193 protein-coding genes, 11 tRNA genes, 1 other RNA gene and 1 pseudogene (1 of these 206 cut by a window edge) are annotated in these 230,686 nt (G+C 44.7%); 61 read left to right on the top strand and 145 right to left on the bottom strand.

Annotated elements, in window-relative coordinates; genetic code table 11:
- From holA to T494_RS11850, 5 genes are all read right to left on the bottom strand, one after another.
- Window positions 1-203: the start of a DNA polymerase III subunit delta gene (holA, locus tag T494_RS0101065; RefSeq protein ID WP_028504700.1), read on the bottom strand. 856 nt of this gene lie to the left of the window's left edge; 203 of the gene's 1,059 nt are visible here — the first part of the coding sequence; its start codon is at window positions 201-203; its stop codon lies beyond the left edge, outside the window.
- Window positions 172-2,142 (bottom strand): ComEC/Rec2 family competence protein, encoded by a 1,971-nt coding sequence (locus T494_RS0101060; RefSeq protein ID WP_197021102.1) that lies wholly within the window; start codon window positions 2,140-2,142, stop codon window positions 172-174. The genes holA and T494_RS0101060 overlap by 32 nt, the downstream gene beginning before the upstream one ends.
- Before the next feature lie 104 nt (window positions 2,143-2,246).
- Window positions 2,247-2,588, bottom strand: coding sequence for a histidine triad nucleotide-binding protein (locus T494_RS0101055; protein WP_028504698.1), 342 nt, complete (start codon window positions 2,586-2,588; stop codon window positions 2,247-2,249).
- 21 nt (window positions 2,589-2,609) lie between these two features.
- Window positions 2,610-5,267 (bottom strand): alanine--tRNA ligase, encoded by a 2,658-nt coding sequence (gene alaS, locus T494_RS0101050; RefSeq protein WP_028504697.1) that lies wholly within the window; start codon window positions 5,265-5,267, stop codon window positions 2,610-2,612.
- A 1-nt stretch (window position 5,268) separates the two neighbouring features.
- Entirely contained in the window at window positions 5,269-5,544 is a 276-nt protein-coding gene (locus T494_RS11850) for a CPCC family cysteine-rich protein (RefSeq protein ID WP_051539819.1), read from the bottom strand.
- Window positions 5,545-5,959: 415 nt separating this feature from the next.
- Between T494_RS11850 and T494_RS0101040 the strand changes: the two genes are divergently transcribed.
- Entirely contained in the window at window positions 5,960-6,787 is an 828-nt protein-coding gene (locus T494_RS0101040) for a putative RNA methyltransferase (protein WP_028504696.1), read from the top strand.
- An 8-nt stretch (window positions 6,788-6,795) separates the two neighbouring features.
- Here T494_RS0101040 and T494_RS11845 read toward each other — a convergent pair whose 3' ends face one another.
- From T494_RS11845 to T494_RS0101025, 3 genes are all read right to left on the bottom strand, one after another.
- Window positions 6,796-7,242, bottom strand: a complete 447-nt coding sequence (locus T494_RS11845; RefSeq protein WP_051539818.1) for a hypothetical protein — start codon at window positions 7,240-7,242, stop codon at window positions 6,796-6,798.
- A gap of 102 nt (window positions 7,243-7,344) precedes the next feature.
- On the bottom strand, window positions 7,345-7,998 hold the full coding sequence (locus T494_RS0101030; protein WP_037343514.1) for a PH domain-containing protein: 654 nt from the start codon (window positions 7,996-7,998) through the stop codon (window positions 7,345-7,347).
- Between the two features lie 23 nt (window positions 7,999-8,021).
- Complete coding sequence (locus T494_RS0101025; RefSeq protein ID WP_028504694.1) at window positions 8,022-8,579, bottom strand: hypothetical protein; 558 nt, start codon at window positions 8,577-8,579, stop codon at window positions 8,022-8,024.
- Window positions 8,580-8,828: 249 nt separating this feature from the next.
- On the opposite strand from T494_RS0101025, the gene T494_RS0101020 reads away from it, so the two are divergent.
- Entirely contained in the window at window positions 8,829-10,760 is a 1,932-nt protein-coding gene (locus tag T494_RS0101020; RefSeq protein ID WP_028504693.1) for a GGDEF domain-containing protein, read from the top strand.
- Window positions 10,761-10,791: 31 nt separating this feature from the next.
- Here T494_RS0101020 and T494_RS0101015 read toward each other — a convergent pair whose 3' ends face one another.
- From T494_RS0101015 to T494_RS0100925, 19 genes are all read right to left on the bottom strand, one after another.
- Window positions 10,792-11,634 (bottom strand): aminoglycoside 6-adenylyltransferase, encoded by an 843-nt coding sequence (locus T494_RS0101015; RefSeq protein WP_028504692.1) that lies wholly within the window; start codon window positions 11,632-11,634, stop codon window positions 10,792-10,794.
- A 61-nt stretch (window positions 11,635-11,695) separates the two neighbouring features.
- Window positions 11,696-12,439 (bottom strand): ABC-2 transporter permease, encoded by a 744-nt coding sequence (locus T494_RS0101010; RefSeq protein ID WP_028504691.1) that lies wholly within the window; start codon window positions 12,437-12,439, stop codon window positions 11,696-11,698.
- A complete protein-coding gene (locus T494_RS0101005) occupies window positions 12,439-13,338 on the bottom strand; it encodes an ABC-2 transporter permease (RefSeq protein WP_028504690.1) in 900 nt (299 codons plus the stop codon). Before T494_RS0101005 ends, T494_RS0101010 begins: the two co-directional genes overlap by 1 nt.
- Window position 13,339: 1 nt before the next feature.
- The gene (locus T494_RS0101000; RefSeq protein WP_028504689.1) at window positions 13,340-14,218 is read right to left on the bottom strand and encodes an ABC transporter ATP-binding protein; all 879 of its coding nucleotides are present in this window, start codon (window positions 14,216-14,218) and stop codon (window positions 13,340-13,342) included.
- Window position 14,219: 1 nt separating this feature from the next.
- Entirely contained in the window at window positions 14,220-14,594 is a 375-nt protein-coding gene (locus T494_RS0100995) for a GntR family transcriptional regulator (RefSeq protein ID WP_028504688.1), read from the bottom strand.
- Window positions 14,595-14,851: 257 nt separating this feature from the next.
- A tRNA-Cys gene (locus T494_RS0100990) sits at window positions 14,852-14,922 on the bottom strand.
- Between the two features lie 7 nt (window positions 14,923-14,929).
- Window positions 14,930-15,002 (bottom strand) — tRNA-Gly (locus T494_RS0100985).
- Window positions 15,003-15,010: 8 nt separating this feature from the next.
- Window positions 15,011-15,083: transfer RNA gene (locus T494_RS0100980), tRNA-Phe, on the bottom strand.
- A 51-nt stretch (window positions 15,084-15,134) separates the two neighbouring features.
- Window positions 15,135-15,208: transfer RNA gene (locus tag T494_RS0100975), tRNA-Asp, on the bottom strand.
- A 4-nt stretch (window positions 15,209-15,212) separates the two neighbouring features.
- Window positions 15,213-15,288, bottom strand: a tRNA-Val gene (locus T494_RS0100970).
- A gap of 175 nt (window positions 15,289-15,463) precedes the next feature.
- Complete coding sequence (hslO, locus tag T494_RS0100965; protein WP_028504687.1) at window positions 15,464-16,342, bottom strand: Hsp33 family molecular chaperone HslO; 879 nt, start codon at window positions 16,340-16,342, stop codon at window positions 15,464-15,466.
- A gap of 14 nt (window positions 16,343-16,356) precedes the next feature.
- The gene (locus tag T494_RS0100960; RefSeq protein WP_028504686.1) at window positions 16,357-17,112 is read right to left on the bottom strand and encodes a class I SAM-dependent methyltransferase; all 756 of its coding nucleotides are present in this window, start codon (window positions 17,110-17,112) and stop codon (window positions 16,357-16,359) included.
- Window positions 17,109-17,417 (bottom strand): YerC/YecD family TrpR-related protein, encoded by a 309-nt coding sequence (locus T494_RS0100955; RefSeq protein WP_028504685.1) that lies wholly within the window; start codon window positions 17,415-17,417, stop codon window positions 17,109-17,111. The genes T494_RS0100960 and T494_RS0100955 overlap by 4 nt, the downstream gene beginning before the upstream one ends.
- Before the next feature lie 146 nt (window positions 17,418-17,563).
- A complete protein-coding gene (gene yihA, locus T494_RS0100950; protein WP_028504684.1) occupies window positions 17,564-18,151 on the bottom strand; it encodes a ribosome biogenesis GTP-binding protein YihA/YsxC in 588 nt (195 codons plus the stop codon).
- 22 nt (window positions 18,152-18,173) lie between these two features.
- The gene (gene lon, locus T494_RS0100945) at window positions 18,174-20,588 is read right to left on the bottom strand and encodes an endopeptidase La (protein WP_028504683.1); all 2,415 of its coding nucleotides are present in this window, start codon (window positions 20,586-20,588) and stop codon (window positions 18,174-18,176) included.
- A 159-nt stretch (window positions 20,589-20,747) separates the two neighbouring features.
- Entirely contained in the window at window positions 20,748-20,993 is a 246-nt protein-coding gene (gene rpsR / locus T494_RS0100940) for a 30S ribosomal protein S18 (RefSeq protein ID WP_028504682.1), read from the bottom strand.
- Window positions 20,994-21,038: 45 nt separating this feature from the next.
- Window positions 21,039-21,530, bottom strand: a complete 492-nt coding sequence (gene ssb, locus T494_RS0100935; protein ID WP_028504681.1) for a single-stranded DNA-binding protein — start codon at window positions 21,528-21,530, stop codon at window positions 21,039-21,041.
- Between the two features lie 48 nt (window positions 21,531-21,578).
- Window positions 21,579-21,875: a 30S ribosomal protein S6 gene (gene rpsF / locus T494_RS0100930; RefSeq protein WP_028504680.1), complete on the bottom strand. Its 297-nt coding sequence runs from the start codon at window positions 21,873-21,875 to the stop codon at window positions 21,579-21,581.
- Window positions 21,876-22,002: 127 nt separating this feature from the next.
- Window positions 22,003-22,938, bottom strand: a complete 936-nt coding sequence (locus tag T494_RS0100925; protein ID WP_028504679.1) for an RING finger protein — start codon at window positions 22,936-22,938, stop codon at window positions 22,003-22,005.
- A 147-nt stretch (window positions 22,939-23,085) separates the two neighbouring features.
- Between T494_RS0100925 and prfB the strand changes: the two genes are divergently transcribed.
- Window positions 23,086-24,207, top strand: coding sequence for a peptide chain release factor 2 (prfB, locus tag T494_RS0100920; RefSeq protein ID WP_028504678.1), 1,122 nt, complete (start codon window positions 23,086-23,088; stop codon window positions 24,205-24,207).
- Between the two features lie 46 nt (window positions 24,208-24,253).
- Here prfB and T494_RS0100915 read toward each other — a convergent pair whose 3' ends face one another.
- The 6 genes from T494_RS0100915 to T494_RS11840 all read right to left on the bottom strand — a co-directional run bounded on the left by T494_RS0100915 (window position 24,254) and on the right by T494_RS11840 (window position 30,144).
- Window positions 24,254-25,063, bottom strand: a complete 810-nt coding sequence (locus T494_RS0100915; RefSeq protein ID WP_028504677.1) for a YesL family protein — start codon at window positions 25,061-25,063, stop codon at window positions 24,254-24,256.
- A 20-nt stretch (window positions 25,064-25,083) separates the two neighbouring features.
- Complete coding sequence (locus T494_RS0100910) at window positions 25,084-25,686, bottom strand: hypothetical protein (protein ID WP_028504676.1); 603 nt, start codon at window positions 25,684-25,686, stop codon at window positions 25,084-25,086.
- A 49-nt stretch (window positions 25,687-25,735) separates the two neighbouring features.
- Window positions 25,736-26,536: a pyrroline-5-carboxylate reductase gene (gene proC / locus T494_RS0100905; RefSeq protein ID WP_028504675.1), complete on the bottom strand. Its 801-nt coding sequence runs from the start codon at window positions 26,534-26,536 to the stop codon at window positions 25,736-25,738.
- Between the two features lie 140 nt (window positions 26,537-26,676).
- Window positions 26,677-27,186 carry a GNAT family protein gene (locus T494_RS0100900; RefSeq protein WP_028504674.1) on the bottom strand — a complete coding sequence of 170 codons (510 nt, stop codon included), beginning with the start codon at window positions 27,184-27,186 and terminating at the stop codon, window positions 26,677-26,679.
- 4 nt (window positions 27,187-27,190) lie between these two features.
- A complete protein-coding gene (gene pfkA / locus T494_RS0100895; RefSeq protein ID WP_037343511.1) occupies window positions 27,191-28,147 on the bottom strand; it encodes a 6-phosphofructokinase in 957 nt (318 codons plus the stop codon).
- 140 nt (window positions 28,148-28,287) lie between these two features.
- Complete coding sequence (locus tag T494_RS11840) at window positions 28,288-30,144, bottom strand: protein kinase (protein ID WP_051539815.1); 1,857 nt, start codon at window positions 30,142-30,144, stop codon at window positions 28,288-28,290.
- Window positions 30,145-30,447: 303 nt separating this feature from the next.
- Here T494_RS11840 and T494_RS0100885 point away from each other — a divergent pair, with 303 nt between their 5' ends.
- Window positions 30,448-31,875, top strand: a complete 1,428-nt coding sequence (locus T494_RS0100885; protein ID WP_028504672.1) for an LCP family protein — start codon at window positions 30,448-30,450, stop codon at window positions 31,873-31,875.
- Window positions 31,876-31,929: 54 nt separating this feature from the next.
- On the opposite strand, the gene T494_RS0100880 is transcribed toward T494_RS0100885, so the two are convergent.
- From T494_RS0100880 to T494_RS0100870, 3 genes are all read right to left on the bottom strand, one after another.
- Window positions 31,930-32,736 carry a zinc ribbon domain-containing protein gene (locus T494_RS0100880; protein WP_028504671.1) on the bottom strand — a complete coding sequence of 269 codons (807 nt, stop codon included), beginning with the start codon at window positions 32,734-32,736 and terminating at the stop codon, window positions 31,930-31,932.
- A 118-nt stretch (window positions 32,737-32,854) separates the two neighbouring features.
- On the bottom strand, window positions 32,855-35,092 hold the full coding sequence (locus T494_RS0100875; RefSeq protein WP_028504670.1) for a DNA topoisomerase (ATP-hydrolyzing) subunit A: 2,238 nt from the start codon (window positions 35,090-35,092) through the stop codon (window positions 32,855-32,857).
- Window positions 35,093-35,129: 37 nt separating this feature from the next.
- Complete coding sequence (locus T494_RS0100870; protein WP_028504669.1) at window positions 35,130-37,115, bottom strand: toprim domain-containing protein; 1,986 nt, start codon at window positions 37,113-37,115, stop codon at window positions 35,130-35,132.
- Window positions 37,116-37,369: 254 nt separating this feature from the next.
- On the opposite strand from T494_RS0100870, the gene T494_RS0100865 reads away from it, so the two are divergent.
- The gene (locus T494_RS0100865) at window positions 37,370-37,684 is read left to right on the top strand and encodes a metalloregulator ArsR/SmtB family transcription factor (RefSeq protein WP_037343510.1); all 315 of its coding nucleotides are present in this window, start codon (window positions 37,370-37,372) and stop codon (window positions 37,682-37,684) included.
- Between the two features lie 47 nt (window positions 37,685-37,731).
- On the top strand, window positions 37,732-39,882 hold the full coding sequence (locus T494_RS0100860; protein WP_037343509.1) for a heavy metal translocating P-type ATPase: 2,151 nt from the start codon (window positions 37,732-37,734) through the stop codon (window positions 39,880-39,882).
- 93 nt (window positions 39,883-39,975) lie between these two features.
- Here T494_RS0100860 and T494_RS0100855 read toward each other — a convergent pair whose 3' ends face one another.
- The 5 genes from T494_RS0100855 to hrcA all read right to left on the bottom strand — a co-directional run bounded on the left by T494_RS0100855 (window position 39,976) and on the right by hrcA (window position 45,532).
- On the bottom strand, window positions 39,976-40,599 hold the full coding sequence (locus T494_RS0100855; protein WP_028504666.1) for a sugar O-acetyltransferase: 624 nt from the start codon (window positions 40,597-40,599) through the stop codon (window positions 39,976-39,978).
- A 92-nt stretch (window positions 40,600-40,691) separates the two neighbouring features.
- Window positions 40,692-41,840 carry a molecular chaperone DnaJ gene (gene dnaJ, locus T494_RS0100850; protein ID WP_028504665.1) on the bottom strand — a complete coding sequence of 383 codons (1,149 nt, stop codon included), beginning with the start codon at window positions 41,838-41,840 and terminating at the stop codon, window positions 40,692-40,694.
- A 111-nt stretch (window positions 41,841-41,951) separates the two neighbouring features.
- Entirely contained in the window at window positions 41,952-43,814 is a 1,863-nt protein-coding gene (gene dnaK, locus T494_RS0100845) for a molecular chaperone DnaK (RefSeq protein ID WP_028504664.1), read from the bottom strand.
- A 44-nt stretch (window positions 43,815-43,858) separates the two neighbouring features.
- Entirely contained in the window at window positions 43,859-44,461 is a 603-nt protein-coding gene (gene grpE, locus T494_RS0100840) for a nucleotide exchange factor GrpE (protein WP_242836351.1), read from the bottom strand.
- A gap of 18 nt (window positions 44,462-44,479) precedes the next feature.
- Window positions 44,480-45,532 carry a heat-inducible transcriptional repressor HrcA gene (gene hrcA / locus T494_RS0100835; RefSeq protein WP_028504662.1) on the bottom strand — a complete coding sequence of 351 codons (1,053 nt, stop codon included), beginning with the start codon at window positions 45,530-45,532 and terminating at the stop codon, window positions 44,480-44,482.
- 306 nt (window positions 45,533-45,838) lie between these two features.
- Here hrcA and T494_RS0100830 point away from each other — a divergent pair, with 306 nt between their 5' ends.
- The 3 genes from T494_RS0100830 (at window position 45,839) to fabG (ending at window position 49,561) form a co-directional block, all read left to right on the top strand.
- Window positions 45,839-48,463: a valine--tRNA ligase gene (locus T494_RS0100830; protein WP_028504661.1), complete on the top strand. Its 2,625-nt coding sequence runs from the start codon at window positions 45,839-45,841 to the stop codon at window positions 48,461-48,463.
- 122 nt (window positions 48,464-48,585) lie between these two features.
- Window positions 48,586-48,771, top strand: a complete 186-nt coding sequence (locus T494_RS0100825; RefSeq protein WP_028504660.1) for a hypothetical protein — start codon at window positions 48,586-48,588, stop codon at window positions 48,769-48,771.
- Between the two features lie 58 nt (window positions 48,772-48,829).
- A complete protein-coding gene (fabG, locus tag T494_RS0100820; RefSeq protein WP_028504659.1) occupies window positions 48,830-49,561 on the top strand; it encodes a 3-oxoacyl-ACP reductase FabG in 732 nt (243 codons plus the stop codon).
- Between the two features lie 30 nt (window positions 49,562-49,591).
- On the opposite strand, the gene sfsA is transcribed toward fabG, so the two are convergent.
- Window positions 49,592-50,275, bottom strand: a complete 684-nt coding sequence (sfsA, locus tag T494_RS0100815) for a DNA/RNA nuclease SfsA (protein ID WP_028504658.1) — start codon at window positions 50,273-50,275, stop codon at window positions 49,592-49,594.
- A gap of 242 nt (window positions 50,276-50,517) precedes the next feature.
- On the opposite strand from sfsA, the gene T494_RS0100810 reads away from it, so the two are divergent.
- Both T494_RS0100810 and T494_RS0100805 read left to right on the top strand, forming a co-directional pair.
- Complete coding sequence (locus T494_RS0100810) at window positions 50,518-51,348, top strand: hypothetical protein (protein ID WP_028504657.1); 831 nt, start codon at window positions 50,518-50,520, stop codon at window positions 51,346-51,348.
- Between the two features lie 15 nt (window positions 51,349-51,363).
- Window positions 51,364-52,140 (top strand): hypothetical protein, encoded by a 777-nt coding sequence (locus tag T494_RS0100805; protein WP_028504656.1) that lies wholly within the window; start codon window positions 51,364-51,366, stop codon window positions 52,138-52,140.
- A gap of 386 nt (window positions 52,141-52,526) precedes the next feature.
- On the opposite strand, the gene T494_RS11835 is transcribed toward T494_RS0100805, so the two are convergent.
- A complete protein-coding gene (locus T494_RS11835; RefSeq protein ID WP_028504655.1) occupies window positions 52,527-54,800 on the bottom strand; it encodes a cache domain-containing protein in 2,274 nt (757 codons plus the stop codon).
- A gap of 252 nt (window positions 54,801-55,052) precedes the next feature.
- Between T494_RS11835 and T494_RS0100795 the strand changes: the two genes are divergently transcribed.
- A complete protein-coding gene (locus tag T494_RS0100795) occupies window positions 55,053-56,075 on the top strand; it encodes an SDR family oxidoreductase (protein WP_028504654.1) in 1,023 nt (340 codons plus the stop codon).
- 99 nt (window positions 56,076-56,174) lie between these two features.
- On the opposite strand, the gene T494_RS0100790 is transcribed toward T494_RS0100795, so the two are convergent.
- Together T494_RS0100790 and T494_RS0100785 are read right to left on the bottom strand one after the other, a co-directional pair.
- Window positions 56,175-57,248 (bottom strand): ATP-dependent 6-phosphofructokinase, encoded by a 1,074-nt coding sequence (locus T494_RS0100790; protein ID WP_028504653.1) that lies wholly within the window; start codon window positions 57,246-57,248, stop codon window positions 56,175-56,177.
- Between the two features lie 25 nt (window positions 57,249-57,273).
- Window positions 57,274-59,535, bottom strand: coding sequence for a methyl-accepting chemotaxis protein (locus T494_RS0100785; protein ID WP_051539813.1), 2,262 nt, complete (start codon window positions 59,533-59,535; stop codon window positions 57,274-57,276).
- A 160-nt stretch (window positions 59,536-59,695) separates the two neighbouring features.
- On the opposite strand from T494_RS0100785, the gene T494_RS0100780 reads away from it, so the two are divergent.
- Entirely contained in the window at window positions 59,696-60,520 is an 825-nt protein-coding gene (locus T494_RS0100780; RefSeq protein ID WP_028504651.1) for a polysaccharide deacetylase family protein, read from the top strand.
- Window positions 60,521-60,853: 333 nt separating this feature from the next.
- A complete protein-coding gene (locus T494_RS0100775) occupies window positions 60,854-61,906 on the top strand; it encodes a cohesin domain-containing protein (protein WP_155983993.1) in 1,053 nt (350 codons plus the stop codon).
- A 32-nt stretch (window positions 61,907-61,938) separates the two neighbouring features.
- On the opposite strand, the gene T494_RS0100770 is transcribed toward T494_RS0100775, so the two are convergent.
- Window positions 61,939-63,036 (bottom strand): stage II sporulation protein P, encoded by a 1,098-nt coding sequence (locus T494_RS0100770; protein WP_155983992.1) that lies wholly within the window; start codon window positions 63,034-63,036, stop codon window positions 61,939-61,941.
- 164 nt (window positions 63,037-63,200) lie between these two features.
- Between T494_RS0100770 and T494_RS11830 the strand changes: the two genes are divergently transcribed.
- Window positions 63,201-63,794, top strand: coding sequence for a M15 family metallopeptidase (locus T494_RS11830; RefSeq protein WP_051539811.1), 594 nt, complete (start codon window positions 63,201-63,203; stop codon window positions 63,792-63,794).
- 100 nt (window positions 63,795-63,894) lie between these two features.
- Window positions 63,895-64,044, top strand: a complete 150-nt coding sequence (locus T494_RS13985) for a hypothetical protein (protein ID WP_197021101.1) — start codon at window positions 63,895-63,897, stop codon at window positions 64,042-64,044.
- Window positions 64,045-64,134: 90 nt separating this feature from the next.
- Here the strand turns inward: T494_RS13985 and T494_RS0100750 are convergent, their stop codons facing one another.
- The 11 genes from T494_RS0100750 to recJ all read right to left on the bottom strand — a co-directional run bounded on the left by T494_RS0100750 (window position 64,135) and on the right by recJ (window position 78,647).
- Window positions 64,135-65,115 (bottom strand): SPFH domain-containing protein, encoded by a 981-nt coding sequence (locus tag T494_RS0100750; protein ID WP_028504648.1) that lies wholly within the window; start codon window positions 65,113-65,115, stop codon window positions 64,135-64,137.
- Between the two features lie 24 nt (window positions 65,116-65,139).
- Window positions 65,140-65,574, bottom strand: a complete 435-nt coding sequence (locus T494_RS0100745) for an NfeD family protein (protein ID WP_028504647.1) — start codon at window positions 65,572-65,574, stop codon at window positions 65,140-65,142.
- A 134-nt stretch (window positions 65,575-65,708) separates the two neighbouring features.
- Complete coding sequence (locus T494_RS0100740; protein ID WP_028504646.1) at window positions 65,709-66,578, bottom strand: hypothetical protein; 870 nt, start codon at window positions 66,576-66,578, stop codon at window positions 65,709-65,711.
- Between the two features lie 14 nt (window positions 66,579-66,592).
- On the bottom strand, window positions 66,593-69,142 hold the full coding sequence (locus T494_RS0100735; RefSeq protein ID WP_028504645.1) for an SMC family ATPase: 2,550 nt from the start codon (window positions 69,140-69,142) through the stop codon (window positions 66,593-66,595).
- Complete coding sequence (locus T494_RS0100730; RefSeq protein WP_028504644.1) at window positions 69,139-70,206, bottom strand: metallophosphoesterase; 1,068 nt, start codon at window positions 70,204-70,206, stop codon at window positions 69,139-69,141. Before T494_RS0100730 ends, T494_RS0100735 begins: the two co-directional genes overlap by 4 nt.
- Window positions 70,203-70,907, bottom strand: coding sequence for a DNA alkylation repair protein (locus tag T494_RS0100725; RefSeq protein ID WP_028504643.1), 705 nt, complete (start codon window positions 70,905-70,907; stop codon window positions 70,203-70,205). The genes T494_RS0100730 and T494_RS0100725 overlap by 4 nt, the downstream gene beginning before the upstream one ends.
- 37 nt (window positions 70,908-70,944) lie before the next feature.
- Window positions 70,945-72,303 carry a 23S rRNA (uracil(1939)-C(5))-methyltransferase RlmD gene (gene rlmD / locus T494_RS0100720; protein WP_028504642.1) on the bottom strand — a complete coding sequence of 453 codons (1,359 nt, stop codon included), beginning with the start codon at window positions 72,301-72,303 and terminating at the stop codon, window positions 70,945-70,947.
- Window positions 72,287-73,744: a coproporphyrinogen dehydrogenase HemZ gene (gene hemZ / locus T494_RS0100715; RefSeq protein ID WP_028504641.1), complete on the bottom strand. Its 1,458-nt coding sequence runs from the start codon at window positions 73,742-73,744 to the stop codon at window positions 72,287-72,289. The genes rlmD and hemZ overlap by 17 nt, the downstream gene beginning before the upstream one ends.
- Window positions 73,745-73,768: 24 nt before the next feature.
- A complete protein-coding gene (locus T494_RS0100710) occupies window positions 73,769-74,398 on the bottom strand; it encodes an MBL fold metallo-hydrolase (protein ID WP_028504640.1) in 630 nt (209 codons plus the stop codon).
- 12 nt (window positions 74,399-74,410) lie between these two features.
- Complete coding sequence (locus T494_RS0100705; protein WP_028504639.1) at window positions 74,411-76,606, bottom strand: bifunctional (p)ppGpp synthetase/guanosine-3',5'-bis(diphosphate) 3'-pyrophosphohydrolase; 2,196 nt, start codon at window positions 76,604-76,606, stop codon at window positions 74,411-74,413.
- Between the two features lie 16 nt (window positions 76,607-76,622).
- On the bottom strand, window positions 76,623-78,647 hold the full coding sequence (gene recJ / locus T494_RS0100700) for a single-stranded-DNA-specific exonuclease RecJ (RefSeq protein WP_028504638.1): 2,025 nt from the start codon (window positions 78,645-78,647) through the stop codon (window positions 76,623-76,625).
- Between the two features lie 205 nt (window positions 78,648-78,852).
- On the opposite strand from recJ, the gene T494_RS0100695 reads away from it, so the two are divergent.
- Together T494_RS0100695 and T494_RS0100690 are read left to right on the top strand one after the other, a co-directional pair.
- Window positions 78,853-79,413 carry an RNA polymerase sigma factor gene (locus T494_RS0100695; protein WP_028504637.1) on the top strand — a complete coding sequence of 187 codons (561 nt, stop codon included), beginning with the start codon at window positions 78,853-78,855 and terminating at the stop codon, window positions 79,411-79,413.
- Window positions 79,400-80,491: a hypothetical protein gene (locus T494_RS0100690; RefSeq protein WP_028504636.1), complete on the top strand. Its 1,092-nt coding sequence runs from the start codon at window positions 79,400-79,402 to the stop codon at window positions 80,489-80,491. Before T494_RS0100695 ends, T494_RS0100690 begins: the two co-directional genes overlap by 14 nt.
- 34 nt (window positions 80,492-80,525) lie before the next feature.
- Here the strand turns inward: T494_RS0100690 and T494_RS0100685 are convergent, their stop codons facing one another.
- Complete coding sequence (locus T494_RS0100685) at window positions 80,526-81,095, bottom strand: HD domain-containing protein (protein WP_037343506.1); 570 nt, start codon at window positions 81,093-81,095, stop codon at window positions 80,526-80,528.
- Between the two features lie 74 nt (window positions 81,096-81,169).
- Window positions 81,170-81,243: transfer RNA gene (locus T494_RS0100680), tRNA-Arg, on the bottom strand.
- Between the two features lie 253 nt (window positions 81,244-81,496).
- On the opposite strand from T494_RS0100680, the gene pckA reads away from it, so the two are divergent.
- Entirely contained in the window at window positions 81,497-83,101 is a 1,605-nt protein-coding gene (gene pckA, locus T494_RS0100675) for a phosphoenolpyruvate carboxykinase (ATP) (protein ID WP_028504634.1), read from the top strand.
- Window positions 83,102-83,155: 54 nt separating this feature from the next.
- Here the strand turns inward: pckA and T494_RS0100670 are convergent, their stop codons facing one another.
- Entirely contained in the window at window positions 83,156-83,713 is a 558-nt protein-coding gene (locus tag T494_RS0100670) for a GNAT family protein (protein ID WP_028504633.1), read from the bottom strand.
- A 12-nt stretch (window positions 83,714-83,725) separates the two neighbouring features.
- Window positions 83,726-84,376 carry a CatA-like O-acetyltransferase, family 3 gene (locus tag T494_RS0100665; protein ID WP_028504632.1) on the bottom strand — a complete coding sequence of 217 codons (651 nt, stop codon included), beginning with the start codon at window positions 84,374-84,376 and terminating at the stop codon, window positions 83,726-83,728.
- A 174-nt stretch (window positions 84,377-84,550) separates the two neighbouring features.
- Between T494_RS0100665 and ptsP the strand changes: the two genes are divergently transcribed.
- Window positions 84,551-86,230 carry a phosphoenolpyruvate--protein phosphotransferase gene (gene ptsP / locus T494_RS0100660; protein WP_028504631.1) on the top strand — a complete coding sequence of 560 codons (1,680 nt, stop codon included), beginning with the start codon at window positions 84,551-84,553 and terminating at the stop codon, window positions 86,228-86,230.
- A 47-nt stretch (window positions 86,231-86,277) separates the two neighbouring features.
- On the opposite strand, the gene T494_RS0100655 is transcribed toward ptsP, so the two are convergent.
- Complete coding sequence (locus T494_RS0100655; RefSeq protein WP_028504630.1) at window positions 86,278-86,688, bottom strand: thioesterase family protein; 411 nt, start codon at window positions 86,686-86,688, stop codon at window positions 86,278-86,280.
- A gap of 140 nt (window positions 86,689-86,828) precedes the next feature.
- Between T494_RS0100655 and T494_RS0100650 the strand changes: the two genes are divergently transcribed.
- The 7 genes from T494_RS0100650 to T494_RS0100610 all read left to right on the top strand — a co-directional run bounded on the left by T494_RS0100650 (window position 86,829) and on the right by T494_RS0100610 (window position 97,716).
- A tRNA-Ser gene (locus T494_RS0100650) sits at window positions 86,829-86,917 on the top strand.
- Between the two features lie 77 nt (window positions 86,918-86,994).
- Window positions 86,995-87,540 (top strand): hypothetical protein, encoded by a 546-nt coding sequence (locus tag T494_RS0100645; RefSeq protein WP_028504629.1) that lies wholly within the window; start codon window positions 86,995-86,997, stop codon window positions 87,538-87,540.
- 301 nt (window positions 87,541-87,841) lie between these two features.
- The gene (locus tag T494_RS13715) at window positions 87,842-88,060 is read left to right on the top strand and encodes a hypothetical protein (RefSeq protein WP_155983991.1); all 219 of its coding nucleotides are present in this window, start codon (window positions 87,842-87,844) and stop codon (window positions 88,058-88,060) included.
- A 98-nt stretch (window positions 88,061-88,158) separates the two neighbouring features.
- Entirely contained in the window at window positions 88,159-89,292 is a 1,134-nt protein-coding gene (locus T494_RS0100630; RefSeq protein WP_347490828.1) for a hypothetical protein, read from the top strand.
- Window positions 89,293-89,899: 607 nt separating this feature from the next.
- A complete protein-coding gene (locus T494_RS0100625; protein ID WP_028504627.1) occupies window positions 89,900-95,296 on the top strand; it encodes a hypothetical protein in 5,397 nt (1,798 codons plus the stop codon).
- A gap of 187 nt (window positions 95,297-95,483) precedes the next feature.
- On the top strand, window positions 95,484-96,296 hold the full coding sequence (locus tag T494_RS0100615; protein ID WP_028504626.1) for a leucine-rich repeat protein: 813 nt from the start codon (window positions 95,484-95,486) through the stop codon (window positions 96,294-96,296).
- 97 nt (window positions 96,297-96,393) lie between these two features.
- Entirely contained in the window at window positions 96,394-97,716 is a 1,323-nt protein-coding gene (locus T494_RS0100610) for a radical SAM protein (protein WP_028504625.1), read from the top strand.
- A 50-nt stretch (window positions 97,717-97,766) separates the two neighbouring features.
- Here the strand turns inward: T494_RS0100610 and T494_RS13215 are convergent, their stop codons facing one another.
- The 7 genes from T494_RS13215 to T494_RS13210 all read right to left on the bottom strand — a co-directional run bounded on the left by T494_RS13215 (window position 97,767) and on the right by T494_RS13210 (window position 110,542).
- Window positions 97,767-99,038, bottom strand: a complete 1,272-nt coding sequence (locus T494_RS13215; protein ID WP_242836350.1) for a M48 family metalloprotease — start codon at window positions 99,036-99,038, stop codon at window positions 97,767-97,769.
- A 126-nt stretch (window positions 99,039-99,164) separates the two neighbouring features.
- Window positions 99,165-100,694, bottom strand: a complete 1,530-nt coding sequence (gene cls, locus T494_RS0100600; RefSeq protein ID WP_028504624.1) for a cardiolipin synthase — start codon at window positions 100,692-100,694, stop codon at window positions 99,165-99,167.
- Between the two features lie 80 nt (window positions 100,695-100,774).
- Window positions 100,775-101,392 carry a hypothetical protein gene (locus T494_RS0100595; protein WP_155983990.1) on the bottom strand — a complete coding sequence of 206 codons (618 nt, stop codon included), beginning with the start codon at window positions 101,390-101,392 and terminating at the stop codon, window positions 100,775-100,777.
- 46 nt (window positions 101,393-101,438) lie between these two features.
- The gene (locus T494_RS0100590) at window positions 101,439-104,849 is read right to left on the bottom strand and encodes a hypothetical protein (protein ID WP_028504622.1); all 3,411 of its coding nucleotides are present in this window, start codon (window positions 104,847-104,849) and stop codon (window positions 101,439-101,441) included.
- Window positions 104,850-105,171: 322 nt separating this feature from the next.
- Window positions 105,172-107,703 (bottom strand): Ig-like domain-containing protein, encoded by a 2,532-nt coding sequence (locus tag T494_RS13575; protein ID WP_081777171.1) that lies wholly within the window; start codon window positions 107,701-107,703, stop codon window positions 105,172-105,174.
- 123 nt (window positions 107,704-107,826) lie between these two features.
- Window positions 107,827-108,636, bottom strand: a complete 810-nt coding sequence (locus T494_RS11815; protein WP_051539808.1) for a response regulator — start codon at window positions 108,634-108,636, stop codon at window positions 107,827-107,829.
- Between the two features lie 4 nt (window positions 108,637-108,640).
- The gene (locus tag T494_RS13210; protein ID WP_155983989.1) at window positions 108,641-110,542 is read right to left on the bottom strand and encodes a histidine kinase; all 1,902 of its coding nucleotides are present in this window, start codon (window positions 110,540-110,542) and stop codon (window positions 108,641-108,643) included.
- Window positions 110,543-111,115: 573 nt separating this feature from the next.
- On the opposite strand from T494_RS13210, the gene T494_RS0100565 reads away from it, so the two are divergent.
- Together T494_RS0100565 and T494_RS13205 are read left to right on the top strand one after the other, a co-directional pair.
- Window positions 111,116-111,652, top strand: coding sequence for a hypothetical protein (locus T494_RS0100565; protein ID WP_028504621.1), 537 nt, complete (start codon window positions 111,116-111,118; stop codon window positions 111,650-111,652).
- A 550-nt stretch (window positions 111,653-112,202) separates the two neighbouring features.
- A complete protein-coding gene (locus tag T494_RS13205) occupies window positions 112,203-113,975 on the top strand; it encodes an LTA synthase family protein (RefSeq protein ID WP_242836349.1) in 1,773 nt (590 codons plus the stop codon).
- A 203-nt stretch (window positions 113,976-114,178) separates the two neighbouring features.
- Here the strand turns inward: T494_RS13205 and T494_RS11800 are convergent.
- The 10 genes and pseudogenes from T494_RS11800 to smpB all read right to left on the bottom strand — a co-directional run.
- Window positions 114,179-114,322: pseudogene (locus T494_RS11800) on the bottom strand (transposase); the annotation flags it as partial.
- 189 nt (window positions 114,323-114,511) lie between these two features.
- Window positions 114,512-116,221 (bottom strand): ABC transporter ATP-binding protein, encoded by a 1,710-nt coding sequence (locus T494_RS0100550; protein WP_028504620.1) that lies wholly within the window; start codon window positions 116,219-116,221, stop codon window positions 114,512-114,514.
- 188 nt (window positions 116,222-116,409) lie between these two features.
- Complete coding sequence (locus T494_RS0100545) at window positions 116,410-116,670, bottom strand: PqqD family protein (protein ID WP_028504619.1); 261 nt, start codon at window positions 116,668-116,670, stop codon at window positions 116,410-116,412.
- A gap of 15 nt (window positions 116,671-116,685) precedes the next feature.
- Window positions 116,686-117,414, bottom strand: a complete 729-nt coding sequence (locus tag T494_RS0100540) for a hypothetical protein (protein WP_028504618.1) — start codon at window positions 117,412-117,414, stop codon at window positions 116,686-116,688.
- A gap of 192 nt (window positions 117,415-117,606) precedes the next feature.
- Window positions 117,607-118,440 carry a VanW family protein gene (locus T494_RS0100535; RefSeq protein WP_197021099.1) on the bottom strand — a complete coding sequence of 278 codons (834 nt, stop codon included), beginning with the start codon at window positions 118,438-118,440 and terminating at the stop codon, window positions 117,607-117,609.
- Window positions 118,441-118,442: 2 nt separating this feature from the next.
- The gene (locus tag T494_RS0100530; RefSeq protein WP_028504616.1) at window positions 118,443-118,976 is read right to left on the bottom strand and encodes an HAD-IIIA family hydrolase; all 534 of its coding nucleotides are present in this window, start codon (window positions 118,974-118,976) and stop codon (window positions 118,443-118,445) included.
- Window position 118,977: 1 nt separating this feature from the next.
- Window positions 118,978-119,646 carry a hypothetical protein gene (locus tag T494_RS0100525; protein ID WP_028504615.1) on the bottom strand — a complete coding sequence of 223 codons (669 nt, stop codon included), beginning with the start codon at window positions 119,644-119,646 and terminating at the stop codon, window positions 118,978-118,980.
- 122 nt (window positions 119,647-119,768) lie between these two features.
- Entirely contained in the window at window positions 119,769-121,235 is a 1,467-nt protein-coding gene (locus T494_RS11795) for an HD domain-containing phosphohydrolase (protein WP_037343504.1), read from the bottom strand.
- A gap of 190 nt (window positions 121,236-121,425) precedes the next feature.
- Window positions 121,426-121,786, bottom strand: a transfer-messenger RNA (tmRNA) gene (gene ssrA, locus T494_RS13570).
- Window positions 121,787-121,875: 89 nt separating this feature from the next.
- Window positions 121,876-122,346: an SsrA-binding protein SmpB gene (gene smpB, locus T494_RS0100515; protein ID WP_028504614.1), complete on the bottom strand. Its 471-nt coding sequence runs from the start codon at window positions 122,344-122,346 to the stop codon at window positions 121,876-121,878.
- Between the two features lie 240 nt (window positions 122,347-122,586).
- On the opposite strand from smpB, the gene T494_RS0100510 reads away from it, so the two are divergent.
- A complete protein-coding gene (locus T494_RS0100510; protein ID WP_028504613.1) occupies window positions 122,587-123,852 on the top strand; it encodes a peptidylprolyl isomerase in 1,266 nt (421 codons plus the stop codon).
- A gap of 98 nt (window positions 123,853-123,950) precedes the next feature.
- On the opposite strand, the gene T494_RS0100505 is transcribed toward T494_RS0100510, so the two are convergent.
- The 5 genes from T494_RS0100505 to T494_RS0100485 all read right to left on the bottom strand — a co-directional run bounded on the left by T494_RS0100505 (window position 123,951) and on the right by T494_RS0100485 (window position 128,150).
- On the bottom strand, window positions 123,951-124,904 hold the full coding sequence (locus tag T494_RS0100505) for an L-lactate dehydrogenase (protein WP_028504612.1): 954 nt from the start codon (window positions 124,902-124,904) through the stop codon (window positions 123,951-123,953).
- An 18-nt stretch (window positions 124,905-124,922) separates the two neighbouring features.
- Window positions 124,923-125,675 (bottom strand): hypothetical protein, encoded by a 753-nt coding sequence (locus T494_RS0100500; RefSeq protein WP_028504611.1) that lies wholly within the window; start codon window positions 125,673-125,675, stop codon window positions 124,923-124,925.
- Window positions 125,676-125,786: 111 nt separating this feature from the next.
- Window positions 125,787-127,148 carry an NCS2 family permease gene (locus tag T494_RS0100495; RefSeq protein ID WP_028504610.1) on the bottom strand — a complete coding sequence of 454 codons (1,362 nt, stop codon included), beginning with the start codon at window positions 127,146-127,148 and terminating at the stop codon, window positions 125,787-125,789.
- Window positions 127,149-127,294: 146 nt separating this feature from the next.
- Window positions 127,295-127,975, bottom strand: a complete 681-nt coding sequence (locus T494_RS0100490; RefSeq protein ID WP_242836348.1) for a hypothetical protein — start codon at window positions 127,973-127,975, stop codon at window positions 127,295-127,297.
- Window positions 127,976-128,073: 98 nt separating this feature from the next.
- Window positions 128,074-128,150, bottom strand: a tRNA-Pro gene (locus tag T494_RS0100485).
- 217 nt (window positions 128,151-128,367) lie between these two features.
- On the opposite strand from T494_RS0100485, the gene T494_RS0100480 reads away from it, so the two are divergent.
- From T494_RS0100480 to T494_RS13200, 3 genes are all read left to right on the top strand, one after another.
- The gene (locus tag T494_RS0100480; RefSeq protein ID WP_028504608.1) at window positions 128,368-128,742 is read left to right on the top strand and encodes a YegP family protein; all 375 of its coding nucleotides are present in this window, start codon (window positions 128,368-128,370) and stop codon (window positions 128,740-128,742) included.
- A gap of 58 nt (window positions 128,743-128,800) precedes the next feature.
- Window positions 128,801-129,598: a hypothetical protein gene (locus T494_RS0100475; RefSeq protein ID WP_028504607.1), complete on the top strand. Its 798-nt coding sequence runs from the start codon at window positions 128,801-128,803 to the stop codon at window positions 129,596-129,598.
- 114 nt (window positions 129,599-129,712) lie between these two features.
- Window positions 129,713-131,410 carry an HD domain-containing phosphohydrolase gene (locus T494_RS13200; protein WP_051539803.1) on the top strand — a complete coding sequence of 566 codons (1,698 nt, stop codon included), beginning with the start codon at window positions 129,713-129,715 and terminating at the stop codon, window positions 131,408-131,410.
- A 117-nt stretch (window positions 131,411-131,527) separates the two neighbouring features.
- On the opposite strand, the gene spoIVA is transcribed toward T494_RS13200, so the two are convergent.
- The 7 genes from spoIVA to T494_RS11780 form a co-directional block, all read right to left on the bottom strand.
- Window positions 131,528-133,003 carry a stage IV sporulation protein A gene (gene spoIVA, locus T494_RS0100465; protein ID WP_028504606.1) on the bottom strand — a complete coding sequence of 492 codons (1,476 nt, stop codon included), beginning with the start codon at window positions 133,001-133,003 and terminating at the stop codon, window positions 131,528-131,530.
- A gap of 13 nt (window positions 133,004-133,016) precedes the next feature.
- The gene (locus T494_RS0100460; RefSeq protein WP_028504605.1) at window positions 133,017-134,582 is read right to left on the bottom strand and encodes an SPOCS domain-containing protein; all 1,566 of its coding nucleotides are present in this window, start codon (window positions 134,580-134,582) and stop codon (window positions 133,017-133,019) included.
- A gap of 119 nt (window positions 134,583-134,701) precedes the next feature.
- Window positions 134,702-135,394: a SprT family zinc-dependent metalloprotease gene (locus T494_RS0100455; RefSeq protein WP_028504604.1), complete on the bottom strand. Its 693-nt coding sequence runs from the start codon at window positions 135,392-135,394 to the stop codon at window positions 134,702-134,704.
- Window positions 135,394-135,888 (bottom strand): SH3 domain-containing protein, encoded by a 495-nt coding sequence (locus T494_RS0100450; protein ID WP_028504603.1) that lies wholly within the window; start codon window positions 135,886-135,888, stop codon window positions 135,394-135,396. Before T494_RS0100450 ends, T494_RS0100455 begins: the two co-directional genes overlap by 1 nt.
- A gap of 138 nt (window positions 135,889-136,026) precedes the next feature.
- Window positions 136,027-136,929 (bottom strand): zinc-ribbon domain-containing protein, encoded by a 903-nt coding sequence (locus tag T494_RS0100445; protein ID WP_028504602.1) that lies wholly within the window; start codon window positions 136,927-136,929, stop codon window positions 136,027-136,029.
- A 148-nt stretch (window positions 136,930-137,077) separates the two neighbouring features.
- The gene (locus T494_RS11785; protein ID WP_051539801.1) at window positions 137,078-140,065 is read right to left on the bottom strand and encodes a YfhO family protein; all 2,988 of its coding nucleotides are present in this window, start codon (window positions 140,063-140,065) and stop codon (window positions 137,078-137,080) included.
- Window positions 140,050-141,006 carry a glycosyltransferase gene (locus T494_RS11780; RefSeq protein ID WP_037343502.1) on the bottom strand — a complete coding sequence of 319 codons (957 nt, stop codon included), beginning with the start codon at window positions 141,004-141,006 and terminating at the stop codon, window positions 140,050-140,052. Before T494_RS11780 ends, T494_RS11785 begins: the two co-directional genes overlap by 16 nt.
- Window positions 141,007-141,476: 470 nt before the next feature.
- On the opposite strand from T494_RS11780, the gene ileS reads away from it, so the two are divergent.
- The 3 genes from ileS (at window position 141,477) to T494_RS11775 (ending at window position 146,087) form a co-directional block, all read left to right on the top strand.
- On the top strand, window positions 141,477-144,626 hold the full coding sequence (gene ileS, locus T494_RS0100430; protein ID WP_028504601.1) for an isoleucine--tRNA ligase: 3,150 nt from the start codon (window positions 141,477-141,479) through the stop codon (window positions 144,624-144,626).
- Between the two features lie 367 nt (window positions 144,627-144,993).
- Window positions 144,994-145,719: an RsmE family RNA methyltransferase gene (locus T494_RS0100420; protein WP_028504600.1), complete on the top strand. Its 726-nt coding sequence runs from the start codon at window positions 144,994-144,996 to the stop codon at window positions 145,717-145,719.
- 146 nt (window positions 145,720-145,865) lie between these two features.
- A complete protein-coding gene (locus tag T494_RS11775; RefSeq protein WP_051539799.1) occupies window positions 145,866-146,087 on the top strand; it encodes a hypothetical protein in 222 nt (73 codons plus the stop codon).
- 126 nt (window positions 146,088-146,213) lie between these two features.
- Here the strand turns inward: T494_RS11775 and T494_RS0100410 are convergent, their stop codons facing one another.
- From T494_RS0100410 to rimM, 3 genes are all read right to left on the bottom strand, one after another.
- Window positions 146,214-146,486 carry an HPr family phosphocarrier protein gene (locus T494_RS0100410; protein WP_028504599.1) on the bottom strand — a complete coding sequence of 91 codons (273 nt, stop codon included), beginning with the start codon at window positions 146,484-146,486 and terminating at the stop codon, window positions 146,214-146,216.
- A 291-nt stretch (window positions 146,487-146,777) separates the two neighbouring features.
- Window positions 146,778-147,503 (bottom strand): tRNA (guanosine(37)-N1)-methyltransferase TrmD, encoded by a 726-nt coding sequence (trmD, locus tag T494_RS0100405; protein WP_028504598.1) that lies wholly within the window; start codon window positions 147,501-147,503, stop codon window positions 146,778-146,780.
- A gap of 1 nt (window position 147,504) precedes the next feature.
- Window positions 147,505-148,026, bottom strand: a complete 522-nt coding sequence (rimM, locus tag T494_RS0100400; RefSeq protein WP_028504597.1) for a ribosome maturation factor RimM — start codon at window positions 148,024-148,026, stop codon at window positions 147,505-147,507.
- Between the two features lie 407 nt (window positions 148,027-148,433).
- Here rimM and T494_RS0100395 point away from each other — a divergent pair, with 407 nt between their 5' ends.
- The 6 genes from T494_RS0100395 to T494_RS0100365 all read left to right on the top strand — a co-directional run bounded on the left by T494_RS0100395 (window position 148,434) and on the right by T494_RS0100365 (window position 155,335).
- Window positions 148,434-149,519: a helix-turn-helix domain-containing protein gene (locus tag T494_RS0100395; RefSeq protein ID WP_028504596.1), complete on the top strand. Its 1,086-nt coding sequence runs from the start codon at window positions 148,434-148,436 to the stop codon at window positions 149,517-149,519.
- Between the two features lie 44 nt (window positions 149,520-149,563).
- On the top strand, window positions 149,564-150,250 hold the full coding sequence (gene ftsE / locus T494_RS0100390; RefSeq protein WP_028504595.1) for a cell division ATP-binding protein FtsE: 687 nt from the start codon (window positions 149,564-149,566) through the stop codon (window positions 150,248-150,250).
- Window positions 150,237-151,142, top strand: a complete 906-nt coding sequence (gene ftsX / locus T494_RS0100385; protein ID WP_028504594.1) for a permease-like cell division protein FtsX — start codon at window positions 150,237-150,239, stop codon at window positions 151,140-151,142. The genes ftsE and ftsX overlap by 14 nt, the downstream gene beginning before the upstream one ends.
- 101 nt (window positions 151,143-151,243) lie before the next feature.
- Entirely contained in the window at window positions 151,244-152,728 is a 1,485-nt protein-coding gene (locus tag T494_RS14255; RefSeq protein WP_037343498.1) for a M23 family metallopeptidase, read from the top strand.
- 115 nt (window positions 152,729-152,843) lie between these two features.
- Window positions 152,844-154,646, top strand: a complete 1,803-nt coding sequence (gene pepF / locus T494_RS0100370; RefSeq protein ID WP_028504593.1) for an oligoendopeptidase F — start codon at window positions 152,844-152,846, stop codon at window positions 154,644-154,646.
- 242 nt (window positions 154,647-154,888) lie between these two features.
- Window positions 154,889-155,335: a hypothetical protein gene (locus T494_RS0100365; protein WP_028504592.1), complete on the top strand. Its 447-nt coding sequence runs from the start codon at window positions 154,889-154,891 to the stop codon at window positions 155,333-155,335.
- A 143-nt stretch (window positions 155,336-155,478) separates the two neighbouring features.
- Here the strand turns inward: T494_RS0100365 and clpX are convergent, their stop codons facing one another.
- From clpX to T494_RS0100345, 4 genes are all read right to left on the bottom strand, one after another.
- Window positions 155,479-156,744: an ATP-dependent Clp protease ATP-binding subunit ClpX gene (clpX, locus tag T494_RS0100360; protein ID WP_028504591.1), complete on the bottom strand. Its 1,266-nt coding sequence runs from the start codon at window positions 156,742-156,744 to the stop codon at window positions 155,479-155,481.
- A 33-nt stretch (window positions 156,745-156,777) separates the two neighbouring features.
- Complete coding sequence (clpP, locus tag T494_RS0100355; protein WP_028504590.1) at window positions 156,778-157,371, bottom strand: ATP-dependent Clp endopeptidase proteolytic subunit ClpP; 594 nt, start codon at window positions 157,369-157,371, stop codon at window positions 156,778-156,780.
- Window positions 157,372-157,457: 86 nt separating this feature from the next.
- Window positions 157,458-158,738 carry a trigger factor gene (gene tig, locus T494_RS0100350; RefSeq protein WP_028504589.1) on the bottom strand — a complete coding sequence of 427 codons (1,281 nt, stop codon included), beginning with the start codon at window positions 158,736-158,738 and terminating at the stop codon, window positions 157,458-157,460.
- Between the two features lie 70 nt (window positions 158,739-158,808).
- On the bottom strand, window positions 158,809-159,522 hold the full coding sequence (locus tag T494_RS0100345) for a metallophosphoesterase (RefSeq protein WP_028504588.1): 714 nt from the start codon (window positions 159,520-159,522) through the stop codon (window positions 158,809-158,811).
- 86 nt (window positions 159,523-159,608) lie between these two features.
- On the opposite strand from T494_RS0100345, the gene T494_RS13565 reads away from it, so the two are divergent.
- On the top strand, window positions 159,609-159,776 hold the full coding sequence (locus T494_RS13565) for a DUF1540 domain-containing protein (protein ID WP_081777168.1): 168 nt from the start codon (window positions 159,609-159,611) through the stop codon (window positions 159,774-159,776).
- A gap of 56 nt (window positions 159,777-159,832) precedes the next feature.
- Here T494_RS13565 and thrC read toward each other — a convergent pair whose 3' ends face one another.
- From thrC to glyA, 8 genes are all read right to left on the bottom strand, one after another.
- Window positions 159,833-161,323, bottom strand: coding sequence for a threonine synthase (thrC, locus tag T494_RS0100335; RefSeq protein ID WP_028504587.1), 1,491 nt, complete (start codon window positions 161,321-161,323; stop codon window positions 159,833-159,835).
- Window positions 161,324-161,343: 20 nt separating this feature from the next.
- A complete protein-coding gene (locus T494_RS0100330; protein WP_028504586.1) occupies window positions 161,344-161,724 on the bottom strand; it encodes a YraN family protein in 381 nt (126 codons plus the stop codon).
- Complete coding sequence (gene rnhB / locus T494_RS0100325; RefSeq protein ID WP_037343495.1) at window positions 161,687-162,313, bottom strand: ribonuclease HII; 627 nt, start codon at window positions 162,311-162,313, stop codon at window positions 161,687-161,689. The genes T494_RS0100330 and rnhB overlap by 38 nt, the downstream gene beginning before the upstream one ends.
- A gap of 4 nt (window positions 162,314-162,317) precedes the next feature.
- Window positions 162,318-163,217, bottom strand: coding sequence for a ribosome biogenesis GTPase YlqF (ylqF, locus tag T494_RS0100320; protein ID WP_028504584.1), 900 nt, complete (start codon window positions 163,215-163,217; stop codon window positions 162,318-162,320).
- Between the two features lie 26 nt (window positions 163,218-163,243).
- On the bottom strand, window positions 163,244-163,879 hold the full coding sequence (gene lepB / locus T494_RS0100315; RefSeq protein WP_028504583.1) for a signal peptidase I: 636 nt from the start codon (window positions 163,877-163,879) through the stop codon (window positions 163,244-163,246).
- 187 nt (window positions 163,880-164,066) lie between these two features.
- Window positions 164,067-164,150, bottom strand: a tRNA-Leu gene (locus tag T494_RS0100310).
- A 35-nt stretch (window positions 164,151-164,185) separates the two neighbouring features.
- Complete coding sequence (locus tag T494_RS0100305; RefSeq protein ID WP_028504582.1) at window positions 164,186-165,025, bottom strand: helix-turn-helix domain-containing protein; 840 nt, start codon at window positions 165,023-165,025, stop codon at window positions 164,186-164,188.
- A gap of 173 nt (window positions 165,026-165,198) precedes the next feature.
- Window positions 165,199-166,446, bottom strand: a complete 1,248-nt coding sequence (gene glyA, locus T494_RS0100300) for a serine hydroxymethyltransferase (RefSeq protein WP_028504581.1) — start codon at window positions 166,444-166,446, stop codon at window positions 165,199-165,201.
- A 221-nt stretch (window positions 166,447-166,667) separates the two neighbouring features.
- On the opposite strand from glyA, the gene metA reads away from it, so the two are divergent.
- Complete coding sequence (gene metA / locus T494_RS0100295) at window positions 166,668-167,591, top strand: homoserine O-succinyltransferase (RefSeq protein WP_028504580.1); 924 nt, start codon at window positions 166,668-166,670, stop codon at window positions 167,589-167,591.
- 65 nt (window positions 167,592-167,656) lie between these two features.
- On the opposite strand, the gene T494_RS0100290 is transcribed toward metA, so the two are convergent.
- The 22 genes from T494_RS0100290 to murD form a co-directional block, all read right to left on the bottom strand.
- Complete coding sequence (locus tag T494_RS0100290; protein ID WP_028504579.1) at window positions 167,657-169,288, bottom strand: DAK2 domain-containing protein; 1,632 nt, start codon at window positions 169,286-169,288, stop codon at window positions 167,657-167,659.
- Window positions 169,289-169,306: 18 nt separating this feature from the next.
- Window positions 169,307-169,654 (bottom strand): Asp23/Gls24 family envelope stress response protein, encoded by a 348-nt coding sequence (locus T494_RS0100285; protein WP_028504578.1) that lies wholly within the window; start codon window positions 169,652-169,654, stop codon window positions 169,307-169,309.
- 134 nt (window positions 169,655-169,788) lie between these two features.
- Window positions 169,789-170,490 (bottom strand): double zinc ribbon domain-containing protein, encoded by a 702-nt coding sequence (locus T494_RS0100280; RefSeq protein WP_051539796.1) that lies wholly within the window; start codon window positions 170,488-170,490, stop codon window positions 169,789-169,791.
- The gene (locus T494_RS11765) at window positions 170,477-172,729 is read right to left on the bottom strand and encodes an ATP-dependent RecD-like DNA helicase (RefSeq protein ID WP_037343493.1); all 2,253 of its coding nucleotides are present in this window, start codon (window positions 172,727-172,729) and stop codon (window positions 170,477-170,479) included. Before T494_RS11765 ends, T494_RS0100280 begins: the two co-directional genes overlap by 14 nt.
- A 20-nt stretch (window positions 172,730-172,749) precedes the next feature.
- On the bottom strand, window positions 172,750-173,076 hold the full coding sequence (locus T494_RS0100270) for a hypothetical protein (protein WP_028504576.1): 327 nt from the start codon (window positions 173,074-173,076) through the stop codon (window positions 172,750-172,752).
- A 123-nt stretch (window positions 173,077-173,199) separates the two neighbouring features.
- Entirely contained in the window at window positions 173,200-175,314 is a 2,115-nt protein-coding gene (locus T494_RS0100260) for a polyribonucleotide nucleotidyltransferase (RefSeq protein ID WP_028504575.1), read from the bottom strand.
- A gap of 183 nt (window positions 175,315-175,497) precedes the next feature.
- Entirely contained in the window at window positions 175,498-175,764 is a 267-nt protein-coding gene (gene rpsO / locus T494_RS0100255) for a 30S ribosomal protein S15 (protein WP_028504574.1), read from the bottom strand.
- A 186-nt stretch (window positions 175,765-175,950) separates the two neighbouring features.
- Window positions 175,951-176,805, bottom strand: coding sequence for a bifunctional methylenetetrahydrofolate dehydrogenase/methenyltetrahydrofolate cyclohydrolase FolD (gene folD, locus T494_RS0100250; RefSeq protein WP_028504573.1), 855 nt, complete (start codon window positions 176,803-176,805; stop codon window positions 175,951-175,953).
- A gap of 27 nt (window positions 176,806-176,832) precedes the next feature.
- Window positions 176,833-178,821 (bottom strand): prolipoprotein diacylglyceryl transferase, encoded by a 1,989-nt coding sequence (lgt, locus tag T494_RS13560; protein WP_081777167.1) that lies wholly within the window; start codon window positions 178,819-178,821, stop codon window positions 176,833-176,835.
- Window positions 178,822-178,852: 31 nt separating this feature from the next.
- Window positions 178,853-180,142: a pitrilysin family protein gene (locus T494_RS0100240; protein WP_028504572.1), complete on the bottom strand. Its 1,290-nt coding sequence runs from the start codon at window positions 180,140-180,142 to the stop codon at window positions 178,853-178,855.
- The gene (locus T494_RS0100235) at window positions 180,135-181,412 is read right to left on the bottom strand and encodes an insulinase family protein (RefSeq protein WP_028504571.1); all 1,278 of its coding nucleotides are present in this window, start codon (window positions 181,410-181,412) and stop codon (window positions 180,135-180,137) included. The genes T494_RS0100240 and T494_RS0100235 overlap by 8 nt, the downstream gene beginning before the upstream one ends.
- A 101-nt stretch (window positions 181,413-181,513) precedes the next feature.
- Entirely contained in the window at window positions 181,514-184,975 is a 3,462-nt protein-coding gene (locus T494_RS0100230) for a DNA polymerase III subunit alpha (RefSeq protein WP_028504570.1), read from the bottom strand.
- Window positions 184,972-185,901, bottom strand: a complete 930-nt coding sequence (whiA, locus tag T494_RS0100225; RefSeq protein WP_028504569.1) for a DNA-binding protein WhiA — start codon at window positions 185,899-185,901, stop codon at window positions 184,972-184,974. Before whiA ends, T494_RS0100230 begins: the two co-directional genes overlap by 4 nt.
- 12 nt (window positions 185,902-185,913) lie before the next feature.
- Window positions 185,914-186,771: an RNase adapter RapZ gene (gene rapZ, locus T494_RS0100220; RefSeq protein WP_028504568.1), complete on the bottom strand. Its 858-nt coding sequence runs from the start codon at window positions 186,769-186,771 to the stop codon at window positions 185,914-185,916.
- A 3-nt stretch (window positions 186,772-186,774) separates the two neighbouring features.
- Complete coding sequence (gene murB, locus T494_RS0100215) at window positions 186,775-187,794, bottom strand: UDP-N-acetylmuramate dehydrogenase (protein ID WP_242836347.1); 1,020 nt, start codon at window positions 187,792-187,794, stop codon at window positions 186,775-186,777.
- The gene (locus T494_RS0100210; protein ID WP_028504566.1) at window positions 187,730-188,455 is read right to left on the bottom strand and encodes a phosphatase; all 726 of its coding nucleotides are present in this window, start codon (window positions 188,453-188,455) and stop codon (window positions 187,730-187,732) included. The genes murB and T494_RS0100210 overlap by 65 nt, the downstream gene beginning before the upstream one ends.
- Window positions 188,456-188,519: 64 nt before the next feature.
- Window positions 188,520-189,479, bottom strand: coding sequence for an HPr(Ser) kinase/phosphatase (gene hprK, locus T494_RS0100205; protein ID WP_028504565.1), 960 nt, complete (start codon window positions 189,477-189,479; stop codon window positions 188,520-188,522).
- Window positions 189,480-189,501: 22 nt separating this feature from the next.
- Window positions 189,502-190,773: a methionine gamma-lyase family protein gene (locus T494_RS0100200; RefSeq protein WP_028504564.1), complete on the bottom strand. Its 1,272-nt coding sequence runs from the start codon at window positions 190,771-190,773 to the stop codon at window positions 189,502-189,504.
- Between the two features lie 55 nt (window positions 190,774-190,828).
- The gene (locus T494_RS0100195) at window positions 190,829-191,608 is read right to left on the bottom strand and encodes an N-acetyltransferase (RefSeq protein WP_028504563.1); all 780 of its coding nucleotides are present in this window, start codon (window positions 191,606-191,608) and stop codon (window positions 190,829-190,831) included.
- A complete protein-coding gene (locus T494_RS0100190) occupies window positions 191,605-192,624 on the bottom strand; it encodes a M42 family peptidase (RefSeq protein ID WP_028504562.1) in 1,020 nt (339 codons plus the stop codon). The genes T494_RS0100195 and T494_RS0100190 overlap by 4 nt, the downstream gene beginning before the upstream one ends.
- A gap of 5 nt (window positions 192,625-192,629) precedes the next feature.
- A complete protein-coding gene (locus T494_RS0100185) occupies window positions 192,630-193,643 on the bottom strand; it encodes a M20/M25/M40 family metallo-hydrolase (RefSeq protein WP_028504561.1) in 1,014 nt (337 codons plus the stop codon).
- A gap of 64 nt (window positions 193,644-193,707) precedes the next feature.
- A complete protein-coding gene (gene murD, locus T494_RS0100180) occupies window positions 193,708-195,099 on the bottom strand; it encodes a UDP-N-acetylmuramoyl-L-alanine--D-glutamate ligase (RefSeq protein ID WP_028504560.1) in 1,392 nt (463 codons plus the stop codon).
- 389 nt (window positions 195,100-195,488) lie between these two features.
- Between murD and T494_RS0100175 the strand changes: the two genes are divergently transcribed.
- Together T494_RS0100175 and T494_RS0100170 are read left to right on the top strand one after the other, a co-directional pair.
- Complete coding sequence (locus tag T494_RS0100175) at window positions 195,489-196,637, top strand: ribose-phosphate pyrophosphokinase (protein ID WP_028504559.1); 1,149 nt, start codon at window positions 195,489-195,491, stop codon at window positions 196,635-196,637.
- Between the two features lie 55 nt (window positions 196,638-196,692).
- Window positions 196,693-197,397 (top strand): IspD/TarI family cytidylyltransferase, encoded by a 705-nt coding sequence (locus T494_RS0100170; protein WP_028504558.1) that lies wholly within the window; start codon window positions 196,693-196,695, stop codon window positions 197,395-197,397.
- A 125-nt stretch (window positions 197,398-197,522) separates the two neighbouring features.
- On the opposite strand, the gene T494_RS0100165 is transcribed toward T494_RS0100170, so the two are convergent.
- The 3 genes from T494_RS0100165 to T494_RS0100155 form a co-directional block, all read right to left on the bottom strand.
- Window positions 197,523-197,726 (bottom strand): helix-turn-helix transcriptional regulator, encoded by a 204-nt coding sequence (locus tag T494_RS0100165; RefSeq protein ID WP_028504557.1) that lies wholly within the window; start codon window positions 197,724-197,726, stop codon window positions 197,523-197,525.
- Window positions 197,726-198,319 (bottom strand): hypothetical protein, encoded by a 594-nt coding sequence (locus tag T494_RS0100160; protein WP_028504556.1) that lies wholly within the window; start codon window positions 198,317-198,319, stop codon window positions 197,726-197,728. The genes T494_RS0100165 and T494_RS0100160 overlap by 1 nt, the downstream gene beginning before the upstream one ends.
- 351 nt (window positions 198,320-198,670) lie before the next feature.
- Window positions 198,671-198,743 (bottom strand) — tRNA-Lys (locus tag T494_RS0100155).
- A gap of 174 nt (window positions 198,744-198,917) precedes the next feature.
- On the opposite strand from T494_RS0100155, the gene T494_RS0100150 reads away from it, so the two are divergent.
- The 3 genes from T494_RS0100150 to T494_RS0100140 are packed head-to-tail and all read left to right on the top strand — an operon-like array spanning window position 198,918 to window position 201,947.
- The gene (locus T494_RS0100150) at window positions 198,918-199,667 is read left to right on the top strand and encodes a hypothetical protein (RefSeq protein WP_028504555.1); all 750 of its coding nucleotides are present in this window, start codon (window positions 198,918-198,920) and stop codon (window positions 199,665-199,667) included.
- Window positions 199,664-200,623: an ABC transporter ATP-binding protein gene (locus T494_RS0100145; RefSeq protein ID WP_028504554.1), complete on the top strand. Its 960-nt coding sequence runs from the start codon at window positions 199,664-199,666 to the stop codon at window positions 200,621-200,623. Before T494_RS0100150 ends, T494_RS0100145 begins: the two co-directional genes overlap by 4 nt.
- 4 nt (window positions 200,624-200,627) lie before the next feature.
- On the top strand, window positions 200,628-201,947 hold the full coding sequence (locus T494_RS0100140) for an ABC transporter permease subunit (protein ID WP_242836346.1): 1,320 nt from the start codon (window positions 200,628-200,630) through the stop codon (window positions 201,945-201,947).
- Between the two features lie 46 nt (window positions 201,948-201,993).
- On the opposite strand, the gene T494_RS0100135 is transcribed toward T494_RS0100140, so the two are convergent.
- On the bottom strand, window positions 201,994-203,100 hold the full coding sequence (locus T494_RS0100135; protein WP_028504552.1) for an SGNH/GDSL hydrolase family protein: 1,107 nt from the start codon (window positions 203,098-203,100) through the stop codon (window positions 201,994-201,996).
- Window positions 203,101-203,223: 123 nt separating this feature from the next.
- Here T494_RS0100135 and T494_RS0100130 point away from each other — a divergent pair, with 123 nt between their 5' ends.
- Window positions 203,224-204,468 (top strand): ATP-binding protein, encoded by a 1,245-nt coding sequence (locus T494_RS0100130; RefSeq protein WP_242836345.1) that lies wholly within the window; start codon window positions 203,224-203,226, stop codon window positions 204,466-204,468.
- Entirely contained in the window at window positions 204,461-204,958 is a 498-nt protein-coding gene (locus tag T494_RS0100125) for a GNAT family N-acetyltransferase (protein WP_037343487.1), read from the top strand. The genes T494_RS0100130 and T494_RS0100125 overlap by 8 nt, the downstream gene beginning before the upstream one ends.
- Before the next feature lie 97 nt (window positions 204,959-205,055).
- On the opposite strand, the gene T494_RS0100120 is transcribed toward T494_RS0100125, so the two are convergent.
- The 8 genes from T494_RS0100120 to T494_RS0100085 form a co-directional block, all read right to left on the bottom strand.
- Window positions 205,056-205,283, bottom strand: a complete 228-nt coding sequence (locus T494_RS0100120; protein WP_028504549.1) for a hypothetical protein — start codon at window positions 205,281-205,283, stop codon at window positions 205,056-205,058.
- Between the two features lie 13 nt (window positions 205,284-205,296).
- Window positions 205,297-205,731: a hypothetical protein gene (locus T494_RS0100115; protein WP_242836344.1), complete on the bottom strand. Its 435-nt coding sequence runs from the start codon at window positions 205,729-205,731 to the stop codon at window positions 205,297-205,299.
- On the bottom strand, window positions 205,721-206,446 hold the full coding sequence (locus tag T494_RS0100110; RefSeq protein WP_197021098.1) for a signal peptidase I: 726 nt from the start codon (window positions 206,444-206,446) through the stop codon (window positions 205,721-205,723). Before T494_RS0100110 ends, T494_RS0100115 begins: the two co-directional genes overlap by 11 nt.
- Window positions 206,433-208,580 (bottom strand): DUF2357 domain-containing protein, encoded by a 2,148-nt coding sequence (locus tag T494_RS13195; protein WP_028504546.1) that lies wholly within the window; start codon window positions 208,578-208,580, stop codon window positions 206,433-206,435. Before T494_RS13195 ends, T494_RS0100110 begins: the two co-directional genes overlap by 14 nt.
- Before the next feature lie 89 nt (window positions 208,581-208,669).
- Complete coding sequence (locus tag T494_RS0100100; RefSeq protein ID WP_028504545.1) at window positions 208,670-210,244, bottom strand: hypothetical protein; 1,575 nt, start codon at window positions 210,242-210,244, stop codon at window positions 208,670-208,672.
- A 41-nt stretch (window positions 210,245-210,285) separates the two neighbouring features.
- Window positions 210,286-211,044: a signal peptidase I gene (locus T494_RS11750; RefSeq protein WP_081777165.1), complete on the bottom strand. Its 759-nt coding sequence runs from the start codon at window positions 211,042-211,044 to the stop codon at window positions 210,286-210,288.
- A gap of 22 nt (window positions 211,045-211,066) precedes the next feature.
- Window positions 211,067-211,891, bottom strand: coding sequence for a hypothetical protein (locus T494_RS0100090; RefSeq protein ID WP_242836343.1), 825 nt, complete (start codon window positions 211,889-211,891; stop codon window positions 211,067-211,069).
- A gap of 66 nt (window positions 211,892-211,957) precedes the next feature.
- Complete coding sequence (locus T494_RS0100085; protein ID WP_028504543.1) at window positions 211,958-212,737, bottom strand: EAL domain-containing protein; 780 nt, start codon at window positions 212,735-212,737, stop codon at window positions 211,958-211,960.
- 428 nt (window positions 212,738-213,165) lie between these two features.
- Here T494_RS0100085 and T494_RS0100080 point away from each other — a divergent pair, with 428 nt between their 5' ends.
- From T494_RS0100080 to T494_RS0100045, 7 genes are all read left to right on the top strand, one after another.
- A complete protein-coding gene (locus tag T494_RS0100080) occupies window positions 213,166-213,960 on the top strand; it encodes a hypothetical protein (protein WP_028504542.1) in 795 nt (264 codons plus the stop codon).
- 188 nt (window positions 213,961-214,148) lie between these two features.
- The gene (locus tag T494_RS11745) at window positions 214,149-215,465 is read left to right on the top strand and encodes a folylpolyglutamate synthase/dihydrofolate synthase family protein (protein ID WP_051539793.1); all 1,317 of its coding nucleotides are present in this window, start codon (window positions 214,149-214,151) and stop codon (window positions 215,463-215,465) included.
- Window positions 215,431-215,919, top strand: a complete 489-nt coding sequence (locus tag T494_RS0100070; RefSeq protein WP_028504541.1) for an HD domain-containing protein — start codon at window positions 215,431-215,433, stop codon at window positions 215,917-215,919. Before T494_RS11745 ends, T494_RS0100070 begins: the two co-directional genes overlap by 35 nt.
- A gap of 12 nt (window positions 215,920-215,931) precedes the next feature.
- Window positions 215,932-216,738: a dihydropteroate synthase gene (gene folP, locus T494_RS0100065; protein ID WP_028504540.1), complete on the top strand. Its 807-nt coding sequence runs from the start codon at window positions 215,932-215,934 to the stop codon at window positions 216,736-216,738.
- Window position 216,739: 1 nt separating this feature from the next.
- Window positions 216,740-217,558, top strand: coding sequence for a 2-amino-4-hydroxy-6-hydroxymethyldihydropteridine diphosphokinase (gene folK, locus T494_RS0100060; RefSeq protein ID WP_028504539.1), 819 nt, complete (start codon window positions 216,740-216,742; stop codon window positions 217,556-217,558).
- Window positions 217,555-218,079, top strand: a complete 525-nt coding sequence (locus T494_RS0100055; protein WP_028504538.1) for a dihydrofolate reductase — start codon at window positions 217,555-217,557, stop codon at window positions 218,077-218,079. Before folK ends, T494_RS0100055 begins: the two co-directional genes overlap by 4 nt.
- Before the next feature lie 199 nt (window positions 218,080-218,278).
- Window positions 218,279-218,908 (top strand): N-acetyltransferase, encoded by a 630-nt coding sequence (locus T494_RS0100045; protein ID WP_028504537.1) that lies wholly within the window; start codon window positions 218,279-218,281, stop codon window positions 218,906-218,908.
- A gap of 110 nt (window positions 218,909-219,018) precedes the next feature.
- Here T494_RS0100045 and T494_RS0100040 read toward each other — a convergent pair whose 3' ends face one another.
- The 3 genes from T494_RS0100040 to T494_RS0100030 are packed head-to-tail and all read right to left on the bottom strand — an operon-like array spanning window position 219,019 to window position 223,063.
- Window positions 219,019-220,566 carry a BCCT family transporter gene (locus tag T494_RS0100040; RefSeq protein ID WP_037343485.1) on the bottom strand — a complete coding sequence of 516 codons (1,548 nt, stop codon included), beginning with the start codon at window positions 220,564-220,566 and terminating at the stop codon, window positions 219,019-219,021.
- Between the two features lie 18 nt (window positions 220,567-220,584).
- Window positions 220,585-221,295, bottom strand: a complete 711-nt coding sequence (locus T494_RS0100035; RefSeq protein ID WP_028504535.1) for a phosphocholine cytidylyltransferase family protein — start codon at window positions 221,293-221,295, stop codon at window positions 220,585-220,587.
- Window positions 221,288-223,063, bottom strand: a complete 1,776-nt coding sequence (locus T494_RS0100030) for an NTP transferase domain-containing protein (RefSeq protein ID WP_028504534.1) — start codon at window positions 223,061-223,063, stop codon at window positions 221,288-221,290. The genes T494_RS0100035 and T494_RS0100030 overlap by 8 nt, the downstream gene beginning before the upstream one ends.
- Before the next feature lie 312 nt (window positions 223,064-223,375).
- On the opposite strand from T494_RS0100030, the gene T494_RS0100025 reads away from it, so the two are divergent.
- Window positions 223,376-224,740: a lectin like domain-containing protein gene (locus T494_RS0100025; protein ID WP_028504533.1), complete on the top strand. Its 1,365-nt coding sequence runs from the start codon at window positions 223,376-223,378 to the stop codon at window positions 224,738-224,740.
- A gap of 229 nt (window positions 224,741-224,969) precedes the next feature.
- Here T494_RS0100025 and T494_RS0100020 read toward each other — a convergent pair.
- Window positions 224,970-225,041 (bottom strand) — tRNA-Gly (locus tag T494_RS0100020).
- Window positions 225,042-225,133: 92 nt separating this feature from the next.
- Window positions 225,134-228,580, bottom strand: a complete 3,447-nt coding sequence (locus tag T494_RS13190) for an EAL domain-containing protein (protein WP_051539791.1) — start codon at window positions 228,578-228,580, stop codon at window positions 225,134-225,136.
- A 264-nt stretch (window positions 228,581-228,844) separates the two neighbouring features.
- Between T494_RS13190 and T494_RS13185 the strand changes: the two genes are divergently transcribed.
- Window positions 228,845-230,323, top strand: coding sequence for an LCP family protein (locus tag T494_RS13185; protein ID WP_051539790.1), 1,479 nt, complete (start codon window positions 228,845-228,847; stop codon window positions 230,321-230,323).
- A 106-nt stretch (window positions 230,324-230,429) separates the two neighbouring features.
- Window positions 230,430-230,686, top strand: a 257-nt coding sequence (locus T494_RS0100005; RefSeq protein WP_028504532.1) for a transposase, incomplete at its 3' end; no start/stop codon positions are given.

Raw genomic sequence — 230,686 nt, 5'->3', positions numbered from 1 at the left:
TCGGCAAGTGCCGGAATGTCAAGCTTTTTACCGTCAAACTTATGCAGGTTCATAGCCTGGGCGTCCACAGGACAAAGCCGTTTTACAAGCTTATTGGTATATGCCTCCAATGTGGCTACATCATGTCCGTAAAAGTAGTAAATGCAATATATATTATTTTCTCTTATTTCTTTACCAAGAGTAGTTGGTGAGAGCAAGCTCATAATCAAGACTCCTTACCTTATTATCCTTGCCTGAATAATGCAGTGATCTGCCATTTGTAACGTAATTATCCTGTCCGATGCAAAATCGCTCGGGATAAATCTTGAATACATTATCACTTAAAATGATTTCAAATCCACTATCTGTTTTCGATACCACGGCTCCGTCAAGCTCCACTTTCTGTATATCAGAAAGCAGGGTTGTGTTTGGAACATCAACGTAAAGCTCTGATGCCGAATAATACTTGTCCGCTTTAGGGTAAAGCTTAGCGCTGTATTTACCAACGGTATAATAGGGTTCAGATTTAACAAATACAGCATTTACGCTTCGGATACCATTGTTACTAAGTACCCTTTCGCAGGCATCAGCATATTTCCCTGAGCAGTCAAGGTCAAATATCAAAGCCTTATCTGCATAAGTCAAAGCAACAACCGAGCTTTTCTTATTTGCAAAGACAAACAATTCAACATTGTCTGAGGACAAAAGGAGAAAAATATTTGAACAAAGTACGCAGCCAAGCGTTCCAATCCCAAATATCGCTGCGGAATATGATATTTTTCTGCTGCTGCAGACAAATAGAATCACCGCTGCGCAGATTACTGTAATTATAAGTATAGAGGAAACATTTGTCCCTGTGACATAAAGCAGCTTCAGTTTTGAACAATGCTCAACGACTTTCAGCACAACGCTTATAAGTCTTGAAGCCAGCCACACAAGCGGACTTGCAATAAAAGGCACACACCCTGTTATCGCAACTAAAAAGCAAAGTGCCAATGCAAGTGTACACAAGGGAATAAGCAAAATATTAAGCAGCGGCGCAAGCACAGAAAAGCCACCGAAAAAGATAAGGCAAACTGGAGCTATAAAAACACAGACTGCGCAAGAGGTTATAAGCGGAGCAAAAGCCCTGCGTTTCCAGCCGCTGAGCTCAAGTTTTTTAATAATAAACGGAGAAACCGCACCTGCAGCAAAAGCCGCTGCAAAACTCATAAGCAGCGCCGGCGAGTGGACACAATAAGGCTCGGAAAGGCAAAGAATAATTCCTGCAATTCCAAGAGAATTGGCACAGTCACTTTTTCTCAGGAAAAGATCCCCTGAATATACCAAAGTCATCATCACGGCACTTCTGATAACCGAAATACTCATACCGGCAAATATGACAAATGACCAGGTTATAAACAGCATCAGAATTGCTTTTATTCGTTTTGCTTTGATGAAGATCCCCAGCAGACCACCCACAAAGGTGGTAAGAATAACAAGATGTGTTCCCGATACAGCAAAGATGTGCCCGATACCGCTGCGGTAAAGCATATTCTTCGTGGCAGGTTCTATTTCGCTTTTATCTCCGCATATCATTGCTCCCAAAAAGCCCGAATCATCAGATGTCCCATATTGCTTTAAAGTTGAAAAAACATAGTCACTGTAATTCCTGATATGCTTGAACAAGACATTTGCATTTTCGTTTTGAGATTCGACTTGAGCAGTCCCGACACCTTTAAGAAACACTCCCCCGGAAAAACTGTTCTTTTCAGAAAGAAAATTATAGTTATCTTTGAGTTTGACCACTTTGCCGGTAACACGGACTTTATCATAATACTCGTAATCATCGTCACTTACAAGAAACGATATCTTTGTGTAATGGCTGCCAACCTTTGTTTTAAGGGTAAGAAAACCCTGACCGTGTCCGATATAATTATAGTCATATATGTATCCGCTGAAAGTAACGGTCTTATTATCATACGAACATATTTTGTCATAGACAAAATGCGTATACGCAGCACAATACGCTGTTGCAAGAACGAAGCATGAACCACAGACAATAAAATATCGCCTGATATTTTTAAAAGTAAGCGCAAAGATCGTACAAACTGTCCCGACACTTAAACCAAACAGCCACCAGAGCTTTATATCAAACAGGTTTGCAAGAAACAAACCTGACATGAAAGATATTGCACACCAAAAGCCCTTGCGAACCATTTGATCACCTCAAAGGGAATTATATCATCTTATAAACATAAGGGCGGATTTCTCTCCGCCCATAACTATCAGCCTGCAGGCCACTCAAACGGTCTTCCTGCAAGAAGATGAAAATGTATATGGAATACGCTTTGTCCTGCCTGCTCACCACAGTTGGAAACGACTCTGAATCCGTCTTTAAGATCAAGATCTTTTGCAAGCTTGGCAATGACCTCATAAATGTGGGCAATAACTGCACTGTTTTCAGCTGTCACCTCATCGAGCTTTGAGATATGCTGCTTAGGAATACAAAGATAATGAATTGGCGCTGTTGGAGCAATATCTTCAAAAACGTAAGCAGTATCGTCCTCATATATCTTCTTTGATGGTATTTCTCCGGCAATTATTTTACAGAACAGACAATCATTCATATTTATACCTTCTTTCAGTGGTTATTTAACAAACTCGGATACTATATCATTGACCTGTGCAAGTGCTTCATCGATCTTGAATCTGTCGCCCACGCCTGCCATTGCACAATCAGGCTTTCCGCCGCCCTTTCCGCCTGTAACGGCTGCAACTCTACCAACGATCTTACCGCAATGAGCGCCCTTGGAAACAGCCTCTTTACCGGCTGCTGCGACAAGGTTAGCTTTATCGCCGCTGACACCTGCGATAACGACCACAACTTCATCAAAACGTGATCTTATATCCTCTGCCATTTTCTTGAGAGAGTCTGGCTTTATATTTGAAAGCATAGCTGTTGCAACCTTGACGCCGTTTACATCAACTGTGCTTTCAAGGATAGTCTTTGATCGCATGGAATTGATGCTTGATTGCAGCTCGTCACGCTCTTTTTCAAGGTCCTTGACCTCCTGCATAACAGCAGCACATCTCTTCACAAGTTCAAAAGGATTGGCGGTTTTAAGGATAGCGGCAGCTTTCTTGATTTTCTCCGAATGCTCGGCAACGATCTTTAGCACACCTCTGCCTGTTACGCCCTCGATTCTTCTGACACCGCTTGCAACCGAAGCCTCAGAGATGATCTTGAACAGACCGATCCTTGAAGTATTGTCAACGTGGGTACCACCGCAGAATTCTCTTGAAGCGATCTGCTCACCATCGCCCATTGTAACAACTCTGACGGTTTCGCCGTACTTTTCGCCGAACAGAGCCATTGCGCCGAGTTTTTCCGCTTCTTTTATCGGCATTTCCTTAACTTCCACATCAAGACCTTTAAGGATATTCGCATTAACGAGAGATTCAACTCTTAACTTTTCTTCATCTGTCATAGCTGAGAAATGCGAGAAGTCAAATCTTACTCTTTCTGCATCAACAAGCTGACCTGCCTGATGAACATGATCTCCAAGCACCTCACGCAATGCAGCCTGAAGCAGATGCGCAGCGCTGTGGTTTCTCATTATATCGTCTCTGTTCTTCTTATCAACTTGCAGCCGGACCTTCTGTCCGACGCTCAAAGCGCCTTCAGTAATCTTAACTTTATGAGCAAACTTTCCGGCAACAACCTTCTGAACGTCGAGGACTTCCCCTTTACCGCTTGCAGTCGAGATAACTCCCTTATCACCGACCTGTCCGCCGCTTTCAGCGTAAAATGGTGTTTCGCCGCAGACCATATACACCTCACTGCCTACGCCTGCATTTTCAATAAGCTCGTCATCGGTTGCAAGATACTTTATTTCGCTCTCACCGTCAAGTGTTTCATAGCCCGTAAAAGTGGTTGAGAAGGTCTTATCCATGTGATGGAAAACGGTCTCGTCGGCACCCATGTATTTGGAGCCGCCTCTTGCAGTTCTTGCTGTCTCTCTCTGCTTGTCCATGCAGACATTATATCCGTCCTCATCAACAGACAATCCCTTTTCTTCAAGTATCTCTCTTGTAAGGTCAATGGGGAAACCGTATGTATCCGACAGCTTGAAGCAGCTTTCACCGTCCAGAACAGTCTTTCCGCTTGCATTCATTTCCTGGATATAATCATCAAGTATCTTCATTCCACGGTCGATAGTTGCATTGAAATTCTTTTCCTCTGTTGTGAGGACTTTTACGATGTAGTCGTACTTTTCTTCAAGCTCATTATACTCGCACTTGTTACAGTCAACAACAGTCTTGACGATGTCTTTGAGGAACATTCCGTTGATGCCGAGCAGCTTACCGTGACGAACGGCACGTCTGAGAAGTCTTCTCATAACATATCCTCTGCCCTCGTTTGAAGGGAGAACTCCGTCTGATGCAAGGAATGTTACCGAGCGGATATGATCTGTGATGACTCTGATAGAAACGTCCTTTTTATACTCCTTGCCATACTCACAGCCTGCGATCTCGCAGACCTTATCTCTGATAGCCTTAACAGTATCTACGTCAAAGATAGAGTCAACGCCCTGCATAAGAGCAGCGAGTCTTTCAAGACCCATACCAGTGTCAATATTCTTCTGCTTGAGCGGAGTATATGTGCCGTCCTCGTGTCTTTCAAACTGTGTGAAAACGAGGTTCCAGAACTCCATATATCTGTCGCAGTCGCAGCCTACTGTACAATCCGGCTTGCCGCAGCCGTACTCCTCGCCACGGTCAAAATATATCTCCGAGCATGGACCGCACGGACCGTCCGTTCCAGCCTCCCAGAAGTTATCCTCTTTGCCCATACGGAAGATATGATCCATCGGAACACCGACTTTTTCGTGCCAGATCTTCTCTGCCTCGTCATCGTCCTCATAAACGGAGATGTAAAGTCTGTCCTTTGGCAGCTTAAGCACCTCAGTTACATACTCCCACGCCCAGGCAATAGCTTCGTCCTTAAAGTAATCTCCAAAGGAGAAGTTGCCAAGCATTTCAAAATATGTACCGTGTCTTGCGGTCTTGCCCACGTTTTCTATATCGCCTGTTCTGATACACTTCTGACAGGTAGTCATTCTGGTTCTGGGCGGTACTTCCTGTCCGGTGAAATAAGGTTTCAAAGGAGCCATTCCAGCTACTATAAGCAGCAGGCTGTTATCGTTCTGCGGAACAAGAGGATAGCTCTTATGACGCAGACAATTTTTGCTTTCAAAGAATTTGAGATACGATTCTCTCAAATCATTAAGACTTGTCCATTCCATTTTATTTTCCTCCATTTTTATAAAAAAGCTTTATATTATCATCAGTGACTTCCGTTCTCAAAGGCTTTCTGACCTTTTTGATATACTGCTTATCATAAGCTCCGTATTTTGCATAGTTTCTGCGTGCCTGCACGATAGTCAGACCGCTGTTCCAATCGTTGGCAACAGACTCATCATATTCGCCGTCATCTTCCCAATAGCATACCGGGCATACATCAAGGTCACCCCGTCCATTCAGAGTGCGGCAGCAGCAAACAGGACATATGAATTTTTTCATAAGCAAACCCCATTTTATACTTTAATCTATCAAACCACCATATTTAAACAATAAAAAATGCTCCGCCCCGAATCATGGGACGAAGCAGATACTCCGTGTTACCACCCAAATTGCCTTCTCACAAAGAAAAGACCACTCGAAACCTTTAACGCAGGCATACGGCACTGTTTTCACAGCACAGCTCAGGTAAGCCACCGCACCAAACGCAAGGACTTCCACCACACGTCCTCTCTCTGTGCCGTTCGGTAATCGGATAATTCCGTCAACGCTTTACAATATACTCTGTTGCTAATTATAATACACATACTCAGATTTGTCAAGGTTTACGGAAAATTTATAAGCAATTATACATTGAAATTTAAAACAAAAGATGTTATAATGCTTAGAGTATAATACGAAAGGAATTTGCAGGATAATGTATATATGTCCGATATGCAGAAAAAAACTGAAAAAGCTGGATAAAGTCTGGCACTGTCAGAACGGGCACAGTTTTGATATTGCCCGAAAAGGTTATGTAAATCTTCTTACAACCAAAAAACGAAATCCGGGCAAAAGCGGTGATAATCCCGAAATGGTAAAGGCACGCACGATGTTCCTGGACAAGGGGTATTATCTCAGCCTTGCACAGGAGGTGAGAAATACAGCCCGGAAGATAACAAGCGAAATTGATGATCCTGTAATAATTGACAGTGGCTGCGGCGAGGGTTATTACACCTGTGTGACTTCAAAAATCGAAAAGGCAAGCATTTACGGCATCGACATTTCAAAGTACGCTATTGATCACTGCATGAGCAGAGTTCACCTGAACGGGATCAAAAACTGCGAGTTTGCTGTTGCATCATCATTTGAACTTCCCTTTCGTGACAGATTTGCAGACCTTATCATAAGTATCTTTGCTCCGGTTTCAAACGACGAGTATGCAAGGGTTTTGAAAAAAGGCGGAAAACTGATCGTTGTTTCTCCATCTCCCAAGCATCTTATAGAGCTTAAAAGCATTTTATATGTTGAACCATATGAGAACAAACCAAATATATATGGTCTGAACAAGTTTGATCTGTTGCGGGAGTCGTTTCTGGAGTACAGGTGTCAATTAAGCTCAAACGAGGATATACTTCATCTGTTTTCTATGACTCCGTATTATTACAAAACTCCTGCTGACGGAGTCAAAAAGCTGGAAGAACTTAACAGTCTTCAGGTGACCTTTGGTTTTTCCATAAGGATATATGAAAAGAAATTTGACTAAAAGCCTCGTTATGAGGCTTTTTTGCTGTTCTTTTTAAGCACCGATGCAAATATAGGATAGCTCTTCTCCCCGAATATTTTAAGGCGCATCCATTCATCAAACACAATTCCCACAAATGATAGGGTATACCACGCCAATGAATAAAGAAGACATATCTGCCCGTCAATGTTAAAAGCGGAAGAAGAATAATTCCAGATATGCATATCAAGTGTTCTGTTAAGTATTTCTCCGGTCAGGAATTCACCGGACAGAATAAAAAATAAAGATATTATAAGTGCGGTATTAAGTTTCATTCCGTTTCGTCTTTCATCATTAAGCAAATGAATTATTACCAGACAGACTCCTCCTGCTAAGCCCATTGAGATGTAAGTATACCCCCGTGAAAATACCTCAATGGCTCCGTATGAAAATCCTCCGAAAACAAAGACAGTTAAAAGCTTGCAAAACACCTTCATATAACCACATCCATAAACGTATATTATTATAATGTACATTATAATAGGATTTAAACAGCAAAAATAATAAAAGCTGCCGCATTTGCGACAGCTTTTTTCAGCCTACATTCTTCCCTTGTATCTGGTTTGATACCCGTGATTTTCCGCCGGTCGAAGGTCATTAGGATACATTGTATCGGAATAAATATCAGTCTGAAGCTGCTTTATCATTGAAAAGACTTCCTGATACTCCGCTATATCGCTGATAGTCAGTGCACGCACAGCAGAATTGTTGGTAGTGCTGCTGTACTGTATAAAATTAGTTCCGCTGAGCACTACGTCGCCAACACCGAACATCTGGTCAAAAATTCCCCGGTGGATATTAACATTTGAAAGTTCTGCAAATGGTTTCATCTGACAGTTATATGTAAAAACTCCACCGGAAATATATATACCTCTGTCAGTTATTATATACTCAGTATTTTTATACTTTCTGAAAGACAATAGCACCCCTGCGAGATACATCCACACAGGCATCAGATGAAAGGCAAAAAAGACAAGTATAAATCCGCCAATGCCATTTCCCTGGGCATTGTTCACGGGCGTTTTGTTCATCATAACTATAAATCCAATATCAAAAGCAGCCCATATTAGAGCAAAGAAAAGCATTGGGTTGAATATGCATTCAAAAATAAAGCATTTCTTCTGAGGTTTGCCTCGCCACAGCACCTGTTCTCCCTGGCTTACCATTGATTCAAGATCACTTCTTGTAGCCATACGATCACTCCTTAACATTAGTATTACTGCAATGCTATATAGACTTCGGTAACCGTCCAAACACCATTTTGCTTTTGAAGATATACCCTGCTTCGGTCAATAGTCTTATATGTATCGTAACAATATGTCTTTGCATCTTTTAAACTTGTGGGCACCATAGTATAATCATAAACGATTATTGCTTTGCTTCCCATTTGTACAACACTGAAAGCACAGAGATCTTTCCATTTTTTCACAGCAGCCGAAGTGTTCTGATCCGGATCTGTCATAGCGAAGAAATCATCTGAAATAGCTATCTTTGTTTCGCATTCTTTAAGAGATTTCCCATTGATATGAGCATAAAAAATTTCTGCTGCGCTTTCCTCCAGCTCGTCATCTTCAGCTTTATACTCCCGAGGGTCAAAATGCTTGACATCAAAGAACTTTACATCTTTAGAATAAGCTGTATTATTCTCGATCCAATACTTATTGTAAAAATCTATCCCAAAGCCGATACCTTTGACTATCAAAAGGACGACAGCACCAATAACAAGAACAATAAATCCGATCAGAACAGGAGATATTCGACTCTTATCATCCATGCTACCGTCCCTTTCATTGAACAATTAACTCCATGACATATAATAATTATATAACCATAAAGGGTAAAAGTCAATAGTTTGGCTTGTGGTGTAAACCTCATCCGCTGAACACTTGCACAAGACCGCTCGAACATTACTGTTAAAAGTAATCAAAACATCCGAATATTTGTTGATAATTATTGACAATTTAATTTTAAATGTGATATAATTAGTTGGGTAATAGCAACTTTACGGAACGAGGTGAAATTTTTGAGTAATAGAAAAAATATTTGCCTGATCACAGCAAGACTTGAAAAATCCCATGGAAGAAGAATTCTTGACGGTATATTTACCCAATGTGAAAAGTATGGTTACAACGTTACAGTCGTATCCTCCCTTACTCATTTGCAGGAATTTTCAAGGTCATTTAACACAGGCGAATTAAACATTTTTAATCTTGTTGATTATGAATGTTTTGATGCAGTCATTCTGGACTCAATAACTCTGACCGAGGAGTATTCGGGTATTACTATCGGAAGGATAGCCGACAGGATCGAAAAAGAATGTCACATCCCTGTGGTATGTCTTATTGTTCCGTACAGAGATTTTCCGTATATCAAAAGCCATAATGAAGAAATACATCGTGAAATGTGTCGTCATGTCATAGAGCAGCACGGAAAAGAAAAGATCTGCATACTCACCGGTCCTAAGGGTCACGTTGAGGCTGAAAACAGGTTAAGTATCTTTCTGGATGAAATTCAGAAGCACGGTCTTTCCGTTCCTAATGAATATATAGTTTACGGTGATTTCTGGTATACAAGTGGTCTTGAGCTTGCCGACAGACTTCTTGCAGGTAAAATTCCAATGCCGGAAGCTGTGATATGTGCAAGTGACCACATGGCACTGGGACTTATTGAGGAGCTTGATAAAAACGGTGTGAAGATTCCCGACGATCTTATAGTTATAGGATACGAAGGCACTACGGAAGCTTGTCTTAACAGGATCACTCTTACCAGCTTTGAATCAAACGAAAAACAATCAGCGGCAGAAGCTGTTGATTACATCAGGAACATAATTGATCCGGGCGAAGAGATCATTCCTTACGTTAGTTCAATGGAAAACATCTTCCACAAGGGTATGAGCTGCGGGTGCAGTCCTGACAGGGATATGACATCGGCTGTTTTCAAGGATTCGCTTTATCAGACGGTAAGAAACTACAACTCTACCGACTTTACCGATAATGTTGATATCGGGCGACTTATAGAAAGCTACATTTTTGAAAAGCTGACCAGCTCCGGAACTCCTCAGAAATGCTTAGATAATATATACGAAAACCTGTCACTTATTATGCCGTATACAAACTTTTACCTATGTTTGCTGGAGAACTGGCTGGATATTGATTCGGAGCTGATTAAAGGCTATCCGAAAAAAATGAAAATGGTAATGGCAAGTTCAAACGTTGGCGAACTTGATTTTCACAGCGCGGAGCAAAGCTTTTCATTTGACACAAAGCAGATGATTCCGAGAATGCACGAAGACTGTGACAAACCATATGTATTTTATTTCTCGGCTGTTCACTTCAATGAAAAGACACTGGGATACGCTGTGATACAGCGGGAGCTTACCTGTAAAAAAACATTAAACCTTGTTTACCGCAACTGGCTGAGATTTGTAAACACTGCACTTGAAATGGTAAGAGCAAAAAATAAATACATGGTCATGTCGGTCAAAGACCAGATGACAGGGCTCTACAACAGGCGAGGTATGTATGAAGAGCTTAACAAGATGCTCTCCAACTCAAGCAATTCGGATAAACTATTTGTTGCAGTTGTTGACATGGACAGACTCAAATATACAAATGACACATATGGTCACTCGGAAGGCGATTTCAGTATTAAAACTGTTGGCAAAGCTGCAGCTCAGATAACTTTAAGCACAGAGAAATGCATCAGAGCAGGCGGCGATGAGTTCTATATCATCGGTGTGGGAGATTACGATGAATCGGAAATCCCAAAACGCATCAAAGCATTCTCGGAAACCATGAAAAAGCTTTCCGATGAGTCTGACAAGCCGTATATTATTTCGGCAAGTATAGGCTGCTGCATCGGCACTAAGAACAGTTTTGACGAAACTCTTTCGATGGCAGATAAAGCCATGTACGAATACAAAGCCAAGAAAAAATCAAGGAACTACTTAAAATAAAAACCAGAGGCACCAAGAAGGTGCCTCTTTTTTATACTAGTTTTTGGAGGAATTCATATGCACAAAGTCTTGCGTTGTCAGGGTATTCATATCCAAGTTTTTCTGCTACATCAGCTGACAACTTTGCAAAAAGTATATGTGTATTGACAAGAGCATTTTTGCAATCCTGTTCTTCATAATGAGCAAATGCAGTTTTCAGCCCATCAAGCACAGTTTTATCTGCCCATCGTTCAATAAATCTTCCGTCATGCCAGACATCTGCGCCTGAACTAAGAATTTCATATTGCTCTATCATTTTCAGCAAACGCTGTTTAAGGTAAGAATCAATACACATTTTTGCCGACCAAAGCTCACCACGAAGTAATTTCTTACAAGCCCATATATTATGAAAGTAAAAATCATTTACAAGATTATTGAATTCATCCTGTGATACCAGCGTATGTGAAACAGCTATCTCAATGTACTTTTCAGCCAGGTCTTTATAGCCATCTGAATCATATAAAAACATATAGCCACGGTTCATAACCCACTGGGCAACGCCGTCTTCAAGTGCTTTTATAAACTGGCGGGGAGTGAAGATTATAAAATCAACATCTTTTTCTTTATCGTATATGCATCTTCTCTCCCTTCCTCCTCCAAGGGTCGGCTCGATAAAAGAAATACCTACTTTGCCCAGCATATCCGGGTATTCCCCACTGAACCATTTTTCAGCATCATCCGTTACTATTATAAGATCAAGGTCAGAATACTCGTCCGAAGGGACATCATCTCTGGTAGTTGAACCGATAACTATTACTGCACGAAGACAATTATCGGACTTTGCAAATTCACAAAGCTTATCGCAGATATCGGTATAGCGTTCAGTAATCGGCATTTATTTCACCCTTTCATATTTAAAGCTCAATTATCATAAGTTAATGGGAATTCACCTGAGCTTATTTTTCAAGTCTGTCTACGCCCTTGAGGTAAACCTTGGTGCTGATGAAATATGACAGTGCATACAGCGGCACAGCCCCTAAAAGCAGCTTTCCGATAAATCCCCCTGTGACAAGGTTTTTAATTTCCAGCCCTGACAGCCAGTTCAAAAAGTTCTCCATAAAATCGTCCCTGCTTCCGAGCCAGGAAAGATCGCCAAACATAAAGTATATCAGAGCTATCAGGATAAGGACCACAAAAAGCAATCCCTTTACAAGCGAGCCTATCTTTGAGCCGAAGGCATAGAAAAACGGCAGCTCTATCGCACGCATCAGCAGGCAGATAAGCGCAAACACCACCATCATCCCGCCTGCGCTGGGAATGTTGACGCTTGAAAAAGTCCTGATAATATAGTTTGCACCGCAGGTCATGGCAAGCGCAATGGTTATAGAGCAGGCAACGATAATATAGCAGCTGCCGACCTGCTGTCTTATCCCGTTTGGCACTGCAGCGTTGTAGTAGCACCACTTTTTACGCTCGTCGGTCTGGACAAAGACAGAAGCCATCATTCCTACAGTAAGAAAAACTGTTCCGTTTATCAGAAAGTAAAGACCGTAGTATACTACTCCTTCGGTGACAGCCCCAACTTCTTCATCACCGTTTGCCGCCACTATTGGAAAGACGCTGAAAAATACAATGAGACCAAGCATAATGCAAAGTATGTTCCTGTTTATTCTGATATCCTTGTACAAATAACCCAGCATCAGTCATCATCTCCTTCCGCAGCGGCTTTTTGATTGCCAAACGAGCCGAACAGGCTCTGCTTTGGTTTCTCTTTTTCCTTTGAAGGCTTTACCGCATCAGCAGGCCTTGCAAGTGCCTTTACGCTTGCAAAGAACAACAGCGCAATTACCGCTGCAATTATCAGAGCGATGAGCCACCAATAGTTCTGAAAGAAATTTGCCAACGAATGAATATCCTCTTTCACATAATTGATCATAAATGTATCGGGCGAGTATGTATCGGCAGGCAGACCTTGCAGCTCCGCAAGCCGTTCAGCATCTTGCTTACCTTTTGTTTGATAATAGGTTCCTCTGCTTATAAAAGCAAGTTCAATACTAAGATACAAAATCACGAATACAGCACTGTAAAAAAGCGCTGCTTTCTTACTATCTCTGAAACGGTAAAACGCAAACATTATCAAAGAATTGGCTAAAAAGAAGAACAGAGAAACAATAAGAAAGATCCATATAAAATATGCGTGGAACTGCATTTTAAAAACCATGCACATTATAGCCGTCATAAGTGTATGGAACACAAACAGTACCAGCAGCATCGCCGCATTTGAGATGTACGCAGCACCAACTACCTGCTTTTCGGTAAAGGGAAGTGTCCGCTGATAGATGCTCCAATGACTTTTCAGGTCAGAAGAAACATTGTTCACCAGGAAGCCTGTGAAAGTGAAAAGCAGACCGAAAACGAAGAAATAGAACGTTATATTCAATGCTCCGTCCACTGATTCTTTATCAAGCAATCTGATATTTCCGAATGACGCAGACATCTTTACCAGAACACACAACAGCGTCAGAAAGAAATATGTCGCAATGCTGATATATATTCTCTTTCGTGATATGTAAAGCTCCTTGAAAATGATACCTTTCATATCAGCACCACTCCTTTTTCTCACGGTTGACGTAGAAAAGCATTATCTCTTCAAGAGTAGTCGGGTCGATGACAAGTCCGGAATACTTACGGGAAATGCTTTGCCTGTCGCTGACCATCGCCTCAACGCCAAAGTCTCCGATCCTTGCGGAAACTATGTCTCCTTTCTCTATGCTTTCGTAATCGGCTCTTGAGCACTTTACTACGCCGTGACTTTCAAGAATTTCATCCTTGTAGCCTGTGATAAGCAGTTTTCCCTTATCAATAAAGGTAACGCTGTCGGCTATCTTTTCAAGGTCTGACGTAATATGTGAGGACATAAGGATAGAGTGCTCCTCGTCTTGCAGAAATTCAAGAAAAATATCAAGTATCTCGTTTCTTACAACAGGGTCAAGACCTGTGGTCGCCTCGTCCATAATAAGCAGTTTTGCGTTATGCGAAAGCGCCGCAGCGATCTGCAGCTTCATTTTCATACCCTTTGAAAACTGTCCGAAATTCTTTTTTACAGGCAGCTGGAAACGTTCAAGAAACTCAAAAAAAGTTTTGCTGCTCCAGTTCTTGAAAACATGACGAAGCACTTTGTCCAGAGCTTTTGCGTTAAGCTGCTCATGAAATGGCAGCTCGTCAAACACCGCAGAAATATCCTGTTTTATCTGCACGCCGACTGTACGGGTATCCTCTCCGAAAACTCTTATCTCGCCGCTGTCTGCTTTTATAATATTAAGAATAGCATTTATTGTTGTGGACTTTCCGGCTCCGTTTTGCCCGATAAAACCCATAATGCTGCCTTTGGGGACATTAAAACTAATGTTGTCAAGTGTAAAACCATCATAATGCTTGCTAAGGTTTTTGATTTCTATTGCGTTTTCATAATCAGACATATCACTCGCCTCCATAAATAATGTCGATCATATCATGAAGCTCGTCTGCGCTTGCTCCAGCCTTGCGTGCTCTGTCGCAGGCTTGCTGCAAAAACTCCTCCGCCTGCTTGAGATACTCCTCACGCAAAAGCTCTGTATTCTGCCCTTTAACAAAGCTTCCTTTTCCTGTAAAAGACTCGATAAAGCCGTCCCTTTCAAGTTCTTCATAAGCACGCTTTGTTGTTATAACACTTATGCGGACAGACTGAGCCAAGGCTCGCATCGAAGGCAAGGCGTCCCCTGCTTTCAATTCACCGTTCATGATCTGTTCTTTGATTTGGGAGACTATCTGTTCGTAGATAGGGACTCCCGATGAATTTGAAATAATAACGTTCATGTGATCACCAACATTGTGTATACTTGATATATACATTATACACATTATATATACATTTGTCAATAGAAAATCTATTTTTTTTTATATTTTTTTCTCAGTTGCTTACAAAAAAAAGACACCTGAGAAAACCAGCTGTCTTTTTAAAACAATATGGATCAAATCACTATCTTCATTTTCCGCCTTTTCTCTATATCTTAGTAACAGAGTACAGATCGGATACAATAAAAAAAGCTGCACATATAAAATGCACAGCTCTAAGGCGCCACCCGGATTTGAACCGGGGATCAAGGTGTTGCAGACCTACGCCTTACCACTTGGCTATAGCGCCATAATAAAGCGGCTTACGAGGCTCGAACTCGCTACCTCCACCTTGGCAAGGTGGCGCTCTACCAGATGAGCTAAAGCCGCAAAACAAGTGCCTCCGGACGGAATCGAACCATCGACACGGGGATTTTCAGTCCCCTGCTCTACCTACTGAGCTACAGAGGCGTAACTCTGTAAACTTAGATCAGTATTTCGAAAAGATACAGAGAACTAAAACGACCGGAATGGGGCTCGAACCCACGACCTCTAGCGTGACAGGCTAGCGTTCTAACCAGCTGAACTACCCGGCCTTGATGGTGGGGACAACAGGGATCGAACCTGTGACCCTCTGCTTGTAAGGCAGATGCTCTCCCAGCTGAGCTATACCCCCAACATCGTCACCTCTTCAAGTGACGAAATTAATTATACAACATCTGAGCTGATTTGTCAAGAGCTTTTTGGATTTTTTAGTAAGAAATTCATCAATCAATTTCCGTCTTGATCTGTAATAATATGCATATGCGGATATCTCATCGATAATTACCCATCAAGAACCATAAAAGGCACTATTTCTTCGCACTTTCAACCAGCTTCAAGATCTCCTCAGAGGTAAATTTATATCTCTTATCACAAAAATGACACTCCACCTGTGTTTCAGGCTCTTGCGCCATTTCTTTAAGGTCTTTTTCACCAAGGGAGATAAGTGCCTTTTCCACACGTTCTCTTGAGCAATCGCATCTGTACTCCACCTTAAAGTCATCAAGCACGTTCGGTTCAAGACCCTCAAGGGCTTTAAGGGCGATCTCCTCTGTGGTCATTCCCCCGGAGATCATCTGCGTTACAGACTGCATGGAGTTGATATTTTTCTCGATCTGATCTATTGCACTTTCGGGAGCGAACGGAAGAAGCTGAACAAGGAAACCGCCTGCACAATTTACCGTAAGATCGGGATTTACGAGCACTCCCAGCGCACACACGCTCGGCACCTGCTCACTCAGGGCAAGGTAACTGGTTATATCCTCTGCTACTTCGCCGGAAACAATCGGCACCTGACCGACATAAGGCTCTTTCAGACCGAGGTCTTTAACAACGCTGAGTGTGCCTTCCCTGCCGACTGCACCGCCGACATCGAGCTTGCCTTTATCGTTCAGCGGCAATTCAACGACGGGATTCTGGATATAAGCCCTTACATTGCCAAAGCTGTCCGAAACACAGATAAGTGCGCCTGCAGGACCACCGCCTTCCATTCTGACTGTAACGCTGTCCTTTTCGCCTTTAAGACCAAAGCCGAGCAGAGATGTTGCCATAGCAAGCCTGCCAAGTCCCGCTGTACACACAGCAGAGGTCTTGTGTATCTGCTCTATCCTTGAAACTATATCATTGCCGTCAATGGCGCTGCACACCACCGAAGCATCTTTGCTTATCGCACGAACTATTCTTCCCATAAGGGTATTCTCCTTTATTTTTTTGCCGTCTTTTTACAAACCCACAGCACACGCTGGCTGGTTTCTTTCACAGGTTCAAGCGAGAAATCGTCGTACTTCCCTATCAACTCAAAGCCGTTTTGTTTAAGTTCATTCTCAATAAAGCTGTTCTCAAAAAGAATTTCCGTAAAGTCATCGCTGTATCTTGTATATCTGCCGTCATTGTCTTTTTGAAAAAAATCAAGATAGATATGCACACTTGCATCATCGGCAAGCTCATTCTGCCAAGCACAGAAACAGTCTTCATTATCAAAGTTGAAGGCATTGTCAGCAAGCACCTGTTTGTGCTTATACTCAGTATTCAGATCAAATACAAACAAGCCTCCGTCACAAGTGAACATGGACACACGCTCGAAGGCTTTTTGAAGCTGTTGTTTATCACTCAGGTGATTGAAACTGTCAAGAATACATACCGTGCAGTCAACCGCACCGTAAAGCTCAAGCTCTGTCATATCCTGCTGCAAAAGAGTGACGGGCAGATCCTTGCCCTCAAATTTTTGCAGTGCAATTTCAAGCATTTCAGGCGAATTGTCTACACCAACAACATCGTATCCCTTTTGCGCAAGCTTTTCACTAAGGCTCCCCGTACCGCAGGCAAGATCCAGAATGACCTCTTTATAATCGGCATATTTCTGAACAAGCTCATGTACAAGCATAGCTATTGAGTCATAGTCAACATTGCCGGTCAGACGATCATAGAACTGAGCAAACTGTTCGTATCCGAAGCTCATTCCTCAGATTCCTTCTTCTTGTTCATTCTGTCAAAAACAATATTATATCCGCCGCTTCCGTCATACGTAAGCGATCTGTTCACACGGCTGATAGTTGCTGTGGAAGCACCTGTCTTGCGGACGATCTCGCTGTAAACATTGTCGTCCATAAGCATCTTTGCCACCTGAAAACGCTGTGAGAGTGCTTTTAATTCGGGAATGGTACAAAGGTCCTTGAAAAAGGATCTGCACTCCTCAACTGTTTCAAGATGAAGAATAGCCTCATAAAGGTCATCAAGATTTTTGATTTCCATACGTTCTTTCATAAAAAAGTCTCCTTTAGCATTTCATAATGTAAAGTGTTAAACCATAATAACAGTTTAACATAAAAGTGTTGAAATGTAAAGGAGAATTATGAATATTTTATTTATAATTTCTGAATTTTATTTGTGTAAAAAGCGCTCCACTAAAATCAATCCTGTGCAACCTCTTCTATTATGCTTCGGATATTTTCCACGCCCTCACCTGTTACGGCAGAGAACTCCACACAGGTAATATCCTCAAAGCAAGGTATCTCAGTCTTGAACGCTTCCAATCTCAGCTTTCGCTGAGTCGGTTTTAATTTATCAGCTTTCGTAAGCACCACCACAAACGGTATCTCGCTGTCAATAAGGAAATCTATCATTTGAAGATCGTCTTTTGAGGGTGGATGACGCATATCAATGAGCTGAAATACCAGTGCAAGATCACGCTCACCGTCACTCAGGTAGCTTCCGATCAGATCGCCCCATTTTTTCTTTTCGCTCTTTGAAACATTTGCATAGCCGTATCCCGGCAGGTCTACAATATAAATGTTTTCAAGTGAATAGAAGTTAATGGTCACTGTCTTTCCCGGCATAGAGCTGACTCTTGCAAGTTTTTTTCGATTAAAGATCTTATTTATTAGCGAACTCTTGCCCACGTTGGAGCGTCCGGAAAAAGCTATCTCTATTCTGTCCGATGCAGGCATTTGCTTATAGTCTGCATACGAAGTTACAAATTCAGCCAGATTTATATTCATTGGATGCTCCTTAAACAATTATTTATACGGTCACTTTCTTTCTGCCTCTTGTCTTTTTAGCAGGCATAAGTTCAAGTGACAATCTTTTTTTGTTTTTTTCCTCAACAAGTGCAACATCAAGAACATCGTCAATGGTTTTAGCAAAAATGAACTCAACATTCATCTTTACGATATCCTCTACCTCATCAAGATCGCCTTTATTCGCAAAAGGTATTACACAGGTCTTTACACCGGCTTTGTATGCAGCCATTGTTTTCTCACGCAGTCCGCCGATAGCAAGGACTTTACCGGTCAATGTGATCTCACCTGTCATCGCAACATCTGAACGCACTTTAAGCCCGCTGAGTGCTGAAACGATAGCGGTTATCATGGTAACGCCAGCTGACGGTCCGTCCTTTGGCACTGCACCCTCAGGTGCATGGATATGCAGGTCCTTCTTTTCGTAGAAATCACTGCTTATACCATATTTATCTGCTATGCTGCGGCAGTAGCTTACAGCTATCCTTGCGGATTCCTTCATAACATCTCCAAGAGATCCGGTAAGCTCTATTTTTCCCTTTCCATCAAGCACCAGCACCTCAAGAGGCATTATAACGCCGCCCACAGATGTCCAGGCAAGCCCATTGACACAGCCTACGCAATCTTCCGCCGATACAAGATCCGGAAGATATTTTTCGTGTCCAAGGTACTTGCTCAGGTTGGAAGCGTTGAACGAAACAGATTTTACATCATTTTCAACTATCTCTCGTGCGGCTTTTCTGCAAAGCTTTCCGATAGCTCTTTCAAGGTTTCTTACGCCTGCTTCTTTAGTATAGCTGTCTATCAGCTTATAAAGTGCATCATTTGATATCTTGAACATTGATGCTGTAAGTCCGTGATTAGCAAGCTGCTTTTTGACAAGATGCTTCTTTGCAATGTTATACTTTTCCTCACGGGTATAGCTTGAAAGCTCAATTACTTCCATTCGGTCAAGCAGCGGAGCCTGAACAGTATCAAGGGTATTGGCGGTGGTAATAAACAGTACCTCGCTCAGATCAAAGGGTATTTCTATGTAATGATCCCTGAAGGCATTATTCTGTTCGCTGTCAAGCACCTCAAGCATTGCCGACGACGGATCTCCTCTGAAGTCATTGGACATTTTATCTATCTCGTCAAGAAGCATTACAGGATTCATGCTTCCGCAAAGCTTCATGGCATTTATTATACGTCCTGGCATTGAGCCTACATAGGTTTTTCTATGACCTCTTATATCGCTCTCGTCCTTAACTCCGCCAAGAGATACTCTTACAAAATTCCTGCCAAGTGCTCTTGCTATACTCTTGGCAACCGATGTCTTACCTACTCCCGGAGGTCCGACAAGGCAGAGTATCTGTCCCTTGACATCCGGTGCAAGTGCTCTCACCGACAGATTTTCAAGTATCCTCTCCTTGACTTTTTTAAGACCGTAATGATCGGCATCAAGGATCTTTGCGGCTTTTTTAACATCGGTCCTGTCCTTGGTAAAGGAATTCCAGGGCAAAGAAAGCACCGTATCAAGATAGTTGGTTATTACTACTGCCTCCTGGGAACCGATAGGCATATGCGCAAGTCTTTTTGCCTCACTAACCAGCTTTTCTTCGCTTTTCTCATCAAGACCAAGCTTCTTTATTCTTTCAATATACTTATCCGGATCTCCATCGTCGCTTTCTGCTGCTTCACCGTCAAGCTCATGCTGCAGAGCCTTTATCTGCTCACGGATATAATACTCACGCTGGTTATCCTCTATCTGTGTTCTAACCTGGTCATGTATCTGTTGTTCCAATGTAAGGACGTTTATTTCTCTTGAAAGTATTTTAAGCAGCATAGCCAGCTTTTCACCCACTGTAGATGCCTCAAGCAATGCCTGTCTGTCCTGGAACGAAAGAGAGATATTAAACGCTATGCTCTCAAAAAGCTCGATAGGAGTCTTGGAACCAAGGATCTGTGAATAAAGCTCCTGCGGCATTCTGGGAAGCAGCTTTGCATAGTCTTCAAATGCAGACATGGCTTCCCTGAAAAGGGCGATGACCTCCATCTTTTCAAACTTCTCCCTTGGATAGTTATGCATCATTTTTATCTCTGCTTCATATCCGTACTTATGTTCGAAAAGATTGACAAGCTTAGCTCTGTTGACACCCTCGACCAGAACACGGTAAACATTGCCTGTTCTTACTATCTGCTTAACCCTTACAACGGTACCTATTGAATAGCAGTCTTTCTTCTCCGGCTTTTCAACATTCACGTCCTTCTGGGCAGCAAGAAAAACAGGTATATCCTTTTCCATGGCATTTTTGATGCTTCTTACAGAAAAATTCCTTCCCACATCAAAGTAAACTGTCATGTTCGGGAAAACAACCAGATCTCTTGTCGGGACAAAGTCCATTATTATATTCTTTTTGATATTTGTTTTTTCGCTCATAGTCAAGTCCTATTCTTTCTAAAGGCTTACGGATGGGAAAACACTTCTTTTCCGTAACAAATATTATAACACAGACGCCGCTTTTTTTCAAGTGCAGAATAATGCCATAATATACAAAAAGAGGTATCCTATAAAGGATACCTCATTATAAAGCTTATATTAGTCGGAAACATAAGGAATAAGAGCTACGTGACGCGCTCTCTTGATAGCCTTGGTAAGCTCTCTCTGATGATAAGCACATGTTCCGGTAACACGTCTTGGGAGGATCTTGGATCTCTCTGTCATGCACTTTCTAAGCTTTGCGATATCTTTATAGTCGATAGTCTCTGCTCTGTCTACGCAGAACATACAAACCTTCTTACGACCTCTCTTCATTGGTCTTGAAGCTGTTTTTTCCATTGCCATTGTCATTTTCACTCCTAACTATTCAATGTTATGATCTTAAGATTGTCAGAATGGTATTCCGTCATCGCTGAGCACTTCTTCATAATCGGAAAGGTCTCCGATAGACAGTGCTTCATTGTTACCTGACTGTGGCTGGCTGACCGGCTGCGCAGGTGCGCTGTTATAGTTGTTGGAATAACCGTTACCGGAATAAGCCGAGGTATTGCCGCCGTCGGACTTCTTCTCACCGGTAAAGCTTACGTTATCAACATACACTTCAGTTACGTAGTGCTTTGTGCCGTTCTTATCGTCATAGGTCCTTGTTCTCAAATTGCCTTCGATTGCGATCATTCTGCCTTTGCTGAAATATCTTGAGATGAAATCAGCCTGCTGGCGCCAGGCAACACAGGTTATAAAATCAGTCTGTCTTTCCTCACCCTGCTTCACAAAATTTCTCTCAACAGCAACGCTGAATGTAAGCACAGATGTGCCCGAAGGTGTCTGTCTGAGGTCCAGATCCTGTGTGATCCTGCCCATCAAAATAACTCTGTTAAGCATAACTTTCTACCTCTCTTTCGCCGGCTTGCAATAATATCTATTACGTTATTACTGCTTTACTGTAACCAAGAAGCGGATAACGCCGTCTGTGATCTTGAGAACTCTCTCAAGCTCAGATGGGAACTCAGGCTTGGATGTAAATGTCCAAAGTACATATGTTCCTTCCGTCTCGTAGTTAATAGCATAAGCCAACTTGCGCTTACCCCAGTTGTTCATTTCAACTGAGTCAGCCTCTGCATGGTTCTTGATCATACCATCAAACTTTTCGATAAGAGCTGCGCCCTCATCCTCCAGCTTTGTGCTGAAAACAACCATAGCTTCATAGCTTTCATTGATTTTTGCCATTACTATTGCACCTCCTTCTGGATTTCGCCTGCACCATATCGTACAAGCAAGGATACCATATTATGATAACATAAAACCTGCCCGATGTCAACAGGCAGGTTCGCAAAATTGTAAATTTTTTATTAAATTAAAGCAACCTGTTGAACAGGAACACAACACCCAGAACAAGGCTGCAGAAAAATCCGTATCCGACAATGGCAGCAGGCCAGGATACGCCGCCCTTTGCAGCTATCCTCTCCTTAACTTCCTGCTCTGCGTCAGAGCTTTCCCTTATCCTGCTGATATCGCCTTTTGCTTTTTTGTAATACAGATAATTAGCGAGCAGACCGGAGAATATCCTCCACACCATAAGACCGTACCAACACATATCAGCGATCACGGTGAACGTCTTACCTGTAACATCAAAGGAAAAGCCTATCTTTATCCCTGCGTATCCCACAGCAAACTGAGCGATCATAAGCGGAACGGTGAGAGCTGCACACACGATCAGGGAGATAATACCAACAAGGCGCATTTTCCTGAAAAGGAAATAAACCTCCGGGAACAGAAAAGCACCGATATTCAGCGATAGCTTTCCGCCATATTTACCGAATCTTATAAAGCTCATAAGAAATGTAAAGGGATTTGACTTGACATACCCCGCATAATCCTCAAGCTTTATCCCGTCAATAACAGAATCTTTATCGTAGACAGTTCTTTCTCCAAACGGTGAGAACTCAACACGACCGTTGTTAGTGTTGCCCTCTCCCGGTTTAGGCTCGTTAAACGAACTGGTCTTGTTAGAACCGGTCGTATTCAGGGGTGTGCCGCAGCTTTCGCAGAAAAGCTTATCTTTATCGTTATTAAAGCCGCACCGGCTGCATCTTATTCCTTCGCCGCCTTCTTGAGCCGTTTTCTTCCATGCCTCGCCGCTTGCATGAAGCTCATCATTAACACATTTACCCGCCTGCTTATAACATTCACGGTGATACGGTGTGCCGCAATCAGGGCACACAACAACGTCATCGCCGTCCTTGAAGGTCTGTTCACAGACAATGCATTTTGCGCCTGTAAAATTAGCCATTTGCCAACCTCACTTTCCATTGCACATCAATTTCAATATATTATAGCATACTTTTTTTTAAAATACCATAGTTTTTTTATTTTTTTCTTTACTTTTACAAAAAAAAGTTCTATAATAAGTGGTAAGAGTATTTAAGGAGAATGATATATGGTATTTTTAGAAAATCTGAAATCACAGCTTGAAGCTTTAAGCCCCACTATCAAGGAGCTCCACGATGTATACGACATCGAAAGAAGCAAAGAGCGTATTGAGGAGCTTCACGAGAAGGCTGCGGAGCCGGGATTCTGGGATGACATCGACAACTCGCAGAAGGTTTTACAGGAAACCAGGAGCCTTGAAAGCAAGCTGGAAAAATACAAGGATTTTACCACATCATATGAAGATATTGAAGTTATGCTGGAAATGGCAGCCGAGGAAGAGGACGAAAGCATGATCGAGGAGATCAGGCAGGAGGTGGAAACTCTGAGTCAGAAGCTTGACGAGGCTTCCCTTGCCACTCTTCTCACAGGTGAATATGACAAGCTCAATGCCATTATCACCCTTCATGCGGGAGCAGGCGGAACCGAGGCTCAGGACTGGACGGAGATGCTTTTCAGAATGTACACACGCTGGGCTGAAAAGCACAATTTCAAGGTATCCACCCTTGATTTTCTGGAGGGCAGCGAGGCAGGTCTGAAAACTGTAACAATGATGATCGAGGGCGAAAATGCTTACGGTTACCTCAAAAGCGAAGCAGGCGTTCACAGGCTTGTGCGTATCTCCCCGTTCAACGCTGCCGGTGCAAGACAGACTTCCTTTTCGGCGGCTGATGTGATGCCTGAGATCGACGACACTATTGAGGTGGATATCAGACCGGAAGACATTGAGATGCAGGTATTCCGTTCATCCGGTGCCGGCGGTCAGCACATCAACAAGACATCATCGGCTGTACGTCTTATCCATAAGCCCACTGGCATTGTGACCTCATGTCAGACACAGAGAAGCCAGTTTCAGAACAGAGAATACGCTATGAAGCTGCTGCGCTCGGAACTTGTGAAGATAAAGGAACGTGAGCATCTTGAAAAGATCAGCGATATTAAGGGTGTTCAGAAAGAGATCGGCTGGGGTTCACAGATAAGATCCTACGTATTTATGCCATACACTCTTGTTAAAGATGTGCGCACGGGATATGAGACTTCCAACGTCAGCGCAGTTATGGACGGTGACCTTGACGGATTTATAAACGCTTATCTGAAAGCGTTATCACTTGGATCTATTGAAAAAGAATAACAAAAGTAAAACTGCTGTACCTTTTATTGGCACAGCAGTTATTTTTTTACTTGATCGTCTTCTTCTTTCTCTTTTTATTAGCCTGGTCCTTGGTCTCATACTGCGGGGAATCCACGAATACTCGCTCATCATGCGTATCAAGGTACGCTTCTTCGGGATTTTCCTCTCCACGCTGGTCATAGTACGGCTGAATAACGTACTTTCTTACCATCGGATAGCACAGGCAGCAATCCACAAAAGAGATAAACGTGAACGGCCAGAACACAATGAATATAAGAGATACGGGGAAGAAAAGGATAGCCGCCGACATAACGGCAACATAGATAATAAAGAACGCAATGGATCTTTTAACGCAAAGATATACAAGGATAAGGGAGTTTTTAAAAATCTGCTTTACTTTAAGATTGGTGGAGCTGACCATGATATATGCATATGAGCTGACCATGACCAGAACGACCATAAAGCCCAGGGTGATAAAAAACGGCACATACATAGCTGAGACATCCCGTGCCCACTTCATATAAATAGGTATGCTCACAGAAAAGACCACGGCACAAAGGATATTTATTATGCCAAAAAACATACCCTGTTTGAAGTTATCTTTAAAAGCCTTCCAGAAATCCGTCCATATGTATACGTGTCTTTCCTGGTAATAATTCCTGCAAAGCTTTGTCATCGCCGCAGTTGCGGGACCTATGGTTATTATGGGTATGCAGGCGATTATATACAACAGATTGAGCCTTAAAAGCTCCCAGAAATGTCTGAGATACACACCTGTATACTTTATAAATCCGGGTTTTTCATGGGGCGTACGCAGTGCACCACTATGATTATTGTTGTTTTGGAACAATGCCATTATTTTTCTTTCCTTTATTTTTATTTTGGCACAAAGCTCTTGAAGATCCATGCTATAAGGCAATCGCAGCCCGCAGAAAGTGCAAGCACGGCTTCAAGTATCAAAAGCTTGGCGCAGTATAGTTTTACACAAGGTCTTATCCCGTCCAGCTGTCTGTCAGACAAGGTAAACAAGGCGTATGTATTTGACAGACCAAAAGCTTCTCTTGCCGCAAGGGCAAGCACTGACGCAGAAACTACTGCGTTGGGGACGACGGTGAAAAGCGAATACAAGATCCCCTTTGCAGAATACTGTGAATACATCTGTGAAAGTATAAGCCCCAGGCCCATCCCTTTGTAGCAAAGTGCGCCCAATGCGGCAGCGTGTCCTATTGCACCAAATCCCGAAAGGAACACCACCAGCATGAACAGCGATGACGAGGTGAGGGTACGAAGCAGGATATGTGAAAAGGAAGCCTGTCCCCTTGCGGTTATAAAGTCCGCTTGAGAGCTGCATATCCTGCCAAGGGTCTGAGCATCCAAACGGCTGTACAACAGGCAGCCGACAAGGGTGCCCACAAGCACCACACACAGCATCGCAGTATAGACTTTCCATGATAATATACCTGATTTTTTGACCAACATGACACATCACATCCTTTTTGTAATGTATATGCGGTCAAGCTGTTTTTATTCACTTGGAAAGCTCGTAAGCTCTCTTTGTGCAGGCTTTACAGCAGTTGTCAACAGCGTCGGACAGTCCGCCTTCACGAAGCTTTTCAAGCCCAGCGATAGTGGTACCGCCCTTTGAGGAAACCATTTCTATAAGCTCATCAAGACTTTTACCGCTGTCGGTTATCATTTTTGCAGAGCCGATAAGAGACTTTGCAAAAAGAGCCTTAGCAGTTTCTTCATCGATACCTACGCTTTTTGCGTAGTCAACAAAGTATTTTGTATAAAGATAGATAAATGCGGGAGAAGAGCCGTTTATGGCAATTATCTCCTTCATTTTATCCTTATCGATTATTTTGCTTATGCCGCCCGAAGAAAAGATACTGCACACAAGGTCAAACTCCTCGTCGGTAACTGTTTCGGAACGTGACAGAGCTGTTGCTCCTTCACCAAGCAGAAAAGGCGTATTCGGCATTACCAGCACAACTTTTGCACCGGCAACCGTTCTCTTGGCATAGTATTCATCCGTTACACCGGCAAGTATAGACACAATGACTGTATCAGCGGTTACTTGCGATGCGACCTTATCAAGCACCTCATCAAGCTGCTGGGGCTTGATGGCAAAGAAGACATATTTACAGCAGGCAACCACATCAGCTGCATCGCTGACGCCCACAGCACCCTCAGTCACAGCCTTGTCAAGGGCAGTCTGGGATTTATCAAAGGCATAAAGCTTTACATCGCTGCTCATCTTGCTTTTAAGGATACCTTTCATTATGGCAGTTCCCATATTTCCGCAGCCGATAAAACCAACATTTACCATTGATATCAACTCCTTTTTTCAAATACAAAAATAATTATACACCAAAAGTCAGAATTTTTCAAGTACCAAATAAAAACATTACAAAAAAGCTGCCACGCAACGTTAGCATGACAGCTTTGACAACTATTTTACTTATGGGATCATTTTACACGCTCGTGGGTCAGGATCATATTACATCTTCCCCAGGACTCACCCTTAAACGTAAAGGCATCGGGAGCGGTGTTCCTATGAACGAAGCCAACGCTTTCATAACACCTGCGAGCTGCGGAATTGACCGTAAACACGTTAAGGTGCACAAGCAAAGCACCTGCAATTTCAAAAGCATACTTTGCGGCAAGCCTTACCATATCTTTTCCATAACCTTTTCCACGCTGGACAGGGTCAACGACCACAAATTTCAGCATTGCCTCATCTGACTCACAGTTCACTGAACAGCAGATAAAGCCCACTACCCTGCCATCGTCCTGTGCTGCAACAAAGGGACAATCGCCGCTGCGTTCAAACTGCTGCTCAAGAAATCTGCCGAAGCTCTCTTTTTCAAGGGGAAAGCTTATACGGTCGGCAGACCACAGCGCATTGGTTCTTTCGTCACTGATCCAGGCACTGATAACATCAAAGTCATGACTGTGGACATACGGTCTGAGTCTCATACGATCAGAACGCTGTCTTATAAAGGATGTCGTAAAGCTCGTCCTCAAAAGGTTTCTTCATGCTGAGAGCCTCCATGATGTCTACATCATATACCTCGCCCTGCTTAAAGCCGCATACTCTGTTGCCAACGCCCTTTTCAAGCAGCTCAACAGCGTAATAGCCAAGCTTTGTAGCAGCAACTCTGTCACGGAGCGTAGGAGCACCGCCTCTTTGAACGTGCCCAAGAACTGTAGCTCTGGACTCAACGCCGGTAAGATCCTGAATCGTCTTTGTGATATACTCGGTTTTACCCACGCCCTCGGAAACAACGATAATAAAGTGGGTTTTGCCGTGAGCCTTAGACTCGATCATCTTCTTTGCGATCTCGTCAAGGTCATATTCCTTCTCAAGGGTGATACAAGCAACAGCACCAACTGCAACAGCAACGTTGATAGCGATATAGCCTGCTTTTCTGCCCATTACCTCAACAACAGAGCATCTGTCGTGGGAAGCGGCTGTGTCGCAGATCTTATCTATCATCTGAACGCAGGTATTCATTGCAGTATCATAACCGATGGTATAATCGGTGCAGGAAATATCGTTATCAATCGTTCCCGGGATACCGATACATGGAATGCCTTGTGCGGAAAGGTCGGCAGCACCTCTGAAAGATCCGTCGCCGCCTACGACAACTATTCCGTCAAGTCCCATTTTTACGCAGTTTTCCTTTGCCTTTTTTACGCCTTCGATATTTCTGAACTCGTTACATCTTGCTGTATAAAGACAAGTACCGCCTCTTTGTATGATACCGGATACTGTCATGGCGTCCATATTGATAACATCGCCGTTGAGCAGTCCGTTATAACCTCTCATTATTCCTACAACTTCCATGCCCTTGTTAAGTGCCGAGCGGCAGACAGCTCTGACAACAGAGTTCATGCCAGGTGCGTCTCCACCACTTGTAAGTATTCCGATTTTCATATATTTATCCTCCTTTATTATAAGAAAAAGCCCATTATTACCCAGATAATAATAACACAAAGCCCCTGGATTGTCAAGGGCTTTGCACTAATTTGAACTATTTTATCAGCAGGATGTGCGAGGTTTAAAACCCGGGGAAACTACTGCTGCTGATTATTCTGGGGCTGAGCCTGAGTCTGAGCCTGGGTCGGCTGGGCAGGCTTAGTCTGCGCCTGGGTGGCTTTAGTCTGCTTTGTAACCACCTCGGTATCAGATTCCTTGGTAGTGGTAGCAACTGTAGTATTCTTTCCGTCAGAGACGTAAACCACAAGCACATCGCCCTTCTTGACATTGATCTTATTACCGGGAACTACGCTTGTTCCCAGAATAGATCCTGCCTTCTGGCTTCCGTAGACCTCAGACACCTTATACTTTATATTCAGCTCGTTAAGCTGGTCGAGATAAGACTTCTGGTCAACTCCGTAATAATTGGGGACTTTAACATTTTCAGGTCCGGAGCACACCTTAAGCACAAGCACATTCTTCTTTGCCGGGTCATAGCTTGTACCCTCGGGGATACTCTGTTCATAAACTATATTGCGCTCATCTTCATCGGAGAAGAAATAGTCTATTTTCAGATCAAAGTTATTAGCGATCTGCTGTTTTACAACGTCTATCCTTACGCCCACCATATTAGGCATTATTGCGCCCTCGCCAAGACCTTCCTCGCTGCTGTCAGACTGTGAAGATGAATCATCCGGCTTTGAAGATTCGCTCTGGCTGCTTTCGGGAGTATAGTCCACAATAACAACAGACGAAGATGAATCATCATTCTTTGAAGGTCCGGAGAAAAGCAGATACAACAGGAAGATACAAAGTCCCAGCACCAGTGCGATAACGACCCAGCCAACGATAAGGGCTGTGTTATTCTTTTTCTTGACCGGTCTTTCCTGCCTTTGAGGTACAGGTCTTTCACGCTGCGGCTCACGGCGATTGCGTGGCGGATGATAAATGGGTATAGTCTGTGTAGAGCCCTTCTCCATTTCAATGCGCTGTCTTGAGCGTGGTTCAAAGAGCGCAGAGACAAACTCGGTAACAGTCTGTATTCTTTCCGCACCTCTTACAGCCATAGCCTTGGCTATAACTCTTGAGATGTGGGGAGAAATACGAGGATTTATCCTTGCAGCCTCAACGAGGGTATCATTTTTCGTTCTTGTCTGTGCATCAAGAGGCATACAGCCGGTAAGTATCCTATAAATTACCGCCGCAATAGCATAAACGTCTGTCCAGGTGCCCTGCCATTCAAGGGACGAATACTGCTCCGGAGCGGTATATCCGGAATAGAACTCGGGGATAAGACCTGTGTTGGACGTTCTTATGGAGCTTATACAAAAGCCTGTAAGCTTCAGTTCGCCGTCGGTTGTGACAATAATATTCTCGGGCGATATTCCCCTATGAATTATACCTGCATTATGTATGATGCTAAGGGTGGTAAACAAAGGTACAAACAGCTTTTTGACCTGTTCCCAGGACAAAAACCCTGTATTGGACTGAAGAAACTTCTTCAGCGAGACACCCTCAACATACTCCAGAATAACATATGTCGTATTGTTTGCATTGAACATATCCCTTGCTGTAGCGATGTGATGAAGATTTCTCATTTTTGAAAGCGACCTGTTCACATCAGCAAATTCGGACATAAAGGTCTTATATTTTGCAAGACAGTCTTTGTTAACAATAAGATCCTGGGTCTCGCTGTCCCTTTCACAAAGGGTATCGGGCATATATTCACGACAGACACATTTGCATTTGCTCACCATATCGTAACAGATATAGGAAGCGCCCTCACCGTTATAGGAAAGCATTTTACCTATGATATATCTATTGTCAAGCACTGTTTTGGGTGCAAGATATGCCTGCAGGTGCGGAATATTTTCAGTATAACTGCAATACTGACACTGTCCGTTTGAATCCAACTCGTTCATACAACCCATACAAAGCTCATTACGTGGATCCATACCGAACCTCCTTATCTACATAAATTATCATCTTATCATAACAAATATTTGTCAGCAAGTCAAGTTATAACCACAAAATGTTGATATTATGAAACAATTTGTTTTAATTCTGTAATATCTGACAGCACACATTCAACACAGATATGGACAATCTTCACAAATGTTAGATATAATCCTCTTCATTTTTTTATATTGCTGCAAGCCTATGTGAAAAAATGGTGAAATCATTTGACAAATGTTCTGCTGTAGTATATAATTATCCGGTAGATACAAAACGAAAAAGACATAAAAAGGAGATAAAACATGGACAACAGGCAAACGCCTTTCCATGGCGGAGGCAGTTCTTCACCGGATGAACAATATTACCGACAGCTGAAAGAATACAGCAAAATGGACGGTACAGATTATTTTGACAGCTATGTTGACTTTGAATTTCAGCAGTATGACCGCTATCACACAGGCGGGCAGCCTTCTTACCCACAGTTTCCTCAGCAGCGCAGAAACTCCCCTGCAACAAACCGCAAGGGCAGCAATTCTGCCAGAGCGCAAAGCAACAGTCCTGCAAGGCAACGCAGGCACGGAGCCGACGGAAAGTCCCGTATGACCCACGGCAGGACCGTCAAAAGCAGAGATAACAGAGATTTGAAAATGCGGGAAGAACCTGCTAAACAGGTAAACAGGCAGCCTGCAAAAGCTGAGCAGTTACAAGGAGGAAGCAAAAACTTGGAGGGCAAAAAAAAGAAAAGCATACTTAAAAGAATACTTATAACAGTGTTTGCGCTTGTATTCCTGGGATTTGCCGTATACAATCTGCTGGCTTTATACCTTGTGGGAAAGGTAAATGTTGTGGAAACAAAAAAAAGAGATGACTCCATATCAGCAACGATGAAAAGCGACGATGTGAAAAACATTCTTATTATCGGCTCCGACACAAGGAACATGGAGGATCTGGGACGGACAGACTCCATGATAGTGCTTTCCATAAACACAAAGAAAAAGCAGATGACCATAGTATCTCTTATGAGGGATATGTATCTGCCCCTTGTGGGATATGCCAACGACGGAACAAAGATGTATGACGACGAGGAGCCGGACGGTCTGTACCGCAACAAGCTTAACTCTGCATTTGTTTTCGGCGGTGCTGAGCTGCTTATGGACACAATAAAGTACAATTTTGGAATTGATATAGACGATTATGTTTATTTCGACTTTGAGTCTTTTATCCAGATCATTGATGCCATAGGAGGCATTGAACTTGACATCAGCGATGAGGAAGCAAAGGTAATGAACGACAATATCAAAGAGCAGAACAAAGTATTAAAAAAGGATACCAACAAGGATTTGCTAAGCGGAGGAGGCAAGCAGACTGTCAACGGGAATCAGGCTCTTGCATATTCAAGGTTAAGATACGTTGGAAATGCAGATTTTGAAAGGACGCAGCGCCAGCGGACCGTAATGATGAACGTAATAAAGAAAACAAAGGATTCAGGCATCTTCACAAAGTTCGGTTTTGCAAAGGCTGCCACCAACGACCTTATCACGAACATGAATAAATCCCAGCTTTTCTCATACGCATACAAGCTTCCTTTCTACATGGGTTATGATCTTAAAGAGCTTCGTATCCCGGCAGACGGGAGCTACGAATTCGGTTCCCACAAGGGCGGTCAGTCAACTGTGGATGTTGACATTGAAAAGTGTCGCCAGCTTATCAAAAAAGAGCTGTACGACTGATACATGGCATAAAGAAAGAGCTGTTGCACAAATATGCAGCAGCTCTTATATTTTTTACAGATTTTCGGGATAAACCATATTTGAGGAATAATACAGGAAGTGGTTGTCACTGTCGTAGGAAACATCAAGCACCACCTGCTGCTGGTCACCGGAATCGTTCTCAAACCAGTACCTGTAACGGTATGTCACAAACTTTTCGGAATAGCTTATGGAATAAGGATCTATGTCGATCTCGGCATTGACCTTGCTGTAATCTGCGCCCTCGTCAAATCTTTCAAGGTTAATAAACTTATCGCACTTTACTCCCCTGACGTCTTTTTTAAGCAGTTTGAAATCGCAATACTTAACACTCTGTATCTGTTGCTGCTTATTCACCTTTACCAGCACTGCCCATTCGGGATATGTCATTCCGTCAACCTTTACAGAGTCCTCGCTCTCCCGGACATAGTCAAACTCCAGGGCTTTATTGAGACCTGAAAAAGCAGATTTATCCTTAAAGTGTTCGTCAAGCTTTGATTCTGCGACCGCTACTGTTTTTCCAAGATACTCGGCGGTATTTCTCGCAAGCTTTCTTCCCTTGCCGCTTGAGATAGAGACCACGAGAGTTACAATAAGAGCAATCAGAATCAGCACAGCTGCTACGACAAGGATTATCTTCAGATGCTTCATACCAAACTTGCTGCGCAGCTTTTCGGTCTTGCCCAGTTTCGATGTGGCAAGCGGATTCTTTTTTACATTTTTCTTTCCGAAAAGCTTAGTGGAAAGCTTTGTATTATCGACATTCTCTTTTATAACAACGCCGCAGTTTGAGCAGACATTATCATTATCGCCGATTTTTTTACCGCATTTTGGGCAATCCAAAATATCCCCTCCCCTGAAAGTCTTTTAACTTAACGACAGTATATCACATAATCCCTTCAAAGTCAACAACGGCAAATATAAAAATGCAGGCAGGCAAACCAGCCTGTCTGCACAAAAATCATATAAGTGTCATCTGGTCGGGGTCCTCGATATCCTTTGCAAAGGAGCCTGCCACAGGGATATTCTTGCTGCGGTACTTTGAAAGCTCGGCAGCTTTTTCATCGGTTATTACAAACGCTTTTTCCACGGTGGATTTTGCCTTGCAAATCATAGCCTGCACGCCGATAGTCTCTCTTGAGGCTTTTGGCATCAGCAAAGATGTATCAAATATCATAGCTCTGCCGTTGGTAGTGCGCAGCATGATATTGGCGTTATCTTTTATCCAGAACATCTTTACAAGCTTTGCCTTGCCGGAATAGGCGTTGGCAAGCTTTTTCCTGTTTGTTTTGGTCTCGTAGGAATCAAGGGGAACTTTGGCGACCTTGCCGTTTTCAAAGACAAATATCATATACCCAGAATAGTCGGTCGTATTAACTGCAAAGACAACATTTTCATCCTTTTCAAATGCAAGCTTGGCGGGTATATAATCACCCATTGCAGATGCCTTTGTATCGGCGAACTGTGAGAGCTTTGCCTTATACACGCTGCACTTGTCGGAGAAAAACAGAAGCTCGCTCTTGTTTGCGGTCTCGGCGTGCTGGGAGATAAAGTCGCCCTCTTTGAGCTTTTGTTCGCTCGCCATACGCAAAGACTGTGGGGTACACTTTTTAAAGTAGCCTTCTGCGGAAAGGAATATCTCGCAGGGATAGTCGGGTATCTCTTCTTCAACGTCAATCTCTACCACATCCGAGGCGTAATAACATCCGGTCTTTCTGGGCTGTGAATATTTCTTTTTTACCTCTTCAAGCTCTTTGATGATGACCTGCTTGATCTTTCTATCGCTGCCAAGCAGCTCCTCAAGGCGGCTTATCTCTTCTTCAAGTGCCTTTGTTTCCTCGGTACGTTTTAAGATGTACTCTCTGTTCAGGTGGCGAAGTTTTATCTCTGCCACGTACTCAGCCTGTATTTCGTCAATTCCGAAGCCAACCATAAGGTTAGGTACAACATCGGATTCTTCCTTTGTTTCACGAACTATCTTAATCGCCTTATCGATGTCAAGAAGTATTTTCCCCAAACCTTTGAGCAGGTGCAGCTTATCCTGCTTTTTCTTCATATCAAAGGCAGTCCTGCGTTTTACACAGCCCATTCGGAAGCTGACCCATTCTTTGATGATGTCATAGACTCCCATTACTTTCGGATAGCCCTTGACAAGGATATTGAAGTTACAGCTGAAAGTGTCCTCCAGCGGAGTCTGCTTATAAAGCTTCTGCATAAGCTTATCCACCTCAACGCCTTTTTTGACGTCAATAGCTATTTTCAGTCCGTTTATGTCCGTTTCATCTCTGATGCCGGATATCTCACGTATTTTGTTGGCTTTTATAAGCTGTCTTATCTTATCGATTATTGCCTCAACATTTGTGGTATAGGGTATCTCGGTTATTTCGATACACTTTTCTGATTTGTCATAATTGTATTTTGCACGCAGTCTCACCGAGCCTCTGCCTGTGCGGTAAATCTTGTCAAGCTCCTCCTCGTCAAAGAGCATATTTGCTCCGCCGGGGAAATCTGGTCCTTTAAGTGTTTCAAGAGCATTGAAATCAGGGTTCTTCATAAGCGCAATAGTTGTTTCGCATACCTCACCCAGATTAAATGGGCAGACCTGGCTTGCCATTGAAACGGCGATACCTGCGTTTGCATTTACAAGTATGGTTGGAAAAGTCGCCGGGAAAAGAGACGGCTCGGTGGTCGTATTGTCGTAATTGGGGACAAAATCCACCGTATCCTTATCTATATCCTTGAAAAGCTCATCACATATCGGCTCGAGTTTTGCTTCGGTATAACGTGATGCTGCATATGCCATGTTTTTGGAATACTGTTTTCCGAAATTACCCTTGCTGAGCACATATGGGTGCAGCAGGGCTTCATTGCCCCTTGAAAGGCGCACCATAGTTTCGTATATAGTTGCATCACCGTGTGGATTGAGACGCATGGTCGCACCAACGATATTGGCGGATTTTGTAAGACCTCCGTTTAAAAGGTTCATCTTATACATGGTATACAGAAGCTTTCTGTGGGAGGGCTTGAAGCCGTCTATTTCAGGGAACGCTCTTGAAACGATAACGCTCATGGCATACGGCATATAGTTGGTTTCAAGGGTCTGGGTTATCTTCTGTTCAACAACAAGACCTGCACCGTCGATATAAGCATCGCTTTTTTTCTTTGGTAAAGCGGTCTCCTTGCTTTTTTTTCTTGCCATTATTATACTGTCCTTTCGCTGTGCTGTTATTTATAGATCATGAAATATCAGCCATTTCAAGATAATCGATTCCGTTGTTGGTTATAAACTCTTTTCTGCCTGCAAGGTCGTCCCCCAGGAGCATATCAAACATCCACTGTGTCATTTCTATATCATCGGGACAGACCTTGATAAGCCGTCTTGTGGACGGGTCCATGGTTGTAAGGCTCATCATCTCAGGCTCGTTCTCACCAAGTCCCTTGGAACGCTGGATGGTGCATTTCTTATTGCCTATCATCTGCATTATCTTAGCTTTCTCCGGTTCATCATACGCAAAGTATGTTCTGTCGGAGGTGGTTATCTCAAACAGCGGAGACTCTGCGATGTAGACATATCCCTTTTCGATAAGCGTCGGGGTTAGCCGGTAAAGCATGGTCAGGATAAGGGTTCTTATCTGGAATCCGTCCACGTCGGCATCTGTACAGATAACTATCTTGTTCCAGCGCAGATTGTCAAGATTAAACATTGAGAACTCTTTATTCTTACCGGTTTTGACCTCAACTCCGCAGCCCAGGACTTTTATAAGGTCAACAATTATCTCGTTTTTGAATATCTTATCATAGTCGGCTTTAAGACAGTTGAGGATCTTTCCTCTTACAGGGATGACCGCCTGGAAATCGGCATTCCTCGCCATTTTTACAGAGCCAAGCGCAGAGTCACCCTCCACGATGTAAAGCTCTCTCTGCGAGAGGTCCTTTGAACGGCAGTCAACAAACTTTTCCACCTGATTTGCAAGGTCGATCTTTCCGGTAAGGTTTTTGACCACGTTGAGCCTTGTCTTTTCGGCAGACTCACGGCTTCGCTTGTTTATCATGACCTGCTCGGCTATCTTCAGCGCTTCATCGGGATTTTCTATAAAGTATATCTCCAGCTGGTGCTTGAGAAAATCGGTCATGGAATCCTTGATAAACTTGTTGGTTATAGCCTTTTTGGTCTGGTTTGCATAGGAGGTCTGTGTGGAAAACGAGCTTGACACCAGCACCAGGCAATCCTCAATATCAGGGAAAGTTATCGGTTTTTCGTTTTTAAGATACTTGTTGTTATTTTTGAGATATGCATTTATCTGCGAGGTGAAAGCGCTCTTGACAGCGTCCTCGGGAGAACCGCCGTGTTCAAGGAAGCTTGAGTTGTGGAAATACTCCAGCCTCTTTACCTTGTTGGAAAAAGTGAACGCAACACACAGCTTTACCTTATAATCTTCCTTGTCCTCACGGTCACGTCCGACTCTGTCGGCAGTACAGTACTGTACCGAGGACATCTGTGTGTCGTTTGCTATCTCTGCAACATAGTCGGCAATGCCGTTTTCGTAAATAAAGGTCTGTTCTTCAAAAGAACCGTTTTCACGCTGATAACGAAGGACAAATTCCACCTTCGGATTGACCACCGCCTGTTTTTTCAGAACGTCCTCAAAATACTCTTTCGGGATAGCAATATCCGTAAAAACGTCAAGGTCTGGTCTCCAGCGTGTTTTAGTACCTGTTTTATACTTCTTCGTGCAAGGCTCCTTTTTCAGCCCGCCCACATTGTTGCCTTTTTCAAAATGAAGAGAATACTTCTGTCCGTCACGGCACACCTCAACGTCCATATACTCGGAGGCATACTGTGTAGCGCAGGCACCAAGTCCATTCAGACCCAGTGAAAACTCGTAATTCTCTCCACCGTTGGTGTTATACTTTCCGCCTGCGTAAAGCTCACAGTAAACAAGCTCCCAGTTGTAACGCTTTTCACGCTGGTTATAATCAACGGGACAGCCTCTTCCGAAGTCCTCAACCTCAATAGAGTTATCGTTGAACTTGGTGAGAACGATCTTGTTTCCGTATCCGTTTCTCGCCTCATCGATAGAGTTGGAAAGGATCTCGAACACAGAATGTTCGCAGCCGTCAAGTCCGTCCGATCCAAAAATAACCGCAGGACGCTTTCTTACACGGTCGGCACCTTTGAGTGAAACTATATCTTCATTTGAGTAATCCCTTTTTTTCGCCATTTGTAAATCAACTCTCCTGTTTTCAAGTATAAAATACCATATCTAGGATTTATTATATCACAAACACACCATATTTGTAAAGTCTTTTTTCTGAATAAGTCGAGGATAACCGTAAAAATGTTTTTTGAGGGCAATGTACAAAGTTTCTAATGTTAACAGATTGTTCATTGACTTTTGTATCACATGTGTTATAATACATATGAACAAACATTCATATATTCATTTGATAACATCGGATCAAAGGAGGAAAAACAATGAGTGAGATAGAAAAGCTTATGGACAATATGCCTGTTGACGAACAGGTTTATGAGCTTGCCGAGCTGTTTAAGATGCTCAGCGATCCCACAAGGGTCAAGATACTCTATTCTATTCTGAATACAGAGCTGAGTGTTGGCGATATTACAGAGGTTGTAGGCTCCACACAGTCGGCTGTTTCACATCAGTTAAGAGTGCTCAAGCAGGCAAGGCTTGTAAAGTACCATAAGGTGGGTAAGTCGGTAATATATTCGGTATCTGACGAGCACGTTGCTACCATACTCAGCATGGGTATGGAGCATATAAGCGAATAGCGGATCAAAATTTGAATTTCTCCCAATAGAAAGGTCTGGTGGTCGATATGACCAAAACGATATACTGGCTCAAAGGACTTGACTGTCCCAACTGTGCTCAGAAGATCGCTTTAAAGATAAACGATCTTGATATGGTGGAATCCGCAGATGTGGATTTTATCCGTAAGAAACTTGTGGTAAGGCATGAAGAACCTGACACAGGTGCGATCGACTACAGCGTCAGAGCTATTGTGAACAAGCTGGAGCCTGATGTCCAGGTACTTGATTACAGCCAGAAGGACGAGCATGAGCACCACCATGAGCACGAGCACTGTCACTGTGACGGACATGTGCATTCACACGGACATGAGCACGGACATGGAGAAGGCGAAAGCCACACTTTTGATATTGCAAGATTTATCTTTGCAGGTATACTTTTTGCTTTATCAAAGATACTGCCGTTTGAACTCCCCTGCAAAATACTTGCTCTGTGTGCATATGCTGTTGCAGGATATGATGTTGTAATTTCAGCATTGAGAAATCTTCTTCATGGCGAGGCGTTTGACGAAACGCTGCTGATGTTCATTGCTACCATAGGCGCAGTTGCTCTGGGATACTATGACGAGGCAGCTGCAGTTATGCTGTTTTTCCAGGTGGGCGAGCTTTTCCAGGACATTGCGGTGGAAAGATCCAGAAAATCCATTTCCAAGCTTATGGAGCTCAAACCTGAATTTGCAAGGATAATCAAAGACGGCAAGGAAACAAAGATCTCTCCCGAAGATGTGAGCATAGGAGATATTATCATCGTAAAAGCTGGCGAAAGACTGCCGCTTGACGGAGTTGTGGTAAGCGGAAGATCTCAGCTTGACACTTCGGCGATCACAGGAGAATTTCTCCCCGTCAGCATCTGCGAGGGCAGCACCGTTTCAAGTGGCTGCACAAATCTTGAAGGGGTTATAAATGTAAGGGTAAGCTGCGAATTTAAAGACAGCGCAGTTGCAAGGATAATGGACATGGTGGAGAACGCATCGGAAAAGAAGGCAGACACCGAAAAGTTCATCACTCGTTTTGCAAGGGTATACACTCCCGCTGTGGTTGCCTGCGCATTTCTTCTGGCTGTTGTCCCCTGCTTTTTCCTGGGATTTTCACAGTTCACAAAGTGGCTTTACAGAGGACTTCTGTTCCTTGTTATATCATGCCCATGCGCCCTTGTTATATCTATCCCTATGGGATTTTTTGCAGGCATCGGCGGGGCATCAAAAAAAGGTGTTCTTGTCAAGGGTGCAAAGTCAATGGAGGCTCTTGCAAAATGTTCAGCTGTTGCCATGGACAAAACAGGTACCCTAACAAAGGGCAGCTTCTGCATAGAAAGCATTGTTCCGAGCGGAATTTCAAAGGAGCAGCTGCTGGAATATGCGGCATTTGCAGAATCTGGTTCAAACCACCCTATTGCACTTTCAATTATCAAGGAATACGCTAAAGAGATAGTTTCGGATACAGTTGAAGATATTAAAGAGATATCCGGTCACGGTATAAGCTGTATTTACAGAGGCAAAGCTATTCTTTGCGGCAAGGCAGAGCTTTTGGAAGAAAAGGGAATAAATGTTCCGCAGTGTGAAAGCGAAAACACAATGGTCCATGTGGCATATGACGGGAAATACTGCGGATATATCACTCTTGGCGACGAGATAAAACAGACCAGCAAAGAGGCTGCTGCACAGCTTTCAAAGCTGGGTGTTGAGACTGTAATGCTTACGGGTGACCGAGAAAAAACAGCAGCTGCCGTGGCGGCAGAGCTTGGAATAAAGAAATACTACGCTTGTCTGCTTCCTGAAAACAAGGTAGAAAAAATAGAGGAGCTTATGAGATCACAAGACGGCAGACCTGTAGCTTTTGCGGGAGACGGAATAAACGACGCACCGGTTATTGCAAGGGCTGATATCGGCATTGCAATGGGTGGACTTGGTTCTGATATAGCTATCGAGGCAGCAGACATTGTGCTTATGAATGACGATGTGCTGAGCATACCCAGGGCGATAGGTATTTCCCGCAAGACTATGAGGATCGTTAAGGAAAACATTGTTTTTGCACTTGGTGTAAAATTTGCGGTTATGCTCCTGGGTGCACTGGGATTTGCAGGTATGTGGATGGCTGTATTTGCAGATGTTGGTGTGGCTTTGATCGCCATACTGAATTCTATGAGATGTTCTAAGTATTAAAGCAAACAGATACCTAATTACAAGAAAAACAATTTTGCCATAATATTTGTATAAGAAAAAGAGGATCACCCATAAAAGGTATCCTCTTTTTGTTTATATACTGTATTTATCTTTAAACTCCCGGGAAACTTTCCTGTCTTTGAAATAATACTCTTTGTCGTGTTCACTTATCTGTCGGTGTACACGGCAGGGATTACCAAAGGCAAGCACCGACGACGGTATATCTTTCGTAACAACGCTTCCTGCGCCTATAACGGTATCATCACCTATGGTCACGCCGGGAACTATAACAACACCTGCTCCTATCCAGCAATTTCTGCCGATACGCACGGGCATATTGTACTGTCCTGCATCTACACGGAGCTGCGGACATATGGGATGACCTGCTGTTGCCACGACGACATTGGGACCAAACAAGGTATTATCCCCCACATAGATATGTGTATCATCGATAAGTGTCAGATTGAAGTTTGCATAAACATTATTCCCGAAGTGACAATGGGCACCGGCAAAGCTTGCATGAAAGGGCGGCTCGATGTAACAGTCCTCCCCTATTTCGGCAAACATATCTTTAAGCATCTGCTCACGCTTTTTCATCTCGCTGGGACGTGTGGCGTTAAAATCATAGAGCTTTTCAAGACAGCTCTGCTGATACCGGGCAATTTGTTTGTCCCCCGGAAGATACAGCTCCCCTGTGTGCATCTTATCTATCTCCATACGCTCTGCTCCTTTCGGTTGATATAACCATGATACCACATCTTCAGGAATTTGTAAAGAAAAAGAGCTGCCTTAAAAAGCAGCTCAATTTATCAAGAGAACTTATCTTTAAGCTTGTCAAAGAAGCTTTTGCGCTTTGCATAGTTCTTATCGCTCATTGTCTTTTCAAAGTCCTTAAGCATGTTTTTCTGATCCTTTGAAAGATTCCTTGGCACCTCGATATTTACCCTTACATAGTGGTCACCGTGAGATGAACTGTGGACTTTCTGTATGCCCTTTCCTCTCAGACGGAAGACTGTTCCTGTCTGGGTACCTTCAGGGACAGTATATGTTACCTTGCCGTCAACGGTAGGTATAGTGATCTCATCGCCAAGAGCAGCCTGAGTATAAGTAATAGGTATCTCTGTCCAGACATCGTATCCGTCACGCTCAAATATGGGATCGGGACGGACATTTATGCTCACCATAAGATCGCCGCTGGGACCGCCGTTTCTTCCCGCATTACCACCGCCGGCAAGTCTTACGATCTGACCGTCTGCGATTCCTGCCGGAATGCTGACCTCGACCTCCTGTGCGTTTTTGACAGCACCCTGTCCGCCGCACTTTTTACAAGGAGTATCCACGATCTTGCCCTTACCTCGGCATCTTTCACAGGTAACTACCTGTCTTACGCTGCCGAAGAGTGACTGCTGGGTAACGACCCTCTGACCTTTTCCGTTACAGTCCGGACAGGTTTTCTGTGAAGAACCTGCTGCCGCTCCGCTGCCGTGGCAATCGGGACATACAACCGTTTTATTCACTTTTATCTTTACAGTCTTACCCTTGCAGGCTTCCATAAAATCGATATTTGCATTTACTCTGATGTCAGAACCACGCTGTGGAGCGTTAGGGTTTGCAGAAGCTCTTGATCCTCCGCCGAAACCAAAGCCGCCGAAGATCGTATCAAAGATATCACCCATATCTCCGAAGCCACCAAAGCCGCCGGCTCCGGCTGCACCCGTTCCAAAGTTAGGATCTACGCCTGCAAATCCGAACTGGTCATACTTCGCCTTTTTATCCGGATTGGAAAGTATCTCATAGGCTTCGTTCACTTCTTTGAACTTTTCCTCAGCCTCTTTATCTCCCGGATGAAGATCGGGGTGATATTGCTTTGCCATTTTTCGGAAAGCCTTTTTTATTTCATCATCCGAGGCACTTTTTGAAACACCCAGCACCTCATAATAGTCTCTTTTATCTGCCATATATCATCACTCCCTGAAACGGAGCACGACTCCTTACCTGTAAAATTTCGTGTTTATAATACAGCATTACCTCTGCCCGAAAAAGCAGGCAGAGGTGTTGCGTATTTGTTATTATTCTGCGTCCTTGAAATCAGCGTCTATCACATCGTCTCCGCCGTTATTGGAGCTTTCCTGTGCAGCGCCGCCCATGTTGCCCATATTGCTCGGATCAAATCCCTGTGCGCCCTGAGCCTGTGCACCAGCCTGCTGATAAACCTTTGTAGCGATCTTCTGGAAGCACTCCTCAAGCTCCTTATTTTTAGCCTTGATAGTCTCAACGTCAGTTCCCTTGAGAGCTTCCTTTACAGCGTCGATCTTAGCCTGGCACTCGCTCTTGTCGTTTGCATCAACCTTATCGCCGAAGTCGCCAAGTGCCTTCTCGCACTGGAAGCACATCTGGTCAGCCTGGTTTCTTGCGTCGACATCTTCCTTCTTCTTTGCGTCCTCGGCTGCAAAAGCTTCTGCTTCCTTGACAGCCTTGTCGATATCCTCCTTGGACATATTGGTGGAAGAAGTAATAGTGATATCCTGCTCCTTGCCTGTGCCAAGGTCCTTAGCGGAAACATGAACGATACCGTTAGCGTCGATATCAAATGTTACCTCAATCTGAGGTACGCCGCGGGGTGCGGGAGCGATACCGTCGAGTTTGAACATACCAAGCTGTTTGTTATCCTTTGCGAACTCACGCTCACCCTGGAGGACGTTGATCTCAACAGCAGTCTGATTGTCGGCAGCGGTGGAGAATATCTGAGATTTCTTAGTCGGGATAGTTGTATTTCTCTCTATGAGCTTTGTGCAAACTCCGCCCATTGTTTCAAGACCAAGTGAAAGCGGAGTTACGTCCAGAAGCAGCAGTCCTTCCTTAACGTCGCCGCCGAGAACACCACCCTGATATGCAGCACCAAGGGCAACGCACTCGTCAGGGTTGATGCCCTTGAAAGGCTCTTTGCCAAGGAACTTCTTTACAGCGTCCTGGACTGCCGGGATCCTTGAAGAACCGCCCACCATAAGAACCTTCTGAAGCTCATCAGCAGACAGACCGGAGTCGGAAAGTGCCTGACGAACAGGACCCATTGTAGCCTCTACAAGGTCAGCTGTCATTTCGTTGAACTTAGCCTGTGTAAGTGTAAGCTCCAGGTGCTTAGGACCTGTTGCATCTGCTGTTATGAACGGCAGAGAGATAGTTGAGTTAGGTGTGGAAGAAAGCTCGATCTTAGCCTTTTCAGCAGCCTCTTTAAGTCTCTGCATAGCCATCTTATCGTTTGAAAGGTCAACGCCCTCTGAAGCCTTGAACTCCTTTATCATCCAGTCGATTATTCTCTGGTCAAAGTCGTCGCCGCCAAGTCTGTTATTACCTGCGGTTGCAAGTACCTCTGTAACGCCGTCACCCATTTCGATGATAGATACGTCGAATGTACCGCCGCCCAGGTCATAAACCATGACCTTCTGGTCCTCTTCCTTATCAATGCCGTAGGAAAGAGCTGCGGCGGTAGGCTCATTGATTATTCTCTTTACTGTAAGACCTGCGATCTGACCGGCATCCTTTGTAGCCTGTCTCTGGGAGTCTGTAAAGTAAGCAGGAACTGTGATAACAGCCTCTGTTACCTTCTCACCCAGGTAAGCCTCTGCATCAGCCTTGAGCTTTTGCAGGATCATAGCGGAGATCTCCTGAGGAGTATATTCCTTACCGCCCATTTTTGCCTTGAAATCGCTGCCCATATGTCTCTTGATAGAGATCACGGTGTTGTCAAAGTTGGTAACTGCCTGTCTTTTTGCTACCTGTCCTACAAGTCTGTCACCGTTTTTTGAAACGCCCACAACGGATGGTGTTGTTCTTGCGCCTTCGCTGTTAGGGATAACGACTGCTTCGCCGCCCTCCATAACTGCTACGCATGAGTTTGTTGTACCAAGATCAATACCGATTATCTTTGCCATAAGTCATTCATCCTTTCCTTATATAAAACTAAATTTTAAACTGTTTATGGGTTCGCTACAACTACCATAGCATATCTTATCACTTTATCGCCTATCTTATACCCCTTCTGGAACACCTGTGCGACTTCGTTTTCGCCATACTTTTCGTCCTCGATCTGATTGACCGCATTGGCGATATTGGGGTCAAACGTCTGACCAAGGGGATCGATCATCTCAACACCAAGCTTGGTGAGCATATCACCGAACTGTTTGAAGATCATTTCAACTCCGGCTTTATAGTTCGTATCCTCTGTTTCAGCGGCAAGTGCTCTTTCAAAGTTATCAAACACCGGAAGTATCTCGCTGATGGTGTTACCTTTAACTGTTGCGGAAAGCTCTAATCTTTCCTTTGCGGAACGTTTCCTGAAATTGTCGTACTCAGCCATAAGCCGCAGGTATTTATCCTTACTTTCCTCAAGCTCTTTTCTCAGCTTTTCCTCTTCAGTAGGCTCCTGCTCCTGCTGCTGTTCAGTTTCCTCAGACTCCTGTGGCTGAGCGGTTTCCTCTGCCTGTTCAGCTTCGCTTTCCTGATCCTGCTGCACAGTCTCCTCAGCTTCGGCAGCGTTGGTCTCTTCCTGATCCAGCTCCTGCTTTATCTCGTCACTCAATTTGTTTGCCTTCCTTTCCTAACTTTTATCTTCCGAATCTTCATCTACGACTGCTGTATCGCCGCTCTCATCATGCTCGGTGAGCATCTGGGAGATCCTGTCGGTAAAGTATTCAAGATAAGGTATAAATTTTTTATAATCAAGCCGCATAGGACCGATAAGTCCCAGAGATCCTGCATTTTTTCCGTTCTTTTTGTAAGGTGCTGTGATGACCGAAGAATTATGGATAACAAAGCCGTCCTTTTCATCTGAGAACATGACCTGCAGATCGGAAAAAGTATCGTCGATAAACTTTGAGATCTGCTGCGTGTCATCATCAAGGAACGAAATTATCTCATTCTGATTGAAGTCCTTACAGGTCAGAAGATTTTTATGTCCCTTGACCTTTACGTCCTGTGCCCTGATCTCCTTTGTCATCTTTATAACCTCGGAGAATATAGGCGAAAGTGTAATCATGTATGCGCCCATTGCAGCCACAAGCTTATCAACATATTCGTCTGAAAGTGCGCTGACAGGCAGACCGTCCAGATTTTCCTTGACAAAGTTATTGAAAAACTCAAGCTGTTCATTATCAAGGTCAAATTCAAGTCTGAACGCTTTGTTTTTTATCATTCCCCCTGACGTTACCATCAGGATAACATACATTCTTTTACCTGTAGGAATGACCTCAACCTTTGAGATCATCGAGAACTTTGGTGTGGAATCGGCGATTACCGTGGCGCATTTCGTGAGCTGTGCCAACGCAAGGGACGCGCTTTCAACAAGGTCGTCCTCGGAGATATAGTCCGTATCCAGCATCTGATCCAGAACTTTTTTTTCGTCTGCGCTCAGCGGATCCGACTCGGTGAGCATATCTACATAAAGCCTGTAACCGTTATATGTGGGCACACGACCCGCAGAGGTATGGGGCTGTTCAAGATAGCCCTGTTTTTCAAGCTCTGCCATCTCATTTCTTATGGTTGCAGATGAAGCCTTAACGTGCTTCATTATCGCCTTTGAACCTACAGGTTCTCCGGTTACGATATATTCATCGACCACCGCTGTAAGTATTTTCAGCTTTCTGTCATCCATGATCTCACCTGCATAGTCATAATTAGCAATCCTGTATTTGAAGTGTTAGCACTCTTGCCCTTTGAGTGCTAAGTATAGTTTATACCTTTTCCAAAGATTTGTCAAGGGCTTTGGAACTATTTTTTTTACAAATTTGAAAATCCATACTTTTACAATATAGCTATTTTGCACAATAAAGGTTCTGCAGCTTCATTATTTCACCGATTTTATGGCGGGTTTTAGTCTTTTACCACTTGACATCACAGGGCAAAAGTGCGATAATATAAGATGTTTAATTGTTCGATAACATTGAAAGGACAGGATTTTATGAAAAAAGAGCTTAACAAGGTTTATGATCCTTCACAAGTCGAAGACAGGATATATAAGTTCTGGCTTGACGGCAATATGTTCAGGGCTGATCCGGACCCGGAGAAGGAGCCTTACTGTATCGTAATGCCGCCTCCGAATATTACCGGACAGCTTCACATGGGGCACGCCCTTGACAATACACTTCAGGATATTCTTATACGCTGGAAGAGAATGAGCGGTTACAGCGCACTGTGGGTACCGGGAACCGACCATGCTTCCATTGCAACAGAAGCCAAGATCGTTGAACAGATGCGCAAAGAGGGCATTACCAAGGATCAGCTTGGCAGAGACGGATTCCTTGAGCGTGCATGGGACTGGAAAAAGCAATACGGCGGTCGTATCGTTTCCCAGCTCAAAAGGATAGGTTCCTCATGTGACTGGTCAAGGGAACGCTTTACAATGGACGAGGGCTGCACTAAGGCAGTCAAGGATGTTTTTGTTAAGTACTATGAAAAAGGATACATTTACAGAGGCGAAAGGATCATCAACTGGTGTCCTCACTGCAAGACCTCTATCTCAAACGCAGAGGTTGAATACGAGGACCAGGCAGGACATTTCTGGCATCTGAGGTATCCCCTTACAGACGGCAGCGGTTATGTAGAGCTTGCCACCACAAGACCGGAGACACTGCTTGGTGATACCGCTATCGCAGTTAACCCCAAGGACGAAAGATACAAGGACATAATCGGAAAGACAGTCCTGCTTCCGCTTGTAAACAGGGAAATACCTGTTGTTGCGGACAACTATGTAGATATGGAATTCGGTACGGGCGTTGTAAAGATCACTCCTGCACATGACCCCAACGACTTTGAGGTCGGCGCAAGACATAACCTGCCGATCATCAATGTGCTCACTGAGGATGCAAAGATCGTTGACGACTACCCTGCTTATGCCGGAATGGACAGATACGACGCAAGAAAGAAAATAGTTGAAGATCTTGAAAAGGGTGGTTTCCTTGTAAAGACCGAGGAACACGAGCACAATGTGGGCACCTGCTACCGCTGCGGAACTACGGTAGAACCGAGAGTTTCTCTCCAATGGTTCGTTAAGATGAAAGAGCTTGCAAAGCCTGCAATAGAGGCTGTCAGAACGGGAGAAACAAAGTTTATTCCTGCAAGATTTGATAAAAACTATTATCACTGGATGGAAGATATACGTGACTGGTGCGTATCCCGTCAGCTGTGGTGGGGACACCGTATACCTGCATTCTACTGTGATGACTGCGGAGAAACGGTTGTAACACGTGAAAGCAGTGCGGTTTGTCCAAAATGCGGCAAACTAATGAGACAGGATCCGGATACACTTGACACATGGTTCTCATCGGCACTTTGGCCGTTCTCCACTCTTGGCTGGCCCGAGCAGACAAAGGACCTTGATTATTACTACCCTACAAACACGCTTGTAACAGGTTATGATATAATCACATTCTGGGTTTCAAGAATGATGGTTGCAGGCATGGAGCATATGCACCAAAAGCCATTCAGCACCGTGCTTATCCACGGACTTGTAAGAGATGCCCAGGGCAGAAAGATGTCCAAATCCCTTGGCAACGGTATTGACCCTCTGGAGATAATCGACAACTACGGCGCAGATGCTCTCAGGTTCATGCTTGCAACAGGCAACTCCCCCGGAAACGATATGCGTTTCATGGAGGAAAAAGTCAAGGCATCAAGAAACTTTGCAAACAAGATATGGAACGCTGCAAGATTTATCATGATGAATCTGCCGGACGGTTTCAAGGCAGAAAAACTCCCCGAAAATCTCAATGTTGAGGACAAGTGGGTCATTTCAAAATTCAACACGCTGGCAAAAGAGGTTGGAGAAAACCTTGAAAAATTTGAGCTTGGCGTTGCAGTCCAGAAGCTTTACGACTTTATCTGGGACGTTTACTGTGACTGGTATATCGAACTTACAAAGCCTCGTATCGCAGCAGGCGGTGAGACTGAAGCTACCGCTCAGCAGGTGCTTGTATGGGTAATGAAGGGTATGCTGAAACTGCTTCATCCGTTCATGCCGTTTATCACAGAGGAAATATGGCAGGCACTTGTAAACGACGGCACCGCAATAATGCTCCAGGAGTTCCCTGTTTATGACGAAGATCTGAAATATGCCGAAGATGAGGCGACATTTGAAAAGATCATCGCCGGAATAAAGGGCATCAGAAACTGCAGAGGCGAGATGAACGTTCCGCCTTCAAAGAAGGCTAAGCTGTTTATTGAAACCACTCAGAAAGATGTTTTTGCACAGGGCGAAATGTTCTTTGAACGTCTTGCATACGCAAGCGAGGTCAACATAAGTGAAAAGGTTGAGGAAAAGGACTGCGTTACGGTAGTTACCGACTGCGCAAGGTTCTTTATACCTCTTTCGGACATCATTGATGTTGAGAAGGAGACTGCTCGTCTTAACAAGGACAAGGAGAAGATACAAAAGGACATAGACTTCCTAAGCAAGAAGCTGAACAATCAGGGCTTTATCGCAAAGGCACCTGCTGCGCTTATCGAAGCAGAAAAGGCAAAGCTTGCCAAGGCAGAGGAAAAAATGGAAAAAATAAAGGAATCCCTTGCTTCTCTTTTGAACAGATAATACACGCAAAGGGCTTTTCCCGAGGATCGGGGAAAGCTCTTTTTTTGGAGTTTTTTTCTTTAATAAAATAATGTGTCCCAGGGAAAAATAATAATACAATTTAGAAGAAAGGAGCGTAAAAAATGAAAAAGAAAAATAATAAGCACTTATCGGATGGCACAAAAATATATACTCCAAAGAATGTTGTTCCCCGAAACCAGGAGCTTATAATAACGGATAATTTTACCGAAGTCAGTGGAAGAGTCTATAACCGCAGTGATGAGAATGCCGAAAAAGCCCGTGAGTGGGTGAATGATATAAAGTTATAGTTGAAAAAGCAGCAAAAGTATGTTATTATGATAATAACAACTTTTCGGAGGTGTGACTATGGGTAAGGTCGCATTTATCACAGGGGCAAGCGGTGATATCGGCAGAGCTGTTTCAATGCAGCTGGCAAAAGACGGATTCAGCGTTGCACTTGGTTTCAACAGTAACAAAAACTCCGCCTGTGAGCTTTCACAGAGGCTTAATTCAGACTGTACAAAGGCTATTGCTGTGGAATGTGACATCACAAACAGCGTGAGCATTTCAAATGCTCTTGAGCAGATAAAAAAAGAGCTTGGCAGCGTTGAGCTTCTTGTGAATAACGCAGGCACAGCAGACATCAGGCTGTTTACCGACAACAGCTACCGGGATCTTTCAAAAATGATAAACACCGACCTTCTTGGAGCAATGGAAGTTTCAAGGCAGGTGCTTGCAGATATGATCCACGCAAAAAAAGGCTGCATAATCAATATTTCATCTGTATGGGGTGAAAAGGGTGCATCCTGCGAGGTCGCTTACAGTGCGGCAAAAGCCGGACTGATCGGATTTACAAAGGCACTTGCCCGTGAGGAAGGACCAAGCGGAATAAGGGTCAACTGTATATCATGCGGGTTTATAGACACAAAAATGAACTCCTCACTTTCACAGCAGGACAAAGCGGCAATAATCGAGGATATTCCCTGCGGCAGGCTGGGAACTGTGCAGGATATTGCAAATGCGGTATCATTTATCGCAAGTGAAAAGGCTGACTATATCAACGGTCAGGTGATCCGTGTAGACGGATGCTGGATATGAAAAAAGCTCTCCGTTTTTACGGAGAGTTTTTTAAAGCACTATCTCAACTTCCCTGTCCACAACCATTGAATCGGGGGCAACAAGACAATCGTAGCATAATAGCTTAACACCTTTTTCCGATGCAAGCTTCATTGCATCGCCGAACTCTTTGTGTGTTGCATAGTTGGGGGTAAAATACTTAACGTCCTTCATCTGCACAAGAATAAGCAGCACAGCTTCATAACCGTCTTTGATACACTCGATAAGCTCGCCTATATGCCTTAACCCACGCTGAGTCGGAGCGTCGGGAAACATTACGACCCCGTTTTCCTCAAGTGTGCATCCCTTCACCTCAAGATACATTTTCCTGCCGCTTTCATGCTCCAGCATAAAGTCAAAGCGGGATTTTTTGTAGCTCTTCTCAGCCAACACCCTCCAGCCCTCACCAAAGGGCTTTTTGTTTACGAGCCACTCAAAGGCTGCTTTGTTAGGTGCCTGGCTGTCCATATTTATTAGCCTTTCGCCCTTTTGTACGGCAACAAGGTCATAAAGTGTCTTTCTCTCAGGATTGCCGCTTTTCTCAAGATATACCTTACAGCCCTTTATCAGTAGCTCTTTACACCTTCCGGTATTTTTTACGTGGCATACATAAGGCTTTGAATCTATCATAACATTTGCAATAAACCTGTTGGGGCGGTCAATAAACTCTCCGCAAACGATGTTTTCATACTTCATTTTATCACCCGTATAAAGCATAACACATTCCTTTGCATTTTTCAAGCACATCGTTTTTTACCGCTCAACACACAGTTATCATACAGCTTTCATATAGCTTTCAACTTGTGGTTAAAACAGACAAAACAGCGTATATTTAGTGTTTTGATTTGTTAAAAACTTATCTTGACGATTTTTTGTTATTATGGTAAACTTAATTTGTTGATTTTAGCTGATAAAACAGCAAGAAGGGAGAAATACTTATGAAAAAGATGTTAACCGCAATTTTAGCGCTTTCAATGATCTGTGCCGCAGTAACAGGCTGTTCTGACAGCTCATCTTCCAAGGACACATCCACAGCAGGTGCTTCTTCATCATCTGCTGTATCAAGCGATTCTTCAGAGGTTGAAAAATCTGCTGTTACACAGAACAATCCGGCTCTTCCCGATTCATCCGACCCAGCAGAAAACTCTCAGTCCCAGTCAGGTCTGAAGTTTGAGGATTCCTTCACGTATAAGCTTATGCAGACCACAAAAACAAAGACATATTCAATGTCTATGGTTATGGATTATATGTCTGTGAAGATCCCTCTTTCAATGGAGCTTAACGGTGAGAACTTCCACCTTACCATGGATATGTCTTCTATGGGCGGCGATAAGGACACAGAGACATATTACCTTGACGGCAAGACCTATGCACTTATCAGAGCACAGAAAGTATATTCCGTTACCGAAGGAAACGGATCTAACGCTGCGAAAATGTCACCTGACTTAACACTGGAGGGAAATGTTGAGCTTGTGAGCGTTAAGGAAGAAAACGGAATGACCGTGGAAAAGGTAAAAGTCAAGAACCAGAACGAGCAGGGTGCTGAGGTAGCTACCGAGGCAACATATTACTATGATAAGTCCACAGGTGTACCTAAGAAGATCGAAGCTTCCGCATCAGGTGTCAAGAGCACAGTGGAGATCACTTCATTCAGCGACTCTGCACCCGAGATAAAACTGCCTGACTTTACCGGCTGGACAAAAGTAGATGCAAACTATCAGGATCCTAACGCCAAGGGTGCAGACCCTACACAACAGCCACAGGCTTAACAGGAGTGAAAATAATTGTTTATTAAGAAAATTGTAAGCATAGCTGCTGCATTGGCACTTGCCTGCTCAATGTTTTGCGGCTGCGAAAACAAAGACAGCTCGGACAGCTCGGGCGATTCGTCCGGTTCATCGGTACAATCCCAGAGCCAGGCTGAAAGCAAGTCTGACGCAAGCTCCCAGGGGTCATCACAAGCCGGTGCAGATTCAAGCAGTCAGGAGCAGAATAAAACCAATGCTATAGGCTATGACGTTAAGGGCAGCAAAAGACTTTATGACAGTCTGAAAGAAACATACAACAACAAGGACGGCTACAAAGTAACAATGGTCCACGCTAATACAGGCGGATCAACCATCGTCCTTAACAAGAAAGACAATAAGATATTCAGTTCAACTGCCAACAACAACTCAAAGACTGCAATACTTTATACCGGTGATAAAAAAGCCACCATGTTTGATTTCACCAACATGAAATATCAGGAGCAGGCTGTAACCGACGAAAAGAGCTTTGTTGCGCAGAAGGATCTGCTTTTCGGAATGACAGGTGATTTTGTACAGGCACAGATAGACCAGAAATCTGACGTTATTGTTGAAACCTACAAAGTCAACAAGAACGTTGCGGGACAGGACGGTCAGATAGGTTTTTGTTTCAAAGGTTCAGACGGCAGCTTCTGCGAAGTATATCTGCTCTACGAGGGTGCTCAGATGGCTGAGTATTTCGGCGTAAGGGAGATAGGCAAGGCAAGCGACGAACTTTTCAAAATGCCTGAAATAAAGGACTATAAAAAGGTTTGATAATAATACCCGAGATGTGAAATGCTCCCTTTTGTCAGACAATGCGGTATAATAGAAATATACCAATTTGAGATCTGACGAAAAGGGGCATTTTTATGCCTAAAGATAAGCCAAACAAAAGGTACACACAGGAATTTAAAATCAAAGTAGTAAAACTCTGTCGGGCACTTCATATCCGGGCTTCATGCTTACATAGACTGGTTCGACACAAAGCGCATTAAGCTTGAGCTTGACGGTTTGTCTGCCATTGAGTATAGACTTAATGCCGCATAACAAAAGCGACCAAGATTCCTCTTAGTCGCTTTTTATAATTATTCTTTAAAGAGTTTGTTTAAAAGCTTGGGGGCAGTTCAAACGCAGCGGATGTTTTTTGACGCATAGTAAATCTATTTTTTATCGAATATAAAAACATTGCTCTTGCTATCGTCGGGGAGTGAGCTGATATAATCAAGATAGAGATGTGTTACGTGATCGGCTTTGTTCTCATCAACAAGCTTTTTAAGATACTCAATAGACTGCTTTCTCTTTCCAAGATGGAAAAGCCTTATCGCTTCACGGAAATCATCACTTGTTCCCTGTCTAAGCTGTTTTTGTTCATCTTCAAGGCAGTCAAGCACCTCATAAACAGACTTAACTTCGTTAACACCTTCCATCCTGATCATGCCAACATATCTTGTTGAAAGCGTATCCGGTGATGTCATACGGTCAAGAGTGTCTTTGGTAATAAGCATAGCAGTCTGGTAAGTTTTGGTCAGAGATTCAAGACGTGAACTAATATTAACAGTGTTTGATATGACTGTTCCGGCAAGTCTTTCCTCCTCGCCGACAATTCCTATCCGTGCCATGCCCATATGGATGCCTATGCCAACATTTATCTCGGAAACCTTGAGCTTATGAGCTGTGGCAGGATCAAGCACTATACTCTTGTACAGCTCAATACCTGCATTTACAGCGGAATCAGCCGTTTCAAACAATGCCATAACAGCATCGCCTATGTACTTATCAACAAATCCGCCGTACTTTCTTATTATAGGTCCTGCGATACCGTAAATAACATTGACGAATTCAAAGTTTTCCTTTGCAGTCATCATTTCTGAATTGAGGGAGAAAGAGCGTATATCACAGAACAATACGGCAAACTCCCGGCTTTGAGCATCGCCAAGGGCAAGGTCCGTAAATTTTTCTTTTCCAAGCAATTCACGGAATTTTTCAGGAACGAATTTATAATAGAACTTTTCGTTCTTGTCCTTTTCTTTATTTATCTCGGTAATGTCATGGATATACTTATTTGCTTTCTGGGAAAGATCGTTAATAGTCTCAGCAAAGACCTGTATCTCATCCTTGGTATTATATATTTCTTTCATCTCAAAGGCTTTTCCTGTTTTACCGCCTTCGATAAGATCCTCCGTCATAGCAGCCATAGGTTTTACTATTCTGCCTGCAAGCCACAAAGCTGCAAAGGAACCAAGGATAAGTATAATGAATATCATCACAATGGATGTCTGCTTTGACTTGGAAGCACTGTTTTCAAACTCAGTTGTTGCTTCATTATTTATCCTGTCATATTCGTCAAGCATAGCCTGTGTTGGCTGCTGGGTAATATCCTTTTCAATAAAGGAAAGAACTGTCCATCCAATAGTTTTCATAGGTGAACCCAGCACAAAGTATTCCTTATTATCAACAGTGATAAGCTTAGGGGGCGTCTGCTCTTTATAGGAAGCTGTTATCAGCTCACCAAGGTCTTTGTTCTCACCTTTTCTCAGATCAGCAGCCTTATCATCTATATCAACCTTGAGCGTGCCGCTTTTTTCAGGAGAAAAAACAATTTTTCCATCATTATTGACAACGCAGACAAATCCGCCGTCAGCTTCAGACTTATTTACATAGTCAGCCATTGAATCCAGGAAAAGGTCTGCGCCTACAACACCGATAAGCTTTCCGCCTGAATAGACCGGTGCGGCACAGGTCACACAGGCTTTGCCTGTATAAGCATCTGTAATAACTCCCGTAAAGCAGATATCACCCTTTTCAACCGCTGTTTTATACCATGGTCTTTCACGTACAGGAAAATTGACAACTTTTCCGGAACTATCAAATTTATTTGCCGAATGCTCATCTACACAAAGGTGGGTGCCGTCTGACAAGCCGAAGTAACAGCTGTTAATGCTTTCTGCACTCTTAAGCAGAGCTATCATGGCATCACCCATATTTGATGCCACACCAAGGTATTCCGACTTTTTATAGTCAACTCCGTTTTCCCAAAGCACCTGCAAGGCGATCTTCCCTTCATTGGAGGCGTCGGGAACAGGACCTTCACGCCGCTGGAAGGAGTCCTTTTTGTCAAAGGTTTCCTTTGCAAGGGACTGCAGGGTCACAACGCTGTTTTTAAGCCCCACAAACAATTCATCGGCAATATATGCCTGAAGTGCGGTGGTCTTTGACAATGTTTTATTGACAACGCCGTTCATTGTTTCCTCAGAGACCTGCCTGATAGCTTCCTGCTGTTTATCCTTTGCATCGCTTACAGTTTTGGAAAGAGTCCTGCTCTGGTAGAAGGAAACCGCACCAAACACGGCTACCATAAGCAAAAGGAATATCAGCACAAGGTTAAGTATCTTCTGCTGAAGCCCCCCTAAAGTAATTCCAAAAACCTTTTTCATCCAAACCACCTCTGTACGGTCAAAAAGCTAAGTTCAAAAATCAGTTCAATAGACCTGACTAATAATTCTAAATTCTCATTTTTATTTAATTATAACACACAAATCCGAAAATGTCACTACCAATCGTGCAGAAAACCGATGAAAAATCGCTCTTTTATTAGAATGGCGTTTTTTGGTTGACATTACGGCTTATTTATAGTATAAATATGATAAGCAAATAATGAAAATCAGTAAATACAAGAGGGTACAAACATGAAGATACTTTTTATCGGCGGAACAGGAACAATAAGCATGGCAATTACAAGGCTGCTTGCGCAAAGGGGCGAGGAGCTGTATCTGCTGAACAGAGGCAGCAGAACTGCTGCTTTACCTGAAAATGTCGAGGTCATAAACGGAGACATCAACGACGAAGCTGACATTGCCGCAAAGCTTAAGGGGCTGAGTTTTGACTGCGTGGGAGAGTTTATCGGATTTGTTCCCCAACAGCTTCAGCGGGATTTCAGACTCTTTAAGGACAAGACAAAACAGTTTATCTATATCAGCTCTGCTTCTGCATATCAGAAACCTCCTGCAAGCCACATCATAACGGAAGAAACACCTCTTGAGAACCCATACTGGGAGTACTCAAGGAACAAGAAAGCCTGCGAAGAATACCTAATGGCTATGTATCGTCAGCATGGATTCCCTGTTACTATCGTTCGTCCAAGCCATACTTATGACGAGCGAAGCGTACCTCTTGGCGTTCACGGAAACGGCGGGAGCTGGCAGGTGGTCAAGAGGATCATGGAGGGCAAACCGGTTATCATTCACGGTGACGGCACTTCGCTTTGGACCATAACCCACAACAGCGACTTTGCCAAGGCTTATACCGGGCTTATAGGCAGAAAAGAAGCCATTGGGCAGGCTTTTCACATAACATCCGACGAAAGCGTAACATGGAACCAGATCTATCAATACATTGCAGATGCGCTGGGTGTTGAGCTAAAGCCTTACTATGTTTCCTCTCAGATGCTGGCTGACATGAGCGATTACGATCTTACGGGAAGCCTTATCGGCGACAAAGCGAACTCCGTGATCTTCGATAATTCAAAGGTAAAAGCTCTGGTGCCCGATTTCAAGGCAACTGTAAGCGCAAAGGAAGGCATTGAAAGAACGGTCAGGAACATTCTTGCACACCCGGAACTACAAAAGGACGATCCCGAATTTGACAGATGGTGCGACGAGATAATTTCACTTTGCGAACAGGCAAAGAAAAACTGCTCATTTAATAAATAGTAAGCAAAACAAAAGGACTGTTACCTTCGGGCAGCAGTCCTATTTTTATTGCACACAAAAAACCGGCACTCACATAGAAATGAGCACCGGTATGTAATATCAATCACCAAAGGAAATTCCTATATCTCTTGCAGTTTTTACAAGCTGGTCATCCTGTGGGACAAACTTAGTCTTTCCGGCAACCTCAGAAAGCGGATTCTCGCTGACATTATCCTTTATCATTGCAACTGCATAGCCATATTTCTCTTTAGAAATAAGCTTTGCTGCATGGACACCGAACTTAGTTGCAAGGACTCTGTCATAAGCCGATGGGCTGCCGCCTCTGAGCATATGACCGGGAACGCAGACTCTCGCCTCGTTGCCTATCATCTCTTCGATCTGCTTGGCGATCCTGCTTGTTGCGGTAGTGATCCCGTTTTCAGCTCTGTAAGCTGCCCTTTCCTTCTTCTTCATCTTTGCTTCCTTGATATCGTATGCACCCTCAGCCACAGCAAGAATAGCAAATCTCTTATCCTTACGCTTCTCACAGGCTTCGGCAAGCTTCTCGATATCATAGGGTATCTCCGGGATAACGATCATATCCGCACCGCCTGCGATACCGGCATAAAGGGTAAGCCAGCCTGCCTTATTACCCATTATCTCGCAGACAAGTATTCTTCCGTGGGAGTTCGCTGTGGAGTGGAGTCTGTCGATAACATCTGTTGCGGTATTTACGGCGGTATGGAAACCAAATGTAACGCTTGTACCCCAGATATCGTTATCAATGGTCTTCGGCAGACCTATAACGTTCAGACCTTCCTCTGAAAGCAGATTGGCGGTCTTATGGGTGCCGTTTCCGCCAAGGGTAAGCAGACAATCAAGCTTTTGTTTTTTATATGTATTCTTCATTGCCTTAACTTTGTCAACGTTATCGTCCTCAACCACCTGCATTTTCTTAAAAGGCGTTCTTTTCGTTCCGAAGATCGTTCCGCCTGTGGTAAGTATTCCTGAAAAATCAGACTGGTTCATTTCACGGCACATATTGTTTATAAGTCCGAAATATCCGTCTTCGATACCTACTATTTCAACATCGTTTCCAAATCGCTCATAGCAAGCCTTGGCAACGCCTCTGATAGTGGCGTTAAGTCCCGGACAGTCACCGCCGCTGGTAAGGATACCTATTCTTCGTTTCATATATAAAACCTCCGTCTATTGGATTTTAGTACTTGTCGTCTTCATCGCTGGTAAATCCCAGTATTTCCATATCTTCCTGAGTCAGCTCTGTATGCTTTTCCACAGAAGGTTCGGAAGCGGAGCCTTCCTGTGCATCGAGCAGATCAAACGGATCTATATTTTTCTTTACAGGTGCCGGTGCCGGCTCTGCGTCGTCCTCAGAAAGTCTGAAACGAGCGATCATATTCTTCAGTATTAGCGACTGGCTGGAAAGTTCCTCACTTGCAGAGGCAAATCCCACTGCGGTAGATGTATTCTTGGAAACAACTGCAGAGATCTGATCTACGCCCGTATCTATCTGCACGATAGCATCAGCCTGTGCCTCGGAAGCCTCGGTGATATTTCTCATAAGGGTGGTTATCTCCTCGGATCTGTGAACTATCTGTTCCAAGGATTTAGCTGTATCCTCTGCGATCTTAGAACCCTTATTAACGGCAATAGTTGAGTTTTCAATAAGCTGAGCAGTCTGCTTGGCAGCTTCGGCTGAACGTGATGCAAGACGTCTTACTTCGTCAGCAACCACTCCAAATCCCTTTGAACCTTCTCTTGCAGCCTCAACAGCGGCGTTCAGAGCAAGGATATTGGTCTGGAAGGAGATCTCGTCGATGACCTTGATTATCTTTGCGATCTCGGCAGATGCATCGCTGATCTCATTCATAGCCTTGAGCATATGGGTCATATCGTCATTGCAGTTATTGATAGCTTCGGTATTATCCATAACGATATTATAGGCGTTCTTAGCGTCCATCGAGTTTTGCTGAGTCTGCTTGGAAACGTCAGTAAGGGTTGCAGAAAGCTCTTCAATAGCAGATGCCTGTTGTGTTGAGCCTTGTGAAAGCGCCTGTGCGGAATCGGATACCTGAGTTGCACCGGAGTTGACCTGCTCGGCAGACATATTTATAGCTGCAAAGGTATCGGACAATGCGCTGAGTATCTCGTTGAACGTGCTCTTTATCTTATAGAAATCGCCCTTGAAGGTGCCTTCCATTTTATGACAAAGATCGCCTTCAGAGATCTTTGTAAGTGCAACTGTAATTATGTTGATATACTGTCTCAGACTAAGTACCGTTTCATCAAGGGAGTTAGAAAGCACGCCAAGCTCGTCGTTTGAATACCAGACATCCACAGGATCGGTCAGGTTGCCCTGTGCAAGTCCTCTGATCCTGTCTGTGGCGGAAACGATCGGCTTTGAAATTCGGCGGGCAAAAAGAGATGCACAGATCATAACAACACACAAAAGCACGATCCCCACAAAGAATATGCTTTCCAGAGCCACCATAGCGGTCTTTGTGTACTCGGATGAATCGGTGAGCATAAGGATCTTGGCGTTAAAGGTAGATACTTTAAAATAGCCTCCAACATATTCCTTGCCGTCATATTTGAAAGTCACATAGCCGTCATCGGACTCATTGACATTTTCAAATGCTGAGGCAACATCCTTGTAATCCTTATTATCCTTTGCTTTTTCAATAGGATTTTCATACTTGAACATAGAGGAAGACGAAGTAGGATGAATTATGATCTTACCGTCGGAGTCAACGATATACAACTCGCCCATTTTGCTCAATGAGTTCTTTTCCAGAATAGACGAAAGAGCATAGCCGTTGAGCGCAACACCCATTACCACTTTTTTTGAAGGATCCTTGGGATCGTTGAATGCAGACAGCAAAGCAAACGATGACAGATTTTCGGAATTGACGCATTTTGTTATGACCGGTCTTCCCACAGTTATTGCCTCGGAAACATCACTTGAGGTAACGATGCTGTTTATATCAAGTGAAACGTCTCCGGAATGGCTGAGTATTTTTCCGGTGGAGTCAAAGACGTAATAGCTGCAATAATCGGATACAGCAACGTTGAATCGCTCTTTGACTATGGTCGGGAAGTTGGTTTTAAGCGAAGAAACGACCTCTTCAACAGTTTTGCCGTCAGAGCTTTTATGTATGGATTCAGAAAGACTTTCGCCAAGCCTGTTTACAGTCTGGTCGAAATTACCTGCCGTACTTTCAGCTATCGGCTTTATGGTATTGGCAAGAGTCTCAATAGACGATTTCTTAACAAAGCTTACCGAAATAAGGCTCAGTCCTGTTATCAATACAACAGCCACCACGACCACCGCAACGGTGAGCTTTGATTTCAGAGATTTAAGGAATTTGCTGCCTCTGAATGAGAAATAAAAAGCCAAGGCTGCAAACAGCAGAACCGCTATGATAATAACGATTTTTAAAGTGTTAGAAAGTCCAAACACTGACCATCACCCCTATATTTTTGAAATTAACAAATTATTCAGCCATTATTTTATTTATTGTATCACATTTGCACAAAAAATGCAAGAGAATGGAGAATATTTTTTGTAATTAAATTTGTTTGTTCATCATAAGTTTTAACAAATGAAACGGAGAATTGATATGAACATTCACAAACACTTAAAAATCAGCAATTTACTAAAGATATTTGCCGTAATAGCTGTATATATCTGCACTATGGTGTTGCTGCGGTCAGACGTGAGCGCACAAGGCACAACAAGTGCTCAAAGCGTGGTAATACTGCGCTACAACAGTATTGACCAGGGAGATGGCACAGTATCTGTGGAAAGCTTTGAGCAGGATGTGCGATATCTCACAAACATGGGTTACACCCCTGTTTTTGTATCTGATATAGCAAAAGCTTTGAAGGACGGCGGAGAGCTGCCCAAAAAATCAGTTGCTCTGCTTATCGACGGGTACAGTGCCGGGTGCAGCGGTAAGGTAGGAGAAATAATCGAGCAATACTGCTTCAAGGCAACGGTATGCGTATATGGCAAACAAACAGAATACTCGTCAAACAGTGCGGATACAGGTGAAAAATATCTGCGCTGGAGCGAAATTACCGATCTTAACCAAAAGGATTGCTTTGAATTTGCAAACGGCGGGTTTTCCCTTTTGCAGGACAAATCAGCCATTCAAAGGGAGGGAGAGGACTTTGACAGCTATCGCAGCAGAATGATAAGGGACATATACGATATGCAGCAGCTTTTCATCGAAAACTGTGGATTTGAGCCTGTTATATTCACCTTTGCACAGGGTTGCGAAAATGATTCTCTCATCAGGATCTTAGGTCATTCCGACTTTCTCGGTGCTGTGGGTACACAGGAAGGATCAATAGAACTTTACGGTAAAAACAGATCTCAGCGCAGATATATGAAATGCATAAAAAGGAACAAAGATGATGAAATTGAGGACATAATAAAATAAGCTGCCGCAAATAGCTACAAAAATCAAAACCGACACTTGCCGTGAGCAGGTGCCGGTTATTTTTATGCTTATATAGGCGTTTATAAGCAAAAGCTGCCCCTTTCGGAGCAAAAAAATCAATACTTGAGCAAAAAAAAGCAGCCCCTACTGGAGCCACCCTTCTACAAATATCAGTATAAAACATTATTCGGAGAAAAGATAGTAAAAACTGTTTGTAAAATGTAAATATTTTATTATTTATGACTCACAAGGTGATATTTTGACTGTTTATTTGACCTTTTGGCGAAAATAGTATATAATATAGTAATAAATCACAAAAAGGAGCTGGGAAAGTTGAAAAAAGCTGTTTGCATACCGCTTTGCATTATATTATCAATACTTTTCCCGGCGCATCTATGGGCTGAGGGCGGTTTCGAGCTGTCGCTCTTTGCACCTGAAAAAGACGTAAAAACCGGCGATGAACTTACCGTAAAAGTCAGGATCTCCTCTCAGGAAGCATTGGGAAAGGTCTCAGCTGTTATTTCATACGACGCTTCCCTGCTTGATTTCCAAAGCGGTGACAGTGCAAGCGGAAGCAACGGAATAATCAACATCAACCACACGGCAGGTGAAAACACTGCGGCAGAGCTTTCACTGGATTTCACTGCTTCGTCCTCCGGCACAGCAGTAATAAACGTAGTAAACTGTTACGCTACAAATACTCAGGGCGTTGAAAGCGACCTGGGAAGCACATATGCAAGCTTTGAGATATCACAACAAAACCAAGTCACCCAAAATCAGCATGATACGACAACTCAAAGCAACGTCCCCTCTCAGGGAGTGCTGGTTGATCTGAAAATAGACAAGGGAACGCTTATCCCTCCTTTTATGTACAGTATCCACGAATACAGTGTAACTGTTCCATATGAAGTAGACAAGGTAGAGGTCGAGGGTAAAACAGCAAGTCAGACCGACAGGATATGGTACACGGGCAATCCGGAATGTGTTGTTGGCAATAATGTCAGGACGATCACAGTTACGGACATTAACAACGTAGAAACTGTGTACAGGATAAACATACTAAGGCTTGAAAAGAATACAGAGCAAACTCAGGCTGTGGCACAGACGGGGGCTGTTTCTCAGGACAATAAAACAGATACCGGTTCAAAGAACGAGGCAGTTCCAAAGGCGGAACAAAAGGACTCATTAAAGGAAAAGCTTATGCCTGCACTTTACATAGCTCTGATAGTTCTGGTGGTAGCATTGATAATTGTGGTCATCTGGATCCACAGCAGGATATCCCGTAAAAAGGATAAAAAAGAGGACAAAGAAGAAAAAAGCCGCAAAAAACGCAGTCGGATAAAGGTCACAAACACAAACGAAAAGAACAGATCCAAAAAGAAATAAAGGTGCAGACAATATGATGCTGCACCTTTTTTCTATCCTTTAAGAAGCTTTACGAGAGATTTGCCAACAAGTTCTCCTGAATACTGAGCCTGCTCAATGGAGTTGCCATGGCTGCCCATTTCGATAAGCAGGGAGCCTGTGGTGAGATCCTGATTATAATGACGGTAATCAAAAAGCACAGGGCGGGTCAGAGTCTTATAGTCGCTTTCTATCTGAGATTGGAGTTTTGAGGCAAAGATAAAGTTTTCAAGACAATTCGGCATTCCCATTGTACCGTCGTCGCAGCCTGAGATAATCATTATCTGTGCTGCCTGTTTTCCGTTTATTTCGGTGACAGGTGCTATTCTTGTGCCGTCGGCACGCTGTATCCCGTCACGGTGTATATCAAGACAGACCTTTATCGAGGGATATTTTTTCAATATCTCCTTGACTGTTTTACGGCTTGAATCGTAGGCACCGTTATAATCCGGATGGTCATGAACAAGCGTATCATGCACATAGGTTATCCCTGCTTCGTCAAGCTGCTGGCATATCCTGTCTCCCACGCTTACAACATTTTTGTCCATTTCGGTGGTTTTACTTGAGAAGGTATTATCATAAAAATCCCGTGCATAAGGCTCATAACTCTCGGTCGTGTGGGTATGATAGATAAGCACCTGGGGTTGGTCGGAGGAGGCATCTATCTTAAAGGGCAGATCTTTGGAAAGCTGCTGTTTAAGCACGTCGTTTGAGCGCTCGGTACAGTTTCTTACTTGCCCTCCCCCGGGCAGATCTATATACTGTGTTCCCTTATAAGCGGGGTATGTATAGTTTTGTATCACACCGTCATGACGTTCCAGACTTTCGGGATATTTCACCATTGCCAGACTTTCGGCTGAGGGCTGCTCGGTAAGAACACGGTGGGATTTTGGTTGTTCGGGTGATTTGTTCTGCTCCATTATTCTTAGGATATTTGTGCTGTCAATGGCAAGCTGCTCGGTTTCGGGCGGAAGTATTTTGTCTTCGCCGCTGTCTTTATCTTCTTTATCACCGGTTATTGTTGGGCTTTTGCTGTATTCTCCAGTTGCCAGAACAGCGGAAAGTGCCGCAAGCTTATTTATCCCCTGTCTGTGGGAATTATAAAAATCCATACCCAATGGTGTTATAAAGCATAAAGCCACCACGCAGGCTGCAGAAAAGCATGTCCGTTTAATTCTCATCACGATTCATCTCCTATAACAATATATATGCGCTGAAATATAATTTTATGTGTCATGGGCTAAGTTTTCAGCATATATTTTTATAGGGTGAGTATATGGATTATCTTATGATCGTCAACAGGTTTGAGCCGCTGGAAGAAGGATTTGAAAAGAGGATAAAGCTTGCAAAGGTAAGAGGAGTATACCTGGAAAAACAAACTGCACTGTCCCTGGAAAAAATGCTTCAAGACGCACAAGCAGGCGGTATAGATATACAGGTCATATCGGGATTTCGCTCGGCAGACTATCAGCAGCTGCTCTGGGAGCGGGAAATATCAAAGGAAATGGCAAACGGACTTGATTACCGCCAGGCTGTAAAAAAGACAGGTGAGACCCTTGCACTTCCCCACTGCAGCGAGCATGAGACGGGGCTTGCGGTAGACTTTGCTCAAAAAGGCGAGAAGGATGTAGGCTATGGATTCGCTTGCAGCAGTCAGTCTGTATGGCTTGAACGCAACGCTCACCGATACGGGTTTATCCTGCGATATCCACGTTTAAAGGAACATATTACAGGTATAGCATTTGAGCCATGGCATTACAGGTATGTAGGCAGCGAAAGTGCAAGCATTATCAAGAAAAGTGGTATATGCCTTGAGGAATTTCTGGATTTTTACCAGGATAAATATTTATTCGTCACAAATCGGGAGTAAAAAAACTGTGCAGGCATTACAAAAATAGAACATTACGATTGACATTGCACCTGATTGGTAGTATAATATGCACATAGTCAAACAGAAAGGATGAGCAAAGATGCAGAAGTATTCACAGAGAAAGTCATTCTGGGCACTTATGGGTGCTCTTATACTGGTTATCGCTTCCACGGCGCTTCTTGTTTACAGATATTGTGAGGAGAAGGCTCACTATGAGAAGTGGAAAGATTACGAGGAATGCGGTATCTGAAACATAATAACAAAACCGGTGCTTCAACAAGGGGCATCGGTTATTTTTATGCAAAAAAAGCACCGCACAAGGCGGTGCTGATATTTTTAATTACTGCTTGATCTGGGGAGCGTTATTGCTGCCCACAACTTCCTTGATGCCTGTTGCCAGACCGGCAAGGCCCTGGATCTCGCTTGGGATAATGATCTTGGTTGCTCTGCCGTCGGCTGCTTTGCCGAATGCTTCAAGGCTCTTGAGCTGGATAACCTGCTCGTTTGGATTAGCTTCATTGAGCTTTATGATACTGTCGGCAACTGCCTGCTGTACCATATTGATAGCTTGCGCTTCACCCTCTGCCTCACGGATCTTCTGCTCTCTGATAGCGTCAGCCTGCAAGATAAGTGACTGCTTATCAGCCTCTGCGGAAAGGATCTTTGCTTCTTTATCAGCCTGTGCACGCAGGATCTTGGACTCCTTTTCACCCTCTGCAACAAGGATCTGGGACTTTTTCTCAGCCTCAGCCTGGATGACCTTTTCACGTCTTTCACGGTCAGCCTTCATCTGACGCTCCATGGCATCCTGGATTTCTCTTGGAGGGAGAATGTTCTTAAGCTCAACTCTCTGTACTTTGATACCCCATCTGTCGGTTGCTTCGTCAAGGATAGCAGTTATTCTGGTATTGATAATGTCTCTTGATGTAAGCGTTGCTTCAAGGTCAAGGTCTCCGACGATATTACGCAGTGTTGTAGCGGTAAGGTTCTCGATAGCGGATATAGGTCTTTCAACGCCGTATGTAAACTGCATTGCATTTGTTATCTGGAAAAATACCACCGTGTCTATCTGCATTGTTACGTTATCTTTTGTGATAACCGACTGTGGCTGGAAATCAACCACCTGTTCCTTGATGGAAACACGCTTTGCAACCTTTTCGATAAGCGGGAATTTCCAGTGAAGACCTGTTCCCCAGGCAGCGTGGAATGCGCCGAAACGCTCAACTACATAAACATAAGCCTGCGGTACTACTCTTATATTGCAAACGATAAGCAGAAGTATAACTGCAAGCACCCCTAAAAGAATATAAATTCCTTCCATTAGAATATCCTCCCAAAATAAATTTTATTCTCTGACGATCAGCTTTGAACCGTCAACTTTGACAACTATGACCGCATGACCTGCGGGGATTGGCTGACCATTCTCGCTCCTTGCAGCCCAATCGGTGCCGCTGAGACGGACTCTGCCTTTGTTTGCGGAATTATCGATATCCTCGATGACCGCCGCTGTCATACCTTCATCAAGCTCATAGTTTGTTGCGACCTTTTTACCCTGAAGCTTTTTCACAAGTGGTCTGGTCAAAGCAACAAGTATCGCCGATGACGCAACAAAAACAATGCACTGGACAAGAAAGCTTACCTTTGCTATAGCAAAGAACATTGCGATCAGTGCGCCGAGCGCAAACCAGACTGAAACCAATGCCGAGCAGGTAGCCACTTCACAGATCAGAAAAAACACGAACGCTACAGCCCAGAACAAAATCATAGCAGTTGCTGTCATTCTTTTTACCCCCCTATTCATTTAAACAAGCTTTCCGCCTGTGCATATAATTGTATCACATTATTGCATAAATTTCAATAGATGGGATAATATTTTATCATTTTATCACATTGGTTACGAATTGTAATTTTCTGCTATTGCTGTTTGAGCAGGTCACAAGTGGAGTATGATTGTTTCATAAAGTAAGCTGTCAACGTAAAGCTATTCTTCTTAGCAAAACACGAACATCCCTCAAACTCCTCATAATCATAGTCTGACTCGGCTTTAGTTTTGCCTTGTTTAAGCTTATTGGTCCTAACTTTGCCTTCAAATATAGTATATTCGGTATTATCGGTCATTTTTCCGTCCACAAAGATCTTTACGGTGCAGCCTGTGAAAACGGCAATTATCTCGCTGCCGAAATGCTTGCCTTTCCACTTGCCCTGCAAATACTGCACATTGGCATCATCATATAGCTGCACATTTGAACCGGATGTATTGAAATCAAAACCGTTTTTCAAAGCATCTTCGTGGAATGCTTCGTATATCGCATCGGAAGCATCAAAGCTTACAGTCGGAGTCTGATTTGAATACATATGCAATTTTTCTCCGCTTTTATATTCCGCCAAAATGCTGTCTCCGCAGCCCTCGGGCAAGCCGTCAACGTGGCAGCTGTATCCGTTATTTCTTGCAAGGTCATACTGTTTAATTATTCTGTTAAGCTTTTCAAGTAAAAAATTGGTGCAGGAGCAATATTTCAGCTGAAATCTTGTTCCATCTCTTCTATCGCTGTTTCCGCCCGATGCAAAAACGTGGAGCCCGTCATCTTCAAGTTTGCACGATGCGGTTATTACACGATTTAAAAAGGAAAAAGACAAAAGCTCATCAGACTCTATCGTCTTAGGAGCCTGGCTGTAATGAAATTCATGTTTCTGTCCGCAGGCTTGCGAATCTTTCAAACTGCCGTTGAGCATTGCGGCTAAGTCCATTGCTCCGAATTCTCTGCCCGAATCATCATTGATCATCAACCGTCCCTCCTTTATTTAATATTCCTGCTTTCATGACAGCAGAAATATATGATCTGTTTATTTGCAGAAAGAGTTTTTAAGAGCTTTGCCGTTGCAGCAAAATTCTTTTCGTCAAGGTGGACAAATGGATCGTCCATTATAATAAACGGCAGTTCATTATCAAACATATTGTCCATGATAGCAAGTCGGAAACAAAGAGCGCACACAGTCAAATTGCCGTCTGAAAGATGCTCATAGCTGCGCAGCGCTCCCTGCCTGTCATAATAGATACGGAAGTCCTTATCCATTGTGATATTATCGCCTACGGCGGTACTGATAAGCTTTGCATAGTCGCTGAACTTATCCTTTACAGGGGCGATATAGCGATCTTTCAGCTTTTGGTCGGCATTAACTATCTCAGCTTTTACGCTATTGAGCAATTTGATTTTTGCTTTCACCTCAGAAAGCCTTTCGACTGACTCTTCAAGGCTGTTTTTCTTATCATCAAGGACAGAAACACTGCTTTCAAGCTTATCAACTTCCTCGTCTATCTTCTGGTACTCTCTGACTCTGCGGTTCTCTTCGGCTTTAAGTACCTCAAGATCGTACTCAATCATTTCGGGACGCTGGGAAAGCTTATTATCGGCTTTGAATTTATTGATCTCTTCGGTCTTTTTCTTATACTCTGCGCTAAGCCGCTGCACTTCACGGATATCCTTAATAACATCCTCGATCCCAAGCTGGTCGGGTATACTATTCTCGTCGTAGAATTTAACTATCTGCTCGTCCTTTTCCCGGACCGACTCGGCAAGCTTACTGCTTTCGTTCTTGCTCTGAGTTATACGCTTTTCAAGCATATTGAAGCTTGTAATATCATTTTTCAGCTTATCAAGCTCCCCGGCATGATCGTCGGTACTTATGCTGTATTTTGCAAACGCAGCGTCAAGCTTTTCAACAGTTTCTTTTGCCTCCTGCTTTATGCGCTCAAGCTGCGATCTATCTCTGTTTTTCTTTTCAAGAATCGCTTTATACCGATTTGCATCGGCTTTCAGATCATAAAGCAGCTCCACAGGGTCCTTATCCTTATAGCGGTAAAAAGCAAGCTCATTAAGCATTTCGCTTCGCAGCTCCTTCGCCAGGGCACTTTTTTCAATGAACTCGGGATTATCCCTTTCCTCGGGCTCGTCCTCACGTGCATAATAATGCTTATTTTTGCTGTTGAGATATATGAACATATCTCCTATCATAAGAAGGATGCCGATAACAACAAGAATTATACCCACAGGCAGGCTTACGAAAAGCACTCCCACTCCGGAAAGTATCAGAACCAGTGCCAATACAAGGAGCGCCGCAGGGAGCTTATTATTGACCTGGGGTCTGACAGGTTCTGAACTCCTTATGATAACCGTCTTGTTTATACCTTTGAGTTGTTGGTCGAGGGCATCAAGCTGCTGTTTTTGCGCTTCAAGGGAATGTATATACTCATCGTCCACAGGGTGTGAATTAAAATGCTCCTCAAGTCTTGCCTCATCAGGATCGGGGGCAGCATTTTCAAGCTGCGCATATTTTTGCTTTGTGCCTTGCAGCCGGTCTATCATGCTGCGGATACTGTCAAGTTCCTCCCGGGAGGGAAATCCGTTTTTGTATTTTGCTTTCAAAGCATGGTATTGCGAGAGTTCATCAGGGGAAACATCGCTGTTTTTCAGCAGATTTTCCTTGCTCTTTTTTTCTTCCCAGGCATTCTTTATTTTCAATGCGGATTCCAATTCCGGAACGCCTTTTTTATACGAGCTTTGGATATCTTTTATACTCTTTTCAAGCTCTTCACACTGGGCTGATCTGCTGTCAAGGTCCTGCCACTTTGCCACTAAGGCTGCAGCAGAGGAGGCTTTGAGATAATCAGCACTTGCTTTATCAAGCTCTGTTTTAGCATTATTCAAAACAACATATTTATCATCAAGGGCTGCTTTTTCGTGTTCAAGATTGCTTATATCGCTATTCAGTTTCTTAATGGTTGATTCAAGTGTTTTGATCTCACCTTTTTGGTCTTTGGTGGTTTTTTTGATCTCTTCAAGGACATTGTCGATGTCAAAATCCTCATTGACATCCTGTATGTAATTATTAAGTTTTTTATTCATGTCACTGCTTGAAGATATGGAGATCTTATCGGCGTTTATGCATAAAAGCCTTTCAAAGCTTTCACAGTTTATCCCGAACACTCTGACACCGGGGACCTCGCCGAGATCATCAGTTGGGTTTGATCCGCAGTAAACAGTAAGTTTATCGTTTGTGGTGCTTTTTTCGCCAAAAGTACGCTCGATCCTATAATTCTTACCGTCAAATTCAAACTCTATGTTACCGCCGAAGGTACCGCCGCCGAATGGGTAAAAGTGCTTTCTTTCAACAAAGCCGGAAGTGGATTTATACCCTGCAAGCCCATAAAACATCGCTTTGATAAAAGACACCAGAGTGGACTTACCGTAACCGTTATCCTCACAGAAGGTATTCATTCCGTCTTTAAAGCTGATTGACACATTTGACAGCTTACCGTAATTGACAATATGTGCAGACAATAGTTTCATCTGTCCACCCCCTTGCCGCTGAGAAGTCTTAGACCCACGGTAATAATGTCTTTCTTTTCACTGTCATTATAATCCCCATTAGCCAAAACCGACCTTATGAACTCTCCGATAAGAGAACGGTCATTGACATAGTCGGAGGCATTTATCTTTACGCTTGTTTTATTTTTCACGTGGGCAAAATAAAAGTCCGAAAGAGAATTTTCAATATCCTTTTCATCAATTATGGCATCAATGGGAACATCGCCTTTAAGGATTATGTTGAGAATATCGTCCCTGCTGATAGTATCAACTTCGTTACGGACAAGCTGCTGTGTCTCGTAAAGGTCTGCGGCGGAGGAAATATCAACGTTTATTTCCTGAATTGTGCGTTTTGCAAAGGGTACAAAGCTGAAGGACAATTTATCCGCAGCATCTACAAGCACAAATCCTTTTTTACCGCATTCATCAAAGCCTCTGCCCTCAAGGCAGCCGGAAAATGCCCACACGCCCCTATCATCTATCTTACCTGTTTTATAGGAATGGATATGACCAAGGGCAAGGTAATCTATCCCCTTGTCACGCAGTTCACTTATTTTCACCTTATCCATGCCCACAGAGTCGGAAACGTCGCCGTGAAGCATAAGGATATTGGTCTTTGTACCATCAAGCATAAGCTTTGAATAATAAGCCCGGGCGTTATCTTCATTCATTTCTATTCCCGTGATTACAATATCACCATAGGCATAGGAGGTAAAATCATCCTTGCCGAAAGTTTTAAGGTTTGGTATATTATTGTCGGTATAAGAACCTTCTTTGTCGTGATTACCGTTGAGGTACAAAAAGTCAATATCGGGATTATTCTTTATTGCACTGTAAAAAAAGGTCTTATCCTTTTTTGCAGGCTTGTCCTTATCAAAGACATCTCCGCTGAGCATAATGACTTTTACGTCGTTCTTTTTGGCGTAGTCGACCATTCTGGAAAATGTATCAAGAACTTCTCTTTTGCGCTCAGCACTTATATTCTTCGGAAACTTAGAAGCTAATTTTGAACCTAAGTGGATATCGGCACAGTGTATTATCTTCAACGATCTTTCACCTTACCTTTTATTTTTAATGTTCTGAGGTACTGCTTTTGCTCATCGTTTATGCGGTAGCTCTCAACAGATTTCTGTATCGCTTTGTTATGTGTCCAATCATCAAGCTTTTTATCCCTGATAAACCCGATCACCGATCCATACTGCTTTGCGAGGGCGGTTGCAAAATACCACGCCTGCATCATTTTTATGTAATACTCGTCTGAGCGTATCTCAGCAACTGCCTTTGGATATTTCAGGTCAAAATCCACATCAAGGAAATGCTCCATAAGCATTTTTATACCAAAGCGAACGGTATATGTTTTATCACTGTCAAGCCAAAGCTTTATATGCTTCAAAAGCTCTTTTTTATGCTTTGCAAACACCTTGGGACTCATCTGGTCACAGGTCGCCCAGTTGTCAACATAAGGAAGAAAGGCCTCTACCTTTGCAATACAGCTGTCAAAATCCTTATAGAGTGAAATTATAAATGCGTGGAGCTGGTTTTCATCAAAAGACTTATGCGGAAGATCGGCGAGAAATTCTCCGATATCATCACGCTTTACAAGTTCTTTTGCATAAGCTCTGAGCGCAGGTGTACGCACGCCGATAAAATCCCTTGAACTGACTGTAGGTGTAAGGGATGACTGAAAGTCACGGTATTTATTGTCGGCAAGCTCAAAAAGATGCTGTCTTATCTCGGAAGCTATCATATTATTACCTCAATTATTTACATGTATCCTGTAATTTTTACCCAACCCAAGTTATCAATGCGACTACCTCCACATGGGAGGTTCTTGGGAAAAGGTCTACGCCCCTTACTTTCTCTGTCTTGTACCCAAGCTCACCCAGGATCGCACAGTCTCTTGCAGCGGTAGCATGATTGCAGGATATCATAACTATCCTGTCAGGCTGCATTTTAGCCATATATTCAAGGCTTTGTCTGTCACAGCCCTTTCTCGCCGGGTCTGCTATTATAACGTTTGGTCTTTCCCCTCGATCAAACAGTATTTTTGCTATCTTACCTGCATCACCGCAGATAAACTCGGCATTATCCGCACCGTTCAGGCGGGCGTTCAGCTTTGCATTTTCAATAGCCTGTGGTATTATTTCCACCCCGATAAGCTTTTTTACCTCTTTGAACATGGAAAGCCCTATAGTTCCCGCTCCGCAATAAAGGTCAAGAAGGACGGTATCCTTATCAGGTGCAGCATACTCCTTTGCGATGTCATAAAGTTTTTCAGCCTGCAAAGTATTGACCTGGTAAAATGACTGAGGTGAAATAACTACTGTATTTGAGCACATGATGTCCTTTATTGTATCAGAGCCAGAAACAGTAACTGTCTTTTTACCCATTATTACATTAGTATTTGCCGGGTTTTCATTAAAAACAACGCTTTTGATATCATTAAACCGCTTTGTTATACCCAAGATCATATCATCAAAGCAGTCTGAATTTCTGAGGCTTGTAAGCACAAGGCAAAGCATTATCTCACCGGAATGCTCTCCACGTCTCAGGTAGATATGCCGCAGCAGACCTTTTCCTGTGCTTTCGTCATATGGCGGTATGCTGTTTCGCTCAACATAGTCCATAACATATCCAACGATTTTTTCAAATATCTCAGGCTGCAATTCACAGTCGTACCAAGGACATATCCTATGGGAGCGTTTGGCATAAAAACCGCAAACCGCCTTGCCGTCACGCAGGCCGACCGGGTACTGTGCTTTATTACGGTAATGTGATGTTCTTTCGCATCCAACAAAGCTATCATACCGGGGAGCCAGCTTGCCGATACGCTCAAAAGAATCACGGATAAACTGTTCCTTGACACGACACTCCTGCCGGTATGAAAAGTGCCTGAAGCAACAGCCTCCGCAGGTTTTTGACACGGAGCAGCTATCCTGTATTCTATAGGGCGACGGAGTGATGATATCATTGATGATCCCGTAGCAATAGCTTTTATTGACCTTGACAATACGGCAGCGGATCACATCGCCCACAGCACTTGCGGCAACAAAAACAGCTATGCCCTCGTAATGACCTACCCCGTTACCCTCATTGGTCATACCCGTTATTTCAAGTGTCACTTCATCATTCTTTTTCAGCATAAAAGTCCTCTATTTCTTTTTTCTTATCAAGCATCAGCTGAAAATGCTTGTTGTACTCCAGGGGGAATTTATAGTTGAACACACGCTCAAGACGTTTGCCATAAGCATCAACAAGCTTTGTCGAGCCCCCAGCCCCAACGGCAATTATAGTCTGCACTTCCTCCATTATATAAATATTGTACAGACTTTCCTTTCCGGGTTTTGTCCAGCCGATATTCTCCAGATTTTCAAGCATATTCTTCTGTCGGTAAAGATAATAAGGCTCATATCCGCTTTCCAGAAGCCGCTTTGTGGCATAGTTCACCATAAGGTCCGCAGGATTTTCAAGCAGTCCCTCTTCACGCTGGTGGTTAAGCCTTGCGGCACGCTTTATTGAAAGGGTATGGACGGTAATATTGTCCGCCCCCATTTCGATCAGCTTATCAACTGTAAAGGCAAAGCTGTCAGGTGTATCCGAGGGCAGCCCTGCGATAATATCCGTATTTATGCAGTCAAAGCCTGCCTGCCGTGCAAGGTCAAAGGCTTTGTAGAACTGCTTGGTCGTATGCTTTCTGCCTATTTTTTCAAGGACCTGATCCGACAGGGTCTGGGGGTTTATGGACACTCTTGTGCAGCCGCATCTCTTTATTGCCATAAGTTTTTCAAGGGTAATAGTATCCGGTCTTCCACCCTCAATGGTGTACTCACGCAGATGTGAAAGATCAAAACTATCTGCGATGACCTTCATAAGCCTTTCAAGCACAGGTGCTTCAAGGGTCGTAGGAGTGCCACCGCCGAAATAGATCGTGTCCAGCACAAGTCCCTGTCTTCGCACTATTTCAGCTGTATATTCTATCTCCTTGCAAAGGTTTTCGATATATGCAGGGATAAGTCCCATGCACTGCTCCACAGATTGAGATACAAAAGAGCAATAAGAACACCTTGTGGGACAAAAAGGAATGGAAACATAGAGGCTGAAGCTCCTGTTTCCCAGTCTGTCCAGTACAGGCTTTTGCACCAGAGCAGTTTTAAGGGCAATATGGCATTTTTCCTCAGAACAGAGATAATCTGTCTGCATTGCCTTGTATATGCTGTCTTTATCCATTCCTGCGCTGAGGTACTTATTGACCTGCTTTACAGGTCTGATTCCGGTAATTATTCCCCACTTGGGAACGATGCCCATAAGGGATGACATTGCTTTGAAAAGAAGTCTGGAAAGGCAAAGCTCATGGTCATCATCAAGAGATGCTTTCATTGCCTTATGTGCCATTTTGCCGTTATATCTGCATATAACATACAAAAGGGCATAATTACCAAAGCGCTTTACCCTTGCATACGCAAAATCGTCATCGGTGGACAATCTGTCCTCATAGACAATGTTAAACAGCGTTGCCGGGATAAAAAGCTTCATTACGCCCTCAAGCTCGTATTTATAATCGTTTCCGCTAAAGCATAGAGTCATTGTTGTTTCCGTCCGTATGTAGCATCATAAGTTCTGAAGATAATAATTGTATTTGCGCTCGGCATCAAGAGTTGTGAGCTGCATATGCCCGGGGTAGACTTTCAGATTTCCGCCAAGGTCATATATCTTTTTCATAGAACGCTTCATTGCATCAGCATCTCCGTCCGGAAGGTCTGTTCGACCGCATGAACGGGCAAACAGTGTGTCACCGGAAAACATAGAGTCCTCGCAGATAAAGCACACCGAACCCCTGGTATGTCCCGGAGTTTCAAGCACATCAAACTCCAGCTCATCAAGAGTAAGGATATCGTTTTCCGTAAATGTGATAACGTCCCCTGTATATTTTTTGTATCCCCTGACCATAAAATGATGCACAAGCATACCCTCTTCGTCGTAAAGCTTGTCCTTATCAAGTGCGCTGATATACACCTCACAGCCTGTGGCATCAACAAGGTCAGCAACTGCGCCCACATGGTCAAAATGCCCGTGGGTAAGAAAGATCTTTTTCAGGGTAAGCCCATAAAACTCCACCTGCTCAAGAATATACCCTGCATCTGCAGGCGCATCTATCAGCACGGCATTTCCCTTTTCGCTTGCAACAAGGTAGCTGTTTGTATCGCATATGCTCAAAGGTTTAAGACAATATATCCTCATATTTCCTCCCTGTTACCGTCCACTTCTTTCAACCGAGATCACGTTCTTTATCTTTTTAAGCTTGGTTATTACGTTATTGAGCTGTTCCATGCCTGCTATACTTACGGTTATGGAAAGTATGGCGTTGCCGTTTTTCAGTTCTCTTGCAGTGGACTCATAAATATAAATGTTTATCATTGCAAGGGCAGATGAAACATCGGCAAGCAGACCGATCCTGTCCACAGCAATAATATCAAGAGTGGTCTTGAAGTATCCTGACTTTTTATTGCTTCCCTCGTACTTAGCGCTTACCCATCTGTCTTTCAGTTCCGGATCATCCTTCTGGCTGAGGTAGTTTACACAGTCCTTCCTGTGAATGGATACACCATGACCTTTGGTAATAAAGCCTACAATATCATCGCCGGGAAGCGGGTTACAGCACTGAGCAAACCTTACGGCACAGTCCTGTACGCCGTCGACAATAATACCGGAGGTATTACCGGAAGATTTTTTTGCTTCTTTTTCAGCTGTGCTGTCAACGTGTTTTTCACCGTATTTTTTATTATACTCCGTTTTCAGACGTGAAATAGCTTTTGAAAGCTGCACTCCGCCATAGCCTATTGCGGCAAAGAAGTCATCAAGCGTATCGCAGTTATGCCTTCTCATATCTGCCTTCAGGAACTCCTCAAGGTCGTCCTCGGGAACACGGATCATATTGCGGCGGAATTCTCTTTCAAGAGCGTTTCTGCCTTCAAAGATATTCTCTTCACGGCGTTCACGCTTGAACCACAGGCGTATCTTCGATTTAGCTTCGTTAGTCTTGCATATGTTCAGCCATGACCTGCTGGGACCGTGACCGGGAACGTTTGAGGTAAGTATCTCTATTATCTCACCGGTTTTGATCTCATAGTCATAGGAGACCATTTTCTTATCCACCTTGGCACCGCACATTTTATGTCCCACTTCGGTATGGATAGCGTATGCAAAGTCGATAACGGTCGCACCCACAGGCAGTGTTATCATATCGCCCTTTGGAGTGAACGCAAATACGTCCTCGGGAGCAAGATCATTTTTGATGGCACGAACGATCTCCTCCACGTCATCAGACTCCTGCTGGGATTCGATTATCTGTCTTATCCATGCAAGGCGGCGGTCGTCTTTTGTATTGCCTCCGTTCACGCCCTCTTTATACTTCCAGTGTGCTGCGATTCCGTACTCGGCGGTCTTATGCATATCCCATGTCCTTATCTGGACCTCAAAGGGGACGCCTTCCCTGCCGATGACCGTTGTATGAAGCGACTGATACATATTCGCCTTGGGGGTGGATATATAGTCCTTGAATCTGTTTGGTATTGGTCTGAACATATCGTGGATAATACCGAGCACGTTGTAGCACTCTGTAACGGTGTTGACGATTATACGAAGGGCATATCGATCGTATATCTGGTCTATCTCCTTGCCGTCACGGTAGACTTTCTTATATATGCCGTAATTGGATTTTACACGTCCCTCGATAACGGGCACAGGTGTAATATCCTTTGCAAGACGCTCTTTGATCCTTGCCATCAATTCCTCGACCAGCTGATCCCTGCTGCCTTTACGCATATTCATCTGCTTTTCGATCTCATTATAAGCATACGGATCAAGATACATAAACGACAGATCTTCAAGCTCGTCCTTTATCGAGCGGATACCGAGCCTGTGTGCGATGGGCGCATAGATATTCATTGTTTCATGAGCAATATTCCTGCGCTTTTCATCACGGCAATAATTAAGTGTACGCATATTATGGAGCCTGTCGGCGAGCTTTATGATTATTACCCTTATATCTTCACTCATAGCAAGCAGTATCTTACGGATATTCTCTGCCTTCTGCTCATCCTTTGTAAAGGTCTCAACTTTTTTCAGCTTTGTTACGCCGTTTACAAGCATGGCAACGTCGTTTCCAAATCTCTTTTGCAGTATCTCAAGAGTACAGTCGGTATCCTCCACAACATCATGCAGCAGCGCAGCGCATATGGTATCCGTATCCATACCCAGCTCAAGAAGTATATATGCAACAGCGATAGGGTGAGTGATATATGGCTGTCCCGATTCACGCTTTTGTCCCTGGTGGTATTTGTTTGCCACCTCGTAAGCGGCAACTATCTTTGACAGATCGTACTGCTTTTCACCCTCAAGTATTTTCTGTATCAGCTGATCGATGGTAATTATTTTATCTTCAGTCATTTATCCTCACCTCTTTTCATAACATAGATCTTAGTTTTTTAAGTGTAGGCGAATCCTCAAGGTCAACCTTTGAATTCACTTCAAGCATTGAAATACTCATTGTTGCGGGCTTATATTCCACAAGCTGCTTATCTGCAAAAATGTCCACGCAGATACGCATTTTGCAATAGTTCATACTGTCATCTCCAAGAGACATGAACATATGGTCAAGTGTTGTTCTGCTTGCGGAATTTATGTACTTATACACTCTTACCAGTTCATTTCTGTCGGGAATCATCTTTTGTACGTAAGCCGAGGGCAGGTCCTCTCCACGCATCAGTCTTTCATAGCACTGCTTGGCGGCAAAGTATCTTTCCTGCTTAACGCCGCTCAGGCGGTGATCCATCACTTTTATGGACACCGATTCCGTACCTCTGAACGAATTTATATCCAGCTTGACGAGCATATCAATTCTGTCACCGCTTTTGAAGCAGGCTCTTTCAGGAGAAAGAGAAAAGAACAGTGCCTGACCTTTATAGCTTCCGTATTCAAAATCGATCTTGGTATGTTTTCCTTGTGAAAGGGGTATTACAGAAAGCACCCTGGCTCCCACAATGGCAAATACCGGCGACGGATTTTCTGCACCGAACGGTTCAAGTGCTCTGAGTCCTTTGACATTTTCAACGGTTATATCACCCGGCATAAGCAGTTTATCCGCACAGATCTCCTGGACAGGTGCTTTAGGCAGTCTGTCGGCATATTCATATACTTTGCTGCAAAGTGCCCCTATATTCTCCTGCTTGAGTGAAAAACCTCCTGCGCACTCATGTCCTCCGAATTTTTCAAACAGCTCAGAGCAATAGCGCAGACAGTCAAACACATCAAAACCATGAATACTTCTTGCAGAGCCTCTCGCATTGCCCTCGTCGTCAATAGAGATTATCAGATTCGGCTTTCCGTAAAGGTCTAGTATCTTTGAGGACACTATCCCTATAACCCCCGGATGCCAGTTCCTGCCCCACAGCACAAGTGCTGCGTGGTCAAGGACCTGGGGGTATTTATTTATATGATCAACTATCTCGGAGATTATTTCCGATTCGGTCTGTTTACGCATAGAGTTAAGCTCGATAAGCCGGCTGACATAGTTGTGAGCGTCATAATCATCCTCACTAAGCAGGGCTTTTACAGCCGTGATCGGTGAGCCAAAGCGTCCGGACGCATTGATAACAGGTGCCATTCTGAAGGAAACATCTGTGGAACTTACGGACTCTTTGTCCAGCGAATTAAGTTCAAACAGCTTGCAAAGCCCCTGGTTTTCAGTATTTTTAAGATATTCCAGTCCCTGCTTGACAATAGTTCTGTTCTCTCCGGTAAGAGGTACAACATCGGCGATGGTTCCGATAGCACATATATCCGCATACTGCTCCATGACTATCTCGTAATTGCCCCCGTCAAGGGCTGCACAAAGCTTGAACGCCACTCCGACGCCTGCCAGATCCTTATATGGCGAGGGACAATCCTCCCTGTGCGGATCCACTACTGCTGCCGCCATGGGAAGCACATCAGACGGCTGGTGGTGGTCGGTAACAACAAGCTCCATACCCAGTTCATGTATAAGCTTTGCTTCCTCAACAGCGGAGATGCCGTTATCCACAGTGACGATAAGCTCTGCACCTTCAGCAGCAATTCTTTTTATAGCATCTGCATTCAGTCCGTACCCCTCGCTGCGCTCGGGGATATAGAACATCACATTTGCGCTCATGCTTTCAAGATAGTTATAAAGAATAGCCGTAGAGGTTATCCCGTCACAGTCATAATCGCCGTAAACGCAAATAAGGCGGTACTCATCTATCATTTTTTCGATAGTTTCCACGGCTTTATCCATATCCTTTATAAGGAACGGGTCGGAAAGCTCGGCGGTAGTAAAATATTCCACCACGCTGTCAAAATCGGTATATCCCCTTGATGTAAGAACTTCAAGGGCAAGCTTATTTATATCGCACCTTGCGGCGAACTGACCGGCAAGGTCTTCATCTGATCTGTTTATCTTCCATTTTTTCATAAAAAACTCTTTTCATCATCAAACTATATATAGAAAAGTATACCACATCCGGGTTTACTTTTCAAGTGCTTTGACACATTTTTTCGACGCAGCACAGAGGTTGAAATGTACGTTAAAAATGTTATAATAAAGTGTGAGGAAATGCACGTTTGTTTCGTGTAATATACAAGAAGGGCAAAAAGTCTTTCGGGAAAGGAGAACGCCCATGGACAACGGTGCAAGCAGCTACCGCCGTTTCCGTGAGAACGGTGATGAAAGCGGATTGGTCGAGATAATCAGAGACTACAAGGACGGACTGATATTCTATCTGACGGGGATCGTGGGTGATATCCACGAGGCAGAGGATCTTGTACAGGACACATTTGTTCTGCTGGGCACGAAAAAGCCTAAGGACAAGGGAAAAGGCTCATTCAAGACCTGGCTTTACACCATTGGCAGAAACATTGCGATAGATCATCTGCGGAAAAGAAAAAGGCTAAAAGAAACGCCGATGAAGCTGTCCCCTGAGCAAGCTGACGAGCTTGCGGACATGGGCTCGGCGTATATCCGTGAGGAACAGAAGATAACTATACACAAGGCTTTGAGGAGACTAAAACCCGAATATCAGCAGATACTATGGCTGCAATATTTCGAGGAGCTGAGCATGAAGGACTGTGCAAGGATAATGAAAAAGAGCGTGCACGGCACGGAGATGCTGGCTTCAAGGGCGAGAAAGGCTCTCAGGGCGCAGCTTGAACAGGAGGGTTTTGACAATGAAGGATTATAGAGAAATGGCAGATTCGGTGCTTGATCGTGTACACGAATACCAGCAGCAGGAGCAAGGCAAGAAAGCAAAGATAAGCACTTTTGGCAGGACTGCAGCGATAGCGGTCCCTGTGATCGCAGTGGCAGCTGTGGGGACATTTGCACTTATACACAGATTCAAAGGCAATGACATAAGTGTCTCCGATGACACATCATTAAACGATACAGCCGCAAGCGGAGCAGAAGAACATATCACCGAAGGCAGTTCCGGTTCACCGGTATTCGCCGGTGATTACTGGGTGGCTGAAAGCATTGAAAGCAACGCACAAGAGGCTTCGAGCAGTTCATCATCGCCAGCCCAGTCCACAAAAGCCGAAAGCAGCAAGCCTACCCCTTCAAGCTCAGAGAGCACAGCAGAAAGCGTCCCGGACGGGAAATCCGGCAATAATTACGGCGGCTCGGACCTTGACAGCAGTTTAAACCCCAATGAACGTTCCGGCGGACAGGTAATGATCGCAGCAATACCAAAAAACAACAGGGTTCAGGTGATCGGTGAAAAGATAACCGAAAAGGAGGCAAGGGACTACTTCTCCAAAAACGCAGCAAGCCTTGAAAGCTCCCTTGCGGCAAGTGGGATGAATATAGCGGAGATCGCTTATGACCAAAACTACGACAGCAACAAGGTATTATATGCAAAAGGTCCTTTGCTTTTCAAAAAAGGCTACTGCCATATAAGCTATGACGGAAATACAGATGAGAATCTTCCGGGGCTGACTGTAAAACAAAACTTTATGGACTTTCACATTTACAACGCAGGCAGGCTGATTGCCATTGTAACACTTGTCAAAGAAAACGGTGTGATCTACGCAACACCTGCTTTTGGTGCACCCTGGTTTGATTCTTTCAACAAGGCACTGGAAAAGTATTCGGGACAGAAAATTCTTTTCCTTTACGCAGGGGCAATGGCGTACGCCATAACGCCAGACAACATGGTGATACACCCACAGGGCTATGAAAGCTCGGTGAGAGACTCGGGACTGGATACTTTTCCAAATGCATATAGCTGGTTTTACAATGAACAATGCGTTTACGTGCCATAAAAAAACGGGAAGCCATAAGACTTCCCGTAATTTTTTATCCCTGTGTTCCCTGTAAGCCTATCTCTGCGGCGTGTGGTCTCATGCCGTCAATACAGATCCGTGCTGCCTCGGACACTTCCATTCCCAGCAGCTCACAGCCTTTTTTAATAACTTCCCTGTTACACTTGGCGGCAAACTTTTTGTCCTTAAACTTCTTCATAAAGCTCTTCAATTCCAAATCCGCTATACCGTTGGGGCGCATCCTTGCACACGCCTGTATTATTCCCGTCAATTCATCAACGGTATAAAGGCTCTTTTCCATATCAGTTTCAGGCTTGACATCGGTACAGATCTCCCAGCCGTGGGAAAGGATCGCCCTGACATCCTCAGGATCGACTCCCGCTTCAAGCAGAGGCTGCTCGGTATGCTTCAGATGCTCATCAGGGTACTTTTCATAATCATAATCATGCAGGTAGCCCACAGCCATCCAATGCTCCTCATCTGCACCAAAGTGCTTTGCCATAGCACCCATAGCATAGCAGACGTTAAGAGAATGTATTATAAGATGTTCCTGTGTAACGTTATCTCTGTTCAGCTCCTTTGCCCTTTCAAGCGTAAGTTTCACGGCAGACTCCTCCTTAACAATAAACACAAGACCTCTTTTACATCAAACGGCAAAAGAGGTCGTTTATACTTTAGCGTCCTCGGCGGGATTCGAACCCACGACCTTTCGCTTAGGAGGCGAACGCTCTATCCTGCTGAGCTACGAAGACATTTAACTTATTTATTATAGCACATACACTTTTGAAATGCAAGTTATTTTTATAAAAATTTATAAAACACAAATAACGCCCATATTTGCGCACTTTTCAAGTTAGCTATAATTAACCGGTTTTGTAACTTTTCTATTGACATGAAGCGATTTTTATATTATAATAATATGTGTGCGTGAAATGTGCCCTGTGGTTATACAGGTCAGCATTCTTCACATTAACTAAACATATTTTAATGCAGGAGGAAAATAAAATGGCAAATCTTGATCTTTCAAAGTATGGTATTACCGGTTCAACCGAGATCGTGCGCAACCCTTCTTATGAAGACCTCTACAAGGAAGAGACCAAAGCCGGTCTTGAAGGCTTTGAGGTAGGCAAGGAGACTGAGCTTGGTGCTGTAAACGTTATGACAGGTATTTACACCGGTCGTTCTCCTAAGGATAAGTTCATCGTTATGGACGAAAATTCCAAGGATACAGTATGGTGGACTACCGATGAGTACAAAAACGACAACCACGTTGCTTCTAAGGAGACATGGGACGCTGTTAAGAAGATAGCTGTTGAAGAGCTTTGCAACAAGAGACTTTTCGTTGTAGACGCTTTCTGCGGCGCAAACAAGGACACAAGAATGGCTGTTCGTTTCATCGTTGAGGTTGCTTGGCAGGCACACTTTATCCTTAACATGTTCATCAAGCCAACTGCTGAGGAGCTTGAGAACTTCGAGCCTGATTTCGTAGTTTACAACGCTTCCAAGGCTAAGGTCGAGAACTACAAGGAGCTTGGTCTTAACTCTGAGACAGCTGTTGTATTCAACATCACAAGCCGTGAGCAGGTCATCATCAACACCTGGTACGGCGGAGAGATGAAGAAGGGTATGTTCTCAATGATGAACTACTACCTGCCTCTGAAGGGCATTGCTGCTATGCACTGCTCTGCTAACACAGATATGAACGGCGAGCATACCGCTATCTTCTTTGGTCTTTCCGGAACAGGTAAGACAACACTTTCCACAGATCCTAAGAGACTGCTTATCGGTGACGACGAGCACGGCTGGGACGACAGCGGCGTATTCAACTTCGAGGGCGGCTGCTACGCTAAGGTCATCAACCTTGACAAGGATTCCGAGCCTGACATCTACAATGCTATCAAGAGAAACGCTCTGCTTGAGAACGTAACAGTTGACGAAAACGGAAAGATCGATTTCAATGACAAGTCCGTTACAGAGAACACACGTGTTTCCTATCCTATCGACCACATCGAGAAGATAGTTAAGCCGATCTCTCACGGTCCTGCTGCTGACAACGTTATTTTCCTTTCAGCTGACGCGTTCGGCGTACTGCCTCCTGTATCTATCCTTACACCTGAGCAGACAAAATACTACTTCCTCTCAGGATTTACTGCTAAGCTTGCTGGTACAGAGCGTGGAATCACAGAGCCTACACCAACATTCTCCGCTTGCTTCGGTCAGGCATTCCTCGAGCTGCATCCTACAAAGTATGCAGAGGAGCTCGTTAAGAGAATGGAAAAGAGCGGCGCTAAGGCTTACCTCGTAAACACCGGCTGGAACGGCACAGGCAAGAGAATCTCCATTAAGGATACACGTGGAATCATCGACGCTATCCTCAGCGGCGATGTTCTCAAGGCTCCTACAAAGAAGATCCCGTTCTTTGATTTTGAAGTTCCTACCGAGCTTCCCGGCGTTGACTCCGGTATCCTTGATCCGAGAGATACATACGCAAGCGCTTCCGAGTGGGAGGAGAAGGCAAAAGACCTCGCTTCAAGATTCATCAAGAATTTTGCTAAGTATGAGGGCAACGAGGCCGGTAAGGCACTTGTTCCTGCAGGTCCGCAGCTTTAATAAATATCCTATAACGATAAAACCGATGTCTATATCAGGCATCGGTTTTTTATGTTATTCTCTGTCGGTGCGCAAAAGACCGTAAATGATAATGTCTATCAGCTCTCCCCTGCATCGCTCATATCTGCGCAGAGTTCCCTCTTTTACAAAGCCAAGCTTTTTAAGGACCTTTTGCGAGGCGATATTTGGCGGCTCTGCAAATGCCTCAACCCTGTTGATGTCAGTTTCACGGAAGATAAATTCAAGTACGGCATCAAGTGCTTCGCTCATCAATCCTTTTCCATGATAACTGCTGTTCAGCTCATAGCCAAGCTCGGCTTTCAATGCGTCCTCATTAAAGTTAAAAAAGCCGCAGGTGCCGATAAGCTTTCCGCTGTCTTTAAGCTCTATCCCCCAGCGCAGCATAGTCTTTTGCTCAAAGCCCTTAATAAAAAACTCCACCTGCTCTTTTGCACGTTCAAAACTTTCAAACGGCAGCAGGTCATAGTATTTCATTACCTGCTTATCGGAAAAGATCTCAAATATGTCCCAGGTATCCGACATGGTAAGGGGACGCAATTTCAGACGATCTGTTTCAATGTGTATATCCTTATCAAAAATATCTCTGACCATAGCTGCACCGCCTTACTGCCCACAGAGATCGGCGATCTCTTTTTCAAGTGTACGATAGAAATTAGCTGCAAGAAATCCGTCAGCCGAAGCATGGTTCAGCCTTATGGCAACGGGCATCATCAGTCTGCCGTTCTCCTCTCGGAATTTGCCCCAGTTGACTATCGGATTAAAATAAAGATACCCGTCGTGCAGCTCCACGGTCATTGAATCAAAAGACAGCCATGGCAGACTGGAGGCATCAAACCAGTTGGGATGATTAGCCTCGTCAAGCCCATAATCACGGGTTGCCTTTGCTTTTTCAAGGTCTGCTTTTGCAGCACTATAGAAAGTCTTATAATCGGCAAAATACTCGCTGTACACAACCGTTATAGTCTGGGTGTCATCGTGAAAAACGTACTGGGTAGGATTTATCTTGTCATACAGCCTCATCTGATGTGTGGGATAGTCCCAGTAAAAGCGGTAATCCTCCCTTGAATTGAGAGTCCTGCTCAGTACATACAGAAAGTTCAGATAAAAGCTTGTGTCGGTGCGCTTGGAAAAGGCTTTAAGATCTGTAACATCTACCCTTGCAGTAACTGCAAATGAGCATTTGCAGTCTTGGGAAAAATGGCGGAAAATATCCTTTCGGTAGTAGTTATCCATATCAATTATCTTATAATCCATACTGCTTCCCTCCTCTGAAATAAGATAACACAACATAGTAAAAAAAGCAAGTCATAAAGAGAAAATTATGAACAACTGTTAAATTTCAGTAAATAAAATTAGAAAAACTTTATATTTTTTTGAAAAGTGCTATAATAAAGGTAACAATAGATAAACCTTGGGAGGTGAGGAACTGTGCAGAAACTGATGGGTACAACAGTTTACGGAGGTATCGGACGAGGGGTCATTAAATACTTCCACCGTGATGAGATCGCCATAAGCAAGGCTCGTGTGGTTGACACCATGCGTGAGCTGAGAAAGTTTGCCTATGCCCGCAACGAGGTTGAGGAGGAGCTTAAAAAGCTCTATGAACAATCGGTGCCCGTTGTCGGCGAGGACGAGGCACAGATATTCCTCATCCACCAGATGATACTTGACGATTCACAGTATGTTGATTCTATGGAATCGCTGATACTCAATGAGCATTGCAACGCAGAATATGCGGTGGTGCGCACGGTTAAGATGTTCAGCAAGATGATGGAAGAAACAAGCAGCGAATCGGAATACATCAGCGAACGTATTGCGGATATCCGTGATGTTTCGGCAAGGCTTTTAAGGCATATCCAAAACCGTGATGAAAAGGATTTCAAGCTTGATGAAATGTCTATCGTTTGTGCCGACGATTTTCTGCCAAGTGAGACGATACGCCTTGACAAATCCAAGGTTGCTGCAATATGCACCTCATACGGCTCGGCAAACTCTCACACTGCCATTCTTGCACGTACAAGAGGTATTCCCTGCATAATAGGCATGGGTGGCGAGCTTAAAGAGTCATTGGAAAACAAATACTGCGTTGTTGACAGCTACAGCGGTATAATGTACATTGAGCCGGACAACGAGACATCAAAGCTTCTTGACCACAAGGAGGCTGTGGAGGGACGCAAACGTGAACTTCTTACAAGGCTCAGGGGGCGCAAAAATGTTACCCGTGACGGCAGAGAGATCGAGGTCCTTGCAAACATCTGTGATCTTACCGACATTGAAAATGCTAAGAGAAACGACTGCGGCGGTATCGGTCTTCTGAGGAGCGAGTATCTGTACACAGGTAAAAACGACTTTCCCGATGAAGAAATGCAGTTTTACAACTACCGCAGGGTGCTCACAGAGATGCAGGGCAAACCTGTGACCATAAGGACAATGGACATCGGTGCTGATGCGGGACTTGATTATTTCGGACTTGACCAGGAAAAGAACCCCGCTCTTGGTTTCCGATCCATAAGAGTTTGTCTTTCCAGACCTCAGATCTTCAAGACTCAGCTCCGGGCTCTTTACAGAGCATCTATTTACGGCGATCTGCGGATACTCTTCCCTATGATCGTACAGCCGGGTGAGATAATCCGCATAAAGGAAATAATAGACGAGGTAAAGGCGGAGCTTATCCAGGAGGACAAGCCGTTCAAGGATGATATTTCTCTGGGAGCGCTTATCGAGACACCTGCGGCGGTCATGCTCAGCGATCTGCTGGCAGAACAGGTGGACTTTTTCTCCATCGGGACAAACGACCTTGAACAGTTCTCAAATGCTATATACCGCCATAACCCCCATTTTGAAGATATTGTTCCCGATGACCATATCTGTGTTCTGCGAATGATAAAAACAGTATGCGATAACGGTCATGCCCACGGACTGAAGGTATATATCTGCGGTGAATTCGGTGCAGATACCAGTTATACCGAGGTGTTCCTCGATCTACATATCGACGGACTCTCGGTCACACCTACAAATATCCTTCCTGTGAGAAAGACTATCAGAAGCCTTAATCTCAGCGACAGACGGCAGGTACGCCAGAACATTCAGAAATATCTTAAATGCTGAAAAAGACTGTTGCCATTGCGGCAGCAGCCTTTTTTGTTGATTAGTTATCACATATATTTCAGATACAGCTCGTAAAGCTCGGGGCAGATCTTTTTCAATCTCACCGGTCGAAGCTGTGTGTTTGTAAAGCAATGCGAGGTCTTTGCTTTCAGTGACAGCTTATCCTGAGTAATATTGCTGACTTCATATTCAAGCGAGAACTTACAGCCGTTAAAATCGGTGAGTCTGCTCGTGACTTCAAACTTATCACCAAATCTCACAGGATAAAAATACTCGGTCTGCACCGAAAGAACCGGGACCAGCACGCCCAGACTCTCAAGCTTTGCAAAGGGAAAACCCATTTTATCCATCATTTCCACTCTTGCCTCTTCAAGCCAGCGGACATAATTTGAATGATGCACGATGTCCATTCTGTCCGTTTCGTAGTAGTATGCATTGCGCATATATTTAAAATCCATTGCTGATACCGCCTTTTTAAATCTATAGTTAAACGATAGCACATAAGCCGTCAGATGTCAAGCAGTTTGAGTTTTTTATTTGAAAAGTATTGATTTTTTCTGTTTGATATGGTATAATGTAAAAGTTATATAAACAATACGCAGATGTACCCAAGTGGCTGAAGGGTCCGCACTCGAAATGCGGTAGGACGGCAATCCCGTCGCGAGAGTTCAAATCTCTCCATCTGCGCTTGCACACGCCCTTTGCCTTGAGCAAAGGGCGATTGTGTTTTTTTGCGAAATGAAGAATTGTAGGAGGTAATCAACATGAAAAAGTCGATCATGGCTAAAGCTGCAAGCATTATCCTTGCATCATCTCTTATGCTGGGTATGACCGCCTGCGGCGACAGCAGCAAGTCCGAGGACAACAGCACTGCATCAAGCGCAGCTGCATCATCTGCGGCTGAGGACAAGGAGATCACCGGAAAGACTGAGACATGGGGTGTATTCTCAGTTCTCGTGCCGGACGGCTGGACGCTCAGAAAGGGCGATGCTCTTGATGAGAACGATCCTAACTACTGCTCTGTTAAGAAGTCTGATTTCTCATACTTTGACCTTAAGAGCGAGAAAGACGATGTTATGAAGCAGCAGTATGACTACAACAAGAAGACATATACTCAGGATCAGAAGGATCTTCCTGCTACCAAGGTCGGCGACATCGAGTGGAACGGCTTTGAGTACGGCGGAGACCTCAATAAAGGATTTGAGCTTTATGCAACCGTTAACGGCAAGAACATCAGAGTTTCTTCCTGCGGTTTCAAGTTTGACAGCCCTGAGGCTAAAGCAGTCCTCGCTTCTATCAAGCTCAGCTAATATACAGCACATTCAGCAGTCCTCTTATGAGGGCTGCTTTTTTGTGCCAAGAGCCTTTGCTATCGCATCTGCACTCAGTTTCTTGCTCTCGCTGTCAACATGAGTGTCGATGCTGTATATAGTCATTCCTCGTAAAAGCTATGTATTTATGTAGTATAAATAACCGATTTGATGGATATTTGATGGATTTGTTGTTGTAAAATGTGAAAGGGTATGAATTGATTGTTCATCAAGCATATGAAGAATATCGTATGAAAGGAAAAAGGTTAAGCGTCTGACGGCAGCTGTTGTTGCTCTGGCAATGATTGGCCTGAGCCTTCCTGCTGACATCGGTGGCTTCGGGCTGTTCGGCGGTTCGACAATGACGGCAAGCGCAGCAGATGTTGAATATGCAAATACTGGTGAAACGGTGAACTTCTCTTTCGAGCCTGAGCCTGATCACAGTGTAAGCAAGGTAACATACACCTACATCATCGGCTTTGACAACGGCGGATTACATACGCTGATCCTGTTGAAATAGCGGCTATTGACTGCAAGTATCAGCTGACGATACCCGTTCTTAATGATTATCCAGCAAACGGTATCATCGTTTCGGCAGAGTTCGTTTAGAATCCTGACCTGTCGGTATATATCAGCGACAGGTCAGGAGGTACAGCTGCATCTGATAAGGCAACCGCAAAAGCAGGCGAAACAGTCGCCCTGACAGTTGCACCAGACAACGGCTATACTCTTGATAGTATTCGTGTTATCACTGCGAAAAACAAGGACGCAGTCGAGCTGGCAAAGGTCAGCGACACAAAGTATACTTTTACGATGCCAACTGAGAGTGTCATAGCTTCAGCCGAGTTTGAAGAAACCGAGGAAGCACAAAGCTGCGTCAGCGGAGCAAGCCTCTCCCTTAACGGCGAGATAGGTGTTAACCTCTACATCAAGCTCGGCAATCTCATCGGCGATGGCGCTTATGTTATGGTCAAAGGACCAAACGATACCGAGGCAAAGAGAGTAGATCTCAATAGTGAATTGTATGACATCAATCAGAACGCCTACAAGGTAAGCTGTCCTGTATATGCTCCGCAGATGGGAGAAAAAGTGGAGTTTACGCTTTTCGATGAAAACGGTGTTCAGCACGATATATGGAACTCTGCAAAAACAAGCAGCTACGAAGTTTACAGGTATGCTGTGAACGACTACATCGAAACAGCAAAGATCAAAGGCGGATACAATTTGAAGCAGCTCGCAGGCAAAATGCAGAACTACGGAGCGTGGGCAAGAGATTACCTTATCGCAAGCAAACAGACAAGCAGCGATACAGCTGCGATATGCGATACGACAGAAGTAACAGGCGTTAATGCAAGTACCTTTGAATCAAAGCAGATTGAGAAGAGCAGCGGATTTGCTGTGGAAGGATTGAGCGTTTCGCTCAGCCTTGACTCCAAGACAGCACTCAGAATTTACTACAAAGGCGATTCGAAAGAAGACAAAGATGTCACAGCTAAACACGGTACCGAAAATGTAACTTTAATAAGAGGCACAGCAAGGGATAAGAATTATGTTGAGATAGATAATATCCCTGCACATCATCTTCGCGACAACTATGAATTTACCTTTGGAGATAAGGGAAACGCAACAGTCAGCGCATATTCATACTGTTATCTTGTACTTGCAAACAGCACAAACGAAAAGCTGAAAAGCACAGTCAAGGCAATGTATGAGTACAGCGAGGCGGCAAAGAATTACTTTCCGAAAAACTGACACTATAAAAAGGGATTGTCCACAGTGAACAGTCCCTTTTAGCTTGTATTCAGATGTGTGGTTTATGATAGCGTTTGCTTTTTCAGCCGATCCCGAAAGACATGTTAAATGAGGTGTATTCCCGGCTGATACTAATAGATGCGTATTGTGTCATTGCTTTGCTGTCAGGTTTTACAGGGAAACGCAAACAGGACAGCAAGCGAAATTGCGATCATTCGTTTTTTCATTCGCTCACTTTCTTGCATTTTAGTGTTATATCACAATGTTATCGTTTTGTAAACTATTTTATATGGGACAAGCCGTTTAGCTACAGATCTTGTTGTATTTGTAGCTTATACTACATTTTGAGGTAAAACTGTCTATTGCAATTTTTGGATAAATATGCTATCATTACATTAGTTAAAAGATTTGTTTTTTTATTTACCATTGTCAATAGAGATTTATATGTGTTACAAAGAATCTATTTCTTATCTAAAAAATAATTATTTGGGCATTTAACAAGATTTTTGATGGATATTTGATGGATTTGGTGTGATATAATAAACCCACTAATACATGGCTATCGACAAGAACTGAATTTTTAGTTGCAGTGAAAGGAAGGATGACTATGAAAGCAAAAAAGAGAATGCTTGCTTTTGTACTTGCATTGTCTCTGACTGTTACGTCATTTGCAGGCTGGACCTCGCAAAGTGACAATACAGCTGACGTTAAGGCAAGTGCTTCAGTGAGCGATGTTTCTTCTGTAAGCAGCGTTTCTCCGTCTGCCCCCCTGACATTGAGCACAGATCTGGAATATGTAGGTTCCACATCTGCACTTAATACTATCAGGCTCAGACTCGATGGAAGTACCTTCAAAGAGGGTATCAGCAAGAGTGATATCCGTCTTGACAATGCGTTCAAGGAAATGAGCGTAGGAAGCGTGTCCGCTGACGGCGACACTGTTACGCTTACACTCAAAGGAACTCCCGTCAAGAACGAGCAGGTGAACATCTACGAACCTGGAAAGGTAGTCGTTCTTGCATCGGGTATCAACGGTGCAAAGGACTATGTGCAGGTGGATATACCTGTTATGTCGCCTTACTTGGGCTTTGATCCCGAGAGCATCAAAGCTGAGGGCGAAAAGATCACTGCTGATATTATCGCTTATGACATGGGCGATATAAACACTATCACAAAGGACAGTATTACAGTTGAGGGCGTAAAGGTCATCGCAGCTGAGAAGAAGGACTACAAGACCATAGCCGTTACCTTTGAAGCTGACGGTGTTAAGACAGTCAATGGCTTTGCTGCGCTTGTAAACGGCAAGAAGATCACAGTAGGCGGCAAAGAGTCCGAGGTTTATCTGCCGGGCGTTTCACTTGCAGGCTATCTTGACTACTGCGAGCAAAACGGCGAAAACCTTGACATTACACTTGACCTTTATGCAAACTGCGGTAAGTTTGCAGACAAGATCACCACAGATATGGTGTCCTTCGGCGAGCAGTTCAAGGACGCAAAGGCTCAGTCTGTCGAGATGAACGACGGCACAGCAAAGCTCAAGCTTTCAGTGCCCGCAAATGGAAAGACACCTGAGAATTTCGATCTTTACGGCGAAGTCAAGCTTTCTGCTGACGCTTTTGTGAACGATTGGGGCGAAAAGCCTGCCGCAGCTGTTTCCGAAAAGCATTTCTATACCGGCAGCAGCATGGAAAGAGATATTTCCTATAAGCCCAGCGGAACACTTGACGCTCAGACGCTGATTGATATCCAGAAGTTCACAAGAGGTCTGAATAGTAACTTTGGTACGATTGTATACTGGGGTACTACGATCGGAGGAGGCTTATCTACTGCGTGGAGTATTATTTCGAATATCCTGCAAATGACCGGCGTTATGGAGTCTGAGCACGCTCAGGTAATGAAAGCGCTGAAGAAGATCATGGAAAAGATCGACAAGATGCAGCAGACCCTGGATCAGCATACTCAGATGCTCCTGAAGATCAAGACTGATCAGCAGGCAGAAAAACTGAGAGATTTTGATAAAGCTCTTGATGAGCTGCGCTCAGCATATAAATTACTTCAAAAAATGATAACCGATGCAAAGACCGACTATTTTATGACCACATGGCTCAAGGGCGAGCCTCTGCCAGACGGCTATAAATTAGTTGACAGCGACGGAAAAGTCATAGCTGATGATGCTGAAATCCCTGACGGGTACCGTATAAAAGCTCCTAACGGTGAATACGTTACTCCTAAGAAGATACTGGATCCTGAAACAGCTTCAGAAGAAGAAATGATAGCTTACAATGAGGCTATTGTGCAGAAGGCAATAGAGACAAACAAAAATGATTATAATATCCAGGATGCAAAGTTGAAAGAATGCATATCGAGTATCACTAATCAGATCACGACCTCAGGCACCGGCATTCGGGACAACCCGATCAATGAGTTTGACTATCTGTGTTCATTGAAGTACAACTTTGATTCTCAGTCATATTTGCCAAGAGTTATGTTCAGAGAGACGATATTTACCTCACTTACTCAGGCAATGGGTATGGTAGCACTTATTAATAACGTTGCCAAGTATCCTAAAAACGCTGTTTACAATACTCTGAACCAGAAGTACCATGCTGCTGTAAAGCTCATTGACAAAAGTATTCCTTCGGGACATGATGCAAGCGAAATTAAGGCTTATCCTCACGGTAGTGAGACAGGCGCTGTTGCTACAGGCAAGTATATCAAAGAGCTTAAGCTTTCAGGTATTAAAGGCGATGGCGATGCAGCAAAGGCACTGCTTGAGAATGAGGGCTATACTGTTATCGATCAGGATCTTAACGAAGATGCCGGCGGACTCTATATTTATCTTGGCTATAAGACTACCGATAATTACGCCGAGGCTGTCAAGGATCTGAAGATCGTTACAGGAAAAGGCAATAATATGTCCTCAATGACACTTGGCTCACGGCAATATAATATTTGCCCTTACACCGGAGTTGAGAAATTCGTAAATGAGACAGGTGCCCTTAACTGCGATGCCGGCGGTACCTGGACATGGCTGTATTATACCACCGATGCTTCCTCGGACGGCAAGGCTATCGAGCGTGTGTTCTTTGATTCAAAGAGCGGTAACAGAAACTCGGCAAATATCCAGAACGTTACCGATTCAAAAGGCAAGATCTGGGATCTTAACGATGATGCCGGCGGAGACGATATCTATATGTATCAGATCATGGATCCCGAAACTCCCCAGTACATCAGCGAGATAATGACCGCAGCTGCAAGCAAAGAGGCTGATGCTAAGAAGAAGCTGACCGATAAGGGCTTTACGGTCATTAACCAGGATACCAACAAGAGCGGCGGCGGAGACTATGTATATGTAGGCTATAAGACCACCACCGATCCCAAAAAGGCTATTACAGGTCTGTATATCCGCAAAGAGAGCAAGGCAGTTTCTCTTGGAAACGTTACAAATAACGGAGTTACATATTCTCCTGTAACAGGCTGCGTGAACCTGAACAATAATTCGGGCGGAAAGTATCTGTACCTTTATTATGCCAAAGATTACAGTGAGACCGCACCTTTGCTGAAATCCATGTGGTTCAATGCAAAGAAAGACGGCTCGCTGCAGGAACAGGACTTTAACCAGGACGCAGGCGGAGATGATATCTATCTGCACACTACATATCATTCGACCTCCGAGATACTGACCAATAAGCTGGAAAACGATCCGGAATATCACCCATACTGTTATACTCTTAATTCCAGGGTAACACTTATGTATTCCGGTGATTACGATTTCTATAAAAAACCTATACATCATACTTTCACCACCGATGAGCGCAGCAGCTTTGTCAACAAAATGACAAACACCAGCCTCAGAGATGAGCTTTACTCTGCAGGCTTGCTCAGAGATGAACCGATGTTTGATAAGATGAAGAACCTGAACCTCGCTATTGATGTTACTCTTGATTGGAAATTTGTATCAGCTGCATTTAATTATGAGGGAACGACTTACATCCAAGCATTCAAGACCCCTGTTACTGTTATAAACAGCAACAGCAGCATCATAGAGAACCAGAATGGTTATCGAGCTTTAACTTATTTACCCACTGATGGACCAATATTGGATTCTTATTATAAAAACTTGACCAAATTCATTTCGTTCTACACTTATACTACCGATTATTCGGCAACGCTGCCTGTAAACAATGATTATGCGCAGTGCCTCGGCGTTAAATATGACAGTGACACATCGGAGCTGTGTTACTACATGGATTTCGGCTCGGATGTAGACCGTTCAAAAGCAGGCTTCACAACAAGCTCAATGGCTTGCGCTGCTGATAATGAGGATGCTGTAAAATCTTATAAAGCTGATAACGGTGACGATTATTTTGTAGTACGATTCAAGGTAAGTGATTCAAAGGGTGCTGAAACCGAGTCTCAGAATGCAAAATTCATATTTGACTATGACGGTTCTAAGAGCGATTATATTGAATTGCCCAAGTACGATCCGAAGAAGTACACAGTCTACTGGATGAACCATGATAAGACAGTTCTTGAAACAGATGAGGATCTTGAATACGGCACAACTCCCGAGTATAACGGTCCTACACCTACGAAAGAACCTGATAATAATTATGTCTACATCTTCAGCGGTTGGGATTCCGATGTTAAGGCAGTTACAGGTAATACATTCTACGTTGCTACCTTTGAGGCACACCAGAGGCTCAACTATGTCACAGTTGAAGCTCATGACGTGAACGGATACGATGTTCCTGCCGATCTGACAGGCGGCGGAGAATATGAATACGGTAAAACTGCTACCTTAACTGCTCCCCATATCGTAGGTTATTCCTTCGTAGGCTGGTATGAAAAGGTGAGCGATTCGCTCCTCTCGACTTCAAACACATATAGCCACACCGTTGACGGACCGATTAATCTTATTGCAAAGTATAAGCCGATCTCAAAGGTCAATGTTCAGATAAACGGCGGAAGAAATTACACGATCAACGGTGATGAGTGCAGCAACACATATTACAACCAGCATTATCTTGGTGAAAGGATCACTGTTGTTTCAAACGAAGAAAACTTTGCATTCTGGCAAAACGACTACGGAATGGTAGTATCTCGTTCCAAGGAGTACACATTCACCGTTACAGGTACAGATAAGATCATAGCTGTAACGAACACTGTATTGCAGACAAAGGTATCTATCGTCTGGGAGTCTGCTTACAATCAGATAATCAAGAGCGTTCAGCTCAAGCAGGACCAGACAACCGATGATCCTGATCTTCCGACCTACAACGGAAACAAGGCACTTGGCTGGGATTACAACTTCGACGGTGTATATGACAGCAAGGATACTCTTGAGAAAGCAAAGGAAATCGCAGCCGGAAATGATGGTAAGGTCATCGTTATCAAGCCGATCTATCAGCTCAATAACAACACTTATATCATAACTGTAAACGGCGGAGCTGTTACGAAGGGCGAAGCTAATGCTGACGGCACATTTACACAGAATACCGTTATCAGTGTTACCGCTGACGAGCCCGTGACCGGTCAGAAGTTCAGCCACTGGAGAGACGGCGCTTATAAGGTAATAAGCTACAATAAGACCTATTCGTTCTTTGCTGACAGAAACCTCACACTCTATGCCGTATATGTTGACGAAGATGAGCAGGTCGATGCAGTTGGTACAACTGAGATAATCAATATGTACAAGGATACCGTAAACAATTATCTGGTCTTTGTATCATACAGTACAGTTCCCGAGGGCTGCAGGATCGACAAAGCCGGTGTTATCGCTACAAATGATGCAAGTGTCGCAGCAAATCCTGATACCTTCAATGTGGATAGCTCAACATTTGTAAGAGGCGGTGCTTCGGATAGGATATCTGTTGAGTATACATGGACAAAGTCTAAGGTCAACGTTGGTGACACATGGTATGTAAGAGCATATCTTGTGTACACCGATAAAAACGGTAATACTCACGAGATACTTGGTGATATAGTTTCACAGACTATGTAATATAGGGGGTTGAAGTAAATGAAAGAGTATAAAGAGATCGAGCTTGAGATAATCACGTTTGAAGCAGATGATATTATAACTACCAGTGATCCGGAACGTCAGGGCAACGTGGACTAAGCTTTGGTCAGAATAGCAATTGAGGGGGACGGGGTTATCCCGTCTCCTTTTTCTTGAAAGAGAGATGTGTATGAAAAAGACTGTTTGTACGGCAGCTGCTGTGCTTCTTGCAGTGCTGACACTTGCCTTTACAGCATTTGCCGATGATACGAAATACTCACACGGGCATTACTATTATCACGTCCACGAGGGCTATGTTTCGATATGCGGCTATTTCGGCGATGAAAAGGCGGTCGAGATACCCGCAAGCATCGCAGGCAGACCTGTCTCGGAAATAGAACATAATGCTTTCAAAGGCTGCAGCAGCATTGAGCAGATAGAAGTTCCCGATACTATAATGTATTCTTATGATGATTCATTTGCGGGGGCAAGCTCGCTTAAAACGATAAGCTGCAAATCTGCTGAGGTGAAGATAATTGCCCCAAAGGGCGTTGAGGTGATCTACCCCGGCGGAAAGCAGAGCACAAAGGAAACTGCGGCAACCAAATCAACAACAGCAGGCACGAAACAAACTGCTGCAACAACAAACAAGTCGTCAGCCGCTCAGACGGGGACAAATCCAACAAGCAGTTCATCAGGCAGCGTGACGACCACTGCGCAGTCGACAACGTCACAAACAAAAGGCATATCTGACAGCGGATATGAGGCTAACAGTTCGTACAGCAGCAACGCAGACAGTGCGATTACTGAAGAGTCAAGTGACTCCGTAAAAGATCAGCAATCTGACAGTGTATCATCTTTTGATTATGAGGATACATCTTCCTCGGAAGCTGGAAAGAACAGCAGCTCTAAAAAAGGGGTTGTTATAGTTGTATCTGTTATCAGTGCACTGTGTGTGATCGCAGGCGTTTCTGTGATCGTTTTCAAGAAAAAGAGCAGATAATAAAAAACAGGCAGCATTTAATTTGCTGTCTGTTTTCTTTTTCTGATCCATTGCATTATTGATCAAAGTGTAGTATAATTATTCCGAGGTGTGAATTATGTTTACTATAAAAGAACCAAACGAAAAAGTGATCGCTTTTATCAGCACCAATCATCCCCAAACACAGGGGCTGCGTCTTGCGTGCTGGACCATTCCTTTTGAATATAATGGCGTCAAGCTGATGAAAAATACTTTAACAGGCGAGATAGTAAGTCTGACCGATGAGGAGTTTGCCGCACCCGAAAAGGTGCTTGAACTTGCAAAGCGCAGATTTGTTGTTCCGGATGATTACGACGAGACAGCACAGTATCTTCAGGCAGTAAAGCTTATCAGGATAACTCAGCCTGAAAGTAAGGGACTTAAAACGTACACCATTCTGCCTACAACAGCTTGTAACGCTCGCTGCGTTTACTGTTACGAGGAAGGCTATCCGGTCAAAACAATGACAAAAGAAACCGCTGACAAACTTGTTGACTTTATCTGCGAAACAAGGCAGGATGATGAAATAACGCTGTCGTGGTTCGGCGGAGAGCCTACTGTTTGTGCAGATACGATATCTCGTGTCTGCGGTGAGCTTGAAAGCAGAGGAGTACCCTTTAAATCTAAGCTTATAACCAATGCAAGCCTTATAACCAAGCAGCTTGCCCAAGAAATGAAAAGGGTATGGCATCTTAAAAATGTGCAGGTATCCCTTGACGGCAGCCGCCGTGACTATATGGCACGCAAGCAGTATATCAACCCTGTAAAGCATAATTATGATACAGTCATGGCTGCTATCAGATATATGGCTGATGAGGAGATAAAGATCCAGCTAAGGGTCAATTTTGATAAAGGAAACCTAGTTGATATGCAGTCGTTTATCGACGAAATGGAAATGCTCTTCGGAGAGTATGATAACGTCAGAATGTATCTGTATATGCTTTTTCAGCAGCAGCACAAAAGCGATTGTCTTGATGTGTATAAAGATTATTATGAGCTTCTTTTGAAAAATTACGATAAAAGAATTCTTAAAAGAAAATCCGGCAAAAGCGAATTTCGCACAAATTATTGTATGGCGGACAACCTTGATAAAAGTATCGTGATAGATCCGCAGGGAGCTTTTTATAACTGCGAGCATCTGCCGGGCAATGAAAACAGCTGGGGAAATGTCTTTGACGGAGTTACCGATCAAAATGTTTTTGATGAGCTTTGTTCACCCAGCGACGTGGATAAAAAGTGCGTTGGCTGTGCGTTCCTGCCCCAGTGTACTCGGTTTTATCGTGCTCATTGTCCAAATTCCTTTGACTACTGCATTGAGCAGAACAAAATGAAAACTGATTTTGAACTAAAAATACTCGCTGAGCAGCTGCTTCAGCATGAGCTGTCGGACAAGAGAAAATGATGAGATCTCAGCTGCATCTTTTCCATGTCATTTTAATCAAAGAAAATCCATCAAACCAATGAATCTTCCTTGTCAATAAAGGCGATGACAACATCAGACTCCCGGTCAAACCACATATTCTTCCTGAACTTTTCAAGACCGCTTATCGTTACCGAAATAACAGAGCCGGGTTCATTCTTTTCCTGCTTTTTTTTGTCTGTTTCGGCAACGGTGATAATTGTTCTGAAGCCAAGCTCACTGAGCTCCTTCACAGCATCGTCTTTATCCATACCTGTAAAGTGACTGCTGCCGGAACCTACCTTGATGTATCCGTTATGCTCGTCGGCGGATTTTCTTTGATTATCCACCCGGTAATATGTTATAAGGCATTTCTCGTTTTTATCTATAAGGTCGCCCGTCAGATATTCTCTGCTTTTTCCGATCATTACACCAACGGTCTGACCATCCTTGCCGGGAAGATCTTTGCCGAAAACCATGCTGTATGCAATGTGTGTAAAACCTGCAGCTTGCAGTTTCTGACCGATTATTTCATGTTTTTGACCTATAAAATCAGACGGATTGCCCGGAACAGGTATCATATCACTGTTCACCACGCCGTTTCTTTCGTCTTTTACATACTTGCAGATCTTTGTAAAGGCATCCGTATTTGCCCAATCCTGACAGGTGCGTGCCCTGACAACGCAAAGCGGGTGGTCCTTGCGTTTCATATTGTTTATTTCAAAAGTCCTGTTGTTTTTGGTTTTTTTCAGTTCGATCTCATACTCTTCAGCCTGGGCGAGAAACGCTGCTGCATCAGGCTTGAACGGAAAACCTTTTCCGTAGCCTGCATAGTGCATGCAAACTTCGGTCAGCTTTTCACTCGTTCCGTCAATGACTGCCGCAACCCTGTCTGCGGAATACTCGCTTGCTCTCATCCAGTGATTGAAGCCCATTTCCAATGGTGCGGACAAAAGCGAACTGAGACTGCTGATTATGCCTTTCTTTATGACAAGGTGTGCAATAGTGGTATAAAGCACATGACCGCAGATTATATGTCCGCATTCATGTGCAAGCACAGTTGGGATAAGCTCTGTTGGCACACAATCCAAAAGCCCGGTCGTAAGAACTATCATCGGCTTTTTTTCGCCTATGGTGTAAGAATTCGGGTATGGGTTGCTCTCAATATACAGCTCGGGAACATCAATACACAGATCCTCGCATAAAGAGCACAGCATTTGGTGATACTGCGGCAGCTGTTTTTCGCTGACTTTTAATTTTGAAGACAGCATAGCTACCCTGAAATTCTGCTCGCTCCATACTTTCATAAATGCTTTGAATAACATCGAAAACCCTGGAATTGCTTTGAGCTTTTTCAGGGTTTTTCTGTCCTGCGGACAAATAAAGATGCTTGGATTTATAGACATAATACTGCCTCCATTCAAAAGTATTACTTGTCATCCTTCAGCTGTTTACAGCAGCGGGGAAATGACTCTCAGCAGGTTGTTGCCGAAAGTGCGCCAGAATCCGACTTTTATAGAATCAAGCGTCCATTGCTCACACTTGCTCTGTGTATCAAGATAGTCCTGTTTAAGTGTTTTGATTATATCAGCCTTGTAGAAAACAGAGTTGCATTCAAAGTGAAGGAAAAGGCTTCTGTAATCAAGATTGACAGTTCCTATGCCTGCGATCTTATCATCGGCAATAAATGCCTTGGCGTGAACAAATCCGGGAGTGTATTCGTAAACTTTTACACCGGCTGAAATAAGGTCTTTGTAGTGGCTCCTTGACATCTTGTGAACCATCTTTTTGTCGGCTATTCCGGGGGTTATAAGCCTTACGTCCACGCCTCTTTTAGCGGCTCTTATGAACGCATCAAAAAGAGTATCGCCAAGCAGAAGGTAAGGAGTGTAGAACCAGATGTAGTCTGTTGCCGCACTCAGCATATCAGTGAACAGCTCGTTACTGGTATGCTCATCACGCATAGGAGAATCGTAATACGGTAAGATATAACCGTTGTCCGAAGCAGCTGTGCTCTTTTGCTGAGTAAGATATTCCTGGGGTATCTTGTGCTTTGAAAATGCGTTCCAGAACTGTGCGAACATATATTTATAGCTGTTCACCGCATCGCCTGTAAGGCGGAAACCGATATCCTTCCAGTGACCGAATTTTTCCACAGCATTGATGTACTCGTCTGCAAGATTAACACCGCCGCTGTAAGCCACCTCGCCGTCAATAACCATTATCTTTCTGTGATCTCTGTTGTTGAGCTGAGATCTTATAAGGAAGAACGGATTGAAGGGTATGCACTGTATCCCTTTTTCTCTGAGAGCACGAATTTCTTTCAGCGAATATGTGCCTATGCTTCCAAGGTCGTCGTACATTACCCTTACATCTACTCCCTCGGCTGCTCTTTGTGCAAGAATATCCGTCAGCGTGTCCCAGAACTTGCCTGATTCAATAATGAAATACTCTATAAAGACATACTTTTTGGCTTTTTTAAGATCCTCACACATATCCGGGAACATATCGTCCCCAAGGGGATAGTATTTTGACGTACCGTTTTTGCAAACAGGGAAGCCTGTTGACTGTGACAGATGCTCCAGCGACTGTCCAAGACGAAGGTCGTCTTTTTTTATTTGTGCAATTATCTCGGGGCAATCTGAAACATCGGGTTCAGCAACAGTTTGTTTTGCCTGCTCAAGCTTTTTAAGCAGATTTTTTCCTGTGCTTTTATGACCAAGCATAAGGTAAAGCATAGCACCGAAAATAGGCAGAGCTACTATGACCAGTACCCACAGCAGTCTGTAAGAGCTTTCATCTCTCTTTGCCACAAGATAAGTCACAAAAAGTACCGCAAGCACAGAGAACACGATGTGAAGAACTGTTCCCAGATGCTTATTCATAACTCCGTTGAGATTAGTGAGAAAAACGAAAAACCAAGCGACCTGCAAAACTATTGCAGGCAGTACAACAAGTACCTTACCGATGATTTTTTTCATTATCCATCAATCCTTTTCTTTGATATAATGTCGGTGCATAATCTTTTCAACAATAGCGGAAAATACCGTGATTACCGATCTTAAACTACAGGAACAAGAGGTAATTCAAAACTATCTTTTTGGGATGTTTTAGCCGTTTTATCCGTTTGAGCTGTTGAAACTGTTTGCTTATCGCTCGTTTCAGGAGTCTTTCCGTTGGTCGTAGTTGTTTCTTTTTTGGCCTCGGAAGATGTCCCGCCGGAAGCATCGGTATTGTTTCCGGACCTGTTATCTGCTGATGATGTAACTGCATTTTCCGAATCGTTTTTGCTATCGACGGCAGTATCCGATTCTTTTTCTGTTGATGCATCAGAGTCTGTTCCCTTGAACTCTCCGCCCCATGCTCCGCTGTCCGTGCTATCTTTATCTTCTTGTTTGCTTGTGATAGAAGAACTTTCTGAAGACCCGTCCTCATCAACATGGGAACTGCTGTCTTTTCCACACGCAGTAAATAGCAGCGTGCAAAGTAATATTAAGGTGATTTTTCTTTTCATAGTGTTCCTTTCATACAGAATAAACGACAAAGCAGCCTTGACTGTTTTGCCGTTATTAAGTTTTTTATCATCCAGCAGGCATTGGCTCAGTTTCCGTACTACAGTCTGTTTGGCTCGGACAGCTTGTTGTGATAACATCCTCTGACTGAAACCTGATGATCTCAATTTCTAATTCCGAATACTCTTTTTTCATCACTTTTACTCCCCTTTGTTATTGATTAAAGTAAATTTTTGCCGTTTCGCTGTACTCATACATTGCCTTGACTGTGCTTTTCAGCTTTTCGTTTGTGCTGTTTGCAAGTACAAGATAACAGTATGAATATGCGCTGACTGTTGCGTTTCCCTTATCTCCAAAGGTAAATTCATAGTTGTCGCGAAGATGATGTGCAGGGATATTATCTATCTCAACATAATTCATATCTCTTGCCGTGCCTGTTTTTAAAGTTACACTTTCATCCCCGCAAAATGCTGTGATGTCATCTATCTTGTCGCCTTTGTAGTAAATTCTGAGTGCTGTCTTGGAGTCAAGGCTGAGCGAAACGCTCAATCCTTCCACAGCAAATCCGCTGCTCTTCTCAATCTGCTTTGATTCAAAGGTACTTGCATTAACGCCTGTTACTTCTGTCGTATCGCATATCGCAGCTGTATCGCTGCTTATCTGTTTGCTTGCGATAAGATAATCTCTTGACCACGCTCCGTAGTTCTGCATTTTGCCTGCGAGGGTCTTGAGTTTGTCAGAAGCCTTATCGCTGTTCTTTGCTGTTTCGATGTAGTCATTTACAGCATACCTGTAAACTTCATAGCTGCTTGTTTTTGCAGAGTTCCAAAGCTCATGCTGAACGTTGTTTTCATCAAAAAGCGTAAACTCGACTTTTTCGCCCATCTGCGGTGCATATACAGGGCAGCTTACCTTGTATGCCTTTTCAGCAGTGTCGAATATTTCGTCGGTCAGTTCAACTTTCTTAGCATCAGTATCGTTGGGTCCCTTGACCTTTACATAACCACTTCCGATGTTGTTTCCCGGTTTGATGTAAAGGTTTACACCTATCTCGCCGTCAACAGAAACGCTTGCGCTGCTGATGTAACTCTGTGCGTCCTCGTCCTCTTCAAACTCGGCAGAAACTACCACGCTCTCGGAAGGCATCGTGAATGTGTACTTTGTTTCGCTTACCTTGGTCAGCTCCAATGTATCCTTGTTTTTGGCTTTGACAACACGGATTTTATCAAGAGCATAGCCGCTGCCCGGTGTAACTGTCAGTGTAACAGTATCGCCATCTTTTGCAGTTTCCTTATCAGCAGAAACGGTCCCGCCTGTGCTTCTGGAAATATAAATTGTGCTTTCAGAATTCTTGGTTATTTCCGCCGAGATCACGATCATATTGTTTTTTATGTCGCTTGTTTCGGTAAACGAAGGCAGCGTCAGCTGATATTTGCCGTTATCAGGCCCTATCTCGATCGGGGCGGAATAAACGTAATTGTTATTAGTGTCAACCCCGTCCATTATTTTATAGGTGACCTTGCTCACGCTGTAACCCGGATCAGCGTCAACACCGAATTCAAACACTTCACCCGCTGCGGCATAAGCAGCGTCATCGGTAAGGTCTGCGCGGAAGCTGCCGTTAACTAAAGTGTCAAATTTTATCTGATAAAGATCTTCCTTTACAGATGTGAATGTCATATCATTGGTGATTTTTACGTTCTCTCCCTGTTCATAGACCTTACCGGAGGTATCGCCGCTCAGTTTCCAGCCCGTTACTCTGTAAAAAGACGTCGGAATGACATTGCCAAACAATGCCCTGTTTTCATAGTCGGGCAGTTCAAATTCCTGATTTCTTGCAACATCAGCATAAGAATTCCCTGATTCTACAAGCGTTACTGTGCAGGTCCCCGACATATAACCGCATTCGCAGTCAGAACCCTTGTGTGCTTCCGTTTTATTCAGCCCGCAGTATTTGCATTTTACAGTATGAGTATTGTTTTTCTTGTTTATCGAATAAGACAGTCCGCTTTTACCGTTGACATCTTTGTGATTGCATTCTGTGATATGTACATCATTTTCTGCATGACATTTATCCGTGCGGCTGCCGGCTTTTGCGGTACCCGACCAACCCTCCTTCTCTCTAAAAAGCCGGTAGTCAACACGCATACATTTCCCGGTTTTGTTATTGTCTTTTGAAATATAAAGTGTTCCGGTTTTTTCATCCAGGGCTCCGCGGCCGATCGCATGACTATCGGCAAGCTGCGGATCATTGCTCAAGAGATCGATCGTGATATCTCCGCCGCCAATATAAACGGTACCGCCCTCGCCGCCTTCATCAAAGGTTCCCTCGCGGCCGCCGCCGATACCGGCAGCCTCATATCCGCTGGTGATTTTTATTTTTCCGCCGTTAATATACGCTTTGCCTTGCATATTGCCTTGGAATCCTGCGCCGATGCCCGCACCTCCGGAGCCGCCGATTATTTTGAGATCGCTGTTATCGCCGCATTCGATCGTGATTTCGCCTTTCATATCGCCGTTGGGGAACGGCCATTCACCTCTGCCGGCACCAATGCCTGCTGCACCGATTCCGCCTTGTGCGGTAAGCTTCGTTGTATCGCCGCTGATGAAGATCGTTCCGCTCATGTCTTCATCCCAGCCGCCGCCGATGCCTGCTCCGGCATGGACATTATCTATTTCACTGATTCCGCCGCCTTTGGCAGTGATCTCTCCGCCATAGATGTTGATACCGCCGCCGTCATCCTTTTTGCGAAGATTGCCGCCTTCTTCACCGGCACCGATGCCGGCACCGCCTTCACCGCCTGTGGCTGTGATCTTACCGTCGTAGATGTGGATGCCGAAGGTACCTTCCTCGTCGCCGCCGCCAATACCTGCGCCGTGCTTTTCACTGCTTGCGGTTATATCTCCGCCGTAGATATAGGTGCGTGCACCGGGCTGTTCATCGCCGCCGCCGATGCCTGCACCGTCCATACCGCCATTTGCGGTTATCTTTCCTGCGTAAATGGTGATAGTTGGTGAGCTTGCATCAGGATCCTGACCGCCCTCACCGCCGCCGATACCGGCACCGTGATGACCGCCTGTGGCTTCTATCTCTGTGCCGTGGATAGTAATATTGCCGTTTGTTTCGTCGTCTTTTCCGCCGATGCCTGCGGCGTATTTCATTCCGTTGGCAACGATCTTTCCGCCGCCGTAGATGTTAAGCGTTGCATATGCTTTGTTTTTATCATAGCCGCAGCCGATACCCTGCTTGCAGGTGAGGGTAACCCCCTTGGGAACGACAATGTTTGCCGTGCAGCCTTTTCTGATGTAGAGATAATCCTCGACTGTGGTGTTTTGTGTGACAACATAAGTTCCGCTCAGAATTCCATTTCCGTCTTCACTGTTCTTGATGATGTCCTTAGTGACTACCTTGTAGTCAGTGATCGTTTTAGTCGTTTCAGACAGCGTCTTTGTGCTATTGTTCCAGCTGTATACTGTGTAAGATACAGCTTCCTGTGCTGCACTCGCTGTCAGCGAAAAACCATCAAATAGACCGATGCCGCCAAGTTCGGCAGGCAGGCTCGAACCTATCATTGCCAGAGCTACAGCAAATGCCGCCAAACGCTTAACTATTTTTCCTTTCATATGGTGTCCTCCTTACGGTTGATGAACTATCAATTTATACTCCTTTACATTTTATCACACGGTATCCATCAAATATCCATCAAGCAAAGCAAGTCTTATTATTTTTCTTTGCAACAAAAAAAGGGTCACTTTCAATCAAAAGTGATCCCTTTTCGCTGTTATTAACAAGATCTAAAAGCTATCCGACAGGCATTGGTGTGAGTTCCGACCCACAGTCAGTCTGTGTTGAACAGCTTGTTACGATAACATCCTCCGACTGGAACCTGATGACCTCAATTTCCAATTACAAATACTCTTTTTTCATCACTTTTACTCCCCTTTGTTATTGATTAAAGTAAATTTTTGCCGTTTCGCTGTACTCATACATTGCCTTGACTGTGCTTTTCAGCTTTTCGTTTGTGCTGTTTGCAAGTACAAGATAACAGTATGAATATGCGCTGACTGTCGCTGTTCCCTTGTCGCCAAAGGTAAATTCATAGTTGTCGCGAAGATGATGTGCAGGGATATTATCTATCTCAACATAATTCATATCTCTTGCCGTGCCTGTTTTTAAAGTTACACTTTCATCCCCGCAAAATGCTGTGATGTCATCTATCTTGTCGCCTTTGTAGTAAATTCTGAGTGCTGTCTTGGAGTCAAGGCTGAGCGAAACGCTCAATCCTTCCACAACAAAGCTGTCGCTCTTGATGATCTTGCAGTCTTCAAATGTACCTACGCCAACATCTTCTACATCTTTCGCCGTGGCTATCGCAGCTGTATCGCTGCTTATCTGTTTGCTTGCGATAAGGTAATCTCTTGACCACGCTCCGTAGTTCTGCATTTTGCCTGCGAGAGTTTTGAGTTTATAAGAAGCCTTTTCGTTGATCTTAGCTGTTTCGATGTAGTCGTTCACAGAATAACTGTAAACTTCGTAGCTGTCCGTTTTTGCAGAGTTCCATATCTCGTGCTGGTCGTTGTTTTTGTTGTACAGCGTGAACTCGACTTTTTCGCCCATCTGCGGAGCATATACAGGACAGCTTACCTTGTAGGCGTTCTGATCGATGTCATACAATTCACTATTGAGATCTACTCTCTTTGCCTCGGTATCGTTTGGTCCTTTGACCATAACATAAGCGCCATCGCCGATGAGATTGCCGAGCTTGATGTAGAGGTTAACACCTATCTCGCCGTTAAGGGAGAGGCTTGCGCTGCTGATGTAGTTTTTGTCCGCTTCCACGGTAACTGTACAGGTATCTGTCTTATCATCATCGGTTTCTTCTGTTCCGTTTGTGGCGGTTGCGGTTATGGTGGCTGTGCCTTCGCTGACAGCGGTCACAACACCGCTTTCATCTACCGTTGCTACTGTTTCATCACTGCTTTTCCATGTCACAGTGCCAACAGAATTTATAGGACTTACAGTTGCGCTCAGCGTTTCCTTGCCGCCGACAGCGATAGTTGTTTCAGACTTGTTGAGGGATACTTCGGCGACATCGGCAACAGGTTCGATACGCACCCAATAATAATAATAATAATAATAAATGTCTAATGGAGCAGTGATCCTTAAAACCTTTAAGCTGTCGTCTCTATTGTCCTTCCCTGTGAAAAACATATTATCGGCAAATTTTACTTCTCCATCGCCATTATTATAGATCGCCCCGCTAAACGTATCAGAATAAGCAGTGGTTCTTCCGCCGTTTATCGTCAGATCGCCGGACGGATAATTATAGGTGCTGTTAGCACTTTTGTTAAGAAGAATGCCGCGGCTGTTGCCGTGGAATGTCACATCGCCGCCGTTTATCGTCAGTGTTCCAAGAGTTAAAACGCCGTAGATTCCGGCTTTAGTGGTCACCCTGCCGCTGTTTACCGTCATGCTTGAATTTTCACGAAGGCTGATGCTATTTCCTTTGCTGCATATAGGATTCAGCACTCCCGCATTATCACCTTCGCTCTGCCCATAGACGGTCAGGCTGTTGTTTTCTTTGACTTCGATAGCAAATGGGGATTCCTGATAATTATCGGGATTTTTGGAATCGGTATTATTAACGGTCATCTTTGCATTGTCGCAGAGGATAAGATGAACATCGCCTTTTATCCTGACCAGACCGTTGATCGTTACGTTGCTGTTTACAATATACCATCCCGAATCCAGATCCAGATCGCCGTCAGTGCTCTGGATAACGTTGTAGAGCTTGCAGGCGTTATCGCCATTCTTTTCAACGACCGCCTTATTATCTGCGTCCCAGTCAAGATACGCAATAGGTGTAAGCACCATTATTGTGCAGGTAGCTGTCTTATCGTCAGCTGTGTTTGAATTGGTACCGTTTGTAGCGGTCGCAGTGATAGTCGCAGTGCCGGGTGCTACAGCTGTAACATTGCCGGTTTGATCAACTGTTGCAACGTCCGTATTGTCGCTCAACCATACTACGTCTTTGTGATCAGCAACTTCCTGGATAACTCTTGCTTTAAGCTTCACTTGCGAGCCAACGCCGAGGGTTTCAGCGGTCTTGTTGAGCAGTACGCCTTTGACGTCGTCCGATTTGGGCTCATAGCAGACCGTTACACTGCTGATCTGTACCATATCATTCTTGCCATACGCTTCAACAATAAACGTCCCGGCATAAATATCATTAACGGTGGCAGTTGTTTCGGTGTAAGTTACAGTTCCTATATTTGATTTTAATATTTCTATATTATAATGTGATGCGGTAAACTCTGCTTTCGTTATTACATACCCGGTCGGAGCACTGACTGTTGCATGTTTTTCGGCCGTAACAAAGAAGCCGCCTCCGCTTTGTGTGTCACCCGGGTCATCAACTTCAATAGTAACACCGTTTTGGGTGTAAGATGGTTGTGCTGTGTTGGTGGCAGCCGCCATTCACATCTTCATCGGCACCCTTAGCTGATTGACGCAAGCGTGTGTAAACTACTGTAAAAAAAACATCTCTCCGACCAGGATCAGAGAGATGATTTTTTCAGTATTATTGATGTCCTGTATCATCTATTGTTGGCTGCGCTTGTTGCGTATTGACAGCATATCTGCTTCTATCAGACTCGCCCAGGAATATGATTCCATATATTCTCCACGGTATGACCGGATCGCCTCGCTATCTCCCCGGTAGAAGCGGTACATATCACATTCTATCTTTTCGGGAATTATGCGCAGACCTGTACGCTCCATCTGAAGAAGGTCATCTATGCCATATTCCCTTAAAGTATCACGCAGACTGCGGATAATAGCATCAAGGTATTTCTGTCTGCTGTGATCGTAAAGCGAGTCCTCAAATAAAACAGCAGATATCTCCGCACGAGTCACGCTCATGCCACGGCGGTCGATAAGAAACGCCATCATTTCTTTTGCCTTGGAACGCTTAAATGTGACCTGTTTGCCCTTTACGAACAGATCAAAGTTGCCGAAAGTCCGAGCTTTGATAAGCTGAATATCTTTTTTCGGGCGGGATGACATCGCATACTCTATCTCGCTTTTGAGCATCTGCGGCATCACAGGCTTGAGCAGGTATCCGCTTGGGTGCACCGAAAATGAATCATAGGCAAATTCCTTATAAGCAGTCAGAAACAGTATCACCGTATCAGGCTTGAGCTCCCTGATCCGTGCAGCCATGGTTATTCCGTTCATATCAGGCATATCAATATCAAGCAGTGCAATATCAATGGGATTTGAGCTTATCCATTCCAGTGCATCGTCCACCTTGCAAAATCCTTTTGCATATACGTCGGAATATATGCTCCTGCACATAGCCAGAGTATCCTCCACTGCCAACGGTTCATCGTCTACGCATACGATATACATTTTTTCACTCCTCACTTACCGGTATCCTCATCAAGACTTTCGTGCTTTCACCCGGTCTGCTGTCTATTTCTACCGTGCCGCCGCACATTTTCTCTATGCGCTCACGGACGTTAGATATTCCGATATGCAGATCATCCGTATCGTCTGTCTTATGCACATCAAATCCGATACCGTTATCCTCTATCACTATCAGGTGACTGTTATCCTCACGGTAAGCGCTTATTTTTACAATGCCTTTTTCCTTGCTGCGCACGCCGTGCCTTATGGCGTTTTCCACAAGCGGCTGCACCGTAAGGGCAGGAACACAGCACTCATTGTCACGGATATCGTATTGTATACTGATATTGGGAAACCGTATCATTTCGATCTCGGTATAGACCCGTGTGTGCTCCAGTTCCTTTGAAAACGGTATGAGCCCTGCTTTATCCAAGGATTGAAGATTCTGGCGCAGATAGGTACTGAACAATCCTATGGTATGCACAGCAGCATCAGGGTCTTTTACACAAAGCGCACGGATAGCAGTCAGGGTATTGAACAGAAAATGGGGCTGAATCTGGGTCATCATGATCTGGATCCGATGCTCCGCCTGCAATTCTCTCTCATGAGCACGGACGAACTGAAGATGAAGCCAGATGTAATACATTACGCAGCTTATGGTAATAGCTATCGTCAGAAAGCCCACAGACAGCTCGCTGTATTCAACGGTATAATCCATTATCACCGATGCGCTTATAAGCACAAGTGCAAGAACAGGCAGCCAGGTCTCTTTTTTCTCCTTTGGGCGAAACACGCTGAACGTAAGATACAAGCAGTACAAAAAAAGCAGCACGCTCACTACCAGACAGCTTGGATTCAACGGTCCCGATTTGAAATGGCCGAATGAAGAGAATGAAAATGCAAGCGGTGAGAATAGTGCAGTCATATATATCCCGGCATTTATGCACACCGCCGCCCACACAAGTTTATATTTTCCGCCGGGTTTGATTATGTGAATAAACAGTGCCAGTATGGCAGGGCGCACAGCATAACCATAGATAGATACAACTGTTCTGAAGAGTATACTTTTTCCCGAAACGTATACCCATATATCAAAATAATTCTGTAGGATCAAAGTAAATACAAGTATGGATATAGCATACATTATCCTTTTCTGATCTCTTTCCAGATAGTTGTCCAAAAAAACTGAAAAGAACAAAACGATCACCAATGCCAGAGAAGGCAGAAGCGTTACCAGATCCATAGTTGACTTAACGGCAGTGATATCAACAGTTTTGCCTCCGATAGCCTTCACAGATCCCAGGTTGTATATCTCGGTATCCTCAGGAGCTTTGTTGCCGTATATCAGCGCCTCGTCAACAGTCATATATCCCTTGACATCATTAAGCACCCCTCCACCGCGTGTAAGAGAGGTGTTGGCTGTTACCGAACCGCCTTTAATGACCAGGTCACCGTAGTTGGCGATACCGCCGCCGGAATCCTTGGCGGTGTTTCCCGTGATGCACCCGCCTTCGAGGATCACCGCTCCGGTATTATTGATGCCGCCTCCGTGAGTTGAATATCCGCCTGTGATCTTGCCTGCGGCGCTGAGCGATCTGTCTGTTACGGTAAGCATAGCACCGGAGCGCACAAAAAAGGCAGTACCCTCGTTGCCTTTATGTTCCTTCAGAGCACGGTCTATGGTATGTCCGTTAAGGTCAAGCGTTAGCATTTTTCCATTGGGTATGACGAGCGATGTGTCATTTTCCCCTGCTGTTATGTCCGCATTCAATGTGATCGTATCACCTGATACGGCGTTGTCTACCGCTTTTTGCAATTCAGACCAGCTGCTGACATCGGCTTCCGACTGCTGTGCGCTTGCAGCTAATGAAAAGGGGAAAGCAAAGCTAAATACAGCAGTGAGTATCAACAGTGAAATAGTGCACAATGATACTTTGCAATATTTTTTTGAACACAACACTTTTGATCACCACCCCGCTGCAAGATGCTACAATCGTACATATTATATCACAATCTGCGTAAACAGTCAATCACAAAAGGGATATCCCCAAGGTCAAACAAGGAGATATCCCTTTTATTATTTACTGTGTATTTTACTTAATGTAACGACAGCCTGTCAAAGGTATTTTCCCACGTTATAGATTATCTTGTCATCGGTTATTTTTCCGTAGCGTATCGCTTCCTTTGGGCAGTTACTCAGTTTATAAAGATGCTTCGTCCGTTTCATATACACAAAACACGGCAGTTATCAGTAAGGCTATTTTACATCTGTAAGATTTTATGATGATCATGATTTTATAAATATTTTGTATAATCTCGATCCAGAATCAAGGAAATTCGGGATAAGAAATAAATTGACAGTTTTGAAATACCATGATATAATTAGAAAAGACTTTACAGATTTTTGGCTGGCACAATAACAGATCCGTTGGCTAAAAGACAGAAATATAGACTACATAGAAAAACAAAGGAGGCAATCGCTATGAAAAAGTCAATTCTTGCAAGATCCGTAAGCATAATTCTTGCCACATCCCTCATGCTGGGCATGACCGCATGCGGCGACAGCAGCAACGCCGAAAGCTCCTCAGAGGTATCGTCATCGGCAGCAGGCAGCGAACAAGTAAAAGGCGAATCAAAGACATGGGGATCATTCACAGTTCTTGTGCCTGATGGATGGACGCTGAAAGGCGGAGATGTTTTTGATGAAAAAGACGAAAACATCTGCTCGGTAAGAAAATCAGATTTTACATACCTTGATTTCAAAAGCGAAAAAGAAGAGGTCATGAAACAGCAGTACGATTACAACCACAGGACCTACACTCTTAATCAGAAGGATCTTCCCGAGACAGAGATAGCCGGTATCAAGTGGAACGGCTTTGAGTACGGCGCCGAAATCAACCCCGGGTTTGAGCTTTATGCTTCATACAGCGGCAAGAATCTGAGAGTTTCCTGCGTGGGGTTCACTTTCAACAGCAAAGAAGCTCAGGCTATACTTGATTCGCTCAAAATCAATGACTGATATCTTGATCCAGCAGTCCTCGTATGAGGGCTGCTTTTTTGTTCTAAAATCTTTTCTCCTACGGTTATATTATACTGTGGAGTTTTTATTTCATGCAGTAAACGTGAATTTACATAGAAAACAATGGATCTGACAATGCACGCTCTGAATATACTTGTAAAAAAGAAAAATTTTTCAGCAATAAAAAATTGAAAAAAGTGAAATAATGTGATATAATGTCTATTGGTTCTACTTTTTTCGACTTAATATTACAATTACAAGCAAAAGGATCGTATCGTATATGAAAGTGACAACGATTTTAAAAAACGAATTAAAAAGGCTGAAAGCAATGACTCTGCGAAACTTTTTCACGGCTTTGACGGCAGCTTTGCTGTTCAGCGGCTTAGCAGTATTGAATATGCCCTTGTTCGCAAAAATGCTTTCGCCGTTAAATTGGATATTTGTGATCCTAATTCCGTTTACCGCTTTATTCTTATTCTATATTCTTGTTCAAAAGCCTGAGCGGTCAGTGCTTTGGTTTACAAAATATGTATACTATATTGCTGCGCCAATGACTATCGTACTAATGACGAATTTGTTTTTTGATCCTGCCCTGGCAGAGGAATACTTACAAAACTTTTCAGGCAAATTCATACCCGGCTGGACAGCATTGTGGTGGCTGGGGCTGGCGGCTGCTTATATTACCATGAGGCTAGCTGGGTACGCCGTTGCCAGAGGGTATTCCAAAGGCAGCTTCTGGGCAAGGGCTGTCTATGCCCTCGCTGTAATGTACACGCCGCAGAAAACTATCAGCAAGCAAAAGCGGCAAGGAAGAGCCGGCTGGGTGACAGCATCTGTATGCATGGTGTTTATAGCCCTGGCGGTTTTTATGGGCACTGTCACATTGTTTTTACACAGCGTATACTCAAACATGGAGTTTGAGGCGATACTGTTCACTGTGAGATTTGCTGCCGGTGGTCTGGCACTTGAGGACCTTATTTCAGGCTTTACACTTTTTATTTTCTTTGCACTGGTAACAAGTTATCTGTGTTATCATGTGAGCAAATGCTTTGGAAATGATGAAATAACAGTTGTTGACGGCGGCAGCGAAGGTAAATACACGCTCAGGCTGGACAAAAGAAAAAGAGCTGTACATATTGTAGTTTCTGCAACGCTTCTTGTGGTATGTATCTCCCTGTTTTCCGCACAGACTCACTTTGTTCACTATCTTAATATGAAGTCAGGCAAGTCGGATCTGTATGAAAACTATTATGTCAAGCCCGACAAAAGCATTATAACATTCCCCGAAAAAAAGCGCAATCTGATATACATATACCTTGAATCCATTGAAAACACCTATGCTTCAAAGCAGGCAGGCGGCTCCCAGGAAAAGAATTATATCTCAGAGCTGACCGAGCTTACAAAGGACAAGGACAGCGTCAGCTTTTCAAACACCCGGCAGCTTGGCGGAGCGTCTGTCTTTGTGCCGTCCATCACCTTTACACAAGGCTCCACAGTTGCTCAGACCTCTGGTGTATCCCTTAACACAAAGATATTCCCCCCATATACTGCCAAGGAGTTTCCGTCGACTGTCAGACTTGAAGATATTTTGCACGACAACGGCTACGAACAGCTTTATATTGAAGGCTCAAAGGGAGAATTCTCCATGTATGACAAGTACGTGGGAAGATATGAAAACAGCGAGGTATTTGACAGGAAAACAGCTTCAGACCGTGGATATACCGATGAAAACGCAGATTACATATGGAAATGGGGTATTGAGGACAGGAAACTTATTGACGTTACAAAACAGCTTATTACCCAGATGTCCCAAAAGGACAAACCGTTCTTTGTTACCATGTATACCATGGACACCCACACCTTTGAGTGCGGTCACAGATGTCCAAACTGTGACAGCAGCATAAACAACGATTATCTTGCATCTGTTGACTGCTGTTCAAAAATGGTATCCGAGTTTGTGAAATGGATAAAACAGCAGCCGTTTTACGAAAACACCACAATTATACTTGTTGGCGACCACCTGGGTAACAAGAAGACCACAATGGTAGATATTGATGATGATTACGTAAGGACAACATACAACTGTATCATAAACCCTGCAAAGCAAGCATCAAGTACACAGAATCGTGTGTTTTCATCCCTTGATATGTTCCCCACTGCCCTTTCTGCCATAGGTGTACAGATCAAAGGCGACAGACTGGGGCTTGGTACGGATCTGTTCTCCCGGACAAAGACCCTGTGCGAGGAGCTTGGCAGTCAGGAGTACATGAAAGGGCTTGAGCGCAGCAGCGAATATTACGACAAGGAATTCTATCCATCGTAGGTAAATCAGATCAAAAGCAAATAAATATCACACCGGAAAAGCCGGTGGTTTTATAACAGTCCTAAAAGGGCTCTTCACCAGCCGCCCCTTAAGGGGCACGTAATAAGCTAAAGCTACCTACTGCATTACTGGATTCTTTTACTTATGTTACATCTTTAAACGGTTCCATGTATTCCTTAAAGGATATTTGTTCATACACCATATAACTCCCTCAGTATTGCTCCAATATCTCTCTTTAGCTTTCCGTAGATAGCTTTTCGTCTGTACTTTGGCGCAAACACTATATGATATTGACATTTCCGGCTTGTATGTGCTAAACTATACATATCATTAGATTTATTATCCATCTGGTGATCCCTCCTTGATTATTTGTAATACGGTTGGTAGCCTATTACATTGTATATCAAGGAGGCGTTTTTGTCTATTGTGCGGAACAGATTATGCTCTTACTACAGTTTATTTATTCCACCTGCATAGCAGGTGGTTTTTTATCAGAAAAATAAATCCCCCGTTAATAACGGAGGATCTGATCTTACTTATTTTTCAACTATACCGTTCTCGGTAAATTTAAGCACCCTGTCACATATTTTCAGTGCCGCAGGTCGGTGGGTGACTATAACCACAGTCTTGTCTGTCATACTTCTGAGATTTTCAAGAAGCTTTTTTTCCGTTTGCTCATCAAGGGCACTTGTGGCTTCGTCAAGCAGAAGTATGGGGCTGCCCGAGAAAATAGCCCTTGCTATCGCTATACGCTGCATCTGTCCCTCTGAAAGACCTGTGCCTCGCTCACCAAGCATTGTATCTGCGCCTTTGTCAAGCTCTCTCACAAACTCTCCCGCACAAGCTATATCAAGAGCCTTGTTTATCCTTCGGTCATCATTGGCGGCACTTTTATCCGCAAATGCCACAACTTCTCTTATAGTTCCGTTCATAAGGCGGTTCCCCTGAGGCACATAAGCAAAGAGTCTGTGATACTTCTGGGAAAGCTCCTTTCTCTCACCGCCTGCAACACAGATATATCTTTCTCCCTCATCAAGCTTATATATGCTCATCAGGAGCTTAATGACTGTGGATTTTCCGCAGCCGCTGTGACCTGTGAACGCAACATACTCACCTTTTCGGATATATGTGCTTATACCGCTTATCACCTTTGGCTGGTCGTCCTTTTTCAAGGCATCAAGGCTGTCCACAAATGGATAATAGGTAAAGCCTGCGTTTTCAAGTCCCATTCTTTCAAAGTCATGGTCATAGAACTCCATTATTTCATCAAGTTCAAGAGGTGTTTCACCGTCATCTTCAAACTGTTCGATCTCCATAAGTCTTTCCGCACTGGCGGTCATTGCATAGAACTTGGGAAGATAACCGCTTATATTTGCAAAAGGCATCTGGATCTGGCTTATAAGCTGTGTTATAGCTGTCATGGTACCAAAGGAAATGGTGCCGCTGAGGATACCGTATGCACAGTAGATAGCACCAAAGGCATACATTCCGTTCATTGCCACGCCAAAACCGATGTTGCAGAAATTTGAAAATCTGGTTTTTCGCATTCTTGCTGCCTTATGGTCAGCCATTTTTACCGTTGCCTCGTCAGACGTTTGTTTTTCTGCTGCAAAGGAACGTATCATCATAAGGTCACCGATATGCTCCTGAAGGAAAATACGGAGTTTTCCGTCCTTCTCCTGAGTATTTTTATGCAGTCTTTTTAAAACACGTCTGAAAGCGTGGGTGAAAAACAAAAGTACGATCCCGCCGGGGATGATAATAAACGCAAAGCGCATATCAAGCACCAGTATCATCACAAGAGCGCTGATAAGCTTTACCGTCATTCCCGCAAGCCCGGGAAGTATATCAACGTAGCTTTCCGACACCACAACGGTATCGTTAGTCAGCCTGTTGAGCCATTCACCGGAATGGACTGCGTTGACCTTAGCAAAGTCCTTTTTCAGGATATTATCCATGAGCCGGGCTTTGAAGGTGTTTTCAAAAGTTGCCTTTGAAAGCTCGGTAAGCCATCTTATTACAGCACGCAAAACTATCTGCAGACATACAAGGGCAATAAGCAAACCGACATAAAGCCAGAACTCGTTTTTTTCACCCTCTGTGGCACTGTCAACAATGTTTCGCAGAAAAACCGCATAAACAACACCGCTGGCACCGTTCATTGCCTGGACGAACATCAGCAGAAGGATATATATTTTTTTTCTTCCAGGTATGGCATAAAGCCACCTAAGGATATGATTTTTCATTTACATCTTTCCTTAAAACTGTACCGGATCGATCCGGATATCACTATCCGTAAACAGCGTTTCTTATAAAATACATTATAACTCTCCGGTCTTTCATCATATACAAAAGCAGAGGCATCATGTCGGTACCGACGTTTGTATAGGTCAATGTCCCGTTCTTTTTCAGTTAGTCCTGAAAATTTGTTATCTCAGTCATCAATAGCTCCTATTTTTTTCAGCTCAACGATGACCTTATGGACATCAGATTCTATCTTTCCCTCCGGAGCATCGTACTGCTCACGAAGCGTTCTGACTATCTGCGCTTCGGTGGTGTCCTTCTTCAGCAGCTCAAGCACATTGCCAAGCATTTTGTTGCCCTTTACTATTCCGGAAAACTTTGCCTTTCCTGTAGCAACAAGCATTGTCTCTTTTCCTGTGTCATGGACGATAAAATCTTTTCTGAGTTTCATGTCTTTATTTTCCTTTCATTTCATTGCATTGTAAGCGGTCTGAGCCGCACTGATATCCATATTGCAGCCAAGTCTGTAAAGTTCGGTCTGCGCCAGCATTTTATCAAGCGAAGCCATAGATCTTGCCAGGGCGACAGGATCGGAGGGTCTGTACATCTGCTGAAGCATCCGTGGATACACCTCAGGCACATTTACAGGAACTGCAAAGTTTTTCTCCGCCCTTTCAAGCACCGCTACTGCTTTAAGCGGCACAGATATGTTTTCACCAAGCCGATGCTTTCCGTTATAAGGAGTTCCGTAGATGATAACGCCGTTATCGGAGACCTTGATAAGAGGCTTGTCGTCATTTACCATGACCGCCCTGTCACCAAGATACTCCCGCCACAGCTTTGAATGTGTGGATTTGCCTGTTCCGCTGGCGGCGGTAAAAAGATACCCCACTCCGTCAACAGCTATACATGAGCCATGAAATAGAAATGTATCATAGTAAGGCATCCTCTCGGATATCTTACGGTACACAGCAAGCTCTTCAAGATAATCGTCAGAGGCGTCATAGGGCTTTCTTCCCTCAGCCAGCGCAGTTTTAACAGAGCGTTCCCGCTCATGATCTATATCGTTCTGAGATATATTGACCTCAAAGTCAGGTTTGCCCGTGCTTTCATAATCACGGCAGTATTCATGCACCGAATCATACAGCGAACTGACGCTTATAATAACGTCAGCTATCTTATATATCCCTTTCATCTTCACTCTCCTATCCGGTGGGGATCCTGTCAGCCTCCATTCACAGGAAGCTTCCATTTTTATTTATTGCTTATTACAGCCTTTATGAATGAAACAAAAACAGCATCACTAAGCTTTATTGTATCACAATAAAAATCATTTGTCTATCGTTTAAACAAAAAAAACGACAGAATAAATCTGCCGTTTCGGAAATTATAATCTTATAAGCTCACGAGGTATCTGGTCATAGTCGAACATAACTTCGGAATGATTATCTCTTACAAGCTTTTTGTCTATTACCCTGCCTGTCTCACGGTCCTTGGTAAGCTTATAGATCTTTGACACTCTGAAATACTTATCGTCTTCTTTTACGAAGTGGTGGTCTTCCTCCACTATCTCATATGTCCACGGGAACTGTGACCTGCTCCTGAGTTCGCCTCTGAGCTCTCCATCCTGGCACCATACACACAGCTGTACCGGCTGGTCGGTAGTATTTTTAAAGCGAAAATCCACATAGTTATAGCACACCGACGTTCCCGAACTCATTGGGATCCTTTCTCCTTCATCAGGTGCAAGGGCATCCGAATGGGTATGGAACTCAGTAACCTCCATAGGGCTGTGAAGGACCAGAAGGTGTATAGTGTTTCCCAGGTTGCACAGTCCGCCGCCAAGACCGGGTGTAAGCTTATTTGCGGAGATTATTCTTCCGTCCTTGTATCCTTTTTTTCTTGTGATCTTTCCCACAGTTCTCCAGAAAGAAAACGTCTCTCCCGGACGAATAACTATACCGTTGATCTTTTTGCAGGCAATATCAATATTCACAGCTTTATTCTCCTGCAAAACAGGGTCAATGCCCTTTCCTTTTTTGATAAGATGATTGCTGTGGGTAGAAACAATATTGCGCAGTCTCTTTTTAGTTGTTCCCCTTGCAAAAACATCCTTTCCGGTAAAGTCCTTTATGTAGCGCTTAGCCTTTTCCTTTGCCTCTGATATCGCATAAGTTGTGGGGCTTATATCGCAAAAAAGCACGTCTTTTTTCCAAAGCATTATTATCCACTCCTCAGAATATTGCCGAACCTGTGCCTGTATTTCTTACTGTGCTTCCAGGTCCACATTACAAAGTATTCAATATATCTTCGCTTGCCGATCCTTTTCTCCTGGGGCAGTCGTATAAAACGCACCAATATGCTTGGTATGCCCGCATTATTTGCTCCTCTGATATCGGTTATGATCTGGTCGCCGATACAAACGGTCTGCTTTTTTTCAAGCCCCATAAGCTCAAGAGCTTTAAGATATCCCTGAGGGCTTGGTTTGTCGGCATCACAGATATAAAGGGTGCCGATATTCTTATTAAATCGCTCCACACGGCTTTTTTCATTGTCCGAAAGCAGGAGCGTCTTAAATCCCATTTTATGCAGCTTTTCAAAAAAGCGGTCTATCTTTGGGTTAGAGTCATCTCCATGGTGTACCAGGGTATTGTCCACATCAAATATTATTCCTCTGATACCCAGCGCCCACAGTTTTTTGTAATCGATGGCAAAAACGCCGGGAGCATATTCATAAGGGTAATACTCTTTAAGCATACTATTTCTCCATATAATCACATACCGTGTTTATCTGCTCACAGAAGTCATCACCGAAGCACTTATCAAAAAATCCGCTTCCTATGGTGAAAGACCAGGGTTTTATCCTCTTTATCTCGTCCAGACGCTCATAGCTGTTTATGCTTCCTGCGACGCAAACAGGCGCATCAACGTTTGAAATAAACTTTTCGATAAGCTTTGCAGCATCTCCCGTATAACGATACCCAAGAAGGTCAATACCGTATGCACCCTTTGATATGTAGTACTTTGCGTCACTTATCATCTTTTCCACGTCTCCGCTCATAACGGTGGGGCGGTCTTTAAGTTCACCTACAAAAGGACAGTATCTCATGTTATTCTGCTTGCAGTAATCATTTACCGAATCGAAAAACACTGTGCCCATAAGCAGATCGCATCCGCATTCCACAGCCATTTTTGCGCCTTGGATACATTCCTTTTCCGTATACGCAACTACCTCCAAAGCAGTCTTTTTACCGCAGGCGTGCATATGATCAAAAAGCTTTTTCATCTCATCAATAGGCAGAGGCTCCTCTTTAAAGCCCCAGTACTCAGCTTTGGAATCTTTGCATCTGTCAAATATCTCATAAGCATCCTTGACTGTATGGTCATTATATGTAAGCATAACGACCAGAACAGGTCTGCGTTCCATCTTCTCTCACTTCCCCCACGACATTGATTCGGCGATATTCGATTTATTATATCATTTTTATCCAGTTTTGTCAACATATAATATCAAAAAAAGAAGACCCCTTTGAAAGGGGTCGGATAAAACTATTCTTTTCCATACATATTGACCGCCATAAGGATACCGCCCACTGTCATTTTAAGATTAGCGATAAGCTCGTCGTTATTCTCTTTCAGGAACTCAACATCCTTATTTCTTGCGGCTTCTTCTATCTCCTCTGCCAGCCTTGAAAGTCTTTCCGCTCCCACAGTCCTGGAGGCATTTTTCAGAGAATGGATATATACACGGTATTTTGACACGTCGCCTTTTTCAAGGCTTGAAGTAAGCTGTTTTTCTCTGTCCTCTGCGCCGGCAGTAAATTCACGGAGCATCTCGGCATAGAAATCAACATCATTCATGCAGTATCTCAGACCAAGAGCTGTATTCAGACCGCCTGCTTCCAGCATTGAGATATACGCAAAAACAGCCTCTTCCTCGCTGTCTGAAAAGCCGTCATTTTTCTGTCCCTGAGCGTCATCTGAAGTATCATAGTGCTCACGGAGCTTATAATCCTCGTCCTCACTCATTATCTCAAGCATTATCCTTGCAAAGTTAGGGTCAAACTGTTTTCCCTTTCCTTTTTCCAGCTCGCTTCTGATATACTCCTGTGCAAACACGCCGTGATAGCTTCTTCTGGACGACATAGCATCGTATGCATCGGCAACAGCGATTATCCTTGCCTCCTCGGGGATATCCTCCCCTTTAAGTCCGTCGGGATAACCCATTCCGTCGTATCTTTCGTGGTGATACCTTGCGCCGATAGCCAGCTTTGGCATCTCGGTTATATTTTTAAGTATACCGTAACCGACCATGGGGTGGGTCTTTATAAGCGAATACTCCTCATCGGTAAGCTTAGACGGCTTATTTATTACCGTATCCGGTACACCTATCTTGCCAACGTCGTGCAAAAGTCCCATCATGTATATCTCTTCCTGTGCGCTTTGAGAATAACCTGCACGCTTGGCTATCTCACGGGTATAATCGGCAACTCTTGAAGAGTGACCGTTGGTGTACTTATCCTTTGCGTCAATAGCTCCCGCCAGGGTGCGCACCACCTGAAGAGAGAGTCTTTCGCTTTTTTCATGTTCCCTGACAGCCTCACCGGACTTACGCTCCACCTCGGTACTGAGTTCATTTCTCAGTTTGCCCAGCTGTATCATATTCTTGACCCTCAGAAGCAGGATACTTGTAACATAAGGCTTTGCCACAAAATCCAACGCTCCCGAAGCAAGTGCCTTGCTCTCGGTATTTGAATCGTGACCCGACGCAAGAAAAATAACAGGTATTTTAGCGGTTTTCTCATCGGCTTTCATGCGTTTGAGCGTTTCAAAGCCATCTATACCCGCAGTTTTCACATCAAGCATAACAAGATCCGGAGAATGGTCTTCAAGGAATTTCAGCATATCCTCGCCGGATTTAAAGCTGTCCACCTTATAACCGTTAAAGGACAAGATAAGCTCAGCCGCCTTACGACCTATATCATCATTATCAGCCATGACAACATGATGCTGCAAAAATTACCCCTCCCCTCAAATTTGTTATATCTTATACATTATATCACAAACGTCACAGTTTTTCAAGTACCGCAGCTAATAAAAATATCATTTTCCATAAAAACTATCAGATCATCTCTTTTCGCTGCTAAAAAAGAAGATCGCCCAATGCAGCCATGCAAAAGGCGATCCATGCGTACAAAACGCTGTATTATGGAGATGAGGAGAATCGAACTCCTGTCCGAAAACCTATCCCTGCGAATTTCTACGAGTTTAGTCTGTTATTTTGGGTTGCCCCATTTCCCTTACTCAAAGCAAGCAGACACGCTTTTTTGTTCGGTAGGCTGTGATACACCGCAAGGCTACAGCCATTGCCCGGCGGCGTTCACCACTAAGTCGACGCCTTCACCTGAGCCGTGGTACTCTCAGGCAAGACGGGCACTGCGCTTAGGCAGCAGCCAGTTCAAAATTATCGTTGTCGTCTAATTTTAAAACGTGTGCCGTTTTAAGAGTTTGCACAACTCTACTCGCTTATCACACTTCAAGATCCCCGTCGAAACCTTTACATCCCCGTGATATAATGGTATATGATAAAGACAGTACCGGCGTTCACCGCTTGAGGCGGAGAGAAAACCGGATACGAAATCCTTACATCCACGTGCTACTGATTGCGCTCTTTAAGCGTTCTTTCAATTTCCCGTGCGGCGGCTTTATTTGCCATGTCCTCACGTTTATCGTGGAGCTTTTTACCCTTGCAAAGCCCAAGCTCCAGCTTAACCCTGCTGTCCTTGAAGTACAGCGAAAGGGGTATCAGCGTCAGACCCTCCTGCTTTACCTTCCCCAGAAGCCGCATTATCTCCCGCTTATGCAGCAGCAGCCGCCTCACTCTCAAAGGTTCACGGTTGAAGATATTGCCCTGTTCATACGGCGAAATATGCATACCCTTTACCCACATCTCTCCGTCGTCGATAGAGCACCAGCTGTCTTTAAGATTTACGCCGCCGTTACGGATCGACTTTACCTCAGTGCCGACAAGCTCAATTCCGCACTCAATACTTTCAAGCACAAAATAGTCGTGGCGAGCCTTGCGGTTGTCCGCTATCTGCTTAGTGCCTTTCTTATTCACAGCCAACTTTCTCCCTCCCTCTTTAAGAGTATTTCATTATATCACGGCTTTAACCCTTTGTCAAGGAGTTTTTTGTCCGATATTACATTTATTCCTGCATTTATATTTGTTTTACAGATTTTAGCAACAAGACAATTATTTCATTCACAGAAATTTAATAATATAGCACACATAATCATCACATAAATATAGTATAATTTGCACGTTGTATTGTAAACCAAATACAGTATGGAAAGGAAAAATGAGATGTTAAAGAAAATTTCTGCTTTAATAATAGCACTTACCATGTGTGCTGCCATGCTTTCGGGCTGCAACAATTCAAGTTCAAGTGATGCTGACTCTGGTTCTTCCGATGTTTCCAGCTCTGCCGAAGGATCATCCTCTGCAGACGGTTCTTCATCTGACAGTGCGGTAGTCCCTCCCCAGCAGCAGTCTACTATCTCTGAGCCTTCTCTGACTATTGACGGCAAAAAGATGGACATAAACAATTTCACAATGATGACTATCAACGGTGTTGACGTTGATTTTCTCACATTCAGATACTTCTATTTTTACACTGTAAACCAGTTCACCCAGAATTACGGTGCAACACTGGATACTCTGAAAACCGTTAACGGCGGTTTTGAGGACCTTATCAAACAGACTGTAAACAATATCAAAAACAGCAGGATGGTCGTTGATGTTTTCGCAAAGGACGGAAATATCACGCTTAACGACGATGACAAGAAGGCTATTGAGGAAAACTACAATCAAACCAAGTCTCAGTTCTCCAGCGATACCGAGTTCCAGACTCAGCTCAAGAACGCTTATCTCACCGAAGATATCCTCAGAAAGAACATTGAATACAGCCAGCTCACAAACAAGATAAGCACAACGCTCTTTACTAACGAGGGCAAATACGCTACAAAGAAGGCAGACTTCAGAAACATTGTCAAGGATCCTTCCAAGTATGCCTGCGAGCTGCATATTATGATCCCTTATTTCTCCGAGACGGAGCTTGATGCGGAGACTATGAAGAGCTACAACACGATGACGCTGGAAAGCAAGCTTGCTGCAAAGCAGACTGCATACACCGCTCTTGATGATGCAGGCAGGGAGAAAGTAAAGAATGCTGCAAAGGCAAAGGCGGAGGAAGCACTTAAAAAGGCTGCTGCCGGCGAGGACTTTGCAAGCCTTATAAAGACCTACGGCTGGGATACTGCTCTTGCTGCAAATCCGGAGGGGTACTACTTCAGCAAGGAAAACTCCGACTTTCCTGCAGAGCTTATATCAAAGACCTTTACACTGAAGGAAAACGAGGTCGCAAAGGATCTTATCAGCAACGACACCTACGGTTTCTTTATTGTAAAGCGCTGTGCGATAAACATGGATTATGTTGAGAAGAACATAGACAACATGATCGCTCAATACGATCAGCCAAGGATAGACAAGCTTATACAGGAAAAAGCAGACACTCTTACCGTTAAATATTGTGACGGCTGGGACAAGCTGACTATCGACAGCATAACCTGATACAACGACATAAAAACTCCCGGGGAAACAGATCCCTCGGGAGATTTTTTTGCAAAAAATATTAGTCAGCAATTACAGGCTCTGTTGATGAGACAGAATTACAGTTTAAGTCCGTCAAAGGACTCTGCAAGCACAGTTTTTGACTTGTTGAACTTTTCCATTTCCTCGTCCGTAAGCGAAAGCTCAAGCACCTCTTTGACTCCGTTTCTGCCGATTATGCTGGGTACGCCGATAAAAACGCCGTTTCCGCCGTACTCTCCCGAAAGCTTTGCCGACACGGTAAGCACGCTGTTTTCATCACCAAGGATAGCTTTAACTATTCTTGTTATTGCCATTCCGATACCGTAATAGGTAGCGTTTTTAGCCTCGATTATCTTATACGCCGAGGTACGGACCTGCTCCTCTATTTTTGCCATATCCTCACGGCAGTAGCCGTTGCGCTTATCGTCCAGCATCTGCGCTACGGATTTGGTGGCAAGCATTACCTGTGACAATGGCACAAACTCGCTGTCGCCGTGCTCACCGATAACATAGGCGTGGATATTCTTGGGGTCAACGCTGAAATAATCACCCAACAGATAACGCAGTCTTGCAGTATCAAGAGATGTTCCTGTGCCAATGACCTTAGCTGCGCCGAAGCGGGAAAGCTCAAATGTGACCCTTGTCATAATGTCCACAGGGTTTGTTGCTACAAGGAAAATACCGTCAAAGCCCGATTTTACCACAGGTGTGATTATAGAGCGGAACACCTCGGTATTTCTTTGCAGCAGATCAAGTCTTGTTTCTCCTTCCTTCTGGGCAACGCCGGCTGCGATAACAACAATATCTGCATCCTTGCAGTCGGAATACTCACCGGCATAGATCTTCATGTTGGATTTTGCAAAAGCAAGACCGTGGTTAAGATCCATAGCCTCTCCGTTGGCTCTGACCTTGTTTATGTCGATAAGCACCAGCTCGTTGCAGATACCTCCCTGGTTTACAAGGGCATACGCAAAGCTCATACCCACCATTCCTGTGCCGATAAGCACAACTTTTCTTCTGTCGGTTGTCATAAAAAACTTCCTTTCTGTTTAATAGTCAAGAATTATAAGTGTACCGTTTTCCTTTGAATGTTTAACCGCTGTGTACATTATAGAATAAGCAAACTTTGCAAGGGATAGGGTATTATACTCGGTATGTATCTTCCCCATTTCCACTTTTCCGTTTCTGTAATAGGCATCGTCCGGGTAGCCCTCACTGTCCGTCCAGCTTAGTATGGTCTGTTCATCTGCTTTCCATTCAATATTGTTGATCTGCTCAAGCTCCCACTCAAGCATACCCACTGTACCGACCACACGCTCATGCCCTGTTGGCAGATAGCCTTTCCACATAAACTCGTCCGCAACAGGAAGCCACCACTCACACTCAAAAAGCGTCATGCCCTCACGCTCTTTTGAGCAGTAAAGCTCATATAGCGGATCCTTCCGGAAGTCGTAATCCTTGGGGATAGTTTCCGTAAGGGGCTTGTCAACGATATGGGCGCAGACATAAGCAAGCAGTGCATAATATGCGCACCAATCGGGTTTATTTGTATAATAAGGGGTAATATCGTTATCCTCGTTCCAGATCACGGGCTTTGTAAGACTTGGAGCAAAGATCTGAAGGAGCTGTTCTTTCCAGCCAAGGACTCCCCGGGTTATCTCCTCCACAGATGCAGACTCTTCGTTATTCGCCCGGACCATACGGACTTCAAATCCGTTCTCGATACCCCACTGCTGGACCGATGTAAGCCAGTTGCGGCTGTAATATCTTATAAGCGTTCCGCAATAAACATCAAGTCCCATATTATCCCCCTTAAATCATATTTACATATCAATGATACCACACAGCGCAGTTAAAGTCAACAAAAAGCAGAAAAAAGCGCCCTGAAAAGGACGCTTTCTTACAACACTTTATTACAGGAAAACATAATTGAGAATGAAAAGCCCTGCAAGCACATACATGAGCGGATTTATCTTTTTGAATTTTCCTGTTGCCAGATTTATAGCCACGTAAGAGATCACGCCAACAGCGATTCCGTCTGCTATGCTGTAAAACATAGGCATTGCAACTATGCAGAAATATGCCGGGATAGCCTCTGTAAGATTGTCGTCATCAAACTTTATCTTTGAGATATTGCTGAACATCAGAAATCCTACAAACATAAGTGCAGGAGCTGTTGCAAAGGACGGGATAGCTGTGAATATAGGTGCAAGCAGAGTGGATATCAGGAACAAAACTGCTGCTACAACAGCGGTAAGACCAGTTCTTCCGCCTGCACCAACGCCTGCGGCAGATTCAACAAACGTGGTAGTTGTTGATGTTCCGAGCACTGCTCCGCTTGATGTTGCAATGGCATCTGCAAGAAGTGCAGGCTTGACACCGGGCAGTCTTCCCTTTTCATCAAGCATATTTGCCTTTGAAGACACGCCGATAAGCGTACCAATGGTATCAAACGTATCCACAAACAGGAACGAAAGCATGACCACAATGAAATTGAATATCCCTATGCCCGAAAAATCGATATTGAAGCATTGTCCGAAGGTCTTTCCAAGAGCAGAAAAATCAGTCATTCTGAAGCTTGGGATAAGGGTATAGAAGCCTGCGTCAGCGTCCGGCTTGTAAAATCCCAGAAGCTCACAGCCTATGCCCAGCAGCCAGGTAAAAAATATACCGACAAGTATAGAACCATGCACTTTCTTAACGTGCAGTATAGCTATAAGCAAAAGACCAAGGACTGCAAGCACAGCGCATATACCCTTGGTATAGAGAGCATCGGAAAAATCCACCATATCAACAAGGGTAGAATCACTTTTAACAACAAGGTTTGAGTTTTGCAGACCGATAAATGCAATAAACAGACCTATACCAACCGATACAGACTGTTTCAGCGACATGGGGATACAGTTGAAGATAGCCTCACGGATATTTGTGAGTGTGAGCATAATGAATATCATGCCCTCGACAAATACGGCAAAAAGAGCTACCTGCCACGGATAACCCATTGTACCACAGACCGTGAAGGCAAAAAACGCATTTACACCCATTCCTGCAGAAAGCGCAAAGGGTAGATTAGCCATAAGTCCCATACACATTGATCCCACAAAGGATGCAAGACAGGTCGCAAGCATTACTGCGTCCTTATCCATACCGGAGCCCGAAAGGATATCCGGGTTTACCGCAAGGATATAAGCCATGGTCATAAAGGTTACCACGCCAGCCATAATTTCGGTGCCTACGGTACTTCCCCTCTCCTTGATCTTAAAAAGCTTTTCCATTCATACTTCTCCTTTTTTCCTGAAAATCAGGTTGATCCAAGAAATCCCCACACCACGTATGTTAAAATATACCTTTAACATAAACAATTATACTCCACCGGACATAAAAAGTCAATCACAACATATCAAAAAAGAACACGCCGTTTTCAGACGTGCTCATCATTCTTATTCTTTTTTAATTTCAACAAAGGTATGGAAAAATGAACGTTAAAAAATTCTATAAGCGGTCCCATAAAAAATGCTGTTATTACCGTTCCCACGCCTACCGAACCGATTATTTCATCAAAGCTCCCTCCGCCGATCACAAACAGGCAGATACCTATAATAATACAAACTATATCGGTAAGTATCCGGTCATATTTGAATTTCCAGATCTTCCACTTGTTATACATCACCAACGCCACAGCATCATATGTTGACACGCCCAGATCTGCGGTGATATACAGGGAAAGCGACAGACAGATCGCAACAATTCCCACAACCAGGAAGACTATCCTTATCCAAAGAGCCGGCTCGGGGATAAGATTTTCCAGCAGATCTTGAGTAAACTTGACTATATAGCCAAGAAAAAGCAGGTTTATCACTGTGGCTATGCCGATATAGTGTCTTTCTGTAAACAAAGCAAAAAGCAGCAGCACCGCATTGACAATAACATAAAGCGTGCCAAAGCTTATCGGCACAACATAGTCAAGTCCTGCCATAAGCGTCTGAAACGGGTCAACGCCCAAAGCAGCGAACTTGAACATACCTATACTTACAGCACAGATAAAAACGCCCACAAAGGACATTATTATCCTTCTGGCTCCAATAGCCCTCAGCTTTTCCACCTTATCACCCCTTATCCGTCTTAGTGATATTTTACCACACCATGTACATAAAGTCAACAAAAAAGCCTTACCCGCAAAAAAACGGATAAGACTTTATATGGTCGGAGTGACCCGATTTGAACGGGCGACCTCTACCACCCCAAGGTAGCGCGCTACCAATCTGCGCCACACCCCGATATTATTGGATCCAAGCACGCCAAGCGGCTTTCACACGAGTATTATTATAACATTACCCGAGCATTTTGTCAACCCCTGAAAATACATATTTGTGACGATCACCCACCTTGACTTTTTACATAAATTATATTAGTTTTTCGAGAAAATATTGACAAATCCGACAATTTATATTATAATGTCAATGTAATCTTCAATAAGAAAGTGAGGTCATTTCAATGGGAAAATTTGTTGTTAAAAAGACGAACACGGGCTACACTTGGTCACTGAAGGCAGGCAACGGCGAGGTCATCTGCATTGGCGGAGAGGTCTTCACAACTCTGGGCTCTGCTAAAAACGGATGCGCAAGCGTTGCCAAGAATGCTCCTGTGGCAAACATCGAGGATCAGACCACTGAGGGATTTGAGACCGCTAAGTGCCCTAAGTTTGAGATCTACACTGACAAAAAAGGCGAGACGAGATTCCGTCTGAAAGCAACCAACGGCCAGGTCATCGCTGCAAGCGAAGGCTACACCACCAAGGCTTCATGCAAAAATGGCATTGAAAGCGTAAAGAAAAACGCTGCTGATGCTCCTGTTGAAGAGGCTGAGTAAAATAATATTAAAACAGCGGGCGGTAAAATCCGTCCGCTTTGTTTAGGCGGAGCTGAACATGGGATATAAAAACGAAAAAAAGATATTCGGCAAAGGGCAGCGTGTGGTGCTTGACACCTTTACCGGAGAGGGTGAGGACTCTCACATAAGGTTTGAGGTGGCTGATTACAGATACAAGCTTTCACCGTGGAAAAACAAACGCAGCATTGAGTTTTTCAACAACGGCAGATATATCTATTCCACAGTATATCTCAGCCCTCACAGACATTTTCAGCCCCTTTATCCACAGGCTCAAAGGGCAGCTGATGCTTTCTTTTGTCAGCAGCCCCCAAAAAAAGCTCTTGTGCTTGGCTGTGCAGGGTGCTCTATCCCAAGGTTTGTGGTCAACCACTATAAGCAGTGCACTGTTACGGGGGTCGAATACTCAAAGCAATTTGTTGACATTGCCAAAAGATTCTTTATAAGCGGCGATATGCGCTCCCGCTTCAGACTGATACACGACGATGCCTTCCGGTACGTTGCTCTGGCACAGGGGAAAGAACAATTTGACTACATACACACAGACATTTATATCGGCGATAAGATACACCCGGAAGCTTTCAGCGAAGATTTCATAAACAGCATTTACAAGCTTCTTTCCAGCGAAGGGCTTGCTCTTTTCAACGCCTTTCAGGTGCCGCTCGAGCAGCTAAACAGCATAGCCGACAGCATTATCGCTCCGTTCAGTGGTATCTATGTGCTGGATATGTACCGCAAGTTCTTTGTGGCACTTGTAAAAACACAGGACACCAACAAGCTTGAAAGCTTTGAAAAACAGATAACAAAATTCATGGTAATTGAACACAAAAAGAGATAAATATTTATATACTACAGCTTCCTATCTGTTGACTTTTCGGTCAGATATGGTATAATATAAGATAAATAAGTAATATATTCAACCAAAACGGCGGCAGCCGAAACAGGAGTAAAAATGGTCACGTTATTTTATACTATCATGCTGGCATTTTCGCTGGTTTTGTCTATTGCATATATATTTCTGTGGCGCAAGCACTTCGACGTTCACATAACGCTGGTCTTTGCTCTGATACCGGTGGCAAATCTTGGGTATCTGCTTTACTCAAAAGCCGAGTCCTATGAAGCTGCACTCATGGCAAAAAAGATCATCTATATCGGCGGATGTTACCTGCTGCTGATCATAATGCTTATTGTTTTCAGTCTGTGTCATATAAAACTGCACGGTCTGGTAAAGGTAGGGTTTATGACGCTGAGTACGCTGGTATACATATCTGTACTCTCCATCGGCACTTCAGATGTTTTTTACAAAAAACCAATTGTTTTCTATACAGTCAACGGTATACCCAATCTTGACAAGAAATACGGGTTTATGCACACTGTGTTCACCGTAATGGTCTTCGGGTATTTTACACTTGGTCTGATCGCAATAGTATACAGCCTCGTCAAGAAAAATCAGATATCACGAAGAAACATTTATTTTCTTTTTATCTCTGAGGCAGTTTCAATAACTGCTTATATCCTGGGAAGAACAGTGATACGTGACATTGACCCTGTTCCTCTTTCCTATGTCTGCGCTCAGCTCATGTACCTGCTTATCATCAACCGCATCTCCCTTTATGATGTAACTGATGCAGCAATAGATTCAATGGTTCAGGAGGGCGACAAGGGCTTTGTATCTGTCGATTTTAAATACAGATACCTGGGAAGCAACCACACCGCACGAGAGATCATCCCTGCCCTCAAAGATCTGACGGTGGACAAAACGATCAAGAATAATGAAGCTGTGAAGGATACGCTTATCCGCTGGCTTGACGTATTCAAAAGCGAAAATTCCCGCAGTCAGTTCTATTACGAGAAGGAGGATAAGATTTATCTTATCAGCTTATCATTCCTTTTCGATGGGCACAAAAACAGAGGCTATCATCTGTTTATAACCGATGACACGCAAAACCAGCAATACATAAAGCTTATCGACACCTTTAACGACGAGCTTATCCACGAGGTGCAGGAAAAGACTGCACAAATACTTGAAATGCATGACCAGATGATACTTGGCATGGCAACACTGGTCGAAAGCCGTGATAACTCAACCGGCGGTCACATCAAAAGGACAAGTACCGCTGTGAAAATACTCACCGACGAGATGAAAAAAGATCACTTTATGGGCTTAACGGATCAGTTTTACCGCAATGTTACCAAAGCTGCTCCAATGCACGACCTTGGCAAGATCGCTGTTGACGATGCCATACTCAGAAAGCCCGGCAAGCTTACCGACGAGGAATATGCCATAATGAAGTCCCACGCTGCCGAGGGTGCAAAGATAGTTCACGAGATCCTTAAAGACACAGAGGATACGGAATTCCATCTTATCGCCGAAAATGTTGCTCACTACCATCACGAGCGGTATGACGGTTCGGGATATCCCGACGGGCTAAAAGGCGACGACATACCTATCGAGGCACGTATTACGGCTATTGCAGACGTTTACGACGTTCTTGTCAGCAAGCGTGTATACAAGGAAAAGGTTTCCTTCTCCGATGCGAGCCAGATAATCCTTGACGGAATGGGTACACAGTTTGACAAAAGGCTTGAACCGTATTTTGTAAAAGCACGACCCAAGCTTGAGGCATATTACAGCTCCATAGAGTGCTGATCTTCAGAATAATTAAAAAGACCGATAACGCTTTTTTGATGCGCTGTCGGTCTTTTTTTAAGGAGTACCTCTTAAGATATGGCTATGTTTTATACAAGGGACATGGCAAGTCTGCACTCAAAGAATAAAGCATATAAGTCCCGAGCACCCCTCATTTATCATTCGCTCTATAGTCTCTCTCAGCCTGTTGCGGGCGTCAGAGGGCAGCTTGCTCATTTTGGCGTGCAGCCCCTCGTTTACAAGCTCGTGGAGAGATTTTCCGAAGATGTTTGAACTCCATATTTTATCCGGAGAGTCTTCAAAGTCGTTGAGCATATAAAGCACAAGCTCCTCCGATTGTTTCTCGCTGCCCACTATCGGCGCAACCTCTGTATTGATAGAGGTCTTTAACAAATGTACTGCCGGGGCGGAGGCTTTGAGACGTATGCCGTACTTTGTCCCCTGTTTAAGAATTTCCGGTTCGGCAAGGGTCATTTCGTCCATAGTCGGCATAACTATTCCATAGCCTGTTGCTTCCATTTCATCAAGAGCATCGGAAAACTTCTCAAAACGCTTTCTTACCTTTACAAGCTCAAATATACTGTCCATAAGCTGGTTTTCATCAGACACCTCAAGCCCTGTGACCTCGCCGATTATCTTAAAGAACAAACTTGGCTCAAGGTCTGCTTTTACATTTGCGCTGCCATTTCCAAGGTCGATCTCGGTGACTTTGGAGGCGGTTATATATTCACACCCCTCCAGCTCATCGGAAAGTGAGTTTACATCACGAAGATTTTTTACCCCGAAGGCAGCTGTTTTAATGTGTCCAAAGACGGAATCCTTCAGCCAGTGTCCTTTCTTGAGGGAGTTTATCCAGCTTGGCATGGAGATGTTTATCTCTCTGACCGGGAAGGAATACAATATCTGGGTGAGTATCTTTCTTATATCATCCTCATCAAGGTCAATACAGCTTACCGGCATCACCGGTGCTTCATAGCGCTGTGAAAGCTCATCACAAAGCTCCTTTACGCTCTTACTGTCCGGATCTGTACTGTTCATAAGCACAACAAATGGTTTGTTAATACCTTTAAGCTCGTTTATTACCCTTTGTTCGCACTCCTCATATTCATCACGGGGCAGGTCGGTAATGCTTCCGTCGGTAGTGACCACAAGCCCTATGGTGGAATGCTGGGTTATTACCTTTTCCGTTCCCACCTCTGCTGCCATGTTAAATGGAACAGGATCGTCAAACCAGGGAGTATCCACCATTCTCGGAGCATCGTTCTCGATATAACCTATTGCGCTGGGGATTATGTAGCCTACACAGTCTATCATGCGAACATTAAAGCTTGCCCCGCCCTCAATATTCACACGCACTGCCTCTTCGGGAATAAACTTAGGCTCGGTGGTCATTATGGTCTTGCCTGCTGATGACTGAGGCAGTTCATCTATCGCACGTTCCTTGCGGAAATCACTTTCGATATTTGGGATAACGAACTGTTCCATAAATCTGTTGATGAATGTGGATTTACCCGTTCTCACCGGACCAACCACACCTATGTATATATCTCCGCCTGTTCTTGCGGCGATATCGGAATAAATATCATGTGCCATATATCCAACCCTCCTATTTTATCAGTGGGATAAGCAGCATCGTGCCGGTACCCGAACTGTTTTCATCAAGCTCATTTTCCTCGATTATGGCTGATACCGAGGTAGAATATCTCTTTGCGATATCCCAGATATCCTCTCCGTCACCGCAGCAGCAAAGCTTAACACAGCAGCTGTCATCACACTGTTTTGGCTTTTCGGTGTCCACCTTTATATCCGATACTATCTGCCCTGTGCTGCCTGATGAGACTTTTGTTCTCAGGACCATGCCTGCTGTGACCTGCACGGTATTGCCGTCTGACATATGATATTCGCAGCCCTTTATGCTTATCTTTGCATCAAGCGCAAGGTCTTTTGCACCTGCAAACTGTTCGGGCAGCTCAAGAGGCTGTTCAAAAGGCGATTCCGTTTCAAGAAATACCGGCATTCCGCTTTTGCTTCTGGCAAGGACGCTGAATCTCACATTGCCGCTTACGGTGCGGCTGCCGGTTTGCTCATCGGTACTGATGCTCACATTTTCGCCTGCTGCCCAGCTGTCATATACACGCAGTATCTCGTCGTCGGGATAGTCTATCTTTGCGCTTATATTGCTCTCCTGTTCAAGCTTAACGGGGGTTGCCTCAAAGCTTCCGGATACTGTGGTAAGCTCTGTCTCGTATTTTGTGGAATAGGCATCCGTAACCACTTCCGCAGTTTCATATTTCACCGCCTCGCAGTTTACAAGCATAACTATCTCGCACTCCATCGGTGCGGTCTTATCGGCAGATGTAAGTATCTCGCAGCCTGCAGGGGTTATCTCAACGTCTGCCTCAAAACTCTCGTCTATCCCTTCTATGTCGATGATCTGGCTGAAGGGAACGGTAAAGCGCATACTCTCAAGGGTGTTTTCTCCGGAAAGATCAACGCAGGAATAAAGCATATAGATATTTGCATCGCCCTTTGTTACAAGCTTTCCTGCGATCATCTTCTGCTCTCCGGGTTTTATGTAGCACTCTGTCCTTATGACCTGGGACACAGGGGGCTTGTCGGCGGCAAGCTGCACCTCTTCTATCATGGTCACACGCTTGTTTGCGGTAAGCCTCTTTGAGGGGTATGTCATAAGCTGTTTTCTGAGCTGGATATTGCCGCCCGAAGCATCGCTGACAAGGGACTGGTTTTTGTTGCAGCAAACCGTTATCCTTGATGTGACCGCTCCTCTGATATCAAGTCTTCTGGGGCTTATAACACGGCAGTTCACATAGTCGCACACCGGTTGTATGCTTATGCCGGGGTCAAGGCAGTTGTCTGTCATATCCACTGATTTTGTGTAGTTCATTTTCTGAACGATACAGTTTATGTCGCTGTTGCCCTCGGAACAGTACAGCACTCGTGCAGTAACGCAGATCTCAAAGCTGAGTTTTCCGCCGTTTATAGTCTGTGACACCACAGCAGGTTCTACTATGCATTTGAGTATCCTGAAAATGTCCGCACAGTAATCAGGCAGCACAAAATCCTTCTCCACACCCTGCTCCACGGTAGTGTCAACGACCAACTCCCCTTCGCAGAAGCTTTCACGGCTGATGTTAAACTCTGTTTTATCCATATCTTCTCAAGCCTCCTATGTTTTATGTTGAGTTTGCATTCGCTAAAACAGTATATTCCCCTATTGGCTTTATTATGCAAAAAAAGACCGGCGATATAATATCACCGGTTGTGTAATCATCAGTTATTCATTATTTTTCGCAGTCTTTTCCAGTCGGGACAGCTTTTTTCCACCATTGCCCAGAAATCATTACTGTGGTCCATATGCTCCAGGTGGCAAAGCTCATGTATACAAACGTACAAAATGCACTCTCTTGGAAACTGCACTACTTTACTGTTTATAGCAATATTTCCCTTTGAGGTACACGAACCCCACCGGGAGGACATTGTCTTTATGGTAAGTTTTCTTGGTGCTTTGCCCACAAGGCGGCAAGCCTGCTCAAAACATTCTTTTATCGCTGCTGACGCAAGATTGGATATAAAACGGTCTATCTGAAGCATTCGATAAGCTTTGTCGCTCAGCTCCGTTACCGCCACGTTCAGCTTTTTATCCGAAAGATACGGGGGAAAGTACCTGCCGCTGTAAACGAAGCTTATCTCATATACCTCACCCAGAAGCCTTATTCTCTCACCCTGCTCATAGGTCTTTGGCAGACCGATATAGCTTTGCCGCTTCCTTTCCTGGTGGATTATCCAGTCTGAATTTGAAAGGATAAAATCGTTTATATCCCTGTTGGTACAGCCATAAGGTGCACGCACCACAAGTCCTGATTCGTCAAACACCATTGTAAGACGTTTTCTTCTTCCCACATCCAGCAGGAAGCTTTGCTGATGCCCGTCTTTGAGGCATATTGTATACCTTTGCCTGTTCATCAGCCCAGACAGCTGGTAAGGATATAACCTGTGAGCTGACCTGTCACATTAAGGAATGTGACCTTGCTCCAGCCGTTCTCCAGCGTTTCAAGTACGTCCACCTGTATGCCCACGGACATAGGGACGATATTCTTAGCTTCATCATCAGGTTCTTCTTTAAGATAGGTTATCCTCAATGTTTTCATTTTAACAACAGCCGTTGTAGTGGTGGTCTCGGTGGTAGTGGTCTTGGCAACAGTGGTGGTAACAGAGGCTGCGGCTGTGGTAGTTGTCGCTTCTGCACCGCTCTGTGGATCTGAAGGTTGGGTCTGTGAGCCAATGGTAGCTGTATCGATGCCCTCCGGAAGCTCCTTGGAATTACTTACGAAAAGAGCCTTTGAAACCAGCACCACGAGGCACATTACAAATATTCCCATTACGACTATTGCAGCTGCCCCGGTAGGGCTAATCCTTGCCACGACAGGGGTTTTTCTTTTGCGTCTGTTATTGCTCATTTATTTACAACTCCCGAAAAAGAGACTTATTTTTACTATATGATTATACTATATCTTTACGGCTTTTGTCAATACAGACAGTGGCAGTAAAAAAGGCGATGCCCCTTTGGGGGGACATCACCGCTTAGCTGTTACTATTTATTTCTGAGGTGTACCGCAGACTTTACAGAATTTTGCAGATGCAGCAAGCTCTGCGTTACAGTTTGGGCAGATCTTCTTGTCGGAGACTGCACCATCTGTCTTTTCCACGGTTTTATTTTCCCGTTCAGGGGGACTTTCTTTTTCAGGCTTTTCGGTTGGAGCAGCAGTTCTCATGTCACTGTCATGCTCAGGCGCAGTCTTTTTCACGTTTTCCGCAGACACAGGCGGAGCATACGGATTATTCTGCAAAGGGATAAATCCACCGTTATTCACAGCAAATTGCTGGCTGCCTGGCATGGGAGTCTGTCCCATCTGCTGGGGCACACCATGCTGCTGAGCAGGTGCAGGTGTCTTTTTTCTTGGCGGAATGTATGTAACTTCCGTGGGCTTTTTTTCGGCGAGGTTCTTGCAGCTAAGGATAAAGCCGCACAAAACAAGCATCAGCGCTACAAAGAGCGGGATAACAAAAACAAGCAGAATGCTTATGCCTTTAAACTTCATGTTATCTGCGCCGTTCATATAGCTTTTGAATACTCCGTCATTGAAATAATCTATCAGACCAATGGTTGGATATATGGAAGACACCAGCGGTATAAGCACAAGCAGTGCGCTGAAACCCTGCCCTATATTTTTCCTCGTCTTTGAGCTGAAAGCCGCAATTATCAGAGCCAGCGAAAGTATGCACAATATCAATGCGTGCTGGAAGGCATTGAAATAAGCCCTGTATCCATTTACAAGAAGAAAATTGATGTCATTTTCAAACGTAGAGTTATAGATCAGCTTTCCTACCGGTTCCAGAACAAGTGTCACAACGCAAAGCACAAAGCATACGATGCTCAGAAGGCGGATAAAACCGCTGGCACTTGTCAGTTTTTTATAAACCTTTTTCTGTTCTGCCATTTTCAACATCCCCTATATGTAAAAAATCAGAGGTGAGAATTTCTCACCTCTAACATTTTACCTTTTTTATATACCATTGTCAATAGCGTTAAAGCAAAAACAAACTCTCAAACGGTCGAATAAAGGAGATACAACACGCACTTTCCGTTCATTGTTCCTCGCTTTCCTCATCATCCTGGTATTCTTCATCTTCATCTTCGTAATCGTCGTCTTCATACTCGTCGTCATCGCACTCGTCGTCATCCACATGAGGCTCTTGTTCCGACTCATCATTATCTTGTGAAGCTTCCGATTCTCCGCCGTCAGTTTCCTCCTGTTCTACAGCCAGTGCATCGACCTTGTTCCTCACAGAGCCTGCAAGCTTTCTGAAAGGCTTTGCCATGTCATACTTCTTGACCTCGCAAAGGAAGACAAGCACAAGGCATATTACTCCAAAGCCTGTAACAATAAGAGAAACGATATAATACTTTGGAAGGAATCTGAATGTGACCTTGTTTTCACCCTTTTCAAGTGGCACAGCGATAAGGCTTTCAAGGGCTATCTCCTGTTTTACCTCTTTTCCGTTTACAGTCACGGTCCATCCGTTTTCATAAGGAATAGTGGTAAACAGATACTGTCCGTCGGAATCCGCAGTCACAGTTCCCTCAAGGTAGGTGTCCTCAAACTTGGTAACGTTCATACTGCGCTGCTGGACCTTCTTGCAGTCCTGAGCAAAGGTGTCATAGTCAAAGCTGCAGAAAATATAATCCTTCCAGAACGTTTCGTCGTATTTATTGTCGATAGTCATTCTTACTCTCAGGGTCTGACCTTTACTGAAATCACCGAGCTTGAGTATAGAATATTCATCTGACTCAAAGAACTGTCCTGCCTGACTCATGGGCTGCTCAGCCATAGCATAGTCACGTTCGTCCTGCACCCAGACATTACATTTACGCTCATAGGACGTTGGGAAATACATATACACACCTGAATCGCTGTCTACTTTCACAAGGAAATCAATGTGAGAATCGGTAATATTCTTGTCGTTTACAGAATACTTTGTATGTCCGTCAACAAGCGTTTCCCGGATAACATTGTTGGTTTCATCCTCTAAGACCTCAAGCCTCCTGAAGTAGCTTTTGTCCTCCCCCGTAAGGGCACTCATCACAGAATTCTGGTTTGCAAATGGGTCGATGTCAAGAAGCTGGATATTAAAAATATCCTTGCTTACCGCAACGCCCAGACCAAGTGCATTGGGATTTTTGTAGAACTTATAGGTAGACTTGCCTTGCTGAGACTGGGTGGTGAGCTTATATTCCTGGGGAACAACTATCCTGTCATCCACATAGCTCAGATCACCGGTCTTTTCCATAATATATCTTATATCAAACAGTGCATCGGTGATATATGTGGCACCGTCATATTTGGTATAGTGTCCGCCATAGGCAAAACCGAACTTCTGAAGCATTTTAAGGGCAGGAGCGTTCATTGTGGAGCTGGAATGTGACAGACCAATATAACCCGTTCCGATAGGATCGTTGACAGTTCTGTGGAAATTGGCTTCCATTCGGTAGAAGGGATCGGTATCAAACTTCTTTATTGTATCCACCGCACCCCTCACCTCGGAGATATACGGCTCATACGATGAATACTTGCTGTAAGCCACGTCCTTGTCTATCTTGCGGAAGGTATCAAGGTTGTTTGCGTAAAGCTCAAGGCATATTACCGCTGCAAATACCATAGCGATAGTCTTATTCTTAGGGTATTTGTGAATCAGATAAAGAAGTGCGAAAACAATGCTCAGGCAGATCATGCCCATCCATACTCCCTGGATTACCACAGAAGTCTTGCCATCTTTGATCACGGACTCAAAGATCTGGAAATGCTTATAATTCTCTCTTTCGCACCAGAAAAGGAATATCATCAGTCCGGCATATATGCCGCCCACATTTTTCATGGTTATGCCGTCAAGGTTTTCAAACGCCCTGAAGGACATATAAATGAGCAAGAAAGAGAAAATAAAGGAATATCTGAACGGGAGCCACTGAGGCATCTGGAACCCGTGCATTGCCATGTCGATAGGCTTGATATACATAAATATCACGAGCAATGCGGCAAGCACGCCGTTGGTAGTCTTTTCCTTAATGGATATCTTTGAATTAAGGAAAAACAGCGGCACCAGCAGCAGCGCAGCAGTTGAACAGTAAATCACCGGCAAGCCTTCCGGATAGACCGTGTCATAGGACATGGGGAAAAGCTTTGTGGTAAAGGTAAGAAAATCGAACTGGGTAGCCAGAGAATAATCCGGTGTCGTAAAACCGAACTTGCCCAGCTTCAGAGAGTTGTAGACCGGTATGAGCACGAACGCCGCACACATCAGGGAAATAAGCGTTCCCACTCCAAAGTAAACGCATTTTCTGAAAAACTTTTTTGGAAGCGTCCTGTCCTCCAGTGAAAGGCAGGCGTAGCAAAAATACATAAAAGTGAATATCCCCACCATATAGCCGATATAGAAATGGGAAATGAACATAAGTGACAGTGGGATTATATACGGCAGTATCTTGCCCTCACGCACCAGTCGCTGTACTCCCCAGCATATAAGGGGAAGATAAATAAGCGCATCCAGCCACATAGGGTTCATAAGCTGGACCACCATATAGGACATCAGCGCATAGATAGTCGGAAAGACTATAAGCGAGACTTTTTTAGGCTTCTTGGGAGATATCTTTTTTAAGAAAAACCTGAAAGTCACCGCTGCGGTGCCCACCTTTGCAAGCTGCATTATAAGTATGGACGTTGGCATCATTGAACGGGGCAGCAGATAGATTATTAACATGAACGGGCTTGCAAGGTAATATGCAAAGATACCGAACATTTCGCCGCTCAGGTTCCTGGACCAGTCGTAAATGAAGCTTCCGTCACCCCAGAAGGCATCACGGTAAGCCTCGTAGTAATAGACATACTGTCCGTTTAGGTCAAGCACCAGCACAGAATTGTCCCCGAAAGGGTAGACCTTGAAAAAAGCGTAGGCTGTGAACAATATTGCTGCGGGCAGGAAAAAGGCAAGAAAATACCAGCGTTTGTCATAAAGCCATGAACTGGTCTTATCCCAAAAACCCTTTTTCGGAACGGCAGCTTTTTTTATCCTTTCTTCCATATGTCTCCTCCGCTGTATGGGTCTTGTTTGCGTACAAGGTCCTTTATGATATACCTGGGTCTTTGTTTAATCTCCTCATATATCTTTGATATGTAAAATCCTATTATTCCCAGGCTGAACATGATTATGCTGGAAGTGAAAAGCTGAAGGATGATGACGGTTGAGAAACCTGCCGACGCATCACCGAAGAATTTGTTATAAAGGGTGTTTACGCCCATGATAACAGAAATAAGGAAGGTGATTATACCGCAGACGGTAACTATCTGCAGCGGTGCAGAGGTAAACGAGGTGATATTGTTCAGCGCAAACTTTATAAGCTTGCCCACCGTCCACTTGCTCTCTCCTACCTCTCTGTCACGTACATCAAAGTATATCTTCTCTGTCTTGTAGCCTACCCAGCTGGACATAGCTCTGAAGAATGTGAGCCTTTCTGGCATGGCATTAAGTGAATCCACCACAGACCTGTCCATAAGCTTGAAGTCGCTGGCAGCCCGCATATCCAGTCCGCTTGATGAGTTTATCATCTTGTAGAACATAAGCGAAAATGCCTTGTAGATAAAGTTTTCCTTGCCTCTTGACTTTTTGCGTCCCTCTACTACATCAACATCATTGTTCTTCCAGATGTTGTACATCTGGATAATAACCTCCGGCGGGAACTGCAAGTCACAGTCAAGCAGTACGCAGGCATCGCCCTTTGCCACCTCAAGTCCTGCAAAGATAGCACTTTCCTTTCCGAAATTCCTGGAAAAGTTTACACCCACAATATGCTCACGGGTGGTGGCAAGCTCGTTTATAAGCTCCCAGGTTTTATCCTTTGAACCGTCGTTTACAAATATCAGTTCGTAATCTATATCGTTCTCCTCAAGCAGCTTTGAAACCACGTCCGCAGCCTTGACAACGTTACCTTCTTCGTTATAGCTTGGTATAATAACAGAAAGCAATCCGGGTCCTCTCCTTTCAAAAGTCCGTAAAAACAGACACAAAGTGTCTACATACCTTTTTATTATATAATAAATGCCCCTTATTGTCAATATAATCACACAATTTCTTATGCCTCATCAGCCAGTACAGCAGGAAAAAAAGCATAATTATGGGGATATGCTCTTGACAATGAAAAATGTTTGTGATATAATTTTTGCATATGTGAATGACTTTGACGAAGACAGTATGCCCTTGCGGAAAGTTGAAGCGAGCCGCTGAAAGTGTGAGTGCGGTACAAGTACAACGGGCAGAATATCACTTCCGAGTTGCAAGGCTGAAAATCTCCAGTAAGCCAAGCCGTATCCTTCTCGTTACGAAGGGGTCGTACTATCATGTATGATGAAAACAGGTGGTTGCGTAAGCTTTGCTTTCGTCCTTTTTTCGGGGCGGAGGCTTTTTTTATTGAAATTCTTGAAAGGAAAGATAGGTCATGTACAAAAAGGTTTCCACAGACCTGAACTTTGTTCAGAGAGAAAAACAGATCGAAAAATTCTGGGAAGACAACAAGATCTTTGAAAAGAGCGTTGATTCCCGTGCAAAGGGCGATTCATACGTCTTTTATGACGGTCCTCCGACGGCTAACGGAAAGCCGCATATCGGACACGTTCTCACTCGTGCTATCAAGGATATGATCCCAAGATACCACACGATGAAGGGCAAAATGGTTCCCAGAAAAGCCGGCTGGGACACCCACGGTCTGCCTGTTGAGCTGGAGGTTGAGAAGACTCTTGGCATTGATGGGAAGGACCAGATCGAGGAATACGGTCTTGAGCCTTTTATCAAGATGTGTAAGGAGTCTGTCTGGAAGTACAAGGGTATGTGGGAGGAGTTCTCCTCTGCCGTAGGCTTCTGGGCTGATATGGAAAACCCGTATGTAACTTATCATAATGACTTTATCGAGTCCGAGTGGTGGGCACTTAAACAGATCTACGACAAGGGCTTGCTCTATAAGGGCTTCAAGATCGTTCCCTACTGTCCAAGATGCGGCACTCCACTTTCTTCCCACGAGGTAGCACAGGGCTATAAGACCGTTAAGGAGCGCTCTGCTATCGTCCGCTTCAAGCTCAGGGGCATGGACGAATACTTCCTTGCGTGGACTACCACACCATGGACCCTGCCCTCTAACGTTGCACTTTGCGTAAACCCCACAGACACATACTGCAAGGTAAAAGCCGTTGACGGATACACATATATCATGGCTCAGGCTTTGCTTGACACCGTGCTTGGCAGTCTGGCTAAGGACGGCGAGGCAGCTTACGAAGTGCTTGAAAGCTTCGTGGGCAAGGACCTTGAAAATACAGAATATGAGCCGCTGTTTGCCTGTGCAGGTGAAAGTGCCGAAAAGCAGGGCAAAAAGGGACATTTCGTTACCTGCGACGACTATGTATCCATGTCAGACGGTACGGGTATAGTTCATATCGCTCCCGCATTCGGTGAGGACGACGCAAGAATAGGCAGAAACTATGACCTCCCCTTTGTTCAGTTTGTTGACGCAAAGGGCAACATGACAGCTGAAACTCCTTATTCAGGACTTTTTGTAAAAGATGCTGACCCGCAGGTGCTCAAGGACCTTGACGCACAGGGCAAGCTGTTTGCTGCTCCGAAGTTTGAGCATGAGTATCCCCACTGCTGGAGATGCAACTCCCCTCTTATCTACTATGCAAGAGACTCCTGGTTCATCAAGATGACCGATGTAAGGGACAGACTTATCGCAAACAATAACACCATCAACTGGATACCTGAGAATATTGGTTCGGGGCGTTTCGGCGACTGGCTGAAAAACGTTCAGGACTGGGGTATTTCCAGAAACAGATACTGGGGCACACCGCTTAACATCTGGGAATGTGAGTGCGGTCACAGACATTCTGTCGGCTCTATCGAGGAGCTTAAAGAAATGTCGGACAACTGTCCCGAGGATATCGAGCTCCACAGACCGTACATCGACGCTGTGACCATCACGTGTCCAAAGTGCGGCAAGCAGATGAAGAGAGTGCCGGAGGTTATCGACTGCTGGTTTGACTCTGGCTCAATGCCGTTTGCACAGCACCACTACCCATTCGAGAACAAGGAGCTGTTTGAAAGCCAGTTCCCTGCTGACTTTATCTCAGAGGCGGTCGACCAGACAAGAGGCTGGTTCTACTCACTGCTGGCTATCTCAACACTTATATTTGACAAAGCTCCTTATAAGAACGTTATCGTGCTGGGTCTTGTTCAGGACGAAAACGGACAGAAGATGTCCAAATCAAAGGGCAACGCAGTTGACCCTATGGAAGCTTTGCAGACCTACGGTGCAGACGCTATCAGATGGTATTTCTACACCAACTCCGCTCCATGGCTTCCTAACAAGTTCCACGGCAAGGTTGTTACCGAGGGACAAAGAAAGTTCATGGGCACGCTGTGGAACACCTATGCTTTCTATATCCTGTATGCAGACATTGATAACTTTGACCCGTCACAGCATAAGATAGAGTATGACAAGCTCTCTGTAATGGACAAATGGGTGCTCTCAAAGATGAACACCATGATAAAGCTTGCCGACGAGAACCTGGCAAATTACAGGATCCCCGAGGCTGCAAAGGCAATGCAGGAGTTTGTTGACGATCTGTCCAACTGGTATGTAAGACGAGGCAGAGAAAGATACTGGGCACAGGGCATGAGCCAGGATAAGATAAACGCTTATATGACCCTTTATACCGCTATTGTAACTCTTTGCAAGGTGGCTGCACCTATGGTGCCGTTCATCACAGAAGAGATATATCAGAACATGGTGAGAAGCGTTGACAAGACCGCTCCCGAAAGCATACACCTTTGCCTGTATCCTGAGGCAGACGAAACAATGATAGACAAGAAGCTTGAAAGCGACATGGACGAGGTGCTTGACATCGTTGTTCTGGGACGAAGCGCAAGAAACGGCTCAAACCTGAAGAACAGACAGCCTCTGAGCGTTATGTATGTTTCTGCAGACCATGTTCTTGACAGCTACTATACGGATATTATCAGAGATGAGCTTAACGTAAAGGACGTTCAGTTTGCCGACGATGTTTCCGATTTTGTTGACTATAAGTTCAAGCCGCAGCTGAAAACTCTTGGACCTAAGTTTGGCAAGAACCTGGGCGAGATAAGAAACAATCTTACCGGGCTTGACGGACACAAGGCTATGGCTGAGCTTGACAGCACTGGTTTCCTTAAAATGACTATCTCCATAGGAGAGATAACACTAGCAAAAGAAGACCTGCTTATCGAGTCACAGCAGAAGGAAGGCTTCTTTACCCTTACCGAGGGCGGTGTGACAGTTGCTCTGGACACGACGCTTACCGAGGAGCTTATCGAGGAAGGCTTTGTAAGAGAGATCACCAGCAAGATACAGACAATGCGTAAGGATTCGGGCTTTGAGGTCATGGACCACATCAATGTTTCGATCAGCGGAAACGACAAACTTGCTGAGCTTGTGAAGAAAAATGCCGATCAGATCAGCCACGACGTTCTTGCTGAGCAGATCAATTACAATGAGAATGCTCAGAACTCAAAAGAGTGGGATATCAACGGAGAAAAGGTCACTATAGGCGTGACAAAGCTTTGATAAAACAGCAAAAGCCGCTTGAAGCAAATGCTTTCGGCGGCTTTTTTGTTTGCCTTTGCGTAAAAACGAACAAAAAAACTCCCACTTCATAACGTGGGAGCCAAAAAATAAAAAAATTATAGGGGAGAAATGGCAGCTTTCGCTGCACAATATATGAAGGCCTGGGGTAAAAGCCAACATACCAAATCAAGTAATGAGATACATTTATCTCATGTGTATATGTTACAACAGCCATATTATTCACGTATTAAAAGATATGGGATATTATATGAAATTTGTTGAATTTTATGTAAAAACATGATATACTAAATTTGTAGAAAACCTTTTCGTAAATATAAAAATTAACAATTTCAGATGGAGGCTTACTATGCCGCGCTTTTTTGTACCAATCACCAATATAGATAAAGGAACTGTAATAATAACCCCTCCGGATGCGGTGCATATTGGCAGGAGCCTGCGAATGAGGCTGGGGGACGATATAACTGTCTGCTGCCAGGCTGTGGAATATACCTGTAAAATACTTACCATATCCGACGAGCGGGTGGTTTGCCGCATTATATCAAAAGAAAGATGCGAAAGCGAACCAAACGTTCAGCTTACCCTTTTCCAGGCTGTACCAAAGGGTGATAAGCTGGATATGATCGTTCAGAAGGCTGTGGAGCTTGGCGCAAGCAGGATCTGCCCTGTGCTCACCACAAGATGCGTATCCAGACCGGATAAAAAGAGCTTTGCCAAAAAGCTGGAAAGGCTAAACAGGATCGCTCTTGAAGCGGCAAAACAATCCGGCAGGGGGATTATCCCCCGGGTCTGCCAGCTTATGGATATTCAGCAGGCAGCTGATGAACTGGGAAAGTGCGAATTCCCTATTATATGCTACGAGGGCGGCGGTATAAATCTTTCACAGGTGGGACTGACGGAAAATTCCACCATCGGAGTGTTTATCGGCAGCGAGGGAGGCTTTGACCCCAAGGAGGTAGAGCTTTGCAGGGAAAAAGGCGCAGCGGTCGTCGGACTTGGCAAACGGATATTGCGCTGCGAAACCGCCCCGATCACTGCCCTTAGCATTGTGATGAACCTTACAGGAAATATCTGAAAACAGCATATAAGACAATAAAGTTAAAAAAAACTTATACAATTTGCAAGAAATGAACAAAAAGTGCTTGATTTTCTTTTGACTATATGTTATAATGACATTAATCTAATTTGGGTTAGAAATTTTATTTAAGGAGTTGTTTTATTATGTCAACAATTTTTAAGATTCTTGCTTTAGTTGGTGCAGTTGCAGTTGCAGTTGCTGCTTTCCTGGCTTTTAAGAAGCACAAGGAGCTTGAGGACTACGATTATGAGGATCTTGATGACGATTTTGATGATTGCTGCGATTGCGACGATTGCGCAGCTGACGCAGTTGCTGAGGCTGAGGAAAAGGTTGAGGAAGCTGTAGAAGAGGCTGACAAGGACTAATAATCAGAGATCAGACACAAAGCCTGCACGGTCACCGTGCAGGCTTTTTTATTGCCTTATAACCGGATAAAGAAAAAAAAGAGACCTGCACAGCGCAAGTCTCTTAAGTATCTACAATATAAAAAATCAGCGAGCGTCCTCAGCAAAACCGCTGTCAACAAGATCAACCAGACCCTTTACTGCATCTTCCTCGTCAGCGCCGTCAGCAATGATCCTGATAGTTGTGCCGCCAACAATACCCAGGGAAAGAATACCGAGAAGACTCTTAGCATTTACTCTTCTCTCTTCCTTTTCGATCCAGATAGAAGACTTGAACTCGTTAGCCTTCTGGATAAAGAAAGTTGCAGGGCGAGCATGAAGACCTACCTGATTCTGAACAACAACGTCTTTAACGAACATAATAATCTCTCCATTTCATTATTATCTTTTGATAAAAACACTATATTTAAGTGCGAAGATCCCTTCCACTCTCATATATAGTATTATACTCTTGTTTAAACTTTTCGTCAACGCAAAAATTAGACAAACAGTATATTTTTGCGACATTTTTGTAGTAATCCACTAAATCAAGTCAACAATCTATAATTATTCTGTGCAGTTTGTACACTTTTTGAGTAAACAAAAGCCAAATTGTCCAAAAGTTCTTAACAAGTTTGTCAACTCTCAACAAAGCAACAAGAATTCAAAGCATTATTCCCTGTCATATTTGTGTAAAATTGCTAAATCTTCAGCCGTTAGTTCAAGCTTTTCAAGAAGCTCGGGACGCTTATTTGCGGTTGCTATCAAAGCCTGTTCATGACGCCATTTCTGTATATTGGCATGATGTCCGGAAAGCAGCACCTGGGGTACCTGTTTATCGTGCCAGACCTCGGGTCTTGTGTACTGGGGATACTCCAAAAGCCCGTTATAATGGCTCTCGTCCTCATAACAATCCGCCTTTGACAGCGTTCCGTCAAGCATTCTCACCACGCTGTCCACAAGAACAAGTGCGGGAAGCTCTCCCCCGGTAAGCACATAGTCCCCGATGGATATCTCCTCGTCCACGATCTCCTCGATAACACGCTCATCAACCCCCTCGTAATGTCCGCAGAGGATAAAGATGTCATCGAGCTGTGAAAGCTCTTTTGCCCTTTGCTGGGTAAGGTTTTTTCCCTGTGGGGACATATATATTACGTGGGGCTTTCTGCCCTCGGTCACAGACTTGTAGCAGTTATAAACAGGCTCGCACTGCATAAGCATTCCCTGCCGCTCGCTGTACGGCGTATCATCCACCCTGCGGTGCTTATCAAGCGTATAATCACGGATATTGTGGCATTTCACGCTGAATATACCTTTTTCTCTTGCTCTGCCCACCACGCTCTGAGACAGGTAATTCTCAAGCATTTCGGGAAAAAGCGTTGCTATGTCAATATTCATACTATTCCCTTATCTCCTCTGCGCCCTCAAAAAGCCCTTCAAGCGGCGTTATAAGCATTAACTTATTTTCAATATCCGTCTGCTTTACAACATCTTTTATGGCAGGGATATAATACATCTTTCCGTCCTGAGCTTTGATATGATAAACGTCGTTTGCTCCTGTCTGGGAAACATCGGTTATTATACCGTATTCCCTGCCTGTATCCGCATCTTTCACACTCAGTCCGATAAGGTCCTGTATAAAATACGCCCCTTCTTCAAGCTCAATATCGTCACGATCAAGATAAAGCACCCTGTTGCGCAGCTTATTGGCATCATTTGCTGTGTCAATGCCCTTTATCTTCATAACCACTATATTCTTTGATACTCTCGCACGTTCTATCTCGACAGGCGTGCCGCTTTTATAATAAAGCCTGTCCAGCTCGCAAAGCAGCTGCGGATCGTCGCACCAGGGCTGAACCTTGACCTCGCCTTTTATGCCGAACACGGAAACTATTTTTCCTGTTTCAATAAGCTTATCCATTATTCCCACTTCCCTTTTTTGGTTATCCCTGTTTTTTCTATTGTAACACATATGCAGTTATATTTCAAGCAGGGAGTTAACGAAAAGTTTAAAAATTACAAAATGGTTACACAAAGCACGGCACTGTGCCCTGTTCAGCTGTCAAAACTCCCTTAGCCTACTGATTTAACAGAATATTCACACATAAACAGAGCAAATATGTTACAATTTGTAATAAATTCGGTCACTTGCAGGCTGTTTGTCAAAAATGACAAACTTTTTTGCACATTTTTACTATATAGCACTTGCAAATTGATTTCTTTTTTGTTATAATAGTGTTATACTACAAAATTGTGCTGTTTTGAATTACGGACATTCAGCAATTTAACAATGCGTTTAATTTTAATGCAAGTAGAGGAGAAATAACTATGTCAAACAGATTATTTCAGAGCGTTGTTCATCAGATGCGTGATACCATCGACTGTGTGATCGGTGTTATCGACGAAAATGCCACCATAATCGCTTGCTCGGAGCTGGCACAGATAGGAACCACCAATGAGTTCGTTTCTCTGGACCTTGGTGAGTCTCACGACGTATTTGTTCGTGACGGCTATACCTACAAGCCCTTCGGCTCACACATGAAGCCTGATTATGCGGTTTTCGTTGAAGGTACCGATGAGGTGGCTGCAAAGTATGCCAGCATTCTTGCCATCACTCTTTCAAGCATCAAGCAGTATTATGATGAGAAGTACGACAGAAACAATTTTATCAAAAATGTTGTTCTGGACAATGTGCTCCCCGGAGATGTTCACGTAAAGGCTCGTGAGCTTCATTTCAGCAGTGATATCTCACGTGTTGTTCTGCTTATAAGGATCGTTTCTTCAAACGATGTTCCTGCATATGACGTTATACAGAATCTGTTTCCGGATAAGAACAAGGACTTTGTTTTCAACATCACCGAATCAGATGTTGTTCTGGTCAAGGAAGTTTCAAACGGTGTTGAATCAAAGGATCTTGAGAAGCTTGCACGTTCTATCTCCGACACCCTTTCAAGCGAGTTCTACACTCGTGTGAACGTTGGTATCGGAACCGTTATACAGGGTGTGCGTGACCTTGCAAGGAGCTTTAAGGAAGCTCAGATCGCTCTTGAAGTGGGAAAGGTGTTCGACACGGACAAAAATATCGTTTCCTACGACAATCTGGGTATCGCAAGACTCATTTATCACCTGCCCACAACTTTGTGTGAAACATTCCTTCGTGAGGTATTCAAGAAAGGCTCTATCGAGTCTCTGGATCACGAAACTTTGTTTACAATACAGAAGTTCTTTGAAAACAACCTTAACGTTTCGGAGACTTCAAGAAAGCTGTTCGTACACAGAAATACTCTGGTATACAGGCTTGAAAAAATCAAAAAGCTTACGGGACTTGACCTCAGAGAGTTTGACCACGCTATCATCTTCAAGATCGCACTTATGGTCAAAAAGTATCTTGCCGCTAATCCGGTCAAGTTCTGATCTGACAGCAAGATCCCCGGCATAAATCTAAGGCGGTGTAAATTTTGGTAGAGTTTAAGGATGTGTCCGTTACATACTCAAGTGGCGTTGACGCATTGAACAGGGTCAACCTGAAGATCAACGACGGCGATTTCGCTTTTGTTGTAGGACCTTCGGGTGCCGGAAAATCCACTCTTATCAAGCTGATATTAAAAGAGATAGACGCTACAAGCGGGTCAGTTTTGGTAAACGGATTTAATCTAAAAAAATTAAGAAGAAAGAAAGTACCTAAATTAAGACGTACTATCGGAGTAGTTTTTCAGGACTTCAGACTTATCCCGACAATGACTGTTTACGAGAACATTGCATTTGTGCTTCGTGTTATCGACGCACCTGCAAAGTATATCAGAAGCAGGGTGCCATATGTTATAAGTCTTGTGGGGCTTTCAAAAAAAGCTAAAAGCTACCCCACCGAGCTTTCGGGCGGTGAACAGCAGCGTGTTGCCCTTGCAAGAGCGCTGGTAAACGACCCGCAGCTTATTATAGCGGACGAGCCTACCGGAAACATAGATCCGGAACTGTCTTATGAGATCGTCGAGCTTCTTAAAGGTATCAATGAATGCGGTACCACCATTCTTATGGTAACTCATGAGCATGATCTTGTGCGTTACTTCGGAGGGCGCATCATAAATATCAACAAGGGAAGCATACAGTTTGACGAGGTAATAGGAGGTTCCAATGAAGATAAATAGTTTCAATTACCTGATCCGTCAGGGCTTTAAAGGGATCTGGAGAAATAAAATGATGACCTTTGCATCGTTTTGCATCCTCCTCGTTTCACTGATAATGGTTGGCTTTACGATCCTTATTTCCATTAACCTTGATAAGGCAATAGGAAATATAGAAGAAAAAAGCGAAGTCATGGTCGTTATCAAGGACGACGTTTCAAAATCAAAAATGTCCGAAATTGAGGGAAAGATCAAAGATATCCCCAATGTCACCGAGGTTACTCTGTACAGCAGAGATGAAGCCTGGAAGGACATGATGGAAAAGATGACCGACGCACAGAAGGATTACTTCAAGTATGCCGAGGACAATCCGCTCCCGGACGTTTTCCGATTCAATATCAAGGACATTAAAAAAATGCGTGAGACCACCACACAGATAGAACTTCTGGACGGCGTGGAATCCGTACAGTCCCCTACCGAGTTCGCCGATGTGCTTATCAACTTCAGAAGGATCTTCTATATCGTTGCGATCGCTATCGTAGTTGCGCTGGTACTTGTTTCACTTATAATCATTTCCAACACAACTCGTGCAAGCGTTTTTGCAAGGCGTAAGGAGATCAATATCATGAAATATGTTGGCGCCACCAACAGTTTCATCAGAATACCTTTCTTTATCGAAGGTATGGTCGTAGGTCTGCTTGCCGCAGGATGCGCACTTGTTATCACAAAGTTCGCCTATGAAGGCGTTTACAAGATACTAAACGATGATTACCACCTCTTTGGTATTTTCGGTCTGAACAATATCTATTCATTCAAGACTATGTTCTGGCCCGTTACATTGTCTTATCTGGTGGCTGGTGCGTTTATCGGAGCTATCGGTACATCAATCAGTGCCGGAAAGCACCTTAAAGTTTAAAATCAGGCGGCAGTTTGGGCATTTGCCTGACCTGCCGCAAATTGTGTAAAAAATGTATTATATGGTATATTGTGTTACCATTTATACGGAGGGTTTCCAAAGTGAGAAAATTTTCATTATTAAAGAGATGCCTCGCTTGTGTTATAACAGCTGTGCTTTGCATGGGACTTTTCTCCTATACATCGCAAAACAGCGAAAACAATATCACCGTAAGTGCAGAGAGTGAAGAAAAGAAACAAAATGAGGAGAATATCTCCAACACTCAGAAAACACTTGATGAACTTTTGAAAAAGCAAAAGGATCTCGACGGTCAGATCAATGCTACACAGGGCGACATCAGCAAAGAAGAAGAAAATCAGAAGGCTATTCAGGCTCAGATCGAAACGGTGCAGAAAACGATCCTTGCACTGGAAGCCTCTATAAAAGAGCTGAACGATCAGATCTCCAGTTTGCAGACAGATATTAACGCCAGCGAGCTGAAGATCCTTGAAAAGCGAAAAGAGATCGACCAGGGTACTGAAGATTTCAAAAAGAGACTTCGTGCTCTTTACATAGTCGGCGACAGCTCATATTCCAGCATGATCGCAGGAGCTACGGATTTTTACGATATGCTCATGAAAGTGGAGCTGGTAAAGAGAGTTGCAAACCACGATAACAAGATGATAGACAATCTTATCTCCCTTAAAGCTCAGTATGAGGAGGATAAGAAGATCCTTGAACAGAAGAAAACCGACCTGGAAGGTAAAAAAAGCAAGCTGGTTTCTCAGCAGAAGGATCTTACTGCACAGGTCGACAAGCTCCAGGATCTTATGAATAAGAGCAAGGCACTTGTCGAAGAGCTTGAAAAGAGAAAAGCTGCTTACGAGGCTAACAAGAAAACCATTGACGCCGAGCAGGACAAGTTTGAAGCTGAGATGCAGAAGCTGCTTACAGAGCGTAAAGAGATCGCTGCCAAGGAAGAGGCAGAGCGTATCAGAAAAGAGCAGGAAGAGGCTGCAAGAAGAGCTGCCGAAGCTGCTGCCGCAGCAGAAAGAGCAAGACAGGCTGCCATAGCCGCACAGCAACAGCAGCAACAACAGCAACAGCAGGGCGGAAGCAGCAGCGGAGGAAGCACAACACCTTCCTACACAGAGCCTACATACAGACCCGGCGGATCAGGAAAGCTTGCATGGCCGGTACCGGGATATTACGCTATCTCCTATGGATACGGCTACAGAAATGCCGGTTCTATCACAGGTTTCCACAAGGGCATAGATATCAGCTCATGGGGGATCATGGGACAGAATATTACGGCAGCTGCTGCCGGAACAGTTATCCGTGTTGAAAACGACTGCAAACACAATTACGCTAAGAACGGTTCCTGCGGCTGCGGCGGCGGATACGGACGCTACTGTATCATTGACCACGGAAACGGAATTTGGACACTTTACGGTCACGCAACCAACATAAGCGTTTTACCAAACCAGCACGTTGAGGCAGGTCAGGTGCTTGGTCAGGTGGGTACCACAGGTTGGTCAACAGGTCCTCACCTCCACTTTGAAGTGCGTATCAACGGTTCTGCTGTCAATCCGATAGGATATCTGTGATAAATACGGACATATTCAACTGCGGGGATGATATCCTCGCAGTTTTTTTCTTGATTTGACAGAGCAAAAGTGGTATAATAATACTGTAATATTATTTTATGTTTGGAGGACTGAAATGAGCAACGAAAAAAGAACAATGAAACGAAACGAAATTGATGAAAAATACAAATGGGCTATCAACGATATTTATGCCACAGATGAAAAATGGTATGAGGATCTTGAAAAACTTAAGGGATACACCAAAAAAATACCCTCTTACAAGGGAAAGCTCTCACAAAGTGCGGATCTTCTATATGAGTATTTCCGGATGAGCGACCAAATATCGCTTCTATGCGATAGTCTGATAAACTATGCCCAGAGAAAAAGCGACGAGGATACCACGGTGGCAAAGTACCAGAACATGACGGGGCAGATCACAAACGTAATGATGTATATCAACTCCGCAGGCAGCTTTGAGACTCCTGAGATCATTGCCATTGAGCAGACAAGGCTGGAGGAAATGTTCAGGCAGAAACCCGAGCTTGAGCTTTATCGCCGGGAGCTTGAGTTAATAAGGAGCAAAAAGGACCATGTGCTTTCCGAAGCTGAGGAAAAGATAATCGCTCTGACCTCGGAAATGGGTGAATCTGCCGAAAACATCTATTCAATGTTCTCCGATGCAGACCTTAAATTCCCGGATGCTGTGGACAAGGACGGCAAGTCGCACCAGGTCACTCACTCCACCTATATCCCCTTGGTGCAGTCAAGCGACAGAGTGCTGAGAAAATCGGCTTTTGAGTCTATGTACTCCACCTACGACAGCTTCAAAAACACCTGCGCTGCCACTCTTGGCGCACAGATAAAAACCGTTAATTTCTACTCCAAGGCAAGAAACTACAAGGACAGCCTTGAGGCTTCCCTTTCCGACAACGAGATACCCACACAGGTCTACCACAATCTGATAAGTGCAGTTCACGACAATTTGCACTATATGTACGACTATGTTGCGCTGCGCAAAAAGCTGCTGTGCGTTGACGAGCTCCATTTCTACGACCTTTACACCCCGGTTGTCAGCGACTTTGACATACAGATAAACTTTGAGCAGGCAAAGGAGACTGTGCTCAAGGCTCTGGAGCCTATGGGTGAGGACTACCTGAAAATAATCAGGGAAGGATTTGACAACCGCTGGATAGATGTTTATGAAAACCAGGGCAAAACCAGCGGAGCATACTCCGCAGGTGCACGGGTACATCCTTATGTTCTTTTGAACCACAAGGACACCCTCAACTGTATGTTCACCCTTATCCATGAAATGGGGCACGCTGTACACTCCTACCTTTCAAACAAAAATCAGCCCGTTTGTTACAGCGACTACTCAATTTTTGTGGCAGAGGTCGCTTCCACCTGCAACGAGGCTCTGCTTATGAGATACCTTCTTAAAAACGCTGCGGATAAAAAAGAAAAGGCTTATCTTATCAATTACTTCCTTGAAATGTTCCGCACTACACTTTACAGACAAACAATGTTTGCAGAGTTCGAGCTGAAAATAAACGAGCTTGTGGCTCAGGGAGAAAGCCTTACTGCGCAAACTCTCAACGAGATGTATCTTGACCTTAACAAGCTCTATTTCGGTGACGGAATTGTTCCGGACAGGCAGATAAGCCTTGAATGGGCAAGGATACCGCATTTTTACTACGATTACTATGTATATCAGTACGCAACGGGTATCGCTGCGGCGATCGCACTTTCCTCACGGATACTTTCACAGGGAGAAAGCGCAGTAAAAGACTATATCGGTTTCCTTTCAGGCGGCTGCTCAAAGGACCCAATCTCACTGCTGCGAGGTGCAGGTGTTGATATGGCAACGCCAAAGCCAATAAACGATGCGCTGAAGGTATTTGGTGACCTTATAAAGGAAATGGACGAACTGTACAGTTAAAAAAGACAAAAGAGCTTTGCACAGCAAAAGGCGGTGCAGAGCTCTTTTTTTACACACAAACGATCATAGCGGAAATAAGCTACAATTTATCGTGAAAGTGTAGCTTATACATCACGGCAGTCAAAACCTGTAGCTTTAACTACATCCGGGGGGATAATTGAATATTGAATCATCGTAAAAACCATGCTATCATATAGACAGTTCAAGAGATAACGAAACCTTATGAAAAAGGAGACATAAATATGAAAAACACAAACACTACAAAGAAGAGAAAGAACATTAAAGCTACTATCGGAGCAATTGCAGCAGCATTCGCAGTAATAACCACAGTAACAATTTTCACTGTATCAGCTGCACCTGAAACTGCTAAAACAACCAAGCAGACCACTGTCACCGCAACGGCTGTTCCAAGCCAGAAAAAGGTAAGCGAAAACGTTAAGTCTTCTGCTGAGGCAAAGGACGCACAAAACAATCAGCAGCCACAGATGTTCGGCTTCAACTTTGAAGCTGTAAAGGCAAACGCAAATCTTGACCAGACTACTGAAAAGCATCCGGGTGAGTGCGGGTACAACTACGTTAACGAAAACGGCAAGCACCCCGGCGAATCCGGGTACAATTACTATGCTAACGAGAACGTTAAGCATCCCGGCGAGTGTGGCTACAATTACTATATTAACGAAGCTGTCTGAGAACTGGCTGATACTAAATAAAATAAACACAGAGCTTTGTACCAAAGAGGCGGTGCAAAGCTCTTTTGTTATTCAATGCTTTACCGCAAAACATAAAAATAAAGGCTGCCGCAATAAGCAACAGCCTTTTTTCTTACATATATTTACTGTGCAAGTTCCAGAGGTTTTCTTGTTATCTCCGGCTCTGCATCATCGGTAACGCAATCAGCGTTGATCTTTATTGCCACGATGCTTTCGTCGCTGGGCGCGTCATACATAAGTTTTGTAAGTATTCTCTCCACAATGGCACGCAGACCTCTTGCGCCTGTTTTTTGTGCGATAGTCTTTTTCGCTATCTCCCTCATAGCGTCGTCGGTGATGGTAAAGTCGATGCCGTCGAGCTTGAACAGCTTGGTGTACTGCTTGATAAGGGAGTTTTTCGGCTCGGTGAGTATCCTGCAAAGGGCATCTTCATCAAGCTCGTCAAGAACTGTTATGACAGGCAGTCTTCCCACAAGTTCAGGAACAAGTCCGTACTTTACAAGGTCATGAGGAAGCACCTTTTTCATTATGTTTCTTTCCTCGCCCTTTTTCTTCACATTGCTGCCAAAGCCCATCGACGAAGAATCTGTCCTTTTCTCGATAAGCTTTTCAAGTCCGTCAAACGCACCGCCGCAGATAAACAGAATATTCTTGGTATCCACCTGGATAAACTCCTGGTGGGGATGCTTTCTTCCGCCCTGTGGTGGGACATTTGAAACGGTACCCTCAACTATTTTCAGAAGTGCCTGCTGAACGCCCTCGCCGCTTACGTCACGGGTAATAGAGGTGTTCTCAGACTTTCTTGAAATCTTATCTATCTCGTCGATATATATTATTCCCTGCTGTGCAGCCTCAACATTGTAATCCGCTGCCTGGATAAGCCTTGTAAGCACGTTTTCAACGTCATCGCCCACATAGCCTGCTTCGGTAAGCGTTGTTGCATCCGCAATGGCAAAAGGCACATTCAGCAGTCTTGCGAGTGTCTGTGCAAGAAGTGTTTTACCTGTACCGGTAGGTCCAAGAAGCAGAACATTGCTCTTTTGGATCTCAACGTCGTCATCATCAGCAGCAAGGGACATGATCCTCTTATAGTGGTTATACACCGCAACAGAAAGAGCGATCTTTGCCTCGTCCTGTCCGATAACATACTGATCCAGCACAGCCTTGATCTGGGAAGGCTTTTTAAGGTCTATAAGACCAAACCTTTCATTTGCGCCGCCTTTTTTGTTTTTACCCTTAGGTGAAGGCAGTCCGTTCTGCTCGGCAAGCAGATCATAGCAATAAAGCACACATTCATCACAAATATGGGTATTGCCTGCGGAGAACATACTTGTCACCCTGTTTTCGGGTTTTCCGCAGAAACAGCATTTTTTGGGTTCGTTAGCCATTTAGATCAACCTTTCAAATAATCGGTCAGAATACTATTCTCTGTTGGTTATAACTTTATCGATAAGTCCGTACTCCATAGCCTGCTGTGCAGTCATATAGTTATCACGCTCGGTATCGGTATTTATCTGCTCGATGGGCTTTCCGGTATTCTCGGCAAGTATCCTGTTGAGCTTTTCTCTGGTAGCGACCATGTGATCCGAATGGATCTTTATATCAGTGCACTGACCTGAAAGTCCGCCGCCGGCGATAAGCGGCTGGTGGATGAGTATTTCGCTGTTTGGCAGAGCAAATCTCTTGCCCTTAGCACCGCTTGAAAGCAGGAATGAACCCATAGATGCAGCCATTCCTATACATATCGTGGAAACGTCGCACTTGATATACTGCATTGTATCATAAATAGCCATGCCTGCGGTAATAACTCCCCCGGGGCTGTTTATATAAAGGTCTATATCCTTCTCCGGGTCCTGACCCTCAAGATAAAGCAGCTGTGCAATAACAACGCTTGCCACCTGGTCATCTATCTGGTCGCAAAGCATTATTATACGGTCGTTCAGTAGCCTTGAATAGATATCATAGCTTCTTTCTCCACGGCTGGTCTGTTCAACAACATAAGGTATCAATGCCATATTATATGCCTCCCTGCGGCGTATCTCACGCCTTTGTTTGTATATTATGTACCCCCGTCATATAAGGCGGGGGACATTTATGTATATTACTTGATCACTGCGTTATCCTTAACCAGATCCACAGCCTTGCCGACTGCGATATCCTTCTTTACATTCTCCTCAGTGATATACTGCTTTACCTGGTCAACTGTCATCTTGTACTGGTCAGCGATCTTCTGGATCTCCTGTGCAGCTTCATCATCGGTAACCTCAATATTCTCAAGCTCTGCGATCTTCTCAAGAGCCAGTCTGAGTTTTACCTGCTTTTCAGCCTGATCCTGATAAGCCTTCTTTACCTGGTCAACAGTCTGACCGGTATACTGGCAGTAAAGCTCAAGAGTGATGCCCTGAGGTGCAAGTCTCTGCTCAAGCTCCATCATCATCTCATTTACTCTGTTATCAAACATGACCTGTGGGATCTCAGCGGTCATGTTCTCAACTACCTTATCAAGGATAGCTGCCTCAACGTCTGCATTTGCGTGCTCTTCAGCGTGCTCCTCAAGCTTCTTTCTTACGTCAGCCTTATACTCCTCAACAGTATCGAACTCAGTAGCATCCTTTACCATATCGTCGTCAAGCTCAGGTACTTCCTTCTTGGAAATGCTCTTGAGCTTTATCTTGAACACTACAGGTGCGCCCTTAAGATCCTCGACCTGATAGTCCTCGGGGAATGTAACATTGATTTCAAACTCCTCACCGATATTATGACCTGCTACCTGGTCCTCAAAGCCGGGGATAAACTGTCCGCTGCCAAGGTTAAGAGTAAAGTCCTCAGCCTTTCCGCCTTCAAATGCAGTACCGTCCTTGAAGCCTTCAAAGTCGATAACAACATCGTCGCCCATCTCAGCAGCTCTGTCGTCGATAGTTACCATTCTGGAGTTTCTGTCTCTGAGAGCATCGACCTGTCTTTCAACGTCCTCATCGCTTACAGTCTTGACCTCTTTTGTAACTTCTATACCCTTATAGTCTTTTATTTCAACCTCAGGCTTTGTGAAAACAGTAACCTTCATAGTCACGCCCTCAGCCTTGGAAACGCTTGTTACCTCTACCTCGGGTCTTGATACTACCTCAAGTCCGGACTCCTTTACAGCGTCGTCAACTGCTGCGGGATAAGCGATATTTACTGCGCTCTCGAAGAAAAACTCCTCGCCGAATTCTCTTTCGATAAGCTTTCTGGGTGCCTTACCCTTACGGAAGCCGGGAAGCTGTATCTTTCCCTTTTCTCTCTGATAAGCCTGCTGTACGGATTTTTCAAAATCCTCAGCGCTTATTGCGACCTCAAGCTCATACTTATTGGTCTCAACATTATTTGTAGACTTTAAACTCATTTTAAATTCCTCCAATAATATAAATATATCCTATTCATTATATCATAAAGCCGCTGCTTTTTCCAGCGTTTTAATAATATTTGTCGTTTTGCACAATTTTAGTTATATCCAGTGGGTCAAAATGCAAAAAATCAGCGGAAACAAGCTGATATGTCACCCCGTCACGTGTACCGTTTATGGCAAAGGCGTGGGTATTACCGTGGAGGTGTCCGTAAAAGCAATGCTTTATCTCATACTTATGCAGCACATCAAGTATCTCATAATTGCAGCTGCTGCCGTAAAGGGGCGGATAATGGAGAAAAACCACCGGTTTAAGACCTGCTTTCAGGGCAGTTTGCACAGACATTTCAAGCCTTAGCGCTTCCCTTGCGATAACCTTTGCATCGGCAGTCTCGGTATTGTCGTTGACCCAGCCCCTTGTACCGCAGACCGCTGTTTTACCCAAAGGATAGCAGTCATTCTGAACAAGGTGCAGGCTGTCAAAGCCATTTTCCTTCCAGAAGCTCTCCACCTTGCTGCGTGTACTCCACCAAAGGTCATGGTTGCCTTTTATAAATACTTTGGTGCCATTTAGCTTATGGATAAACTCAAAATCCTTATACGTTTCCTCCAGTTTAAGCGCCCATGATATGTCACCGGGAACTATTACCGTATCGCCGGGTTTAACCTTTTTCTGCCAGTTTTCCTCTAAACGCTTAACATAGTTATCCCAGCCGCCGAAGATATCCATAGGCTTATTGACCCCAAGGGGAAGATGAAGATCGGCTATCGCATAAACGCTCATAAATTAAAAACCCTTCTGAGTAATAAACAAACAAAAACTTCACATACTAATCTTACGGCTACTGCCGAAAAAGGAGCGACAACTCAATGGAAAACAAAAACAGACACGGCATAAGCTGCGACGTAGGCAGCTGTGTTTTCAACAAAAACGAATGTGAATGCACAGCCGACAGCATCAGCGTTTGCTGCACTTGTTCCGACCCGGAATGCTGCGACGAGACTCAGTGCAAGACCTTCAAGGCAAAAGAGCACTGATGATTCACAGCTAAACACTACCGCCTGAGCGATGTCAGGCGGTACATAATTCAAATTCAGATGCCAAGGGTCTCAAATACAAAGTCCTTCATCTCGGACTTATCTATCACCTTATCAAAGCGCACGCTCTTTGTTTTAAGGGCTGCCAAAGAATCAGGTACAGGCAGCTTTGAGCACTGTGCCAGCTCGTCAACAAGGTCAAACTCGTCCATATCTGTGCCCTTTCCGATAGCGGAAAGAACAGAGCCCGAGAACTTATACGGGCTTGCAGTGGAAGCGATAACGGTCTTTGTTGTATCCCCTGTCGCCTTGACGTAGTCCTCATAGACCTTGACTGCAACGGCAGTATGAGTATCGCAGGTATAGGAGAACTTATCGTAATATTCCTTTATCGTAGCTTTTGTCTGCTCGTCGTCGCAGCAGCCTGCATAGAACTCGTCAAACAAAGCCTTTTTAACGCTTTCGGTGACCTCATATCTGCCCGTCTGTGCCAATGCGCCGAACCACTCTCTTATCTGGGCGTCGTTTTCGCCGCACAGCAGATAAAGCAGTCTTTCCAGATTGGAAGAAATGAGTATATCCATTGAGGGAGAGATAGTTGCGTGGAACTGTCTGTTTCTGTCGTAAACGCCTGTGGTGAGGAAATCTGTCAGCACGTTGTTAGCGTTTGAGGCACAGATAAGCTTATTTACGGGCACGCCCATATGCTTAGCATAGTAAGCAGCAAGGATATTGCCGAAGTTACCTGTGGGCACAACGATATTTATCTTTTCGCCCTCGTCTATCTGTCCGTCTGCAAGCAGCTGAGCATAGCAGGAAACATAGTAAACTATCTGCGGGGAGAGTCTGCCCCAGTTTATGGAGTTTGCTGAGGAGAACATAAATCCGTTCTTATCAAGCTGCTGCTTTATCTCGTCATTTGTAAAGATAGCTTTTACGCCGTTCTGTGCGTCGTCAAAGTTACCCTTGATAGCGCAAACACCAACGTTGCTGCCTTCCTGTGTGGTCATCTGTTTTTTTTGCATAGCGGAAACGCCGTTATCGGGATAGAACACAAGGATAGATGTGCCCTCAACGTCTTTGAAGCCTTCAAGTGCAGCCTTTCCTGTATCGCCTGATGTGGCAACAAGGATAACCACCTTTTTTTCAAGATTTATCTTCTTTGTGGCAGTTGTGAGAAGGTAAGGCAGTATCTGAAGTGCCATATCCTTAAAAGCGCAGGTGGGACCGTGCCACAGCTCCAGCATATACGTGCCGTCAAAGAGATGTGCCAGCTCTGCAATATTGTCGCTGTCAAAGCTTTTGGTGTTGTATGCACCTTCTACACAGTAGGTTATCTCGTCCTCAGAGTAGTCGGTAAGAAACTTTGAGAACACGAAAACCGCTCTCTCCCGATAATCCATACCACCAAGCTTCTTTATATCCTCCATGGTTATTGAGGGTATCTCGCTTGGAACAAAAAGTCCTCCGTCAACGGAAATGCCCTGTGCTATTGCCTGGGCGGAGGATACATTCACCGATGAATCTCTTGTGCTTTTGTAATACATAACGATACGACCTTTCCTTACTATTTGCTGCTATCAAAGGCACTTACATAATATTTCAGGTGCCTGACCGCATTATCACAGACCGTTACCACAGCCACATCAAAGCGGCAGTTCTCACAGTCATTCATAACTTCATCTATATATCTTTGCGCTGCGGCGATAATATGCTTTTTCTTGGCAGGTGTAATTGCCTGCTCCCCTTCTTGGAGAGGATCCTGCCTGCGTGTCTTGACCTCCACAAAGGCTATGGTCCCGTCCTTTGAAGCGATAATATCTATTTCTCCTCCTCGGACGGTATAGTTCCTGTCAAGTATTTTATAGCCGTTGCGGACAAGAAAATCCACCGTTGCCTGCTCGCCGATATTACCTGTTTTCCTGCTGTTTTTCTGATAATTTTGCATAATACTTTTTCAAAAAGCTCTGTCTGTGTACAGGGCTTGCCCCGTACTTATCGATCATCTCATAATGCAGCTTTGTTCCGTAGCCCTTATGCTTTTCAAACTGCCATTGTGGGTACTGCTTTGCCACTTCAAGCATATATCTGTCCCTTGCTACCTTAGCCAGAATAGATGCCGCAGCTATACACTGTGATTTGCCGTCGCCGCCAACTATCGCCTCGGTCACGGTGTCAAGCTGTGGTGTTTTATTGCCGTCTATAAGGCATATATCCGGCTTCACCGGCAGATCCTCCACCGCTCTTTTCATGGCAAGCATTGCACAGTTAAGGATATTTATACTTTCTATCTCCTCAACGCTTGCGGTCTTTATCGACCAGTACAGTGCCTTTTGCTTTATCTCGTCAAAAAGCTTTTCACGTTTTTTCTCGCTGAGCTTTTTGCTGTCGTTTATACCATCGATCACCGTATCCTTATCAAAGACAACTGCTGCAGCGAAAACATCGCCTGCCAGAGGTCCTCTGCCCGCTTCGTCGCAGCCGCAGACGATATTATACTTTTCCCTGTACCTGCTGTCAAAATCTGCAAGAGTCATTACTTCACTTCCTAATCCGGGGCTGTTCAAGAGTCATTCTGCCTATTTTTCCGCTGCGGTACTCGTCGAGAACAGTATTTGCTGCTCTTTCGGTATTTATCTCACCGCCGGAAACAAGAAAGCCTCTTTTTCTGCCTATCCTTTCAAGTATCTCATAGCCGACCACACAGCCTGCTGTCTCGTCGTCACATGGCGGGATATCACCGGTCGTTATGCCGTATCTGGCTTCAAGCAGCTCGTTATAATTATCTTTTAAAAATTCAAGCAGGCGGCAGGCAAGAAATTCCGTATCAAGTATCCGGTCCTTTACAGCACCGGTAAACGCCAGTCTTTCCCCCACCAGCTTATCCTCAAACTTAGGCCAAAGCACACCGGGCATATCCAGCAGCTCAAACCCCTCATCAAGGCTCACCCACTGTTTACCCCTGGTGACTCCGGGTCTGTCCTCCACCTTAGCGGTTTTTGCACCTGCAAGGCGGTTTATAAACGAGGATTTCCCCACGTTTGGTATACCCACTATCATTATCCTTATAGGTCTGCCTGTCATTCCTTTGGCTTCCCATCTGGAAATATCCTCTTTCAGCAGCTCTTTAAGCTCGCTGTAAAATCTGTTTACGTTGCGTCCGCTGCGGCAGTCGGTAGCAATAGCTCTCACGCCCTGTTTCTTATAATACTCTATCCAGCGGTCGGTCATGTTTGCATCGGCAGAATCCGCTTTATTAAGCAGCACGAGTCTTGGCTTTGCTCCCACTATCTTTTTTATCTCGGGATTTCTGCTGGAATAGGGTATCCTTGCGTCGGTGATCTCAACCACAGCGTCAACAAGCTTCATGTTTGATGCCATTATACGCCGTGTTTTCGCCATATGACCCGGGAACCACTGCACATGGGTGGCTTCGCTCATAAAATCACCTCTGCTTTTTGATAAAACTACTTGACTCTGCCCAATTTATTGAATGGATAAAGCCTGAAAACCACATGACCAAGCACGTCACTATTATTTATAAAGCCTATGGTACGGCTGTCAGTGGAATTGTTCCTGTTATCGCCCATAATAAAGCACTGTCCTTGCGGGACCTTGTATTCATAGACATTTCTGTCCGTCTGGTAAGTGTTGTCAAACAGGCTTTTGTTTATCATTGTGGAAGCGATATGCTCGTTGCTTATCTCTTCACCGTTCACATACACCTTGTTCACGTTGTAATCTATCTTGACCGTATCACCCTCTATTCCCACAACACGCTTGATTATCGTCTTATCCAGCACGGTGCTGTTTACGACCACCACATCGTCACGGGCAGGGGTATAGTTAAGATGGGTAATAATAAGTCTGTCCTTATCCTCAAGGGTATTATTCATTGAAGGACCGTCCACTGTTACGATACGCAGGAAGAAGATAAAGATAAGGATTATGACGAACAGGGCAAAAATAAAGGATTCCACCCAGTCAAGAATCTCATCAAACAGATTTATTTCCTCTTTTTCTTTCAGATCGTCGGGAGCAGCCTCACTTGCCAGCTTTATATCGTCGGGATCGGGCTGTAAAAGCTTTTTTTCATTTTTCATATTCTGACCTCTGACATTTTTGGTTTAACATTTCTACAACTAAGTATTATATCAAAATCCGCCGCAAATTACAAGTGTTTTACATAAAAAATCATATGTAATACACGTTTTTTTAACACACCTCGGGAGCTTTTGTACAAAAAAAGAGCGTGGCAGTCCTTCCACGCTCAGAAAATGATAAAACAAATGCCGCTGACCGGACTTGAACCGGTACGGTATCACTACCGAGGGATTTTAAGTCCCTTGTGTCTGCCTATTCCACCACAGCGGCTAACTTAAATATTATACAACCAAACGGCGCAAATGTCAAGGGAGCTTTTCCTCGCTGCTGCAGTTGACAGCCTTGAACTCGGCCGGGGAAATACCCTCATGTTTTTTGAACACGCTGCAGAAATAGCTGCAATCGTTATAGCCCACAAGCTGCGAAACTTCGTTTACGCTGTATTCCTCCTGGATAAGCATAAGCTTTGCCTGCTGGATACGTTTTCTTGCCAGATACTCAAATGGGCGCATCTTATAACACTCCTTGAAAAGCTTGCAAAGATACTGTGGAGAGATATCTATCATTGCGGAAAGCTTATCTAGTGTCATATCGCTTGGGTAGTTATCCTCCATATACTGTATGACAGGGGCAAGCTGGTTATACTTCTGCCCGTCGGAATTACTGCCCTTTATGTTAATATCCCTGTGCAGCTGCATGAGCAGGTCATAAGCCAGCGCAGAGCTTTCCCACGGCAGGACGCTCCCCTCCTGTCTGCAAAGGTTAAAAATATCCAGGAATTTTCTTGTAAACTTATCCCCATCGGCGAGAGTCTCACACCTGACCTTAGACAGCTTCAATGCTTCAAGCAGGGCTTCGATTCCGCTGCCGTCAAGGTCGATGGTAAACAGCTGCCACTGATCCTGCAGTGGGACAAGCTCATGGGCAGTGCCCTTGGGGATAAACATTATTGTTCCGCCGCTCAGATTATATTTCTTATTCTCTGTAATAACTTTTCCCTCGCCCTTTATACAATGCAGCAGCTGATGAAATCCATAGGCATTATTTCTCTTAACAGGATTTTCCGGCTGTCTGATACCTATACCGCACACATACACGGGAAGCTCGCTGATATCGTTATGGGAAGGGTAGAAATATGAAGTCATTTCATTACCTCGGTATTCGTTTAATATTTTTGCATAGTGCAATAGTTATGATAGCACATCCAAGCGGATTTGTCAACCGTTAAAATGCTTTTATCTAAAGAAAATCAGTATAAAAAACAAAGCTGCGGAAGGTCTTTGCAACCAGCCGCAGCTTTTAAGCTCAATAGGTTAATTTACTCATACAGAGGATACTTTTTGCATATCTCTCCAACGCCCTCACGGATCTTATCGGCGTTATTCTCAAAGTCGGAAGCTGTGAGATAGATAAACTCGGCGATCTTCTCCATATCCTCTTCAACAAGACCTCTTGTTGTAACGGCAGGAGTACCGATCCTTACGCCGCTGGTAACGAACGGGCTCTGTGGGTCATTGGGGATCGCATTCTTGTTAACTGTGATATATACCTCGTCCAGCTTCTTTTCAAGCTCTTTACCTGTAATACTGAACGGCTGGAGGTCAACAAGCATAAGGTGGTTGTCTGTACCGCCGGAAACAAGGTTGAAGCCTCTCTTGAGCAGTCCCTTTGCAAGGGCATCTGCATTGGCAACGACCTGCTTTCCGTAAGCCTTGAACTCAGGAGAAAGTGCCTCACCCAGGCAGACAGCCTTACCTGCGATAACGTGCATAAGCGGACCGCCCTGTGTACCCGGGAAGATAGCCTTGTTGAACTTCTTGGCAAGCTCCTCGCTGTTGGTGAGGATCATACCGCCTCTTGGTCCTCTCAGAGTCTTGTGGGTGGTGGTTGTAACAACGTCTGCATAAGGCAGCGGAGACGGATGCATTCCTGTAGCTACCAGACCGGCGATATGCGCCATATCGACCATAAAGTAAGCTCCAACTTCCTTGGCAACATTGGATATTCTCTCAAAGTCTATAACTCTTGGATAAGCAGAAGCACCTGCAACGATAAGCTTAGGCTTATTCTCTCTTGCAAGCTTTTCAAGGTTATCATAATCGATAAAGCCGTCGTCTGTAAGTCCATAAGGAATGAAATTATAATTTTTTCCGCTCATATTAACGGGAGAACCATGGGTAAGGTGTCCGCCTGCATCAAGGCTCATACCCATAATAGTATCGCCTACATCGCAAAGAGCAAAATAAACCGCCATATTAGCCTGTGCACCGGAGTGAGGCTGAACGTTGGCAAACTTGCAGTCAAACAGCTTGCAGGCTCTTTCTATTGCAATATTCTCAACAATATCGACGCACTCGCATCCGCCGTAGTATCTCTTTGAAGGATAGCCCTCGGCATACTTATTGGTAAGTGCGCTTCCCATTGCAGCCATTACAGCCGGCGATACGATATTCTCGCTGGCGATAAGCTCAAGATTTCTTTTCTGTCTTGCAAGCTCAAGACCCATTGCTTTTCCGACTTCAGGGTCAAAGCCTTCTACAAATCCGATAGTGTCAAGAATTTTCATTTTAACAATACTCCTTTACTATTTCATGTCAAAAAACGACCTTAATTATTATAAACCATTTTTTTATAAATGGCAATATCTTTTTTCGATTTTTAACGATTTTTTCTTATCCTGCCCTTATTATGATAAACAAATTATAAAATCTCCTGTCAGGGGTTGCAAAAAAACAAAAAAAATGTTATAATAAATATTCAGAACTCTATTGCAAAGGTGGGATCGACATGCCTATCAAGATACCTAACGATCTTCCTGCGTTCCAGACGCTGGAGGACGAAAATATATTTGTTATCGGCAACGAGCGTGCTCTGCATCAGGATATCCGTGCGCTGAAGATCGCCATTGTAAATCTCATGCCCGACAAGATATCCACGGAGACCCAGCTTCTGCGCCTTTTGAGCAACACTCCCCTTCACGTGGACATTGACCTTGTGCAGATGAACCACGTTTCCAAGAACACGTCACAGGAGCATATGCTTGCCTTTTACAAGGGCTTTGACGAGGTAAGGGAAAACCGCTACGACGGACTTATCATTACAGGTGCCCCGGTGGAGCTTATGGATTTTGAACAGGTGGACTACTGGGATGAGCTTTGCGAGGTTTTTGAATGGTCAAAAACCAATGTTTTTTCCACGATACACATCTGCTGGGGAGCCCAGGCGGGGCTTTATTACCACTACGGCATACCCAAGTATCAGCTTGAAAGCAAGATGTTCGGTGATTTCAGGCACCGCAATCTAAAGCGCAAGCACCCGATCTTAAAGGGTTTTGGTGACACATTCCACTGTCCTCATTCAAGGCACACCGAGGTCCGCAGGTCAGATATCGAAAAGGTGGACGATCTTGTTATCCTTACCGAGTCCAAGGAGGCAGGTCTGCATATGCTTGCTGACCTGTCCGAAAGGAATTACTACATTTTCGGGCACTGGGAGTATGACCGTGACACGCTTGCAAAGGAGTATTTCCGTGATCTGGACAGAAAGCTGAAGATAGATATGCCCAAGCATTACTTCCCGGGCGACGATGTTACAAAGACGCCGAATTTCGACTGGGCGTGCTCGGCAAATCTTGCCTACGCAAACTGGCTCAACTACTGCGTTTATCAGAAAACGCCTTATGATCTTTTGGAGCTGGAAAAGTACAAATGATATCAACATATCGGCATAAACAAAGAACTGTACAGTAAAATGTACAGTTCTTTTTATTTTTGGTATTATTCTACGGAGATGTAGTAGTAATAAACAGGCTGTCCGCCGTTTATCAGATTTACATCTATGTTTGAATACTTTGCGCTTACCTGCTTATACAGAGCCTCGGCAGCCTCATCGGTTACATCGGCACCGTAAAGAATGGTGATAAATGTGGAATCGCCCTTTACAAGCTTCTTTGTAAGCTTATAAGCAGCCTTTGCAAGATCCTTTTCAACAAAGGCAAGCTTACCGTTTTCCATACACAGCATTTCACCCTTCTTTATGGAATGACCTTCAAAGTCGCTGTCTCTTGCGGCAAAGGTAACGGAACCCGTGGAAACTCTTTCAAGAGCATCGGTCATTTCCTTGCGGTTGGTCTTGAAATCCGCATCGGGGTCAAACGCAAGCATAGCAGACATACCCTGTGGGATAGTTCTTGTCTGGAGCACGCATACTTTTCTGTCGGCAAGCTTTACAGCCTGCTCGGCAGCCATGATTATATTCTTATTATTGGGCAGCACAAACACTGTTTCTGCCGGGCAGGACATAATAGCAGCCAGAATATCCTCGGTGGATGGATTCATTGTCTGTCCGCCCTTAACTATGCAGTCAACTCCCACGTCACGGAACATTGCCTCGATACCGTTTCCGGCAGCCACGGCAACAAAACCAAATTTCTTTTCAGGCTTTGCAGGGACAAACTGCTGTTTTACCTCCTGCTGTTTTGCCTCATGCTGGAGCTTCATGTTCTCTATCTTCGGCAGATTGATATAACCAAATTCAAGTCCCTTCTGGATAGCCTTACCCGGGTCATTGGTATGGACATGGACCTTGATTATCTCATTGTCATCAACCACTACAACGCAGTCACCGATAGTTTCAAGGTATGCACGGAGCTTTGATGGGTCGGCACAGTCATGCTTTTTGGTGATAAGCATTTCGGTGCAGTATGTAAAGGTTATCTCGCTTTCGTACTCACCTACTGCTGTTGAGAAGTTTTCAACGGTGATCTTTTTCTTCTCCGCCTTTTCGGGCTGAACGATCTCGCCGCCGTCAAATACGTCTCTTATCGCTTCAAAGATTATAAGCAGTCCCATTCCGCCTGCGTCCACAACGCCTGCTTTTGCAAGTGCAGGAAGCAGGTTGGGTGTATTGTCAAGGGACACCTTTGCCTGTTCGCAGATCTCATGCATTACAGTGCATGGGTCGTTTGTAGACTTTACAACCTCTCTTGCCTTTTCGGCAGACTCTCTGACCACCGTAAGGATAGTACCCTCGGTAGGCTTCATAACAGACTTATAAGCACCTTTTACACCATGCTCAAGGCTGACTACAAGGTCCTCAGCAGACATTTCCTTCTTGCCTGCAAGACCTTTTGAAAAGCCTCTGAAAACAAGGGAAAGGATAACTCCCGAGTTTCCTCTTGCGCCCCTGAGAAGTGCAGAAGCCATCGTTTTTGCAACAACAGAACACTCAACATCGTCCTTCATCAGCTTCAGCTCTGCAAGGGCATTGCCGATAGTCATAGACATATTCGTTCCGGTATCTCCGTCCGGTACAGGGAACACGTTAAGCTCGTCCACAGATTTCTTTTTATTTGCTATACTGTGTGCAGCGCTAATAAAAGCGTCACGAAGCATACGTCCTTCAATCACAGTCATTTCCTCCAGTCATCAGTTGATCATTTCATCGATAAACACATTCACAGACTTTACGTCCACGCCCGCTTGGTCGTTAAGGACATAAGTGACCTTATGAATGATACTTTCAACGATAGCACCAACATTTATTCCATAATTTACTGTAATATGCAGATCCACTATGAGCTGTTCTCCGTCCTGACGGATTATAACGCCCTTTGTGGTATTATCTTTTTTAAGTACCTTTCTCATGCCCTGCTTTGCGCCATAGACATTAAGCCCTGCAACGCCGAAGCAATTTTCTGCCGTATAGGAAATTAGCTGTCTGAGATAAGAGGTGGAAATACCTATCGTACCCAGATGATTCTTATACTTTATCATGATACCACTCCTTTACACGCAATAAAAATGATAATATGACCAGGCAGACCTTGTCTCATAGATTATACCACAATCATCACATTTTTTCAAGTACCTATACAAAGTTTTTACAATATGGAAAACATCGGCGTTTCCTAATTATCCTTATCCTGCACGGTGGAAGCTATGCTTACGGCGTAAACTCTTTGTGCGCCCATTTGTTTAAGGCAGGCGGCGCAGGCATTAAGCGTAGCTCCGGTGGTATAGATATCGTCGCAAAGGATGATCGTTCTGCCGCTTATATCTCTTTGCTTATTACCCGGGGCAAAGCTTTTCTCTGCATTTTCAAGCCTTTTCGCAGCGTTTAGTCTATGGTGTTCTGTCAGGTTGTCGGAATGTACGAGCAGGTCGTTATAAAAAGGCTTGTCCAGCTCCTTTGCAACGCAGCGTGCTATCAGCTGTGCATGGTTATACCCTCGCCTGCGGCGTTTTTTCCTGCTCATCGGGACACAGCACACGGCATCTGCGTCACGGCTTATTCCCTGCTCTTCAAGATTCTTACCAAGCTCCTTGCCACAGTAAATGGCAAAGTTTATGCCGCCGCTGTATTTCAGCGCATAGATTGCTTCCCTGCACTTGCCTGAATACTCGTAAAGGCAAACTGCCCTGTCAAATTTCAATGCGGAATGGTCGGCACAAGGTCTTTTTCCGCAAATCGGGCAGACATCAAGGGAAACAAGCTTCTTCCGGCAGCTGCCGCACATAAGCTTATCCCATGTCAACAGCTTTCCGCAGCCGGGACAGCGGTTTGGCAGAAATATATCCGTCAGATACATTCTGAGTTTACACAGATCCAACTTCATCATCCTCCGCCACATTTTCGATCAGCATATTTTTAAGTGCGGTATACCGCAGATTTCTTCTGTCGTTGGTTATCATATAGTCAACACGTTTGCTTGAGCCCACGATTATCATAAGCTTTTTGGCTCTTGTTACTGCCGTATACAGCAGATTACGATAATAAAGTCTGTCGTAGCCTCCGAAGACAGTCATGATAACCGCTTCAAACTCGCTTCCCTGGCTTTTGTGCACGGTAATGGCATAGGCAAGCTCCAGATTTTCCAGCATGGGTAGGGTATACACCGCAACTCTGCCTTCAAAATCTATAACGGCGGTTTTCAGGATACTGTTGACGCTCTGTATTATCCCAATATCGCCGTTGAAGATGCCTGCTCCTTTTTCAAAGCTCTCATCGTCTATCTGTTTTTTCCAGGGTATCTCATAGTCATTTTTGGTCTGCATGACCTTATCCCCTGCACGGTATGTATAAACGGGAGTCTTTATCTCGCTTTTGCCTGCCATTTTCGGATTAAGCTCTCGCTGCATTATCTTATTAAGCTCCACGGTCCCCGACGGGCCCTGGCGAGTGGGAGAAATGACCTGTATATCGGTCATAGGCGATAGTCCGTAGGCATCGGGCAGCCTTTTTTTACAAAGGGATACCACAAGCTCCTGCAAGGCTGGATATTCAAGTCTTTGGAAAAAGAAAAAATCCTTATCCTTAACGGTATAGTCGATGGGCTGACCGTTGACTATCTTATGGGCATTCATAACAATGTCGGAGCTTTGGGACTGGCGGAATATCTCTTTGAGCTTGACCACGGAAAGGGCGCCGCTGTCGATAATATCCTTCAGAACGTTGCCTGCGCCCACCGAGGGGAGCTGGTCACTGTCTCCTACCAGCACCAGCTTACAGGTGACGCTGACGGCACGAAGCACCGCCTCAAACAACAAAGAATCCACCATAGACATCTCGTCGATTATCAATGCGTCGCAGTCAAGGGGGTCATTCTCGTCGTGCTTGAAACGCAGGGTATCCCCTGCTGTAAACTCCACTTCCAGCAGTCTGTGGATAGTTTTTGCCTCAAATCCTGTCAGGTCGGAGATACGCTTGGCAGCTCTGCCTGTGGGGGCACATATCATAACGTTCATTCCCTGCTGCTGATAAAGGGATATTATTGCATTGAGCGTGGTGGTCTTACCGGTCCCGGGACCGCCTGTGAGCACGAGAAATCCCTTTGACAGGGCAAGGTTTATGGCTTTGCGCTGTATCGACTCGTACTTGATATTGTTATTCTCCTCCTCAAGGTCTATCACGGCAGAGAAGTCTATTTTATTATCATATGTAAGCTGACGCATAACGCACAGTCTTCTGGCGATATAGTCCTCCGCCTTATAATACTCACGGAGCATTATAAACGGGCGGTCTTTTTTATAATACTTAAAAAGATTTTCGTCCTCAAGCTCATGCTCGATCACCTCGCTGAGCTGTTGGTCGGTCACGCCAAGAAAGCCTGCGGCAAGCTTGGTAAGTCTGTCAAGGGGCAGGCAGGTATGCCCCGAGGCAGCATTTTCCCCAAGTACAAACTCTATACCTGCTTTTATCCTATGCTTGCTGTCGTGGGGCATCTGCATATCAGCTGCCATTTCATCAGCTTTGGAAAAAGGCAGATCCACCCCATAGGAACACAGCAGATACGGATTTTTCTTTATCATATCAAGCACAGGGTCTCCCCAGCGTTTCCATGCTTTCACGCCGTAGGAAACTGCCACACCCATCTGACTCAGGTAACTCATAAGGGAACGCACCGCAAAAGTGGAACGAAAATCATCGGATATCTTTTTTGCCTTGCGCTTAGTTATACCCTCAATAGCGGTAAGCTTTTCCGGCTCGTTCTCGATAACATCCAAGGTCTGTTCTCCGAAGGCTTTGACAAGTTTTTTGGCTATAACAGGACCTATCCCCGATATTGCTCCGCTGGAGAGATATTTTAGTATTGAATCGGAGCTTTGGGGCAAAGTCCGTTCAAACATCACCGTTTTGAACTGCTCGCCGTATTTTGCATGGTCGGTAAACTCCCCTGTAAGGGTAAGCTCCTCCCCCTCCTCAACGTCTCCAAGCTCGCCTACCACGGTAACAAGGTTATTGTTGCTGTTGAGCATGAAAACGCAGAAGCCCGTATCTTCACTTTTGAAAACTATGCTGTCTACCTCGCCGGTTATTGTCTCATAATCATGCCGGATCTCACGGGTCATGGCTTTTCACGCTCCTTTCTTTACTGTTTCAGATATTCCTCAAAATGTTCCATATAAACACAATGTACTATGCTGTACTTCTCAGCCAGCTGCAGCGCACGCCTTTCCCCCTTGCTCCCCCGGCGGGTAAGTATAATTATGTCCCTTGCTCTGTCGGGGTTTGAGAAGACTTCCTCCCAATAGGCGCTTTTAACCGTCATTTCCAAGTCGTTTGTTTCATCAAAGCATGGCACGAGCACATAGCTTCGCACTTTTGCTCTGCGCTTTTCTACCCTTAACGCTCTCAGGCAGAAGGAAACGATTAACCCTGCTGCAATGGTGACTGTAATTATGACGCTTAAAAACATATACCCACCCCCATTTTCGGCAAACAGACAGAAAGTCTGTTTTTTGCATTATATGCTGCCACAGCAATAAGGGTGAACAAACAAGCGGACAGCATAAACTGTCCGCCTTTGGTTTATTGAAGATTACTCTGCGTTTTTCTTTGCCTCTATGTCTGCAAGAGCGTCTTTTCTTGAAAGATTGATCCTGCCCTGGTCATCTATCTCCATGACCTTGACAACAACCTCATCGCCTACGGAAACTACATCTTCGACCTTGCCGACTCTCTGCTTGTCCAGCTTGGAGATATGAACAAGTCCTTCCTTGCCCGGAGCGATCTCAACAAAAGCTCCGAAGTTCATCAGTCTTGTTACCTTACCTCTGTATATAGCTCCTATCTCAGGGTCATTTCCTATTGTATTGATAATAGAAATAGCCTGCTCTGCCTTTGCAAGGTCAAGACCGGAAACAAATACATTTCCGTCCTCGCTGATGTCGATCTTAACGTCACACTCTGCACTGATCTTCTGGATAACCTTTCCGCCGGAGCCGATGACCTCACGGATCTTGTCAACGGGAACCTTTGTGGTAAGCATCTTGGGTGCCCACTTGCTTACCGTAGGTCTTACCTCAGGGATAGCCTTGAGCATTATCTCGTCAAGGATATAGTTTCTTGCCTTATGTGTCTTTTCAAATGCGCTTGCGATGATGTCATAGGTAAGTCCGTCTACCTTGATGTCTACCTGGATAGCAGTGATACCGTTCTTTGTACCGCCTACCTTAAAGTCCATATCGCCGTAGAAGTCCTCAAGGCCCTGGATATCCACCATTGTCATCCAGCTTCCGTCTTCCTTGGTGATAAGTCCACATGAGATACCTGCAACGGGAGCCTTGATCGGAACACCAGCGTCCATAAGAGCAAGTGTCGAGCCGCAGATAGAGCCCTGTGATGTGGAGCCGTTGGAGGAAAGGACCTCTGATACGCAGCGTATAGCATACGGGAAATCCTCAACTGAAGGGATAACAGGAACGAGTGCTCTCTCGGCAAGTGCTCCGTGACCGATCTCACGTCTTCCGGGTCCTCTTGAAGGCTTTGTCTCGCCTACGGAATAGGACGGGAAGTTGTACTGGTGCATATATCTCTTGCTGGTCTCCTCGTCAAGACCGTCAAGCTTCTGTGCGTCGGAAACAGGACCGAGTGTAGCGATAGTCATTACCTGAGTCTGACCTCTTGTGAAGATACCTGAACCGTGAACTCTCGGCAGAACGCCAACCTCAGCAGCAAGAGGTCTGATCTCGTCGATGCCTCTGCCGTCAACACGTTTGCCGTTATACAGCCACTCTCTTACGATAGTCTTTTGTGCTTTATACATTACCTCACCGATGATATCGGGGAGATTCTCATACTCCTCGGAGAACTCTTCAAGGATAGCGTCCTGGATAGGAAGAAGTCTTGCATCTCTTACGTTCTTATCATCTGTATCAAGTGCCTCTTTAAGCTTATCGCCAAACTGATCCATGATCTTGTCCATCATATCGTGGTCAAGCTCCATAGACTCAAATTCAAACTTAGGCTTACCGATCTGCTTCTGGATATCTGCGATAAAGGCAACCATATTCTTTATCTCGGCATGACCGAACTTGATAGCCTCAAGCATAAGGTCATCGGGGATCTCGTTTGCGCCTGCCTCGATCATTACAACCTTTTCAGCTGAGCCTGCAACCGTAAGGTTAAGGTCGTTGTGTGCTCTCTGCTCCAGTGTAGGATTGAGTACCAGCTGACCGTCAACGTAGCCCACATTGATAGATGCAACAGGTCCGTTCCATGGGATATCGGAAATGGAGATAGCGATAGAAGCAGCTATCATACCAGCGATCTCGGGAGAGTTATCCGGGTCAACGGAAAGAACGGTGATTACAACGGTCACGTCGTTTCTCATATCCTTGGGGAAAAGGGGTCTGATAGGTCTGTCAACGCATCTTGATGCAAGGATAGCCTTATCGGAAGCCTTGCCCTCTCTCTTTGTGAAAGAGCCGGGGATCTTACCGACGGAATACATTTTCTCCTCAAAGTCAACAGAAAGCGGGAAAAAGTCAACGCCCTCCCTTGGCTTTGCAGAAGCAGTCACGTTAGCCATTACAACGGTTTCGCCGTATCTTACCCAGCACGAGCCGTTTGCCAGTCCGCAGGTCTTTCCTGTTTCTACTTTAACAGGTCTGCCGGCATAGGTAGTTTCAAAAGTTCTGAAATTCTCAAACATTTTTCTTCCTCCAAATTTAATTATTTATTTGGTGAAAGCATTAGCAATAAACACAGCTCACACCCTGTATAAGCTCTGTTTAATGCTAATACGCCTGCACCAAACATTGTTCGTTTTTTGTGTATGATACACCAAAAGGCAGTGACAATAAATTGCCTCTGCCTTAATGGATGATCACAAAAATTACTTACGGATACCCAGCTTCTCGATGGTAGCTCTGTATCTGTTTATGTCCTTCTTCTTCAGGTAGTTGAGAAGATTTCTTCTCTTACCGATCATCTTGAACAGACCGCTTCTGGAGTGGTTGTCCTTCTTATGTGTTTTCAGATGCTCGGTCAGGTCGGAGATCCTTCTTGTAAGGATAGCGATCTGTACCTCAGGAGATCCTGTGTCGTTGTCGTGAGTCTTGTTAGCCTCGATAACGGCTGTCTTTTCGTCTTTTCTCAGCATTTTTTTGTACCTCTTTCAAATAATATTTCCGCTGTCGAAGGATATGGCAGGTAGCTTTCCCCGTTGGGGCTTTACCCATACTCTGCGGCAGGGATACGCTGTCAACACAGCACTGTTAATTATACATTATTAACAGGGCTTTGTAAAGGGCGTTCACAAAAAATTTACACTTGGCGACCCGCTGTATTACTTAACTCCGTGGTGTTCTTTTCCTGCGGTAAGGGTGTTTTTCATAAGCATAGCGATAGTCATAGGTCCTACGCCGCCGGGAACGGGAGTTATGAAGCTTGCCTTATCCTTCACGCTTTCAAAGTCAACATCGCCGCAAAGCTTACCGTTTTCGTCCCTGTTCATTCCCACATCGATGACTACTGCGCCTTGCTTGACATAGTCGGCGGTTATCATTTTAGCTCTGCCCACGGCTGCAACCAGTATATCCGCTCTGCTTGCCACCTTAGCCAGATCCTTTGTCTTTGAATGGCAGATAGTAACTGTACCGCTCTGGTGGAGCAAAAGCATAGCCTGGGGCTTGCCCACGATATTGCTTCTTCCGATCACGACGCACTCCTTGCCTGCTATCTCGGTACCTGTGGATTTGATAAGCTCCATAACGCCTGCGGGTGTACACGGCAGGAAGCTGTAATCGCCTATCATGATCTTGCCCACGTTTACCGGGTGGAAAGCATCCACGTCCTTATCGGGGCGGATATTATTGATGATGATCTTATCGTCAAGGTGCTTGGGCAGCGGAAGCTGTACCAGTATACCGTCTACCTTATCTTCCTTATTGAGCTTATCCACAAGCTCAAGCAGCTCCTGTTCAGTAGTCTCCTCGGGCAGCGCATACTTATAGGAATTGAAGCCCACAGTTTCGCAAGCCTTTTCCTTATTTCTCACATAGACCTGGGATGCGGGGTCGTTTCCCACGATCACCACTGCAAGACCAATCTCTATACCCTGCTGTTTAAGCTTCTCGGTCTCAAGTCTTATCTCCTCCTTGACCTGTGCAGAAACAGCTTTTCCGTCAATTATCTGTGACATTTCAAACACTCCTTATCCTTAATACTGTTAACGCTTTTTCTTGTTGCGGTTTCTTGAACGGTTATTCTTACGCTTAGCATTCTGATTATTCGGTGTACCGCTCTTTGCGGAAGGCGCAGAGTTTTCCGTGCTCTCCTTTTTCTCGTTCACCTCGGAGATAATATCCTCCACCTTTATATTGCTGTCAGAAGGTATCTCATCGGACTTTTCACTTGCCTGAGCGATTATCTCCTGGATCTCCTTGTCCTTTTCAGCCTTTTCCTCTTTCATCTTTTGAGTGACCTCAGCCACAATGTCCTCAGCCCTTATATCCTCCGGGTCTTTGACCTGTGGTGTTTCGGTTTCAGCATTTTCTTCTGTCTCAGGTGCTTCTTCCTGCTGTGGTTCAGGCTCCTTGTCCGCCGATTGCTCCTGCTCCTGCGGCTCCGGTTGCTTTTCGTCCTTGCTTACATCGGCAGGCTCTTTCTCGCTTTCCTGCTCTTTATCGGCAGCCTTTTGCTCAGTTTCCTGCTTTTGCGGCTGTACAGGCTTTTTCTTCTTTTTCTTTTTCTTCGGCTTAGGCTCAGTTTCTTCCTGTACCTCCGTGGCAGGCTCACTCGGGGCTTCCTCAGGTGCCTGAGCATTATCAGTCGGCTTATCCGTTATCTCGTCCTTGATTACGGGGACTACGTCATCCTCGGCTGCTTCGGCAGGAGCCTTCGCTTTATCATCAAGCTGAGTTTCGGTGTTCTCCTGTGCCTTTTCGCTTTTCTGGGATACAGCTTCAGCGTTATCCTCACTTTGCTCGTCGCCGCTTTGTGCATCATCCTTAACAGCTTCGCCGTTTTCCTCAGCTATAAGCTTTGCCCTGGCGGCAAGCTTTTCTTCCAGAGCTTTCTTATCTGCCTTTTCAGCCTCATCAAGTGCTTCACGGAGCTTATGGCGTGCATCTGCACCGTACTTCTCCTCGAGCTCGGCTTTCATTGCTTCTGTATTTTCGCCCTTATCCTCAGCCTCGGATATTTTCGCTGCAAGCTCTTTCTTTTGCTTGTCAAAATTTTTCAGGTTTTCATAATAGGCTATCTGTGCCTTTGAAAGCTGGGTATCCTTAAAGAACACATAATCCTTGAATTTAGCGATACGCACTCTTACAACGATGAGAATTACAAGGCTGACAACCACGCAGACTGCGGCAAGAAGTTGGGAAACTCTCATTCCGCCGATGTACAGCGAGTCGGTCCTCAATCCTTCGATAAAGAATCTGCCCAGTCCGTACCATGCAGTATAGCAAAGAAATACCTCGCCGTCAAACTTTCTGTGTTTGAAATAAAAATGGAGCAGCAGGAATCCTGCAAGACACCAGAGAGACTCATACAAAAAGCATGGATGTATTGGGAGCGTCGGGTCAACGCTGCCGTCGGTTATATGTGTGCTGACATAGTTGGCTGTGGTCTTGCTGAGCATACCCCAGGGCAGTGTGGTATTTGTACCGAAGGCTTCCTGGTTAAAGAAATTGCCCCAGCGTCCAAGGCACTGTCCGATAAAAAAGCACGGTGCCACAACATCAAGCATTGCTGTCAGCCGCAGCTTTCTCACTCTGACAATAATTCCGCCCACGACTATTGCGCCGATAAGTCCGCCGTAGATCGCAAGTCCGCCCTCACGGAAGTCGAAGAATTTGCTCAGGGGTGTGGAATCGCTGAACACTATATAATACAGTCTTGCACCGATAATTGCACCGAAAAAGCCTCCGATAACTGCATCTGTTGCTCTGTCGGGGTCTATGCCCACCTTTTTCATCTTCCTGAAGCCGTAGATCATGGCAAGTATTATGCCCACCGCAATGGTAAGTCCGTACCAGTAGATCTCGAACTTGGTTCCGGGGACCTTGAAAGCCACCCTGTCAATGTCGATACCCGTTTTGAGCACATTGTCCCCGCTTCCGAAATTGGGGAAATACACCCTGTTGGGGTGATCGTTGAGCTTTTCCCATACTTCCCCGGTCTGTTCAGCCAGGGTCTGAATGAGCTGCATCATTTTACATACATCCTTTCTGCGGAAAGATTCCTTACTGTTTATTTTTAACTATGCTTATGGTGTTTTTCTCAACGTCAAACAGCTGCGGTATAGCCTGCTGACATTCCTCTGCCGTAAGAGAGGCTATCATATCAACATCCTCAAACAGCGTCACATCGTCACAGTCCATATGGTAATAAAGCATAGCATCTGCACAAGCTTTTACGTCGTTTATACTGCTTATCTTCTCGCCATATCTCACACGCTTGTCTATCTCAAAGCGTTTGGTATCGATCCCCTCTTTTTCAAGGCGTTTGATCTCCTGACAGATCCTTTGGTTTACCAGGTCGGGATCCTTGGATTCGCCCTCGATGATACAGCAGAAATATCTGTCTGCACTGGTATAAACGAAAGTAGAGGTGCCCGAGCTTATAAGCCCCTGCTCAAGAAGCTCGTTATACAGCGGTGAGGTCTGACCGAGTATCTGCTCCAGCAGCATTGCTGCGATAAACGAGCGCTTGACATACTCCTTGCCCGACAGAGGCTCAGACTTAAAGCCTATTGCAAAAACCGGGAGCCCTACGGCTGCATTGGTGCATATACGCTTTTGGCACACCTCATCCGGTTCGTCGGGAAAACGGCTTTCAAGGTGAACATCGCTGCTTGGCTTCAACATTTTGTCGCATATCTCAATGACCTTATCCTCGTCTATATTTCCTGCTATGGAGAGGGTCATATTATGCAGATTATAAAATGAGTTGTAGCATTTATAGAGCAGCTCGGGAGTTATCTGCTGTATGGACTCCACCGTTCCGGCAACGTCTATTCTTATGGGGTTATTCACATACAGTCCCCGCAAAAGCTCCTTAAAGCATTTTCTTGTCGGGGAGTCGTCACCCATTTTTATTTCCTGGGCAATTATCCCTCTTTCCTTTTCCACATTCTCCTCGGTAAAGTAAGGCGACTGTACAAAGCCCAGAAGTATCTCCAATGCCTTTTCATAATTATCTGTACAGCTGAAAACATAGGCGGTTATATCGGTGGAAGTAAAGGCGTTTGCGGCTGCTCCTGTCCTTGCATACTGTTCAAAGACATTGCTGTTGTCGTCGGACTCGAAAAGCTTATGCTCAAGGTAATGAGCGATGCCGTCGGGGACACGGATAAAATCCCCTGTATCGTCGGTCCGGAAGTAATTATTCATTGAACCGTATTTGGTGCCGAACAATGCCTCCACCGTGGAAAAACCGTCTTTTTTCCACATCATTATATCAAGCCCCGAGGGGTGGTGAACTATGGTATAGCTTTCGTCAAGCTCTTTGCTGGAAATTATCTCTTTATTCATCCCCCGTTACCTCCTCAGGCTCCATAACATAAAAGGTATCATATACAAATGACTTTGCACAGTCTATTACCTGCTGCCGGGTCACTCCCATGAATATATCACACACCTGCTCGGGAGAATAGGATGTGTTCCTTGTGTTCTGGGCGATATAATACTCTGCCATGCGATAGATAGAATCGTTGTTGGATTTAAAGCCTGTACACAGATATATTTTTGTATGTTCAAGCTCCTGACCGGTAAACTCTCCGTTCTTTACAGCTTCAAGCTGCATAAGGATAGCTTCCTCTGCCTTTTCAATATCCTTTTTTGCCACGCCGCTTGACACCATAAGTGTACCCTTGATATCCGAATACGCAGCCGAGCAGTAATAACACAGGGACATTTTCTCCCTTACGTTTGAAAACAGCTTTGAAAAGGGTGTTCCTCCAAGCAGAGCCGCAAATACCTTTGTAACATAGATATCCTCATAGTCGCTTTTAAACGCCATTATCATCTTGCTCTGGTTAACGTCCTGTGTCTGGCGCTCATATGCAGTATCCTGTTTTATTGGCGACAATGCCTTATAGTCCACAGCCACATAGCCGTTTCGTTCAAGCTCCGAGAAAGCCTGTGTTATAACAGGTTTTACCCTTTCAAAGTCTCTGCCGCACATAACTATCTCTATCTGTGATGTTTCCAGAAGCTGATAATATCTGTCTGTAAGCTGCTGCGAGGTTATGGTCCTTGCGTTTTCCACAGTTCCCAGCAGCGAGACACAGGCAGGCTCATCTTTATAGATTATCTCCTTTGCCTTGCGCATGGAGTAACCGAACTTGTCGTTAAGCTCTGCATTGATGTTGTCCTCAAGCTCCTTTTTGCGCATACTTACATATCTTTCGCTGAACACTCCGTCCTCGAGCAGTGGCTTGAAAATACAGTCCAGCAGCAGCTCAACCGCCCTTGTGGATATAACCTCGTGACCGATAGTATAATCATCGCATATATACTCAATACACAAGCCGTTCTCCTGGCAATCGCCTATGCGCCTTGACTTTGAGGACAAGGTCGCACCGTAAAGGTAGGCAAGCTCCCCTGTGAGCTCGGCAAGTGTTTTAAGTTTAGCATTTGACGATGCAAGAAGCTCCATGACCAGTGTGTTCATCGGGGCGTTGTGTGCATCTGTGGGGGTAACGAAGGAGACACTTATCAGGTTTGACTTGAACTTAGGGTCGGTGATCTCCGTAAGTGCTATCCCCTCTCCCACCTCGGTTCTTTTATATGAAATAGGCATTTCATTCCTCCTATTTTACAGATCTTTTCAATAACGGACATAAGTCGTGATTATATTTTACCACATTTGCCCGGGTATTTCCATAGCTTTGCGGATATTTTTTATTTGCGCTGCATAAAGGCAACATTTTCCTCTCCCAGAAGCCCGGAAAGCTTTTCAAGAAGCTGCTTATCCATGCGTACCGTGGGAGTATCCTTCAGCATTATCTTTTTGCGCACATCGGAAAAATACAGTATCAGCCTGCTGTCGTTTTCGCCGCCCTCAAATCCCTGTATTATCCTTTTTACCTCATCCTGCTTATCCTTATCCGCTAAGCTGAGACGAAGGCAAAGGTCACGGTGAAGACAGCTTTTCTCAAAGCTTTCTGCGCTTACTATTTTTTCGGCAAGTATTTTCGGATTTTCATCCTCCCTGCCTGATACTTTTCCGCTTACATGGACTATCATTCCCTTTTGCAGCAGAGCTGAGCTTGAAGCATAAAGCTCGGGGAAGACCACTATCTCAACACAAGAGAACCTGTCCTCCAGCTGCACAAAACACATCATATCCCCTTTTCGTGTTTTAAGCTCCTTTTTGGAGATCACCATTGCCACCAGCTTTACCTGCTGTCCCTCATCGGCACCCTCGGTCTGTTCGTGGTGAGAGATCATCTCAAGGGTAGTAACGCACTTGTCCGCCTTTGCAAAGGCAGCAAAGTCATCGCACGGGTGACCCGAGAGATACATTCCAAGTGCCTCATGCTCATATTCAAGCAGCTGTGCTCGGGAAAACTCCTCCAGCGGCGGTATTGTCATTTCAAAGCCGGAGGAGCCGTTTTGCTCGGTCATTCCGAAAAAGTCCAGCTGTCCTTCAAGATTTGTTTCACGGCTATGGGCTGCCTCGGACATCATATCACCACAGAAATCAAGCATCTCACGGCGGTTATTGGGGAAACAGTCAAATGCGCCGCTTTTTATCAGAGCCTCAACGGTTCGGGTGTTTATATCTCTGCCGCTTACACGGCTGCAAAAATCCCACAGAGATCTGAACTCGCCGTTTTTTTCACGTTCTGAGATAATGCCGGCTATTGCGTTTTCGCCCAGGCTTTTCACTGCAAGCAGTGCAAAACGTATGCCATCGGGCTGTGCCACAAAGCCTCTTTCGCTTTTGTTGATATCTATATTAAGCACTCTGACACCGTTTCTGCTCACGCTTGTAATATACCCAAAGAGCTTTTCGGTGGAATCAAGCAGAGCATTTGTCATAAGCGCAGCCATATACTCCTTGTAAAAATGACATTTAAGATATGCTGTCTGGTATGAGATCGTAGCATACGCCGCAGCATGGGATTTGTTAAATGCGTAGCTGGCAAAAGAGGTCATTTCGTCAAATATCTCGTTTGCGGTCTTTTCGTCAACGCCGTTTGCCACCGCACCAACACACTGACCTTCCTCGCCGTAGATAAACGCTTTTCTTTCAGCCTCCAGCACCGCAGCTTTTTTCTTTGCCATAGCTCTGCGGACAATATCCGCTCTGCCGTAGGAATAACCTGCAAGCACACGGAATATCTGCATTACCTGCTCCTGATAGACTATACAGCCGTAGGTCACATCAAGAATGTTCTTCAAAAGCGGGTGCTTATAGCTTACAAGCTCAGGGTCGTGGCGGTTGCGTATATATGTGGGTATGGAATCCATAGGACCGGGGCGGTAAAGGGAGATCACCGCAATCAGATCCTCTATCCCTGTGGGTCGAAGTTTTGTTATCGTGGCAGTCATGCCTGCGCTTTCAAACTGGAAAACGCCTTCTGTTCTGCCCTGGGAAAGCATTTCGTACACCGCCTTGTCATCAAGGGGGATATTGTTGATATCAAAATCAGGGATCTGCTTTCTGACCTGCCGGACACAATGGTTTATTATAGTAAGGTTGCGAAGCCCCAGAAAGTCTATCTTTAATAGTCCCAGGCGTTCCAGAATGGTCATAGTGTACTGTGTTGACACCTGACCGTCACGGGCATAGACGGGAACATAATAGTCCACAGGTTCTTTTGTTATGACAACGCCTGCTGCATGGGTAGAAACGTTCCTTGGCATACCCTCGACTTTAATGGCTGTGTCGATAAGCTCCTTTATCTTAGGGTCGCCGTTATACATTTTCGCAAGCTCGGGCACTCTTTTTACAGACTCCGAGAGCAAAAGTCCTCTTGGCACGGCTTTTGAAACCATATCCCCGGTCTGGTAGGAAAGTCCCATAACCCTTGCCACATCTCTCACCGCCTGCTTTGCCGCAAGGGTACCGAAGGTAGCTATCTGTGCAACGTGGTCCTCACCATACTTGCTTATAACATAGTCGATTACCCTTTGTCTGCCCTCCATGCAAAAGTCAACGTCAAAGTCGGGCATAGATACCCTTTCGGGGTTAAGAAATCTCTCAAACAGAAGATTGTATCTCAGCGGGTCGATGCCTGTAATACCTATACAGTAGGCGCACAGGCTGCCTGCTCCTGAGCCTCTGCCGCAGCCTACGGGTATGCCGTGGGTCTTGGCATAGTTTATAAAATCCCAGACTATGAGGTAGTAGTCGGTGTAGCCCATTTTTGTGATAACGTCAAGCTCATATTCCAGCCGCTCCCGAGCCTCCTGTGTGGGATTCTCGTAACGCTTTTCAAGCCCCTTGCGGCACATATCACGCAGGAATTTTTCGTTATCCTCCACTCCGTCGATATGGAAATAGGGCAGCTTGGTTTTTCCAAACTCAAATTCCACATTGCACATTTGTGCGATCTTAACGGTATTCTCTATTGCCTCGGGGTATTTTGCAAAAAGCTGCATCATTTCATCGCCGCTTTTGACATAAAACTCCTCTGTGGGAAACTCAAGCTTATTGGGGTCGTCAAGAGTGGTACCTGTGGAAATGCACACCAGCACCTTTTGCGCCTTGGCATCCTCTCTTTTAAGATAGTGACAGTCGTTGGTGGCAACAAGAGGGATCCCTGTTTCACGGGAAAGTCTTGCCAGAATTGGGATCAAACTTTTCTGGTCCTCTATGCCGTGATCCTGCAGCTCAAGGAAATAGTTTCCCTGACCAAAGATACCGTTATATCTCAAAGCAGTCTGCTTTGCGCCTTCAAAGTCACCATTCAGCAGCTTTCTTGGTATCTCCCCTGCCAGGCAGGCAGAAAGGCAGACAAGCCCCTTGCTGTATTTTTCGAGCAGCTGTTCATCAACTCTTGGCTTATTGTAAAAGCCCTCGGTATACGAAAGGGAAACAAGCTTTATAAGGTTGCGGTAGCCCTGCCGGTCTTTGCACAAAAGCACAAGATGGTAAGGCGAGGAATCTATCCGGTTCACCTTGTCAAAGCGTGTGCGTGGTGCAACATACATTTCGCAGCCTATGATCGGCTTTACGCCCTTTGCCTTGCAGGCGTTGTAAAACTCCACCGCAGCAAACATATTACCGTGGTCTGTGACCGCACAGCTTGTCTGCCCCAGCTGTCTGACTGTGTCAACAAGCTCTCCCAGACGGCAGGCACCGTCAAGGAGCGAATACTCGCTGTGCAGGTGCAAATGAACGAAATCAATCACCTTTTTGCCTTTTCCTTTCGTATATTTTCAGCTATCTCGGCTATTTTCTGCATACGGTGGTTCGCCCCTGAACGGGATATGGGGGGCTCCATGGCGGCTCCAAGCTCTTTCAGCGTAAAATCAATATTATCGTATCTTATCCTTGCAATATCCCTGAGGGTGTCCGGCAGGCTGTCAAGCCCCATGGTAGAGTCGATAAGCTCAATATCATTTATCTGTCTTTCCGCCGCACCCAAAGCCTTGTCGATATTTGCATTATCGCAGTTCATGGAACGGTTTATCTTGTTCTTAACGTCTTTCATCATCTTCACGTTCATTATCTCCAGCGATGCCATCTGAGCACCCATCATTGTGAGAATATCGATGATGTTTTCTGAGTCTTTTATATAAACTATCTGATAGTGTTTTCTTTCAACGTGTTTGGGGACAATGCCATAGTTGTCTATAAGCAGCAGCCCCAGAGAATTACAAAGCTCCAGACTTGGCATCACGAACTCCATATGGTACTTCTTTTCAGGGTTGTTCACGCTTCCGCAGGCAAGAAATATCCCCCCCACAACATACGGGTAATACTTTGCCTTTGGCAGGTCATCCCTGCTCATTCCACGGCTCTCGTCAAGCTGGAAATAGTCAAGGATAAAAAGCCTGTCCTGCGCTCTGGGTATGCAAAGGTCATACAGCACCGCAGAATGTTTGCGCTGTATCTCGTTTACCTCCACGCCGTCGTCGCATTCCAGTATCCTGTTCACGTTGAGCACAAAAAAGTCCCTGAGCAGCTTATTCTCTGTGAGCACCGTTATCTCCCCGTCGTTGAGAGAATTGGCGCACAAAAGCACACCCATAAGACAGGCATCTGCCTTGTCCCGTGAGTTAATGCGCTGTATTATCTCATTTTTCGCTCTGTATGAAAAGGAATGTTCTTCCAAGCTATCTCAATCCTATCGTTTATCTATATCTCTGTGCTGTATCCTTATTTTCAGGTTCTTATCACGCAGATGCTGTGCAAGTGCCTCTGCCAGGGTAACGCTCCTGTGCTTGCCGCCTGTACAGCCGAAAGCTATGACCAACTGCGCCTTGCCCTCTTTTTCATACAGAGGGATAAGAAAATCTATAAGATTACACAGCTTATCCAGCAGCCTTTTTGACTGCTCAAACTTCATAACATAGGTAAAAACCTCAGGGTTCAGACCCGTGAGATTTTTAAGCTCCGGGATATAGAATGGGTTAGGCAGGCACCTTACGTCAAACACCAGGTCCGCCTCGGGCATATGTCCGAATTTAAAACCGAAGGAGCGCACATCAATGTGCATATAATCGCTGTTTTCATCGAAAAAGCCCCTCATTCTCTCACGGAACTCCCCTGCGGAGGTATTGGTGGTATCTATGTAGTAATCCGCCATGGCTTTTATGGGCACAAGTATCTCACGCTCTGTTTGGATAGCCTTGCGGATATTACCAAAGGACACCTCGTCCAGAGGATGCTTTCTTCTGGTTTCCTTATATCTTGTTATTATCACATCGTCCGAGCAGTCAAGGAAAACTATTTTCAACCCCACGTCCTCTTCCTTCAAAAGTGTAAGGGTGTCCTTGAGCTTTAAAAACAGCTCTCCGCTTCGGATGTCGATAACAAAAGCCACCTTGTCTATCTTTCCGTCCGACTGGTTGCAGATGTCAACAAACTTTCCTATAAGCTCCGGTGGCATATTGTCTATACAGTAATATCCCATATCCTCAAGCACGTCGACACAGCTTGACTTTCCCGAACCGGACATACCTGTTATTATTACGAACTGCATTTTTTACCTCTTTTCTACCTTGTACGGAACGATCCTTACCTCACATTCAAGGAACTGACCAGTTTCTTTCTGTACAATTTTTTGTACTTGTTCTATAAGTGAAACAACATCGGATGACGTTGCATTATTTTCGTTTATCACAAATCCGCAGTGCTTATCCGACACCTTTGCCCCTCCCACGGTAAAGCCTCTCAGACCACAGTCCTGAATAAGCTTGCCGGCAAAAAATCCCTCGGGGCGTTTAAAGGTCGAGCCTGCATTAGGGTAGTCAAGGGGCTGTTTCTCCTTTCGCCTGCCCATAAGCTCGTTCATTTTGTTCTCTATATCGTTCTTGTCACCCTTTTCAAGCTCGAACACAGCCTCACAAACCACATCTCCGCTTTGCATAAGCGCACTGTGCCTGTACGAAAGCTCAAGCTGTGAAGCCTCCAGCTCCTTTATCTCACCTTCCGCAGTGACCACAGTGCAGCTTTTCAGCACGTCCTTTATCTCTCCTCCGTAGGCTCCTGCGTTCATAAAAACGCCGCCTCCCACCGTGCCGGGTATACCGTAGGCAAACTCCAGACCAGTAAGTGAATTGTCAAGGGCAAATCTGCACAGCTTCATAAGACTGCACCCTGCCTGCACTCTGACAGTACGCTCTCCCACAAGCTCAAGCTCATCAAACCCTGTCCCTATATGAAATATCACCCCGTCAAAGCCCTTGTCGTCAAAAAGCACATTTGACCCCTTGCCAAGGACGAAATAACGCAGCGACTGCTGCCTTGCAATGTCAATAAGATTTTTTAGGCTCTGTGCGGAATTTATATTTATCATAGCCGTACAGCAGCCGCCTATCTTAAAGGTGGTGTGTGCACTCAGCGGTTCGTTTAGCGCAACGTCACATCCGCACTCCTTTGCGGTGTTCAGCAAAGCATTCACATTGTTGGAATTGTCCATTTTTTTGGACTCCCCTTTCTCAAAGTATACCTGACTCCGGGTGATGACGGCATATGTATTCTTTAAGTCTGTCAAGGTCTGCATTGACCACAAGCTCCTGAGGGAAACCGACCTCGCTGACTATTTCCAGGGCGTTTGGCACAACGCCGATAAGCTCGCAGAAATGACCGTCCGAATCCAGCACCACAGGCACTTCATATTTCCTGCACAGCCTAAGCACCTCATAGGTATTCTTCCTTGAGCCTTTCTTATAAAGAATGGAGCTTTCGTTTATCTCCACCAGCTTGTCATACTCTTTAAATGCCTTTATGCATTTTTCAAAATCTATTGGGAAAAAGTCTGTGGTACAATGCCCGATAACGTCGACTTTCGGGTCTTTTGCAACATTAAGATAAGCCCTTGTATGGTTTCCCTGCGTCGTCGGTTTATACACCTGCCTGTGCATGGACGCCACCACCCACTCCAGGCTGTCCAGAGTTTGTCTTGGCATATCAAGCTCGCCCTCATCGTTTATTATATTCGCCTCAACGCCTTTCAATACCGTAACGCCGCATATTGTCCGGGGTAGTATCTTCATATTTACAAAGTGCCACAAATGCGGTGAATCCGGCATATCCCCATAGTGATCCGTCATGGCAACTATTTTTATGCCCTTTTCCGCTGCGCAGCGGCAGTTCTCGGTTATGGTGGAATATGCATGAGTCGATGCAATGGTGTGGGTGTGCATATCACCGATTATGTTCAAAGACTTCATCTCCATTTGTACAATAAAACGTACACTAAAAAATTAATTACAAAATATCGGGCTGTTAGAAATTATCCCAGCTCTTTACCTTGTCCTTCTTGTCCATTTGCAGACCAAGGTTTTCAAGCAGCTCGGCAGCAGCATTATAACCCATTTTCTTCTGTCTGTTGTTCATAGCTGCGACCTCGAGAATTACCGCAAGGTTACGCCCGGGCTTGATAGGAATTGTAAGACTGGGCACCTTGACCCCAAGGATAGACGTGTACTCGTTGTCAACGCCCATTCTGTCGTAGATCTTTGTGCTGTCCCATGGCTCAAGCTCAACAATTAGGTCAATTTTCTCGCTGACCTTGATGGCACCCATACCAAACAGCCTTCTGGTGTTGATTATGCCTATACCACGAAGCTCCAGAAAGTGCCTTATATTATCGGGAGATGTTCCCACCAGAGTCTTGCTGGAGGTTTTTCTTATCTCCACCGCATCGTCAGCCACCAGTCTGTGACCACGCTTTACAAGCTCAATGGCAGTTTCGCTCTTACCGACGCCGCTTTCGCCCACGATAAGCAGTCCCTCACCGTAAACCTCGATAAGCACGCCGTGACGGGTTATTCTCGGGGCAAGCTCAACGTTCAGATATCCTATAAGTGCGGCGATGAACGCAGTTGTGCTGGCAGGCGTCCTTGCGATGGGGACCTGATAATTTTTTGCTATCTCCATCATCTCGGGATAAAGCTCGTGACCTCTTGCCACAACGAAAAGTGGTATCTTAGTGGCAAAAAGCGCATCAATGCGCTGGTATCTTGTGTGCTCGTCAAGGGATGCAAGGTAGGCAAATTCCATATTTCCGCAGATCTGCACACGTTCTGCGTTGAAATACTCGTAAAATCCCATAAGCTGCAAGCCCGGTCTGTTGCAGTCGTTCTCCGTAACAGTAATATCGTCCAGATTTTCGGGGGAATAAAGCATTTCGCAGTTGAGCTGGTCAACAATATCCTTTACCTTTACGCTGAATAATTCTGCCATAGTTTTCATTCCTTTCGGTATTTTAAAATCTTAAAAGTCCTTTTTTACACATCTCATTTGCGGCAACAAGGATCCCCATTCTGCCGCTTGGGTAGGTTATCCCACCTTGCAGCCATGCGGCAAAAGGCTCTCTTATAGGTGCGTCTGCTGAAAGCTCTATTGAAGCTCCCATGGTGAACGCTCCGGCAGCCATTATCACCTTGCTTTCATATCCCGGCATATCCCACGCTTCGGGAGTTACAAAGCTGTCAACAGGTGAGCCTTTCTGTATGCCTTTGCAGAAAGCTGTAAGATTTTCCTCGTTTTCAAGGAGTATAGATGCGATAATATCTGTTCTTGTTTCGCTGCTTTCGGGAAGAGTCTTAAAGCCAAGCTTTTCAAACAGCCGGCAGGCAAAAACCGAAGTCTTTACTGCACTTGCCACCGTCTGCGGCGACATGAAAAATCCAAGCAGCATTTCCCTGTTCTGGGAAAGGGTGCAGCCCACCTCTTTGCCCATACCCACGCAGGTAAGCCTGTCGGCGCATTTTTCCACAAGGTCTGCCCTTCCGCAGATATACCCGCCTGTACTTGCGATACCGCCGCCGGGGTTTTTGATAAGCGAGCCGATAATAAGATCCGCACCCACCGAAAGGGGTTCCTGCTTTTCAACGAACTCGCCGTAGCAGTTATCGACCATAACGATTATATCGGGATTGGCTTGTTTCGCCGTTTCAGCGATCTTTCCGATCACTTCAACGCTCAGCGAGGGTCTCAGTGAGTATCCCCTTGAACGCTGGATATATGCCACTTTTGCAGTTTTTGCCTTTTGAGCGATACTTTCAAAGTCGGGAGTTTTTTCATCTACAAGGTCCACCTGCTCGTACTTAACGCCAAAGTCCATAAGCGAGCCGGAACCCTTTTCGCCTGTAAGACCTATCACGCCTTCAAGAGTGTCGTACGGTCTGCCAACACATGAAAGCAGCGTATCCCCCATTCGCAGAACGCCGAACAGCGCTGTTGAAAGTGCGTGAGTGCCATTGACAAAGGTGTGGCGAACGATAGCGTCCTCACCGCCGAAAGCCTGGGCAAAGACCTTATCAAGGGTATCTCTGCCACAGTCGCCGTAGCCGTAGCCTGTTGTACCTTTGAGGCAACTTTCGCTCACACGATTGTCGATAAAGGCTTTGAGCACCTTTTCGCCGTTATACTGCGCGATTTTGTCCGTCTGCACAAACATCTGCGTGCACTCTTTTTCAGCCTCCTGTGCAAGGGTGAGGATACGTTCATCTATTCCAAACAAGTTTTCAGTCATTCTCTATTAAGTCCTTTCGGGATTTTGTAAATCAGCAGGCATTGTCAGCCTGAGATTAAAAATCCGTATCTTTTCTCTCTAAAACTATATCAAGTCCGCATTTTTTAAAGCCTATCTCCTCGTAGTAGCTGACCCTGTGCGGACGGGCAAACAGCCTTACATCAAAACCGTCTGCTGTCAGCTTTTCTCCTATCCAGTAAAGCAGCTTTCTTGCGTGGTGCTTGCCTCTTTCCTCGGGCAGCGTTCCCACATGACCGATAAGTGCCACCCTGTCGATTATGTACTGCACTGTGGCAGTGGAGCAGCTGTCAAGGATAAAGCTCTGTGCAAGCCCTCTGCGCACCCTGTGAGAAGTATCTGTGAGCCACAGTCCGTGGTTATTCTTTATTGCGGGAAAGCACTGTGCGAGGATAGCATAGACATCGTCAAGGCGAGGAAGCTCCTGCACGTTAAGTTCGGGCAGCTCACCCTGCGCAGAAAACGCAAACTCCGTGCGCTTATCGCCGATATATTCAATGCTGCACATTCTTTCAAGGTCCTGGGAATATTCCACGGGAAACTCCACCGAAAGAGGCTTGTTTATCACCGCAAAGGAAGCTATCTCCGAAAGTATATCACGGCTGAATGCTGTGCCATCAAAGCCGCTGACTATCATTGACGAATTGAACATACATATTATCCCGCAGTGCTTATCGTAATCGTCCACGGCAAAAAAACGGCAGAACTCATACTTTGTGGAATAAGCAAGAAAATGGGATTTTATCCGCCTTGTATAGTTGTTTGAAGACAGCTTTTCCAGCGTCTTCAGGTCAAGCTGTGTAAGCTGGTAAATCATCTGTTGTAAGTCCTGTCCAAAATTAGTTTTGTAAGCCTGTAAGCATCCTGCATATCACTGAGCTTTATCACGCAACTTGGAGAATGGAGATATCTGCACGGCAGAGATATTGCCGTGGTTCTCACTCCGCACCGTGAAACGTGTATGGCACCTGCGTCATTTCCCCCTGCGATCATAGTTTTGGTCTGGCAGGGTATATGGTTCTCCTTTGCCGTTTCAAAGGCAAGGTCAAACATCTCTTTATCATAAATGGTGTGCCTGTCCATAAAGCTTACCACCGGTCCATCGCCCACGCAGCACACCTTTTTATCAGCCTGCGCAGAGGGTATATCCGCAGCCGTGGTGGCTTCAAGCACAAAGGCATAGTCTGCATCCACAGTATAGCTTGCAGCGGTCGCTCCCCTCAGACCCACCTCTTCCTGCACAACAAAGGTGAAGTATGTGTCATACTCGGGGGTGTCCTGTATAAGCTTTATCATAATTGCGCAGCCTGCCCTGTCGTCGATAGCCTTGCATTTCACAAAGCCGTCTCCGAAGGTAAGAAACCGGGAGTCAAAGCACACGCTGTCTCCAAGGCTCACAAGCTTTTGCGCCTGTTCTCTGCTCTCACAGCCGATATCCACCGTAAGCTTGTCAAAGCCGGGCGTCTTTCCCTTTTCTTCTTTGCTGAGATTGTGTACCGCCGTGGAAGCGATAACGCCCGTCACCTTGTTTTTGCCCACCCTGACTCTCTTTGCGTACACCACCGCAGGGTCAACTCCGCCTACGCACTCAACTTTAAGAGTTCCGTCGCTGTTTATATAGGTGACTATCATTCCCACCTCGTCCATGTGAGCGGAAACAAGCACCTTGTTCTTCGGTGTCTTTTTACCCTTACAGAAAGCGATCACATTTCCCAGCGGGTCAACTGTTATCTGAGAATGATCCTTTATCTGTGAGATAATAAAATCTCTCACCGCACCCTCATCGCCCGAAATGCCGTCAAGCAGGCAAAGCTTTTCAAGAAGTTCCTTCATAGCCCTCACCTTCCCTGTGCAAATTCGGCAATCAGCTGTGCCGTTTTCTCAACATCCCCAAGGTCTATGACCTCAACGGGGGTATGCATATATTTCAGCGGCACAGACACTATCACAGTCCTGACTCCGCCTGCTGTGATACTTATCTTGTCCGCATCAGTTCCTGTTGTACCGCTCATGATCTCAAGCTGATAGGGCAAGCCACATCTTTCTGCGGTTTGGATAAGCCCTTGTGAAAACTCCGAAGACAGCACAGGCGCAATGCCTATCATAGCACCCTGTCCCATTTTTGCACAGTCCTCCTCACTTTCAAAGTGGGTCTTGGCAAAGCTTACATCCACTGCTATGGCAAGGTCAGGTGCAAGTCTGAAAGCACCTGTTTTGGCACCACGCTCGCCTGTTTCCTCCTGTGCGGCGAAAAGCACACATATATCGTACACAGTCTGTTTGTCCTTGAGCATATCCAGAGCTAAAAGCACCGCAGCCACGCCGCTTCTGTCGTCAAGTGCCTTTGATGTCACAAGGCTGCCTCCAAGGCTTACAAGCTCATTTTCAACAAGCACCCTGTCCCCCGGAGAAACCAGCTTTTCAGCCTGCTGCTTGCTCAATCCTATATCCACAAACACATCGTTTATACTGTAAGAGTTGTTTTTCTCCGACAGGTGCGGGGGTATCGAGGTGATAACTCCTTTTATTGTTTCTTTTCCGTAGACGGTTACCTGCTGGGCGGCAAGGGCACGTTCGTCTATGCCGCCGCAGCCGGATATCTTCAGAAATCCCTCGTCGGTGATGTAGGTAACAATATAGCCTATCTCGTCTATATGCGCTTCAAGCATAAGCTTCTGCCTGCCGTGTGTCTGCTCACCCACATAGCCGTAAACGTTCCCGAAGGAGTCCGTTTCGGTCTTTGCAAATTGTGAAAGCAGCTGCTGAGCCGTCTGCTGAGCAGTTTTTTCAGCACCGGACACTCCCGGTGCGGCGCAAAGCTCGCTCAAAGCCTGTTTCAAGTCAAAACCCATTTTCAAAAACTCCGTTTCCCCGACGGGATACTGTTTTTATCAGTGCTCCCGTGAAAAGCATATATTAAAGCTGATTTACCAGCTGTTTGAAGTGTTTTCCTCTGTCCTCGAACATTCTGTACATATCAAAGCTTGCGCAGGCAGGGGAAAGTGAAACTATATCCCCTTCAACAGCGTAATGGTGAGCTATCTCCACCGCCTCTGCCATGTCGGCGACCCTTACTATCCTTATATTTGCAGGGTCATATTCCGATGAAGCCTTCACCGCATCCTCTATCTTCTGTGCAGTCTCGCCCATAAGAATAAGAACCTTGACCTTTTTGCAAAGCGCATCTGCCATTGGTTCAAAGGAGATACCCTTGTCGCTTCCGCCCTGTATCATTATCTGCTTCTGGTCAAAGGCATCAAGGCAGGCAAGAACTCTTGTAGGGCTTGAGGCAATAGAGTTATTATAGTATTTTACCCCGTCAAGCTCACGGACAAACTCAATGCGGTGCTCAACGCCTGCAAAGGTCTTTGCCACGTTGACAACGCTCTGTACGCTCACATCGCCGTAGGTCATTGCAATGGCGGTAAGGTAGTCCTCAACGTTGTGCATTCCCGGTATCTTTATATCGTTCATGTGAACATACTCTGTCACCTTTCCGTGGTCGCTGTAACAAAGCATACCGTCCTCACGCAGGAAGCTTCCGTTGTCCACCTGCTTTTGACGGCTGAAGTATTTAAGCTCGCCACGGACATAGCCGCTGAGATTTCTTGTTGTCTCGTCATCAAGGCTGAGAATGGTTTTGGAATAAGCATTCTGGTGAAGAATAAGATTAAGCTTGGAATCTATATACTCCTGCATATCCTTGTGGACATTCAGGTGGTTTGGTCTGATATTTGTTATGCCTGCTATATCCGGAGATTCCCTCATGGAAATAAGCTGGAAGCTTGAAAGCTCCACCACGGCAACATCTGAATCGGATATTGTTTCGACTATAGGCAAAAGTGCCTTACCGATATTTCCGCCAAGGTGTACACGCCTGCCCTCAGCCTTTAAAAACTCGCTTACAAGGGTGGTTGTAGTGGTCTTTCCGTCAGAACCTGTTATACCGTATGTACGGCAGGGGCAAAGGTCAAAGAATGTCTCCATTTCGCTGGTGACAACGATACCCATCTGTCTTGCCTTTTCAAGCTCGGGTCTGTTATAGTAAAATCCCGGTGTTCTGAACACCACGTCGCATTTGTATATCTCGTCGATATAGTTTTCACCAAGGGAAAAGTCCACGCCTCTGGCATTGAACTCCTCGTATATGCCCTCGTCAAATTCTTCCTTGCTTTTCTTGTCGCATATCACGACCTTTATCCCCTTTGAGAGGAAAAGCTTTATAAGTTCAAGATGGCTTACACCCACGCCGATAAAAGCCACCCTTTTGGACTTCATTTCGCTGAAATACTTTTGGGCTCTTGTCATAAAAACCTACTCCTAACCTGTCAAATTCGCAAAAAGGGGTGCACAAAGGTAAAAAAACATAAAACTTAAAAATGCACACACCTAATCCATTTTATTATACACCATATGGGAATAAAATGCAAGCATTTATATTGAATTATCAGCAAATGCCCAAGTCACGGCGAAATGGACAGCAAAGGCAGAAAAATCACTGACAAAGCTGTTGTGATTTAGATATAAATGCCCCGTTAAGTGACACCTGTTTTTGTGAAAAAGGTTGAAATATCTAAAAAATTTATAAACGCTATTGTAAATTGACGAAAAATGAAGTATAATTGGTTTGTTAATAATGACCGTGGGGATGTTGCGCTGTTATGATGCAATGACCACATAGATGGAGGATTCTTTAAATGGGTAGCAAGGCTGAGAAAATACTTTTTGACAACAATTCAAGAGTTGCGCCGCTGGGACTTCTTGCAATGGACAATGCAAAGGAGCTTGGCGAAAAGGTAAACTGGTACCTTACCAACTGGGCTAATGAGAATGAATATGCGGTGGACACATTCCTGGTAGAGGCTGACTGCCCCCGTTTCTCTTCAGGCGACGGAAAAGGTCTTATCAAGCAGACTGTAAGAGGAAACGACCTGTTTATTCTTTGCGATGTGGGAAACTACAATATAAAGTACAATCTGTTTGGTCAGCTCAACTGTATGTCCCCCGACGACCATTTCCAGGACCTTAAAAGACTTATCCAGGCTGCCAGCGGAAAGACCCACAGAATAAATGTTATCATGCCTACCCTTTACGGCGGCAGACAGCACAGAAGGAATTACCGTGAATCTCTTGACTGTGCAGTGGCACTTCAGGAGCTTCAGGCTATGGGCGTTTCAAACATTCTGACCTTTGACGCTCACGACCCCAGAGTACAGAATGCTATCCCCCTTATGGGATTTGACAATATCATTCCTTCCTATCAGGTTCTCAAGGCTATGTTCAGAAACATAGACAACTTCAAACCAAACAAGGACCACTACATGATAGTTTCCCCTGATGAAGGTGCGATCAACAGAAATATGTACTATGCTTCCATACTGGGCGTTGACCTGGGAATGTTCTACAAGAGACGTGACTACTCTACCGTTGTAAACGGCAGAAACCCCATAGTTGCTCATGAGTACATGGGCAACGACGTTGCAGGCAAGGATATCTTCGTTGCCGACGACATCATCTCCTCGGGCGAGAGTATGCTTGACATCGCTATCGAGCTTAAAAAGCGCAAGGCAGGAAGAATATTCTGCTACGCTACATATCCGATATTCACAAACGGCCTTGAGCAGTTCAACAAGGCTTATGCAGACGGCATTATCGACGGAGTTTTCGGCACCAACCTTACTTACAGGACACCGGAGCTGCTGGCAAGCCCATGGTTCCATGAGGTGGATTGTGCCAAGTATATCGCTTACTATATCGCATCGCTCAACCACGATCTTTCTATCTCCAATGTTATCGACCCTCATTCAAAGATCCAGGCGCTGCTTAAAAAGTACGAAATAAAGTAAGAACAAAAAGCTCTCCGTTACCGGGGAGCTTTATTTTTTATCAAGGAGAAAGGCTATGATATTTGCAGGTATAGTTGCAGGCGGCAGCGGAACAAGAATGAAAAATGCCGCCATGCCAAAACAGTTTATAAGAGTGCTTGACAAACCGATAATAATATACACGGTGGAAAAGTTCGTCAAGCAAAAACATATCGACAGGATATACATAGGAATCAAGCCGGACTGGCACGGTGTAATGGATCAGCTGCTGGAGGAGTACGGGATAGACACACAGCGTGTCAGAGTTATCGACGGAGGCAGCGACCGCAACGACACGGTCATGAAGATAGTTGCGGCTGTCAAGACTGAGTTTGACATCAAAAAGGGTGACATAATAATCACCCACGACGCAGTCCGCCCGTTTCTCACCGACACGATGATAGAGGAAAACATAATAGGTGCGCTGAAATATTCTGCCTGCGGAACATATCTTAAATGTGTTGACACGGTGGTTAGCTCGCATGACGGAGAGACGGTAGACGGTTCTCTTGACAGGAGCAAACTGTACAGGGCTCAGACACCACAGAGCTTTGACATAACGCTGCTGGACGAATACTATAACCGCCTTGACGAAAGCCGGAAAAGCCGTCTGACAGACACCTGCAGCATTTTCACCGAGGCGGGGCACAAAATACATATTATCCCAGGCGATACGGTAAACATCAAGATAACCACCGATAGCGACCTTATTATCGCAAAGCTTCTTGCCACAAGAGTATAATAAAATGGGCTGTTGCACAAACAACAGCCCCTGTTTTTTAATGATTTAAACTCTCCGATCAGAGATGATAAGAGCATCCGGGTTTGCACAGCCTTTTCACCGATGACTGCGTCTATGCCGGCGGTCTATTCCTCAAAAATAAACACTTCCTCGACCGTGCAGCCAAACACCCTTGCTATGTCTATCGCCAGCTTGAGCGACGGATTATACTGACCCTTTTCCAGCCTGATGATAGTTTCCCGCCGCACTCCGACAAGGTCGGCAAGCTCGCCCTGCTTCATATTTTTCGCAGCCCGAAGCTCCTTTAACCTCGTTGTAAACTCTGCCATTATTCGTCCTCCTCTGCCTCTGCGGTGTCCTTGCCTTCGATGATAACGAAAAACAGCTTGTCAAGGAAGGAGTAAAGGAACACGACTGTGCAGAACAGCCCCAGCCAGTTGTCGCTGTTCAGAGTAAAGCTTTTTTCCAATATGGTGAATACCAGCATACCCACCGCAGCCGCTATTATGATCATAGTAAACCCCGCAAGCTCAGAGGCGCGCTTCTTACTGTTTAAGGAAAGCTCATCGTCAGGTTCTTTTTTATACTTGCGCTCCGCTGCGACTACGAACAGTACAGTGATCATCATTGCGGAAAACAGCACTATTGAAAAAGCATTTCCCAAGCCTTCGTTCATTTCCTTTTTGGCAAAGGTGATGCATCCGAAAACCAGAGCATCAAGGAACCATATCGCTGCATTGTATATTGCCTGCTTCCGCACCGAGATCGAGGGGCGGGGGTCGGCGAAGTATCTGACTCTTGCCAGCTCTCTGAAGGCTTCCTGCCTCTGTGAACGGCTGCGGCTCTTGTCAGTGTACTCCGCTGTCAGTTTGTCTATTTTTGCCTGTGTTTTCTCGTCAAAGGTCTGTGTGTTGTTTTTCACAATAAATTCCTCCGTTTTATTACTTGTGTGATTTATTTCTCACCTTATGTGATAATAATATCACATTTACTTTTGGTTGTCAATAAGAAAAGTGACAAATCTATCACTTTTGTAGGAATGTACAAACAAAAGTCCCGTGTGACAAATATGTCACTACAAACTGCACAAACAGCTGCACGAAAGAATAAGCAGTGATAAAATTGACCCGGCAGATCCGTTCTTTGAAAAACAGCTGACAGATCAGCGGAAACTAACGGGAAGGACAAAGATAACATCCCATCTTTATGCAGATTTTAAGACAAAAAACGCTTGTCTGCACAAAAAGTGCAAACAAGCGGTCTTTCAAAGATATGAGCTATTGGGGATTCGAACCCCAGACCCTTTGATTAAAAGTCAAATGCTCTGCCAACTGAGCTAATAGCTCATCACACAAAAAAAGCTTTAACACGGGGGTTTTGACCCCAAGCCTTTACAAGTGCTTATATATTATACCAAAACAAAACGTAATTGTCAAGTCTTTTTGCCAAATTAGTTTTACAAGGCTTGACGGTATATAAATAATGTGATACAATCTAATCCGCAGGGGGGGGAGTAAAAGGTGTTTAAACTGCTAAAAAGAATAAACCTGGGAGTTTTGATCGCAATTTTCCTTGTGTTGGCAACGATAGGATATATAGGTATCACCAGCCTTATGTTTGAAATGAGCAGGGACGATATCCAAAAGTTTGTAAAGGATTTTATAAGCGAAAGTGCAAGTACCAACCAAGGCACTTTTGAGGATATACTTGCGGCGCAGAACGATCTGATCGAAAAGTATTTTGCCGCCGATCCTGCCGCAGCGGGAAACGGTATGCGTTATGCAAGCGGTTTCATAAATGCTTCAAATCTCAAAAGCAACTTTGAAAGTATGCACGAAAATATGACAAAGAATAAAACCGCTGCGGACAGATCTGTTTACCGGGGCACTATCCGAAGCTGTCAGGCTTATGTCTCTTCGGTACAGGTCAGAAAGCTTGGGCTGCACAGTGCGGCGGTACTTGTAAATTACAGTATGGCTTTGCAGGACAGCGGCGGAACAATAATATATTCAGCAGCCGGGTCCGCCCAGTCCCGCATCGGCGAGACCGAGCGTATCGGCGAAGATACCATAGAAAAGCCGTATTATTGCTACATTTATCTAAGCAAATACAGCGGCAGCTGGAAGATCGACCGTGTCACCCCGTCTTACAGAGGAACACAGGAAGTCTTCCGAACAGACGGCGGAAGAGAATATCAGATCTCTCTGGCGGGACTTTTTTCCGAACGCACCGACCCCATGTTCAAAAGAACGGAGGTGCTTGGGAAATGACCAACGAGATCGTTCTTGATATCAAGTACCTTGACAAATCCTACGGAAACAGAACTGTGCTGAAAAACATAAATATGCAGTGCTATGCCGGAGAGGTGTTCGGTTTTCTGGGACCCAACGGCGCAGGCAAGACAACTACCATAAAGATAGTTGCAGGGCTTATTAAAAAGGACTGCGGAGTGGTAACGATCTGCGGTAAAGACCTGAAACAGGACTTTGAGGGAGCTTTGAGCTGCATCGGTGCTATCGTTGAGAACCCTGAGATGTACAAGTACCTTTCAGGGCTTGACAATATGAAACAGTACGCCCGTATGAGGGGAATAGATGATCCCCGGAGGCTGGACGAGGTCATAAGCATGGTGGGTATGACCAACAGGATAAACGAAAAGGTCAGCAGGTACTCCCTCGGCATGCGCCAGAGGCTTGGTGTCGCACAGGCTCTTTTGCACCAGCCAAAGCTGCTTATACTGGACGAGCCTATGAACGGACTTGACCCTGAAGGCATACACGAGCTGAGGATAATACTCAAAAAGCTTGCACACGAATATGGCATCTGCGTTGTGGTATCATCTCACATAATGAGCGAAATGGAGCAGCTTTGCGACAGAGTCGGAATAATCTCCGCCGGAAGAATGATAGGTACATATTCTGTTGATGAGCTTATCAACCAGAGCAAGGATACATTCTGCGTATATGAGTTCAGGGTAAGCGATGCCGGCAAGGCGGCGGAGCTTTGCGGGCTTGACGAAAAACACATTGACGTAAGCGCAGACAACCATGTGCTTTTATGCAGCATCAGAAGCGAGACAGAGCAGGACACTGTTGCGGACATAAACAGCAGGATATGCGCAGGCGGAGTAAAGCTTTATACCGTAACGCCAAAGAGCACAAAGAGTCTTGAAGACGTGTTCATATCCCTTACACACGATGCACAGGGAGGTGGACAGATTGCATAAGTTTATGGCTCTTATGAAAAACGAGTATATAAAGATACTCAAAAAGACCAGCAGCAAAGTTTTTCTGATACTTATGTTTCTGGGTGTTCTCTTTATTGCGCTGGAAGCAATGCCCTCACGTTCCTATGAAATTGCACCTGTGAAGAACAGCACAAGTACAACTGTCAATCGCCACCTGGATCTGAGAAATAAGCTTGAGAACGAAAAGCCACCGTATTATCAGGAGAAGATTGACCTTTTAAAGGATATTTCCCTTTATAATCTCTATGAGGGTACCTGGCAGGAACAGGCTATACTTAATATAGTCAACACAGACTTCAGTGCTGATGATGACTTCCCTGTGGATATGGTGAAAAAGATAAAGGAATTCATTACCACAGACGACTGGCAAGGCTATTTCCAGCTGGCTCTCAAAGAGCAAAAGCTCAGTGCCGGGATAAAGTGGAAATACAAGTTCTGTATTGACAAAAGCATTCCTCCCGATGACACCTCATGGCGTGTGAACATCATAAACAACGTACAGCGGGTGCTTGATTCCTCGGAAAAGAACAACGAGCTGCCATCTGTACAAAAGGACAACCTTGCCCTTTGGACTTACCAGCTTGAAAACGATATTGCCATAAACCTATCGGACTACCGTACAGGCAATTATTTAACAAGCTTTTACAGAGGCAACAGATGGTCCATGTGGATAGGATACAGCTTCCTTATCCACGCAGTCACAATACTTCTCATAATATTTGCCGGCAGCAGCGTGGCAAACGAATACTCACAGGGAACGATCAAATTTCTTCTTGTGAACCCGGTCAAACGCTGGAAAATACTCCTGTCAAAATACTGCACCATAATATCAATAGGCGTGTTTCTCACGGCGATAGTATTCTTTATCTGCGGGATCATTGCCTCCATATGCGACTCCAACGGAGCACTTAAAGCCGCCAGCCTTACCGTTAAAGATGCACAGGTGCACCAGTCATCAGCCTTCTTCTTTGTTTTAAAGACCTGGGCGTTAAACAGTCTGACTATGCTTGTGGTGGTCACGTTCACTTTCACCCTTTCATCCTTTACACGAAGAAGTGCCGCTGCGATAACCCTTTCGCTGGTGTTCCTGCTTCTGGGAGCTTCCCTGTCAGCTTTCCTTGCGGCAACAGGTTCAGACTGGGGAAGATTTCTTCTGTTTTCCAATCTGGATATTCAGAGCATTGCCGACGGGAATCCGCTTTTCTACGGACAGACCGTGGGATTTGCAGTTTTTGTTATTATCGAGCATATGGCGGTATTTCTCATCACCGCATTTGATGCTTTCAACAAAAAAGAGGTCTGAACACACAAACAGCCCTTGTGCGCTATTTTGCACAAAGGCTGTTTTCTTATTTGCAGATAATAAAGGACATTACCATAAAAGGCTCGTTTTCCCCATCGGAAGTAATGCTCAGCTGCACTTTGTGAGCTGCGCTTTCATCATATTCCCCCACAAGAGTTACACAGCTCAGGTCACCCCAGTCCTCCTCAAACGCTGCATCAAGTACCACATGCTCATCGCACTTGCCGTCGATATCGACCTGTGCGCAGGGGGCAGGTCTGCGGGGTGTCCTGCGCCACTGGACAAGCAGCTTTGAGAAACTTGCCTCAAAGGTGATGCTGTCGCCCTTTTTAAACCCTGTCCAGCCGTTTTTGAACGGGTCGTGAAAGGGGTGGGCAGTACTAATATCGGGGGCAAAACCCGACAAAGCAGGAGCAAAGCATTTATTGTCAAGCATTTCACAGTTTTCGTATCCGCAGTCTGTCAAAGGCTCAGGCAGCGGCGGCTTTTCAAAACCTGCAGCGGTACCCTTTTCATACCGCCGGAAAGCCTGCTTTATAAGCTCCTCCAGCATTTGTGCTATCATACAGTGACCTATATCCGTAGGGTGAAGATCGTCGGTGGACAGTTCAAGAGGCTTGTATCTTCCCTGTTCCATAAGGGGCAAAAACACCTTTGCGCAGTCAACTATGGGCAGGGCGTAGTGAGCGGCGATTTTCTGATGCGCTGCCGCTGCCCCGACTCTGCCGTCAAAAAACGTGTTGTTCAGAGTTATGACGCACCTGACATTGCTGTCCGAAAGCAGCACCCTCAGAAGACTCTCGTAGGTGCTTTTAAACACAGCTTCTGCGCTGTCGTTCACCGAAAAATCCACAACAACAAGCTGTGGCTTATGTGAAAGGACATGGGAACTCACCCTTGCACAGCCAAACTGTGAAGTAGTGGCTCCAATGCCTGCATTGAACATTTTTATTTTCGCTTTTGGAAACATCTTTTCAAGACAGGCGGCAAAAAGATTTACAAAGCGCTTGTCCTCCCCCGTGGCATGGCAGCCCTGGGTTATTGAGCCGCCAAGAAAGACTATCTCCAGCTCACCGCTTTTTTGTATATGCTCAAACAAACCGCCCATATACCTTTCGTCCCCAAGACTGACTACAGAGTTTTCTATGAACATTTTTTTATCACCGCCCTTTTGTAATAATTTTAACACACAGCCGAAGATTTGTAAATAGTTTTGCAGTCTCACTGTTGACGAAAGAGCAAAAAAGTTATATAATAGTGTAAATAATAAGAATTTTTGCAGGAACGTACATTTACTCCTGCAAATAAGGAGCTGAAAACAATGGACTATCTGAAACAACTGCTTTTGCGTTCAAAGACACTTGTTATCTTTAAGGGGCTGCATAAAAATAAAGTTTTCACAAGCTTTATACGTGCGGCAGGCGCCTGCATCAACGGCGGAAAGCAGGAAGCTGCAGAGGAATACTGCAATTTTATAAGCCTGCTTTACCAACACACAGACGACCTGACCGAGCTTATGATGAAGCTTGTGCTTGAGGACGAAAATCTGTTTATTCTGAAAAAAGGCGAGGGTCTGCCCACCGCAGGTGTCCTTGAGGACTGCCTTGCAAACGAGCTTCAGACCCTCCAGGAGCTTTCTCAGATACCCTGCGCCGAGCTGACTGCAAGACTTGACCTTGATGTTTTTCTGCCTGCGTACAAAACTCACAAGGTGGATTTCTCACAGGTCTATGCACAAAGGGTCCACCGTATCAACGAGTTTGGTTACGGCATTTATTCACGCTACCACGTTTTTGTCATGGCAGACGGAAGCATCAGACCTGTGGAGTATCCTGACCCGATAAAGCTTTCCCAGCTTTCAAATTACCAAGCTGAGCGTGAACAGGTGATAAAAAACACTCTTGCTCTGCTCAGCGGAAAGCCTGCAAACAACGTGCTTTTGTACGGTGACTGCGGAACGGGAAAATCCTCCACTGTCAAGGCTATTGCAAACGAGTATGCCGGCAAGGGTCTGAGGCTGATAGAGCTTAAAAAGAAACAGCTCCATGAGATACCCTCAATAGTGGAAACGGTAAGCAAAAATCCGCTGAAATTCATCATCTTCATAGACGATCTGTCTTTCACAGAAGACGACAACGACTTTGCTGCCCTTAAAGCCATTCTTGAAGGCAGCGTTTCCTCTACGGCTTCAAATCTGGCTATCTATGCCACCTCAAACCGCAGACACCTTGTCAGGGAAACATTTTCCGCAAGGCAGGGTGACGAGATACATTTCAAGGACACCGTACAGGAGCTATTGTCACTTTCAGACCGCTTCGGTCTTACTGTCATTTTCCAGCGTCCCGACAAACAGACGTTTTTAAATGTAGTCAGTGATATTGCAAAGCAGTATGAACTTGAAATGCCCCGGGAGGAGCTTTTCCAACAGGCAGAGGCTTATGCACTTTCACGAGGCGGACGTTCTCCAAGAGTGGCAAAGCAGTTTGTTGAATACCTGAAAGGATGTGGGGATAATGCTTGAATTTATAAAATGCGAGACCGACCATAAGCTGCGCCGCACCGCAGAAATGGCGAGCGACATATGGCACGAGTGTTTTGACGGAGTTATTTCCGACGAGCAGATAGATTACATGGTCGACAACTTCCAGTCTTTTGCCGCTATAAAAAAACAGGTGGCTGCCCAGGGGTATGAATACTACAACTTTGTACTTGACGGCACAAGGATAGGCTATTTTGCCATTGCGCCCCAGAAGGATAATACGCTATTTTTATCAAAACTTTATATGTACAAGGAATACCGAGGCAACGGTTATGCTTCGGCAGCGTTTGAATACATTAAAGGAATTGCCCGTGAAAGAGGCTTGAAAAGCGTCTGGCTCACCGTGAACAGATACAACACCGGTGCCATAAAGGTTTACCAAGCCTTTGGAATGAAGGCCATTAGAGACCAGGTCACAGACATAGGCAACGGTTTTGTTATGGATGACCACGTTTTCAGCATAGATGTATAACTGTCCAAAAATATGTACAAGAGAGCTCCCAACAGACCGGGAGTTCTTTTTTTACAAAAAAACCGCAGGGGCAAATAACCTCTGCGGCTGAAATATTTTACTTGATAAGGTCAAGCTTTTTCTGGGTGTTTATCATATGCTTTCTCACAGCATCGATCTCACCGGTATACTTGTTGAACCACTCAACGTCTGCTTCCGACGGTTCCTCCTGAAGGAGGATCGCCTGTACCAATGCCGACTGTGAACGTGAACGCTTACGCTCTATCTCCTCTATGGTCTTGCGGCATTTAAGAATCTCTTTTTTATATTTCCTTTTTTCACTCATCGTACTTTTCCTCCTATTCGCCTTTTTTCTCTATGGAATCCACAACTTCTCTGATCTCGTCATAGCCCTTATCAAGGTTATCAACAATATCTTTAAGACCTTGATTTACAGCTTCAAGCCTTGTCTTCATCTGCTTTGGATATTTAACAAAACAGTAGTGAAGCTCATTTATCGCCTTTTGCCTTTCCGAATAATCATCTATCAGAAAAACGAAAGACCTTGCAGATCCCAGATCTGATATGACCATATTATAGTGAAGATCGTAATCTATTTTTCTGCTGAAATAGGTGTCAAGCTCCTCGGAAGCATCTGCCAGACTTTGCTTGTATTTCTCTTTATAGGTTTTCTGTGCCTCTGCGGATTTATCCACATAAAGCCCGATAAAGACCAGCAAAGCTATAAGCAGGATGATCGCCCAGATTATGGCTGAGATCATCTTACGCTTCATTATCTTTTCCTGATTCACTATCCACCACTTCACTTTCGTTGAGCTTATCGGCATCAGCCTGTCGAAGCTTCTCTTTTTCCTTTTCGATAGCCTCTCTTATAAGCCTTTCTTTTTTCTCCTGCGCCGTTTCGGTCTTTGGTTTCTTCTCATCGGTGTTGTCGGTCTGTTCATCATCGTCATCCTCATCGGTACCTCTGATTATCTTTATAAGTGACCTTGCTTCATATATACATATTCCCACCGTGGGAAGTATAAACAGTATCATCAGCAGCTTTCTGCTTGACGCAAACGAGCCGATAAACCGAAACAGCCATATCTTTCCCGAATACTTGCCCACCACTCTGTCAGGCTTTACAGTATAGTCATCAGCCTTTGGATTGGCGTCGCCCTTGACGGTAAAGCTGCCGTCGGGGTTAATGGCGATTATCCTGTGTGAATTGGGCATATCCTTTATTTCCGGATCATCGGAGTAAAATGTGATAACGTCTCCGACTTTCAGCGTATCGGTATCCACCTCTTTTACCAGTACGTAGTCTCCCACGTGAATGGACGGCTCCATACTTCCGGTTATAACCTTCATTACGCTGTATCCGCCGATCTTTGCCACCTTGCCTCGGATATTGCACACAAACACATACACCACGATACAGAACATAGCTGCGATCAATGCGATAAGAAAGATCTTTACCGCAAGTTTCAGCCTATTTTTTATCATCTGTTTCATTGACCCTTTCGTTCTTCAGTTTCTTGTTTTCACGCCAATGCTTGAACTTTCGTTTTATCTTGGTGAAAATGCCCACATGGTATTCCTTGAACAAAGCTTTGATCCTTGCGTTCTCTGCCTTCTCCTCCTCGGGAGTCATGACAACAATGGACTTTCTGATCTTATCCTTCTGAGCATCGGTAAGCGGCGTTTTCTTCTTCATCTTCCACTTTATGTTCTTGATCGTCCTCTTCAGGTCATACGGGAACATTGCCGCATACTTGTTGTAGTACACCTTCATCTGCATACGCTCGTCACGCTCTGCAGCGGTCTCCATAGGTCTTTCAAACCACCGTTTCTTGGGATATTCCGCACGGTAATACTTAGGATCCACATCAGGCACATAAGGTCTGCGGAATATTACGCTGAACAGGGTAATGAAAAATCTTCGTATCACGCACCAAGGACTTCTGGAATACTCCAGGTAAATTGTGCGGAAATCTCTGCTGCGATAGATCTCTCTTTCCGCACGCAGCCGCTCTGCACGAGCTTTCTCCCGCTTTTCCTGAGCAGCCTTCTCCGCTTTGATGCGTTCTCTTTCCGCAAGCTCCTCGGGAGTAAGGTTTGCCTCCTCCTCGGCAAGCTTTCTTGCTTCTTCCTCGGCGGCAAGTCTCTCCTGCTCAAGTCTTTCGGCTGTAAGCTGAGCTCTGCGGAAGTTATCATATTCACGCTGCCGCCTTTCCTCTGCCTCCTGTCGTTCTCTCTCGGCACGCTCGGCAGCCTCTTTTGCAAGTCGTTCTCTCTCCTCGGCTTCGGCTTTCTGTCTTTCTTCCCACTCACGCTTGAGACGCTCGGTCTCCTCACGCTGGATCCTTTCTCTCTCGGCACGTTCTTCTTCGGCTTTCTTGATAGCCTCACGCCGCAAAGCTTCCAGCCTGCGTTCTTCTGCCTCTGCCTTTTTCTTTTCCGCCTTTTCTCTCTCGATACGGGCGACCTCGGTGCGTATCTGTTCAACACGGATATACTCCTTCTCAAGGGCAAAGACCTGGTCTATCTCGTTAAGAAGGGCAATATTAAGCTCTCCTGCCTCTCCCTGGTGGTCATAGACACTCTCGCCCAGGGATTGGGGCTGAGCCATAACGTCGTACTTGGACATATCGTCCTTATTGAACCTTTTGAGAAACTTGGGCAGAAACGCCTTTGGCTTGGCTGTTTTAAGCTCATTCTTCTTATCGGCAGGTTTATGGGTGTAGGATCGGAACAGCAGGAAATTAAGTGCGATAAGGTTATAGAAATCCATCATATAATCCTCATCAAGCTTTTGTGCTGTGTCCACCACGTTTATCTCGTAGCCGACTTTATCGTACCCCTCAATGAACTGCCACAATGTAAGGCAGGCTTTAAGGTCAACATTTTTCATTATTGCGTTGGTACGCATTACAGGGGGTCTGATGAAGACATTACCCATTGTCTGGCAGAAGGTCGAGCCTTTGTAGCCCTCAATGGCTTTTTTGATATGCTCCACTCTTTCCCAGACTGTCAAACCGCTTTCGTTGACAGTCTCAAGGCTGTCTGTGGTCTCCAGTTTCAAACTGACGCTCATCTGCTTGCCGTTTTTATCGTCAAGGTCTGTGTTATAGGAAAGTGAGAACACCTCCTCATCCTTTGCGACCTCCTGGAGCTTTTCATAACGTTTTATTATAAACACATACAGTCTGTCCACAAGGGTATTGATGAACTTGTTTTCATAGGTCATCATACTTTCCTCTTTATGGACATTAAGCACCTTGGATGGTGTAATGGTATTTGTCACAGGGTCGTAATCCTGTATAAGGTCGGTGTGCTGAGCAAGGTGCTTTACCGACTCAACAGTTATTTTTCTGGAAAGGGCAATAGGAACTACCTCACCCACGTCCTCGATGGTGACTCTTGGGTTTCTGAGCACCGTATCAAGGTGCTTCATGCCCTGTTCTATTGCGTCCACCCAGGAAACGTCCACAGATTTTTCCATTATCTTGCGGTTTACCGCAAAGGTATTTCTGCTGGACATAATAAGGGAATGCATGGACTCAAACAGGCTGTCATCTTCAAGCTCGCCCATTGTGGCAGTAAAACTCTTATACCACTTATCGTAAAAATCGCTCACACATTCCCCTCCTTTTTATTGGATTTTAAAAATGACCTGACTTACCGTTGAAGCTAAGCAGGTCATTTTGTTGCAGCAATATCAACGCATCAATACAGCTTCTGCAAACGCTCAAGGTATGCGATAGATTCCTTCATACTGTTGCTGCCGAAGGTTTTTCTCAGATATGTACAAAGGTCTCTCAGCTCGTCACGGAGCATTGAAAGGTTCAGAGATTCAAATTTTCTGAATATCTTTGTTGCCATTACATAGTCGATACCGTCAAGCTCTTCGCCGCCGCAGGCAACATATACCGGAACGAACAGACCCATCTGCTTGATAATACGGTTACCGAAAGCAACTCTCAGCTTTTCGATTACCCACAGATCCAGGTGCTGGATCTTCTTCAGGTTCTCATCACTGATAGGATATTTCTTGAAAGCGTCCTCAAACAGCTCGTTGAGGTGCTCAAATCCCAGTGTAAGAGGCGGTGTATCCGGTGCATCAAAAGCGATACCCTTTGCATCAAGGTTGATAGGCTGAGCACGGTCATAAACCTTATCGGAAATAGCAAATGTAGAGTCGTCGTTATTTGCCGTACCGATATACCACACATTCTGCGGTATCTTTATCATACCCTTATCCAGATTCTCCGGGTCGGTGCTCCAAACATTGGGAACAAGGTCCAGCTTCCACTCGTCTGCGTTAGGCATTTCGAGGATGGACAGCATTTCAGCGAAGTAATACTCGACACGGGCGATGTTCATCTCGTCCAGCAGGATAAGGTTAACGTCATTGTTAAAGCTGGATGAATATATCCTTTTGAGCACTTCTGTCTCGTTGAAGTTCTTGGTGAATTCGTTAAAGAATCCGAAAAGCTCTGTTCTGTCACGCCATGAAGGCTGTACAGAGGCGATAGTAGTATCAACGCCCAGGAACTTACCGAATGAGTACGGCAAAGATGTTTTACCTGTACCGGAAATACCCTGGAGGATGATAAGCTTGGTTGAAGCCATACCTGCTATAAACAGCCGTATAGTCTTAATGTCGTAGAAAAGGTGCATTCTGGAGCAGGCGAAGTTTCTGTAATCCTCACAGATCTGCTCAAGGGAAACGGTGTTATCATACTCCGGCGGAGTATATGTCTTATAGAAATTATCCACCTCAAGCAATTTGGAGAAACGCTTGACAGTTGTGATGACCACGCCGTCCTGTGTCTGCTCCTCGCCCTGAGCTTCTCCTTCCTGACCGTCGCCAAGAGAGAGCGTACCGCCTGCTGTGCCGCCGCCCAGTGCCAGAGAGCCGCCGCCCATCTGTGCCACTTTCATAGCCATGATCTCGTCTTTTTCCTTGGTCATTTTCAGGACCTGACGCTGAAGCACGCCTATCTCCTCAAGCAGATCCTCATCACTGACAAGTGAATGTCTGAATCGGATATACTTTCTGACAGCAAGGATTATCATAAATATGATAAGTGCAAAGATAGCAACAACAAGGATTATGGACAAGATAGCAAGTATCCACTCCAGAACGCCGAAGCTTTCGGAGTGAGCCTTGAATATGGTGATATAATTCTTGATATTGAATATCTGTTTTATTCCTTCCCAAAATCCTTTAAAAATACTTGCAAAACCTTTAAGAATTTCAGAAATAAAAACAAAGAACCATTCCAAAAAGTTACTCATGTTTTCCTTGTTTTCCTTTCTATAAGATTTGGACAGCCTTATTATTCAGCGCTGTTTTCTGTTTCTGCCTCAGCTTCAGCTGCCTGCTGCTGTGTCTGCTCGGAGCTTTCCTCACCGTCAGGATGTTCACTTTCCGCCTCAGCCTGTTTCTCCCCGGCATTTTCCTGCTGAGCCTTCTTCTGCTCTGCAAGATACTCCTCGATCGCTCTTTTCTTGATCTCTTCCTCATCAAGCTCAGGAGTTTTATTTCCCTGGCGCATCTGAATAACTACCATTATAAGCTTGAACAGCTCAAACAGGAAGAATATCGCCATTGGTATGAGGATACATACCAAAAATCCTGTCTTGGTCTTAAGGAACTTCATAAGTCTTCCCAGCACCGGCATCCTGCTGCCTGTCCACTTACCGATTATCTTGCTGGGATATACGATATATGTATCGTTCTGGTCGTTGTTATCACCCTTGGTGATAAAGCCCTTTGTGCCGTTATCGTCCTTTATATCCACAATTCGGTGGGTATTGATAACGTTCTGTCCCTCAACTATCTCGTTGGTCCAGAAGGAGATGACATCGTCAACTTTCAGCTCGTTTATGTCGTCTATCTCCTTGGCGATGATAAGATCGCCTTTTTTGAAGGTAGGCTCCATTGAGTCCGACTCAACAGTCATCGGCATACGTCCGAACAGACTTGGCACTCCGTTGTTCTTGTCCGAAGTGAACACCATTACGGTGATGAGCAGGGCAAAGATCAGAAGTATCCACGCCAGAACGCTCAGAACGATTTTCATTGCTTTTTTCATGATAAATTTTACCCCTTACAATTTATGTATTCTCCACGATCCTGAAGTCCATCTGCATCTTGATAACTCCCCCGATGATCTCATCAACACAATCAGGGTCATTTCCCTCCAGCCAGATAACGACCGTATATTTATTTGTAGCACCCGGCTCAAAATCCGAGACCTTGGTGTGCATTACCTGTGCGGAGGTCAGGAATTCCTTGTCGCAATCGTTTTCCTTGCCGCTTCCGGTGGATTTGGTCTTTCCGTACACCTCTTTTTTGCCGTTGGTGTAAAGTGCAACACGGATCGCCTCGTCGACATTCTTTGTAACATTTTGTATCGTAAGGTCCCCCTCGTAGGTTACGGTGTCCTTACCGGAATTGTGCACATAGAATGTATAGGCAATGTAGTTTCGTCCGTTGTGGTTGCCGTTTATCTTGTCGATATTGTCCGGCAGGTCATTTCCGCTTATGTTGGTCATATCGTAGACAATGTCAGCGGTGAGGACCGAAACGGTCTTATCAAACTCAGGTGTTTCCGAGAGGGAAAGTCCCTGGTTGACCATGTCGTACTTGTTCACCTTTATGGTGAAGCTTCCATACTTATTGTAAAAATAGGATATTGCGTAGCCGATAGCGATAAATCCGATGAGCGCAACGGTCATAAGCCCGGTAACACGCATCAGAACGGTATACTTTTTGACTTCCTTTGCTGTACGTCTTATGTGCAGGGCATCACGAAGAGCAGTTTCCTTGTCCTTGTCCTTTGCCTTTGCGCTTTCCTTAACGGCAGCCTCTGTAGATTCGTCAAGTTCCTTGTTCTCTGCCTCAGTCTGAGCAGCCTTTTCCTTATCCTTTTTGCTCATAAGCAAGTATACCTCCTTTCAGCATAATTTGTATTATATATAGTGTAATCAGTTTTTATATATACGTCACGTAGACTGCTGCATGGTTTCCTCGTAAGTCCTTGGTCTTATGTACTTACGCAGCATCCAGTCTCCCGTATAGCCGCCAACGCACATATTGCAGCCAAGGGAGGCGATCTTGTCGCCCTGTGCGGCATTTTCCACCTCTGTAGCTATGGGAGTACAGTCAATAGAAATAACGTAGTCTATCGCCGAGCGCACCCATTTTTCATGGTTATCGCCCACCATTGCCTCGGTGGTGTAAACTCCGTTGAGCATAACGTAGTCCACCGGATAGTCCGAAAGCAGCATTGTAGGGCTGTCGTCGCCGCCAAAGGAGTTGAGCATGAATGCATAGCCCTCCCTTTGCAGCATGGTCATAGTCTTGACCGCAGTTCCGTCCTTTTCGCCGTAAAGAGCCGAGTTAAGCTCAAAGCAGACCTGATCGGGGTGGATATGGAATGCGCTTGAAAGCTCCTGGAGCCCCTTAACGCAGTCGTCACGCTTTAAAAAGCTTACGGGTATAGGAATTGAAATAAAGCGGTAGCTTATATCACGGGTCTTGAAATTCTCGATAGTGTCGCTCAGATGGAAAAACTCCAGCGGCAAAAACTCAGCGGCACGGTCGGGATAAGCCTCAAGCACCGGCAGATATTCGCCGGGGAAGATCACACCTTTTGAGGGGCTGTTCATACGGAAGGTGGACTGGTAAGCCAGGGACTCTCCCGAAAGGGCGTTGCCGATAGGGCGGAAATACTGTTCAAGCGCACGAAGGCCGCCCACAGTCGCAGTATTTTTTACCTTCAAGCCACTCACCCCGCTTATTATAAATGTGCATAAGTTAAAAGAGTATAATTTATTCGTAAATATTATACTTGATTTTGTGCTATTTGTCAAGCAAAATGGCATTATTTATCATCAAAAAGCATGGTTTTTAAAAATAATAAGACAAGTTTTTTAAACAAATCAAACATATGCAACAATGACCGAAATCGTTTTATATACGTTTTGCACAAAACGAGGGAAATGCTGGGGATATATTTTACAAATTTGTTTTCTGAAAGAAACAAAATACCAAAATCCTATTGACAAAACGGCACAAAGAATGTATACTTTAAGACAAGGAAACGGAAATTATTATTTTTATTAGGGTTTCCTGAAAGAAGTTAACCGGTACCCCGCTCGGCTATGGCGGAAGGTACAAAAACAAAATTCTTTTGAAAGGGGAATTTATTATGACAAATACAAAGAAGAAAAACGGCAACAAGAGAAAACTGTTAGGCGCAGTTGGAATGCTCACAGTTTCCGCAGCAATGCTGGTTTCCTCCACATTCGCTTGGTTCTCAATGAATAAGGACGTAACAGCTACATCAATGAGTGTAACTGCAAAGTCTGATGCTACATTCCTTATGATTAAGCAAGGTATTGCAGACGCTGATACAGTTCAGGCAGGTAAAAAGATTAGTGATAATGCTGTGACAGCTTCGGCTGAGCTTTATCCGACAGCTCACGAATTTACTCCTAGTGGTTCCGTTGGTATTACTGCAATTGAAGCGGAAGATACAGCTGTAGCAACAGATTATAAGGATTGGTATTACAGATATAGTAGCAGCCCTGATTCTGCAACAGATACTATGACTGACAAAACCAAGGTTCCGATTGCTAACAACGGAGAGTACATCCTTATCAATGAGTTTAGTTTGGCAGTAGCTGATGGTTCCAACGAGCTTTCAAGCCTCAGAGTAAAATCTTGCACAATCAATGTACCAACAGGTGCAGAAGATGCAGTTAGAGTTCTTGTTGCAGGTGCTAACGGTTCACAGGAATTTGCAGCAACAACAGCTGCTGACATTTCGGCATCATCTACAGTTCTCCAGACAGCAAATGTAACATCGACTGATTCAAGCACAGTTAAGATTTATGTATACTGGGACGGAAATGATGAAGGCGTTTACACAAACAACATTGCTAAACTTCAGGGCACATCTGTTGAAGTAACATTCACAGGCAATGTAGTTCCTACAACCTAATCTAATCAATCGCTTGAAACGCTAATTCAGCGAAACCTAATATAGCCGAAGCTCACCCGGTACTTTGTACCGGGTGAGTCATTTTTATGCCCTTTTCCCCGTCGGTGCTCCCCTTTGTCCCCTGCCCTTGACATATTAAGGCGCTTTAATGTATAATTACTATATAATCTATTCACAGGAGCAGGAATATGAATTACAGCCAGACTCTCAAATACCTGTCCCATGCGGAAAAATACGGGATCATCCCCGGGCTTGACAGCATCAAAAGACTGTGTGCCCGACTTGGCGACCCGCAAAAAGGACTTAATATAATACATATCGCCGGTACAAACGGCAAAGGCTCGGTGGGCTGCTTTTTGGAAAGTGTACTGCGCACCGCAGGCTATAAAACAGGGCGGTTTGTGTCCCCTGCGGTCATGGACGGGCTTGAAATAATACAGCTTTGCGGCGAAAACATCTCCCCCGAGGACTTCTCGCTGATTTTAACCCGTGTCCGCTCCGCCGCAGAGGATATTGTAAAAAGCGGCTTTCCTCACCCCACGGTGTTTGAGCTGCAAACCGCCGCAGCTTTCTGCTTTTTTGCCCAAAAAGGCTGCGACATCGCCATTGTGGAGGTGGGCATGGGCGGCAAAGAGGACTCCACCAACGTTATAGACACCTCCCTGCTGTCGATCATTACTCCCATAAGCCTTGAACACACGAAATTCCTCGGCAGTACCCTTGAGGAGATAGCCTGCCACAAGGGAGGAATAATCAAAAAAGGCGGCTGCGTCCTGACTGCTTTACAAAGCGAGGACGCAATGAGCGTGCTGAAAAAGATCTGTGCCGAGCAGTCTGCGGAGCTTACCGTAAGCAGCCCACAGCTTATCACAGACCAAAGCTTTTCCCCCACAGCCCAGAGTTTCTCCTATAAAGGGCTTGAAAACATACAGCTTTCCCTGCTGGGCACATTCCAAACGGAAAATGCTGCCCTGGCAATAGATGCCTGCATGATATTGCGAAAAAAAGGCTATAACATACCCGACAGTGATATTATCAAAGGTCTGAGGTCTGCAAAGTGGCAGGGGCGTTTTGAGGTCATAAGGGAATGCTCCCCAACTTTTATTATCGACGGTGCACACAACCCAAGCGGAGCTGCAAAGCTGCGTGAGACTCTGGACAAATGCTTTGCCAACAGGCGTATAACCTTTATAATGGGCACTTTCAAGGACAAAGACTATGACCGTATCGCTGCCCTTACCGCAAAGTGCGCCGAAAGGATATATACCATTCCCACAAAGGGCAAGCGTGGGCTGAGCGCACAGGAGCTGGCAAAGGCTGTGGCAAAGTATAACCCCAACGTCAAAGCTATGCCCTCACCGCAGCAGGCTGTGACTCAATGCATGAACAGCAGCTGCGATCTGGTGCTGGCATTCGGCTCGCTGTCCTTTCTCAAAGACATAAAAGATACTGTAAACAGGGAGTATAATAATGAAACTGAGATACCACAAGATACTGAAGCATAAGCTTTTTATAACAGCGGTGAGAGATATCGAAAACAAGGAATCCGACCGTATTTTCTGCCGCCACGGTATGGAACACCTTTTTGACGTGGCAAGAATAGCCTACATAATGGCGCTTGAAGAGGGATGCAGCCTGAGCAAGGATATTATCTACGCCACCTGCCTGCTCCACGACATCGGCAGGGGCGAGGAGTATGAAAACGGCGTATCCCACAATCAGGCAGGGGCAAAAACCGCTGCGGTAATACTTAAAGACTGCGGTTACGATGAAACCGAAATAGCTGAAATGACCAAAGCCATAAGGACACACGGACATGACGGCTACCCCAAGGGCGCAACTGACCTTCAGAGGCTGCTCTGCACCGCCGATAAGCTTTCAAGGCTGTGTTTCAACTGCGCCGCCTATGACCGGTGCAACTGGGCAGCGGACAAAAGAAACGAGACCCTTGAATACTAAGGAGACGGACAAATGATAATCGGAAACAAAGACTTTAAGGACCACACCTATATTATGGGTATACTCAATGTCACCCCCGATTCTTTTTCCGACGGCGGAAGATACTCCGATCTTGACAGCGCATTGAAACACGCCGAGGAAATGATACAGCAGGGTGCGGACGTTATCGACATCGGAGGCGAATCCACCCGACCGGGCTATACCCACATCTGCACAGATGAGGAGATACAGCGTGTGTGCCCTGTTATCGAAATGATAAAGCAGAACTTTGATGTGCCGATCTCAATAGATACCTACCACCACGACACAGCGGAGGCGGCAATAAAAAGCGGTGCAGACATGATCAACGACATCTGGGGCTTGCGGTATGACAGCGGTGAAATGGCTGCCACGGCAGCAAGGTACGGCGTTCCCGTCTGCCTTACCCACAACAGAAAAGAGCCGGTGTATACGGATTTTCTGAGCGATGTGGTCAAGGATCTTTCCAAAAGCACTGACATTGCCATCAAAGCGGGAATAAGCAGGGATAAACTGATGATCGACCCGGGAATAGGCTTTGCCAAAAGCTATGAACAAAATCTTATGCTCACAGGCAGCCTTGAAGTGCTGGATAAACTGAAAATGCCTGTGCTGCTTGGCACATCGAGAAAATCAATGATCGGACTTGCTCTTGACCTGCCCTCTGACCAGCGAATCGAAGGAACGATAGTGACCACCGTTTTTGCCGTGCAAAAGGGCTGTTTGTTTGTAAGGGTACACGATATAAAGGAAAACAAGCGAGCAATAATAATGACAGAAAAACTAATGGGGAAGGTTTAATATGGACGTTATAATAATAAATGACCTTGAAATTTTTTCAAACCACGGAGTGCTGAAGGAGGAAAATGTCCTTGGGCAAAAATTTCTCATCTCCGCCCACATCTACCTTGATACAAGAAAGGCAGGATCCACCGACGATATAAACGACTCGGTGGACTATTCTCAGATCTGCCACCTGATAAAAACAATTATGGAAAACAATACCTTCAAGCTTATCGAGACCGCTGCGGAAAAGCTGTCCCACGATATTCTCATGCAGTACAGCCGCATAAGCAGAGTTGTCCTTGAGGTCAAAAAGCCCTGGGCGCCCATACTGCTGCCCCTTGAATATGTAAGCGTTACTGTGGACAGAAAGTGGAGCAAGGTGTATCTTTCCCTTGGGTCAAATATGGGGGACAGAGAAAAATACATCAGGGATGCAATAGAATTTATCCGAAACGATGAAAACTGCCGTGGAGTCAAAAGCTCCTCGCTTATAGAAACCGAACCTTACGGCAACACAGACCAGGATAAATTCCTGAACTGCTGCGTAGAGCTTGAAACTCTGTATACTCCCCACCGGCTGCACAAGCTCACCTCCCAAGCCGAGGAAAATGCCGGAAGAGAGCGCACCGTACACTGGGGTCCCCGCACACTTGACGTTGACATAATCCTGTTTGACGATATAATGTTCCACGACGAAACTCTGACTATCCCACATATAGACATGGCAAACAGGGAATTTGTACTGGCTCCCCTTTGCGAGCTTGACCCGTATGCATTTGATCCTGCCACAGGAAAGACTGCATCGGCTATGCTTGCAGAGCTTAAAAAGTCATGATACTAATAGCCTGTGCCGACCGAGGCTGGGGGATCGGGTACAAAAACCGCCTGCTTTTCAGCATACCGGAGGACATGAGCTTTTTCAGACAGATCACCGCAGGAAAAACCGTTGTCATGGGGCGAAAGACCTTTGAGTCCCTTAAAGTCAAGCCTCTGAGCGGCAGAAGAAATATCCTGCTCACAAGAAACAGAAGCTTTGTCTTTGAAGGAGTGGAGATCGTCCACAGCACCAAGGAGCTTGCGGAGCTTACACAGAACACTAAAAGTGAAGATATTGTAGTGATCGGCGGTTCACAGGTTTATAAACAGCTTATGGAATACTGCGATACTGCGTATATTACAAAAGTCTTTGCCGAATCCCCTGCGGACAGCTTTCTGCCGGATTTTGACTCACTTGAGGACTGGAAAGTCGCTGAGATGTCGGATATAAAAGAGCATAACGGTCTTAAATACCGGTTTGTGACCTACAAACGCACACCGCAGCAAAGTCGGGTCTGTCCGGGCACAGACAGTATTTAGCACCATTATAATTGACAGTTTACGATCAATATGATATAATTATCCTGCAAGCAGAACGCTTGAATAATATTTACAGGAGAGTGTCTTTTTGAAAAGAACCAACACATCGGAGATAGCAGGCTGACCGGGAGGTTTGCTTACTGTCAAAGCCTCCCGCTGCAAAGCATTTGATGTCAACAAATTTCAGGAGGTAAAAACAATGAATATAAATGACTTCATCATTCGTTTGGAAGAAAACAAGGACTACCCACTGGTTGAAAATCTGGTGAGAGAATCTTTCTGGAACGTTTATCGTCCCGGGTGCAGCGAGCATTATGTGATCCATGTTCTGCGAGACGACCCGGCGTTTGTCAGAGAGCTTGACTTTGTCATGGTCCGTCAAGGACAGATCATCGGACAGAATATGTTTATGAAAACAGTTATTAACTCCGATGACGGAACAGATATTCCCGTTCTGACAATGGGTCCAATATGTATTGCTTCGGAGTTAAAAAGACAAGGCTTGGGCAAAATGCTGCTTGACTATTCTCTGGAAAAAGCGGTGGAGCTTGGGTTTGGTGCTGTTTTGTTTGAAGGCAATATTGACTTTTACGGCAAAAGCGGATTTGACTATGCCAGAAGGTTTGGTATATTCTACCACGATATGCCAAAAGACGCAGACCAGTCTTTCTTTCTGTGCAAAGAGCTGAAAGCAGGGTATCTTGACGGTGTCAAGGGTGTATACCAAACACCTAAGGGATACTATGTGAGCGACGAGGAAGTTGAAGCGTTTGATAAGTGCTTTGCGCCTAAGGAAAAGCTGAAGCTGCCCGGACAGATCTTCGGATGAATGAAAATAAGCGGGGGTAATTCCCCGCTTTTTTATGTACAAAAACACCCGCAGGCAAAAAATGCTTGCGGGCTTTTTATCAAGTATCGGCAACGATCTCAGGTAAGCGGCTATTTATTAAAATGCTTTTTCTCGTCCAGATATTTTTTAGCATCCTTATAGAAACTCCATATCATAATTATCATGATTATTCCAATAGGGAACGCTGAAATTATGCTGACAGACTGAATATTGTTCATTGAGCTTTCCGAGAAAACAAGAGCTATCGGAAGCACAATAAGAAGAATACACCAAAGCAATTCTACCGGTTTGCTGGGATGCTCGTCCTCGCCAAGTTTCTTATAGCTGTAGCAGGCAGCAGTGTATGCGATAGAGTCAAATGATGTTGCATAAAAGAGTATCATTGTTACAAGGACAAGAACAAGAATAAACGTAGATGCAGGCATGGTATCAATGATATTGAGTATCAATCCGTAAAGATCGCCGCTTTCATTGTACTGCTCAATAAAGTTGTGTGCGCTGGAGGTTTGCAGACCGAGCGAATAATTCCCCAGTATCACAAAGCTTACGATAGTTGAGCCAACACCGAAAATATACCCACCGAGAATAGTCTGACGGATAGTTCTGCCCCTTGAGATATTGCCTATGAAGAACGGAGCCGCTATGCACCATACCATCCAATATGCCCAGTAGTATATTGTCCAGTCCTGGGGGAAGTTGCTTGTTCTTGTGGGATCTGTAAACGTAGACAGACCAATAAAGTTCTGAACCATTTTGCCCAGAGACTGGAAACCGTTTTCAATAATATACCGTCCCTGACCGCCGATAAGCAGCACAAGAATAAGCATACCAAAGAATAGGAAAATACACGCCTTTGCAAGAATACTTATGCCCTTGAAACCGTGAAGGACCGCATATGTATATACAGCACAGGTTACAAGCAGGATAATGATCGTTATAGTAGTTCTGCTGAGTGATATGCCAAAAAGCTTACCGATAATACTTGCCATAAGCGGGGTGGCTACACTGAATGTAGTTGCCGTACCTGCAAGCAATGCAAACAGTGCAAAAAGGTCGATCACCCTGCCAATAATGCCATCTGAGTGCTTTCCGAGAACAGGGCGGCAAGCTTCCGAATAGCGCTGGCGGTTTCTTTTCCTTACGTGCAGCATAAATCCGAAAGCAACAGCAAGCACAAGATAGAATGCCCAAGGGATAAAGCTCCAATGGAACAGCGGGAATACACCAGCCCATTCGTCCACCGAGCCAAGCTCTTCAATGTGGGGATTTGTAGCGTACATTACCCATTCTGCAAAAGAATAGAACAGAATATCCGCTGCAAGTCCGCAGGTGAACATCATACTTCCCCAGGCAAAGAAAGAGTATTTTGGCTTTTCGTCAGGCTCTCCCAGTACGATATTACCATATTTTGAAAACGCCAGCAAAACCGAAACTATCAACACTCCCAGACCAATAACCAGGTAGTATATACCCATTGTATCCCCAAAGAAAAATCTGACTTTTCCGATCACTTTGTTTGAACCGTCCGGAAATGCAAAAAGCAATCCCGCAAGCCCCATTATGATAATAAATGGCGCAAGGGTCACAAGCCAGTCAATGCGACCTTTTGTTTTCTGTTCTTTTGCTTTCTCACTCAATTTTACTCTTCCTCCGTATCAACCTTTATAGCTTTTATCCAGTTTCTGCAGTTCTTCAAAACTGTCCAGCTCGATAACATCTTCCCTTTTCATTTCATATATACCAAGATCAAACTTATCACAATGGCAGAACATCGCAATATCATCCCAATATATCTGTCGGTTTCCGCTTTCAAATTCAGATTCGATATACCCTCTCAGTCTGAGCCCGTCATCAAAAGTCCACCTTGAGATGCTGTACAGCTGCCACCCCTTCTCTCCTCCGGTTCGTGAACAGCCCACAACCTTATTTTCGCGAACAGTCATCAGCCATTCATCCGTATGTTCATCTGTCCACACGGCATTATATCCGGACTTGTCGAAGTACGGTGACAATATCTTATCATTGTAGATTATCTGGTCCCCGTCAAGAATAATAGTATCACCTAAATACTCCCTTGCCACATACAATGATGAGATATTATTACAGCTGTCGTAGTATGGATTTTCGATCAGCACCACGCCGGGATACTCTTTGCAAAGCACTTCAAACTTTTCTTTAAGATACCCAACTACAACGTATATCTCCGTTATACCATTGTTATGCAGCCCTTGAATAACAGTATCTATCATTCTTATACCGTTCACCCTGACCAGAGGTTTGGGAGTATCGATAGTGACCGGGTGCATTCTTTCACCCTTGCCTGCTGCCAGAATGATCGCTCTTTTTACAGTATGTTTTTCACTCATTTTTGTTGTCCTCCGCACGCTGCATCTCTTTAAGAGCGTAACGATAATAATCCTTGGCAAACCTGTACTGGCACAGGCTGTACTCGCCAAATTCAACTCCCAGATTTCGCTTGAATTCACACCAGTTTGACCAAAGCAATCCGCACATAGATATGTATGCATATATCTTTGTTCTTGTCTTTTTGTCGCATTTGTTTTCAAAATAAATATCGATAAGCCTGTCGACCTGATTTTTATTGTACATACTGTAAATACAGAACATTGCTATATCAACGTGAGGATCCTGCATTCCTGAATACTCCCAGTCTGTGAGCTGGAGCTTTTCGTCGCTTCCGTCCTGATAGAATAGAAAGTTGTCCGGCACAGCATCTATATGTGCCAGGCACCGTTCTTTCTCTGTTTTATCAATGAACTCTCTCAGACTCAGAACATTGGCTTTTGTTTGTTTGTAGTCCTTGAATACCGATGGATTGCCTTTCCACAGGCTCTCATAAAACTCGATCTGAGCAAAAATATCAAAGCTGTGACCGACCTTGAGTTTCATATTGTGAAAATCTCTTAGTTTTTTCATACAGCGTTTCAAATCTGCCACATTGTCAGTATCACACACTCTCACCCCATTTAGGTATTTTGTGATCTTATATCCATTATCAGGGTTGATATATACCGGGTCATCGCACAGTCCTGAACCGCTTATTGTTCTGAATACCTCCGTCTCCTGAGCACGGTTTATAAGCAGGGCTGTTCCCTCTCCGGGAATTCGCATAATGTACTTATCCCCATTGACTGAAAAGAGAAAAGAGCGGTTAGTCATACCTTTTTTCAACACCATTATATCTACGATATCTTCAAGTGCCACCTTGAATACATCCGCTATTACATCAAGCGCATCAGACTTCAGGTGATTGGATTCTCCGTCAAGCTCCCGCAGCTGCTCATATGTGTTGATCTCAACAGCATCTGAAGAATGTACGACCTTGGCTGGAACAGTCATCTTATCGTTCTCATACAGTACGATCTCCCAGAAATCTCCGTCATGTTCACCACTTTGCGAAGCACTTTTGATTTTCTCCCGAATTACTTTAGCATCCTCTTCAAGCATATAGGCAATACCTAACATTGAATTTCCGCCTGCATTCCTGTTTATCTTAATAAGTTCCATTTTTCTGTTGACCCGAACATCAGATTCATTATCCACCATATCGCTCACCATGTACCAGGAATACATTTCCCGGGACCGGAACGGATTTATGTCACACCAGATATCTGAGGGAATTATGTAGGTATTAGATATACGGTCAACAACCAGTGCAAGGGAGCTGAGATTGTTTTTTGATGCATATTCGGGATTAACAACAAGCTTGACCCCGTACTCATCAATCAGGTAGTCAAATTTTTCTTTCATGAATCCCACAACTATTGTAATGTCCCTGATCCCGGCTTCGTGCAGTTGCTTTATGGTGCGTTCTATCAGCGGCTCACCATTGACCTCAAGCATTGCTTTGGGCGAGGTCAGATTTATCGGCACCATTCTCATACCAAAGCCTGCTGCAAGTATAATTGCATTTTTAGGAGCTTTCGAATTACACTCATTTAATGCTTTTGTTGTAAGACAAATACTATCGTCAATATAGCCCTGATTTTTCAAGCTTTTGAGTGATCGATTGACTACACCAAGGCTATGCCCCGATGTCTCAGATAGTATTCGCTGGTTAATGAACGGCTCTGAGAGGAGCGCCATCAGAACATCAGATTCTTGTTTGTTCATGAACTGTATATCTCCTTTATTACGTGAACGCTGAAATAAAAAAATAATAATCTTGCTATTAAAAAATTATAGCACATTTGAGTCATAGGGTCAAGACTTGTTTAAACAAAAAGGATACATCTGAACTTGCATACTTACCCTTGCGATCATGTTATTTCTCTCAAAATTACAATATACTGTTCTTGCAAAAATGCTATTTCAGTTTGTTACATGCCGATTTTGCATCCTTTCGTAAATACAATTTTTAAAAGTTTTGTTGACACGGCTATAGCTTGTATTGTATACTAAAGGAAAGACATGGAGGGGTAGCGTATGAAAATCACAAAACAGATCTTAGCATTTGTGCTTATGCTTTCACTTTCGGCTATGAACGGCTGCGGTGATTCAAGTGCGAGTGAAAAAGCTGATCCGGCTGTTGACTCTTTTGTTTCATCATCGGCGGCTGACTCATCGTCCGAGGCTACACCGAAATATGACTATGTTTACGGCGCTGATGGATATTATAACCTCGCCGACGAACTCAAATTATTCAAAACGCCTGTGCAGCAGACAGGCACCTGCTGGCTGTATGCTGCCCGTGCAAGTATGCAGACAAGCTGCGAAAAAGCGACAGGCAAAGAGCTTAAAATGGAGATATATGATATGCTCGAAGATATTTACGGCGAAGGCAAGCAGGAAGGCTTTTTCGTAAATAGCGCAATAAACAAATCAGACTTGGGCGGATATCAGCAGTTCGTTACCGCCAGGCTGTCGGGAGAATGCAAGGACGGCATTACGCTGGACAGCTCAATGATGATCGACCCCACCGACCGTGAGGCGATAAAAAGTGCTGTCAGAACAAGAGGCGGCGTTACCGTCGGCATCGACTCCCGGAACTGTGAAGTGGGTATGTTCGGAACTTACCCGACACTGATATACAAGCAGGCTAAAATATATGACCACGCTGTTACTGTCATCGGCTGGGACGACCACTTCCCGAAAGAGTATTTCAAAACTCCGACAGAACAAGACGGCGCATGGATAGTTTACAATTCAAACCTCGGCGGAAAGTATCAGTATATCTCCTACAGCTCGCCGCTTGAATACGCGATAAGCCATACCGTCAGCGATAAATATTCCCAGGTGCAAAGCTATGATGCAGGTAATGTGATGAGCAGCTACATCAAAACAGGTGACTCCACCAAGGTCGCAAATATTTTCCACAAGGCTGGCAAGCTCGCAGCTGTGGGCACGTTCAACAATTTTGATAAGCAGGACATAAAGCTTGAAATCATGTCAGCCGATTTCAGCACAGTACTGTACACGCAGGACGCAAAGCTCGACTATCAAGGATATCAAACTATCGAGCTGACAAAGCCTGTTGATGTCCGGGATTTCGCAGTAGTTATCACCTACTCAAAGGGTGCGCCTGTCGAGGGCGAAACTATCGGATTCGCTGTAGCCAGCTATAAAACATCCATTGAGAAAGGTCAGTCGTTTGTGTTCGCAGACGGCAAGTGGAAGGATATGACCGACAGCGACATAAATAGGGCTATAAAGACGGATAAAGTCCAGTCATTTGTAGACAGCGACAGCGGTGCGTGGAAGGACTACCTGACGAGCAGCGACATAGAGGCGATGAAAAAGACCGATTTTGCACCCGGCAACTGCTGCATAAAGGCGTTGTTTGCAAAATAATTCTAAACAAAGATCTCCTTGTGCAAATAAATGCACAGGGAGATTTCTTGTTATAGTAATCAGTTTATTGGTGTATCTTTGCAGATAAAGGAGCTTTTCAAACGCTATCGCCAAGGCGCTTGGGGCGTAGAACGCATCATATTTCAAAACAAAGACCAAATAAAGACCAAGTGCCGTTTTTGGCATGAGAAAAAGCCCGCAAACAACGTGTTTACAGGCTTTGTTTTTAAGCAGATAACGGGAGTCGAACCCGCATCACCAGTTTGGGAAACTGGAGTAATGACCGCTATACTATATCTGCATTACAGGCATTATTATACCACATTTCAAGATACATTGCAAGTGTTTTTTAGCGAAAAAAAGACCGCAGCATGATAACTGCGGTCAATCGGTTCATTCTTCGTGATCCCACGCTTTGAACTGTTCAAATGGCAGGGGTTTTGAATAGAAATACCCTTGCAGGCTCTGCACCGGATAATTTCGGAGTATCTCTATCATTTCCTTTGTCTCAACGCCCTCGACGCACACGCTTGCTCCGAAGAGAGAAGCAAGATTTGTAAATTTCTCGATAAGCCTGCGCCCCATATCTTCCTTATCTATATTCTGTATAAAGCTCCTGTCGATCTTTATAATATCAAAGCTCAGCTCTTTCAAGAGGCTTACCGAAGAGAATCCCGTTCCGAAGTCGTCAAGAGCTATCTTTACTCCCATACCACGCAGATTTACGATAACGTTTTTCAAAAGCTCGATATCAAGCAGTCTGCATCTTTCCGTTACTTCAAGGCATAGGTTCTGCGCAGGATAATCTGCCTCCTGCAATGTTCGGATGACCATATCCACAAAGTCCGGTTTTTCCAGCTGTGAATAGGAAAGATTGACATGGACCACAAAGTCCGGGTCTTGCTCACGCATCTTCTTTGCGTCAATAAGCGAAGTTTTAAGTATCCATTCGCCCAGAACACAAAACAGCGGGTCCCTTTCAAGCACGGGTATAAAGCTGTCCGGGGGGACTACTCCGTATTTGTCGCTTTTCCACCTTAACAAAGCTTCTCCGCCGATCAGCTTGTTTGTAAACGCATCCACTACAGGCTGATAGACTATATAGAAGCCTTTATAGTCCTGAGTGATAGAGGCACGGATAGTATGGAGCTGTTCTATGCGGTGTCTGTTCTCATTCGTCTGACCGCCTGTAAATTCTACAGCATCACCGTGATATATTATCTTGGATTCGCTGTAAGCGAAATTAAGACAGGCGTAGATAGTCTGGTTATCAATATCAAAGCTGTCAACATTTATCATTCCCGCATTCAGCTCAAGCACCAGTTTTTTGCCATCGATCTTGAATTTCTCACGATAGTATTGTCGCAGATCTTCATAACGCTGCTTCATATCGTTTATGCTCTGAGATGTGCTGAGCACAACGAATTTTGTTCCGTCAAGACGATATGCACTGCCCTGGTTTCCCACGTGCTCAAAAAGATATCTTCCGAATTTCTGAAGCACCATATTTCCGAAATGGTAGCCGTATACCTCGTTTATTTCCGAGAACTTGCTGATTCCCACAAGGCATATACACATATTGCGGTTGTTTGCCATATTTGCCTGGAGATCCTCAAAGAATCCGTACTGATTGCGCAATCCTGTAAGGGAATCCACGTGTCCGTGAAGTCCGTGGTTTCTGATAGCTCCGCCAAAATAATTCGGCTCGCCGTTTTCATCTCTGAGAACGACACCCTTACAGGTACACACATCATACTCACCTGTGAGTTTTCTTGCTCTGTACTGCATATCGTGACCTGATGAGTTTCCTGTGAAAATGTCGTTGATACCCATGCGGTATGTTTCACGGTCCTCCGGATGTATGTGCTCTTCCCAGATACTGCCTGCGCCGTACATATATTGTGAAGGAAGCCCAAATGTTTCAACAGCGGTCTTTGACCATATGGAAAAATCATATTTCATATCACAAAGATACACGTACGAACCCTCTGCCACAGTGGAAAATGCCTGGAACAACGCCTCCAGTTTCTGCCTTCGTTCAGCAGTTATGGCAATATTCATACGGCGCTTTTCAGGTGCCTTCCCCCCCGATGCTTCAAGCTGTTTCAGCCTGTTTTTTTCCTCATACATATCATTGTCTGCACGCTCGAAAACATCACTCAGGCTTTTGTCCTTGCCTGCTATGTAATCAGACTTGCCCACAGCAACGATGGGTCCTTCTCCGCTTACGGCATTTGACCGGACGGTCTCACGAATAGTGTCAAAAAGCTCATGTCTGCGATCGTAATCTCCGCTTCCCAGAAAAGCGACAAACTCATCGCCGCCCACACGGAACACCTTGCTGTGGGTAAATGTATCGCACACAAGACGGCAGGCAGCGCAGATATACTCATCCCCTGCCCTATGCCCATGGGTATCGTTGATCAGTTTCAGATTATTTATATCGCATACCACGACCGCAAAAGACAGATCCTCATCAGCACTGTCGATACGCTTTTGCACCATGCTTTCCAGCTCGCTGTAAGCCATTTTGTTCTTAACGCCTGTAAGCTCATCACGCCTTGCCATGGCATTTGCAATGCCCAGTGCCTTGACCTGCTCCTTTTCCTTTCTGACCTCTTCATCACTATTCTCAACACCGATAATAAAATTCAGCCTGTCGCTTGACCACATTACGGTAAGCTTCATAAAGTGTGTCACGTTATCCGTCACAATGCGGTATTTGGTGCTGTAATGCTTTTTGTCCTCAAGAACGGATATAAGGTAATCCCTTTTAAGTACATTCTGTATCCTTTCCTTATCATCAGGGTGAACTATCTGCGCAGCATTGCGCTTTGCGTCCTCAAAAAAGTCTATGCCTTCCTCCTGCACAGCAAGGTTACCATATTTGGAATTTGTTTTTAACTCTGCGTATTTTCCGTCTGAAGAATCGACATAGTAAATAACATCATAGTTTGAAGCAAGACTCTCAGCGATCTTCTCGTATGTTACAGTCTTTTTATGCGTCTCTCTGAGATGCTGTTCCTTTTTTATCTCATGGTCAATGTTTTCCACACAAACGATAACGTGCTTCCTGTCACTTGCCCAGATCTGTGAAAATCGGAAATACACAGCTTCCCCGTTTATCATTATTCGGTATGTCAATAATACCGAGCTTTTATTGCTGAGATTTTTCAGCATCGCATCCTTATAGAAAAACTTTGTTACACGATCAATATCGTCCTGATGTGCAAGTCTTCTGATATTCTTTCTGCTCTGGGCAAAGAAATCATCGCCTCTTGTGGGTATGTTCAGACTCTTGTAAAGCTCCGAAGAGGAATACTCAAAATATTCTCCCGTATCCATATCTACGTAATACAAGGTGTCGTAGTGATCTGCAAGGCTTGCGGCTATATGGTCGATCCTTTCTATTTCAGCCTCGTTCTTTTCACGCTCCTGACATCCATGCATCTGCTTGTCGATATTCTGCACTCCAAGGATAAAATGATCCTCATCCGCCATGCTTTTTATAAGGCGCAGAGAATGATACACCGGCTTACCATCAATCATTATGCGGTAAGTGATGTTGTGTATGGTGCCATTTCTGATCTGCTCAAACAGCCTGTCCTTTTGCAGATCCTGAGTAAAGATATGTCTATCCTCCTGGTATACCACCTGCTGGGCATCTTTTATCACGTCATTGAAAAAGTCGCTTCCGGTCTGCTCAAACTGCAAAGAATGGGACACCGCATCGGCAGAGTACCACCGATACTCCCCTGTTACGGCATTTACATAATACACCCTTGTGTAATCCGTCATCAGAGCATTTACTATATTATTGAAGATCGTGTCAGTATTCATAATAACAATCCTCCGATCACCGCTGTATACTTAATTTATTATAGCATATATTACAAAAAAATTCAACATTTTTTAAAAAATTTTTAGTATTGCCTAAAAATCATTACAGACCATGTTTTATCATTTTTCAAAAAAGCTTTATTTATGATTGATTTTCCGTTAAAAATGTGCTATAATAATAATTTGAAAACAGATATCAAGAAAAGAAGGGAAAAAAAGAGGCTTTAAAGCTCTTAAAACAAACAAGGAGGCGCATTGGTTTCAATGGATAACAAAGATGAGAACATAAACATGGAACACAATACAACTGACAGCAATTCCGGAACACAAGATCAGCAGCCACGCCCTGTCCGCCCCGGCAGTGAAGGTGAGCGTCCTGTGCGCAGAAGGCCTCGTCCTCAGGGTGAAAGACACCGGGGGGCTGATGATGAGCGTCCAAGGCGCAGACCTGACGACGAAAGCGTGAGAGAACGCCCAAGGCGCAGAGCCGACGATGAAAGCGTGAGAGAACGCCCAAGGCGCAGACCCGACGATGAAAGCGTGAGAGAGCGTCCAAGACGCAGACCTGACGACGAAAGCGTGAGAGAGCGTCCAAGGCGCAGACCCGACGATGAAAGCGTGAGAGAACGCCCAAGGCGCAGACCCGACAATGACCGCAGCGGAGAAAATGTCAGAAGGCGACCCGAAGCTGCCGCAGGTGCAAAGGCAAAGAAAAAGGGCTGGTCCAAGAAAAAGAAGGGCATTGTTATTGCAGCGATCATAATTGCTGTGCTTCTGCTGGTTATCGGTATCCTTGTAGCGATAATTTACAGATATATCAACATGATGGATTTCAAAAACGATTCCGAGTATGAGGTTTACGATTCGATTCCTGCTGAGATCGGCGACGGAACCATGTCGGAATCTCCGGAGGACAAGAAAAAATCCCTTGATGATGCCCTGAGAGCTAACCTTGAAAAGAACGCCAAGGAAATAAAGAGCGACAAGGACGTTATCAACGTACTGCTTATTGGCTCAGACTCCCGTGGAGAAAACGACCGTGGTCGTTCCGATACCATGATCCTTATGTCGCTTAACAAGAAGACCAAAAAGGTCATTATGACCTCATTCCTGCGTGACACATGGGTAAATATCCCCGATATCGGACCACAAAGGCTCAACGCTGCATATGCCTTTGGCGGACCGCCGCTTCTTATGAAGACCATACAGGCTAACTTTGGTGTAGAGGTAGACAAATATGCAATGATCAACTTCGGCTCATTCCGTGAGATCATAGACACTCTCGGCGGAGTTGAGGTTAACGTTAAGGAAGCGGAAATACCGTCTATCAACGCAGGCGCAAAGGATAGCGGAAAAGAAGCTATCACCAAACCCGGCAAGTACAATCTTGACGGTGCACAGGCACTTGCATACGCACGTATCAGAAAGATAGACAGCGACTTCCAGCGTACCCAGAGACAGCGTAATGTAATGGAGCAGGTATTCAAAAAGGCAAAGGCTCTGAGTCTTTCCGAGCTTAACGATTTCCTTGAAAAAGTACTGCCAAGCATAACCACCAACCTTGAAAAGAGCGAGGTATTCTGGATGGTACTCAAGGCGTCGGATTATCTCGGATACGAGCGTGTACAGCAGTCCATTCCAAACACAGGATCATTTGAAAACATGGTCATCGACGGAATGATGGTACTTGGTATAGATTACGAAAAGTACACCAAAGAACTCCAGGAAAGCATTTACGGATGATAAAAACACAGACCGCTGAGGCAGATGTGAAATGCTCCCCTTTTGTTAGACAATGTGGTATAATAAAAATATACCAATTAGAAATCTAACGAAAGGGGGCATTTTTATGCCTAAAGGAAAACCAAATAAGCGATACACACCGGAATTCAAAATCAAGGTTGTTGAAACGATGCACAAAGAAAAGTTGAGCCACAGGGAAGCAGCACGGGAATTCGATGTGAGTAATCATAATAGAGTCTCAGACTGGGAGCGCATCTATCTTGAAGAAGGCAAAGAAGGTTTTTATGTTGAGCGCCGAGGACGCAAGTCGACAGGCCGTCCTACAAAGCTAAAAAAGGAAGTCCAAGAAGATCTCATAGCCGA

The sequence above is a fragment of the Ruminococcus sp. FC2018 genome (genome assembly GCF_000621805.1).
Lineage (GTDB): Bacteria > Bacillota > Clostridia > Oscillospirales > Ruminococcaceae > Hominimerdicola.
This window is presented reverse-complemented; position numbering and strand designations above follow the sequence as displayed.

Coding starts and splice junctions, on each gene's coding strand:
- T494_RS0100530 (WP_028504616.1), bottom strand. CDS start 118,976: ATGCTTAAAGAGTATTACCCTTATGAATATGCTCCCGGCGTTTTTGCC.
- cls (WP_028504624.1), bottom strand. CDS start 100,694: ATGAAAAAAATCATCGGTAAGGTACTTGTTGTACTGCCTGCAATAGTT.
- T494_RS0100795 (WP_028504654.1), top strand. CDS start 55,053: ATGAAGATACTTTTTATCGGCGGAACAGGAACAATAAGCATGGCAATT.
- T494_RS0100365 (WP_028504592.1), top strand. CDS start 154,889: ATGAAAAACACAAACACTACAAAGAAGAGAAAGAACATTAAAGCTACT.
- T494_RS0100505 (WP_028504612.1), bottom strand. CDS start 124,904: ATGACAACCGACAGAAGAAAAGTTGTGCTTATCGGCACAGGAATGGTG.
- T494_RS13200 (WP_051539803.1), top strand. CDS start 129,713: ATGGTCACGTTATTTTATACTATCATGCTGGCATTTTCGCTGGTTTTG.
- T494_RS11775 (WP_051539799.1), top strand. CDS start 145,866: ATGTCAACAATTTTTAAGATTCTTGCTTTAGTTGGTGCAGTTGCAGTT.
- T494_RS0100445 (WP_028504602.1), bottom strand. CDS start 136,929: ATGGCAGAACAGAAAAAGGTTTATAAAAAACTGACAAGTGCCAGCGGT.
- folD (WP_028504573.1), bottom strand. CDS start 176,805: ATGTCACAGATAATTGACGGAAAAGCTGTTTCTGCACAGGTCAAGGAG.
- rlmD (WP_028504642.1), bottom strand. CDS start 72,303: ATGCTGAAAAAGAATGATGAAGTGACACTTGAAATAACGGGTATGACC.
- T494_RS0100870 (WP_028504669.1), bottom strand. CDS start 37,115: ATGGCGAAAAAAAGGGATTACTCAAATGAAGATATAGTTTCACTCAAA.
- T494_RS0100285 (WP_028504578.1), bottom strand. CDS start 169,654: ATGATAAAGTATAAGAATCATCTGGGTACGATAGGTATTTCCACCTCT.
- T494_RS0100590 (WP_028504622.1), bottom strand. CDS start 104,849: ATGAAAGGAAAAATAGTTAAGCGTTTGGCGGCATTTGCTGTAGCTCTG.
- T494_RS0101005 (WP_028504690.1), bottom strand. CDS start 13,338: ATGAAAGGTATCATTTTCAAGGAGCTTTACATATCACGAAAGAGAATA.
- T494_RS0100045 (WP_028504537.1), top strand. CDS start 218,279: ATGAATATAAATGACTTCATCATTCGTTTGGAAGAAAACAAGGACTAC.
- T494_RS0100035 (WP_028504535.1), bottom strand. CDS start 221,295: ATGAGTGAAAAACATACTGTAAAAAGAGCGATCATTCTGGCAGCAGGC.
- T494_RS0101030 (WP_037343514.1), bottom strand. CDS start 7,998: ATGGCTACAAGAAGTGATCTTGAATCAATGGTAAGCCAGGGAGAACAG.
- yihA (WP_028504684.1), bottom strand. CDS start 18,151: ATGAATATAAATCTGGCTGAATTTGTAACTTCGTATGCAGACTATAAG.
- T494_RS0101000 (WP_028504689.1), bottom strand. CDS start 14,218: ATGTCTGATTATGAAAACGCAATAGAAATCAAAAACCTTAGCAAGCAT.
- ssb (WP_028504681.1), bottom strand. CDS start 21,530: ATGCTTAACAGAGTTATTTTGATGGGCAGGATCACACAGGATCTGGAC.
- alaS (WP_028504697.1), bottom strand. CDS start 5,267: ATGGAATGGACAAGTCTTAATGATTTGAGAGAATCGTATCTCAAATTC.
- T494_RS11840 (WP_051539815.1), bottom strand. CDS start 30,144: ATGGATCCACGTAATGAGCTTTGTATGGGTTGTATGAACGAGTTGGAT.
- hrcA (WP_028504662.1), bottom strand. CDS start 45,532: ATGGATGACAGAAAGCTGAAAATACTTACAGCGGTGGTCGATGAATAT.
- T494_RS0100645 (WP_028504629.1), top strand. CDS start 86,995: ATGAAAAAGTCGATCATGGCTAAAGCTGCAAGCATTATCCTTGCATCA.
- tig (WP_028504589.1), bottom strand. CDS start 158,738: ATGAGTTTAAAGTCTACAAATAATGTTGAGACCAATAAGTATGAGCTT.
- hprK (WP_028504565.1), bottom strand. CDS start 189,479: ATGGCAGAATTATTCAGCGTAAAGGTAAAGGATATTGTTGACCAGCTC.
- T494_RS0101025 (WP_028504694.1), bottom strand. CDS start 8,579: ATGGATGATAAGAGTCGAATATCTCCTGTTCTGATCGGATTTATTGTT.
- hslO (WP_028504687.1), bottom strand. CDS start 16,342: ATGGGAAGAATAGTTCGTGCGATAAGCAAAGATGCTTCGGTGGTGTGC.
- T494_RS0101040 (WP_028504696.1), top strand. CDS start 5,960: ATGTATATATGTCCGATATGCAGAAAAAAACTGAAAAAGCTGGATAAA.
- T494_RS0100735 (WP_028504645.1), bottom strand. CDS start 69,142: ATGAAACTATTGTCTGCACATATTGTCAATTACGGTAAGCTGTCAAAT.
- T494_RS0100910 (WP_028504676.1), bottom strand. CDS start 25,686: ATGTTGGTCAAAAAATCAGGTATATTATCATGGAAAGTCTATACTGCG.
- T494_RS0100125 (WP_037343487.1), top strand. CDS start 204,461: ATGCTTGAATTTATAAAATGCGAGACCGACCATAAGCTGCGCCGCACC.
- T494_RS11785 (WP_051539801.1), bottom strand. CDS start 140,065: ATGGAAGAAAGGATAAAAAAAGCTGCCGTTCCGAAAAAGGGTTTTTGG.
- pfkA (WP_037343511.1), bottom strand. CDS start 28,147: ATGAAAATCGGAATACTTACAAGTGGTGGAGACGCACCTGGCATGAAC.
- T494_RS0100170 (WP_028504558.1), top strand. CDS start 196,693: ATGATATTTGCAGGTATAGTTGCAGGCGGCAGCGGAACAAGAATGAAA.
- T494_RS0100550 (WP_028504620.1), bottom strand. CDS start 116,221: ATGAAAAATCATATCCTTAGGTGGCTTTATGCCATACCTGGAAGAAAA.
- T494_RS0100955 (WP_028504685.1), bottom strand. CDS start 17,417: ATGAAAGAACGTATGGAAATCAAAAATCTTGATGACCTTTATGAGGCT.
- sfsA (WP_028504658.1), bottom strand. CDS start 50,275: ATGAAGTATGAAAACATCGTTTGCGGAGAGTTTATTGACCGCCCCAAC.
- T494_RS0100670 (WP_028504633.1), bottom strand. CDS start 83,713: ATGGTCAGAGATATTTTTGATAAGGATATACACATTGAAACAGATCGT.
- T494_RS11750 (WP_081777165.1), bottom strand. CDS start 211,044: ATGAAAAAAGCAATGAAAATCGTTCTGAGCGTTCTGGCGTGGATACTT.
- T494_RS0100410 (WP_028504599.1), bottom strand. CDS start 146,486: ATGTTCGTTAAAGACGTTGTTGTTCAGAATCAGGTAGGTCTTCATGCT.
- T494_RS13715 (WP_155983991.1), top strand. CDS start 87,842: ATGATTGGCCTGAGCCTTCCTGCTGACATCGGTGGCTTCGGGCTGTTC.
- T494_RS0100140 (WP_242836346.1), top strand. CDS start 200,628: ATGGCTCTTATGAAAAACGAGTATATAAAGATACTCAAAAAGACCAGC.
- T494_RS11830 (WP_051539811.1), top strand. CDS start 63,201: ATGGATTATCTTATGATCGTCAACAGGTTTGAGCCGCTGGAAGAAGGA.
- T494_RS0100235 (WP_028504571.1), bottom strand. CDS start 181,412: ATGCCTATTTCATATAAAAGAACCGAGGTGGGAGAGGGGATAGCACTT.
- T494_RS13575 (WP_081777171.1), bottom strand. CDS start 107,703: ATGGCGGCTGCCACCAACACAGCACAACCATCTTACACCCAAAACGGT.
- clpX (WP_028504591.1), bottom strand. CDS start 156,744: ATGGCTAACGAACCCAAAAAATGCTGTTTCTGCGGAAAACCCGAAAAC.
- T494_RS0100615 (WP_028504626.1), top strand. CDS start 95,484: ATGAAAAAGACTGTTTGTACGGCAGCTGCTGTGCTTCTTGCAGTGCTG.
- T494_RS0100750 (WP_028504648.1), bottom strand. CDS start 65,115: ATGGAAGGAATTTATATTCTTTTAGGGGTGCTTGCAGTTATACTTCTG.
- T494_RS0100480 (WP_028504608.1), top strand. CDS start 128,368: ATGGGAAAATTTGTTGTTAAAAAGACGAACACGGGCTACACTTGGTCA.
- T494_RS0100860 (WP_037343509.1), top strand. CDS start 37,732: ATGACCAAAACGATATACTGGCTCAAAGGACTTGACTGTCCCAACTGT.
- T494_RS0100500 (WP_028504611.1), bottom strand. CDS start 125,675: ATGGGACTTGATGTTTATTGCGGAACGCTTATAAGATATTACAGCCGC.
- T494_RS0100395 (WP_028504596.1), top strand. CDS start 148,434: ATGTCAAACAGATTATTTCAGAGCGTTGTTCATCAGATGCGTGATACC.
- lgt (WP_081777167.1), bottom strand. CDS start 178,821: ATGATGCAGCTCATTCAGACCCTGGCTGAACAGACCGGGGAAGTATGG.
- T494_RS13190 (WP_051539791.1), bottom strand. CDS start 228,580: ATGAATACTGACACGATCTTCAATAATATAGTAAATGCTCTGATGACG.
- T494_RS0100705 (WP_028504639.1), bottom strand. CDS start 76,606: ATGACTGAAGATAAAATAATTACCATCGATCAGCTGATACAGAAAATA.
- T494_RS0100925 (WP_028504679.1), bottom strand. CDS start 22,938: ATGGCTAATTTTACAGGCGCAAAATGCATTGTCTGTGAACAGACCTTC.
- hemZ (WP_028504641.1), bottom strand. CDS start 73,744: ATGACTCTATGCTTTAGCGGAAACGATTATAAATACGAGCTTGAGGGC.
- pckA (WP_028504634.1), top strand. CDS start 81,497: ATGGCAAATCTTGATCTTTCAAAGTATGGTATTACCGGTTCAACCGAG.
- rpsO (WP_028504574.1), bottom strand. CDS start 175,764: ATGCTGAGAAAAGACGAAAAGACAGCCGTTATCGAGGCTAACAAGACT.
- T494_RS0100535 (WP_197021099.1), bottom strand. CDS start 118,440: ATGCTTTGGAAAAAAGACGTGCTTTTTTGCGATATAAGCCCCACAACT.
- T494_RS0100495 (WP_028504610.1), bottom strand. CDS start 127,148: ATGGAAAAGCTTTTTAAGATCAAGGAGAGGGGAAGTACCGTAGGCACC.
- T494_RS0100540 (WP_028504618.1), bottom strand. CDS start 117,414: ATGAAAGGGATATATAAGATAGCTGACGTTATTATAAGCGTCAGTTCG.
- T494_RS0100770 (WP_155983992.1), bottom strand. CDS start 63,036: ATGGATTTTTATAATTCCCACAGACAGGGGATAAATAAGCTTGCGGCA.
- pepF (WP_028504593.1), top strand. CDS start 152,844: ATGAGCAACGAAAAAAGAACAATGAAACGAAACGAAATTGATGAAAAA.
- rapZ (WP_028504568.1), bottom strand. CDS start 186,771: ATGCAGTTCGTAATAATAACAGGTATGTCCGGTTCGGGAAAGTCAAGC.
- T494_RS0100145 (WP_028504554.1), top strand. CDS start 199,664: ATGACCAACGAGATCGTTCTTGATATCAAGTACCTTGACAAATCCTAC.
- rpsR (WP_028504682.1), bottom strand. CDS start 20,993: ATGGCAATGGAAAAAACAGCTTCAAGACCAATGAAGAGAGGTCGTAAG.
- T494_RS0100830 (WP_028504661.1), top strand. CDS start 45,839: ATGAAAAAAGAGCTTAACAAGGTTTATGATCCTTCACAAGTCGAAGAC.
- murB (WP_242836347.1), bottom strand. CDS start 187,794: ATGCAGACCTTGACAGACTTAAAGAATACATATGCCGTCATCACCCGG.
- ileS (WP_028504601.1), top strand. CDS start 141,477: ATGTACAAAAAGGTTTCCACAGACCTGAACTTTGTTCAGAGAGAAAAA.
- fabG (WP_028504659.1), top strand. CDS start 48,830: ATGGGTAAGGTCGCATTTATCACAGGGGCAAGCGGTGATATCGGCAGA.
- T494_RS0100745 (WP_028504647.1), bottom strand. CDS start 65,574: ATGACAGCAACTGCTATGATTTTGTTCTGGGCTGTAGCGTTCGTGTTT.
- T494_RS0100055 (WP_028504538.1), top strand. CDS start 217,555: ATGATACTAATAGCCTGTGCCGACCGAGGCTGGGGGATCGGGTACAAA.
- T494_RS0101055 (WP_028504698.1), bottom strand. CDS start 2,588: ATGAATGATTGTCTGTTCTGTAAAATAATTGCCGGAGAAATACCATCA.
- T494_RS0100270 (WP_028504576.1), bottom strand. CDS start 173,076: ATGTTTTTAAGCGTCATAATTACAGTCACCATTGCAGCAGGGTTAATC.
- T494_RS0100900 (WP_028504674.1), bottom strand. CDS start 27,186: ATGAGACTCAGACCGTATGTCCACAGTCATGACTTTGATGTTATCAGT.
- murD (WP_028504560.1), bottom strand. CDS start 195,099: ATGACAAGAGCCCAAAAGTATTTCAGCGAAATGAAGTCCAAAAGGGTG.
- T494_RS0100610 (WP_028504625.1), top strand. CDS start 96,394: ATGTTTACTATAAAAGAACCAAACGAAAAAGTGATCGCTTTTATCAGC.
- thrC (WP_028504587.1), bottom strand. CDS start 161,323: ATGTATTACAAAAGCACAAGAGATTCATCGGTGAATGTATCCTCCGCC.
- T494_RS0100240 (WP_028504572.1), bottom strand. CDS start 180,142: ATGAATAAAGAGATAATTTCCAGCAAAGAGCTTGACGAAAGCTATACC.
- folK (WP_028504539.1), top strand. CDS start 216,740: ATGGACGTTATAATAATAAATGACCTTGAAATTTTTTCAAACCACGGA.
- T494_RS11845 (WP_051539818.1), bottom strand. CDS start 7,242: ATGAAGGTGTTTTGCAAGCTTTTAACTGTCTTTGTTTTCGGAGGATTT.
- rnhB (WP_037343495.1), bottom strand. CDS start 162,313: ATGACTCTTGCAGATTTTGACAGCAGGTACAGGGAAAAGTATAATATC.
- T494_RS0100790 (WP_028504653.1), bottom strand. CDS start 57,248: ATGAAACGAAGAATAGGTATCCTTACCAGCGGCGGTGACTGTCCGGGA.
- T494_RS0100740 (WP_028504646.1), bottom strand. CDS start 66,578: ATGATCAATGATGATTCGGGCAGAGAATTCGGAGCAATGGACTTAGCC.
- T494_RS0100030 (WP_028504534.1), bottom strand. CDS start 223,063: ATGAACAAACAAGAATCTGATGTTCTGATGGCGCTCCTCTCAGAGCCG.
- T494_RS0100345 (WP_028504588.1), bottom strand. CDS start 159,522: ATGAGCGTTTATGCGATAGCCGATCTTCATCTTCCCCTTGGGGTCAAT.
- T494_RS0100545 (WP_028504619.1), bottom strand. CDS start 116,670: ATGAAACTCAGAAAAGATTTTATCGTCCATGACACAGGAAAAGAGACA.
- T494_RS0100135 (WP_028504552.1), bottom strand. CDS start 203,100: ATGTTCATAGAAAACTCTGTAGTCAGTCTTGGGGACGAAAGGTATATG.
- T494_RS0100175 (WP_028504559.1), top strand. CDS start 195,489: ATGGGTAGCAAGGCTGAGAAAATACTTTTTGACAACAATTCAAGAGTT.
- T494_RS0100305 (WP_028504582.1), bottom strand. CDS start 165,025: ATGACTTCATATTTCTACCCTTCCCATAACGATATCAGCGAGCTTCCC.
- recJ (WP_028504638.1), bottom strand. CDS start 78,647: ATGAAAAAATGGAAGATAAACAGATCAGATGAAGACCTTGCCGGTCAG.
- T494_RS0100510 (WP_028504613.1), top strand. CDS start 122,587: ATGTTAAAGAAAATTTCTGCTTTAATAATAGCACTTACCATGTGTGCT.
- T494_RS0100625 (WP_028504627.1), top strand. CDS start 89,900: ATGAAAGCAAAAAAGAGAATGCTTGCTTTTGTACTTGCATTGTCTCTG.
- T494_RS0100915 (WP_028504677.1), bottom strand. CDS start 25,063: ATGGCATTGTTCCAAAACAACAATAATCATAGTGGTGCACTGCGTACG.
- T494_RS11765 (WP_037343493.1), bottom strand. CDS start 172,729: ATGACCCGTGAGATCCGGCATGATTATGAGACAATAACCGGCGAGGTA.
- T494_RS11835 (WP_028504655.1), bottom strand. CDS start 54,800: ATGAAAAAGGTTTTTGGAATTACTTTAGGGGGGCTTCAGCAGAAGATA.
- T494_RS0100655 (WP_028504630.1), bottom strand. CDS start 86,688: ATGGATTTTAAATATATGCGCAATGCATACTACTACGAAACGGACAGA.
- T494_RS13205 (WP_242836349.1), top strand. CDS start 112,203: ATGACTATCGTACTAATGACGAATTTGTTTTTTGATCCTGCCCTGGCA.
- T494_RS0101010 (WP_028504691.1), bottom strand. CDS start 12,439: ATGCTGGGTTATTTGTACAAGGATATCAGAATAAACAGGAACATACTT.
- T494_RS0100855 (WP_028504666.1), bottom strand. CDS start 40,599: ATGGAGATAGATAAGATGCACACAGGGGAGCTGTATCTTCCGGGGGAC.
- T494_RS0100825 (WP_028504660.1), top strand. CDS start 48,586: ATGAAAAAGAAAAATAATAAGCACTTATCGGATGGCACAAAAATATAT.
- T494_RS0100885 (WP_028504672.1), top strand. CDS start 30,448: ATGGACAACAGGCAAACGCCTTTCCATGGCGGAGGCAGTTCTTCACCG.
- T494_RS0100525 (WP_028504615.1), bottom strand. CDS start 119,646: ATGGAACGCAGACCTGTTCTGGTCGTTATGCTTACATATAATGACCAT.
- rpsF (WP_028504680.1), bottom strand. CDS start 21,875: ATGGCAAAAATCAATGAAAGCTATGAAGCTATGGTTGTTTTCAGCACA.
- glyA (WP_028504581.1), bottom strand. CDS start 166,446: ATGAAAATTCTTGACACTATCGGATTTGTAGAAGGCTTTGACCCTGAA.
- T494_RS0100330 (WP_028504586.1), bottom strand. CDS start 161,724: ATGCAAAATTATCAGAAAAACAGCAGGAAAACAGGTAATATCGGCGAG.
- T494_RS0100195 (WP_028504563.1), bottom strand. CDS start 191,608: ATGATTTACCAGCTTACACAGCTTGACCTGAAGACGCTGGAAAAGCTG.
- T494_RS0100690 (WP_028504636.1), top strand. CDS start 79,400: ATGAAGGATTATAGAGAAATGGCAGATTCGGTGCTTGATCGTGTACAC.
- T494_RS0100810 (WP_028504657.1), top strand. CDS start 50,518: ATGAAAAAGATGTTAACCGCAATTTTAGCGCTTTCAATGATCTGTGCC.
- prfB (WP_028504678.1), top strand. CDS start 23,086: ATGGTATTTTTAGAAAATCTGAAATCACAGCTTGAAGCTTTAAGCCCC.
- T494_RS0100120 (WP_028504549.1), bottom strand. CDS start 205,283: ATGAGTGAAAAAAGGAAATATAAAAAAGAGATTCTTAAATGCCGCAAG.
- rimM (WP_028504597.1), bottom strand. CDS start 148,026: ATGGATAAGCTTATTGAAACAGGAAAAATAGTTTCCGTGTTCGGCATA.
- spoIVA (WP_028504606.1), bottom strand. CDS start 133,003: ATGGCACATGATATTTATTCCGATATCGCCGCAAGAACAGGCGGAGAT.
- T494_RS0100100 (WP_028504545.1), bottom strand. CDS start 210,244: ATGAGTAACTTTTTGGAATGGTTCTTTGTTTTTATTTCTGAAATTCTT.
- T494_RS0100875 (WP_028504670.1), bottom strand. CDS start 35,092: ATGGCAAGAAAAAAAAGCAAGGAGACCGCTTTACCAAAGAAAAAAAGC.
- T494_RS0100450 (WP_028504603.1), bottom strand. CDS start 135,888: ATGAGCAATAACAGACGCAAAAGAAAAACCCCTGTCGTGGCAAGGATT.
- T494_RS0101060 (WP_197021102.1), bottom strand. CDS start 2,142: ATGTCAGGTTTGTTTCTTGCAAACCTGTTTGATATAAAGCTCTGGTGG.
- T494_RS0100185 (WP_028504561.1), bottom strand. CDS start 193,643: ATGGGTTTTGACTTGAAACAGGCTTTGAGCGAGCTTTGCGCCGCACCG.
- ylqF (WP_028504584.1), bottom strand. CDS start 163,217: ATGAGCGAAGCCACCCATGTGCAGTGGTTCCCGGGTCATATGGCGAAA.
- T494_RS0100780 (WP_028504651.1), top strand. CDS start 59,696: ATGAACATTCACAAACACTTAAAAATCAGCAATTTACTAAAGATATTT.
- T494_RS11850 (WP_051539819.1), bottom strand. CDS start 5,544: ATGAAAAAATTCATATGTCCTGTTTGCTGCTGCCGCACTCTGAATGGA.
- T494_RS0100960 (WP_028504686.1), bottom strand. CDS start 17,112: ATGAGCTTCGGATACGAACAGTTTGCTCAGTTCTATGATCGTCTGACC.
- T494_RS0100110 (WP_197021098.1), bottom strand. CDS start 206,446: ATGATAAAAAATAGGCTGAAACTTGCGGTAAAGATCTTTCTTATCGCA.
- trmD (WP_028504598.1), bottom strand. CDS start 147,503: ATGAATATTGACATAGCAACGCTTTTTCCCGAAATGCTTGAGAATTAC.
- lon (WP_028504683.1), bottom strand. CDS start 20,588: ATGAGCGAAAAAACAAATATCAAAAAGAATATAATAATGGACTTTGTC.
- T494_RS13185 (WP_051539790.1), top strand. CDS start 228,845: ATGGATAACAAAGATGAGAACATAAACATGGAACACAATACAACTGAC.
- T494_RS0100695 (WP_028504637.1), top strand. CDS start 78,853: ATGGACAACGGTGCAAGCAGCTACCGCCGTTTCCGTGAGAACGGTGAT.
- T494_RS0100710 (WP_028504640.1), bottom strand. CDS start 74,398: ATGAGGATATATTGTCTTAAACCTTTGAGCATATGCGATACAAACAGC.
- ftsX (WP_028504594.1), top strand. CDS start 150,237: ATGAAGATAAATAGTTTCAATTACCTGATCCGTCAGGGCTTTAAAGGG.
- T494_RS0100190 (WP_028504562.1), bottom strand. CDS start 192,624: ATGAAGGAACTTCTTGAAAAGCTTTGCCTGCTTGACGGCATTTCGGGC.
- T494_RS0100460 (WP_028504605.1), bottom strand. CDS start 134,582: ATGGATAAAACAGAGTTTAACATCAGCCGTGAAAGCTTCTGCGAAGGG.
- T494_RS11745 (WP_051539793.1), top strand. CDS start 214,149: ATGAATTACAGCCAGACTCTCAAATACCTGTCCCATGCGGAAAAATAC.
- dnaK (WP_028504664.1), bottom strand. CDS start 43,814: ATGGCAAAGATAATCGGTATTGATCTTGGTACAACAAACTCATGCGTA.
- T494_RS0100665 (WP_028504632.1), bottom strand. CDS start 84,376: ATGGATTATAAGATAATTGATATGGATAACTACTACCGAAAGGATATT.
- T494_RS0100475 (WP_028504607.1), top strand. CDS start 128,801: ATGGGATATAAAAACGAAAAAAAGATATTCGGCAAAGGGCAGCGTGTG.
- dnaJ (WP_028504665.1), bottom strand. CDS start 41,840: ATGGCAGATAAAAGAGACTATTATGAGGTGCTGGGTGTTTCAAAAAGT.
- folP (WP_028504540.1), top strand. CDS start 215,932: ATGATAATCGGAAACAAAGACTTTAAGGACCACACCTATATTATGGGT.
- T494_RS0100420 (WP_028504600.1), top strand. CDS start 144,994: ATGCCGCGCTTTTTTGTACCAATCACCAATATAGATAAAGGAACTGTA.
- T494_RS0100565 (WP_028504621.1), top strand. CDS start 111,116: ATGAAAAAGTCAATTCTTGCAAGATCCGTAAGCATAATTCTTGCCACA.
- T494_RS0100090 (WP_242836343.1), bottom strand. CDS start 211,891: ATGAGCAAAAAGGATAAGGAAAAGGCTGCTCAGACTGAGGCAGAGAAC.
- T494_RS0100070 (WP_028504541.1), top strand. CDS start 215,431: ATGAAACTGAGATACCACAAGATACTGAAGCATAAGCTTTTTATAACA.
- proC (WP_028504675.1), bottom strand. CDS start 26,536: ATGGTAAATGTTGGTTTTATCGGCTGCGGAAATATGGGAACTGCCATA.
- T494_RS0100260 (WP_028504575.1), bottom strand. CDS start 175,314: ATGTTTGAGAATTTCAGAACTTTTGAAACTACCTATGCCGGCAGACCT.
- T494_RS11815 (WP_051539808.1), bottom strand. CDS start 108,636: ATGTATATCGTATGCGTAGACGATGAACCGTTGGCAGTGGAGGATACT.
- clpP (WP_028504590.1), bottom strand. CDS start 157,371: ATGGCATTGATACCTTATGTTGTTGAACAGACCAGCCGTGGAGAAAGA.
- T494_RS13985 (WP_197021101.1), top strand. CDS start 63,895: ATGCAGAAGTATTCACAGAGAAAGTCATTCTGGGCACTTATGGGTGCT.
- T494_RS0100995 (WP_028504688.1), bottom strand. CDS start 14,594: ATGAACGTTATTATTTCAAATTCATCGGGAGTCCCTATCTACGAACAG.
- T494_RS0100165 (WP_028504557.1), bottom strand. CDS start 197,726: ATGGCAGAGTTTACAACGAGGTTAAAGGAGCTTCGGGCTGCGAAAAAT.
- T494_RS0100725 (WP_028504643.1), bottom strand. CDS start 70,907: ATGATAGCTTCCGAGATAAGACAGCATCTTTTTGAGCTTGCCGACAAT.
- T494_RS0100080 (WP_028504542.1), top strand. CDS start 213,166: ATGACAAATACAAAGAAGAAAAACGGCAACAAGAGAAAACTGTTAGGC.
- T494_RS0100200 (WP_028504564.1), bottom strand. CDS start 190,773: ATGACTGAAAACTTGTTTGGAATAGATGAACGTATCCTCACCCTTGCA.
- T494_RS13215 (WP_242836350.1), bottom strand. CDS start 99,038: ATGTTATTCAAAGCATTTATGAAAGTATGGAGCGAGCAGAATTTCAGG.
- T494_RS0101015 (WP_028504692.1), bottom strand. CDS start 11,634: ATGCCGATTACTGAACGCTATACCGATATCTGCGATAAGCTTTGTGAA.
- T494_RS0100455 (WP_028504604.1), bottom strand. CDS start 135,394: ATGAACAGGCAAAGGTATACAATATGCCTCAAAGACGGGCATCAGCAA.
- lepB (WP_028504583.1), bottom strand. CDS start 163,879: ATGAAAAATGAAAAAAAGCTTTTACAGCCCGATCCCGACGATATAAAG.
- T494_RS13565 (WP_081777168.1), top strand. CDS start 159,609: ATGGAAAACAAAAACAGACACGGCATAAGCTGCGACGTAGGCAGCTGT.
- T494_RS0100865 (WP_037343510.1), top strand. CDS start 37,370: ATGAGTGAGATAGAAAAGCTTATGGACAATATGCCTGTTGACGAACAG.
- T494_RS0100025 (WP_028504533.1), top strand. CDS start 223,376: ATGAAAATCACAAAACAGATCTTAGCATTTGTGCTTATGCTTTCACTT.
- metA (WP_028504580.1), top strand. CDS start 166,668: ATGCCTATCAAGATACCTAACGATCTTCCTGCGTTCCAGACGCTGGAG.
- T494_RS0100115 (WP_242836344.1), bottom strand. CDS start 205,731: ATGAAGCGTAAGATGATCTCAGCCATAATCTGGGCGATCATCCTGCTT.